Raw genomic sequence first — 230,686 nt, forward strand, 5'->3', positions numbered from 1 at the left:
GGGTTGGGCGGCACCTCAATATGGATAGTGTGGCTGGCTGCTTTGAGCGGCCGCTCTAAATAAATGACGGTAGGTTCCTTCACCGCTGTTTCAATCTTGTACTTTTCTGCCAGCAAAGCGGAAACAACCTCCAACTGCACCCGGCCCAAAAAAGAAAGAATGATCTCATGGGTGATGGAATCCACCTCGTAGCGCAAAAGCGGGTCAGTATCCGCAATTTGCGTAAGAGCGTCCAGCAGCCGTTCTCTTTGCGCTGCCGTTTTCGGCGTGATCGCCGTCCGCAGCATGGGGAGGGGGGCATCGCACCACCTTTCACGAGGAAGCCGGGTGTTGTCCCCTAATACGTCGTTTAATCCCACGCTGTCGCTGGGAAGGATGACAATTTCGCCCTTGTGGGCGGTGTCTGTCCGAACAATCTCCCCTTTGGATGGAATACGCATCTCTGTGATTTTCAGCTTTTCTCTCCCGGCCAGGGCCACCGTATCCCGCAGGCGCAGCGTTCCGCTGTATAGCCGCAGATAGATAAGCCGCTGGTCACAATCTGTATACTCCACCTTGAAAACGTTGCCGCATAGGGCGGCGCTCCCCTGTTCCCCAATCGGTTGGAACAGCCCTGTCACCGCATCCATCAACGGTTGAATGCCAAGGCCCTTTTTGGCGCTGCCGTGATAGACCGGGAATAGGGAGGCGTCTTGAACCCGCCGCTGTTCCTCCTGCGCAAGTTCTTCCCGGCTGATTGGTTCTCCTGCGATATATTTTTCCAATAATTCATCGTTATTTTCGATGACCGCATCCCATGCTTCTATGTCGGTATTTTCATCCAGGACTATTTCCGGGGACAGCGACACCGTCTGCTTGATGATAATATCGGCGGAGAGCTTATCCCGAACAGACTGATACACACCCTGCAAATCAACGCCAGCCTGGTCGATTTTGTTGATAAAGATAACGGTGGGAATGTTCATTTTCCGCAGGGCATAGAACAGAATACGGGTCTGGGCCTGCACACCATCTTTAGCGGAGATCACCAAGATAGCCCCATCTAAAACGGCCAAAGAGCGGTACACCTCCGCCAAAAAATCCATGTGGCCGGGCGTATCCACTATGTTGACTTTACATCTGCGCCACAGGAAGGAAGTGACTGCCGCTTGAATGGTAATCCCACGCTGCCGCTCCAACAGCATGGTGTCCGTCCTCGTTGTCCCTTTTTCGACGCTCCCCGGTTCTGAAATGGCTCCGCTGGCATACAGCAGGCTTTCAGTCAGTGTCGTCTTGCCGGCGTCTACATGGGCAAGAATCCCGATATTGATTATATTCATGTCTATCCTCCATACAAGGCCCAAATGGGCGCAAAAATCCCCAGCGGCTAATACTTTTACCGCTGGGGATCATGACTTCGGACACACAAAAACACACACGGCTTACATAAGCTGCTGTCCGTCACGATATTTGCTTAAAAGGCAAAAGTATTCTTAAATTGGGTACAAAAACCAAGCCCCTGCAAGGGGCAAGCATTTTTGCGCCCATTATCAAATTTTATTTAAGAATACCTTGCCGCATATTTGGTAGACTCCTCAAATCAGGATAATAACAGTATATCATAGTGCGCTCTAAAAAACAAGAAATTATTTTACCCGATTCCCCAAATAAAACTGGAGGGCATTCACTGGAACACCCTCCATTTTTGGTGATTATCGCAACCGAATCAGGACGCCAGGCTAGGCGGTGAGCTCCGCTCGCACCTGCGTATGCTGAGTTTTTACTCCCCATTGCATGCAAAGGCATTTTCGACGCACCCGGGGAGTAAATGACGCAGTGGCTTACACGGCGGCACGCGGTAGTACGCCGCGGCATTTCCCCTGATTACTCCCGTTTTCATTGAGACGGAAAGATTCTTTACTCCCCATTAGCCACCTGGGGTAACGCCGTACGGAGACCGCAAAAACGCCCATTGAGTTCGATTTGAGTTTCACAGGCCACGAGACGGTCCCGTTTTGCCCTCGGGGACAAAAAGCGCGCGTCTACTCACTCGGGATGAATCCTTACTCCCATTCCTCCGAATACCGCCCCGTGCCTTGCCGTCTTGAAATACGGGGAGTAAATGGCGAAATCGCAGGTGAAAGGGAGTAAAAAGGCAAAGAAAAAGCCTCCGTCCCAACATGGAAACGGAGGCTCGATAATCGGTTTTACTCACCAATGTCGCTGGCGGCTTTGCCGTGGCTCTCGTACGAAACGAAACTCAGCAGCACAGTGCGGCACTCAAAGATGCAGGTCAGAACCCTGTCAGCCTACTCCCACTCGATCGTTGCCGGCGGCTTGGACGTCACGTCCAGCACCACGCGGTTCACTTCTGCAACCGAGTTGGTAATGCGCGTCGAGATCTTCGCCAGCACGTCATACGGCAGGCGGGTCCAGTCTGCGGTCATCGCGTCTTCCGAAGAAACGGGACGCAGGACGATCGGGTGGCCATAGGTGCGACCATCACCCTGAACACCCACGGAACGAACATCTGCAAGCAGAACGACCGGGCACTGCCAGATTTCAGAATCGAGGCCAGCAGCAGTCAGCTCTTCGCGAACAATCAGGTCAGCTGCACGCAGGATGTCGAGGCGTTCCTTCGTGACCTCGCCGATGATGCGAATACCGAGGCCCGGGCCCGGGAAGGGCTGGCGCTCAACCAGGTAGTCGGGCAGACCGAGCTCGCGACCAACAGCGCGGACCTCGTCCTTGAACAGCGTGCGCAGGGGCTCAACGAGCTCGAACTTCATGTCGTCGGGCAGGCCACCAACGTTGTGGTGGCTCTTGATGTTTGCTGCGCCCTCGCCACCGCCGGATTCGACAACGTCCGGGTACAGGGTGCCTTGAACGAGGAACTTGACCTCGCCACCTTCCGCACCGATCTGTTCAATGACCTGCTTCTGAGCAGCCTCGAATGAGCGAATGAACTCACGACCGATGATCTTGCGCTTGGTTTCCGGATCGGAAACGCCCGCGAGCGCGCTGAGGAATCGTTCGGATTCATCGCAGGTCACAACGCGGATGCCCATGCCTCGCGCATAGTCGCCTTCGACCTGTTCGCGTTCGCCCGCGCGGAGCAGACCGTGGTCGATGAAGAAGCAGGTGAGCTGGTCACCGACTGCCTTGTGAACCAGCGCTGCTGCCACGGAAGAGTCAACACCGCCGGAGAGCGCGCAGATCACCTGAGCGTCGCCAACCTGCTTGCGGATCGCCTCGACCTGTTCGTCAATGATGGAGCCTGCGGTCCATGAGGGTTCCAGTCCAGCGCCTTCGTAGAGGAAGTTCTTCAGAGCGTCCTGGCCACACTGCGAGTGGCCGACCTCGGGATGCCATTGCAGACCGAACAGCTTGCGGGAGCGATCTTCGAACGCTGCAACCGGGGTTTCGGAGGTGGATGCGGTGACCTCGAACCCTTCGGGAGCCGCCTGGACTGCATCACCGTGGCTCATCCACACGACCTGGTCAGCGGGAGTGCCAGCGAAGAGGCAGGACGAGGTGCCGACGGAAGCATCCGTATGCCCGTATTCGCGGGTGCCGGTGCGACCGACGGTTCCTCCGAGGACAGCGGCCATTGTCTGGAAGCCGTAGCAGATGCCAAGCAACGGAACACCGGCATCAAAGATTGCGGGGTCAATCGACGGAGCGCCCTCTTCATACACGGAGGACGGGCCACCCGACAGGATGATCGCTGCCGGGTCCTTCGCCAGCATGTCGGCGACCGACATGGTGTGAGGAACGATCTCAGAGTAAATGGAGGCTTCACGAACGCGACGGGCGATCAGCTGCGCGTACTGTGCACCAAAATCAACGACGAGGACGGGGCGAGGAGTTGAATTCATGGCTCAATCGTACCTGTCGCTCGTCAGCGAAACGACCCGCGCGAGCGTTCAACGCGTCTCAACCCGCTCCCCACCACCGCGCTTGTTCACCAATCCCACCCCACTCACCACCCCGCTTGTTCACCAATCCCACCCCACTCACCACCGCGCTTGTTCACCAATCGCCACTCAAAAATACGAGGCTGTGCGTCCCCGTCTCGCTCCCCATCCGGTGAACAAGCGCGGCCAAAAACCCACAGATGCTTGAACAAGCGCGGTCAATGAAGCCCGTTCAAGCACCTCGTTTCTTGAACAAGCGCGGTCGGTTGAGCGCAAGAAAACCTAGAGGTACGACACAATAGACTCATGCCTGCCAACGACCACCAGATGCCAGCCTTCGGCGCTTTCATGCTCGAACGTGGCAAACACGGCAGTCATAAACGCTTCCCGGACGGTCGCAAGCTTTCCAACGCAGAGCGTCAAGCGCTCCCACTCATCGCGGAATTAAACGCTCCCCTGCAAGTGGCTCGAGACCAGATCGCCAGCATCGCTCACTCCCGAGACGTCCCATGGTTGATCGATCAGTTCCTCAGCCCCGTCGCACTCGCCTCGAAGAAGCGCGTAAAGCTTCCAAACTGGAACCTCCTCTTGAAAGCAGTTGCGCACATCGAAGGAGCATTTGATGCCCAAGACCCCACGATTGCTCCGGCCCACACCCCAGATGTTCCACGTAAGAAACTGCTGGCCGGCCTCGTGAACTGGGCCGAGGCAACCCGAACGAGAGCCAGCGACCCACGCTGGGGCGACATCGACGGCCAGCCTGTCACGCACGCGCAATTTGTTGCTTGGCGAGCGTCAACGGCACGGCAGGAGCTTGCAGTCATCCCTCACCTCGAAGTACCCGCACCATTCGCTCACGCCTTGGAAATCGTGCAGGCATGGGATACCGTGCTTGCTGATCGCGGTTATGTTGGCGAGCAGTTTTCTCTGCGTGAAGAGGTTGTTCGACTGCACAACTGGCCGGGCGATCAGTGGGTTGACGGCGACGACTATGCTTCGGCGCAAAAGCGTTTTCACCGTCGCTTGAAGAAGGCGCGCAAGCTCGCCGATGATCCGGTGCGCGACGCGGTAATGCAACGTGCTCTTTACCTGCGCGAGGGGCTCCTCCTTGATGGAGTTGACCCGTTAAAATGGTTCCTCGCAGTTTGTAAGTTCCGCTGGTCGGTACCGGATATGCTCGACGTCCGCCCGGAGATTTTTACGTGGAAGCTCGCCGAACAGCTCGCTCATCTCGCCGGAGCTCCGGGGCACGATGATCAGTCGGCAAGTATCGACCTGTCGACGCTGACCGTGAATGACCCGCGCGAATTGGGGCAAGGTAACCTGCGCGCAGTCAGCGGCCCGCGGATCATGATCGACTTGGATGAAGATGTTGTGACAGCGCTTCCACCAGGGTGCCGAGTACGACGTTTCATCGTTTCGGGGCAGTCTGCTCTGGGCCCGGATTGGACCGTGTATTGGGTTGATTCAGAACGCGGGGATGCGCGCGTTATCTTGGATCTCGTCGAGTCCGAGAAGCTGCACCCGAACGTCATCTTCGTCTCCGACGGACAGCCTGACGACCTGGCGAATCTACTGCGCCCATTCTTGGAAGTCGCTTTCGAGATTCCCACGAACCCTCTGACTGCGCACAGTCACATCCCGGGCGTCATGCCACTCTTCCCCGAGCATCCAGACGCGGGGCTGTAGCTTCGAGCCTGATTTCAGGGTGTCAGAGGCTCAAAATGAGGCACCACAGTCTCTCGGTTCCGCGCGTTCCGCGTGCTCTCGGTGTTCCTTGCAAACTCGCCACTTTACCGCGCTTGTTCACCTTTCCTTCGCACACGGCAGTGTACTCAGATGAAATTCCCCCTGCCGGAGCGCTCCAGCAGGGGGATAATCAGTGGACGATGTCGCCGTTTCCAACAACCTCGCCGAAATGCAGGTCAGTGTGCGAAGTGGCGCGTGCCCGTCATGTACATCGTGATGCCAGCAGCCTTCGCAGCTTCGATGGATTCCTCGTCGCGGACGGATCCGCCAGGCTGAACGACAGCCTTCACGCCGGCATCAATCAGGACCTGCAGGCCATCAGCGAAGGGGAAGAACGCATCGGATGCGGCAACCGCGCCGATGGAACGCTGCTCAGTTTTTGCGCCAAGAATGTCTTCTGCGCGCGCACCGCCAGCGGACTGAATATCTGCGCCCGCATCCTTGGCCGCGTCACCGGTAGAGCGACCTCCCAGCGTGTTTGCGCGTTCGACTGCAAGCTTGCAGGAATCAACGCGGTTGACCTGTCCCATACCGACGCCGACCGAAGCCTCATCCTTAACCAGCAGGATCGCGTTAGAGCGGACGGCGCGAACCGTGCGCCATGCGAACTCAAGGTCAGCTAGGGTTGCAGCATCCGCGGCTTCACCTGCGACGAGCGTCCAGTTTGCCGGATCGTCGCCGACTGCATCGACGTCATCGCGGTCCTGAACCAGCAGGCCACCAGAAATCTGCTTGAACTCTCTGGCACCGACTGCCAGCGGAGCAACTTCCAGGACACGCAGATTCTTCTTCGCAGACAGGACCTCGAGCGCACCCTCGTCGTATCCGGGGGCCAGCACAACCTCGGTGAAGATCGGGACGATCTGCTTAGCCAGTTCAACGCTGACCGGGCGGTTCACGGCGATCACGCCACCGAATGCGGAGACGGGGTCACACGCGTGCGCCTTGCGATGTGCCTCCGCGACGTCGTCGGCAACGGCGATACCGCAGGGGTTCGCGTGCTTGATGATGGCGACGCAGGGGCGCTCGTGGTCGTAGACAGCGCGCAGGGCAGCGTCACCGTCGGTGTAGTTGTTGTAGCTCATTGCCTTGCCATGCAGCTGGCGAGCATTGGCGATGCCGGGCAGAAGCTCGTTTTCGTCGAGGTCTTCTTCGTCTGCGATCTCGCGGTACACGGCAGCGTTCTGATGCGGATTCTCACCGTAGCGCAGGGAGTCAACGCGTTCGAAAGCATCGGCGACGAACGCCGGCATGTCGCCTTCTTCGTCGTCAGCTTCGACGATTTCTTCGGATTCCCCGTCGACGGCAAACCCGAGGGACTCAAGGAACGCAGCATCGGAAGCGTCGAGGTGGGTTTCGCAGACCTCGTCCAATTCGTCGCGGACATCGTCCAGATCGAGCTGATCGGCAAACCAGCCGGAGATGGCCAGATCGTAAGTTGCGGTATGTGCGAAGGCGCGTGCTGCCAGTTCGCGACGTTGTTTCAGCGTGAAACCTTCAGCCCGGGCAGCTTCAATAACCGCAGCGTAGGAATCGGGCGAGGTCACGACTGCAACCGACGGATGGTTCTTCGCCGCTGCACGCACCATGGACGGGCCACCGATATCAATCTGCTCGACGCATTCGTCGAAGCTACCCCCGCCGGCAACCGTCTGAGTGAACGGGTAGAGATTGCAAATAACCAGGTCAAATGCCTTCACGCCGAGTTCGCTGATCTGCTCGCGGTGGTCAGCCTTGCGCTGATCAGCAAGAATGCCCGCGTGAATCATCGGGTGCAGGGTCTTCACGCGACCTTCGAGGACCTCAGGGAAACCGGTGACGTCGTCAACGGGGGTAACCGGGACGCCAGCTTCTGCGATCTTCGCGGCGGTCGAGCCGGTGGAAACAATTTCAACGCCAGCGCCAGCAAGTGCGGTGGCAAGCTCAATCAGACCGGTCTTGTCATAGACGGAAATAAGAGCGCGGGTAATGGGGCGGACGTCAATAGCTTCGAGATTGTCCAGGCGAACGGACATGGGTTCCTCCAGTAATGGTTGATCATGCCCGGCGCCCAGGCGGGCGACGCCTCACGGGTACTTCGGGTTGCTCCCCGGTGGTGATCCACCCTCGCCAGTTGCAACCTACGGCGATCGTATCCCGTAGCGCGTGTGCGTTCCAAGCAGGTCCAGTGAGGGATTCGCCCCACATTCGCCTTCCGCGTGCCAGTTATCGACGAGGCCGACCGCGCTTGTTCAAGGTTCCGTCGAAGCTCAGCGTCCCAGTCTTCGCGCGTTTCAAAGTGAGAAACTAGCAAACAAAGTGCGCGAGGCCTCGTTCCTTCGCTCAGTCGATCGCTGAACACTCCCTGTCTGCACCCACTAGAACCGCCGTGGCGCCGAACGTGGGATCTTCGCACGCTTGAACAAGCGCACGCTTGTTGGAGCCTTCGCCGGATACAGAACAGCTAACCGCGCTTGTTCAAGCGGAGCGTGCACCGATCAATGAGTCGGTTCGGTGTTCATTCGCCCTCTTCCAAGCGCGCTTGTTCACCGGTCGAGAGCGAAGAGAGGTCAAGACGCTCAGTTGCAAGCGCATCTTCGGAGCGCGCTTGTTCAGCTTCCTGCTGAGCCGGAGACTTCACCGTCGGCTCAACAACTTGGGGAGTCGGTGTCCATGGAACAAGTTCAGGTTCCGACTGGGATTCTTTGGGGGTGTCATCGGCGCGCTTGTTCACCAAAACCTCGAGTTCTTCCTCGGTCGGGTCAGTATCAATTTCATCCGGTTCCGGAGTCTCTTCTGCTTCAACAAGCGCGGTCGAAACAGGCACGTCTGAAGCCGAAACATCGGAGGGCGATTCTTCAACAAGCGCGGTCGAAGACGGAGCCGTTTGCCCAGCGTCAAGAAGCGAAAGCTCCCATTGATCGCGCATCCACTTCAACGAGCGCGGGTGAACGATCACCCAACCAAATACAAACGCCAAACCAACTTCGCTGAGCAGAGCCGCAGTAGTCGGACCGACATGCGGCCCTAGGAATACCATGCGCGTCGCCCCCAGCTGAAGGGTTGACATGGCCATCCACATCCAGAAGCCAACACCGATCACGACAAATGCGACAGCGGAAAGAACAAACTGTTCACGAAGCGATGCTTGCCGACGCTTCCTTCCGCGCCACATACCGATGCCAAAACCGATCGCAATCGGAACGAGGATCGTCCAATAGCTTGGAGTGATATTGGGCATCGCGCCCAAGACAGGGATACCTGGGATCGGCAAAGTTGGGGCTGACGTGGGCGAATGAAGCGCATCGACTCCGACCCAGAATCCGGGTCCAGCAAACCAAGCCAACGTCCACGCCAAGATTGTTGGGGCGAAAAATAACTGACCGAGTCCAACAAGCGCGTCCTCAATTGGAGATGTCGTGAGCAGGAGCTGGTGGATCCCCGCGATTTGTGAGGTATGAGTAAGAAGGGCGATCAGAGTAAGAACCGCCGCAGATCCGACGACGACTGTGAGTGCGATTGCGGCCTCGCGAATTCCTAAACGAATGAGGCGCGGGACTCCCCACCGGCGAAGTGGATGGTCACCACAAGAAAAAAACGCCCACGCCGACGCGAGAAGCGAAACGAATAGGGCACCCGGCATCGCTTCCCACCAGCGCACATACGAAGCACCCGAACCGATCAGGAAAGCGGTCATCACAGTGAAAGCAGGAACGGCGAACCAGTTCGACGATGGCGAGAACTCTTCGCCTCCGCGCAAGAAGAGTCGGAGCAACACAACGAGGCCGATCGACACAAGAGTGGGGATGGCGTGATAGGTGACGGTTTCTGTATGAACTGATGCGCCGAAGAGGACTCCGAAGACATCCGAACTGGACGCGAACACCGTGTCCCAGCCGATTTTTGACACCCACGGGTTCGACGCGACCGTCAGGAAGGAGCCCATGACGATAAGAACGCAGGTAGCCCAACCGACGAATGCTGCTTCAACGCCCGAAAGCATGGCGCGCGCCCAACCGTCAGGCATGCTCACGCGAATAGTTTTCCGCGTCGGAGCGTACGTCGTTGTGGTGACGCTTGGTGAAGTCTCAGGCGTAACGTTCATAGCGTTATCCATCATGACGCACCGGTGGCCGGTAGGGCTTTCGCACCACCGGCCACCGTCAGATTGAGACCTACCTCAGTGTGGAAGCGAGATCAGATCGCTTTCAGAGTTTGTGTTCTGGCCACTCCGTTTGCAGAGTTTGTGTTCTGTTCGCTTCCGGCCTCTTCAGTTTGCCCTGCCAAAACCGGCATAGTGTGCAACTACTTTGAGAGGATTTCTCGAGCAAGCTGAGCGGTCTGCGACGGAGTCCGACCGACGCGAACACCAACTGCTTCTAGGGCCTCGGCCTTTGCCGCAGCAGTACCGGAAGAACCGGAAACGATCGCGCCAGCGTGCCCCATGGTCTTGCCTTCGGGGGCTGTAAAACCAGCAACGTAGGCGACAACGGGTTTCGTCATGTTTTCCTTGATCCAGGTAGCTGCTCGTTCTTCTGCGTCGCCACCGATTTCGCCGATCATCACAACCAGATCGGTGTCGGGGTCGGCTTCGAACGCCGCCAAGGCATCGATGTGGGTGGTTCCGACCACCGGGTCGCCACCGATGCCAAGGCAGGTGGTGAAACCAAAGTCGCGGAGTTCGTACATGAGCTGGTACGTGAGCGTGCCGGACTTAGAAACTAGGCCGATGCGACCCGGACCGGTGATGTCTGCTGGTGTGATACCAACGTTTGATTGGTTTGGGCTAATGATGCCTGGGCAGTTCGGGCCAATCAGACGAACACCCTTCTTCAGTGCATGCGACACGAAAACGGTTGAGTCTGCGACAGGAATACCTTCGGTGATCACAACGATCGTTTCGATGCCAGCATCAATCGCTTCAAGTGCGGCTCCCTTCGCGAAGGCCGGCGGAACGAAGATGACGGAAGTGTTCGCGTTCGTTGCTTCTTTTGCTTCAGCAACAGTGGCGTACACGGGTACGGACACTGTTCCGTTTTCGACCCGGTCAGCGGCCGGGCCGTAGCCAACCACGTCAAAGTCGACACTGGTGCCGGCTTTGCGCGGGTTAGTGCCAGCAACAATGGTCGTGCCGGCGCTCAGCATCCGTTGCGTGTGCTTGCGACCTTCAGCGCCCGTCATACCCTGGACGATGACACGGGAGTCAGAGTTAAGGAAAATCGACATTCTTTTCGTCCTTTGTCTTTCGTCTGGTCAGTTCTGAGCCGGCCGTGAAGCAACGGCCTCGGCAGCAAGTTCAGCTGCACGTCGTGCGGCATCGTCCATGGTCTCAACCATGTGGATCAACGGATGGTTCGCCGCCTGGAGGATCGCTCGACCTTCGGCGACCTTATTTCCATCGAGGCGAACCACCAGAGGCTTCGTCGCAGAGTCGCCAAGAACTTCGAGAGCTCCGATGATGCCTTCCGCGACCTTGTCACATGCGGTAATGCCACCGAAAACGTTAACGAAGACAGAGCGAACCTGCTCGTCGCCGAGGATGATGTCGAGGCCCTTTGCCATCACTTCAGCCGAAGCACCGCCACCGATATCGAGGAAGTTTGCCGGTTTTACGCCAAGATCTTCACCGGCCATCGCAACGACGTCGAGGGTTGACATGACCAGACCAGCACCGTTACCGATGATGCCAACTTCACCTTCGAGGCGCACGTAGTTCAGTCCGGCTTCCTTCGCCAGCGCCTCGCGGGGATCTTGGGTGGCTCGGTCGACGAGTTCTTCGTGTTCCGGATGGCGGAAGCGGGCGTTGTCGTCCAGGCTGACCTTGCCGTCGACTGCCCACACGGTACCGTCGGTGGCAGTGACAAGAGGATTGACCTCGACAAGGGTTGCGTCCTCGTCGCGGTAGGTTTCCCAGAGCAGGACGAGGACCGGAATGAGGGGATCCTGGCGTTCAGCGGGGAATCCCGCTTGCGTCAAGATCTCCCGTGCCACTTGATCGTTGATTCCGATGACGGGGTTCAGAGGCACGCGAGCTAGGGCTTCGGGGCGTTCCTTCGCCAGGGTTTCAATGTCCATACCGCCTTCGCGGGAGCACATTGCAAGGTAGCGACGGTTCGATCGATCAAGGAGGATCGAGAAGTAGTATTCCTCGGCGATGTCGGCACCCGATGCGATCAGCAGGGTTTTGACGATATGTCCCTTGATATCGAGTCCAAGAATTGCCTCTGCTTTTTCAGCGGCTTCTGCGGCAGTGTAAGCAAGTTTGACGCCACCTGCCTTTCCGCGGCCACCGGTTTTCACCTGCGCTTTGACGACGAGAAGCTCGGCGCCATCTGAGAGCAGACGAGTTGCCGCTGTGCGCGCCTCTTCGACAGTCGTTGCGGTAAGCCCGGGCAGTACGGGAACGCCGTGCTTTCGAAACATGTCACGTGCTTGGTATTCATACAGGTCCACGGGTGGACTCCTTTGTCATCTATGGCTTGTCATTGAACAGACTAACGACCATTTAGGCCGTTCGTCCTAAGAACGCCAATTTATGTTCGATTCAGATTTTTTCTAGGGGTGCAACTCGAAGAAGCAGGCGCTTCTCCGCTTCGCTGAATTTGACCCGAGCAACCGTTGTTTTCCCCTGACCTTCGAGGCCAACAACAGTTCCCTCCCCCAGACTCGCGTGTTTAACCCTATCGCCAACCTTCAAGTCAAGGAGTGGTCGGTGCGTATTGCGTGACGTTTGTTGCGCACCCATGCGTATGGTTTTCCCGGTTCGAATACCTGTGACTCGAGAGGCAGTTTCTGCTTTACCGGAGCCAAAAACTGGCCCATCATCATCCAAGGCACGACCGGTGTGCGAAGAGTAGGAGCCCGATCCCCATCCGCTCCCCCAGGAGTTTTCGCGCGAACGCAGTCGTTCACTTGCAGTTGAGGATCGGCGAATATCGCATAGCTCCGGCGGAATATCTGCGAGGAACTGGGACGGCAACATCTCTTGCGGACTACCCCAAGCTGAGCGAATAGAGGCTCGAGTCAGATACAGTCGCTCACGCGCACGCGTAATTGCCACGTACGCAAGGCGACGCTCTTCCGCAAGCTCAGACTCATCCCCAAGCGACCTTTGATGCGGGAAGGTCCCATCTTCCATGCCGGTGACAAACACGATGGGGAATTCCAGCCCCTTCGCTGTATGCACTGTCATCAACGTCACCTGACCACTTCGCTGGTCTTCAGATGGAATTTGATCCGAATCTGCAACGAGTGCGACTCGCTCAAGGAAGTCGACCACACTACCGCGCGGGTTCACGTGCGCGAAATCAATCGCTACTGAGTGCAATTCTGCAAGGTTTTCCACGCGCGAAGCATCCTGAGGATCCTCCGACTTTCGTAGCGTAGCGAGGTATCCAGTCTTATCCAGGATCTCCTCGAGGATATCGGCAGTCGACACACCCTTTTCACTTGCTTGCCGAGTAGATTCGATAAGACCCCAGAACGCAGCAATCGACTTTCGCGCTCGCGGAGAAAGGCCAAGGACCTCGCGCTGTTCACCACTGGGGGGCAACTGCCGGCTGGGCAAATTTCCGATCGACGAGGCCGAGTTTACATCTTGAGCATCCGGCGGATTTTGCTCGAATGTACGTACCTCTACGTCTGCCCACGCACTGAGCGCATTGTCTACGATGGCCCCCGGTGTTTCAGACTCAACAAGGGAAGGCTCGCTTGTTTGTTTCCCTAAGTCTGTGGCGTTCGATGGGAAAGGTTTACCCGAAGGAGAATCAGAAGAGGTGGCAACATCGACGAGCGATGTCGCATCGCTTTGACTGACCGTCGGATATTGCCATTCAATACCTTCACTTTCACCCAGCGGGCATCCTTCGCTTTCCCAGACGTCTCGGACAGCTTGGCCGAAGGAAATACCGTATCGAGAAGCATGGACTGCGATAGCGTCTTCAGCTTTTGCGCCGATCCCACGACGCGGAACGTTGATAATTCTGCGGACGGCAACGCTGTCATCAGGATTGGAGATCGCTTGCAGGTAGGCCAGCGCATCTTTGATTTCTTTGCGCTCGTAGAATCGTGTTCCGCCGACCACGCGGTAGGGAATTCCTTGACGCACAAGGAGTTCTTCAATGGCACGTGACTGGGCGTTTGTACGGTAAAAGACTGCAACATCACCATATGAAGCACCCTGATCAGCCAGGCGATCAACTTCAGACACGACAAAACGTGCTTCATCATGTTCAGAATCAGCTGCGTCAAGAGTGATGAGCGCACCATCGCCTGAAGCTGTCCACAGGTTTTTTGGTCGACGCCCTTGGTTGCGCGCGATCACTGCATTCGCGGCAGAGAGAATATTCTGTGTCGACCGATAATTCTGCTCCAGAAGAATTGTGCGAGCACCCGGAAAATCGCGCTCAAACTGCTCAATGTTGCGGATTGTTGCACCGCGGAAGGCGTAAATCGACTGGTCTGAGTCACCAACCACGGTGAGCTCACCGGGTTCTACTCCGTCATCGCCATCGCCGACAAGTAGGCGAACCAGGACATACTGCGCATGGTTCGTGTCTTGATACTCATCCACCAGAATGTGGCGGAAGCGCCGATGATACTGTTGAGCAATCAGTGGCTTGTCTTTCAGCAACTGCACCGTTGCCATGATCAGATCATCGAAGTCCAGCGCATTCGATTCGCGCATTCTCTTTGAGTATTCGCGATAGGTGTTTGCGACGATCTTTGAAATTGGGTCGTTTGCGCAGGTTTCCTCGTATTTGGCGGGAGTAATCAGTTCATTTTTTAGATCTGAAATCTTGGCCGCGATCATTTTGGGTGAGTATCGCTTCACGTCGACATCCATCGATTTCAGGATCATTTGAATGAGTCGCTGAGCATCCTGCGCGTCATAAATGGTGAACGACGAAGTCAGACCGGCGGCCTCGTGCTCACGTCGCAGGATTCGCACGCAGGCCGAATGGAACGTCGAAACCCACATATACGCCGCGCCATGACCGACCAGCCCGCCAACCCTTTCACGCATTTCTGCGGCGGCTTTGTTGGTGAACGTGATCGCAAGAATCTGCCCTTGTGTGGCTCGCCCTGTAGCAAGAAGGTAGGCAATTCGGTGAGTAAGCACGCGCGTTTTCCCAGATCCCGCGCCCGCCATAATCAGTAGCGGTCCACCGTCGTGGACGACAGCTTCGCGTTGCTGATCGTTGAGTTCTCTAATGAGTTCGTCCGGTTCAGAAAAACGAGGCCGGGACTGCCAGTCTGAAGGTTCTTCACTTCCATTGCCCGAATAGCCGAACGCAGATTTCGAGCTGGTCCTATTCGCCTGAGAGAAGTACTCAGTTTCATCCAAAACGGGCACAACATCCTCACCTAGAACGGATCCGCCGGGGAAGTCATACACCGGCGACTCAGGCCCAGGTTCTGGCACACCGCCCCATTCTGAGAATGAAGCGGAGCCAAGATCGGGAAGAGAAGTGAAATCAGTCATCGCTCTCCTAGCCTAAAACAGACCATGTAGAAACCAATCTGCAAAACGTCCGACAGGTGTTCATCCTGAGAAGTAGCCGGGACTTCGGGTGAACAAGCGCGACCATGACAGCGTGCAATCACGCCCGCAACAGTGAACAAGCGCAGCCCCACGGTGAACAAGCACGCTACCCTTCGCGTGAACAAGCACCGTAAAAACGCAGATCACACACGTTTGCTTCTACGAAGACGGTGAACAAGCACGGCAAACGCTGAACAAGCACGGCACCTCGGTACAAGCGCACTCACGCCCGCTCAACCCAACCAGTTCTACTTCTTGCGATACAGCGACTTGGTTGCGTAGACGGGTTCGTTCGTCACCTGAACGCCAAGCGAACGGAAGATGCCTTCATCCACTGAGCCGAGAATCGTCGAAGTATGAACGTCACAGCCCTTCAACTCGCCTAAGCATTCAAGAGCTCGGCGGGCGTTGCCATCAGTGGAAGCAGAGACGGCCAGCGCGATCAGGACCTCGTCGGTGTGCAGACGCGGGTTCGCGGAACCCAGATGCTGAGTCTTCAAAGTCTGGATCGGCGTGATCGCGTCGGGCGACAGCAGCTTCACCTCAGAATCGATACCCGCCAGGATCTTCAGGGCGTTCAACAACATGGCCGATGAACAGCCAAGCAGAGCCGACGTCTTACCCGTGACGATCTGACCGTCAGCCAGTTCAATCGCAGCAGCCGGAGCGCCAGTTGATTGAGCGAGCGCAACCGTCGGCGGGACAACTGGGCGATCGGTCGGCGTGATTGACAGCTTTGACATCGCCAGAGCGATGCGTTCCGATTGAACCGGCTCAGACAGTTCTTTCTTTTCGGTCACCAATGCCTTGTAGTAGCGACGGATCACTTCCTGCTTGGACGCTTCGCGGCACGCGTCGTCGTCGCAGATCGACTTGCCCGCCATATTGACACCCATGTCGGTCGGGCTCTGATACGGGGATTCGCCCAGGATCTGCGTGAACAAGCGCTGTAACACGGGGAAGATTTCGACGTCGCGGTTGTAGTTAACGGTCTTTTCGCCGTGGGCTTCCAGGTGGAAGGGGTCGATCATGTTGATGTCGTCAAGGTCAGCAGTTGCCGCCTCGTAGGCGATGTTAACCGGGTGGTCTAGAGGCAGGTTCCAGATCGGGAACGTCTCCCACTTCGCGTAGCCGGAGCGGATGCCACGCTTGTGGTCGTGGTACAGCTGGGACAGGCAGGTTGCCATCTTGCCGGAGCCCGGGCCGGGGGCGGTGACGACGATCAGGTCGTGGGCGGTCTCGATGTATTCATTTGCGCCGTAGCCTTCATCCGAGACGATGCGCGCAACATCGTTCGGATAGCCGGGGATCGGGAAGTGGCGGTAAACGGTAATACCGAGGCGCTCGAACTTCTGCTTCACGGCCTGCGCTTCGCGATTATCGTCAGTCCACTGAGTAATAACAACAGAGCCGACGTACAGTCCGTAGTCGCGGAATTCGTCGATGTGGCGCAGGACCTCGTCGTCGTAGGTGGTGCCGAGGTCTGCGCGCACTTTATGACGTTGGAAGTCCTTGGCATTCACGGCGACGATGATTTCGACGTCGTCAGCAAGTTCCTTCAGCATGACGACCTTGTTATCCGGGGTGAAGCCGGGCAATACGCGCGATGCGTGCATATCGTCGATGAGTTTGCCGCCGAACTCCAAGTAGAGCTTTCCACCGAAGTCAGCGCGCCTTTGGGCGATGTGCTGAGACTGGAGTCGCAGGTAGGTGTCGCGGTCAAATCCGATACGGTGCATGGTCTCCCCTACTGAAAGCTCTGAATGCCAAAGCAATATTCGTAACGAATGGAGATTACCGCGTCAGCCGGCTCAGGGGGCGCCTCTTCGGTCGCCTTTCGCGCCTCAGGGTCGAAATGCGTTCGGGTTCACAGCAGACTTTCGGCTTCGCGATTTTTATTCACGAGGCTGACCTCACACGATGTGACGTTGCATTGCCCAGCGGGTCAGTTCGTGACGGTTCGACAGCTGAAGTTTGCGCAACACAGCCGATACGTGTGTTTCTACTGTTTTCACCGAGATGAAGAGCTCGGAGGCTACTTCCTTGTACGTGTAACCGCGAGCAATCAGACGCATGACTTCCTGTTCGCGAGCGGAGAGAAGATCGAGTTCGTCGTCACCGATGGCAACCTGCCCAGTGCCGAATGCGTCAAGCACAAAGCCGGCAAGGCGAGGACTGAACGCCGCGTCTCCGGCAGCAATACGACCGATAGCTTCAAGGAGTTCGGGGGTAGAAATCGACTTGGTGACATACCCGCGAGCGCCACTTCGGATGACCTGAACGACATCTTCGGGTGAGTCTGAGACAGAGAGGGCTAGGAAGCGTAGACCCTCAATATCTTGGCATCGAGCGGAAACCTCTGCTCCACCGCCACCGCGACCTCCGGGCAGGTGAACGTCGAGCAGGGCGACATCGGGGCGAAGTTCATGGCATGCCGCGATTGCTCCATCAACGTCTGCTGCTTCGCCGACGATTTCGAGGTCTGCGCCGGAGTTTTCAAGTTCTGCGCGAACACCAGCGCGAACCATTGCGTGGTCGTCAATCACGATGAGTCGAATTGTCATAGGTCTATTCTCTTCGCTTTTCTTCACTGCCGTGGTTGCGGATAAGTGTTTCTTGTTATTGAGCGTTTGCTTACTCTCTTGGGAGGCTGAGTTCTACTTCTGTTCCGCTCTGAAGCATTCTGATTCTGGCTTTTCCTCCTACGCGTTCCATACGACCGATGATTGAGTCACGAACGCCGTGCCGATCGCTCGGGATTGAAGCCAGATCAAATCCTGAACCGGAGTCTTTGATGAACGCTTCGATAACGTTCGGTCGAACTTCAACATATACAGAAACGGGAGGTTCGCCGTGCCTGACGGCATTCGCTACAGCTTCTCCGATTGCGGCGACCATCGCTAGCTCACCAGGACCCGGGACAGTATCTCCGACCGCAACAACATCAACGGGGATACCGTGACGGCTTTCCACCTGTTCGACGGTGTTTCGGATTGCTTGCGACAATGACTCATTTGCCTGCGTACGACCGGTGTAGAGCCAGGATCGTAGCTCTCGTTCTTCTGCAAGCGCTAGTGCTCGTACGCGAGCGGGGTCGGAAGCGGCCGAACGAATCAGTGTGAGTGTTTGAAGAACCGAGTCATGCAAGTGCGCTGCGATGTCGGCGCGCTCGGCCTCGCGAACTTCTCGTTCACGGCTTACTGAAAGGTCTTTCGACGTGCGTAACCAAAGCGGAAGTAATGCGAACAGCACGCCGGCGACCACGACCGCACCGATCAGGCCGCCGCGAAGCAAGATGATTGGCGGGTCTCCGCGTCCGGCAAGGAAGAGCACGCCAGTGAAGAGGAGCCCGATTCCCGCGCCGATGATTGCCAGAAATTTGGATGATCGCCACTGCTGAATATGTGCCCCTTGGCTCCACACCAGTCCCAAGCCGGCGATGATCAAACCTGCCGATGCTACGTCGAACAGACGGGCGACATTCGTCCAAGCAAACAGTGTTGCAACGAGGGCCGCAAGCAGAATCAGCACTCCAGCAAGCAGGAGCTGTCCCCTACTTGCATCGTGCGGATTGCCCTGTTTTTTCGTTGCTAGGTTGGCTCCGATCGGAGCGCCCCCAACACGGATGCGTTGCCCATCATCTTCGGGGACCATTGCCCACAGCCAGACGTAGAGGATCATGCCCGTTCCACCGAAGAGTCCAGCAAGGACCATCAGCACGCGAACAAGCGTGACTGACACTCCGAGGTGAACAGATAGGCCGGAGCAAACCCCAGCGATGCGGGCGCTCGGCATATCTGCTGATATTTCGCGCGCACGTTTCAGCGGAGCACGGTAGGTAGAAGGCATGGGAGGACGCCAGCCACCGACAGTATTGGCCATGCCGGGCTGAACGGGAATATACCCTTTGTTTTCGCCTTCATTCACACGACCTATCTTCACATCTTTCGAACAGCGACCGCGACTTTAAGGGGCTAAATCAGGGACAGTTAAGGGATAACCCCACTGTCGCCGGTTCAGCGAAGCGACCACACTGTTGAGTATGGACATGAACTCTTCGCACCCGTACGGTCAGGACACGACCGGGGACACCCCTTCCGGCAGTGGCTTCAACCCGAACGACGCAAATGCGTCGAATGCTGCTTTCAACGGCAACGCTCAATACCCAGGTGGACCAGGTTTCAGTGGGCCAGGTTTCACTCCGAATAATGGAACGTTCCCACCGGGCCAGGGTGGATACAACACGGGTGGCGGATTCTTCGCCTCCATCCGACGTTCCGGATGGTACCGCCCATCAGTGAGGACCATTGGTGGCGTGTGCGCAGCGATCTCCGCCCGAACCGGTTGGGACTTAGCGCTTGTCCGCGGGCTCAGCATTGTGGCAATGCTGGTCTTCCCGCCACTGTTGGCAGCCTACGGTCTTGGGTGGGGTCTCCTTCCCGATCAGATGACTGGACGAATCCACGCTCAAGAACTCGTAAATGGTCGATTTGAATCAGGACAGGCGGGCGCAATCCTGTTCATCCTGATGGGAAGCACCTCAGCTTTCCCATTCTCAGTCGTGATCGAAGAATTACCCCTCGTCCCACTCGGCACACTGCTTGTCTTAGTGGCGATCATCGTCATCGCCGTTATTTTGCTCCGCCACGACCGACGGTCAGCACCCACGACGTTTCAAGGAAATCCGCCAATGAGCATGGATCCGAATAGTCAGCCTGGGCACTCCTCTTCAGCTTTCGCTTCAACCTCCATGAACGAGGCCGGTCAGCCCACTTCAGACGCAACGAACGTTTCAGGGACCGGTGCCACATACTCCACCCCCCATCCGGGCATGATGCCGACTCCTGCGTGGGCGGCCTCGTCCCCAAATCCCACACAGCCAGCAACCCCATACACCGGAGGTTTTTCGCAGGTTCCAAACGGCGCGTATCACAATAATGCCGGAACACCATACCAGCCGGCATATCCGAATGCTCCTATGAATTCGGCACCTTATCAGGCTCCCAACACGCCGATGAACAATGGAGCGAACAACTGGATTCCACCGCTGACTCCGTTCGTCCGTAGCGTCGGGCGCCGGACAAACTTGGTCGTCACCGGTCTTGTTCTTCTGGCAATGGCGACGACATTTGGACTCATGTACTACTACATGGACAATGGCTCCGCCGAGATGCTGATTTTCGGCACGAAGATCGGTCTGATCGGTGGTGGCATCTGCATGCTTATCACAGGTCTTGCCCTCGCGATCGCATCAATGCGTGGACGGAAAGCCGACTGGTTGGTCGCCCTGTCAATAATCGGCGCGTTCTTGTCCTTGCCGACTGTCTTGTTCGGCATCGCAACGGCCTCCGAATACACCGCTTCCTTCGATTATTCGAGCGAAACGCTAGTCAGCGATTGGACCGAATCGACGGTCTATTCTTCTCGGGGGAGAGCGTTGCTTGACATCTCGCAGGCTCCCGCGGGAACTTCCAAAGAAATCGTCGTTGACCCTAGCGTGAGTGACCTAGAGATTTCTGCGCGCACCGATCAGCCGGTCCGCATCATCTGCGAAATGGGAATTCAAGAGGTCGAGTATTCTTTCGATAACACTCACCCTTCAAAGAACAGGACGTGGGTGAACGCCCTGCGTGGATGCAACGATTCAGTTGACGCAGAAAATCCGGTATCGGTTCAATCCCCGACCTTCAACAACAGTGACGGGATCACGGTTCGCATCACTTCATGGATGTGGAGCTTCAACTACGAGGAAGACTGGTACGGCAATACTCCAGCTCCTTCTTCAGCGCCCGAATCCGGCGAGGGCCAGTCTGGTTCGACTGGCCAGTCGGGAGCGCTTGATCAGGGACAATCAGGTTCTTCCTCCTCACAGTCCGGGGCTAGCACGCCTGGCGCATCCACTTCTTCCACTACTTCAGGAGCCGACGTTTCCCCCGTATCGTGGGTTCTCTCGGCTGACTCAACGCTAAGGAGCGCAGCATGACCACCTCTCATATGCCTGATGAAGCAACGACCGAGTTCAACGTAGCCGACGAGACAACCACCATGCCCACCTCCGAGGAGCAGCCGACTAAGGTTTGGACCGCAGCAGACGCCGCAGCACATGCTCCAGAACCCGTCGTGGAAGTTTCAACGAAACCTCGGGTAGGGCAGCTCATCTGGGCGCTGATCGTTATTGCCATCGGAGTGTTCCTGATTGTTCTGCCGTTCTTGAACGTCGTACAGTTGCCGTTTGTTTTCATCGGCCTGATTGCAGCGCTCGGCCTAGTGCTGATCATTTCCGCGTTCTTCGTCGGCAAGCCGAAAGAACGTTAGCCCGCTTTTTCAGTCGAGCACAGTGCATCTTTGACCGCGCTTGTTCACCATCCGCCCTGCACACAACCGCGCTTGTTCACGGCGCGGGCGGGTATGAGCCGCGCTTGTTCACCATCGGGCGTACACAACATAAAGAAGGTGCCTCGGGAACAACCCCGAGGCACCTTCATCTATGCCAGGCCGACACTCAACGATCAGTCACGCACACGCCTGCGCGCAGCAAACCCAGCCACACCAGTAGCGAGGAAGAGAGCCGAAAGCTCTGCAAGCAAAACCGCATCAGCACCCGTTGAAGAAAGCTTCTTCACCGAGGCTTTCTTCACAGGCTGAGAATCACCAACAGGCTTATCGGCATTCGACTGATCCGGAACAGGCACAGCATCCGCGGGAAGAACCTCGAACTTAATGATGCTCTCACCCGACTTGCTCACCACCTTCACAGTGTGCTCGCCAACTTCAAAGCCAGCCGGAACCTTCCAATCAGCCTGAGCAGTCCCCTGCTCGTCGTCATACTTGATATCGCTTTCAGGGATTACAACTGGCTCCGAGTGAACGGTGAGCTTAATACGCTCGCCCTTCTTCAGACCCTTCACACGAATCGACAGAGTATCTCCAACCTTCACCTGAGCAGCACCCAACTCAAGAGTCGGAACATCCGCCTGACCAGGCTCATCACCACCAGGGTTCGGAGTCGGAGTCTGCTGGTGCAGAACAACACGAAGCGGAGCCGTTACTGCTTCACCTTGCGAGTTGGTTGCAACCGCACGATAGAGATGCGACTGGACGTCCTTCGATGCCTTCAGGCTCAACTTGTCAGTTGTTGCTCCTTCGATTGGAGTCCACGAATCTTCAGCACCGCTGACCTCACGTGACTGCCATGCAATCGTCGGAACGGGCATACCTGAAGCCGTCGTGGACAGGACGACGGTTTCGCCCTCGTTCACTGTGACTTTCTGCCACGCACCATCGTCAGCCGGTTCAAGAACCGAGTCGTTCAAGCTAGCGGACAGCGGGGTGAGGGCCGGCTTTTCGACGATATTGATCGTGAGTGGCTCAGAGTACGCTGTCTCGACGCTATTCGTCGCAGCAACTCGCACCTTCAAACCGTGGTGCTTCGCGTCGATCTCAAACGAGTAGCCCTGCTGCGTCTGGCCTTCCACATCGTTCCATGTCTGACCATCAGCCGAAGTCTGCCACTGAAGCTTAGGGGCGGGGAAGCCGCTTGTTTTAGCAGTAAAGGTCAGGATTGATCCGGGAACAGCGTTCAGCTGGTCGCCCGAAACGCTGAAGCCTTCTTCAGGGTCAGCAACTGCGCTAATAACCGCGGTGGGAGCAGTGTTCTGCCCGTAGACCTCAACCTCAGCAAGGTTGAGTTCCTTCCAGTTTCCTGGCAACATCACACGAATGTAGCGAGCCTGGTAGCCATCGAAATTCAGACTGGTCGGGAAATCAGCCTTCTCTTCGACCTTGAAGTACTTGAGTTCTCCTGCTTCACCCTTCTTCTCAATTTCTTCGCTGGATAGCTTGTCGTCAAGCTTGTCCTTCGAAGCAATAACGTAGAAGCCCTTCAGGCGCTCCGCACACGACTGGTTTCCGTTGCACTGATCGTCAGCAGAACGGTTGTAGATGTTAACCTGTCCGACCGGAACTGTTTTCTCAAGGTCAACCTCCCACCAGGGATCATTCTGCGTAGCCGTTGCGCTAACCGAACCGTTGTCCCACTTTCCATCCGTGTTGCCGTCGACGGCTCGGGATGCTGGGCCGTTCCAGGCGCTGTCAGAAGACTGGCGTGCAGGCTTCTTGAGGGCCAGGTTCAACGAGGGATCGACAACCGTCAGGGTTGCGATTTCCGACGTGGCTGTTCCAGCTTCGTTGGTGGCAACGACAAAGAAATCTGCTTCATTGTCATCCTTTGTTGTGACGAAGGTGTACGAGGAATTCGTTGCACCCTCAATCAGTATGGCCTCGTCCTCGTCCTCGGCACCATCCTCGTCCTCGGCACCGTCCTCATCCTCGTCCTCGTCGTCGGCATCAATGCGGTACCACTGGTAGGTCGGAGCTGGGCGACCCGAGGCGCCGGCAGTGAAAGTGACGGATTCACCTTCGACGACCTGTGCGTCGCTCGGTTGAGACGTGAAGGTCGGAGCAACCGAGGCAGCGTGATCCTTGTATGCTGCCACCTTGATCGATTCAACCTTGACGTTGAGAGCATCGGTGTAATAGCTCGGGTTTGCCAGCTGGATGCGAAGGCGAGAGACCTCATTCGGGTTCATCGTGTACCCGGAGATGGGACGGGTCTTCAGGTCAATTCCTTTGAACAGGTGAGTGACGCCGTTGAAGCTCACGTTGTATTCAACGTCGTCTTGGAAACCCGACGATTGGGTGAGATCAAATTCGACATCGCCGTACTTTTCGCCAGAGCGATCAACGATGTAGGCGTCCAGGATGGCCGCGTTGTACGAGGTGCCAACGGTGCGCTTGACAATATCGCGCGTCGGGATGGTGCCACTTCCGTGGTCGAGGTTCACGGTCTGAGTGGGGACGTAGCGTGCTTCACCGTCAAGGGCAACCTTGATGACCGGACGGTACTTGTCAGGGGATTCTCCGGACATCGTCACTGTCAGGTCAAGGCCGTTGCGAGCAAATTGAACGGGGGTTCCCTTGCCATCAACCGTGACTGAGGTGACCTTGTTTGCCAGTCCAGGAACGGTGATTGATTCTCCGGACTTCCACTGGTTCGGGAAGATGTACAGGTCTGAACCATTCACTGTCAGGAGAGCGTTAGACGGTGCGGGGATCCATGTTGCACTTGCTCCGTCGATGGCGTGCGGGTGATCAGTGTGCCATGTTCCTAGTTCCTTCAGAACATATTCGTCGTATTCGGGGAAGGAACCGTCACCCATCGGACCGACGTTGAAAGCGAAGTTTCCGTCGTTGGCTACGACACCGACGAGGTTCGAGATGGCCTCGCTAATTACTCTGTTAGCTGTGCCCGCTGAGCGATTTGCTCGCGAGTCTGAACAGTAGGACCAGCATCTGGGGAAGATGGATCGGATGGATTCCCACGGACCGATGCTGAAGGATGAGTGGACCGCGTTGTCGCCGCCAACGTTGAAGTCACCTTTGTTGTTCCACACGCGAGAGTTCACGACCGTTGTGTTCGGCTGCAGTTCATGGACCTTGTCGGCCATCTTCTGAGATTGTTCCGCGGTCGGACCACCCATGTCGAACCAGAACTCGGCGATCGGACCGTAGTTGGTGAGTAGCTCGGTGATCTGGTCGAGGTTGTATTGAAGGTGTTCTTCAGTGATGGGGTTGAGGTTGGAGTAGGGTTCGGGATCATGCTTCTCCCAGTCGATGATGGAGAAGTAGAAGGCGAGCTTCATGTCGATCTTGCCGCATTCGTCAGCGAGCTGTTTCATCGGGTCTTTCCCGAATGCTGTCTGCTTGACGACGTTGTAGTCGGTCGTCTTGGTGTCCCACATGGCAAAACCGTCATGGTGCTTCGAAGTCACCATGACGTACTTCATGCCGGCGTTCTTTGCGGTCTGGCAGATCTTCGCAGCATCCCATTTGTCTGCAGTCATCTTCTTGGCTTCTTTGAGGTATTCCTCGCGAGGAATGTTCATCCAAGCCTTGATTTGTTCTGGGTAGCCGATGGACTGAACTTGTCCGTTGTAGCTTCCTCCGAACATTGAGTAGACACCCCAGTGCATGAAGAGACCGAATTGCAGTTTCTGCCATGCAGCGATGCGTTCATTCGTGGACTTTTCCACGGCTGCGGGCGCGCCAAGGATATCTCCAACGTTTTCCTGCGATGTTTGCACCGAGGCAAATGCTGGCGATAGTGCGCCACCCCCGACGAGCAACGCGGCGGCGGCCAGGCTACTCACGATCCGTCGTCGTAACATACGGCGGTTCTCCTTTCGAGTGTGTTGATGGGACAGACATCGTTGTCTTTTCCTCTTCGTTGAGGTTTCCCATTAGAAAATCGTAATGCCGAAATAGAAGCGATTTCTTTCACTTGATAATCGAAAGTATTAAATTCGATAGTTTTTCGACGGTTCGATTAACCCTTACTCCAAAAGGTCCTAGATAAAGTAGTTTCTGAGAAAACTAAAAAATATCCTTATGCCTTTTCCTATTGCCGAGGCCACGCTCCCCAAAATCACCGCGCTTGTTCACCGTCTGCCCCCGCACACAACCGCGCTTGTTCACGGCGCGGGCGGGCATAAGCCAGGGGCAAGTGAAGAAGGCGCGCCTTGCCGTAGATAGACGAAAGGTGGGAAGCGGATGAGCTTCCCACCTTTCGCGGTGTTGAATGAGTTGAGCTTACAAAGGCTCAGGCTCCGGTCACATCATCGGGAGTTGAATCCGCGTAGCGTGCGAGTTCTTCTTCGACGATGGCTTCGTCGAGCTTGGTGAAGACAGGCGTCGGCTTCGCGATCGGGGTACCCACCGTGATGAGGTGGCGTTCCCACGTTGGAGCTGAGGTGTAGTCACCCGTAATAATCGGGTATCCGTTGCGGCCGTCGAATGCTTCGGGCAGAACCTGCGGGTCGAGTTCTTCGACCTCTTCGATGCGTGGCATCGGAGCGATGTTGCCCGCACCGCCCATGACGCGGTCAATGTCGTTCGCTGCGTGAGGGAGGAACGGCGAGAGCATCAGGTTGAGATCAGTGACAGCCTGGGCGAGGGTATGCAGAACCGTTGCAAGTCGTTCACGCTGTTCGGGTGCCTTGAGCTTGAAGGGCTCGGTGTCGGTGACGTACTTGTTGGCTTCGCTGACCAGTCGCATCGCTTCAGAGAGTGCGGCCTTCTGACGGTGGTGACGGATCAGGTCACCGATAGTTTCGAAGCCTTTGTTGATTTCGTCCAATAGCGCACGGTCGATATCTTCAAGCTCGCCGGGAGCAGGAATTTCGCCGAACTTCTTGGCGATCATCGATGCCGTTCGGTTGACCAGGTTGCCCCAGCCGGCGACGAGTTCGCCGTTGGTGCGGCGGACGAATTCTGCCCATGTGAAGTCGGAGTCGGAGGTTTCCGGGCCTGCTGCGCTGATGAAGTAACGCAGGGCATCTGCCTGGTAGCGAGCCAGGAAATCACGGACGTAGATGACGATGCCGTGGGAGGAAGAGAATTTCTTGCCTTCCATGGTGAGGAATTCGCTGGACACAACTTCGGTCGGCATGTTGAGGACGCCGAGCGTTCCAGGCTTTCCACCCTTGGTACCCTGACCGTTGTAGCCGAGCATTTCGGCAGGCCAAATCTGGGAGTGGAAGACGATGTTGTCCTTGCCCATGAAGTAGTAGGACAGGGCCTCGGGATCATTCCACCACTGGCGCCACGCTTCGGGGTCGCCGGTGCGACGTGCCCACTCGATTGATGCTGAGAGGTAGCCGATGACGGCATCGAACCAGACGTAGAGACGCTTGGTCGGCTGGTCTTCCCACCCGGGAACTGGGATGCCCCAGTCGATGTCGCGCGTCATGGCACGCGGGCGGATGTCTTCGAGGAAGTTCTTGGAGAACTTGATAACGTTCGGACGCCAGGTGCCGGACTGTTCACGATCGTCGAGCCATGCGGACAGGGCTTCGGCGAGTGCAGGTAGGTCGAGGAAGTAGTGGGTGGACTCAACGAACTTGGGGGTCTCGCCGTTGATGCGCGAGTGCGGATCAATCAGGTCGGTGGGATCCAGCTGGTTACCGCAGGCGTCACATTGGTCGCCACGAGCGCCTTCAGTACCACAGATCGGGCAGGTGCCTTCGATGTAGCGGTCGGGCAACGTGCGTCCAGTTGAGGGTGAAATTGCTGCGCGAGTGACCTGTTCGATCATGTATCCGTTGTCGCGGACAGTGCGGAACATTTCTTGGACGACTGCGTAGTGGTTGCCGGCGGTCGTGCGAGTGAAGAGGTCGTAGGACAGGCCGAGCGCGACGAGGTCTTCGACGATCAGTCGGTTGTTGCGGTCTGCAAGTTCGCGAGCGGTCACGCCTTCGCCGTCTGCTGCGACGAGGATCGGAGTACCGTGTTCGTCGGTTCCGGACACCATCAATACGTCGTGTCCTGCCATTCGCATGTATCGCGAGAAGACATCGGAGGGCACGCCGAATCCGGCAACGTGTCCAATGTGACGGGGACCGTTGGCGTAAGGCCAAGCTACTGCAGACAAAATACGGCTCATGGTTCTAAGGATAGTGCCCCGTCGGGTATATTCCGAACTCGCATCTCCCCGTTCCCCCACCGCGCTTGTTCACCAAACCGCCCTCTCCACACACCGCGCTTGTTCACCACACCCACCTCCCCACACACCGCGCTTGTTCACCATTTCAGTGGGCACGTATGACCCGAATTCACTGATGCATTTCTTCAACAAGCGCGCTCAAAGGGCTTAATCACGGCACTGCAGGCTTCTTGTTTCCACGAGCGTTTGCCCAAAAGCTTGAACAAGCGCGGTCAAAACGGTGAACAAGCGCAGTAGAGTTGAGAGCAACATACATAAGAGGAGCTCAGATGAAACGCGCACTCATCATCGTCGATGTCCAGCCCACTTTCTGCGAAGGCGGGGCTTTACCCGTTGAAGGAGGAAATGCGTGTGCGGAGCGTATCCGCACGTATGTGGATGATCATCGCCAAGAGTACGGCTTTATTGCGACGACGCAGGATTGGCATATTGATCCGGGAGCTCATTTCTCTGCGACCCCGGATTATGTGGACACGTGGCCACCGCATGGCGTGGCCGGTAGTGCCGAAGCGGAGTTGCATCCTGCCATTTGGGACCTCGACGTTGATGCCCACGTGAAGAAGGGCCAGTTTGCGGCTGCCTACTCTGGGTTCGAAGGGATGGACGAGGCCGGGACTTTGCTCGGCGATTTACTGGATGATGCCGGAGTGAATGAGGTTGATGTCATCGGTTTGGCGCAGTCTCATTGCGTGTGCGACACCGCGTTGGATGCGAAGAAGGCCGGTTTTACCGTGCGAGTGCTCTCCGACCTGACGGAGCCGGTATCACCGGAAACTGGGGCTGTTGCGTCGAAGAAGTTGGCAGACGCTGGGATCCTGGAGGTTCCTTCAACCGAGATTAGCTAAGAGGATTCTGCTTCCCTGTCAAGACGCCGGGGCGGTGCTACTGACACGTAGCACCGCCCCCCATTTCAGTCATCTGCTCACATATCACTGTTCTTTGTAAGCGAGAGCAGCTTTATAAAGCTCGTTCTTCCGCAAGCCTGTTGCTGAAGCAACTTCGGCTGCCGCGTCTTTGAGTCGCATTCCTTCCGAAGCTAACGCAAGCACTGTTTTCACATGGTCTTCAGCGCTCTTCTTGCCTTTGAAACCGGCGATAACAATCGTGATTTCGCCGAGTACTTCCCCCTCCGTCTGGGTAATCAGGTCCGATAGGGAGCCTCGTAAAACTTCTTCATATTTCTTTGTCAGTTCTCGACACACGACTGCTTGACGCTCCCCGCCGAAAGCACTGGCCATACGTTGCAGGGTGCCATGAACGCGTTTGGCTGATTCAAAGAAAATGAGAGTGTGCGGGTCGTCTGCAAGCGCTTCGAGGTAGGCGCTTGCTTCACCGTCTTTACGGGGCAGGAAGCCCTCGAAGCTGAAGCGGTCAGAAGGCAGGCCTGAAACAGCAAGCGCAGTAACAGGGGCTGACGGACCAGGCAATGCAGAGACGTGAACGCCACGTTCGACCGCTGCTCGCACCACGCGGAACCCGGGGTCTGAAACGGTTGGCATTCCGGCGTCAGAGACCAGCAGGACCCGCGCTCCTCCTTCGGCACAGTCGACGAGGCCCTCTGCCCGGTCGCCTTCATTGTGATCGTGCAAGCTGAGAACTTTACCGTTTACTCGAACGTTCAAACGGCTAGCCAGGGCCAGCATGCGCCGGGTGTCTTCCGCTGCGACAACCTCAGCTTCTTGCAGGGCCCTAATAAACCGTGATGAAGCGTCGTCCACATCACCGATCGGGGTTGCTGCAAGCAGGATGGACGCAGGGCGTTGTACAGGTTCACGTTGTTCTGGCACGATCTCATCGTCTCATCGAGCTGGGAGGCAGTACAAGCCACGATTGGCCTCGTCCGTTGAATTCACGAAACCCGCCAGGCTCGCGTTCGGGCGAACCGCAACCGACCGCCCGGCCTCGTCACCCTTGCGCGCAACGAGCCCACACGATCAGACGAGTAGCGGCGAAAAAGATACCGGCGAAAATCGCGATCATGCCACCAACCGAAAGGTTGAACGCCACACCGCACGCGAAACCGATCACTCCGATTCCCAGCCCCGCGAGCGGAGCGGCAACCATGAAGTGTGGCCATGACTTCACCAGCGGGGCAAGTCCCGCCGCGGGAGCAGCGAAAAGCGCAATCGACAATACGGTGCCGACGGCGGGAATCAACAGGACAATTGCACCGATGACCATTGCGATATTCAGGCTCTCAAGAAGACGCGTGTTCATCCCGCGCGTCAATGAATCAATGGGGTCGTAGCTCTTAAAGACCAGGTCTTTCCCCCACACGGCAACGATGATGAGCACCACCACTAGACCCGCGCTGGCCGACGCAACATCCCAGGAGTTAACCGTCAGAATCGAGCCGGTCAGAAACGACTGGATTTGAATCGGCAACGGCGAAAACCAGCGGTACAGGAAGTAGCCCATCGCGAACCCAAAGGTCAGCACGATGCCGGCGCTTGCCTGTGATGAAATCCCCGGAATTCCACCGAGGAACCGCATCAGCCCACCTAGGGGAAGACAGAAAAGGAAGGCGCCAACAAACAGGGCAAGCGACATCTGCTCATGGCTCGCCCCAAGCGTGGCGGCGATGACTACGCCCAGAATGCCTCCTGGGAATGTTCCGTGCGTGACTGACTCGGCAAAAAAGATTTTCCGGTCGAGGAAGGCGAAAGCGCCGACCAGCCCGGCGAGTAAACACACGGCAACGAGCTCCATGACAGGAAGGAGAAGAACATCCAGATGAGAAATCAACAGCGCACCTTTCCCCTTCGTTTCCCGATCGCAGCGATACCAACAGCGATGAAGAACAGTGCAACAAGGACAAGGACGACACCCGCTTGCGGAGAGATGGGGCGCGGGCTGGGGGTCAGGAGAAGTTGCATGCCTAGCCAGCTGGCAAGAAGGCTCACGCTCACTCCAATAATGCTCGTTTGTCGCACTGTTCGTCCAAGCAGACGCCCAGTTGCTCCTGGAACGATCAAGAACGCGATGACAAGAAGCACGCCGATTGCCGACGATGCTGCGACAACGACCGCGGCAATACACGCGTTCAGCACGTAATCGATGCCTCTGACGTTGATGCGTGACGCCTGCGCTCCCTGCCGGTCAAACGCAACGTAGAGGTGTTCCTTCCACGTTAGCGCAAGCATGATTCCTGTCAGGATAAAGACGACCAGCGACTGAGCAAGCCCAGAGTCGGTCGTTTCCAACAAGCGCCCGAACATGAGGGCTTCCAGTTGCCCTGACATATCACCGACTTTGAGGGAAATCGTCATGCCGAGTGCGAAGAAGGCAGTCAGAATGACCGCTGTTGCACCTTCATGCGCTGATTCGTTGTCGCTTTCTCGCTTGGAAGACTGACTTGCCACTAGTGCAATGACAACTACGATGCCAGCACATCCGGCACCAATAATGATGGCGTCGCTCCCGCCAACGATGAACCCGACGACGATTCCGGGGAACACTGAGTGCACCATGACTTCAGCGTTAAATTCAGCTTTTCGTAGGTTCACTAGCGTACCGACGAGGCCGGCCACCACTGATAGAAGGACAAGAAATATAAATGGCCGAAATAGGAAGGGATAGGCCGCAAGACCCCTGAGCCCCACGATTGATTCGGCGAGCGCTCGAAGGTGTTCAACGAGCGTTGCAACGCCATCGGACAGCGTGTTCATGCGACTTCTCCACGTTGCTTGTGGGAGTCGTAACAGGTCGCAAGTTCACAGGCCTCAGTTTCTAGGCTTTCGGATCCGTATGCCTGTTTCATGAGCTTTGGGGTGAGGACTTCGCGGACGGGACCGAAGGCGATCTGGCGCCCAGCGACAAGGATCGCTTGGTCGCAGACGTCATAGGCTAATGAGAGATCGTGTGTTGAAACGACGACGCTTGTTCCATCATTTTTTGCGCGTCGAATGATTCCGAGTAGGGCATCACGATTGGGCTGGTCCAAACCGTTGAAGGGTTCGTCCAGCAGAATCAGTTTCGGTTGGGCGATAAGTGCGCGCGCTACGAGTACACGCTGGCGTTGCCCGCCTGATAGTTCACCGAAACGGTCCTTGGCTCGGCTGAGAAGACCAACATTTGTCAGAGTGCTGGCGACTTTTTCTCGGTGGGCTTTCCTGGGGAAACGGGCAAGTCCGATCTGTTTGTAGAGACCCATCATGACAACTTGTTCAACAGTGATGGGGAATGTCAGGTCGAGGTCAGCCGATTGAGGGACGTATCCGATGGTGTCGGGAATGCCATCAATGTGTCCTTCGAGAATAGGAACGCTTCGGGCTAGGGCTTTGAGTAGCGTCGTTTTTCCGGATCCGTTTGGGCCGACTAGGGCGAGCGCCTCACCGGGGTTCATGCGCCCTTGAACCCCGGTGAGGACGACGCGCGTCCCGTAGCCAACTCCAGCGTCGTGAAAGGTGATGCCGTTCGTGGTCACGGGTATTGCCTACTTCAAGTTGTCTGGAAGCTGGGCCACCACGCCATCCCAAGCAGTGACGATGGTCGTGACGTTGTGGATGATTGAGCCGGTGTAGGTTTCTCCCGCGGATCCTGCCGGCCCCAAGGAATCGCCGTATAGGGCGTCGTCGCCAATGATGGCCTTCACACCGGCTAGTTCAGCGATCTTCTCGATTGACTTTGAATTGTTCGAGTTTTCGGCGAAGAGCGCTTTTGCTCCAGAGTCGATGACGGTTTGGGCGGCTTCCTGAATGTGTTCAGCGGTCGCGTCCTGCTGTTCATTGAAGTCAGAGAGGGCCGCGCCGATGAAGTTGATCCCGTAGTCCTTGGAGAAGTAGCCGAACGCGTCATGTGATGAGAAGAGAATGCGCGAGTCTGCCGGAACGCTATTGATCGAGTCTTGGACCCACTGGTCAAGGTTGCGCAGTTTGTCGGCGTAAACGCTGACACTTTCTTCAATTCCTGCGGCGGAGTCGGGGGCTACTTCTTTGAGGAATTCACCAATGTTGGCAACTTGAACAGCCGCGTTCTTTGGGCTTGTCCACACGTGGGGATCGTAGACAAATTCAGGTTCCGTTTCGCCTTCTGCTGGCGGGAAGGGCCACTTGCGCACCTCGACCTTTTGGGTGCCTCGTTCGACCGTGTAGGGCAACGAATCGTCTTCGGTGATGGCTTGCGGGTCGGTTACTTCTTTGCTGGTCAGAATGCCGCTGGTGACGCCCATCGTTCCCTTGAAGCCGGATGCTTCAATCGCACGGTCAAGGAAATGCTCGAGGTCAACTCCGGATACAAGGAGCACGTCAGCTTTGGCAAGTGCTGTCGCTTGCGAGGGAGTGAGCTCATGTTCGTGAGCTGATGCGTTGGGGGCAAGAAGGCAGGTGAGTTCGAGTCGCGTTTGGTTCGCGGCATCTTCACTACCAATTGTGGTCTTTTGTCCGTCTGCGCCTGTTTTCTCGAGGACGAGGCCTGCCGTCGCTGGCGCGCCGGCAGCGATCTGCGTGACATAGTCACAGATTTGGGTTGTGGTGGCAACGATGCCGACTTTTCCATGCTCCGTTCCGCTATTCGCGCTGGCGTTGGATGCGTCGTGGTTGGCGCAACCGGCAAGAGCCAGACCGAGCACACTGGTAAGTGCCACTCCTTGGAAAATACGGGTATTTGAGCGATGCATTGATTAAGACTCCATTTTCATGTAAAGTTTTGGGCACCCGAAACTTTACATGAGAACACCTTAACCTGCAACATCCTAAGTTTATTTAGGCGCTCCTATAGCGCCTTGCTCTGGAAAACCACGTGGGGGACGGGTCATTCGACCCATCCCCCACAAAGCTAAGAGCTATTGGTCAGCGAAGAGGCGCGAGAGCGTCAGTGCGCGCAACCATTGTCGCAACCATGTCCCGAACCTCGTTGTCATGATGTGCACCCGGCTTGAATTCCGACATGTTTTCAAAGTCGGTAATGAGCGAAAGCGAAACCTGCTGAGTGACCATCGCAGCTTCGAAGTTCGCCAGAATCTGGCGCAGGTGTTCAACCTGACGGACACCACCGCTGAAGGAGTAGCCGACGAAGCCGACCCCCTTGTTCGCGAGAGCCTTGGGCTCAAGGAAGTCGATAGCGTTCTTCAGGGCGCCAGGAATTGAGTGGTTGTACTCCGGAGAAACAAAGATCAGCGCATCGTAAGACGAAACGGTTTCGTTGAACTTTGCGCCACCAGGATCCTGCGGGGTAGCCATTGCAGGCGGCATCGGCTCAGCGAAAAGGGACATATTGAAGGAAGCAATGTCAATAACATCAGCGTTGACACCTTCAACAGTATTTGCTTTGTCGACAACCCACTGAGCAACAGATGCGCCAACACGGTTCGAACGGACGGTGCCAAGAATAACGCCAAGACGAGTCACGATAAACTCCTTAAGACTGTTTAAACTCTCAACTACTATATATTTATTTCAATCTTCAATCAACGTCACGTGAGGTACGTTCAGACACTGCAAGAACCTTCTGGGTCCCTCATTGATTCAATGCGCCTACGAACTAATGACAGAATGGTAGACGCGGTAGGCAAAACCAACGAACGTACGCATTGAGTGATGCCAACATTCAAGGGACGGTCGTAGACAAAAGGTGGGCTAGAGTTTCCTCTAGCCCACCTTTTAACGTTGAATCATTCACCGATCTTGTCGTCAACAACGTCGCGAGCTGCGTCAATCTTGTCGTCAAACTTACCGCCGGTAGCTGTCTTGGCTGCATCTGCAACCTTATCCAGGATGCCGTCGGTGTTTTCTTCGGTCATCATACCTTTAGCAGCGTCGGTGGCCTGGTCCTTGAGTTCTTCGGCCTTGCCCTTGAGATCGTCGAGGTTCATTGTTTCTCCTTGTATTAAGAACGATGTCGTGTTCAGTCTATGAGGACTTTGAAGGTTGCGCACTATATAACGAGGACTCAGTGCTTACAATGAGCGACAATACGAGAGATACTAGGGGCCAACAAAGCACACTGGGAGAACCCTCGATTGCAGAAGGGGCCCATCAACACCGCCTTCTCAGATGGGCACGTGCAGCAGTGAGTGCCCCGGCAAGTACCCGCAGGCGAACATCTTGAAAGAGCGACAGTGCAAACCGTCTTCGCACTTTGTGCACAGTAGTAAACCCCTTGGAGGGGTGCTCCAAGGGGTTTACGTGAGTTAAAATTGCGGCGGTGTCCTACTCTCCCACACTCTGTCGGGTGCAGTACCATTGGCGTTTGTGGGCTTAGCTTCCGGGTTCGGAATGTTTCCGGGCGTTTCCCCACTACTATGACCACCGCAAAAATGGTCACTCGCTTGTGTTGTCCACTCCCCCCGCTGGGGGGTGTGGGTTGAGTGTGATTCGTATAGTGGTTGTAAGCAGTCTTATTTTTGTTGCTTATTGTGGTTTCGTGTAGTGTCGGCCAATTAGTACCAGTCGGCTCGCGAGCACATTGCTGTGCTTCCACCTCTGGCCTATCAACCCGCTAGTCTGGCGGGGGCCTTCACACCATTACTGGTGTCGGAAACCTCATCTTGGAGCAGGCTTCCCGCTTAGATGCTTTCAGCGGTTATCCCTTCCGAACGTAGCCAACCAGCCGTGCACCTGGCGGTACAACTGGCACACCAGAGGTTCGTCCATCCCGGTCCTCTCGTACTAGGGACGGGCCTCCGCAAGTTTCCTACGCGCACAGAGGATAGGGACCGAACTGTCTCACGACGTTCTGAACCCAGCTCGCGTACCGCTTTAATGGGCGAACAGCCCAACCCTTGGGACCAACTCCAGCCCCAGGATGCGACGAGCCGACATCGAGGTGCCAAACCATGCCGTCGATATGGACTCTTGGGCAAGATCAGCCTGTTATCCCCGGGGTACCTTTTATCCGTTGAGCGACCACGCACCCACGTGCCATGGCCGGATCACTAGTTCCTGCTTTCGCACCTGCTCGACCCGTCGGTCTCACAGTCAAGCTCCCTTGTACACTTGCACTCGCCACCTGATTACCAACCAGGCTGAGGGAACCTTTGAGCGCCTCCGTTACTTTTTGGGAGGCAACCGCCCCAGTTAAACTACCCACCAGGCACTGTCCCCAACCCGGATTACGGGCCGAGGTTAGATGACCGCGTGAACCAGAATGGTATTTCAACGACGACTCGACAAGAGCTGGCGCCCCTGCTTCACAGTCTCCCACCTATCCTACACAAGTCCAAGCGAACACCAATACCAAGCTATAGTAAAGGTCCCGGGGTCTTTCCGTCCTTCTGCGCGTAACGAGCATCTTTACTCGTAGTGCAATTTCACCGAGTTCATGGTCGAGACAGCGGAGAAGTCGTTACGCCATTCGTGCAGGTCGGAACTTACCCGACAAGGAATTTCGCTACCTTAGGATGGTTATAGTTACCACCGCCGTTTACTGGGGCTTAAATTCAAGCCTTCACCACCCGAGGGTGGTTGAGCCTTCCTCTTAACCTTCCAGCACCGGGCAGGCGTCAGTGCGTATACATCGTCTTACGACTTCGCACGCACCTGTGTTTTTGATAAACAGTCGCTTCTCCCTATTCTCTGCGACCCCACAACGCACACACCCAGAAAAAGGGGGGACGTCACAGGGTCCTCCTTATCCCGAAGTTACGGAGGAATTTTGCCGAGTTCCTTAACCATGATTCACTCGAACGCCTCGGTATACTCTACCTGACCACCTGAGTCGGTTTAGGGTACGGGCGCGTCATGCCCTCACGTCGAGGCTTTTCTTGACAGCTTAGGATCACCACCAGACACCCCAAAAGGGCACCCCCATCAGTCCTCACCCTACATGCCTACCGGATTTACCTAGCAGACGGGCCACAACCTTAGACACACACAACCATCGGTGCGCGGCAGCTACCTTCCTGTGTCACCCCTGTTAACACGCTTACCTACAACAATCAGGATCCCACAACACCCAAGCTGATCAAACCCGAAGGAATGAACAGTCCAGATGCGGGTGGTTAGCATAAAAGCTTCAGTATTTGGCGGTCACAACGCGGTACCAGAATATCAACTGGTTGTCCATCGACTACGCCTGTCGGCCTCGCCTTAGGACCCGACTAACCCAGGGCGGATAAACCTAGCCCTGGAACCCTTAGTCAATCGGCGGACGGGATTCTCACCCGCCATTCGTTACTCATGCCTGCATTCTCACTCCCACACGCTCCACCAACCGTTCCCAGCAGGCTTCACCGCACGCAGGACGCTCCCCTACCCACCCACACAACCTTAGGCAGGTCCCCTGCCCAGGCTCTTTCATGTGTGAGTGCCACAGCTTCGGCGGTACGCTTAAGCCCCGCTACATTGTCGGCGCGAAACCACTTGACCAGTGAGCTATTACGCACTCTTTCAAGGATGGCTGCTTCTAAGCCAACCTCCTGGTTGTCACCGCGATCTCACATCCTTTCCCACTTAGCGCACACTTAGGGGCCTTAGCTGATGATCTGGGCTGTTTCCCTCTCGACTACGAAGCTTATCCCCCGCAGTCTCACTGCCATGCTCAACCTAATGGCATTCGGAGTTTGGCTGACGTCAGTAACCCATAGGGCCCATCGGCCATCCAGTAGCTCTACCTCCACCAGGCAACACACAACGCTGCACCTAAATGCATTTCGGGGAGAACCAGCTATCACGGAGTTTGATTGGCCTTTCACCCCTACCCACAGCTCATCCCCCAGGTTTTCAACCCTGGTGGGTTCGGTCCTCCACACAGTCTTACCTCTGCTTCAACCTGGCCATGGGTAGATCACCCCGCTTCGGGTCCAGAACACGCGACAGGCGCCATATTTCAGACTCGCTTTCGCTACGCATACCCCACACGGGTTAAGCACGCCACGTATCACTGACTCGCAGGCTCATTCTTCAAAAGGCACGCCATCACCCCACAAGGCTCTGACGGCTTAAAGGCACACGGTTTCAGGTACTATTTCACTCCCCTCCCGGGGTACTTTTCACCATTCCCTCACGGTACTATGCACTATCGGTCATCAAGAAGTATTTAGGCTTACCAGGTGGTCCTGGCAGATTCACACGAGATTTCACGAGTCCCGCACTACTCGGGCACCTATCCCACCTACGCATGCAACAGTCCATCTACACGACTATCACGCACTCCGGTCCGCTATCCCACACGGTTCAACTACCATCACACACGCAAGCCCCTCCCCGGCAGAGAAGAGACGAACAAGCCCCACAACACCGCACACGCAACCCCCGCCGAGTATCACACGCACACGGTTTAGCCTCCTCCGCTTTCGCTCGCCACTACTCACGGAATATCTTTTCCTACGGGTACTAAGATGTTTCACTTCCCCGCGTTCCCCCCACCACCCTATACACGTTCAGATGATGGTAACCAAGCACAACCCTGGTTAGGTTCCCCCATTCGGACACCCTCGGATCAAAGCTCGCTCGCCAACTCCCCGAGGCATATCGCAGGCCGCAACGTCCTTCATCAGCTCTTGATGCCAAGGCATCCACCGAATGCCCAACAAAACTAAACAAAACCACACAACAAGAAAATAAAGATGCTCACAACCACTATACAAATCACAAACAACCCACCACACACACCACCACCCCCCAAACACCCCACAAACACAGGGCGCAACAAAAAAGAGAGGCGGCAACATGCGAGCCAAAACGCTCAAACGGTGTTGAACGTGAACCCGACAGCGTGTCTGCTTCCATGGAGCTTGCACCCCTGTTTTCCACTAAAAAACACCCACGCACCCACACCCACCAAGAAAAACCCTCGGTGAACAAATGCGAGCACAAGAAACACACACCACACACACTCACGTGCCATGATGCGCATCCCCAAAAACGGGCTCCCTAGAAAGGAGGTGATCCAGCCGCACCTTCCGGTACGGCTACCTTGTTACGACTTCGTCCCAATCGCCAATCCCACCTTCGACCACTCCCCCCGGAAAACCGGTTAGGCCATGAGCTTCGGGTGTTACCAACTTTCGTGACGTGACGGGCGGTGTGTACAAGGCCCGAGAACGTATTCACCGCAGCGTTGCTGATCTGCGATTACTAGCGACTCCACCTTCATGGGGTCGAGTTGCAGACCCCAATCCGAACTGAGACTGGCTTTAAGTGATTCGCTCCACCTTACGATATCGCAACACTCTGTACCAACCATTGTAGCATGCGTGAAGCCCAAGACATAAGGGGCATGATGATTTGACGTCATCCCCACCTTCCTCCGAGTTAACCCCGGCAGTCCCCCACGAGTCCCCACCATAACGTGCTGGCAACATAGGGCAAGGGTTGCGCTCGTTGCGGGACTTAACCCAACATCTCACGACACGAGCTGACGACAACCATGCACCACCTGCACACCCCCAACCAAATGCCACCACATCTCTGCAGCGTCAGGGTGCATGTCAAGCCTTGGTAAGGTTCTTCGCGTTGCATCGAATTAATCCGCATGCTCCGCCGCTTGTGCGGGCCCCCGTCAATTCCTTTGAGTTTTAGCCTTGCGACCGTACTCCCCAGGCGGGGCACTTAAAGCGTTAGCTACGGCGCAGAAACCACGGGTGGCCCCCACACCTAGTGCCCAACGTTTACAGCGTGGACTACCAGGGTATCTAATCCTGTTCGCTCCCCACGCTTTCGCTCCTCAGCGTCAGTAACGGCCCAGAGACCCGCCTTCGCCACCGGTGTTCCTCCTGATATCTGCGCATTCCACCGCTACACCAGGAATTCCAGTCTCCCCTACCGCACTCAAGTCAACCCGTACCCACCGCACGCCCCCAGTTAAGCCAGAGGATTTCACGGCAGACGCGGCCAACCGCCTACAAGCCCTTTACGCCCAATAATTCCGGACAACGCTCGCGCCCTACGTATTACCGCGGCTGCTGGCACGTAGTTAGCCGGCGCTTCTTTACCCACTACCCTCACCACAACCCAAAGCTGCGGCTTGACCATGAGCGAAAAAGGTTTACAACCCGAAGGCCTTCATCCCTCACGCGGCGTCGCTGCATCAGGCTTGCGCCCATTGTGCAAAATTCCCCACTGCTGCCTCCCGTAGGAGTCTGGGCCGTATCTCAGTCCCAATGTGACCGGTCACCCTCTCAGGCCGGTTACCCGTCAAAGCCTTGGTAGGCCATCACCCCACCAACAAGCTGATAGGCCGCGAGCCCATCCCCCACCAGAAAAAACCTTTCCACCCACCAACATGCGCCAATGAGTGAATATCCAGTATTAGCAGCCGTTTCCGACCGTTATCCCAAAGAAGAGGGCAGGTTACTCACGTGTTACTCACCCGTTCGCCACTAATCCACCCCAACAAAGCTGGAGCATCATCGTTCGACTTGCATGTGTTAAGCACGCCGCCAGCGTTCGTCCTGAGCCAGGATCAAACTCTCCGAACAAAAACATATCCAGAAAAAACCAACCACCAAAACGCGGCCAGCCAATCCCAACAATAAAAACAAACTCAAAAACAAAAAACAGGCATAAAAACAAACACACTATCGAGTTCACAAACAACACCCACACACCCACCAAAAGCACTCAACTTTCGTTGGTTACCTCAGTGAGGGAGGCAGTCGATTCGAGCTTTTCTCGCTCTCGGCGACAGGAAAATAATTTACACACCTTCGTGGCAACTCGTCAAATCATTTTGACGTGAGCGTCACCACACTCGGCGCGAAGGCTCATTTTCTCCTCAAATTCAGCCACTTTGACGAGCTAAACACAAATTTCTTCTTCTGACGATTGCCACTCTCCTCACAGTGACCAGGGCACCAGTCGCTTGCAGGAACCGATGCCTTGACAGCGTCAATATGCTGTCCACAGCCAGCCCACGTCGTCTTTCCGCAGATGTCACACTTCACCGGTCGACACATTGTTCATTCCTCTTCCTTTAGGGTCTTCGAAGCAATCGACGATTGCTTCACCGTCATGTCTCAGTAGTCCAATAGTTCCTGATGGCAATGAGCCCACGCTTCAGGGCATCAGCATTCACCCTGCGCGAATGCGTATCCAACGACGAAAACCAGGAGACAAGCATTGCTGAATTGGAGAAGCTTTTCCTTTCCCTTTCCTAGATTTTCCAAACATTAGCCCAAACGTGACTAGTCCTTTGCCTTTCCCGTACAATCACCTTGTCAATCGCTACGCCATGTAGCGTCCCATCTTCCGACAAGGTAACGAGCATGCTTCCTGCTTCTTCATCGATTGTCGACTCGATTAACACAGTCCTCGACGTTCTCAACACCTGGCTGTACTCATACATCCTGATCGCACTGCTTATCGGTGGCGGCCTCTACTTCTTCATTCGCACCAAAGGCTTGCCTGTGCGTATGTTCCGCGAATCAATCCGCGTGGTCACCGAGCCCCCAGAGAAGAAAGGCGAGCTTTCATCCTTCCGCGCACTGATGGTCTCCACCGCATCGCGCGTGGGCGTCGGCAACATCGCCGGAGTCGGTACCGCAGTCGCTCTTGGTGGCGCAGGCTCCGTCTTCTGGATGTGGGTCATCGCAACACTCGGCGCCGCGTCAGCATTCATCGAATCCACACTTGCCCAGATCTACAAGAAGCGTGGCCACTCAGCTGACGACCATTCCATCGGCGGCCCCGCGTACTACATCCAGATCGCGCTCAAGCAGCGTTGGCTTGCAGTGATCTTCGCAATCGCATTGATCCTCACCTACATGGGTGGCTTCAACCTGCTGGCCTCGTTCAACGTCGCTGACGCATTCACCTCGTACTCCTGGTACCACGAAGGCTCGACCCCGTACATCATCGGCGCAATCCTTGCCATCGCGATGGCACTATCAATCTTTGGGGGCACACGGCGCCTGACTTCGGTTACCGGCGTCTTGGTTCCGATCATGGCCCTCATTTACCTGACCGTTGCTGCGATCGTCATCATCTTCAACTACCAGAACATCCCCACAATGCTCGCCGCGATCTTCCAAGGCGCCTTCGATTTTGAGGCAATCTTCGGCGGTTTCGCCGGCTCGGCAATGATGCTCGGTATTAAGCGCGGTCTTTACTCGAACGAAGCCGGTGTCGGCTCTGCTCCGAACGCGGCTGCGTCCGCATCTGTTTCACACCCCGTGAAGCAGGGCTTGGTCCAGATGCTTTCCGTCTTCATCGACACGATGATCATTTGTACTCTGACCGCGTTCCTGATCCTCTCCTCTGGCGTCCAGGGTGGTGACGATCTGAAAGGCGCTCCGCTGGTTACAGCTTCGATGCAGACCGTTCTCGGTGGCGTCGCTCTGCCGTTCACGACCACCGCGTTGCTGCTCTTCGCATTCACGACGATCATCGGTAACTTCTACTACGCCGAGGTCAACCTGCGCTTCCTCGCTGGTGGACGCGTTCCGATCTGGGGTCTGCAGATTTTCCGTGGCATCGCAGTGATTCTTGTGTTCTCGGGTGCTCTTCTGGACTTCTCAGTTGCATGGAACCTTGGTGACCTATTGATGGGTCTCATGGCTCTGATCAACCTGCCGGTCATCATCATCTTGGGCAACAAGGCCATTAAGGCTGCGAACGACTACCAGGCGCAGCGCAAGGCTGGAAAGAACCCCGAATTCAAGGCGACTTCCATCGGTATCACCGAAGAACTCGACTACTGGAAGTGATAATCACGCTCAACTAGTTCTGACCTCACATCCGTGACGTGTGGCCCTCGTTCAGAAATGAGCGAGGGCCACACTTTTACCTTTTTCAGGATTAATTTCGAGAAGGCAGCCCCGTATCGGCATTCATCAGGCGGGTACACGCTTTCCGTTTCGCAAATCATCCCACCAGTCAGTTTTTCCAGCTCAGGCATACGAGGCAACGAAATCAGGCTCCCAGCTGGTAAAACAACATCTCAGACGACAAAACCTGCCACACCGAACCTCGTACACCAGCGCACACGCACAAGGCCCACAGACGCGCATAACCCAGTCACAGCCCAAGGCTCTTAACCAACCTCAATCAGGGACAAACACACCTGGGCCGGACCTGCAATGCAGATCCGGCCCAGGCCTCGGCAATTATTCACCAACTGGCACGAGCACGAAAGGAACAAAGGCTTGCGCCACGATGAGGCTTACCGCTGAGTTGCTAGGTAGCTTTCCCCTTCAAAAACCACCCAGAAACGTCATTTGGCTACTTCGAGAAGAACTTCTTCAGCTTCCTTCGTCCACAGACCATCCACCAGCTTGGCAGCAACCTCAGGGTACTTGTCACCAAGTTCCGTCAGCGGCGTCAAACCAAGGTCATGCAGGGTCGGGAAGACCATGATCTTACCCCCCGACGTACGGTTGATCACCGCGTTGATGGCGTCGCCGAAGCCTGCCATACCGGTCACTGCGTACAGGGAGATCGACGTATCAATGATGCCGGCTTCGATCTTGCGCAGAACGGTACGCATATCGGAAACATCAGAGCCTGACGTGCCCAGCATGAAAATCTTGCGCTCGATGATGCCCTGCAGATCAAAGTCACCAAAGGTGCCCGCCGGAATACCAGCGAACGCATTGAGGATCGCACCATCTGCACACATATCGACAGCCTGAGAAACCAGCGCCGGCACCGGCACCAGGCAGGTGATGTAGGTGTAGCCGTACTCAAGCGGAGTGGTGGAGGTGTTGATGATCTCCAGCGGAACACCGTTCTTTTCGGCGGTCGGGCCAACGGTCTTCTTCAGACCTGCCAGGCGATCGTCAGAAAGGTCGGTGCCGACAACGGAGATGCCCTCAACACCGGAGGTGACCGCACGCATCGTGTGCATCACACCCATCGGGCCGGCGGCACCGATGAACGCGCATTTATCGTTCGGACGCAGGTCGCCGTTAGCGGGGATCCATGCATAGCCTTCGCGCGGGTCCGTGCCGACGGTGCCACAGAAGCGGATAAAGTCGTAGTGAACACGACCGATGTCAAGGCTGACCTTGCGGGAGATGGTTTCTCCGCCGAGGACAACACACATGACCGCACGGGTACCGAGCAGCAGAGACGCCTTTTCAATGCCGTCCGCGTCCGCTCCGAAGAAGACGATGTCATCGAAGGTCTGTCCTTCAAGACCATCAATACCGGCAACGTCAACGGTAACGATCTGCGCAGGCTTGTGATCAGCGGTCAGCTCTTCGACAGAGCCTTCGCCGACAACCAGCAGGCGACCACCGTCTGCAACGTGGTTGCGCTCTGCCCACGCGTAGGAGCCTTCAACGGTTGCCCACGGCTCGATCAGGCCAACGGCCGCTGCCGACGGACCCTCGGTCACGTGGATCAGGAACTCTTCACCTTCGGGGGAGACGACACAACGCTCATCGACGACCGTGTATTCCTGAAGGGCACCGTCGAAGTTGTAACCGAATGCGCCATTGGACTTCGCAGTGCGCAGATGCTTCCAGTCAGCCTGGACCAGCAGACGATCGCCAACCTTGAAGTGGGTGACCTTCTCGCCTACCTCGACGACGCGGACAACGGGCTCGTGACCCGGAACCGTCGGCTGGGAGCCGGGACGGTAGTTCGGGATCTCGGCAAGTGCTTCGGGGGTGATTCCCGCGATGACTTCGGACTTACGCGGGTGCTTGTCGAACTGGTGCAACAGCTTCGTGTCAGAGAAGCAGATGCCACATGCCTCAACCTTGAGCATCATCTGGTGAGGGCCGACCTTGTCGATGCCCTTCTCCTTGTTGACGACGAATTCTTCGGCGCCGACGATCTGGATCGCATACTGCGATTCGGGGTACTCAGTCATTGGATTCTCCTTATTTTCCGGATCAAGCTTGCGCTCAGTTCATCATGACTTGGCCACCCGTAACCGGGACGGCCTGGCCGGTTTCGTATGCCTGCTCGACGATGTAGAAGATCGCGCGCAGAACGTCGATGCCTTGGGCACCACGACGCATCGGAACCTTTGCTTCGTAGAACTCCTTGACGTCCGCGACAGTCTTCGCGCCGGGGACCTTGCCCGAGTTCAGGTACTGAACGAACAGGCCACGGTCGGGGTCAGACCAGAGCGGGCCGTCGTAGAAGTTACCGGGGCAGATTGCGTTGACCTTGACACCATGCTCAACCATCTCGAGGGCGAAGGACTGGACCAGGCCGATGCCACCGAACTTGGAGCCTGCGTATGCGGCGTTCTTGTTCGAGCCCACCAGACCGGACTTGGAGTTGATCTGGATAATGTCGGTCAGCCATGCACCGGATGTTGCATGCTGACGAGCAAGCAGACCACCAAGGTGCTTGGTAACCAGGAAGAATGCGACGTAGTTGATGTCGGTCGACAGGCGGAAAGCAGATGCGTCTTGTTCAAGGACAGATCCCGCACGAACGATGCCTGCGTTAGAGACGATCAGGTCGATACCACCGGTGACCTTTTCGATTTCCTCGGTCATCGCGGTCACGGATTCTTCATCCGCAACGTTGACGGTAATCGGGTACGTGGTGTCTTCGCCGAGTTCCTTGCACTTGGCAGCAGCGCCTTCGCCGTTCAGGTCAGCGATGTAGACGAAGCAACCCTGGCCGACGAGGCCTTTGGCGATCTCGGCACCGAAGCCCTGTGCACCACCGGTAACCAGCGCGACACGACCGGAGATTTCACGGTCGTTGCGCGGGGTCGCGGTGATCTCGTAGGTTTCTTCGCCGACGGTGACGACGACGGGAAGTTCGGTTTCGGAAAGAGTCGAAGCGTCAACCCTTTCAAGGTTGGCATCGAGGGTCAGGGTCGCAGCCTTATCGGTTGGGCGAACGATGACCGGTCGAGCAAGCGCGCTCAGAAACAGGCCTCGAAGCAACGGTGCATGAGTCATGTTTAATCCTTCGGATAGTTCTCAGACGGTAGGAATATTTGCTGCGACTTCAGCCGGATCTGCGCCATCAGCAATAGCGCGTCCAAGCGGAGCGTAGGAAGCAATACGGACGGCAAGGTGCTCAGGAGTGAGTCGCTCGCTACCCAGGATGTTGTACTTCGGATCGAAGCTGGTCAGGGCCTCGTGCGCGACAAGTGCCCACGTGGCCTCGTTGAGATCTTCGAACTCGGGGCGACGCAGTTCGGGGCAGTTGAAGAGCTGGCGTGGCTGGTTAATGTCGACGCCGGAGATCTCGAGCATGCCGTGCTTGACTGCGAGTTCATGGATTCGCTTGAGCTGTTCCGGAGTGTTACGCGGAGGCATATAGGTAACAGCGCGCAGGCCCTTTTCTTCGAGAGCTTCGAAGAGCTCGTCAAGGAATTCATCTTCGAACTTTTCAGCCTTCTTGTCGCCGGTCGGCGAAGCGGAAACATCACCGAGGTAGGCGTAGGTGGCAATGGCACCGATGGAATCTGCGAACTGAACAACTTCCTTCGCAGTCGGCAACTCGTCAGTGGGCTGAATGTAGATGCGACCCAAGTATTCCGACTTCAGTACACCCAGAAGATCGTAGACGAGGTGCGGATTCTCAGCGTCACCGAGTGCGCCTTCGAGGGCTGGCGGAATGTTGACACCCATGCTCTTCAGACCATCGACGAGGCTCTGACCGCGACCGAATCCCTTAATGAGAGCCGATGCCATCGCGGCAAGCAGGTGGCGCTCTGTGATACCGCCACCGTTGGCATACTGAGAGATGCCGACCATGTCAGTTTGAGGATCGAAAGGCTCCAGGCCAAGACCAACGAGGATCTTGTTCGCGGCCTCGGCCATCTTCAGGGTGCGCTCGAGACGAGCAGCACGCTTGGGCGCCAACCACTCGGTAACCTTTTCGCGAGCAGGAGCCGGAACACCCTGAACCGTCATGTAGGCGATGCCTTCGGAGTCCGGATTGTTCAGCTTACGAGTAGCAAACGGACCGTCGGGATCAAAGAAAGCGCGGATTTCAAAGCCGGTGACTGAGCCCATTCCCAGCAGACGACATGCGCCGGTCATTTCGGGCGCAGCTGCGATCGAGTCATGATCGACGGAGCCAACAACACGCAGGCCTGCGCGACGAGCATTCAATGCTGCAGCGGTCGGCGTGTAGGGGCTGAAGGAGTAGCACGTATGAATGTGGTTGTTCGATTCAGGAACCCACGCGGGGAACTCTTCATCGTTCAGAACTGCGGCAAGAGCGGCGAGGCGGTCCTCCTGGCTCAGGCTAACGTCGTTGGTGGCGTCCATCGGATCCTCGTATCGAAATGTAGAAAAAATTTAAAGCGTTAAATGCCTGATGGCACCGGTGGGGCGAGCCGAAGCCCGCCCCACCGGGTCAATCATCAGAGACCGAGACGGTTGCGACGAGCAATCTCGCCTTCAGTCTGGTTCGACGAGGGCACATGGCCCGGGAGCGGAACAATGCGCTCGTGGATTGTGTCGATGATCCACTCGACCTGCGGGAAGAAGTAGGACTCCAACTCGGGGCCGGGGGTGATGCCGTTGCGCGAGCCGACAACCGCGATCGGCGCGTCGAGAGCGTCAAATGCGAGAGTCTGGACGTTCGCTGCAACGGTGTTGAGGAAGTTGCCACGCTCGACAGCATCGGAGGTGAGAAGCAGGCGACCTGTCTTCTTCACGGATTCGATGAGCTTGTCGTAGTTGAGCGGTGCGACGAAGCGGAGGTCGATGACCTCGGCGCTCATGCCGTACTTCTCCTGAAGGACGTCAGCAGCCTCAAGTGCACGGTAGATCGTTGCGCCGTAGCCGGCGATCGTGATGTCGGTGCCTTCGCGACGGATTGCCGGTTCACCTTCGGGGGTCTCGTAGTAGCCTTCCGGAACACCACCGGGCTCGAATTCTTCGCCCTTGTCGTACAGGAGCTGGGATTCGAAGAAGACAACCGGGTCGGTGCCACGAAGAGCAAGGTTGAGCATGCCCTTTGCATCGGTCGGCGTGGTCGGGAAGTAGACCTTGAGGCCCGGGATGTGGGCGGTCAATGCCGACCAATCCTGCGAGTGCTGTGCACCGTACTTGTTACCAACGGAGACACGGAGGACGAGAGGCATCTTCAGCAGGCCAGCGGACATGGACTGCCACTTTGCCATCTGGTTGAAGACCTCGTCGCCGCTTCGGCCGAGGAAGTCGCAGTACATGAGTTCGACAACTGCACGGCCACCGGCCATTGCGTAGCCAACGCCTGCGCCGACGATTGACGCTTCAGCGATCGGCGAGTTGAACAGACGACGGTACGGAAGCGCTTCGGTCAGGCCACGGTAGACAGCGAATGCGCCACCCCAGTCACGGTTTTCTTCGCCCCATGCGGCCATCGTCGGATCTTCCTTGAAACGATGGAGCATAGCTTCGAAGAGACCATCACGGAACTGGTACATCTTCATCTTGGAAACGGGCTTGCCGTTCTCGTCCTTAGCGGTGCGGATCTTGCGCGAGATCGCGGCGACGCGCGGGTTGTTTTCGAGATCAATCTCCGCTTCGCCTTCTTCCATCTTCTCGGTCGGCGTGTTCGAGAACATAACCGTGTCGATGTAGCCGTCGGCAACGCGCGGGCAGGTGTCTTCGTCGATGGCAAGCTTGAGGACCTTGACGAGCTTTTCGGTGAGGGCAGCGGTGTAGTCCTCAATATCGGACTGCGTGGTCAGACCGTTGGAGATCAACAAATCCGAGTAGGTCTTGATGCAGTCGACCTTCTCCCAGAGCTCGACCTCGTCCTTGGTGCGGTACGAGGAGGCATCCGACGGGGAGTGACCAGAGAAGCGGTACGTGATGGTATCCATGAGGACCGGGCCACGTCCCTCTTCGAGGATCTTCTTCTTGCGGGAGACGGCGTCGGCAACAGCCAGCGGGTTAATACCGTCGACGCGCTCTGCGTGCATAGCCTCGGGGTTGAGGGCTGCACCGACACGGGCGAGGATGTCGTACCCCATGGTCTCACCGAAGGTCTGACCGCCCATGCCGTAGAAGTTGTTGAAGAAGTTGAACAGAATCGGCGGGTTGCCACCGTCCTCTTCACGCCACAGCGTGCGGAACTGATCCATGGAAGCGAAGTTCATTGCTTCCCAGACCGGACCACATGCAAGGGCTGCGTCGCCGACGTTGGAGACAACGATGCCGGGCTTGCGGTTGATGCGCTTAAAGAGTGCTGCACCGTTTGCGACTGGAGCAGAGCCACCAACGATTGCGTTGTTCGGATAGGAGCCAAACGGCAGGAAGAAGGTGTGCATCGAGCCACCGAGGCCACGGTTGAAGCCGGACTTGCGGGCGAAGATTTCCGCGAGGGCACCGAAGAGGATGAAGTTCTCGGTGAGGTCCTTTGTGTCCTTGTAGTCGATCTTCTCTGCGAACGAGAGGGTCTCGCCGTCGAGGAAGGTCTTCATGATGTTTTCAAGCTCACCGTTTTCGATCTGGCGCATTGCCGAGTAGCACTTGGCAAGAATTTCACCGTGCGAACGATGCGAACCAAAAACCTGGTCATCCGGGGTCAGGACTGATGCCTGGCCAACGTATGCCGATTCCTGACCGATACCAAGGTGAGCCGGACCCCTGTGGTTGTAGGCAATGCCCTGCCACTCGCCGGTCTTTTTGATGGAGTCAAGCATGGATTCGAAGGTACGGACCACGATCATGTCGTGGAGCATGTTCACCATGCCGTCCTTGCCGTAGCGACCAAGTTCGGTATCGAGATCAAACGTGTACTGGTTCACCGGGATGTCCGGGAACTGGATATGACCTGTCGCGCGGACCTGCGACGGGTCGATGATCAGAGACTTCGTCATTGTGTCTTACTTCTTTCTTCGTCTGTGGAGGTTCAGAGCTTGACGGCCCAGGCAGCCTCGCGAATAACTTCGGAGACAGTCGGGTGGGGGAAGACAACCTGACGGAGGTCTTCGACGGTCAGTTCCATTTCGAGGACGGCCTGTGCGCCCCAGATCATTTCTGCTGCGTATGCGCCGAGCACATGGATGCCGAGGACCTGGTGGGTCTTCGGATCAACGAGGATCTTGGCTTCACCAGGAGCCTTGAAGCCGTTCTCCGCAATGAAGCGACCAGACATCTGAGCGGGGACCTTTGCAACTAGGACGTCGCGGCCTTCGCGCTTTGCAGCAGATTCGGTGAGGCCAACGCCTGCAGCCTCGGGAATGGAGAAGACTGCCCACGGAACAGTGTTCCAGCGCATAACCTCGCCAACCTTGCATGCATCGGGGTTGATGATGTTCGCGGAAGCAATTTCTGCCATGCGGTATGCGGCGTGTGCTAGCAGTGAACGGCCGGTGACGTCACCAATTGCCCACACGTTCGGCAGATTGGTACGCATGCAGTCATCGACAACGATGCCTCGGTTGATTTCGAGACCCGCTTCTTCGGCGCCCCAGCCAGCGGTTGCCGAGCGACGGCCAACAGCCATGAGCACGACGTCAGCTTCGAGGACCTTCTTTTCGTCACCCTTCGAGTAGTGGACCGTTGCGCCGTCGAGAGACTCAACGCGGCAACCGAGTTCGAAGGTGATGCCCTTCATCGCTGCGCGCATCTTGGCAGCCATGTCATCATCCATGAATGGCAGGATTTCCGGGGTCATTTCGATAATCGTGACCTCCGAGCCGAGGGTCGAGTACAGTGAAGCAAACTCGACGCCGATAACGCCACCACCGATAACGGCGAGACGCTTGGGGACCTCAGGCAGAGAGAGGATACCGGTCGAATCGACCAGGTGCGGGTTGTCCTTGACACCCGGCAACGGCGGAACAGCGGGAACCGAACCGGTTGCGATGATGACGTGCTCGGAAGTGTAGGTGATACCGTCAGCGGTGACCTTGCCGGGACCGTCGAAGTGACCACGTGCGGACACAACGGTGACGCCTGCTCGCTTTTCGGTTGCTGCAACACCGGAAACGAGGCCCTTAACAACCTTTTCCTTCCAGTCCTGCAGGCGACCCCAGTCGAGGGTCACGCCGGTTGCGTCAACACCGAACTGACCAGCTTCCTTGGCGTGCAGGTAGTTCTTTGCACCAGCAAGGAGGGTCTTGGTCGGGATGCACCCAACGTTAAGGCAGGTGCCACCAAGGTACTGCTCTTCAATGAGAAGAACCTTTTTGCCGGCGTGCCCCAGACGCTCGGCAGCAAGGTAGCCACCAGGGCCTGCGCCGAGGACAATTACGTCGTAGTGAGTTTCAGTCATTATGTGTACTCCTAATTACTCAAGCCAGAACAGTGACGTCGATGTTTTCGATAGCGACAACGAGGTCCTTCAGGAAGCGTGCGCCGTCGGCGCCATCAATGACCTGGTGGTCGATCGTAAGCGACAGGTTGATACGTTGTTCAACACCGATCTCGCCGTCAGCTTTGACAACCGGACGCGGCGTGATGGTGCCAACGCCGAGGATTGCGGTCTGCGGGCGGTTAATGACCGGGGTGAAGGTTTCGATGCCGAAGGAACCGATGTTGGACACCGTGAAAGTGCCACCACCAAGAAGGTCGGGGCTGATCGTTCCGGCGATGGCGTCAGCTGCGAGGCTCTTTGCCTGAGCAGAGAACTGCTTGAGCGACAGGGCCTGAGCGGAACGGATCACGGGAACCAAAAGACCGCGCGGAGTATCGGCTGCGAAGCCGAGGTGAACCTGCTCGAACTTGGTCAGGGTGCCATCCTCGAGGTGAGCGTTGAAAACCGGGTACTTCGGGAGCGTGCGGGACACTGCGAAGCAGACGAGGTCGTTCAGGGTGATCTTGTTGAGGCCCAGAGCTTCGTCCGAGTTCTTGACCTTCTTGCGCATCGCAAGAATGCCGGCTGCGTTGGCCGTCGTGTTGAGGGTCAGCTGTGCCGACTCCTGCAGGGATGCCATCATGCGCGAAGCAACAACCTTGCGGACACCCTTGAGCTTCTCGGAGGTGGAAGCACCCGGGAACTCTGCAGCAGGAATTGCAACTGCAGTCGCCACGACGGGAGCCGGAGCAGTCGGGTTTGCCAGATCAGCAGTCGTCACGCGACCACCAATACCGGTGCCTTCGCCAGTAGCCACACCTCCTTGTGCCTGCGCCGCTGAAGTGTACGCGGGGCCTGCTGCAATAGCGGCCTGAACATCACGTTCGATCACGCGACCGTGAGGACCGGAGCCCTCAGCAATCGCAGCGGTGTCAATACCCTTAGAACCGGCAAGAGCACGAGCACGCGGGGAGACTGCACCGGTCGCAGCGGTCGTAGCAAAGGACGGCGCGGGAGCTGCTTCTTGAGCCGGAGCGCTTTCCGCCGCTGCTTCAGCAGCGCCGGCCTCGTCTGCCGAATCGTCAGCGGGAACAAGAGCGGAAATATCTTCGCCGGGCTCGCCGACGATGATGAGCGGATCCTTAACCGGAACCTCGTCGCCCTCTTCCCACAGGATCTTCAGGACGGTACCGGCGTCAGTGCTCGGCACCTCCATTGTGGATTTGTCGGTCTCAATCGAGCAGAGAGTCTGGTCGACAGCGACGGTATCGCCAACCGAAACCTGCCATTCGACGATAATGCACGACTCCACAGAGTTGCCCAGCTGGGGCATCACCACGATGGTGGCCATGTGTTTCCTCCTAGACGATGCGTAGCTGCGTACGCTCGGTCAATTCCTTGATGGATTCTTCAGGAAGGTCGCCATCGGTAATGATGCCGGTGACGTCCTCAATTCCCATGAAGCTAACGAAGCCTGCTCGCCCAAACTTCGAAGAGTCTGAAAGCAACCAGGTTTCCTCCGTGCGCCCTCGCATGAGACTGCCAACATGCCCACCTTCAGCAAGCTGGGTTGTCAGACCTCGTTCGACACTGAATCCGTCAGTGCCAAGAAATACTAGGCGCGCGTTGAAGTCATTAATGGAACGCTCTGTAACAGGGCCGACCAAAGATTCGGTTTCAGCATGGAAGCTACCGCCGGTCAGCGTGACCCGAATATGCGGGTTCGGACGAGCATTCTGGAAAACAAGAAGAGAATTAGTAACGACCTGAACGCCACGACGTCCGGTCAGGTGCTTGACGACAAGAGCGCACGTCGTGCCAGCTTCGATCATGATGCGATCATCGTCGCGCACCATTTCGGCGGCCGCGCGGGCAATGCGCTCTTTGTCTTCGATTCGGTCAGACTGACGCAGTCGAATATTGCGGTAGGCAGTCGGACGAGCACCACCGTGGGTGCGAACAAGATGGCCCTCATCTTCGAGGTCCTTCAAAGTGGTTCTAATCGTGACAGGCGAAACGTCGAGTTCTTCAGCCAGGACGTTAACATTCACCTCGCCTTCAGCGGCAAGGCGATCAAGGATGTAACTGGTTCGTTGTGCGCGCCCCACACCCATCCCCTCTTCGTGAGCATCGATTAGATTGTCACTTTCGTTTCGGTTTTTACAGTCTAGCAACTAAAACGAAAATCAACAAGACCTGCCTCACAAGAAATAATAGCGACAATTCACTGAAAAACTCACGAAAATATACGCAATTTTCACTGATAAATCGCCAAATAACGAACTGCACTGTCGCTCAAACACTCAACGCGCTTGAACAACAGTGCAGTTTCGTATGAAAGTTCTACGAAAGACTCATTCTCCGGGCTGACGAACGCCCACAGTCAGCAAAAGATTGCCGTACAGGCGCTGTTCGCCAGTCGCCACAATGATGCCCACATCTTCGCTACGCGCTGCATCGTAGAAGTCGAAACGCGACAGCTCACCGAACTCGGTATCGGGCAACTGGGCCTTGAACTCGTCATGGATCGGGATCTCAACGGCCGGCTGATCGGGAGCCGGAACCATGATCTCTGCCTTCTCGATCGGGCAGACCTGCTTCAGAACTTCCAGAATCTGAAGAACGTCCAGCATGCCAGGAGCGAAGTTCAGCGAGATAAGCTCGCAACGCTCAGACACACCGGTGGTGTGCGGGTAGTTCGCATCAGCAAGCAGAATCTTCGAACCGTGGCCAGCCGCGGCCAGTGCACGCAGAAACTGCGGGTGCGTCATTGCTCCATAGATCATGAAGATCTGTCCTTTCTATTCAATCGAGCTGGACCGGATAATCAGCTCAGGGTCAATCGTCACATCCTCGCTCTTACCGCCGCGCATCATCGAACACACGATACGAACAGCAGCACGACCAAGGCGGTCAAAAGGCTGACGAACAGTCGTCAGCGGAGGGGCATAGCAATCAGCGCCATCAATATCATCGAATCCAACGACCTTAACGTCTGTCGGAATCTTCGCTCCCCGTTCGTGAATCAATCGCATGGCACCAAGCGCCAACTGATCATTCGCTGCTTGAATTCCCTGGGGAAGCTTTGCCAGCGAGCGCATAGCGTCATATCCATCTTGCGAATCCCACGAATATGACTCGATCACTTTGCCTTCGACTCCGTGTTCTTCGCACGAGAGTTTAAAGCCCTGCAAGCGCATGGAAGCATCAGACCAACCCGACGGGCCCGCAACATGAACGATGTCGGTAATACCTTGGCTCAGCAGATGATCAGTCGCTAGCTCTGCGCCTCGAACATTATTAATGGACACTGTCGAAATTCCATCCAAATCGTGTTCGCTAGTCAGCACCAAAACCGTCGGAACCCGCTTGCCAATCTGAATGGCAAGGTCAACGCTCGGGTCCTGTCCAGCAAGGATCACAACCCCATCAACATCGAATGGCGCCACGTCGTTATGCAGTTCACCATTTGGCACATATGCGTTTGAAAGCGACACGTGATAGCCGGCTTCAGAACCTGCATTCAAAACCGAAAGCAAAACCCTCGCATGCCCGTGAAACATCGGGGCAGCCAGCAAAACGTGCAGAACGCCCGTCCGATTCGACGCAAGCGCGCGCGCCGCGTAATTCGGTCGATACCCAACTTCAGTAAGGATCAAGGAAATACGCGCACGCGTCGCATCCGCAACCTCAGGATCACCGCGAACAACGCGTGAAACGGTATTCGATGAGACGCCCGCTAAACGCGCAACGTCTGCTAGCGAGACCTTCTTACCTGTTGGACGGCGTGTGGACATGGGTCTTTGCTGTTGCCGCAATCATCGCGGGGCGATCCGCGGGATCAAGGTGTCCAAGAAGTTCGAGTTGAGCAAGAAGCGAACCGAGAGTTGAAGCTTCAATCGGGCCGGCAACAACACGAACCTGCGCCGCTTCTGCCGTGAGATCGCACAGCAGGTGGTTGCGGGCGCCTCCACCCACAAGGTTCAGCTGATCGGGTCGCTCTCCTGAAATCTGAGTCAGCTCATCAATCGCACGCGCATAGCGACGAGCGAAGGATTCGATAATCAGGCGAACGTACTCGGGCATCGAGGTCGGATGCGGAGCACACTGTTCATCGAGGGCAACATCAATCTTCTGTTGCATCTCACCAGGCTCAGCAAAGCGCGGGTCATCCGGGTTGAAGAACACGGTGCACGGTGCACATTCACGGGCCTGCGCGACAAGCTCATCCGTATCAGTCGGAGTTCCTTCACGCTCCCACTGACGCTGGATTTCCTGAAGAATCCACATACCCGTGATGTTGAAGAGCGGGCGAACTCCCCCGTCAGTGCGAGACTCGTTCGTCAAACCACGTTCGTATGCAGCATCCGAGATCAGCGGGTGATCCTCAAGAGCACCAAGAACTGACCAAGAACCACACGAGAGGAAGTACGCGCGGACGCCTTCATCAATGGGTAGACCGTGAACTGCGCATGCGGAGTCGTGTGCACCACCGCGGACGACGGTCAGTTGCTCGAGGCCTTCGACGGTGCACTGCCCAACAGCGGTGAGGTCGTCATTCAATTCACCAACCCACGAGCGATCCAAGCCGAGGCGTTCGAACATGGCATCGTTGAATCGTGGTGAGCCCGGTTCACATAGACCCGAGGTAGAGGCGATGGTGCGCGACCAGCCCTTCACTCCGGAAAGCTTCCAGGCGAAGTAGTCAGGAAGGAAAAGAATCGAGTCGGTCTTGGCAGCAAGTTCTGGATCTTCCAACGTAAAAGCCAGAAGCTGGTTTGCTGTGTTGATCGTTGCCGGGGCGATACCCGACATTTCAAAGAATGTGCGATCATCAACGCGCGAGCGGAATTCTTCGTGTGTGCGCTCGGTGCGCTCGTCGCGGTAGGCACGAACCTTGCCAACTCGCTCGTTATTTGCATCGAGGGGAACGAAGTCAACACCCCACGTATCCACGGAAACAGACACCGAGTCCGGGAATTGTTCCACTGCCTTTTTCAAACCGATAACGGTCTGTTCCCACATCGTGTCAACGTCCCAAGTCAACGAACCCGTTTCGTCACGGATTGCCTGATGCTTGAAACGGTGAACGTCAGTGATCTCAAGACGGCCATCAACAATAGTTCCAGCTAGAACTCGACCCGAAGCGGAACCGAGGTCAACAGCAAGTGCGGTGGTCATTAAACGGGTCCTTCCTGGTACGGCAGGCGGGATGCTCATTTCGCGTCAATGCGAAGTGGCGACTTTGAGTGTTTTATAGCTTTATGGTCCGCGTCATCATTGAACGCTTGGGTGACTCTCAACATTGAGAGTCGGTGCGGTGGGTGAGCCCTAATGGGCTCACCCACCGCTTTGACTTTCGTCAGCTAACTGCGACTAAACAATCAGCGGTACATCGGACCGAAGGTCTCGCATGCACGGTAGTCCGCGCCTTCGAGATCAACGGTACCGAACAGCGACCATGCCTTCGGGCGGAAGATCTTTTCTTCCGGAACGTTGTGCATGTTGACCGGGATACGGAGCATCGAGGCAAGCGTGATGAACAGGGCACCGTTGTGACCGTAGGAAATCGCGCCGTGGTTTGCGCCCCAGTTGTTCATGACATCGTAGGTCGTCTTAAAGGCACCTTCACCGGTGAGGTTCGGAACGAACCAGGTAGTCGGCCATTCGATATTCGTGCGCTCTTCGATGGTGTAAGCAACTTCGTCAGGAAGCTCGACGGTCCAGCCTTCGCAGATCTGCATGACTGGCTTGCCGGCAACCAGGTTAATGCGAATCATGGTGACAGGCATTTCACCTTCAGTGCGGAAGTGAGTCGAGAAACCACCACCGCGGAAGTAACCTGTCGATGCTGGGTGGAAGGTGGTTGCCTCAAGGGTTGCCTTCTGGTCTTCTTCGGTGACCTCCCAGAACGGCTTGATGACGGGCTTACCGTCACGGGTTGCCTTGCCAGCACCGTCAAGGGTGGTGGAACCGGAGTTGCGCAGGTCAAGGAAGCCCTGTGCCGCGCGCCCTTCCGGCTTCCAGCCGGTGACGCGCTCGACGGACTCGGGGCTCCAGTAGGTGCGAACATCGGAGAAGATCTGGGGCGTATTGGTCAACAGGTAGCCAAACAGCATCGAAGCACCGTTGAGCGAATCGTTCTCGGTTGCAAGAACGTTGGGCTGACGCGGACCGGTCCAGTCGAAGTTCGTGTTCAGAATGGTTTCCATAACGTCACCATTCGGGAAGTGGTCGGTCCACTGGCGCTGTCCTTGGAAACCTGCGGCGATAGCACCGTGGCCACCAGCTTCTTCTTCAAAACCGAGCTCTGCAAGACGTGGGTTGCCGTTCATCAGGTCGCGACCGATCAAGGTCATCTTAGTGACGAACTTCCACCAGTCCTCATGCTTCTCTGGGAACTGCCAATCTTCGGGGTTCCAGTCCTTGCCCTGCTTGAAGTTCTCGCGGATCCAGGTGTAAGCCCTCTCGTATTCTTCCGGATCGTAGATGCCTTCTTCAATGCGGCGGGCGAACTCGGACATGTCGATGTATTCGTTGCGCATTCCAAGGTAGGCACCGAAGAAGTCAGGGTTGACGACAGAACCAGCAATACCCATGGAAACCGAGCCCATGGACAGGTATGCCTTGCCACGCATCTGGGCAACTGCAAGACCAGCGGTAGCGTAGCTCAGAAGACGCTCACGAACATCTTCCGGAATGGAATTGTCATCGCCATCCTGGACATCCTTGCCGTAGATGCCGAATGCGGGGATACCGATCTGTGCGTGCCCAGCAAGAGCTGCTGCCAAGTAGACAGCGCCGGGGCGCTCGGTGCCGTTGAAGCCCCAGATTGCGTGCGGCATGGTGGCATCCATGTCCGTGGTTTCAGTGCCGTAGCACCAGCAGGGGGTAACGGTCAGGGTCAAGCCGACATTGTTGACGCGGAACTTGTCAGCGCAAGCCATTGCTTCGTGGACACGACCAATGGTGGTGTCAGCAATGACGCACTCGACGGGGGTGCCGTCGGTGTAACGGAGGTTTTCGGAGAAGAGCTTGGCAACAGCCTCAGCCATGCCCATGGTCTGCTCTTCGAGGCTTTCGCGGACACCGCGACGGCGACCATCGATTGCCGGGCGGATACCGATGCGGGGGTGATCAGTCATTTGTTCCCTCATTCCTTGATCAAAACTTCATTGTTGAGTGGGGGGCGATTCACACCCCTCGGATCCTACGTGTGAGTTGGGGCGGGCCCGAGTGAATGAGCCCACCCCAACTCAGTCAACATCACTCGTAGAGGTTCGGAGCGACCTTGTCAGAGTCGATGTTGGATGCGTCGTACCAGTAGAAGCCGGAGTCAATCGTCTTCGGGAGTGCGATGCCGTTGATTGCCTGGATGGCTGCAGTGACGGTCTTGTAGCCCATGAGCTTCGGTGCCTGGGTGATGGCGCCGGCCTGCGTGCCGTCCTTGATTGCAGCGATCTGGGTCTTGCCGGAGTCAAAGCCGACAACGGTCAGGGTCTTGCCGGACTCGTTAGCACCCTGGATGGCGCCGGAAGCTGCTGCTTCGTTGGAGCCGTACATGCCGACGATGTCGTCGTTTGCCTGGATGATGGCCTTGGAGGTGTCAGCTGCCTTGCCGACCTCGCCTGCAATCTGCTCTTCGAGGAGCTTCAGGCCCTCGGGTGCGTTGGCCTTGAAGTATTCCTTGAAACCATCGCAACGCTGCTTGCCGGTGGTGGAGGTTGCGTCGTGGCAGATCACGCCGACGGAGCCGGTCTTGCCATCGAGCAGTTCGATCATGTGCTTTGCGGCCTCAGCTGCTGCTGCCTTGTTATCGGTCGAAACCGTGGTCAGCGGGAGGTCGGAGTCAACACCGGAGTCGAATGCGACCAGCGGGATGCCTGCGGACTCAATCTGGGTGAGTAGCGGGGTTGCTGCGCCCGAGTCGAGAGCTGCAAGGCCGATAGCTGCCGGGGAGGTGTCGAGTGCTGCCTGGAGCTGGTCGAGCTGCTGGGTCACCTTGGTCTCATCGTCGGGGCCGACGAACTGGATCTTGTAGTTGAACTCCTTGCCGGCGTCCTCGGCGCCTTCCTTCACTGCCTGCCAGAAGCGGTGCTGGAAGCCCTTGGAGACGAGGTAGATGGTCTTGGTGCCATCGCCAGCAGGAACTTCGTCAGACTGCTCGGTGACCTCTTCCTTTGATGCGGAATCGGAGCCCGATGCCGCTGCGTCGGAACCCGACTCGGAGGTGTTCGAGGTGGAGCAAGCTGCCAGGCCGAAGGCCATGGTTCCGGCTGCTGCGACTGCAACGATACGGCCGATGGGGCGCATGTGTTTTTCCTTTCGTGGGGGCCAAGAAGACGTTTGCCTTCTTGAGGGTGTGAATCAAACGCCTATGTAAGATTCACGGATTCAATTGGTTTTATCAGGCTGCGTTCTCGCGAGCGCGGCGGATGTTGTCAATGAAGACTGCGAGGAGAACAACGATACCGGTAACGACCAGCTGCCATTCAGAAGCAACACCCATCATCGTCAGGCCCTTCTTCAGGGTTTCCATGATGAGTGCACCAACGAATGCACCTGGGATCGATGCGCGGCCACCGGAGAGTGACGTGCCACCGATAACGGTTGCTGCGATGACGTTGAGTTCGAAGCCGACGCCTTCAGCGGGCTGGACGAAGCCGAAACGTGCCGAGTAGAGGATTGCGCCGATTGCCATGAAGACACCAGCGGTGATGTAGATGATGACCTTCCAGAGGCGGACGTTCACACCGGAGAGGCGGGTTGCTTCCTCGTTCGAGCCAATGGCCAGAGCGTAACGACCAAGGAGGGTCTTGTTCAGCAGGAACGCTGCAAGAATCGTCAAGATGATGAAGATGACTGCTGCGTTCGAAACGCCCGGGATGATCGAACCGGTGGATAGTGCGATGTAGCCAGGGTTTGCGATCGAGATCGTGGACTTATCGGAGATGATCAGTGCCAGACCACGGGCCACCATCATCATTGCCAGTGTTGCAATGAACGGCGGAAGACCGAGAATCGAGATGTTCAGGCCGTTGATCAGACCAACGAAAGCACCGAACAGGAGAACGAGGATAAGACCGACCCCCAGGGGCAGGTTCAGCCAGTCAGCCGACAGGAAGACACCGGCCATAACGGCGACGAGGGTCATGCCCGTACCGACCGAGAGGTCAATGCCGGATGTTGCGATAACGAACGTTGCGCCGAGAGCCATCACGCCGGTGTAGGCGGCCTGCAGAAGAATATCGGTAAAGATCTTCGGCTGCGCAAAGTTCGGGGCTGCGAACATGAAGTATGCGTAGATGATGACCAGTGCGATGATCACCATGACTAGCTGCATGTTCGATTTGAAGAAGGCTGCCACCGGGCTGGTGGACTTTTCCGCCTTAGTAGCTGCGGTGCTCACGCGAGAACTCCATTCGCTTCTTCCTGACCAACGGTGGCCAGTTCCATGATGTTTTCCTGGGTGGCGACCTCGTTGTCGAGTGTGCCGATGATGCGGCCGTGGGCCATAACTGCGATGCGGTTTGCCAGGCGCAGAACCTCAGGCAGTTCGGAGGAGATCACGATGATCGCCTTGCCCTGCTTGGCAAGAGCCTCCAGAAGTGTGTAGATTTCATCCTTCGCGCCAACATCGATGCCTCGGGTCGGTTCGTCGAAGATCAGCACGTCGGAGTCGCGGACAAGCCACTTGGCGATAACGACTTTCTGCTGGTTACCACCAGAGAGGGAACGAACTTCAGTGTGAATCGAAGGGGTACGAGTGCGGAGCTTCGCGACGTATTCCTGAGCTACTGCGTCGATCTTCTTGGAGTTGATGACGCCGGCACTGGTGAATTCGCTCATCGTAGCCATTGCAGTGTTGTCTGCGATGGTCTTGTCGAGAAGAAGACCGAACTGCTTACGATCTTCGGAGAGGTAGCCGATGCCAACCTTAACGCCGTCAGCTGCGTTGCGGATCGAGACCTTCTTACCGTTGATGTAGACATCGCCGGAAGTGTGGGGGTCAGCACCGGAGAGAGCGCGAGCAACTTCGGTACGACCTGCGCCAACGAGACCTGCGAAGCCGAAGATTTCGCCCTTCTTAACCTCGAAGGACACATCGTGGACGGCCTTCTTCGTGGACAGGTGCTCAACCTTCAGAACTGCTTCGTCAGACAGAGGCTTAGTGGTGGGGCGAGCATCAGCCGGAACCTCGCGACCAACCATGAGGCGAATAACCTCGGAGAGTTCGGTGGCCTTGGTATCGACGGTGCCGACGTACTCACCATCGCGCAGAACAGAGATGCGGTCAGTGAGCTCCTTGAGCTCAGGCATACGGTGCGTGATGAAGATCAGGCCGGTTTCCGGAGTAATGAAGTTGCGAACGAGCTCGAACAGGGATTCGGTCTCAGTCGTGGTCAGAGGAGCTGTGGGCTCGTCCATGACCAGGATCTTCGTTGACTCGTAGGAAAGTGCACGGGCAATTTCAAGCATCTGCAGACGGGCAACCGTGAGGTCACGGCAGGTGTCCGCCGGGTTCAGGTCCATGTTCAGGCGCTCGAACAGCTCCTTAGCATCCTTGTTGAGCTTGCGGTCGTTGATGACCGAGCCTTTGTGGGAGCCAGCACGACCGATGTACAGGTTCTGCGCAACCGTGAGGTCTGGAATAATGTTGAGCTCTTGGTGAATGATGCTCAAACCCAGATCACGAGCATGGTTGGCGTTCTTGACATCAACCTTCTGCCCCTGGAGCCAAATCTCACCGCCCGGATCCGCCTTATGGATACCAGTGAGAACCTTCATCAGCGTCGACTTACCGGCGCCGTTCTCACCACAGAGACCCAAGATCTCGCCAGCGTTAAGGTCAAGGTCCACGTTGGACAACGCCTTGACGCCAGGGAATGTCTTTGAGATCCCCTTTAACTCAAGTAACTTTGTCACTTCTCACCCCTTGGGTACCGATCACTACAGTGTGGCCGGAGTTTGTTATCTGAAACTCGTTAGCGCTACCGAAACAAGCCCCAGGAATCGCCCTCATTGGCGTGTGATAAGCCTACGACAACTGAGAGCGCCTTTGAAATCGAAAATGACGCTCCGTTATTAAATCGTTACCGCTAACGAAAAGGACTCGCGAGATATCAACAAAAGCACCCCGAGAGCTTTCACGCACTGACCTAACGACCATTTCAATTGGACATATTTGCATCTCCAACCTGCAAAAATCTGTCAACAAACAGCAGATTCCAGTGGGGACGATTCACTACACACGAACGCAAGGGAGCGAGTTGCGTTCGCCCCTCCGCTAGTCAACGACGAGGCCGGGCACATCAAATAGCGACTCCCCCACAGTGCCCGAAGGTACGAGCCAAAGCACCCTGGCCAAAACACTAAAATTAAGACACAAAAATGGGCATTAGACCCAAGAAACTGGGGCTTCAGTGAGTTACTCACCGAAGCCCCAGTTATGTGGCTCCCGCGACTGGATTCGAACCAGTAACCGTCCGATTAACAGTCGGATGCTCTGCCGTTGAGCTACGCGGGATTGCGACCTGTTAATTATGCCGAAGTTCAACCGCTGATTGCAAATTGACTCTGCGTGGTGCGCGCCTCATTTTGAAACACAGCATAAACAGGACCTCATCAGGCAAAAACTGTCCCCCGGGAATCACTCCCAGGGGACAGTTTCAAGCGAATGAATCGCTGAAGCGTTTCTTACCTTCTATGCGCACAAAGACACGTCAGGTAAGAAGACGAAATCACTTAAGGGTGACCTTGCCGCCTGCTTCTTCGATTTCAGCCTTTGCCTTCTCAGCGTCGTCCTTCTTGGCAGCTTCGAAGATGGTCGACGGTGCGCCGTCAACAAGATCCTTGGCTTCCTTCAGGCCGAGACCGGTGAGGTTCTTGACAGCCTTGACAACTGCGATCTTCTTATCACCTGCGGACTCGAGGACAACCTCGAACTCGTCCTTTTCTTCAGCAGCTTCAGCAGCAGCCGGAGCAGCAGCAACGGCGACAGCAGCCGGAGCAGCAGCGGTGACGTCGAAGGTCTCTTCGAAGAGCTTGACGAAGTCAGAGAGCTCGATGAGGGACATTTCCTTGAAAGCTTCGATGAGCTCATCGTTGGAGAGCTTTGCCATGATTGGCATCCTTCCTAATTGGCCTGCCTTGCGAGCAGATTGTTGGTGAGTTCCACGCGGTTACGAATCGAACGCGCGGGGCCTGTCGCTTCAGGCCGCTTCGCCCTGCTGTGCACGCAGAGCATCGATGGTGCGCACCGTCTTGGACGGGAGCGCGTTGAATGCGTACGCCGCCTGCGAAATCTTCGCCTTGAGGGCGCCGGCAGTCTTGGCCAGCAGAACCTCGCGGGATTCCAGATCAGCAAGCTTCTTAACACCCTCAACGGACAGCGCTACGCCATCCATTGCGCCCGACTTCAGGACGAGCTGGGGGTTTTCCTTGGCAAAATCACGCAGCGTCTTGGCAGCCTCAACAGGCTCACCGGTGACGAAAGCAATAGCGGTCGGACCCTTCAGGTCCTCAGCGAGGAAGCCGAGGCCGACTTCCTGTGCCGCCAGCCTTGCCAGCGTGTTCTTCACCACGGCGTAGCTCGCGTTTTCGCCCAGTCCGCGACGCAGCTGCTTGAGCTGGCCAACGGTCAGGCCGCGATACTCAGTGAGCAGGACAGCGTCAGACGCGCGGAAACGTTCCACGAGTTCGGCAACTGCTGCTACCTTGTCAGACCTCGCCATGGTCCTCCTTCCAGATAAGTGACCACCGAGTAATGAAAAAGCCCGACACGTAGGTTCGTGTCGGGCATAAATGTCCGGTGTAGTCATTGCTGACTAGTCACTCACCTACGTCGACAGCTTTCGCATTTCATCTCAGTTTCCTGAGAAACCGACGGTCTTCGGCAGTGACCAGACTAGCAGGATGGGGTGAAGCAAATCCAGTCGCGACGATGTGCAGTAGGGCACGCAGACCTCAATACTCACTCACACAACCCACGAACATAAAACGTGAGTGGGCTTGATTGGTGTTTAAGCCAATCAAGCCCACTCATACGTCAATGTTTCATTCCCCTACAGGGAGTTCAACATCAGGAAGCGTCAGCAGTTGCGACGTTCTTCGTCTTCGTGGCATCGAGCGGGATGCCCGGGCCCATCGTGGTGGAGACGGTTGCCTTCGAGATGTAGCGCCCCTTGGCGGAAGCCGGCTTCAGACGAAGGATTTCGTCCAGGACAGCGCCGTAGTTCTCGGCGAGCTGTTCTGCGGTGAAGGAGGACTTGCCAACAATGAACGCAAGGTTCGAGTGCTTGTCGACGCGGAACTCAATACGACCACCCTTGATCTCCTTGATCGCCTTCGCGACGTCCATGGTGACCGTGCCGGTCTTCGGGTTCGGCATCAAACCACGCGGGCCGAGGACGCGACCGAGGCGACCAACCTTGCCCATGAGGTCCGGGGTTGCAACGGCGACATCAAAGTCGGTGTAGCCCTTAGCAACCTTTTCGATGAGCTCGTCGCCACCGACCTCGTCAGCACCAGCGTCGATTGCATCCTGCGCACGCTCACCAACAGCGAAGACCAAGACCCGGGAGGTCTTGCCGGTGCCGTGAGGCAGCGAGACGGTGCCACGCACCATCTGGTCAGCCTTGCGAGGATCAACACCCAGTCGGAAGACGACCTCGACGGTCGAATCGAACTTGGTGACGGTGGTCTCCTTGGCCAGCTTCATGGCCTCGAGAGGGGTGTAGAGAATGTCCGCGTGAATCTTTTCAGCCGCGGCGCGGTAGCTCTTGGAGCGCTTAGTCATTCTGCTTCTTCTCCTTGCAGTTGTGGGTTCCGGGCAGCGCATGCCCTACCACGGGAAATAGTTTGGGGTCAGCCTTCGACGACGATGCCCATGGAGCGGGCGGTGCCGGCGATGATCTTGGCTGCAGCTTCGATGTCGTTCGCGTTGAGGTCGACCATCTTTGCCTGTCCAATTTCGCGAGCCTGGTCCATAGTGATGGAGCCAACCTTCACAGTGTTCGGGGTGCCGGAGCCCTTCTGGAGGCCAGCGGCCTTCTTGATCATTTCGGAAGCCGGCGGAGTCTTCAGAACGAAGGTGAACGTACGGTCTTCATAAACGGTGATTTCAACCGGAACGATCGAACCACGCTGCGACTCAGTTGCAGCGTTGTAGGCCTTCGTGAACTCAACGATGTTCACACCGTGCTGGCCCAGTGCAGGACCAACCGGAGGTGCAGGGGTTGCGGCGCCGGCTGCGATCTGAAGCTTGATCAGGCCGGTGACCTTCTTCTTCGGTGCCATATTTCGGGTCTTTCTTGTTCAATTACCAGAAGAACGGAATTCCTTCTGGTTGCATGTAGAGGCAGGGCGCTGAAGGCGCACTGAACCCACTACACACGAAGTGCAATGCTATCGCGCACCCGCCCATGTTCCCAAGTTCGGGTGCGCGACTTCACTCTTTGGTCAGTCTTCGCGCTTGGCAACCTGGTCGAAACCAAGTTCAAGCGGAGTCTCGCGTTCGAAGATCATGACGAGAACCTTGAGCTTCTCGGTCTCGGGCGAGATCTCGGAAATAGTCGCTTCCAGCGACTCGAACGGACCATCGATGACGGTGACGATCTCGCCAACCTCGAAGGCCACGCGGATCTCTTCCTTGACCTGAGCCACGGCAGGGACCTGCGGGCCAGCTTCTTCAAGGATGTTGTACTTCAGCAGATCAACGACCTCATCGATGCTGAGCGGAACCGGGTTGTGCTGGTCTCCAACGAAGCCGGTAATAGCCGGGGTGTCCTTGACCATGCGGTACGACTCTTCATCAAAGTCCATGCAGACGACGACATAGCCAGGAATACGAACGTGGCGAACACGCTTCTTCACCGAACCACGGAACTCGGTGATGTACTCATCCGGAACCTCGACGCGGAAGACCTTATCGGTCATGTTCTGGCTTTGAACGCGTTGTTCGAGGTTCGCCTTCACCTTGCGCTCGTGACCGGAGTAGGTGTGCAAGACGTACCAGTCACCGGGGATCATCATGATCTCGTTGCGGAACTTCTCGAGGGGATCAATGTCGCCCTCTTCTTCGCCAGCTTCAGCTTCTTCAGCTTCAACCGGCTGCTCAACGCTTCCGGCTTCTTCTTCCGCCGCTTCAGCGGGGTTTTCGGTCAGTTCAGCCTGGGCGGCCTCGTCGATTTCGACAGGCAGATTCTCTTCACTCACGCGTTCCTCCTGGATGCTAGTTTCCTAGCGGAAAATTGAGTGCCGAAGGCTAGAAGAAACCCGCCTGCAGTATCTGCGGGCGGGTTCGCATCAGCTTCAGCTGAATATCAGTGCGTTCAGTTTACCGAATCCAAGATCCAAAAGACCAGTGAAAGCCATGATTACGGCCACAAAAACGACCACGACAACGAAGTAGGTCCACGTTTCAGAACCACTCGGGTAGACGACCTTCTTCATTTCTTCAATCACTTGAAGGAAGAAAGTCCACATCCTCACGAAAATATTCGGCTTCTTCTGAGCCTCTTTTTCGTGGGAGTCACGGGACGGCGTAGCGCCAGACTTCGTGCGATCTGTTTTCGCTGGCATGTGTGATGCCGTTGCGTCAGCCACGGAACCCCTCCTGAATTCGTGCCCAGAATATGAGTGGCAGGGCAGGCGGGACTCGAACCCACAACCGCCGGTTTTGGAGACCGGTGCGCTACCAATTGCGCCACTGCCCTACTGCACGCCGTAGAACGTGCGGGAACGAGTTTATGGAAAATCTCTTCAACTGTCCAACTGGGGAGTGTCGCAAACTGCTTGATATTCGGAATTAGACTACCGAACAGCCCCATTTAATGCGACGATAGTCCTATGAGCACAACACCTCGATCGCGCGTCAGCGCACGCTTTTCCGCTATCACCCCTTCAGCCACTCTCGCGGTTGACGCGAAAGCGAAAGCCCTGAAGGCTGCGGGTCGTCCCGTCATCGGCTTCGGTGCAGGTGAGCCGGACTTCCCCACCCCTGACAATATTGTCGAGGCCGCCGTCCGCGCAGCGCGCGAGCCGGCGATGCACCGCTACACTCCGGCGGCCGGCCTTCCAGCTTTGCGCGAAGCAATTGCTGCAAAGACTCTGCGCGATTCCGGCTACGAAGTTGATCCGTTGCAGGTGCTGGTCACCAATGGCGGTAAGCAGGCCGTATTCCAGGCTTTCGCTTCCATTTTGGATCCGGGGGACGAGGCTCTTCTTCCGACTCCCTACTGGACGACCTATCCGGAAGTCATCAAGCTTGCCGGCGGTGTCACGGTTCCCGTTTTCGCTGGTGCCGATCAGAATTACAAGGTAACCGTCGAACAGCTCGAAGCTGCTCGTACGGAAAAGACGAAGCTTCTGTTGCACTGCTCACCCTCGAATCCGACCGGCACTGTTTACACTCCTGCAGAGGCTCGAGCGATTGGCGAATGGGCTCTTGAACACGGCATTTGGATTATCACCGACGAAATCTACGAGCACTTGCTCTATGAAGATGCCGAGCCGGCTCATATGGTGAAGCTTCTTCCAGAGCTTGCCAATCAGACCATCGTGTTGAACGGTGTGGCGAAGACCTACGCAATGACCGGCTGGCGTGTTGGTTGGATGATCGCTCCGACTGACATTGTGAAGGCTGCAACCTCGTTCCAGTCGCATTTGACCTCGAACGTATCGAATATGGCTCAGCGTGCAGCCTTGGAAGCTGTCACTGGCCCTCTCGACGCTGTCCATTCCATGCGTGAGGCATTCGACCGCAGGCGCAAGACCATGATCTCGATGCTTTCCCAAATCGACGGCCTCGATGTTCCGACCCCGAAGGGTGCGTTCTACGCCTACCCGAACGTCGAGGGCATTCTGGGTCGCGAAATCCGTGGCAAGGTCCCCACAACGTCGGCTGAGCTTGCCGACCTGATCCTCGAAGAGGTCGAGGTTGCTGTGGTGCCCGGCGAAGCGTTCGGCCCATCTGGCTTCATTCGTCTCTCCTACGCCCTGTCTGACGGCGACCTTGTTGAAGGTGTCGGCCGCATTCAGGAGCTTCTGGCGCAAGCACACTGAGGCTAGGCCTTACTAGCACCTCCCCAGGACAGGACCTCGCGCCCAGGATCTCGAACCCACACAGTGTCTGCATTCTGTTCACGCTTGACATGTCTGGACGAACGGGACGGCTCTGAGAACCGCACAGGTTCTCAGAGCCGTCCCGTATTCGGTACACACTGCCTTCCACCTGCCACAATAGAGTGCATGAATATCCAGTATCGTTCCGCGTCAACGCTCGCCCCGAAGGGCACCGTCTTGCTCTGCCACGGATATGCCGAGCACTCGGGCCGTTTTCTTCGCCTGCACGACGAACTTATTGAAGCTGGATACGACATCGCGTTCTACGATCACTATGCTCACGGCACATCCCCAGGCCCACGTTCGCAGGTTGATGTTGGACGCCTGATTAAAGACCATCTAGATGCTCGACGCATTGTGTTGGCGCATGCACGCACATCAGACCTCTTCCTCTTTGGTCATTCCATGGGTGGTTTGATTACCGCCGCATCGCTTCTTCTGAACCCCTCGAACGTGAACGGTGCGATCTTGACGGGCCCAGCATTCCGCCCGCTTCCTCCGTTGCCGGCTGGCGCGGCTCGCTTACTGCTTCCGCTTGCGCGCGTTTTCCCCGCTTTGACGGCGCAGAAGCCTCGCTCAGCAGATGACCCTTCCGTCCTCTCTCGCGACCCCAGAGTCCAAGAAGCGTTCGATGCTGATCCACTCAACTACACGGGCGGAGTTCCTCTGATCACGGGGGCAACAATGATCACTCAGGGCGACCTTGTCCTGAAGAATGCTCACCGCGCCAGGACTCCTATGCTGATCCTTCACGGAAACGCAGATAAGTTGGCATCGTTGAACGGCTCAAAGACTTTCATTCAGAACGCACTGGCATCACACCCTGATGCTGATATTCACCTACGAATCATTGACGGCGCGTACCATGAGGTCCTCAACGAACCCGAGGGTCCAGGCCTGATTAAAGACATCGTCGCCTGGCTGGACAGGCACTGATGTCCCAGTTCGTCGCCTCGTCGCCTATCCACCGATTCACTGACCAGGCCAAACGCGCACGCCCAACCCAACCGAATCTGACTGCCCCGGCGCACCAAACATCTGGTCGACGCGATTTATCGCGCCTACCGAAAGCGCATCTGCACCTGCATTTCACTGGAGCAATGCGCCCGCAGACTCTGATTGACCTGGCCAATGAGCAGGGCGTTCGCTTGCCCAGCCACCTTCTGGCCATCGACCCGTTAAAAGTCCCCGCCGACGGACGAGGCTGGTTCCGCTTCCAACGTTCCTACGATTCTGCGCGTCATCTGGTGCGCTCAGAATCCGCCATGCGACGCATCGTCCGCGAAGCTGTAGAAGACGACGCGAAAGAGGGCTCGGTTCGCCTTGAAATGCAGGTGGATCCGACCTCTTACGCCCCGTGGGTTGGTGGCATCACTCCGGCCCTCGAAATCATCCTTGACGAGGCCCGACAGGCGTGGCGCGATACGGGCGTGGAAGTGGGAATTATCGTTGCCGCATCGCGTATCCGACATCCTCTTGATGCCCGAATTCTGGCACGATTAGCCGCGCAATATGCTGGCGAGGGTCCGGGCACGGTCGTCGGTTTCGGCTTATCGAATGATGAACGCGTGGGCACAACCAGCGAGTTTGGCGCGGCCTTCGGCATCGCACGGCGCGCAGGACTGGCTTCTCTTCCCCACGGTGGTGAACTGCTAGGACCCGAGTCGGTACGCAATGTTGTCACCGCGCTCAACCCGGCACGACTCGGCCACGGCGTGCGTACGACGGAAGATCCAGACCTGCTTCGCAGGCTCATTGACGAAGGCGTTGCTTTCGAAGTCTGCCCGACCTCAAACGTCCATTTGGGGGTCTACCAGGACTTTTCACACGTTCCTCTGCCTGTTTTTATGAAATACGGGGCAACGGTGGCACTGGGTGCAGATGACCCGCTGTTATTCCGTTCGCGACTGGTCCAACAGTACGCACGAGCACGCGACACCTTTAGTCTGTCCGATCAACAGATCGCAGACTTGGCTTCTCAGTCAATCAACGCTTCCCTGGCATCAAGCGCTTCGAAGAACCAATGGCACGCCCACATTCAGGCGTGGCTCAACACACCCCCATACGACGGTCACACCGACTAAGCGGGAGCCTCGCAAACCGTCGGGAAAGGCAGAAGCGGACGCTACCAGCTGACCCCAACCGTGACGGGCTCGGGAACCAAGGTGATGCCGAATTTTTCTTGAACGCCGGCGCGAACCGCGAGCGCAAGCTCGACGACCTCATCGCTGGTGGCATCCCCGCGGTTGGTCAGAGCAAGAACGTGTTTCGTTGACAGCGAGGCGCCGTTTTCGCGCGCTCCGTCCACTGCCCAGCCTTTCGTGAAGCCCGCGTGGTCGATCAACCATGCAGCTGACGTTTTCGTCATGCCATTTCCGGCGTCAAAGCGTGGGGCCTCGGGTGGGAGCGTGGCAACGGTTTCGGCATCGACGATGGGGTTCGTGAAGAAGGAGCCAGCACTCCACGAATCGTGGTCGTTGGGATCGAGCACCATACCCTTTGACGCGCGCAACTCAAGGACAGTATCACGCACACGCTGAGCATTCGCGCTCTGCCCTTGTTCAATGCTCAAGCGATTCGCGAGTTCGCGGTACAGGACGGGCGCGGACTGATCGGAGATTGTGAGGCGGAACGTGGCTTCGAGGACAACCCAACGCCCGGTCGGACCCCATATACGTCCCTGGTCGTCACCTTCGCGGACTGAGCGCTTAATAATCGACTCACGGTAGACGAGATCCAGTTCAGATGCATTCAAGCGCTTCTCGCACTGTTCACCGCGATCCCAGACGTCAACGTAGGCAAGCGTGTCAGAGATCTCGTGACCGTAGGCTCCAACGTTTTGAACAGGCGCAGCTCCGACGGTTCCGGGAATGCCGGACAGGGCTTCGATGCCCGAGAGGCCTTCGGCAAGGGTCCACTGGACGAATTCGTCCCAGACGGTGCCGGCAGTCGCCGTGACGAGAACGGTGCCATCTGAGCTCTCATAACGAGTGATCTGCTGACGCCCATCTTTAACGACAATGCCTTCGAATGGGGCATCGGAGGCAAGAGTGTTTGAGCCACCCCCGATCATCAGAATCGGGAACTCACCCTTGTCTGCGCTGTCAAAGGCTGCAATCAGATCGGAACGTGAATCGGCAAGAATATAGGTAGCGACCGGACCCCCAACGTGGAAGGTCGTCAGTTCTTTCAGCGTCGTCATTGCCATTAGAGCCCCCTTATCAATTACTGCCTCTATCCTACGGTCAGGTACCACCGCTAGTCTTCGGCAGGCTCGATTCCACGCTTGAGACACATGGACTCACTCAACCGAAAACGCAGTGGTCACATCACGGTCATATTTTCATTAAAACCGTTTACGAGAGCCTCTCACTCACACACAAGCGACCTTTTTCCCAAGAAAGAACCAAGCAACTAAGATATGACTTAGTTAGATGCACGCCTCTTGGCTCCGTTCAAGTTTTCCGCACCTTATGCGCTGGTACAGATGATGGATTCACGAGGGCGTGCTCGATTAATTCGACGACAGGATGGTCATGCAGCACGAGAACGAGCACGCTCATCACCACGATGACACTCACGGTCACACACATAGTCACGGGGCGAATGCGTCACGCACACGCCTTGCGATCGCACTTGGCATCACCGCATTTATTCTGGTGAGCGAAGTTGTCGTCGCAATCCTGACCGATTCACTGGCTCTTCTTGCCGATGCCGGTCACATGACAGCGGATTCTGCGGGCCTCGTATTGGCACTTGTTGTCGCCCACCTGGCTCATAAACCTGCGACCGACCGCTCAACGTGGGGGTTGCGTCGCGCCGAGATTATCGGCGCGGCTATCCAGGCTGGCGGGCTCGCCGTTATCGGCATCATCGTTGCCGTTCGCGCCACGATAAACCTCGTCAACCCGCCCCAGATCGAATCTGGCGGAATGCTCATCATGGGCGTTATTGGTTTGGTCGCGAACGTCGCATCCCTGCTGGTTCTCATGGGTGGTCGCGAAGCGAACCTCAATATGCGCGCTGCTTTCCTGGAGGTGACGAACGACGCCCTAGGGTCGATCGGCGTTATCGTCGCTGCCGTGGTTATCCATTACACCAACTGGACCCGAGCGGACGCCATCGCTTCCCTGTTGATCGTCGTACTCATCTTCCCAAGGGCAGCACTTCTGCTTCGTAGCGCCGGCATGGTTCTGATGGGATTTACTCCCGAGAAACTCGACCTTGCCGAGGTGCGCGATCACATGCTCCGCATCGAAGGCGTCGAAGCAATCCACGACCTGCACGCGTGGACCGTCGCGTCGGCTATGCCCGTCCTGACAGCACACATCATCATCAGCGAAGAGGCTTTCCAGGCCGGCAGAAGCGAGCAGATTCTTGACCGCCTACAAAACTGCGTCGCCAAGCACTTCCCCGTTGAAATTAAACACTCCACATTCCAGCTTGAGACTGCCGAACACCTGGCCCACGAGCAGATTGAGTGCTCATAAAACCTCAGACAAAAGGGTGTAACGAGAGCCGCCTATCGGACTCGAACCGATGACCTGCTGTTTACAAGACAGCTGCTCTACCAACTGAGCTAAGGCGGCTTCGACAATTCAACGAATCGTCATCACATAGTGTGCCATGAAGAACGGGGTCCCGACCAATCGGCCGCGACCCCGCACTTCACGTTGGTCAGTTCTTCGAACTCATCCAAGGCCAAGTCCTGAACGCAAGGACGCCATGATCGAAGCAGAATCGGAGCCTGACAACGTCAGCATGTCCGTATGATCCTTAATGAACTCCGGCGTGCCTTTCGACTCACGGTTCGTGAAATTCGCGTTGCTCCACGTGTCGGTGGCGGTTGTCAGATAGTCGGTGACCACGTTCACGGGCAGGGACGAAACCACGTCAGAGGAAACACCCACCTGAGAAGCGATCGTCTTCACCTGTTCCCAGGACTTCGTCGCATCCTGAATCACCGTACCGTTACCAGCCTTGAACTGGCCAGCAAAGTACGCCATCAGCCCCTGGTGAAGAGCCCCCCAGTGCTCAGGATCCCGCTGAGCAACAATCAGCGAAGCAGAGGTAGCGGCATTCGCGTATTCCATGCCGACCGTCCTCACGGGCTGGAACTCAATGTTGTATTCGCCATTGTCAGCGCCTGCGAGCAAGTCTTCGCCAATCAGAACCTCAAGATTCGCGCAGTGGTGGCACGAGTAGTCGAAGTATTCGGTAACGGTCGGAAGAGAGTCATCAACCTGGCCGACACCAAGATGCGAGTAACGAATCGGCTGACCCGACGCGTAGTCACCCAAGTAATCACTGGGGCTCGCGCTCTGCGCTTCATTCTTTGCAGAAAGCTGCTGAGAAATAATCACACCAACGGTCGCAATCACCGCGATAACGATGACTGTAACGACTGCGATGATGATCGAACGTGTGCGACGCTCAGCCTTTTCCTGCGCTTCGCGCATCTGCTGAGCTTTCGCGCGCACGGAGGTATCCGTTACCTTCTTGCCTGCCATGGTTTTCCTTTCACAGGTCACATCTTTAAGGCAACCCTACCTAGCGCTAGGCGCGTATGCAGTTCAGAGCGCGCCTCCGGTGACGAGGAACCATGTGGCACCTACCACGCCAACAGCAAGGAGGCCAGCAATCGCACGCACCCACACTGGGCCCAGCAGTCGCCTGACCGCAATGCTGGTTCCAACTCTCAGATCGGAAGAGGTTGGCATCAACCACGCTGAAACGATGGTCGCCAGGACAACGATCCACACGCCGATCGAGCCAATCGGTTCGGTCACTAAGGGGTCGAGTGTCGCATTCGGATCGGATGCCAGAACAATATCCAGTAGACGCATCCACTGTCCGCTTCCGCCGTGAGCAACCGTGTAGAGATTCCAGACAAGATACGGGACGATTCCGCCGATAGCCATCCCAAACGTCACCTGCACCAGAGCGCGAATAAGGAGCAGTGGCGACGAGGCCACGGTCGCAGCGGTATCACTGGATCGCGCAATGCCAGCCCGGACACGGCGGTTTTCTCTATGTCGATGGAACGCGCCACCAAACGCCATGAAAAACATGAGCACGATGACCGTAGCAGTCCCCATCACTCCTGCGAACATGGGGATGAGAGCAAGTGGCATCGCAATGATGCACCCGAAGATCCACACGATTCTGGGAAGGTCAGCTTCATATCCCAGATCCTCATACAGGTCATCGACATCGAATTCATCCGACCCCGGAGCCGTCCACTGACCCGGAACCGCCACCGCATGAGGATCTACGTATCCGCCGACCGCCTGCCCATACATGCCAGCAGGTGCGCCATTCGGGTAGGTCAGCGATTGAAAGTCCGCGGTGTTGCTGACCGTTTGCCCCATTCCCAGTTGGGGAATTGAGGAGGCCGCGCTCCCCACATTCCACTCATCAGTTTCAGGGCGCGGAAGGAGCCTCGTCGATGGGTGAAGCGGAGAATCCCCAAACTGAACAGTTTCGTCGTTACTGGACCACGCCAGCATCCCTGACGAGGAGCCGACGACGCGGGGCTCATCTGCGACAACGGGGCGGACAGTGGAAACGTAGGGGTTCGCGAAGGCGGCGCTCCAGTCAAGCTGGTTGATCGACATGACGTCGCCGGGAAAACCGTAAAGTTCGACTAACGTTGCGACGACCTCGTCGGGTTCGGGGCGAGAATTCACGTCCGGAGACAGAGCCTGGTGAATGATCTGCGCAAATGAGAGCGGAAGTCCCTCAGTGTCCGGCTCGCCCGTCAGAACACGAGCAATAATCGCCTGAACATCGCCCGTGCCGTACGGAGGACGCCCGGTCGCAAGCGAAAGCAGGGTCGCCGACCACGCCCACCAGTCTGAATCATCGTCGGCCGGGCGAGCACGCAACAGCTCTGGAGCCGTGTAACCGGCAGTACCTGAAACCAGACCGGTGCGAGTGAAATGCTCATCCGCTTCACTCATTGCGATCCCGAAGTCAATCAGAATCGGGCCGTGCGGAGAACAAATAACATTCGATGGCTTGATATCGCGGTGAACGATCCGCGCGTCATGGACAGCCATCAATGTGCGCGCGAGACTGGCTGCAATCGCCGCGATCAACTCCGGCGCAAGCGGCTGGCCATTCATCAACGAGGCCAACGTCGGGCCCTCTACATATTCAGTCGCAATGAAGGGCTGCGAGGCATCGGTTTCAATGTCAACGACGTGGGCAACCCTGGCGGAGCGAACCGAATTCACGGTCGCAGCTTCACGTTGCAGGCGACGGCGAGATTCTTCGTCGGCGGCCAAAGCAGGGTGCACAAGCTTGAGGGCAACTCGATCGCCGCCCTCGTCCTCTGCAAGCCACACGGTACCCGCGCCACCCGTACCCAGCTGGGATACGAGCGTGTAGCCACCGATCTGATCGCCTTCATTCACCCGTTCAGATTACAAGGAGCCATGGGCAGATCGATTGAACAAACTCCGTGCGACGGTGAACAAGCGCAGTCTCAACAACACGCCACGCGGTGAACAAGCGCGGTGGGTATAATGCGCACGACACACTGAAACCTGTTGCATAACCACGCCGTGTGCTAGGTTGAGAAAGGTTGCTCGCACGAGGAACCCGCCAGTGATGACGCTGGTGAACATCGACCCACTCGGATCGTCCGGCACGTACCTGCCGGTGGGAAGGAAAATGAATAATGGCAACTGTTACCTTTGACAAGGCAACCCGTATCTACCCGGGTAACGACAAGCCCTCGGTCGACCAGCTGGACCTCAAGATCGAGGACGGCGAATTCCTGGTCCTCGTCGGCCCGTCCGGTTGCGGGAAGTCCACCTCCCTGCGTATGCTCGCCGGCCTCGAAGAGGTCAACGGCGGTCGCATCCTGATCGGCGATAAGGACGTCACCAACGTTCCGCCAAAGAACCGCGACATCGCAATGGTCTTCCAGAACTACGCGCTCTACCCGCACATGACCGTCCGTGAAAACATGGGCTTCGCCCTCAAGATCGCCGGCACCCCGAAGGACGAAATCAACAGGCGCGTTGATGAAGCCGCACGCATCCTCGACCTTGAGCCCTACCTTGAGCGCAAGCCGAAGGCACTCTCCGGTGGTCAGCGTCAGCGCGTCGCCATGGGGCGCGCAATCGTTCGTAAGCCTCAGGTCTTCCTCATGGACGAACCCCTATCGAACCTCGACGCGAAGCTCCGCGTTCAGACCCGTACCCAGATCGCTTCTCTGCAGCGTGAGCTCGGCGTCACCACCGTGTACGTCACCCACGACCAGACCGAAGCTCTGACCATGGGCGATCGCATCGCCGTCCTCAACAACGGCCTCCTCCAGCAGGTCGGCACCCCGCAGGAAATGTACGAGCGCCCGGCAAACGACTTCGTCGCAGGCTTCATCGGCTCCCCGGCTATGAACCTCGGCTCGTTCACCGTCGACGGCACCAACGCTATCCTCGGCCCGGCACGCGTTCCGCTCTCGCAGGCAACCCTCGACGCCCTCACTCCGGCAGACGGTGGCAAGATCACCATCGGTTTCCGCCCTGAAGGCCTCGAAGTTGTTTCCGAAACCGAAGAAAACACGATTCCGATCGAAGTTGAATTCGTTGAGGAACTCGGCTCGGACGCCTACGTTTACGGTCGTCTTGCAGGCTCTACCGAGGGCCTCGGATCCACCGACGAAGGCTCAACGAAGCAGATCATCGTTCGCGTTCCTCCGCGCACTGCTCCGGCTCGCGGCGGCGTGATCCACGCTCGCATCCGCCCCGGCCAGCAGCATAACTTCTCTGCTGCAACCGGTATGCGTCTGCCTGAGTGATTCATCCACAGTTGGCCCCGTTCTCGTTGATAGTGACGAGGCGGGGCCAACTCATATCCCTGACGCCTGACCAGTGCCCCACTTTTGGTGGGTTGGCGCTTTCATTGGCGCTTTCTCCTCAATAATTGCGTCCCTTTAAGCAATGAGAGAATAGAACTATGTCCGAATCACTAGAGATCATGGCTGCGACCGTTGATCCCTCGCTTCTTGATCTTCCTTGGGAAATTCCGCTGGAAGAATGGCCCGACGAGATCCTCGCGGCTCTCCCCCGTGGCATTTCTCGCCACATCGTGCGATTCGTGAACCTCTCTGACCGTGTGATCGCCGTAAAGGAAATTGGCCCGACCGTCGCACATCACGAGTACGAGATGCTTCGTGACCTCTCACGTCTTGGTGCCCCTTCCGTGCTCCCTACCGCAGTGGTCACCGGTAGGCACAGTGTTGACGGCGAGGAGCTCAATGCCGTCCTGGTCACCGAACACCTGCAGTTTTCCCTGCCCTACCGTGCTCTGTTCAGCCAACACATGCGCGCTGACACGGCAACACGTTTGATTGATGCCCTAGCGGTACTGCTTGTTCGCCTGCACCTTCTTGGTTTCTACTGGGGCGACGTTTCACTGTCGAATACTTTGTTCCGTCGAGACGCCGGAGCATTTAGTGCCTACCTGGTGGACGCAGAAACCGGCGAGCTCCACCCGAAACTCACCTCTGGCCAGCGCGAGTACGACGTTGATTTGGCACGAACTAACATCATCGGCGAACTCATGGATCTTCAGGCTGGAGAGTACTTCCCCGAAGACGCGGATCCCATTGAAGTTGGCGACCGTATTCGAAGCCGCTACGACGAATTGTGGAATGAGCTGACCGGAACAGAACTCATTGATTCTTCCCAGAAGTGGAAGGTTGCTCAGAGAATCGAACGCCTCAATGACCTGGGGTTCGACGTTGCTGAATTGAAGATGACATCGGTTGCCGGATCAACCGAACTGATGATCCAGCCGAAGGTCGTTGACGCCGGACATCATCATCGCAAGCTCATGCGACTCACCGGCATGGATGTTGGCGAGCACCAAGCACAACGCTTGTTGAACGACATCGCCACCTACCAAGCCACCGCGGGCACCCCGAACATGCCACTCGAATTGGCCGCACACCAGTGGTTGAACAACGCCTTCGAACCCGTCATGCGAGAAGTTCCAGCCGAGCTGAAAACCAAGCTCGAACCGGCTCAGATCTACCACGAGTTCCTTGAACACCGCTGGTACCTGGGCGAACAAGCCGGCCACGACGTTCCCCTCGAAGAAGCGATCGACTCGTACGTTGAAAAGATTCTTGCCGCCAAACGCGACGAAGAACGCTTCATCGACCAGACAGAAGAAGAAACCACCGCCGCATCAAACCCTGACCTCTGGTAAGAACAAGCGGTCTAGCCCCCAAGCGACTAACGTTGCAGGCAGACAACTGAACGAGAACACCCAAAAGGAACACGCATGGCATTCCCCAGGATTTTCGCGCACCGCGGAGCCTCATCATTGGCGCCTGAAAACACGATCGCCTCCTTCGCGAAAGCAGCGGAGGTCGGTGCCCGCTGGTTCGAATTCGACGTCGACGTCATCGGCGACGGATCTTTGATCGTCATCCACGACGATAAGCTTCAACGCACAACGACCGGCAAGGGCGGCTACTACAACCTCAGCTTCTCCGACATTCGCACACTTGACGCCGGAAAGTGGTTCTCTGACACCTACCGGTTCGAACGAATCCCAGAAGTAGCTGACGTCATCTCATTCGCCAATTCGGCAAACATGGGCATGAACCTCGAGATCAAGCCCTGCTATGGTGGCACCGAACTTCGCGAAAAGCTGATCGAGAACCTCGCTGTTGCAGTTGATTCGGTCGCGAACACTGAGCGCTTCATCGTTTCTTCCTTCGACCACGAGGCCCTCGCACGCTTCCACGCTATGCGACCGAACATTAAGCTCGGTTGGCTGTTCGACCGCGAAAAACAACCCGGCCCCACCTGGCAACAGGGAGCTGATCTGCTGAGATGCACCGCAATTCACCCCGATGTCAACGGCCTCACCCCTGAAGAGGTCAAGGAAATGCGCGACGCAGGCTTCGACGTCAACGTCTGGACAGTCAACGATGTGGATCAAGCTCAGGAGCTCGCATCATGGGGCGTCACCGGTATCTTCACCGATCGCCCACAGGACTTCCCCGCTGAAGCACACGTGCTCTAAAACGTGCGTTTTAAAGCGCCACGTTCCTGACGTAACGCACCGGGGTCGGCAGTTCGAATGAACTGCCGACCCCGGCCTCGTCAATAAGCAGTTGGCGCGATCATCACACGAGGACGCATCAATCGCAAGCGATACTAGCGGTCCTCTTTCGCACGCAGGTAACGCGACAGCGACAACTCTGCCACCGAATCAAACAGCAGAATAGCGCCGAGCACACCACCGAACTTCATCCAACCACGACGCGGAGCCTGCGCGCGCGCCGCGAGGGTCAGCAACGTCGTGCCGACGATAGCCTCGGCACCGGCAAAATACTTCACCAGATGCGGACGATCGACAGCGATTGAATGGTAGGACTCCCACAGAGGCTGAGCCGGTGAATCCGGTTCCTTCAGCATGATGTCCACGCTGCGACCGATCGCGTTTGAAATACCGCGAGCCATGTGGAGCTTCGCGCCTTCAACCTCATCGGCATCAATATGCCCCAGCAGGAAGCCCGCAACGGACTCGGGCAGACCAAGCGCCTTCACCGCAGCGACAACAGCGTCATCACCGAACAGGGACGTCGACTTGTACAGATCGTCAACGTTCGACCCGTTCACCGCGTCCGCAATCTTCTTCAAATTCGGACGTTCGCCGACGAGATCCAGGATCTCGTCGTCAACCTCTGTCGGCACATTGTGCGCGCCCGGAATGATCTTTGAGTCCATCGCCCAGTTGTGAATAACAACGTGTTCCAAGTGGTCATCCGTGACCAGGAAAATTTGGAACTCATCATCCTGCTTCGACAGGGTTATCAGTGGCAGTTCACCGAAGTTCCAACCGGCTTTTTCAACCGGAAGCTCAGCAAGAAGCAGGCGCTGGCCACCATTGCCCTCAAGATCGGCAAGATCGATACCCTCAAGCGCTGCAAGCAACGGCACCGACGACGCAGGTGTATTACCAATCTCAACGATTCGCGAGGATTCTGCCGGCTCATCGTCATCCAAGTCGTCATCCCACACGTCAGCAAGCGGACTGCCCCCTTCGGGAGTATGGTCCACGACCACGGTCGAAATACGGACTTCGCCCTCAAAACGGGATGCAAGCTCTTCGGCAAGATCCTCGATTGTGGGACCTTCAGAAATCGTATTGTCACGAACAACGCCAAGACGACCGCCAGAAACAGCGAAGTCAACGCCCACAAAGTGCGGGGCAGACGGATACCACTCGACTTTCGCTAGGATGGCGCGCTCATGCAACTCATTGATAACGGCCTTGGGATCAAGACCCGCGCCGATGATCATGCCTTCAACTGAAGTCCACACCTGGCCCATAGCGACCACCCTTCTTACGTCGAACTGTTCTAATCTCATCACGTTTCACCCGCGTTGTCGCTATCTGAGGCACTCTTTCAGCGAAAGCGCGCAAAACTTCCAGTGTGGCCGGACAAAAGTGCGCCCTCACGCATGCGAAACAGGGCTAAACGCGGAAAGGGCCCGCAGCCGTAGCTGCGGACCCCGTCCGTTGATCAGGTAAAAGATCAGGCCATCTTGGTTCCGACGGAACCAAGACGCTGGCAAGCCTCGACGACGCGAGCAGCCATGCCTGCTTCAGCAGACTTGCCCCACGAACGCGGGTCGTACTGCTTCTTGTTGCCGACCTCACCGTCGATCTTCAGGACACCGTCGTAGTTGCGGAACATGTGCTCCACGACCGGACGGGTGAAGGCGTACTGGGTGTCGGTGTCGACGTTCATCTTGATGACGCCGTTTTCGACTGCGAGGGCAATTTCCTCTGCGGTCGAACCGGAGCCACCGTGCATGACCAGGTCGAACGGACGGTTGTTCTTCCAACCAACCTTTGCTGCAACCTCTTCCTGGATGGTGCCCAGAATTTCGGGACGAAGCTTGACGTGACCCGGCTTGTAAACACCGTGGACATTACCGAAGGTCAGAGCGGTCAGGTAACGGCCGTTCTCGCCAAGACCGAGGGCCTCAACGGTCTTGAGTGCATCTTCGGTGGTTGTGTAGAGCTTCTCGTTGATTTCGCCGACAACACCGTCTTCTTCGCCACCGACAACGCCGATTTCGATTTCGAGGATGGTGTTTGCCTTCTGGGAGAGGGCGAGGAGTTCCTTGGCGATCTCCAGGTTCTCGGCGAGCGGAACAGCGGAGCCGTCCCACATGTGCGACTGGAAGGTCGGCAGATCCTGGGTTGCTTCAATCTCCATGAGCGGGCGGATCCAGGAATCAATATTCTGCTTTGCGCAGTGGTCGGTGTGCAGAGCGATGGTCACGCCGTAGTTCTTGGCGACCTCGGTTGCGTATGCAGCGAGGGCGAGCGAACCGGTGACGCGGTTCTTGATCGTCGAACCGGAAGCGTATTCAGCGCCACCGACGGAAATCTGAACGATACCGTCAGATTCTGCCTCGGCGAAGCCCTGGATAGCAGCGGTAACGGTCTGGGAAGAGGTCACGTTGATCGCGGGGTAGGCAAACTTGCCTTCCTTCGCGCGGTTCAGCATCTCGGCGTAGACCTCAGGGGTTGCGACAGGCACAGGAGCCTCCTATTCGAACGACAGATTTGTCACTGGCTATTGTTCCACACATCGCAAGTTTCATGTGAGGTAGGAAGTCCCTATTTCCTGCACATAAGTGCCTCTAAGGTGGACTTTTGCCCGTGCAGGCAACAAAAAACAGCGTAGTTTTAGCTTCGTCATCCCGGCCTCGCCGATGAGGAACGAGGCCGCGCACATCACTGAAGCGTCAGGCCAAACTGGACGCGTGCGCCCACATCGCGATTGCCGCCGCGTGGCCAACATTCATTGAGCGCGTCGATCCTCGCTGGGTAATGTGGACGATCACCTCGGCAAGGTCGCTCATTTCCTGGCTCAAACCGGAGGATTCTTCGCCGAAAATCAGGCACGCTCGCTTCGGCAGTTCAGTGGATTCCAGTGGCTTGGAGCCCTCCACGTTATCGACGCCGACGAGGCTCATTCCGCGCTCTGCGCACGATCGGGCAAGGTCTTCGGGAGTCTGGCAGTGATCGATCTGCAGGTAGCGGTCAGTCACCATTGCCCCGCGACGATTCCAACGACGACGCCCGACGATGTGGACTCGGCTAGCTCCCAGCGCATTCGCAGTGCGCACGATAGACCCGATATTGAAGTCATGACCGAGGTTCTCGATTGCAACCTCGAACGGGAGCGCATGGGCTGCGATGTCTTCGCGGATCGCGTCCATCGTCCAGTAGCGATACTGGTCTTCAACGTTACGATGATCGCCGTTCTTCAGTAGTTCAGGATCGTACTTTTCATCGGTCGGAAGCTCGCCAACCCACGGACCAACACCGGGCCTGCTTTCAGAAGCAGGCGTGGCCTCGTCCCCCATTGCACCACCGGAGAGCACACGGCCTGGCACCTGCGCACCGCGCTCACCGGCGCTGACGACATCCTGATAATCATTACTCACGGGCATAACGATAGCGTCTTGCATTACATAGCAAGCACAAGCGGGGGAAATAATGGCACGATTAAGACATGTCTCCACGTCATGCACTCTTGTCCCAAGACGAACACATTGTCCGCCGTATGCGCACGCACTTCAAAGCCATCCTTGGCAATACGCTGGCTGAGCTGGTTCTGATCATTGTCGGCGTCTTCGCGTCGGTCTACCTACCGACTGAGTGGGCGCCCTACAGCCACGAGATCGTCTGGGCAATCGTCATCGTCGCGACATTCCCGATCTTCATCATGCCGTTCATCCGCTGGTTCACCACGACCTTCACGCTGACCACGAAGCGCATCATCACGCGCCACGGCATCATCAACAAGAAGGGTCACGACCTGCCTATCACGCGCATTTCCGACGTAGCAATGGACCGCGACTTTATCGACCGCCTGTTCGGGTGTGGCACTCTGACTCTGCAGACCAGCGCAGACGACCCGCTTGTCCTGCACGATGTTCCGCGCGTCGAATACGTTCAAGTTGAAATCTCGAACCTGCTGTTCAACGACATTCACGGCGCAATCGACGCAGATCCCGAATAGACCCTTATCCATGTCTTTCCCCGATATTCCACATAGGATAAAGACATGACTGATAACGAAATCGCGCCCAAGGCGCTCACTGACATGCCACCTGTTTCCGCATGGCTTTCCGACATGGACGGTGTTCTGGTCAAGGAAAACCGCGCGCTTCCCGGAGCTCAGCAGTTCCTTGAGGCACTGCGCGCCAAGAACATGCCATTCTTGGTTCTGACGAACAACTCAATCTTCACCAACCGCGACCTGTCTGCTCGACTTGAACGGTCCGGTTTGGATGTTGCCGAGGAGCATATTTGGACTTCGGCAAACGCAACCGCAGCATTCCTGTCGCAGCAGTCACCCAACTCGTCCGCATTCGTGATTGGCGAGGCCGGACTGACGACCGCGCTCCACGGCGCCGGCTACATCATGACCGATCAGGATCCTGAGTACGTGGTGCTCGGCGAGACACGTAACTACGACTTCAACGCGATTACCCGAGCAATCCGACTGATCGAAAGTGGCGCAAAGTTCATCGCCACCAACCCGGACGTCACGGGTCCCTCGGATGAAGGCACACTGCCCGCCACCGGTTCGATCGCAGCAATGATCACCGCAGCCACCGGTAAGCGCCCCTACTTCGTCGGCAAACCGAACCCCGTGATGATTCGCGCAGGTCTGAACAAGATCGGCGCTCACTCTGAGCACGCTGCAATGGTCGGCGACCGCATGGACACGGATATTCAGGCGGGTGTTGAAGCCGGTCTGCGCACGCACCTTGTGCTGTCCGGCTCAACGTCAATCGAACAGGTCGAACAGTATCCATACCGCCCATTCGGAATTCACGAGGGTATTGGTGAGCTGATTGAGCTGGTCGAGGCAATCGCCGGCTGACCGCCTGTTTTCCCTTCTCGGGCTGAATGCTCGAGCTCTTGACGATACTGCCCCCAGCCTGAAGTGAACTGTCCTCCGGAAGAAAACTGAATAAATCAGTCCAACTTCCGGGAGACAGTTCAAAGGTTGGGGGCACTTTCGTATACGGCCGGCTACGGAGCGAGAGATGTGGCGAAAGCGTCCCATCCTCTATGCCCACCTACCGTCTAGACTGTGAAGCATGACGAATGACTCTCAAAAAGCCCGCCTGTCCGAACTCGTCAAGGAACTCGCCGTCATCCACGAAAAGGTGACTCTGGCTTCCGGTCGCGAATCTGATTTCTACGTTGATATGCGTCGCGCAACGCTTCATCACGAAGCTGCGCCCCTGATCGGCCACGTCATGCTCGATCTTTTGGAAGAATCCGGTTTCGCTCCGGGCGAAGACTATGTTGCAGTTGGTGGCCTGACCATGGGAGCAGACCCCGTTGCAGCCGCAATGATGCATGCCGCTTCTTCGCGTGGCCTCGACCTTGATGCTTTCGTTGTGCGCAAGGCTGCCAAGGATCACGGCATGAAGCGTCGCATTGAGGGGCCGGACGTGGTCGGCAAGCGTGTGGTTGTCCTCGAAGACACCTCGACCACTGGCGGTTCACCTCTGGAAGCTGCCACTGCTCTGCGTGAAGCAGGAGCCGAGGTCGTTGCTGTTGGAGTCATCGTTGACCGCGCAACTGGCGCTAAGGAACGCATCGAGGCTGAGGGATTCCCCTACTTCTATGCGCTCGGTCTTGAAGACCTCGATCTGGCCTGATTTCGCGGTAGGAATCTGATGCGAAATCAACTCTTTCCGGGACGTTGCTCAGTGTGTTTGAGCGCGGTTGCAGGTCTCACGCTTACTCTTGGCGCATGCTCACCATCGCCCAAGGCAAGCCCACAATCTGCCCCCACAGCGCAGTCAATCGGATCTGAGGCTGGAGCGGGGATCTATGCCGATCCTCAATCAACCCAAGCGCTTCCCGAGATGAGCGCCCCTTCAGCGGGCTGCCAAGCGATGGATGACATTCTCGTCCAGGCACTCGAGTCCTTGCCTGAAGGACAAGCCTTTACTGAAGCAACAGTCTCGGGCAATTCCACCACTGCAACTACCGCGTGGGCTTCTTTCGTCAAGGCTTTTGCCTCGGCACAAACTGATGCTCTGGTGCAAGCAGGATCGGCGGATTCCACTGGTACTCATGCAGCGGAGGCGTTCAAAGCGTACGCGGATGCAAGTGCGCGCCTGTCTGATGGCTCCTTAAACGAATACGTTGATGATCGGGCTGCAGAAGAAGCAATTAAGACCGGGAAGATGCCCGAGTTGAACCCCGAATATGCATCAACTGTGGAGCTCTTCAACTCCGCGCACATCACCTTGACCGACTGTCTTCCGCACTGGCCAATCGTGTTCTAAGACAGAGTTCCAAGGCAGATCTCCAAGGAAAATCTCAAGACCAGTAAAGACTCTCGCTTCCCTATACTGACGAACGAGGCCCCTCAGTTTCCTGAGGGGCCTCGTTACGTGCCGGCAAACTGGAAAGCTACCGACCTGCTAGATCACGATTCTCTTTACGGGAACGGGCGAATGACCCACGGTGCGGTGTTGGAGTATCCGTAGCTAGTCCACACGGAATCAACACGAGCCGGATTCCCCATCCAGTCGGTGTGGACAACCCGCTCATTACCCAAGTAGAGCGACACATGCGTCACTACGCCACCCGACGTGTAGAAGATCAAGTCACCACGTTGCCTTTGCGACAGCGGAAGATATTGGAATCCGGAGTAGTTGTAGAGCTCCTGCGAGGTGCGATAGTCAGGCCACGCATGCTTGAGCACGTTAATCGGTTGTGGATCAAGGCCACCTGCGTGTAGTGCTTGAAGCACCAAACCCGAACAGTCAAAGCCCAAGTTGTACGGGCCAGCTCCACCCCAAGTGTAGGGCGATCCCACCTGCGCTAAGGCGTAGGAAATCATTGCTTCAATGTGTTCGGAGCGGCTTGCGCTAACCGAAACGGTCGGCGCAACTTGATACTGGTCGACATACCAGGAATACCCGGTTCCCATCGCGTTCCATGTGCGCTCGTCGACGACGCCCGTTTGTGGCAGGCCCGCTCGACGCTGGAAGTTACGCACTGCCGACATAAAACTACTGTCAACGGACGCCAGCTTCATCGTGTGCCAGATACCTAGGCGCTGTTGAACGATTCTGACTTTCACGCCGTTCATGCCGTAGGTCAGAGTATTGGTAGCCCATCCAAGGGACTGAATTGACATTGTCGGTTGTAGATAGCCGGCAGGAGCTTGGTAGTTGACCCATTGACCCGATGAGAGGAAGTTGTACCATTTCCCATCGATCGTGCGACCAGCATTCGCCATGATGCCTGTAGACGGTTCCAGGTAGTACCAATCTAAACCAACCCGTTGCCATCCAAGACCGACTTCACCTGAAGGCTTGCGGTAATGCCAGCCATCTGCGCGCTTGTACCATCCGGTCAACATCGCGCCGTTAGATGCGAACTCATAGGAGTTCCCGCCGATAGTTCGCTCGCCTGTCACCATGATGCCTGTAACGGGATCAAGGTAGTACCAATCTAAACCAACCCGTTGCCATCCAAGACCGACTTCACCTGAAGGCTTGCGATAATGCCAGCCATCTGCGCGCTTGTACCATCCGGTCAACATCGCGCCGTTAGATGCGAACTCATAGGAGTTCCCGCCGATAGTTCGCTCGCCTGTCGCCATAATGCCTGTAACGGGATCAAGGTAGTACCACGTACCTCGATCATTCAACCAACCATGAACTTCATCGCCGAGCGTAGTCGCGTAATGCCACCCATCGGACATCTCAACCCAGCCGGTCTTCATCTTGCCATTGGCATCGAAAGTGTAGGTCCTGCCACCAATTGACTTGGAAGCATTTTCAACCATGACGCCATTTGATGGATCGAGGTAATACCACGCCCCATTCAGACCCAGCCAGCCGAGGTACTCGACGCCGTTGGAATCGGAATAGCGCCAGCCTTCCTTCAGCTTGGTCCAGCCGGTAGACATTGCACCCGAAGCGTTGAACACGTAGGTGGTTCCATTGATCGTTTGGCGTCCGGTCTGCATGATTCCCGTGGACGGATCAAGGTAGTACCACGTACCTCGATCATTCAACCAACCATGAACTTCAACGCCGAACGTAGTCGCGTAATGCCACCCATCGGGCATCTCAACCCAACCGGTCAACATCGCGCCGGAGGCATTGAAGAAGTAGGTTTCGTTTCCCACTTGCTTCTGGCCGGTGACCATCTGTCCCGTTTCAGAATCGAGGTAGTACCACGTACCTCGATCATTCAACCAACCTGTGGTAAGAGCACCAGACGCGGATGCGTAGAACCACGAATCAGAGTTGCGGAACCAGTTACTTGCCATGGTCCCGTTCGCATCGAAGTAGTAGGTGGAGCCGTTAATACGCGCCCACGAGTCTTTCAGGAGCGTCCCATCGGGTTGCTTCCACTGCCAGACGCCGGAGTAGATCCATGAACCTTCAGGGGATTGCAAAGGTTCGTGGGCAGTCGTCTTTTTCGGGGTAGCGACAGGAGCTACGGTTTCAGCTCCTAGAGGTGAAGTACCCTCCTGATTCTGCGGGTTTTCTTGGGGATCGCTCTGGGTTGCGACGGTCAAAGGTGCGCTTTCACCGTTTTCGTCAGCAAACGTGGCGACGTTCGTCGACAGGACAAGCCCAGAGATAACACACGCGCTTGCCAATGTACGCCACGGGACTTGGTGTGAAACTCTCATTGTTCCCCTTGTATTGCAATTCCGTAGATGGCACCAAGATCAGCCACATTGGATTACTAGTAAATACTACTCAGGAATCACCTTATCGAATGGCGCACGTTACTGTACAGCAGCGAATCACGACGAAATGAGCACGTCGACTTCCGGACTATCCAGCACATCGAACAATTTCACGTTCGGGGTTGCGCGGATTTTACGAGGACGACCAGACGTTCAGGAACGCCATACTCCAGAAGCGTCGAAGGAGTAGGTTTTTCCACCAATATTCTTCGAGGTGTTTGCGACCATGATGCCCGTTGAGGGATCCATGTAGTACCAGTAGCCGTTCACGATTGCCCAGCCAACAGCCTCGGCACCACTGGTTGAGGAGTAGTGCCAACCATCGCTCAGACGTGCCCAGCCGGTAGACATTGCACCCGAAGCGTTGAACACGTAGGTGGTTTCATTGATCGTGTGGCGTCCGGTCTTCATGATTCCCGTGGACGGATCAAGGTAGTACCACGTTCCTCGATCATTCAACCAGCCGTAGGTTTCGTACCCGGATGCGTTGAGGTAACGCCAACCGTCAGAGTTTGATACCCAGCCGGTCTTCATCTTGCCATTGGCGTCGAAAGTGTAGGTCCTGCCACCAATTGTCTTGGAAGCATTTTCGACCATGACGCCATTTGATGGATCGAGGTAATACCACGCCCCATTCAGACCCAGCCAGCCGAGGTACTCGACGCCGTTGGAATCGGAATAGCGCCAGCCTTCCTTCAACTTGGTCCAGCCGGTAGACATTGCACCCGAAGAGTTGAACACGTAGGTGGTTCCATTGATCGCGCGTCGGCCGGTCTGCATGATTCCCGTGGACGGATCAAGGTAGTACCAGGTGCCGTTCAGCTTGAGCCAGCCGAAGACGCGGTCACCTAATGCGTCGATGTAGCGCCAACCTTGCGACATGGAGACCCAGCCGGTCTTCATCTTGCCGTCAATGTCGAAGAGGTATAGCTTTCCGTTGATGATCTTCTCCGTGTCTGCGATCATCTTGCCGGTCGTCGGATCAAGGTAGTACCAGGTTTCGCCGAGCTTGAGCCAGCCGGCGGTGTGTAGGGCTCCCGCATAGCCTCCTGAAGGCTGGAAATAGTACCAAGTGCCATCCTCTTTGTACCAACCGGTATTCATCCAGCCTGTTGATTCAAAGTGATAGATGTGCCCATTGATTTTTGCCCAGGTTGACGCAATCTGGAGACCCGTGCCATTGGCAGCCCAACGCCAATCGCCACCAATGTTCTGCCAGTTTCCTCCGGACGGGGCGTAGGGAGTGGTGGAGGTTGTCACCGTTGAAGGGGAGAAAGGATTTACGCCCGACTGCAGGTCCATCTGAGCTGCTTGCGGAATACTTACCCCTGTTGCACTCTGCGCGGAGTCGGCGCTTGTCGCTTTTACTCCGGGAATGATGAGCGCGGCAGCTACGAGGCCAAGCAGAGCCGTTCGCTTCGTCATACGCAGTTTCATTGGCGAGTTCTTCCTTCAATCGACTGATCGTTGATGGGAGTCAACAGACACACGTCGAGCAGACATGTCATTACAGAGTATCGGTGAACAAAATGAGGGAGCAAGAGCTAAACCACATTATTATCACCAATCACATTAGTAACAGTAGCCCCATTAAGTGCTGGTATGCACTCACATATGCGGAACAGCCCGCATCACACGACGCGTCAAAGAACGCGGAGCAAACTTCATCAACGCCATCCCGACCTTCGCAGGAACAGTCGGCGTGACCAACACTTTCCCGCGACGCACCGCGTCAAGGCCAGCAGTCACAACTTCCTCAGGGGTCGCCAAGAACGCACCCGGCATCTCTTCCATATCGACACCAGCCTTTGTAAAGAATTCAGTACGAACCGGCCCCGGCATAACAGCGGTAGCAGTCACTCCCGAGCCTCGTAATTCCTCCGACAGGCCCTCGGTGAACGCAACGACCCACGCTTTATGCGCGGAGTAGGTGCCCGCCCCTGTTCGCGACGCTACCGACGCCGTGTTGATGATGGCACCTCGGTGACGCACGCGCATCGACCGAGCTGCATGATGCGACAACACCATCACCGCACGAACCATGACATCCAAGCCATAGAGCTCAGCATCAAGGTCGTTGTCAGGGAAGGACGTACCTAGCCCGAATCCGGCATTATTCACCAGCAGATCGATGGGCTTCAGAGCCGAAGCGCCCACTTCAGCACCACCCACATCCAGACGCTCAGCGACGCGAGCCAGCTGGTCAGGATTCGCCAAGTCAGCGACAATCACCTCTGCGTTAATCCCCGCGTAGGCGTGAAGTCGCTCCGCAAGCTGGTGCAATGTCGCTTCACTCCGTGCCACCAGGACCAGATCATGGCCACCTGCAGCCAGTTGCCAACAAAACTCTTCGCCAATGCCCGACGTCGCGCCGGTAACAAGTGCAGTTCCCATGAGATAAGCCTACGAGGCAAAGCACGCCATCGTCAGGGACCTTCACCCGCAACTACCGCAGGAGCGAAAAAGACTGACAAACAGGTCTTTGGTGAACAAGCGCGGTCAATCCCTGAACAAGCGCGGACTCAAACCCCGAACAAGCAAGGTCGGAGCCTGCCGGCTAGGGTTTATCCCATGAGATTTGCTACCTGGAACGTCAACTCCATCCGCACCCGCGTCGATCGCGTCATCGCTTTCCTTGAACGCTCGAGCACAGACGTACTGGCGATGCAGGAAATTAAGTGCAAACCCGACCAGTTCCCCGTCGACCAGTTCACCGAAGCGGGGTACGAGGTTCGGATTCACGGCCTGAATCAGTGGAATGGTGTTGCGGTAGCCTCGCGCCTACCGATTCTTAAGGTCGAGGATCATTTCGCGGGCCAACCCGCATTTGGGAATCCTCCGGTTGTGGAGGCTCGCGCACTCGGCGTTACTGTCGAATCGCCCGATAGCTCACCATTCACGATCTGGAGCCTGTATATCCCGAACGGTCGTGAGCTGACCGACCCTCATTACGTCTACAAGCTCGAGTGGCTACGCGTCTTGAAGGAAAACGGTGTGAAGTGGCTGTCTGAGGACCCGAAGGCGCAGATCGCCATGGTCGGTGACTGGAATGTCGCCCCCTTTGATGAGGACGTGTGGGACATGACCGCATTTGCCGACGCCACCCACGTCTCACAGCCCGAGCGCGACGCATTCTTTGCTTTCGCCGATGATGGGTGGGACGAAATCACCCGCGACCGCGTCACCAACTACACCTACTGGGATTACCAGAAGCTACGCTTCCCGAAGAATGAGGGCATGCGCATTGACTTTGTGTACGCCTCCCCCGCGTTGGCGTCGCGTGTGGTTGAGGCTCAGATCGATCGGGATGAGCGTAAGGGCAAGGGCGCGTCGGATCATGTGCCAGTCATCATCGACATTGCCGACTGACCACTTGGGATCAGAACCGCCTTCGCGCCTGACAGTTAGGCATTCACGAGGCCCTGCAATTGGGCGTTGAGCTGCGACCATTGTTCCTTATGCCAGGGGCCGAATTCTTGTGAACCAAGGAACGCTGCGGTCGCGTCGTGTTCACGGTCAACCCAGAGGAACGAGCCTGAGACTCCGAAGTGGCCGAATGTTGTGGCCGGGGCATCTGGGGCGGTCCAGTGCGGGTTCTTCGTTCCCCGGATTTCAAGGCCGAGTCCCCACGGGCACGGGTTATGCCGACCGTATCCGGGGACAACGCCCGCGAGGTTGGGGAACTGCGGGGTTACCGCTTCAGTCGATAGCGCATCGCTGATCAAAGTTGGATGCAGGAGCTCCTGGCCGAGGATCAGCAGGTCATCAATACTTGCTCGCCCAGAGCGCGCGACTGAACCGGGAACGTCCGCCGTTGTCATGCCCAGAGGCTCAATCACGGATTCTTCAATCCATCGACCGATGTCTGTTCCCGTTGCTTCGGCAACCGCATCACCAAGGATCTCGAAACCAGCGTTGGAGTAAACACGTCGTTTTTCGACGCCGAACTGTGCATCGCGAGATTCTGCGGGCAAGCCCGAGGCGTGAGCCAGAAGGTGGCGAATCGTGGACCCTTCGGGACCAGCCGGATCGCCCAAACTGATAAAGCCTCGCTGGACTGCAACCAACGTTGACCATGCCATCAGAAGCTTCGTGACAGACGCCAGCGGATAGACGGTCGACGTGTCACCAACCTTGACCAGGGTCTGTCCCCCAGCATTCAACGCATACGCATGAGCAAAAGGAATATCCATCAGTTCGCTCGTGATCACTGCCATGCGTGTCCCCTTCTGCGTTGTGACGCTCGCTCGATTGTTCGGGCCGTGCTGTTATCGGTGTGCCCCCCTATTCTAAACGCGCCCTTATCGGCCACGAGTTCTGGTGACAAGTGCACGTGTGGGGCGCGCGTTGAAAACCCGCGCCCCACACGGCCTCGTGAATCAATCAGCAGGAGAAGATGTCCGGCTCTTCACCTTCTGCGACTACCTGCATCGACAGAGTCTCCAAGTCTTCGGAAACATCGACGCGAACGGTCGAACCATCGCCAACCTCGCCGGCTAGAAGCATCTTCGCCAGCTTGTCACCGATTTCCTTCTGGATCAGGCGACGTAGCGGACGAGCACCGTAAGCCGGGTCGTAGCCAATCCGGGTCAGCAGACCGCGGGCAGGCTCGGACACATCGAGCGTGATGCGACGGCTCTCAAGACGCTTCGCGAGCTGGCCGACCATCAGGTCAACAATGCCAGCCAAGTCATCCGCCGACAGCGGGTCGAACATGACCGTCTCATCCAGACGGTTTAAGAACTCCGGCTTGAATGCATGACGCACCGTCTCCATCACCGCATCAGTCTTCATCTCTTGCGTCAAAGACTGATCGGATAGGAACTGCGAGCCAAGGTTCGATGTCAAAATCAAGATCGTATTCCTGAAATCAACCGTGCGGCCCTGACCGTCAGTCAAGCGACCATCGTCGAGAACCTGAAGCAGAATGTCGAAGATTTCCGGATCAGCCTTTTCGACCTCATCCAAAAGGATCACCGAATACGGACGACGGCGAACAGCTTCGGTCAGCTGACCACCCTGCTCGTATCCAACGTATCCCGGAGGGGCACCGACGAGGCGCGCGACCGAATGCTTCTCGGAGTACTCCGACATGTCGATGCGAATCATCGCTCGCTCATCATCGAAGAGGAACTCCGCCAGCGACTTCGCCAGCTCCGTCTTACCGACACCCGTCGGACCGAGGAACAGGAACGAACCGGTCGGACGATTCGGATCCGCAATCCCCGCACGGGAACGCCGAACCGCATCGGACACCGCCGCGACGGCCATCTTCTGACCAATCAGTCGATGCCCGATCGCATCTTCCATGGTCAGAAGCTTCTCGGTTTCCGTCTGTAGGAGCTTACCGGTCGGGATACCCGTCCAGGACTCCACGACTTCCGCAATCTCAGCCGGCCCAACCTTCTCTGCGATCATCGGCTCGCCGGCTGCTTCATCTTCCGCTTCAGCGTTCGCCTCGGCTTCGCCAATCTGGCGTTCGACCGCGGGGATTTCACCGTTCTGAAGCCTTCCGGCTTCTTCCCAACGATTCTCACGGATAGCAAGTTCCAACTGAGTACGCAGTTCATCCAGCTGAACGCGCAGATCACCGACCTTGTTATGCCCGGCCTTCTCTGCCTCCCAGCGTCCAGTTAATGCAGTCAGCTCTTCCTGCTTATCAGCGAGGTCCGCACGAAGCTTCTCTAGGCGAATCTGGGTCGCTTCATCCGTCTTATCCGAATCAGATTCGGTCAGATAGGATTCTTCCATTCGCAGACGATCCACCTGGCGACGCAACTCATCGATCTCGATCGGGGAAGAATCAAGTTCCATCCGCAGACGAGACGCAGCCTCATCAATCAAGTCGATCGCCTTATCCGGCAGTTGACGCCCCGTGATGTAGCGATCCGACAAGGTTGCCGCCGCAACGAGCGCACCATCGGAGATTGTCACCTTATGGTGGGCCTCGTACTTCGGCGCAATACCGCGCAAGATCGCAACCGTATCCTCAACGGACGGTTCGCCGACGAAAACCTGCTGGAAACGACGTTCCAGAGCCGGGTCCTTTTCAATGTTCTCGCGATACTCGTCCAGCGTGGTCGCGCCAACCATGCGCAGTTCGCCACGCGCAAGCATCGGCTTGAGCATATTGCCAGCATCCATCGCACCTTCAGACCCACCACCGGCACCGACGACCGTGTGAAGCTCGTCGATAAAGGTGATGACCTGCCCGTCAGAGCGCTGGATTTCTTCGAGGACAGCCTTCAGACGCTCCTCAAATTCACCGCGGTATTTCGCGCCTGCCACCATCAATGCCAGGTCGAGAGCAATAAGCGTCTTATCCTTCAGGGATGCCGGAACATCGCCCGCGACAATACGCTGAGCCAACCCTTCGACAACCGCAGTCTTACCCACACCGGGCTCACCGATGAGGACAGGGTTGTTCTTCGTACGACGCGACAGTACCTGCACAACGCGACGAATCTCCGCGTCACGACCGATCACCGGGTCGAGCTTGCCTTCGCGAGCAACCTCGGTCAGGTCTCGCCCGTACTTCTTGAGAGCTTCGAAGCTCCCCTCCGGGTCAGGTGATGTAATCGGATTCGGACGGAGCGTCTTCAGAGCTTCCTCCAAAGCGGTGGGCGGTGCCGCGTTGTGAGAAAGAATGGTGCCGGCCTCACTCTTTGACGCGGCAAGCGCAATCATCAGGTGTTCAGTCGACACATAAGCGTCGCCAGCCTTTTCTGCACGCTTCTGAGCGTCGTTGATGACTCCCATCAGAGCCTGGTCTGCCTGAGCGTTTTGGGCGGTCGAGCCTTGAATACTTGGCAATGCGAGCAGAGCGTTACGCGCTCTCGCGCCGATCGTCTTACGGTCGGCACCGACAGCATCGAGAAGCGCCGTCGCAATTCCTTCGTTCTGAGTCAGCAGAGCATTCAAAAGATGCAGGGGCGTAACTCCCGGGTTGCCAGCTGCCCTGGCTGACTCGAGCGCAGAGCCAATAGCTTCCTGCGCTTTCGTCGTGAATTCGTTGGTCATATTTCCTCCAGTGACGCATTGCGTCGAGATATGGGCACGTGGCGATCCCACGTGCGTCTGCATATATCAACGCTCCAAAGTTGAGTCTATTCCACTCAACTTTATTTTTCTCGCCGAAAACTCAACTTCCACCCCTTCCGCTTCCCCATTCACGAGGCCAGCTACTCACCCTTAGCTGACAAAGGTGATCTGACAAGCGAAAACCCCGCCCGACACATGCCGGGCGGGGCCTCGTCCATACAAACTGGATCAGGCGGTAGCCACATCCTCACGGCGCGCCATTGCAGCCTCGAAATCCTTCGTCCCCACGAAGATTTCATTCGTGTACGGGTTACGGCCAAGCTTGCGCGAACGGTAGATCACGTAGCCGAGAGCCAGAATGTTGGCAGCCAGAGCGAGAATCGAAACAAACAGGTTTACATTCGGATTATTCACGGACTGAACCGAGAAATTCGAGTAGTCCTGGAACGCGGGAACAACCTGCGCGAACATACACCAGAGAGCCAACGTATTTGCACGATTCTGGATCCAACCACCCTTATTCCAGAAGGCGTTGGCAACCGTCGGTGCAAGAAGCAGGGCAACACCGCAGTACCAGGCGTGAGTCGGCAAACAGTTGTAGGTGTAGCAGAAGTTCCAGAGGTCGTAGGCGACAATGAACACCCACGTCATGTCTGGCCAGAGCATGTCCTGCTTCTTTCGAGAAGCGTAGATACCAAACCAGCCGGTCATCAGGAAGATATTGATCAGACCCGCGATGCCATTGAAGACATTGTGCCAACCGCCCATCAGCGTGACACCTTCGGAGGAAACCCAGGTCGTGCCGAATGCGCGGAACGCCGACTCAAAATCAGAGACAACGGCAATCAGAATGTTGATCGCAACAATAACGAACGGGAAGCACTTGAATGCATGTGAACGACCGATTTTTCCCCAGCCATACTTCAGCATCATGAAGCCAATACAGCCAGCAGTTGCCGCATAGAGCTTCGCATAGTGGAACCAGCTATTCATGTGCACGTAGGTCGGGTTATTGAGCGCCCACTCGGCACCCTGTCCAGCACCTACGTAGATCGCAATGAAATAGACCGTCAAAATAGCCGGCAGTACAAGGAAACAGAAGATGCCTCCCGCCTTTGTACGACGCGCGATCTCATTCGCTCCGATGAGCGCAGCGAAAACTAGCACCCATCCAATCCACTGATATGCGGCATGTTCGCCGTAGACCTCGAACAACATTGTTCTTGCCTTCCTTGCACTCACAGGACGCTGAGTCGTGACACGGACTCAAGAAATGAAGGTCCACCCTTCGGGGTCAAGATCCAGATTCAAAGCGCGCGCCACTACAGATATGAACTGACTCACACAGTCTAGGGCCAACATTTACACCCTGTCAATCACTGTTTGAGCTCCGCGCATTCCCTCAATGAAGAAATCCTTCATCAATCGAGTTGAACGAGATCGTCAATCTGGAGGGTGTGGGCGACGATTCGTTTAACCGCCGCTTCGCTGATATCCGGGCGCGTTCTCATCAGGGAGATCAGACCGACGATAAGCATGTAGAAGGTCTCGTAAAGGTCACCAATTTTGATCTCATGGTGTCGGCGGAAATCTTCTACGGTGTTATCCACAATGAAGTGCGCGATACGGTCGGCCGCGCGGTCAATGAACTGCAGATACAGTTGCCCGTTCCCAGTCCCCGCCAAGCTCATGCTGAATGGACTGTCTTGATCGATGATCGAACACATAAGATGCACTGCGTCATCAAGAGCTTTATCAACGTTTCCGAGTTCTCGCCCCTCGTTCCACTGACGAACCTGAGCGAGAAAGTCATCAATCACACTGTCGAGGACCGCCGAGGCGGCTTCATCTTTGGTCGCAAAGTAGTGGTAGAACAGGGAGCGCGTGAGGTTCGCTCGCTTCGAGATTGAAGAAACCGTCATCGCTGTAGCCCCACGCTCAACAATCTCAGCTCGGACAGCGTCGAGGATGTGAGAACGCGTCGTTTCACCGCGCTCATTCAGCAGGGGATAAGCTGTAGCCCGCGATGTGAGCGGAGTGTCCATCACATCCCCCCTTTAATAAATGACTGTGTCTGCCACATGATCGGCAGAGTTCCTACGCTAGTGTCGCGAACAGCGCACTATTCGCTGTAGTCGCCGTTCATGTCAGATTCCGATGGAGCTGGGCCAAATTTCTGATCTACTTCCTCAAAGAAGGCGGAAATTGTGCCGATTCCGCATTTGCACTGAGTAACAAGCTGCGCGTCAGAAAGCCCCCACTCACAGTCCAAGTTCACTTCTGCCAGAATTCGAATCTCTCCGTTCTTTTCAGTAAACGAAGCCATCGGCCACAGGTGAGTCGCATGCCAATCTTCAATCAGTAGCTCGACTTCTGACCTCAGCTGAGCATCAACGGGGGTGCTTCGAAAGGCAATAATTGTGAAGATTTCATTCTTCTTGCCGGTGATCCGGAACACGTACTGATTCGAATCGAAACCTGTCACAAAGTCACCCTCGTCGTCGATCTCCCAATTCCAACCCTGTGAGTCAAAAAAGAACCCGACACGTTCAAGGGTGACTGGACGAGTCAGATCCAGCTGATCGGGCTGGTCCGAACGATCCTGCACATCATCTGCCGAAGAAGCTCCCCTACCTTGGTCTTCCCCGTTGTCATCTTCACTGGGAACCTGAAGGGACTGGAGTTCTTGCAGGTCTGCGTCTACATCTAGGACGAGGCCGTCTTTGGCAGAAGCATCCTTTTGCACTTCATCTGCTACTTGGGCATTCAAGATCTTCCTAATTCGATCAAAGATTCCGCTCATAACGACAGCTCCTCGTTCAGTGCTTCAAAGAATTGCATCCCCGTGCCAAGCGCACAATCGATCTGCTGGTAGAGCTGTTCGTCCGTTGCTCCAGACTCCCAGTCAACAGTGTTCTCTACTCGAATATTGACGACTCCCTGATCGTTAAGGGTCGAGCAGACTTTCGGCCAGAGGTGCTTCCTATGCCAGTCAGCAATAAAAGCACGTGCCTCTGGTAGACGGTCCGGATTGATGGGGTTACCCCAGCCACCCAGGATATGGAGAATCTCTTGCTTCGTTCCAGTCAACAAAAAATAAAAGGTGTAGCCATTCCAGCGACCACCCAAATCGCCTTCATTATCAACGAACCACGTCCAGCTACGTTGATTGAAAAGATCCTTCAGGCGGTCTTGAGTTACCGGGGTAGGAATCTTCAATCGATCTGCGCTGTTTGACTCGATGTAACCCATGCTTTCCTTCCCCTTTTTAACGAAATTACCGTTTATCTCTACCAATAACGCTAAGAAACGCATTGTTTCACGATGTCGATACCTGCGCTGAACCGTTCTCCATTCAGGGATGAGCAGTCATCCCAGGCAATCACGTGCCATGGCATCGTTGCCGACCCACCATTGTTCCCAGTCTAGAAGAGACCATGTAGAAATCATTTTGCATTTAGCGTCAATCTGGTGTGTACATGGTCCATGTCAGAATCTTGATATGAATGCTGGCGTCTTCTTCATTTAAAGCCCAAACAGCGCCATGCACCCTCGTGGGCATCCCTCTTCCAAACGCTCGGCGACTGACAGTCCCGGAAAAGAAACACGAACGCCCTCGCAGTTTTTCAGTGAAGAGGATCTTCCCTGTCACTCTGGAAGAAGCGAACCAAGAAGAACCTCGTCGACGCCGAGGAAAACACCCAGGGTGGACGTGAGGGCGAGGCGGTATCACTACCAGCCTCGCCCTCACGCGAAAGAAACTGTCAGGACATCACTGCCACTGATACGGCGAACCTATCTGAGTGGCGCGGATTTGCGAACGCTTACGATTCGTCACCACCAGCCAGATGATGCCGGCAATCAGTAGGATCAGACCAAGAATTCCGATTCCCGTCGCCCAAGCAACTCCCGACATTCCAGCCCCCACCAAATCGTCGGCGGTAACACCAGAAATTGCCATCAATCTAGTGGTTTCACCCTCACATTCAACGACGTAATTTCCGGGCGCCAGACCATCAATGTAGAAAGTGTCCGTCGCACTCGTCGTCATCTTATATTCGGTGTCCGTTTCAACCGAGGTGACCTTACACGAGTAGAGGGTGCCCGCGTAAGCCGAAGGATCCGAACGTGAGGCCGTCACCATCAGCGATCCGCCGTCACCGATGGTGATTGTGTCGCCAGAGCGGATCTCATTCGTTCCAGCAATAACACCGTCAAGATCGAGACCAGCCAGAGCGCCCACCAACAGGGAAATCGGGGCAACGATAAACATCATCAGCAAGCCAACGACCATCATGATGATCGAACCGGCACGGCTAGGAAGCTTCTGAGGCACACCCGGCATCGGCATTCCAGCAACGTTGGGGCCACCAGCCTGTTGGCCGCCATAGGGCTGTCCCATCGGCTGATTCATCGGCTGACCCGGGTACTGAGGTGCATCAGAATTCCACTGCGCTTGCGCACCCTGCGGGTAGCCCGCGCCACCATCATTGAACGTCCCACCCGCGTAAGAACCGTAGGTTGGATTCGATGAACCGGAGACCTCGCCGTACTGAGGCCACGGTGTTTGGGATGAAGCCTGAGGGGCTTGTCCGTTGAAACCGGTCGCGAAACCACCATTCGGCTGGCTACCAGTCGGATCGGTGTTCATTTCAGGGGTCATCAATCCTCCAGATCGATAGTCAATTCTTATCCATCGTATCGGTGAAGAAGCGCCCTGTCTTTGGGGAGCAACCCCGATCAAACCCTGATTTTCCGTAGACAACAGCGCAAAGCACGCTGATCAGCGGCACGCAAAATCCAAACGTTCAGCGCGCAGAGCTTCGACGCCTGGAACATCAAGTGGCGCCAGTTCAAGCCCTGTAGCGCGAGTAAGAAGCAAGTCGGCAAGCTCAGGATTTCGAGCTAAAACGGGTCCATGCATATAGGTAGCAATAACGGATCCTTGAACGACACCATCGTAGGCAATAGGCTCCGGTGTCATCCCTTCGGGAGTTCCGTTGCCAACGCCCGCAATGACGCGACCAAGCGGACGCGCGTTGGGCCCAAGAACCGTCCCACCACCGTGGTTTTCAAAACCGCTCATTGGCTGGGTCAGTCCTTCAAGAAGGGGTTCACAGACAAGCTCGCCAATTGCACGATGCCCCTGCGGATCCGTGGTGACATCAAGAACGCCGAGGCCTTCGACTCGCTCGTCGCGCGCATCGCGATACCAGTGCCCCAAAACCTGCAATGAGGCGCAGATGGCAAGAAGTGGCTTGCCGGCGTCCAAGGCGTGAAGCAAGCCCGAGTCGTCGCGGAATTTCTGAGCCGCCAGTGACTGCGCAGTGTCTTCGCCACCGCCGAGAGTGTAAAGATCCAGTTCTGCTGGGATGTCTTCGTTCAAAGACACTGTCACTAGTTCCGCATCGATACCTCGACGGCGGGCGCGCTCTGCCAGAATCAGAGCATTGCCCGTATCTCCGTAGGTGCCCAGCACGTCGGGAAACAAGACCCCGATTCGCAGGGTTGATTCACTCATCGTCCACCCTCCTATCGTCCAGTTGCTGATTTCTGGCGAGCATCAAGGATTACTTTAAAGTCTCGAAGAGCCGTGTAGTTCAGCAACATTTCAACCTTGCCGGGCTCAAGGAGCTTCAAGGCGTCCATGGGTAGTGGCGCAAGATCGCAGTGAATTCCCGCGTATTCAAGGCGGACGGCCAAGTCGGCGCCTCGTTCACCGCACGCGACAATGCGACGATCGTCGGACGCGGACAACACGGAGAAGTCGACATCCCAGAGCCACGAGAGATCCTGCCCGTCCGGAACCTGGCCGTTGACTGCAATCACGACCTGTTTGACACGCGGGTCAACCATCGTCATCGCTTCTTGCCAGCCTGCCGGATTCTTCGCCAACATGATGCGAGCGCGACGCCCATCAACGTCATGAATGGAATACCGTCCGGCAACCTGACGCACTTGACCGATCGCGTTGGCGGCCACCTGCGGATCAATCCCCAACGCGACCGCGGCCGCTACCGCCTGGGCAGCGTTGCCAAGGTTTGCGCGCCCCGGGAGCTGCAGGTGCAAAGGAACGCGAACGTCGTTTGGTCCGTACAGAATTGCCGAGGGCCCGCTTGCTCCTTCCGGCATCAAATCGATGTTGCCGATTGTCCAGTCTGGCGTGGGACGCTGGCGAAGTTCGGGGAGTTCTTCGCCGAGGAAAGCTTCAATGAGATGCCACGAATCGGAGTCACGAACAACCCTGCCACCGCGCGGATAGGCCACGGAGTCGTCTCCCCATCCGGCGCCCGCGGCAACCCAGACAACGTTTCGCGCTTCGCAGGCTGCCGACACGATCAGCGGATCATCACAGTTCGCAACAACAAGGGAATCAGGGTTTTCTTCAACTGCCTGACGCAGACGGCGTTCAACCGAACCAATTTCACCGACGCGATCCAGCTGATCGCGAGACAGATTGAGGAAGACAAAAACTTTGGGCGAAACGTGCGCTGCAACGGCGGGCACGTGCATCTCATCAACTTCGAGGGCCGCGTGTGGCGCGGTCGGCGTGCTCATCAGCGCGGTGATAATACCCGAGCCCATGTTGTCGCCATTCACGTTCGAGGCAACCTGACCTGCTGTTTCAAGGGCCGCGCGAACGAATCGGTTGGTCGTTGACTTGCCGTTCGTCCCTGACACGATCACGGAGTCCATCGGGACTGCAAGTTCCGACAGAATATTCGGGTAGATACGGCTGGCGACTTCACCGCCGATCATTCCGCCTGATCCTCGTCCCAGAATTCGCGAGGCCGTGCGGGCAAGTGTGCCCGCACCGAGTGCAAGTTGGGCGCGCATCGGCAGTCGGTGCGCCGACGAATCGTGAGAACTCATGGGGTAACCCTAACGCGAGTGTAGAACTATCTGCGCAAATACACTTCGGGGCGAGCGTGACTATTGTCAACGCTCGCCCCGAAGATGCAGAGGTTATGGCGATTAGTCGACGACGGAAATCGTCCCGTCGATCACCCTGACACCCGAAGGTCCTGCTTCGATAACAGCCCGGATTGTGCGTTCCGGGTACGGGCTTGCAGTACGGATTGGACGCCAGATAGAGATTTCCCTCCCTTGCCCATCGCGGGCAGAAGGATTAACCCACGGGCGCTCACCGCGACGCATCGGCGACACCACGCCGTTTGCGGACGCGGCGAAGACTCGATCTTGACGAGCTTCAAGTTCTTCGATCCGCTGGCGCAGCGCGACGCGCTCAGCTTCGAGGCTTTCCACTCGGCGTTCAAGTTCAAGGATCCGCTGGATTCCAGCAAGATTGATGCCTTCATCCTGGCTCATCCTCTGTACCTCGCGCAGACGTTGAACGTCGCGTTGCGAGTAGCGACGTCCTCTGCCCTTTGTGCGCGCGGGCGTCACCAAACCGAGGCGATCGTATTGACGAAGAGTCTGCGGGTGCATGCCTGCAAGCTCAGCCGCCACTGAAATAACGAACGTCAGTGCGTCATCAGAATCGGAAGAACGCCGCCTGACCATCGGTCACTCCTTCGCCTTCTCCATCAGGGTGGCTCGCACGTCCTGGTGATCAAAAGAGTCAGCAAGTGCCTTCACGGCATCTTTCTGTTCCTTGGTCAGGTGGTCTGGAACGGCAACCATGATCTCGATCAGCAGGTCACCCGTGTGCTTCGCGGTTTCAACACCGCGTTTGCGCACGCGTAGAACCGCGCCTGATTGAGTTCCAGCAGGCACCTTCACAGTCACGGTATTCCCATCGATCAGTGGAACGTCGATCTTCGTACCCAAGGCCGCTTCGGCGAACGTCACGGGAACTCTCACGCGCAGATTGTCGCCATCCCGGGTGAATACCGGATGGGGCTCAACGTGGATCGTCACCTGAAGGTCGCCGGACTGGCCACCGTTTTCCCCGGGCATTCCTTTGCCACGAAGACGAACCTTCTGACCTTCTTTAATGCCTGCGGGGATACGAACGGTGTTCTTCTTCCCGTCGACTTTCATGGTGAGCGTTGCTCCCTTGAGCGACTCACGGAAAGTGATCGACGTCGACGCGATTCGGTCGGCGCCTTTCCTGGGACGTGGCGGGGTGTGACCAAAGCGGGTACCAGCCCCGTAGTTCGGCTGAGGGCCGCCGGCGTTGAAGCCACCGGCCGCTCCACCGAACATTCCGAAGAGATCCTCGATATTGACTCCCGAACCGGAAGTTGAGAAGTTGAAGCTAGTGCCTTGACCACCGAACATCGACGAGAACGCATCTGTGAAGCCGGCACTACCCGGGCCACCAGCGGAGAAGCGAGCTCCTCCACCCATGGCACGGATCGCGTCGTATTGCTTACGCTGTTCCTCGTCAGACAGCACCGCGTAGGCTTCGCCGATTTCCTTGAACTTGGTTTCCGCCTTTTCATCACCCGGATTCTGGTCGGGGTGATACTGGCGAGCAAGCTTGCGGTAGGCCTTCTTAATCGCTGTTTGGTCGGCATCTTTTGCTACGCCCAGCGTCTTATAGAAGTCTTTTTCAAGCCAATCTTGTCCGCTCACTTTCACTCACCTCCATCATTCTTTGAGTTTGGGCGGATACGGGTATGTGGTTTATTCAGGGTTGTCCACCATGACCTTCGCAGCACGTAGAATCTTTTCATCGCGACGATAGCCGGGCTGGAGGATCTGGGCGATGGTTGCTACCTGAACCTCTGGGTTCACGTTGGCAAGCAGGGCCTCATGCTGAGTGGGATCGAATTCTTCACCTACAGCGCCGTAGCGTTCCAGGTTGAAGCGCGAGGCCAGAACGCTTTCCAGCTTCGTTGCAATCGCAGCAAAGGGGCCATCTTCGAGCTCCCCATGAGCGCGGGCCGCATCGATGTCATCGAGAACGCTGATGAGCGCTTCAATGACTTCGCTCTGGCCGGATTCACGGTGGCCTGAAGCAGCTTCCTTCGCCCTGCGCACGTAGTTCGAGTACTCCTGATTCAGGTTGTACAGGTCAGCGTGCGCACGTGCCAGCTGGTCTTCGAAGTTAGCGATTTTCTCGAGTGCGTTTGCAAGGTCCGAGTCTTCAACTTGTTCCTCGGAGGCGCTCATGTCAGTCAGTGCCTCGTCAGCTAACTGCGCGGTGGCTTCGCCTGCAGTTTCCCCGGTTGATGCGGACGCGGCCGCGCCGGCTGCGAACTGTTCGTCCGAGCTCGGTGCGACCTGCGCCTGCGATGCCTGGTCGTTGACCTTGGCATCGCTGTGATCCTGGGGACCGGACTGGAAGCCCTGGTTCTCAGTTTCGCTCACTTGGTGTCGTCCTCATCCACGATTTCAGCATCGATGACGTCTTCATCAGCTGCGGGGGCATCGCCAGCCGGAGTCTCGGTGCCTGCTGCTTCAGCCGCCTGCTGGGAGGCATAGACCTCTTCGCCGATCTTCATCGCGGAAGCGTTGAGCTTCTCGAGAGCTGACTTCACGGCCCCGGTGTCCTCACCCTTGAGCGCTTCCTTGACGGCGTCAACGTCAGCCTGAACCGCGGTGCGGGTCGCCTCGGTGACAGTTTCGTCGTTGTCCTTGAGGAGCTTCTCAATCGAGTAAACGACCTGCTCAGCCTGGTTACGAGTGTCGGCGTCTTCACGGCGCTTCTTGTCCTCGGCTGCGTGCTCTTCAGCTTCCTTCACCATGCGGTCGATGTCTTCCTTTGGAAGAGCGGAGCCACCGGTGATGGTGACGGACTGTTCCTTGCCGGTGCCACGGTCCTTCGCGGAAACGTGGACGATACCGTTGGCGTCGATGTCGAAGGTGACCTCAATCTGCGGGATGCCACGTGGAGCCGGCGCAATACCGGACAGCTCGAAGGTGCCGAGCAGCTTGTTGTCCCGGGCGAACTCACGCTCACCCTGGTAGACCTGAATGAGCACGGACGGCTGACCATCTTCGGCGGTCGAGAAGACCTCGGACGCCTTGGTCGGGATCGCGGTGTTGCGATCGATCAACTTGGTCATGATGCCACCCTTGGTCTCGATACCGAGGCTCAGCGGGGTCACGTCGATCAACAGGACGTCCTTGCGGTCACCCTGGATGACGCCGGCCTGGAGGGCCGCACCAACGGCGACAACCTCATCGGGGTTCACGCCCTTGTTCGGTTCACGGCCGCCGGTCAGCTGCTTGACCACGTCGGAAACGGCAGGCATACGGGTGGAGCCACCGACCAGAACCACGTGGTCAATGTCTTTGACGGAGATTCCAGCTTCGGCAATGACGTCGTGGAACGGCTTCTTGGTACGATCCAGCAGGTCCGAGGTCATTTCCTCGAACTTTGCGCGGGTCAGGGACTCGTCCAGGTGGATCGGGCCGTCTGCGGTCATCGACAGGTACTGCAGGGAGATGTTAGTCGAGGTTGCGCTGGAGAGTTCCTTCTTGGCCTGCTCAGCGGCTTCCTTCAGGCGCTGCAGAGCGACGGTGTCCTTGGACAGGTCCGCGCCAGTCTTCGCCTTGACCTGATCAATCAGCCAGTTGACGATGCGCTGATCCCAGTCGTCGCCACCGAGGCGGTTGTCGCCGGAGGTTGCGCGAACCTGAATGGTCGAGAAACCGTCGTCATCCTTGCCGATTTCGAGCAGGGAGACGTCAAAGGTTCCACCACCGAGGTCGAAAACCAGGATGAGTTCATCTTCCTTGCCCTTTTCGAGGCCGTATGCAAGTGCTGCTGCGGTGGGCTCGTTAACGATGCGCTGGACGTTGAGGCCTGCGATCTGGCCCGCGTCCTTCGTTGCCTGACGCTCAGCATCGTTGAAGTAGGCGGGGACAGTGATGACGGCATCGGTGACGGGCTCGCCGAGGAATGCTTCCGCGTCAGCCTTCAGCTTGGAGAGGATGCGCGCGGAGATTTCCTGAGCGGTGTACTTCTTATCGTCAATTTCGACGCTCCAGTCGGTGCCCATGTGACGCTTGACCGAGGAGATCGTACGGTCAACGTTGGTCACAGCCTGACGCTTTGCGATTTCGCCGACGAGGACCTCGCCAGACTTGGAGAATGCGACAACGGAAGGCGTGGTGCGCATGCCTTCTGCGTTCGCGATGATTGTGGGTTCGCCGCCTTCGAGGACAGCGATTGCGGAGTTGGTGGTACCGAGGTCAATGCCTACTGCACGTGCCATGTATGTGTTCCTTTCGTTCAGCCACCCAGCTTCGCTGGTGACTGCATGTGAAGTTTTCTTGGACTGCCGTATGCGCGAGGCGCTTACTTGAGTCCGACAGGCTCAACTTTATACACCCGAAGTTCACCGCGCAAGAGGAAAACGAAAAGTTGAGTCACCAAAACTCAATGTTCACACGTTTATGCAGGTCAAGAAAGTATTTGACTTCACACATTACCGAGCACTTACCGGTGTTTTCAGCGATCCCGTCGACGATAACCCAACTGGAGTCATGGAAGAGGCTGACTACGAGGCTCTTGGTCTCAACTGGCGTTACAACACCACGAAAGCAAGCCACTCCGGGCGACTTCCCCAACGCGATCACCGATCAGATGACAGTCTGCGACGTTGTCTTTAAGGCAGTGAACACTCACTTCCGTCTTACCTGCCAAGGAGTGAGAGAATACTGAGACGTATCCGACCCTCCCTCTTACAGCGAATAGGCGGACCTTGTGTCTTCGATCCAGCTCAGGCTTTCCCCGCGTTCCACAAGCGACATTCTCTGTCAGCACTGGAATGCAGGTCGTTGCCACTCGTGCACGAATATTGAGGTTCCTTACGGCGACCAGCTTGCCACGAAGACAACGCGTGTTCGCGACCAGTTAGCCGACGTTGCTGGAGCCACCGATATCGCATGGCTTCCCCCTGTTACCTCGTCGCCGACCGGCTTTCGCACGAACGCAAAGTTGGTCGTCGGTGGCACGAGGCGCCAGCCGACTCTTGGCATTTTGGGACGCGATCGCAGGGGTGTTGACCTGCCGGATTGCCCGATTCAGCATTCTGCAATTAACCGTGCGACGCCGGGGTTAAAGCGCTTTATTCGCCAGCTGAACCTGACGCCGTATGACGTGCCCACAAAGAGCGGCGAGTTGAAGTATGTGCTACTCACCGTCGGCGTGGATAATGCTCTGATGTGTCGCTTCGTGCTTCGCACGCGCGACCGCGTCTCCGATATTCGCAAGGCACTCCCCTACTTGTTGGACTTGGTACCACATCTTGAGGTCGTCACCGCAAACATTCACCCCACACACGAAGCGATCGTCGAAGGTCCCGACGAGATCATTCTGACCAGGCGTCGCACACTGGAGATGACGGTCGGTGATGTTCAGCTGGCGCTCGGGCCTCGTTCATTCGCGCAGACGAATACGGAGGTGGCCGGAGAGCTGTACCGCCAGGTCACCAAATGGGCAGTTTCGGATAACGAGGCCGACCAACCTCGCTCAGCCTGGGATCTTTACTGCGGGGTCGGAGGTTTCGCTCTTCACTTGGCAGCAGCCGGCATTACTCCCGTAACAGGGGTGGAAGTATCGGATCAGGCGATAGCTTCAGCAATTCAAGGTGCTCGCCAGTTGAAGCTGGGGCGCGCGGACGCGCAGTTCATCGCTAAGGACGCGACGGCTTGGGCTACTCGCCAGCCCGAAGAAAGCCGACCGGACGTGCTGGTTATTAACCCGCCACGTCGAGGGATCGGCTCAGAATTGGCCTCGTGGATTAACGAATCTGGAATCCCGCGAGTCATCTACTCGTCGTGCAACCCAAAATCGCTCGCACGCGACTTGACGGAAATGCCGAACTATCGGGGCCTCGAAGCGCGCGTATTCGACATGTTCCCGCACACGGATCACGCCGAGGTCGCAATTGCCTTGGAGCGTTGCTGACTACAATCGCCTCAGGCTTGGCTGAGCACTGAGACAAGCTCAGAAATTGGGCGCATATCCCCAGTTTGAACGTTGTGTCCTCCTTCGCCCATATTTGACGATATCCCGCCACTGAAAAAGCCTGATAAGGAAACCTCCGACGAAGATATCGGCATCGGGTACTTCTTCGGGCAGAACCTCGTGAATATCGCGCCCATCTACTTTGAGGTCAAAGTTCTGTTCGCACGTTTCAACGGCATATGGATCGAACTCATTGGCGTAAATCGTCTTTACTTTGCCGGTTTCTTCGAATCCGAGGTTGGTCCCTCCGACTCCCGCAAAGAATGACGCTACCGTCCAGTTCTCGGCCATGAATATGCCCCATTTCCGCTTGGTACACCCCACGGCTAACAGGAATTGCGGCACGCCGCAGCTTGGCCTCAATCACCCCAGCCGGCAAGCAGGTTTCGCGCCTGCTCAGCCAATGCGTCAATTGCAGGCTGCGCTTCATTGGCCCATGGAATGTAGTGGAACTCTGATCCGCCCGCATCAGTGAATGCTGTACGGTTCAGCTGGTCAATCTCTTCAAGGGTCTCCAGACAGTCGGCAACGAAGCCGGGGCAGATGATATCGACGCGCCTCGTCCCCTGCTTGCCGAGTTCACCAACCGTGTCGATCGTCGCCGGACCATTCCACTCGGCAGGACCGAAAACAGACTGGAAAGTAGCGATGCAGGACTCTTCATTCAGTCCCAGTCGCTCACGCAGAAGCGCAGCCGTTTCCTTGCATTCGTCAATGTAGGGATCACCCTTCTTCGACATGGCAACCGGAATTGAATGGAACGAGAGGATCAGACGGTCACCACCGGCAAAGTCCGGAGTGCCGTTGAGCTCCCACGACTCACGGATTGGACTTTCAAGCGCGTCAATATAGGTGGACGCAGTCGGAAACGAACGGGATAGCCGGATTTCAGGGTGCTCGCGCCTCGACAGTAGCCACTTGGCGGCCGCGTCATTCACGGACGCAATCGTGGTCGCCGAATACTGCGGGTAGGCCGACAGGATCGCGATCTTTCGATAGCCCTGCGTCATCAGATCATCAAGGACGCTTCCGAGGCTTGGCTGGCCGTAGCGCATTGCGGGCACGACTTTCATTCCAAGCTGTTCGCTCAGAAGTTCCGCCTGACGTGTCGTGTAGTGCAGTAGCGGGGATCCTTCATCCAGCCACACGGTCCGATATTTCGCGGCGGATTGGGCCGGTCGAACGCGCAGGATCACTCCCTCAAGGATCGGGCGCCAGACAGCTTTCGGCATTTCAATGACTCGCGGATCACTGAGGAACTCACGCAAATACGTGCGGACATCCGCAGTCGTCGGAGTTTTCGGAGTTCCAAGGTTGGCAAGTACGAGGGCCGGAGCATCACTGTGGCGCATAGTCCGAGTTTAACGGGTGGTTCACAGCGCTTTTCTGACAGGTGTCATCAGAATGTGTTCTGTCCGGTATGACGCACGAACCGTCGTATGTGTCGATGGCTACGTTACGACAACACGTCCAGCAAATCTGACCTGACTAGCACAACAGACCTCACACAACCGACCAAGATACCAACTAAGGTGCCGACCAAGATAACTATTGGAAGTTCGACAGTTTTCTTGGGAGGTGCAGATGGAAAACGTTTCAGCAGCGGAAAACGGCGCGGTCATCGACCGTGTCACAGTCCTCGGCTTGCGCACAGTGATCGGCAGCCTGGCCCTACCCGTCATCATTGCTCGCATTGTTTCCGCGAACGGCAATTTTGCTCTTAATAGGAAGGTTTTCCATGCTCGCCCTGGCACTCTTGTCTCAACTGGTCTCCGGTACGCTTCCCTCGCTTTCACACTCGTTGGCACGTCGTACGTGGGCCTTTGACTTCTGACTCACGTCGGAATCCCGCTCTGGATTGCGAAGTTGATCGTCGACATTTCGCTCTACTGTGTGTCCTAGCGCGTGCAGAAACGTTGGGTTTTCGCCAAATATGAAACGCCCATGTACGAGGCCGGACAGGTTTCGCTCCCTGGCCTTCCGCTCCAATTTCACTGCTCGCGACCGCGGGGCAAGCCGGCTAGGTCCATGCGGATCAGCCGAAAGAGCACGAACTGTTTATTCGTCTGACCTCGCGGTTTGGGACGCATAAGGCGACGTGACATTCGAAGGGCGATCACGGTCGTTTCCTTGGGTGGCCTTCGCCCGTAGAATTGCGACAAGATTGCGACAGGATTGCGTGAAGACGCGAAGTGAAAGGACCCTTATGACCATCGAGATCATCACCGAATCGTCCCCCGAAATCGTCGAGGCGATGGAGCGCCTGATTCCTCAGCTGTCCCGTTCAGCTGCCCCACTGGACGCGGCTGGGTGCGAGCGTTTCATTTCTCAGCCCGGCGTTCACCTGTTCGTTTTCCGCTCCGACAAGGCTGACGAGTCCGGCGCTTTCCCGATCCTCGGCATGCTCTCGCTGGCAACCTTCGAGATCCCGACCGGCGTGCGCGCCTGGGTCGAGGATGTCGTTGTTGATTCAGCTGCTCGTGGCCAGGGTGCCGGTCAGGCGCTCGTTGAGGCCGCGATTCGCCATGCTCAGGAAGTTGGCGCACGCACGGTCGATCTGACCAGCCGTCCGTCACGCGAGGCAGCGAACCGCCTCTACCAGCGCGCCGGTTTCGAGTTGCGTGAGACGAACGTGTACCGCGTTCCACTGGACAAGTAAGCGCTACGTCGCCAGTTGGCGCCTTTTTCTTGGGTACGAGGCTGGGTCTGCTGACCTAGCCTCGTCCTTTTTGTTGCCCGAATTGCGAGCGAGGATCCGCTAGACACACCGTGTATTCACTCCGCCCTTGATGCAAGAGAGGGGCGAGAAGCGGTGAGCGACCTCGTGAATCAATCACACGGCGAGCGAGTGAAAACTAGCTGTTATCGACCAAGTCCGAAACCGTGGAGTCAACGACCTTTGGCGCACCGCCCGTCTCCCATTCGGTCGGCATCCTTACGCAGTTTCAAGCCATAGAGAACGAAACCAATGGCAGCGGCAAGGAAAATCCAGCGAGGCCAGAAATCCACGGCATAGACCAAGTACGCGGAAAAAGCTGCGACAAAAAAGTTAACGTTCGAGCTCCGACGAAGATCATCGGGGTTGCGTGCCATAGTTCATCCTTTTCATATGCGCTTGTAAGCGTCGGCTTAGAACTCTTCGTAGAAAGCAGGGTCTTGGTTCGCACTGCGACCATCGGGGCGTGCAAGAGTGGCAATACGCGCCATCTGGTCTTCGCTAAGCTCGAAGTCGAATACGTCGAGATTTTCCGCCTGACGTTCTTTACTTGCTGACTTCGGAATCGGAAGAGTACCACGCTGGAGGTGCCAGCGAATGACAACCTGCGCGGGAGACTTACCAGTCTCGTGACCGATCTGAGTGAGAACAGGCTCATCGACAACGTGCAGTTTTCGAGCCAGCGGACTCCACGACATTGTCTGAACACCAAGATTGCGGTGGGCTTCAAGGCTTTCGGCCTGCGGGAAATACGGATGAAGCTCGATCTGATTGACAGCGGGAACAACCCCGACTTCGTCGCGCAGGCGCTCAATGTGTTCGGGCAGAAAGTTCGAAACGCCAACCGATCGAATCAAACCCTTCTTCTGCAGGTCAACAAGCGCTTGGAAGGCTTCAACATAGAGACCCTGACGCGGGTTCGGCCAGTGAATCAGGTAGAGATCCCAGTAGTCCAAACCGGCACTGAACAGGGATTCTTCAACCGTGTCAACGGCTTGTTCGTAGCGGTGATGGCGACCAGGAAGCTTTGAGACTAGGCGCAGGTCCTCGCGTGGAACGCCACAAGTGCGGACCGCTTGGCCCAGAGCCCCCTCGTTTTCGTAGTTGAACGCAGAGTCCAGCAGACGATATCCGGCATGAATCGCGTTCACCATTGATTCGATGCCGGCGTGACCACGCAAATTGTACGTGCCCAAGCCGATCAGGGGAATTGTGGTGCCGTCGTTCAGGGCGTAGGTGTCTAAATGCTTCATTGCAGACATACCCTCAGCATAGTCGGGCTTACGATTAACCCATGGGCTACTTCGATTACTCTGAGACTGACGTACACACGATCGACTATCAGCACTTCCTGCTTGACTCCCCTTCCCCATATCACGCCGCCGACTTGGTGGCGCAACGCCTGGTGGATGCAGGTTTCACTCGCCAGGACGAAACTGAGCCGTGGAACGCGAGTCCCGGCGGACACGTCATGGTTCGCGGTGGCGCCGTCGCAGCGTGGGTCGTTCCGACTTCTGTCACTGAGCAGACCGGCTTCCGTATTGTTGGTGCGCACACCGATTCCCCTGTTTTCCACGTGAAGCCGTCGCTGACGTCGTCGACCGCAGATGGTTGGGGTCAGATTGACGTCGAGGTCTACGGTGGCATGATGTGGAATTCGTGGCTTGACCGCGAGCTTGCTGTTGCCGGCCGATTGATGATGAAGGACGGTCGCCAAGTTCTGGTGCGCACCGGCGCACTGGCACGTATCCCACAGCTGGCAATTCACTTGGATCGTGGCGTGAACCCGGAAGGGCTGAAGCTCGATCCGCAGAAGCACCTGCACCCAGTGTGGACCGTCGATAACCCGGAAGCGAACTTCATGGCTGAGGTCGCGAAGTACGCCGGCGTGAATGTCAAGGACATCGTGTCACATGATTTGATCCTGATTCCTCAGCAAGGCCCTGCCACTTTTGGCGAGTCCGGCCAGTTCTTCGCTGCGGGTCAGCAGGACAATCTTTCCTCCGTTCACGCCGCTCTGACTGCATTTGAGCGCCTGACGAAGGCTGGGACTCCCACCGATGGTGACGTTCGAATTTTTATGTGCTTCAACCACGAGGAAATTGGTTCCGCAACCCGCGAAGGTGCTGCCGGCCCGATTTTGCAGACCGTTCTGGAGCGTACCGCCTACGCTCTGAATCGCGACGCCGACGGGGTTGCGCGCATGTTTGCCGCTTCGTCGTGCATCAGCGCGGACGCCGCCCACTCAGTACACCCCAACTACGCGGAGTATCACGACCCGGCAACTCATCCGGTGATGGGACGAGGCCCGGTCTTGAAGATCAACGCCAACCAGCGCTATGCGACCGACGGAGAAGGTATTGCCCTGTGGCACCGCGCGTGCGCTGCTGCGGGCGTGCCATCTCAGGACTTCGTGTCGAATAACGCGATGCCGTGCGGATCCACGATTGGCCCGATCACGGCGACTCGCCTGGGCATTCTGACGGTGGATGTGGGCGTCGGCCTCCTGTCGATGCACTCGGCTCGCGAAATGAGCCACGTCAACGACCTGATTGGTATGTCGAAGGCGCTCGAGGCCTACTGGCTGGGCGCCTGACGTACTCAGACTCATTGGTGCCCCGCGGACGATCCGCGGGGCACCAATGCGTAGTTCTGCATAATCCCCCTAGGCAAAGGTTCTCACGATCAGAAGCTGGTGAGCTCAGTCCTCGAAGGAAACAACGGCGGAACGGCCTGACCACCAAGGACACCGGTGTTGGAAGAAGAAACGGTGTATGCAATTGCGTGTGGTGTGTTCATGAGTCCATCTGACGACGGGAATTGGAGTCTCGCACGCTGAATCTCGCACCGTGTGGGGTACTCATACCGCACACCCAACATCCGTTCAGCTCATGCAATGGCCACCAATGGCGGTGGCGGTGGAGCACGTCGGTGTTAGATCGACCAGATGAACGGAACCAACAGGATCTTCACGACGATGGAGAAAGCAAACAGGCTCGCGTAGGCGGCCTCGATGCGTTCATCGGGAACGCGGGCGTCCGCGGCCTGCAAGACTGCCGGTTGCCCCAGGAAACCTGCGACTCCACCGGCGCTACGAGGCGCGGACAGACCGGCAAATCGACCGGCAAGAGCCTGAGCCACGCAGCAGACCACTACCAATATCACAGCGAGCAGCGCCGCCTTCGGACCATCGGGGCTGGTCAGAAGCGAAGCGAGTTCTGGCCCTGCATTCAAGCCGAGACCAGCAAGGAAAAGAAGCAAGCCGATCTGACGGATCGTAATATTCGCCGAGGTGGGAAGTGTCCATACCAGCGGCCCGGTGCGACGCAGGGCACCCAGCAACATGCCAACGATCAGCGGGCCGGCAGCAGAGCCAAGAGTGAACGAGGCCCCCGATGGCATCGGGAACGGAATCGCGCCGAGCAACATGCCCAGCACCAGACCGATACCGAACGCCATTGCGTCGACTTCCGCAACGCGCTTTTCGGAGTCTCCGAAGAAGGACTGGATTTCATCAAGCTCATCTGTCGGGACAACGACGGCGACGTGATCGCCGAGTTGCAGATCTAGGTCGTCTCGGGCAAGCAAGTCAAGGTCGCCTCGGCGGACGCGCGTGACAACAGCGCCGAAACGTGTGGCTACATTGAGCGCAGAAATCGGCTGGCCGGCAACTTCGGGGTTCGAGACAAGGATGCGCTCAAATGCGACGTCCGAGCGGTCATCTTCAAGGTGGTGCTCGACGGGTTCGCCGATTTGATACGCGGCTTCTTCAATCTTTGCCGGGTCGCCCACAACCAGCACGAGATCCCCCTCGTACAGGTCCTCACCGGGAACGACAACGCGGGTTTCGCCTTTGCGACGAAGGTAGGACATGCGAACCTGCTGGTCACGCCACAAGGTTACGTGACGGGTGTTGATGCGTTTGGCAACGCGAACAGTCATCGTTTCCAAGGACTGACCGGCCAGTGAGGGGGTGTCTTTTTCGCCCACCCATTTGCGGGTGACGGTCATGGTAACAACGATGATCCCGATGATGACGCCGATCGGGTATCCGAAGGCGTAACCGACTGCGGCTTGCGGGTCGCCGGTGACGCGAGTGGCCGCGTCTAGGGCAGGAGCAGCGGTCAGAGCACCGGTGAATAGGCCGAGTGTCAGCCCCTTGGGAAGCTGAAGCAGACCGCCGCCGATGAACGCGGTAATTGCGCCGATGACGCAGACTACGGCACAGCTTCCAAGAAGCGCCGTCTGTTTTCGAATGTCTTTAAAGAACACTGCGCCCGACGAGATGCCGACCGTATAGACGAAGAATGCTAGGCCGATCTGTTGGACGATTTCCATGCCTTCGCCGACTTCGGGGTTCCACGCGGAGGCTGCGAGGCCGACGAAGAGTGCCCCGGCTGCGCCGAAACGAAGTGGACCGAAGCGGATTGCGCCGAGCGCAGCACCCACTCCAACAACCAGGAAGAGGGTAAGAAGGTGGTTCGCAATCAGCAGGGAGGCCATGCTTCAACCCTAGTCAGGCTCCATTTTCAGTTCCATCTTCTGTGCGTGGAACTGCCCACGTTGGGGTGAGCCCGGCGTTAGTTGCGTCCCAATTATCACCCTGGGAGGAAATCAGTCGCGACGAGGCGAAAATAAGCCCCTCGATCATTTGGGCGAGCATCCGCTTATTCGTACCACCGCCCATTGAGGGCGCAAACGACTCCAGATAGAAGGTGGTCAGGATTCGCGAGATCACTCCTGGCTCGAAAATCGATTGGCGTCCCATTCGGGCGAGCACGCCGCGGACGATTCTTCTGACTGCTGCTTCGAGCTGTTCACGTTCAGTGACGGGGAATGCATCATCGCTAGCGATAAGTTCGGGATGACGCATCATGTAGAGGTTGTATTCGCAGGTCAGAACGTACATTGTTCGCCCCTGCGCCGAAAAACTGTCAAGGACTGCCATGATGGTGCCAACGTCGGGTTCGCCTTCGATACCCGCGAGCGCCGCTTCGATTTCATCGACGATTGTGTGGGCGCGTTGGACGAGGACATCCTTCAATACTTCATCCATTGACGAGTAGTTGGAATAGAAGGCGCCTCGGGTAAAACCCGCTGCTTTGACGACGTCATCAATTTTTACGCCGGAGAATCCTTTTTCTACGAAGACGTCTGCGGCAGCGTCGAGAAGGCGGGCGCGGGTGTTGACGCGATTGCGTACGTCGCGGGTTTTGCTGCTCACTGCCCCTCCTTCGAGGACTGAAAATATCTATAGGATCACCCTAATCGAAGTTTCAATACATTTGTGAATCGGATACGCTTTTGTATCGAAACATTGATGCGATTCATCGAAAGGACCAAACGTGTCCTCCCTTCTTCACCGCGTAGGCCGCTGGTGCGCAGACCATGCGAAGCGGACGCTTGCCATCTGGGCAGCTCTTCTTACTGTGCTCGCTATTGCCGTTGGATTACTCGGCATTAATCTGTCGGGCGCTTTCAAGATCGCCGAAGCTGAGTCGATGACCGGCTTGGAGATCCTGGCCGAGCGACTCCCCCAGGCTGCGGGCACATCCGAACAGGTACTTTTCACCGCGTCGGACTCGAATATCACCGCTCACAAGAAAGCAATCGATGAGTTCGTCGACAAGGCCGGCGATATCGACGGTGTCGCGCTGGTCTCCGACCCGTTTGATTCTGAGCGTTCCACGATCACCGACAACGGGAAGAACGCGCTTGTTCAGATTCAAGCAGACACGTCGGTGGGGTCGCTCGCGGGCGGTGAAAATGCGAAGGCTCACGACGTTTCAGCCGCCCTTGATGAATTAGCATCATCCGTCCACGATTCCGATTCCGCGCTTACGGTCCAGCTGGGAGGCAATATCGGCAAGACGGTCGATATTGCCTTATCCGCGACCGAACTGGTCGGCGTTTTGATCGCAGCGATCGTCCTGCTCGTCACCTTCGGGTCACTACTGACCGCGGGCGCACCGATCCTTTCAGCGTTCATCGGTGTGGGTGTCGGCATGGCCTCGCTTCTTGTTGGCGCAACGTTTATTCAGATCAATTCGGTGACCCCGGTCCTCGCGGTCATGATCGGTTTGGCTGTGGGCATTGACTACGCGCTATTCATCATTTCGCGCGCTCGCGAGTATCTCGCCAAAGGGATCGAGGCTCACGAGGCCGCGGCTCGCGCAAACGCGACCGCGGGGTCGGCAGTGGTGTTCGCTGGTGGCACGGTGATCGTTGCACTTACTGGCTTGGGTGTTGCTGGTATCCCGTTCTTGACGGTGATGGGCGTCTCCTCAGCGATTGTTGTTGGCATTGCGGTTCTGGTTGCTTTGACCGCTGTTCCGGCTCTGCTTGCTCTTCTTGGCCAGCGCGCAACTCCAAAGAAGCGCACCCGTAAGGCCGTAGCGAACAATAGTAAGCCCGCAAAGAAGCACCGTTCCTTTGCTGCACGTTGGATCGACACAATCACGAAGATTCCCGCTTTGACGGTCCTTGTCGTCATTACGATTCTTGGTATCGCAACGATTCCAGCAACCGGTATGCGCTTAGGGCTCACTGACAACGGATACGAAGCCAAAGATACGCAGTTGCGTCAGACCTACGATGCGATCACACAAGCCTACGGTGACGGATACAACTCCCCCATTGTTGTCATCGCGGATATTTCCCAAACGGCTCAGCCACTCGAAGTGACGGACGCTCTCGCCGATCGCCTCTCGTCCCTAGACGGCGTCGACCGAATCGCACTGGCAACACCGAACCAGGATGCAACGATCGCATTCGTCCAGATCCTTCCGGAAAAGGGCCAGACCGATCCGAAAACTCACGCGCTTGTTCGAACCATTCGCGATGACGCATCCCAGATTGAAACCGACCTTGGGATCCGTGACATCATGGTGACGGGCCAAACCGCAGTCGCCATCGACATTGCCAGCCAACTCAATGCCGCGCTTGTTCCCTTCGGCATTGTTGTTGTCGGGCTCTCGATCATTCTGCTGATGATTGTCTTCCGCTCAATCGCTGTCCCACTGACAGCAACTCTCGGCTATCTGCTGAGCCTCGGCACAGCATTCGGCGCAGTCGGCCTTGTCTTCGGATGGGGCTACTTCGCTGACTTCATCCACGTGACCAAAGTGGGCGTCGTCATCTCGTTCCTCCCCGTGATCGTCATGGGTGTCCTCTTCGGCTTAGCAATGGACTACGAGGTTTTCCTTGTCTCGCGTATGCGTGAAGAATGGATCCACTCCCGCGACGCCAAGCGAGCTGTTCGACGCGGCTTCATCGGATCATCCACGGTCGTCACAGCAGCGGCCGTCATCATGACCGGCGTCTTCGCGGCGTTCATCCCACACGGGAACGTCTACATCAAGCCCATCGCTGTCGCCCTGACCGCAGGCATCGCAACAGACGCTTTCGTTGTACGCATGACCCTGATCCCCGCACTCATGGCGCTCCTCGGCAAGCGCGCATGGTGGATGCCCGCATGGCTTGACCGCATGCTCCCCGTTGTCGACGTCGAAGGCGAGGGGCTTGCCCGCTCGCTCGAACACGCCGACTGGGTAAAAGCACACGGCGAATCCTCCCTCAGGATGGAAGGAGTTCGCGTCCAAGAAGGAAGCGACGTCGTATTCAGCGGATTCACCCTTGTTTTGAAACCCGGAGAACTCGGCATCGTCAGAAGCGACGACACCCTAGCGCGTCACGCGCTCGCAACCATCATCAGCGCACGTCTTCGTCCAACACGGGGAATCATCGTCGTCGGCGATCGCGTCCTCCCAGACGGAACCGCATTCGTCCAACGTCAAACCCTTTCACTGCATAACCACGATGACGCTGTTCCTACACACACCAGGATCGTGATCGTTGACGATCCGGGAACCAGGCGGTGGAAACGTATCGACGAATTGATCGCCGCAGGTAAGACCGTGGTTGTCACCGGCAAGCGCGGCCTCGTCGTCCCTGAAAATCTCACCCCAGCAGCCGACGTTGAACTGGGTGCGAGCACCACCACCTCAAAGGAGAATGTTCGATGAAACGCCACTGGATGCTTCTGACTCTGATCCTTCTGCTCCCCACTCTGCTGGGACTGACCACCCTACTCGGCGTCAATGCGGGCACGGCAAACGCCAGCCAGATCAGTGCTGCCATCGTGAACAACGACGAAATTGCGACGCTGGATGATGGGACACAGGTGCCCGGTGGCCGACAAATCATTGCGGCCCTGACCAAGGATGACGTCAACGGTGAGCAATCACTGAACTGGTCGGTTGTTACCGAAGAGACCGCAGCCTCTGGTCTTCATGACGGCACCTACGATGCTGTCGTCACGATCCCCAAGGACTTCTCACAGTCTCTGGTCGACATTTTGGTGAACAATTCTGGCGATGTTCCACAACTGAACCTCGAAGTTGCGGACGGTTCAAGCGATGCTTTTGGCACCTTGTCGAACGCGCTTGCTCACAGTGCCGCATCGGAATTCGGTACGACGCTCACTGTCAAATACCTGACGCAATCCCTTGAAGCCACGGGGACAATTGCCGATAAGATCGGCCAGGCCGCCGACGGAGCGCGCCAAGTTGCTGACGGACAAGTCAGCGCGACTAACGGAGCGCGTCAGCTGGCTGACGGCACATCGACACTGGCAAGTGGAAGTGGCCAGCTTGCCGACGGGACACGCACTCTAGCAAATGGGGCTTCTACGCTCAGTTCCGGAGTTGCTCAGCTCACCTCGGGGAGCTCATCCCTGGCAGAAGGAGCGCGCACGTTGGACAAAGGGTTGAGCGCTCTCAACGACGGCTCAACCACGCTCGCTTCCGGAGCCTCCTCCTTGGCCATGGGCATCGATTCTCTTAAGAGCGGCTCAACTTCCCTGAGCGACGGCGCCTCCTCTTTGGCTGGAGCAGTCGCGAAGTACACAGGCGGAGCCGCCCAACTCTACGCCGGCATGACTCAGTCTCTTGATGGGACCTCGCCATCATTGCAGACGGGCGCACAAGAGGTCGCAGCCGGCCTTACCCAGCTGGATCAGCAGTTGGACACCCTCGACACTACTGCTCTCAGCGCCCTGCCCGGTCAGCTGACCGCAGCAAGCAACGGAGCAAGCACCATCAAGACCAACGCAGACGCGCTACCCGCACTCATTAGCGCCTGCCAGGCAGGAAGCGCTGTAGCATGCGCAGGGGCAACCCAATACTCGCAAGGCATTTCTGCCGGTGCCGAACAGCTGGCAACTCAACTCAGCCAAGGAGCAACCGTGGCGCAAAACTCGGTGGACTCCACGGGCACACAGCTCCAGGCATTGAAAGCCGGAGTGAGCACGCTGAGCGCAGGCGCCACCAGGGTCTCCGGCGGTATTGACACCGTCGTGGCAAACATGGGCCAGCTGGCTGGGAAAAACTCTTCCGACCTGAACTCCGCTGCTTCGCAGGTGGCAGCCGGGGCGACGAAGCTCGACCACGGTGTCAGCCAGCTGAGCACGGGAGCCCATCAGGTAGCTAGCGGATCATCAACACTGTCGAGTTCCCTTGCCCAGGCCCATAGCGGATCATCTGCTCTATCTTCCGGAGCTTCAACGCTCGCCGACGGTGCATTAGAGGCGAATAGTGGCGCCTCCCAACTATCCTCCGGAGCCTCCACTCTGGCGTCGAAGACCGGCGAATTGGTCAGCGGAGCCCAAACGCTGAACTCCGGTGCCAACCAGTTGGTTGACGGCCTGAATCAGCTGAGCGACGGTTCCACCACGCTCGCCGACGGACTCCAGTTAGCCACCGATCAGATCCCCACACACTCGAAGGCAGAAGCGGCCTCGTCCGCGAAGGCACTGGCCACTCCGATCGACGTCACCTCCACTTCTGGTAAGCAGGATACGACGACATCGTGGTCTCCCACCGCAGCGGTTCTTGCCCTGTGGCTGGCGACAATGGTGGGGGCACTCGCGTTCGGCGCGCTCAATTCCAAGCGCGTTGATTCGGCGGCCACCCCCGCTGCACTCGCGTTCAATGCCCTTTGGCCGAACCTGATCGTGTCCGGTGTTTCCGCAGCTATCCTTGGTGGCGCACTGCGTATTGCCGGAGCCATGACAACTCGCCCCGTCGCAACATTCGTCATTCTTGTGGTAAGTGCGCTGACGCTCGCAATCGTTCAGCAAGCACTGATCGCAGCGTTTGGTCAGCGCGTAGGACTGGCAATCTCCGTTGTTTTATTCGCCTTCCAAGCAGTGTTGCTCGTCGGCATTTTCGCCGGCCAGCCGACCAGCGGATTCATTGGTGGCTTGCGAGGCGCGATGATCCTTCCTGCGGTTGAAGGAACGCTACGAGCGCTTGTTTTGGGAGTCGGTGCGACGAACCTTGGGCACACCGTAGGTCTGTTGATCGCATGGTCGCTTCTTGCTTTCATCGTTTCGATCGGTGCTGTTGCGAAGCGTCGCCAAACCTCCGTGAGCGAACTGCGAGCACGCCTCGCCTAGCTCCCTCGGCAACCGTCTACGATTGCCGTATGACTAGTACACCGGGCACCTCGGGCGAATCCCCGTCGACCTCTACCAGCGAGCAGAAGGCCGTCGAGATTCCCCGAGGCGCTTTGGCACCCGGAGACTCGGTTCGCGTCGATACGTGGCTCTGGGCTATCCGCAAGGTCAAGTCGCGGTCGCAAGCAACCTCTGCGGCTCGCGCCGGACATGTGAAAGTCAACGGTGACAGCGCAAAAGCCGCTCAAAAAGTGAAGGTGGGCGACGAGGTCCGCCTACGAGTCGACGGTTTCGACCAGATACTGACGGTAACGAAACTGCTGGTCAAACGCGTTGGTGCCCCTCAAGCGCGCGTCTGCTACGAGGACCTCACTCCCCCTCGTCCCAGATTGTTCATCCCGGTTGCTCAGCGTGAACGTGGAACTGGTCGCCCGTCGAAGAAAGAGCGCCGAGAGTTGGATCGCCTACGCGGGCGTGACTCTCACGAACATGCGCGTCTCGACCATCATCTTTCCGATTTCGATTGAGATTGACGAGGCGTCACCGGGGGGGGGATTGCGCCGGGGCGTTGCCTGTCCGGCTCAGTTCGAGCACCGCAGTCAGTAGGCGGCCTAGTTCACCGAAATCAGGGAGCCTCGCTCCTGCTGGCGCGGAGCAACAACGCCCGCAACGACAGTCGCCAAAATCGGAGAACCGAAGAACATCACGATCACCTGAAACCACGGGATCACAGGATGAAGGTTTGCAAGCTCAGGGAATACACCTGAACGAGCGATCGTCATGACCGTCAGCACCCCTGCAATCAAGCCGGACAGCACGGAAATAGGCAAGCAGACCAATGCGAGTCCCATGCCCTGGTAGGCGGTAACGCGCGAACGGAGAGTCCTAGACGCACCAATCGCTTCCAGCGTCTCGAAGTCGGGACGCATAGCGTTAGCCGAAAGAACGACAATCAAAGCGATCGTTCCGGTGGCGGAAAGCAATGCGATCAGCGTAGCGATGTAGGGCATGATGATGGTCGACAACGGAGGTTGAATGACCGTCACCGATGAACCGGGGGCGCTCGACTCAATTGCTGAAATAAATCCCGACATCGCCCAAACAGACACGGGCTTATCAACAATCAAAAGCTGTCCCAGTGGAAGGACGGGAACCTTCAACACTTCAGCAGCTTTGGGAGACAAGACGATCACGTTCAGCTTCGACCAGGTGATTGCTTGAATCTGGGCTTCGGACACCGTGGTGGGGTCAGGAACCGTGTTCAAGCCTTGCGTAGCTGCCTCAACCGTGTCGCTCATATCTAGAGCACGAAGTGTCGCTTGGCCCGATTCAGAAATGTACGAGCCCCTCGGCATAATCGCACCACCGGAGTTCAGGGTCGTTACGGCCTTCACCATCTCGTCGCCGGAAAGCAGGTTGGAGGCGGAGAGGAAAGTGCCATCGTCCACGATGTACGCCAAATCCAATTCCGCGAGCGAGGGAACATGGTCGTTCATTGACTCTGTGGATGCCTCGTTAGGGGAGATCGTTTCGATCACGATGGAGGGGCCACAATCAGTGGATTCCCATTTCAGCCCTGACAACGTGGTGGCGCTCGATACCGAGCGACGATCCGTCACAGCTGCAGCGGCAGAATCGTGAATCACTCGCGCCTGAGAAACCCTATCCGTGACATCGGCGTCCGACACGAAGACGCTTCCTTTCGGCCCCAGGTGCGCGTGTGCATTCCACGCGGCTTCGTTCGCGCTTGTCAGAGTGATCAGAAGCGCTGTGGCCAGCAGTGCGGTGGTCATCAACGAGGCCATTGCTGGAAGCGTCCGCTGGCCGTTCCTGACCGCGTCACGAACCGCAAGACGCAAACCCAGCGAAGGATGAAGTCGGCCACGCCAGTCATATGCAACAAAGTAAGGAGCGGTTCCGATAATTCCACTGATCAGCAGGGCTAGACCGAAAGCAAGAATCCCCAGAGCCCCCGCCATCGCTGCCCACATCAAAAGCGGGATAGCAAGGACAAGAAGAAGCGGGTAGAACGGGATCTTCCGAACAAGACGCGACGGCGCACGAGTATGCCCAGAGAACAGCGTGGTCACATCCGTGTCCGCAAGGTCACGAGCCGGCGCATAACAGGCGATCAGACACACCACAATCGGTGAAATGAAGGAGAAGACTAGAGCTTCCCAAGGAATCATCGACAGACTTAAACCTTGAATCTGGACGAAGGTACCAAGGACGATCCCCACCCCTGCAAGGGACAGGAATGCCGACAGGACACCCAGTACCAGTCCCAGCGACATCATCAGACGAATCAGGTGAAAACGTGTCGCGCCAACGGCAAGCATCGTAATCGCGCTGGGGATACCGTTCGTTTGAGCGACCGCGAATAGCGGTGAGACGAACAGGATCAGCTCGATGAAAACCAGAAGAACACCGATAACAATGATGAATGGAAGCCATGCCTGAGCCGATGAAAATTCCGTGGATTGCGGAGGCGGAGCGTTCTGAGGGGGATGTGCCAGAACAGCACGAGAGATAACAGCGAAGCCTGAATGATTGAGCAACTGCACGTCGTCCCACGTCACAGGGGATTCACTCAAGATGTAGTAGTGAGCAGAGGTTCCTTGAAGTTCACTCGGCGATCTCGATGCAAAAGTTCCAAGACCTACAACAATGCTTCGTTCCTGATCCGCCACTTGGTCAATCATGACCGTCGCAGTAATTGATGGCTTCATGCTCGTGCTTGATACTGAAACATGAATCGTGTCCCCCACGCCCACGTTCAGTTCTGTAGCAACGTCTAAAGCAAGAACAGCATGCCCATTTTCAAGCCTCGGAGTCTGTTCATCCTTCTCAGCAAAAATATCCAACGACGAAGTCTCTGTGGCTGTCGTAACTAATGCAGAGCGTAAACCGTCTTCAGTTGACACATTGACCGACGGGAAAGATAGCGTTGTGACCATCACAGCATCGCTGGGGAGCCACCGATTCAGTTGAAACTCATCGACAGACGATGAATCCACGGACGCAGAAGTCACATCACCCGCTGGTTCACCCAAATAATCCTGTTCGATCGGATTAAAGCTGACGCGTGTAATTCGCGCTTGAGTCGAATCATTCGGCCCTAAGTTCTGTATCGCCAAATAGCGTGATGATGACATCATCGACCAGAGAGTGATCGACGAAATAACCAGCACGATCGGTAGCGAAACGATCAGTAACGACGTCAGGGTACGCCATCGATCACGGATCGTTGCGCGCCTCGATATCCGCAATACAATCTTCCAAGTATTAGCACGTGCGCGAATTCCGTGGCTCAATCCGGATCCGCCTTCGCTCATAGAAGATCCTCAATCCGATCTGACGAAGAGGTATCAGTCATCTTCCCATCACGAAGGAAAACTGTACGGTCAGCCCACGCGGCAAAACGGGCCTCGTGAGTCGCCAGGATTCCTGCAGCGCCCGCATCAATCTGTTGACGCAAAGCAAGCATAATCTGTTCACCCGAGTGAGAATCGAGGGAACCGGTGGGCTCGTCAGCCATGATAATCGAGCGACGACCAACCAGAGCGCGGGCAATTGCAACCTGTTGTTGCTCACGACCATTCAGGCCATCCGGGAACTTTTCAGCAAGGTCAAGAGCTCCCACTTCCTCGAGGGCAAAAAGTGCAGCATCGCGTGCTTTCGAGGAAGAAAAACCATCCAGTTCAAGTGGCATTTCAACGTTTTCCACCGCAGTCAGGGTGGGAAGTAGATTTGAATCGCGGAACACGTATCCGATCGACTTACGGCGAACCATCGCACATTCCACAGACGACATATCTGCAAAGGACTCGCCGTGAATGTAAACCTTGCCCGACGTTGGGCGCTCTAGTCCTCCAGCGATGGCAAGCAGTGTGGATTTACCAGAGCCCGAAGGTCCCATGATGGCAAGAAGCTCGCCAGGCTCAACCTGTAGGTTGATCCCAGCGAGCACCTGAACCTTCGTATTGCCGGTACCGTATTCGTGAAAGATATCGACAAGAGCAACCGGATGGGAGTTCAAACTCATCGCACGCCGGCAGCAACGTTCTTCGAAGACTTCTGACGTTCCTGACGTTTGAAGCGAGCGAATGCTGCGCGACGAGCGACCTCGGAAACGGCGCCGGACTCAATGTGATCCAGCCAGTTCAGTTCCGCTTCGAGGTCGAAGATATGACGCTCAAGAATCAGCTTCCATGCGAGTTCTTCATCCGAGGCAAGAGACTTCAGACGCGTAACATCACGCAGTGCCCTCAGCGAGGAACGACGCTGGGTCTGAATGAGTGCCGTGACATCAACACTGGGGTCAGTTGCTGCGACGGCAAGCTTCATGACGAGCTCATCGCGTTCCGGACTCTGACGCGAAACCGGGGTCTTCCACCAGTCGTTGAGGATCTCGCGACCCTTTTCGGTGACCTCGAAGACTTCAGAGTCACGCCCAGCGTTTGTTTCCTGGCGCGAAGAGACGGAACCATCGCGTTCAAGGCGTTGCATCGTCTGATAAGCCTGACCGATATTCAATGGCCAAGCTTCGCAAGTCTGATCCTCAAACATCTGCTTGAGGCGGTACACACCAGCAGGCCGCTGAGAGACGAGCGCGAGGAGCGCTTTGCGTACTGACATTGACGACTCCAGACTTTCCGACTACCTACGTTTATCCACTCTTACAAAGGACTAAGTCTATAACTGAGGAGTCTCAGTTTAATCAACACTTCATTGCTTTTACGAAATGCAATTATTCATAGGTTCATGGTTCAACAGAAGCGAGGATCACACTCCAAGTCCCATACCTCTGTCGCAAAGTGGCAACAGAAGCAACATCGTCCCTGCCCGTCGCACGTTGTCGCTTCGACCATTTCCTGTACCCCTGAAGTGTCGGTTCGATCTGATTACGCTCACATTCGGCAATGAATTCGCGCAGAACAACGGCCATTGATTCAGAAGTAAACCTGCCAGATCCGCGGGCCCGGCCTCGCGAATTCGCGCGGAACCCAAGACGAGCGGTAGCCCGACTCCACGATCCGCCCCCAAGGCGAGCTGAAATTGTCTGCGACGACGGCGGCCAGAGCAACGCGCCTTTCGTGGACGCTAAATTCCAGCGCTTCAGCAGCGCATCGCGTTCACGATTGCACTGCGACACGGACAGTGGACGCAGTTCATGGCGCTCCATCGCCCATTTGGCAGCCTCGATCAGCAAGACCGCTTCATCCACTTGCTCATCGCTGAGCGGGACCTTGCGCGCGACGGGAGCCAAAAGATCACGAAGAGCCGAATCTTTCCCCGGGATCTCATCACCGAGGCTGGACCGCGAGTTCAATGCCAGCAGAAGCCAAAGACCAGCTTCAATCTGCTCTTCAGTAAATGCGGCGGTACGTTTGTGTACTTTCGGGGTTTCTTCAGCCATACCCCTCACTTTAAACAGGACACACGCCACTGTGAACTGCCACCCACTGCCCCATTGAGATAGAGCGCCTACGACACGTAAAATACAGGCTTTTCAGGCACCTGAAATTCTATTGGAAGTAGTGACGCATACTCTTCACACTCGCGTGGCGACATCTACGTGGCAGAACGTGGGAAGATGAAAGTACCCGACGAAGCGAGGAACCATGCCCACCCCAACCATCCCAACGCTCACACTGCCAACCGGAGCGCCTATTCCGCAGTTCGGTTTTGGCACGTACAAAGTGACTGAGGGCGTCTATGAAGCGGTGTCAAACGCGCTGGAGCTGGGGTATCGGCACATTGATACGGCTCAGATGTACGGCAATGAGCCAGAGGTCGGGCGTGCGATCGCAGATTCTAAGATCCCGCGCGAGGAACTGTTCATCACGTCGAAGTTGAACAACACGAACCATGAGCCTGACGTTGCGCGCGCAACTTTCGCTCAGACTTTGGAAGATCTGCGTACTGACTACGTGGATTTGTTCCTCATCCACTGGCCTTTACCCACGCTGTACGACGGAAATGTTGCCCTGCCGTGGAGTGCGCTGGAAGAGTTCTACGCTGATGGTCGTGCGCGCGCGATCGGCCTGTCGAACTACGAAATCGCGCATATCCAGGCGGTTCTCGACGTGGCGACGGTGGCTCCGCATGTTCTGCAGGTGGAGGCTCACCCCTTCCTCCCCAACAACGAGTTGCGCCAGTTCGCGCGCGATCACTCCATGGTGGTGGAAGCCTGGTCTCCGTTGGCACGAGGCCGCGCCCCCTTTGACGAAACCTTGGCCATGATTGGTGCGCGGATCGGGGTCAGCGCCGCTCAGGTAGCTCTGCGGTGGGCGTTGCAACGCGGAGACGTGATCTTCCCGAAGTCGGTGACACCATCGCGTCAGGCGCAGAACCTCGATGTCTTTTCCTTCACGTTGTCGGACGAGGACATGAGAGCCATCGACGCCCTAGACGAGGGCGAGGCAGGGCGCACCGGTTCGAACCCGAATACGATGAATAGGCTCTGACTAGCACTTTTACCGGCTCTTCTTCTTCAGCCCCCACCGCGCTTGTTCACCGTCAGCACGGGCGATCGCGTGCGAATAGAAGAAGGAAGCGAGCGCGAAACGGTCCATGAAACGCTCAAGGATGTCCAGCATGAGACGACGCCTTTTACTCACCCGTGCTGAGCGATAGCATCTACGTCATGACTGAAACCCATGCTCTCGACCAAATTCTTGCCACGCTGGATCCGACAAACGCCGGCGAATACGTTTTCGCCATCGTTGACGAGGTCCCAGCAGGCACCCACCCCTTCGCCGTCATTCGTGATGAGGACAAGCTGACCGCTGTTCTTCCCGTTGACGAAGCCGAAGCGGCCGGTCTTCCGACCGAAAAGCGCTACGCTCACATCTTCCTCGGCCTGCAGGCTGACCTTGATTCGATCGGTATTACCGCGACAATCGCACAGATCCTGTCGGCTCGTTCGATTGCAGCGAACCCGATCGCCTGCGCTCGTCACGACCACTTCTTCGTCCAGGCAGATCGTGCGCAGGAAGCTGCCGCTCTGATCGCTGATCTGGGTAAGAACGCTCGCGGATGGCTACCGAACGCCTGACGTTCACGTAGCATGTGCGCCATTTAATGTCGGCGAGAACCTTTCGAGGTTCTCGCCGATTGCGTTTTACCAGCCGAGCCCAAACAACCGCGCTTGTTCACCACCGGACCCGTCCGTCCACTGGCCCGACACCAGTACTTGCGCCGGTCAGACCCCATTGCGTGTGTTGGGCATGATCGCACCCCCTGCCCGTATCGAATGCAAAGAATCGTTCACCGACTCTGGGAGAACGTGCATTTGGCAGGTAGAATTAACCCCATGGCAAAGGAGCTTTCTCGAACCGACCGTGCCATCGTGCGTTTAGCCGATGGCACGGTAAAGCAGCAGAACCTTCTCACCGGAACCGAGGTGTGGACCGTTCCTGGACGCGGTCACCGCCCGTTATCGGTTCCCCCAGCTCACCCAATGCCCATCGATCACGATCAGGATGGATGCCACTGCGCCTTCTGCGATCAGCGTTATCTTGAAACTCCGCCGGAAAAGTCCCGTTTGGTACGTGACCAGGCCGGAAACTGGAGTGAACTGACCGGACTTCCCGCTGACCAGCTTTCCACGACGACAGCGGAGTTCCGTCGCATCCCGAACCTGTTCGAAATCGTGTCCTACAACTACTGGCATCTGAACCACGGCCACGTTCCCAGCGAAGCTGAACACCGTCGCATGGCGGAATACTTGGCATCCTCCGAAGGCTACGACCATGTGATGCGCGTGGTGCACGCTCGCCTGTCGGCCTCAGGTGTCAGCGATGGCGAAATCGACGCAATGTCGGATTCTGACAAGCTACAACAGGCGAATGGCTTCTTCTCCGGTGGCCACGACCTGATCGTTGCCCGACGCCACTACATCGATGGCGCGAAGGACACAACGCAGCTTGCTGGTTCAGGCACAATGACTCCCGAAGAGCACTTCCAGTACACGGCGTTCACAACGCGCACGATGGCGGACCTGTACACCCTTGACCCGAATGTTCGCTACGTCGCTGCGTTCCAGAATTGGTTGAAGCCCGCGGGAGCCTCGTTCGACCACCTGCACAAGCAGTTGGTGGCGATCGACGACTTCTCGGTGCAGACGGAAGCCGAACTGAACCGCCTGCGCTCCCAGCCAGATATTTACGACGATATTCTGACCGTCGCCGCCACGCGCAAACTGCTGATTGCGCAGAACGACCATGCGATCGCGATGGCGGGCTTCGGACATCGTTTCCCAGGCGTCGCTATTTGGCCCCTGCATTCCCCGCGCAATCCGTGGGAAGCTTCCGAAGAGCAACTTCGCGCCGTTTCCGACCTGTTGCACGCGGTCCACGCTGCGACCGGCGCCGATGTTCCCTGCAACGAAGAGTGGTACCATCGTCCGCCCACGGTTCGCACGCTGATGCGGTGGAGGATCCTGCTCAAGTGGCGCATTTCGACGCTGGCAGGTTTCGAGGGCGGCACACGCATTTACCTCAACACACTTGACCCGTGGCACGTGGTCGACCGCTTGGTCCCACGCCTGGAGGAAATGCGTGCAGCAGGCACGATCGCTCCGATGAAGATCGGCGCGGAATGTCGCGTGGACCCGCAGATGCTGGCTGACTGACGTTCAGCCCGCGAGCGCGCTACTCCACTGGTCGAGCGCCCACGTCGCGGCATTGGAGGACGGCTCGTTGACGGTGATGGCATCGTCTTGAGGGGTCATAAACCAGCTGGCCGGAGTGTTTTCGCCGGCGCTTTCTTCCAGCGGGTAGACGACTCCGTCCTGCGCTAGCGCGTGTTGCCCGTCCCAGCTCAAGAGCCACGCGGCTAGGGAGCGGACACCGTCAAGCTGGGTGGTCTGCGCGGTGGGCGCAATGTACAGGTATCGGGTGACACAGCTGCTTCCCATTGCGACGCCCTGGGATTCGATGCCGGTGTTCGACGTTGTGCGAGCAAGTTCGCGCATGGAGCCGACCATGTAGGGCAGTCGTTTTTCGCGGGTGCGACGACCGTTTGGGCTCCACTGAGTTCTGTGGCGTCTTTTTGTGCTTCAACTCCGCCCGTGAGCGAGGTTCCTGTCCATGTGGCTAAGGCGGCCTCGTCGTTTTCGATCATCACCGAAGCGGCTTTGAGCGCGCCCACCCACTGGCCGAATCCTTCGCCGTAGGAGGTGGCGACGCCGTCGATGAACGCTCGCCCGATGTCGGATGACACGGGGTCGGGGACAATCAGCGAGGCCGCATCACCGGGATTGCGTAGCGTTTCGAGTCCACTTGGGAGGGCATATCCGTTGACGCTCATCCAGGCTTTGTCGATGAGGACGCACACGTCGTTGCGCCCGTACGCCAACGCCGAGGCGGTTGCGGCTACTTCGGTGCCCGGGGTTGGCGTCAGAGAGAAGAGTGCGTCCGTCGCCAGTTGTGCTGAAGAATTCACGAGGCTCGGCCTGTCGATTCCGAGCACTGCATCGATGTGCTGGCCATCGAGAGCGAAGGCGGAATCAATCACCTGTTGCGCGACGTCGTAGCCGGTTGCTTGGTGGAACGCCTCAATAACTGAGTCGGGAAGTTTTTCTGCCTGAGTGACACCGATGGTGATAGTGCCTGTTCCTTTGGACGGTTCGGGGGCGCCAAGGGTGGAGGCGTTCTCGGACTGCTGGCCGGATGTGGAGTCGGACGAGTGTGGAGATGAGCCGATCGGTCGCGAGAACGGGTCGGTTCCTGAGCCGATGGACGAAGAGCATGCGCTCAGCGCCATGCACATCACGACAATTGCGACGGATGTGGGCATTACGCGACGCAGGTTCACTTTAAGCTCCTCGGATCTGGATCCCAACACCCCAAGTCTACGGCTCGCGTGTGGAATCGTGGCACTCGGGTGCACTCTTCACGTGTCGTGGGGCATGATTGAAGCAGGAATTTACCGCACGTGGTGTGTTGTCGACAGAATTGGAGTGTCCCATGGAGGATTTCGGCTGGAAGATTGCAAGCGCTGGAGCGATGGCTCTTTCTGCTCTTGCCGCAGGAAAGGTCACTGAGCTCGGCTGGAAGCTGGTGACGGGACACGATATTCCGCGTGAAGACGATGACGAGGCCGCGATGGTGTCGCTGGTTCTCTTCGCCGCTACGTCGGCGGCGATCGTAGCGGTTGCTCAGCGTTATGCTCTGCGAGGCGCCAAGAAGTGGTACGGTCCGCGCGCTCCTCAGATTGAGGACTGACAGCTCTTTTTCAGACGCTGAATCTGAGCGCTTCGGCGTGATCACTCGGGCGTGGCTCTGGACTTGATGTCCCCTTTGACTCAGCCGTGATTGCTACAGCGCGGAGTCGCGATCAGCTTTCAACCCCGGAATAACGGGGAAGAACGTGGTCAGGTCAGTGCGCTCACCGGTCGCCTGAACGCGCCCATCCCCTGTTGCTTCGTCCCAGGTAATGATGCCTGTGGCCAGTTGTAACCACACCTGCATAGTCGTTTCGACGACTGCGGGTGGCGTCCCACGACGATGCGTTGTACCCGTAATAATCTGAACCGCGCCCGCAGGTGGGACACGCACCTCGACCGAACGGCCGGGGTGTAAAACTGCGAGTTCCTCAAGAGTGAAACGCACCGCTGTTAAAAGAATGGCACGTTTCGTTTCATCCCGCTCACGCATCCACGTGCGCAGAGCATTCATGCCCTGATCGGTTGGAATCTTCCGGTTAGCCATAGTGCAATCGTAGTCGCCCGGCATTTTCGGGGCTGAATGCGGGTAGACCCCTATATCTTTATTCGCTACTCTCAGACAGGCTAGACACGTAAAGTCGCTCATAGAGTGCCCATCGATGATGCGGGGCTAAAGCTTCGCTCCTCATTTATTAAGGAGATGCATGAACCAGGCAGGCTCTGTTGAGCGCCCAAGCGACGCTGAAAAGCCAGCAGGCACTATGCCTCCATGCGCCTCGTACACTCCTTCAGCTGTCGATAGACTCTTCATCCCCGCAAGTGTCGCCGATATTCCCGAGGCCTCGCGCTACTGCTGGGATGCCGACGTTCTGCTGGAACTGTCAGGCGCTGATCGTATTGGTGAAATCAGCGCACGTCGTACGCAGTTCTTCGATGACCTTGGCGATTTAGCCGATGAGGTAACAGACTCGTTCTTTTCCCTTGACTCCTGGGGACATGCGTTCGGTCACCGACTGCGTGAAGCTGTCGAACGGCGTCAGACGTTGTGGCTGGGAATCTTGCCCGCGCACCTGTTAGAGAAGCTCCGTACTTTTGCTGGCGACCCCGCGCTTGTTCGAGTTGCGGGCGTTCCGTTGGACGACGGATCTTTGCCGGTTGCTATCAACCCGATTGCTCTGATCAATCAGTGGAAGACGTCTGAGGTCACTCGCCGGTATCTGCAGCGTGTTCTTACGGGCGCGGATTCTCTCCGCGCGACGAGAACCGCCATCCATGCCTTGCGGGAGGCTGGCGTGGCTTTCCGTGACCGCTCATTCGCTATTCGAATGATGGTCAATCCGACGTTCTTGGCCTACCTGGTTGTGTTCGTCTACTCGTCACTGCGGGCACTACCGGTTGCTTTTGTTCCGGGGTTCCACGGGAAAGTCTGGGTTCTCTGGTCGATCGACATGATCACCGCTATTCCCTACACATGGGGCGTTCTGGCGATGGTTGCTGGTCGCACGTTCTTTAAACGCGTCATGGGGTTGATTGTCACTATCGTGACCTTCGTGTCCCCCTACGTGTATTTCTGGATGCACGGGCGTCACTATCCACCAATGGTGATCGTGTTCGTCGCCGCGATGATTATTGGCGCCATCGCGTTAGAAGGATTCCGCTGGTGGCGCGACCGCGTCGTGAAACGCACGCTTGTGAATTCGGTGAGTTAAAGCGTCACTCGGCTGATCTCACTGCCCTGAAGTCACTTCGCAGAAACGGCGGGTCCCTGATAGGTGCGCACGAACCCGGTGAAGAGGAACCACGCGGATGAAATCCAGAAGATGATGTTCGCCCACATCGGGATAGTGGGGAAGACTGCGACCATGAAACAGGTGACGGCAATCCAGATGACTGTGACGATGATGTTCGAGGTGCGGTTCTTCTCTACTCGCATCGGATGCGTGAAATAGAGGGGAACCAAGGTCAATACCGCCAGCATCAGCGTTGTCACGACGTTCATCCACGCCGGCGACTGGGTAATGTACATCGTCACGGCAACGATGTTCCAGGCTGCGGGGAAGCCGACGAAGTAGTTGTCGCTCGACTTTTCCCCATCGTTGGCGTAGCAGAACACCGAGGACACGGTTGCGACGATCGCCATCAGCATCGCAACCCACTTCGGACCAAACGGCAGGTAAAGGTACATGAATACTGCCGGCAGGAACGTCCACGTGATGTAGTCGATGATGTTATCCAGAACCGACCCGTCGAACCACGGGATCACTTGGCGTACGCAGGCTTTACGTGCACACGTGCCATCCACGCCGTCGACGATCATGGAGATGCCCAGCCATAGCCACATCAGTTTGATCTGACCTTCAACAAGCGCGACGGCCGCGAGGCAGGCAAAGACAAGGCCCGACATGGTCAGACCATGAACTGCCCAAGCTGCGATAACTCGTTTAATACCAGCGGGTCCACATTCGCCTGTTGTGGGAGTTGGGGCAGGTAATGAAGAATCATTGTGATCGGAATTCTCCGCCGTATTCGTCATACCAGTGGTCACGTCATGCTCCAGTCAGTCGTTTTTGGGATGAACTGGAACCAGTTTCACCCTTCACGTCGACAAAGTGTAGCGATCACGCCGGTGTTCAGGGAAGAATCAGGGCTACCCCCAAAACGAATCATAAGCAAGGCGAGACTCTCGTCTCTTTTCTCATTCATTCCTCGCGATGCTCACTGTCGGTGTTAGTCCGGGCACCATCGCATTAACGGTATACCAATACAACACAGACCCGGGGTGGGTGCGGTTTGTGCACCCACCCCGGGCCGTATGAGTTCAGTCGTATTTCAGAATCGGTCTCGCAGGGCAGCTTCTGACTGAGCGCGAAGGTCGTCCAGGTCGGCGATCCAACCAACAGACTCTCCCGAGTCAGCGAGCAGATCAGAGCCGTGAAGAACCAGCATGTCACCACCGGTCGTACCGATGCGAGCAAAGTCAATGCCTTCTGCCTGGCAGGCAGCGTAGACCGCGTCAAGTGCACCTTCAGGAACGGCGATGATCGCTCGTGCCTGCGACTCGGAGAAGAGCATGTCGAAGTCGCTCAGACCGTTCTGACCCTGTGCACCGGTCAGGTCGAAGGCACCGCCAATTCCGAAGCGGAGCACCGAATCAACGAGAGCCTGTGCCAAGCCACCGTTCGACAGGTCGTGTGCCGAGCGGATCAGCGGGCGACCATCCGGACCATCGGCCTCGGACAGGGCACGGACCACGTTGCCGAGGGCAACTTCAGCCTTCAGATCCACCTTCGGCGGGCGACCGCCCAGGTGATCGTGGCAGATACGTGCCCACGCGGAACCGTCGAGTTCCTCTTGAGTCTGGCCGAGCAGAATGACTGCCAGGCCTTCCTCGGTGAAGCCGGACGGGTTCGCACGCGTCACGTCCTTCATGATGCCGAGCATACCCACAACCGGCGTCGGGTTAATCGACGAGGTTGGAAGGTTCTTCTCGGTACCGGACGAGTTGTAGAGTGACACGTTACCGCCGGTGACGGGCACGCCCAATTCGATGCAGCCGTCGGCCAGACCCGTCATTGCGGTAACCAGCTGCCACATGGCGTCGGTGTCTTCGGGGTTACCGAAATTGAGGCAGTCGGTAATCGCGACCGGTTCGGCGCCAACGATGGCGACGTTTCGGTAGGATTCCGCGAGTGCTTGTAGCGCACCTTCACGAGGATCGAGCTTCGTATACCAGCCGTTTGCGTCGGTGGCCAGGGCAACGCCGAGACCGGTTTCTTCGTCGACGCGGATAACGCCGGCATCATCGGGCTGAGCAAGAGCGGTGTTGCCCTGCACGTAGCGGTCATACTGATCGGTGACCCAAGCCTTAGAGGCTTGGTTAACGTTGGAGATCACCGCGTTGATATCCGCGAGCAGTTCTCCACCAGTTTCGGGACGCTTCAGGGATGCGGACGTGTTCGCCTGCAGTTCGTCCTGCCATGCTGGGCGGGCGTAGGGACGGTCGTAGACCGGGCCGTCATGGGCAACGGTCTTCGGGTCAACGTCGACGATGCGGTGTCCGAAGTGGTCGATGGTCAGGCGACCGTCACCGGTCAGCGTGCCAATGATCGACGCCTCGACGTCCCACTTGTTGATGATCTCGAAGAAACGTTCCTTGTCTTCGGGGGTCACGATCGCCATCATGCGTTCCTGCGACTCGGACATCAGGATTTCGCCTGCGGTCAGGGTCGGGTCACGCAACAGCACGTTCTCAAGGTCGACGTGCATACCAGAATCGCCGTTAGAGGCCAGCTCGGAGGTGGCGCAGGAAATACCTGCGGCACCGAGGTCCTGGATACCCTGAACGACGTCCGCTTTGAACAGGTCGAGGCAACATTCGATGAGGACCTTCTCCATGAAGGGGTCACCGACCTGCACGGAGGGACGCTTGGCGGGCATGCCGTCTTCGAAGGTTTCGGACGCCAGAATCGATGCGCCACCGATGCCGTCACCGCCGGTGCGCGCGCCGAAGAGGACAACCAGGTTGCCTTCACCGGTTGCGTTTGCCAGGTGAATGTCGTCGTGGCGCAGGGTACCGACGCAGAGCGCATTGACCAGCGGGTTGCCCTGGTAGGACGGGTCAAATTCGGTTTCACCACCGATATTCGGCAGGCCGAGGCAGTTGCCGTAGCCACCCACGCCGGAAACCACACCGTGAACGACGCGCGGGGTATCCGGGTGGTCAACCGCGCCGAAACGTAGCTGATCCATGACGGCGACCGGGCGCGCGCCCATGGAGATAATGTCGCGGACAATACCGCCGACGCCGGTTGCAGCACCCTGGTAGGGTTCAACGAACGACGGATGGTTGTGCGACTCAACCTTAAAGGTCACCGCCCAGCCGTTACCGATGTCGACGACGCCAGCGTTCTGCCCCATGCCGACCAACAGGTGGCGCTTCATTTCTTCGGTGGTGCGCTCGCCGAACTGCTCAGCGAGGTGCTTCTTCGATGACTTGTAGCTGCAGTGCTCTGACCACATGACGGAGTACATCGCCAGCTCAGCGTTCGTGGGGCGACGACCCAATATCTCGCAGATCTTGGCGTATTCGTCTTCCTTCAGGCCCAGTTCTTTCCAGGGCATATCTTTCGTGGGGGTTGCGGCCGCATCTTCTGTCGTATCCGGCAATTCCCGAGGATTCTCTGCTTTGACCTTCGCGGTCATACCTGCTCCATTCGTTACGCACGTTTCGGTTCGCGTCTATGAACGTTTCGTGAAAAATTCAGCGGGCGTGGCCTCGTATCTATTCACGAGGCCGCACGTCGGATTACCCCACTAAGCCCATCAGGGCGGACTGGAAGATCTTCAGGCCTTCGGTACCACCGTGTCCGGAGTACACGCCATCCTTCGTGGCCAGCGGACCAAAGCCCGCTTCGGTCGCGTGTTCGGGGTGCGGCATCAGACCAACGACATTGCCCGCAGCATTTGTCACGCCAGCAATATCGTTCGCGGAACCATTCGGGTTCAGGCCGATGTAGCGGAAGACGATGTGGCCTTCACCTTCGAGGCGCTCCAGCTCAGCCGGGGAGGCTTGGAAGTTGCCTTCACCGTTCTTCAGCGGAACCGTGAAGTGCTCGCCAGCGCTAAACGCACGCGTCCACGCGGTATCGGCGTTTTCGACGCGCAGTTCCTGGTCGCGGCAGAAGAATTTCTGATGATCGTTACGGATCAGAGCGCCGGGAAGCAGGTGCGCTTCGCAGAGAACCTGGAAGCCATTGCAGATGCCAAGAACGGGCATACCCTTACCGGCTGCATCGACAATTTCACCCATCACGGGAGCAGTCGCAGCAATTGCGCCACACCGCAGGTAGTCGCCGTAGGAGAAACCACCGGGGATGACGACCGCGTCAACGCTGTGCAGGTCGGCATCCTTATGCCAAAGAGCGACGGGCTCGCCACCGGCAAGGCGGACGGCGCGCGCAGCATCCCGGTCATCCAAGGTTCCCGGGAAGGTAACAACACCAATGCGGGTCACTTGGTGGCCTCGCCTTCATCCAGCGCCTCGACGCGGACAACATCTTCGATGATCGGGTTCGACAGAACTTCTTCAGCTGCCTTGCGGGCATCCGCGAGAAGTTCCTCGGTGACCGGGCCGTCAACCGTCAGGTGGAAGCACTTGCCCTGGCGAACAGAAGCAAAGCTTGTGATTCCAAGCCTCGGAAGTGCAGATCCCACTGCCTTACCCTGGGGATCCAGGATTTCCGGCTTCGGCATCACTTCCACGATGATTCGCCCCACGGCGTCCTCCTATTGTGCGTGCGGAATTTCCGCGTGTTGGGTGACGGGCTTGACCCGCTTAATTGGTGGTGATGGTTATAGTGTCGGTTCTTCGCCGGTCAGGCGAACAAACGCTTCGATGTAACGGTCGCGAGTTGCGGTCACAACGGATTCCGGAAGGACGGGCGGGTTTTCTCCCGACTTCTTGTCCCATCCGGATTCGGCGCTGGTCAGCCAGTCGCGAACGTACTGTTTATCGAAGCTCGGGGTGATCTGGCCGGGCTGCCACTGGTCGGCGGGCCAGAATCGCGAGGAATCAGGGGTCAGGATTTCATCGCCCAGGACCAGGTTGCCTGTTGCGGGATCCAGCCCGAATTCAAACTTGGTGTCGGCGATGATGACACCGCGCTCGGCAGCGATTTCGCGAGCACCTTCATACAGGGCGATAGAAACGTCGCGCAGGCGAGACGCAAGTTCTTCGCCGACCATTTCAGCTGCGCGTCCGAAGGAAATGTTTTCGTCGTGATCGCCCAGTTCCGCCTTGGCAGCGGGAGTAAAGATCGGGGTTTCGAGGCGCGAGGCTTCAACCAGACCCTCGGGAAGAGCGATATCGCAAACGGTGCCCGACTCTTTGTATTCGACCAAGCCGGAACCCGTCAGGTATCCGCGAACGACGCACTCGATCGGAATCATATTCAGAGCCTTGGCAACCACTGATCGACCAACGAGGGGAGCCGGAACGCTCAAAGGATCTGTGGCATCAGTTTCAGCAGTGATGATATGGTTTTCAATCACGTCGCGTAGCTGTTCCATCCACCAGAGAGCAAGCTGGTTCAGCACCTTGCCCTTGCCGGGGATTTCCGACGGCAGAATGTAGTCGTAGGCGCTGATGCGGTCCGACGTCACCAGAAGAAGACGGTCAGGTGTTTCCTGATCAGCGGGCGCGTAGATGTCACGCACCTTGCCGGAGGACACATGTTTCCATCCTGGAAGTTCCATAGCAGTCATTACGCGTCCTCCGTCTCTATTCAGTTCAGTTCTTAGCGTCTAGCTCGGCCGGCCAGGTTGCAATGTCTTTACGGTGATGCTCACCAGCGAAGCTGATCCAATCGACGCCCTCGTAGGCCTTGGCTCTGGCTTCTTCAACGGTTGCGCCGCGTCCCACGACGTCCAACACACGCCCACCGGAATTCACCAGCATTTCGTCGGGTTCGAACCCGCAACACCCCAGTGCAACCTCCTCCGCCGAAGATGTGATCTCAAAACGAGTACCCGCGTGAATAACATGCACGCCGTCGACAGCTTCCGCGTCCTCAATGCCTGTGATTTCATGTCCGGTATCGGGTGTGTCCGGGTAGCCACCCGATGCCATCACAACCGTGACCACCGCATCCGGGGACCAGATGGGAGCAGGCAAATGAGCAAGCGTTCCCCTCGCCGCGGCGTAGAGCAGGTCAGCAAGTGACGAATCGAGGCGTTCAAGAACAACCTGCGTCTCAGGATCACCGAAGCGAACATTGAATTCGACGACGCGAATACCTTTCGACGTCATTGCCAGACCGCAGTAAAGCAGCCCCACGAACGGGGTTCCGCGACGAGCCATCTCGTCAACGGTCGGCTGAGCAACAGTCTTCACGACCTCGTCGACAACCGAGTCATCCAGCCACGGAAGCGGCGTGTACGCACCCATGCCACCCGTATTCGGACCGGAGTTTCCGTCGCCAACACGCTTGAAGTCTTGAGCGGGAACTAGCGGAACAACAGTCGTGCCATCGCTGACGCAGAACAGAGAGACCTCGGGGCCATCCAAGTATTCCTCAACCAAGACAACGCCATCTTCATGGTTCAGGCAGGTGGTTGCGTGAGCAAGCGCCACATTGCGATCATCAGTCACCACAACACCCTTGCCAGCGGCAAGCGCATCATCCTTCACCACGTAGGGAGCGCCGAATTCGTTGAACGCAGCCTCGGCCTCTTCGGTCGTACGGCAGGTGAAAGCGCGAGCGGTCGGAACACCAGCTACTTCCATGACCTCTTTAGCGAATGCCTTGGACGCCTCAAGTTGAGCAGCAACCTTCGACGGGCCAAAAACCGGGATACCTTCAGCGCGCACAGCGTCAGCGACGCCGGCGACAAGAGGAGCCTCAGGGCCAACAACAACCAGGTCCACTCCGCGACCCTTCGCGCGCACAGCGACATCATCCGGATTCAGCGGGTTAAATACAAGTGATTGCCCCAGTGGTTCAAGCCCCGGGTTACCCGCCTGAACAATCAGTTCAACCGGATCAGATGAAGATGCAGTACGTACGAGGTTTCGGGCGAGGGCGACCTCGCGCCCCCCATTTCCCACTAAGAGGACCTTCATGGCTTCAGCCTATCGATGTTTGCGAACTGGCGCGACACTCGTCCAATTCCGCCCAACGTGGGACGTGCCACGAATCCACCTTCCGCGCCGCTCAGTTTCGTGATTGACGAGGCCGGATCCGACCTACCATGCGCCATTCGAATCGCCGGTCCGAGTAGTCGCAGACGAATCTTCATCAACGTCAGTGCTACGACGCAATCGACGTTCAATTTCTTGACGACGTTGTTCTTCTGGGGTCAATGGCTTCGATTCTTCATCGCCCTCCCGGTCCGACGAATCACCCTGCTGACTCTGTTCTTGACCGCCACCGGAAGAACTCTGGCCCGAAGAGTCGCTGCTCTGCGAATTATTCGACTTATCAGGCTTACCTTGTGCGCGCTGACGCTTATTCTTCAAGCGCTCGCGAGCCCTACTTGCCTGCTCAGATTGGGAAGATTCTTCCTGATCAGCAGATCCGTCACCCGACCCCTGGTCAGGCTGAGAGTCTCCGCCCTGCCGGTCGGCCTCGTTATCCGAAGACGAACCGGACTGCGACGAACTCGATTGGTCGGAATCGCCAGACTGACCGTGATCGCCACCTTGGCCCCCTCGGCCACCGGAGGACTGATCCTGCGGATCCGACGTGTCTTGCGGCCGGGAATCAAGAGTGCACGCAACAAGCATTTCATCCGCCTGCTGGTAATTCTGATCCGCTTCATCGCCCTTGCCGGATTCCGTCGCCTGGTCGCCCAATACCTCGAGCGCAAGAGCAGTGTTAATACGCACCTGACACTCGTAAGAGAAGGCTTGAATGTGCCCCTCTTCGTCCTGTGTAGCCTTCGGGACGCCTTCAAGAGCAATCTGCAATTCGCTGAGCGCCTGACCTGCTTTGCCCTCTTTCAAAAGAGACGTGCCCACGTTGTAATGCGCCACCCATGACTCTGGCCCGTAGGTCGTCAACGTACGTTGCGTTGAATACTCGCCCGTTGCCTGGGTGTACTCGCCCGCCTGCCACTGGTCTCGCGTGTGATGAGACCAGACGGGAAGCCCCACAAGGAACGACGCAATCAGGCTAGCAATGACAATGAGGGGCGCAGACCAGAGGAGTATGCGCAGATCATCCTTTGTTCGCTCCCGCTTTGCCGGAACAGGCTGGCGTTCAGGATCACCGGCAGTACGCCCACCGAAGGGAAGCGCGACCTCGTACTTATTCGCCTTACGGGTGTTCTTCTTAGATGGCACGAGCCCTCCTCATGTTTCGGGCTTTACCTGCAACGATCGCGGTTTCCCACTGAAGCATTCCGCCCAAGAACAGGGCAAACGGCCAAATCAGGTAGCGTGCTGCCTTCACTTGGGCTCGCTGAGTGGCCACTACCTGCGAGTTTTCATCCAGAGTCGACGCAGCCTGTTTGACCTCGGCAGTTGCCGGCGAGTGGATGTACGTCAGCCCCGTTTGCTCGGCAATGTCTTTCAAGGCGTCCTCGTCAATGCGCGTAATCGCGATCGGAGAATCCGGCTCGGAACCATCGCGAATGTACTCGTCTTCGACCACTTCATCTGCTTGATCGCCCGACTGAGAGTCTTCGGTGTATCCGCGCTCCTGTGCGTCACCCGTCAGGCGACGCACCTTCATCGGCCCACCCTCTTTCGTGCCGTACCCGATGATCGCACCACCGTCGACGTATCGGCTCATCAACCCCCACGAAGACGTACTCATGTCGTCGATGGGACTCCAGACGTCTTCATTCGAGCTTTCCCCGTCAGAGAAGACGAAAAGCCCACGGATTGCGTCCGGATCTTGTTCTTCAGCGTCAGACAGCGCACTGAAAAGAGCTGAAGCCGGACGATTCGGTGTCGACCCGTGGGACGAGTCAGAAAGCTCCTGACGCAGGTTCGTCAGATAGCTGTCGGCAGCATCCCGATCCGTCGTCAGAGGGAGAACCGTGCTGACATTCGAATCCCAGACCATGATCGTGATGCGAGCACCCGGCATTGCATCAAGGATGGTCTGAACGTCCTGTTTGACACCCTCGATTCGAGGCCGATCGCCATCCCAGTCTTCACCCGCCATCGATCCTGTCCGGTCGATGACAATCCACGCTTCGGCCGCCGAGCCAACGTCACTTGCCTTGCCAGGAATGGAGGGGCCCGCCATCATAAAGACCAACAGAGCAACGATCGTGGCACGTCTGGCGGCTTCACGTTTCGATGTGCGAGTACCTCGCTTCAGCCCAAGCAGGACCAGCGCGAATCCAACAAGCGCCACAAGAATGAAAGCTGTTAAAGAAAACACGGGACGGAAGAACATGTCAGAGCCTCCCGATCGCAAGCAGACCGAGGAACCCGATAATGCCAACAGCGGCAAGACTGAGGAAGCCAGCCGGCTTATCGATCTCAAGAACCTTCGCATGCTCGGACAATTCGATGCGCTGTAGAGATTCGATTTCTTGGATGATCCCTTGGACGCTCGCAGCGTCGGAGGCATCATAGAAGACACCGCCGTTGTCTTCGGTCAGCTCTTTCAGTTCTTCACCCTCGGTGGTCAGCAGGTCACCATCCCCGGGATACAGGGTGGTCACCTGAACGTTCTGCTGATGAGCAAAATCAAACGCCTGAGCAAGCGTGTAAATCTGCGGACCGTTGATCTCGTTATCCGTGGCAAAAAGAATCAGACGTGAACGGTCTTCGCCGGAGTGGTCAAAACTCAGCACACACGACGCCAAGCCGTCGCCTGCAAGCGACGCGGCTTCTTCTTCGTCGTCAAGGGTCGCCGCCGTGTAGTCAATCAGCTCCTGCGTGACATACACGCCGTCGGCGCTTTCACCCAGGTAGCCTTCCTTCATGATTCGGCTCATCTCGTCGAGCTCAGACACCGCAAGGTCGTAGTCGTTCGTCAGCGGGAACTTCACCAACGTGCGAGAATTCCACAGGTTCAAGCTGATTCTTTCGCCTGCAAAATGCTGAACAATCCGCGAAAAAGCATCGCCGATATTCCCGTCGTAGGGGATCATCGACCCCGACGTATCCAGGCACAAAACAATGTCACGTGACGCCGTCTTCTCATCCTGGATCACGCGATCAATGGGTGCCCCGGCACTGAATGCCACGCCGACAATGCCCAAGCTCAAAAAGACAATCGCGCCCGCAAGCATGATGCGACTACGCCTGACCAGGCGTTTAAAGCCGGGCAACGTTGAGATATAGCCGGAATGCGCCACCCAGCCTCGTGAATCATTCGCGATAGAGGACGAGGCCGCACGCCTCCACCCAACGACCAACGCGACCAGGGCGGCTCCGATAACGAGAACAACGAAAAAGGTGAACTTCACTGATCGATCACCTTCAACGCTGACTCAAGAAGCGTCGACACCCACTTGCGCGTCGGTTGGCCGGAGAACGAGGGTTCGACGCAGCGCTCCATCAGATGCACGTACGCCGGCCACATCGGCACGAGCGCGCGAATCTCAGCGACCGTCGCGGACTCAAGATTGCGCCCCGTCCGCTCGGTCCCCAGCGCGCGCATCAAGCCCGCAACCGCCAAGTGAACCTCGGATTCGTTCCATTCTCCGGCGAAGAAATTCGCTTCGATCTGCACAAGATTGTCACGGTATGCACGACGTTGCTCAGCGCTCAGATCACGCAGGCCCCGCGGACGATTCGCATCCGACTTCCACCAGCGGACAAGGCACGCCACAATCCACGCGACGATGACGAGGAACAGAATGAGACCGGCAACCCACATCCACTCGGGATACACGACCGGCTCGCGAACACCGTCCAGAATGTTACCTGACACGAATCCCCCTTTCGAGGGCGCTCATCAGAGCACGCGGCACGTCCTTCGAGCCCGAAACCGACACTCGGATCACACCGCGATGATCCAGTAGGGACGCGACCTCTTGACGCCTAGCCGACACGATCAACTTCGCCTGGTCAGCCAACTGCGTGTCACCCAACAGGAAATCCGGCAACGGCCCCTGATCGACATCGACAATGCGAGTTCCCTTCGGCAAGTCCATCGGATTCATATCATTCACAGACACCACGATCACCGCATGTTTGCGCGTCAGCTTCGCTAAGACTGCATCCGCTTGCGAACCTGGCTCAGGCTGGAGCGAATCCGTTGCCAGAACAATCAGGGACCTACGACGAATCGCAACACACGCTCGCTCAAGAAGCGCCGTCACATTCGACGCGGGTGTTTCAAGCGTGATCGTCGGGCTGAGCCGTCGCAGAAGCATCTCCGCGTAGGCATTACCTGAACGCGCCGGGGAAATCGTGATCTTCTGACTATCCCCTGAAATCGCACCCAACTGATCGCCACGCGCTACCGCCAACCATGCGATCGCCTCACAGGCACTGGCGACAACATCAATCTTCGGCTCGCCCGATGGAGCAAGCGCCCCCATCGAACGCCCCGTGTCGACCAGCAGGACAACCTGCAGGTTAGCCGTCGACTCATAGCGACGAATAATCGCCTGCCCTGTACGAGCGGTCGCAGCCCAATCAATATCCTGGACGTCATCGCCCGCATGATATTCGGCAAGATCAAGAAAATCCCAGCCACGGCCCGGACGCGCACCGGAATGCTGCCCATCCATGATGGACAGCAGTTTGCGCATGATCGGCAAGCGCGCACGCGACGACAACGCGTGGATCTCGCGACTACGAACGGGCATGACAGCGTATCAGCTTCCTAGAATTCGACCGAAATAACATGAAGCGGGGCTCACGGAACAGGGACAGCGTTGAAGACAGCATCAATCAGGCCTTCAACCGACACATCGTCAGCCAACGCATCGAACGTGCGGATAATGCGGTGGCGGAGCACCGAATAACGCATGGCCTTCACATCGTCGGGAACAACAAAATGACGACCTTCAAGGAGCGCAATGGCCTGAGCGGCACGCATCAACGCAATACCACCGCGCGGAGACGCACCCACCCGCACATGATTTGCCCACGCTGGCAACGGAACGGGCCCGGAACCGCGGGTCGTGTTCATCAAGTCTACGATGTAGCCCTTCAACGTGTCGTGGACAAACACCTTCTGAACGGTGTCCTGCAGACCCACCAGCTCCTCGATCGAAATCGGGTCACCCGTTGAGGGTTTCGCCATCTGGCCAGACTCAATGCGGGTCAGGATCTCAAGTTCTTCGCGTGGCTGGGGATATGTAATGACCTGCTTCAAAAGGAAGCGGTCCATCTGAGCCTCGGGAAGAACGTACGTGCCTTCTTCCTCGATCGGGTTCTGGGTGGCCATCACCATGAACGGCTGGGGAAGCGGATAGTTCACGCCACCAATCGTTGTCTGATATTCCGCCATTGCTTCAAGCATCGCGGACTGGGTTTTCGCGCTGGAACGGTTGATTTCGTCCATCAACACGAAGTTTGCGTGGACAGGACCAAGCTGAGTGGTCATTTCTGCGGTTGCCTGGTTCCAGATCTGCATACCGACGATGTCGTTAGGCATCAGGTCAGGTGTGCACTGGATTCGACGGAACGAACCGGAGACAGCGGAGGCAAGCGTTTGGGCGGCAGTCGTTTTCGCCAGGCCGGGGACGGACTCGATCAGGATGTGACCACGAGTCAGCAGACCCACCATCAGTGCACGCTTGAGGTCGTGCTGGCCGACAACTTTCGAAGAGAAAATGTCGGAGACTCGCCCTAAAAGCTCCCCAGCCTTTTCAAGTTCTTCAGCGGAAATAGTTGGTGCCACCGTTGGCCTCCCCACTCGATTGTGTGTATTTCTTAGGGCTAATGCCCAAATTTTATCGCAGGCCACCGAGAACACGGTTTGCATATAAAAGCCCGGTGGTCGGACCCATCGGGTCCGACCACCGGTATAGATCGCGTGCGCTAGAGCGCTACCTGAAATCAGGCGCGAGCTGCTGCGATGCGCTCACGGAACTTCGCGAGCTGCTCGGTGATCTCCTTGGGGAGCTTGTCACCGAACTTCTTGAAGTATTCCTCGGTGTCGTCCATCTCAGCGGTCCATGCGTCGAGATCGATCGCGAAGAGCTTGGCCCACACGGACTCGTCAATGTCGAGACCATCAAGGTTGAAGTCCTCGAACTTCGGGTAACGACCGGTGACACCGTCGATTGCCTCAACCTCGCCAGCGGCACGACGGACGATCCAGTCGAGGACGCGCGAATTGTCACCGTAGCCCGGCCACATGAACTTGCCGTTCTCGTCCTTGCGGAACCAGTTCACCTGGTAGACCTTCGGGAACTTGTCGCCAAGCTCTGCCTGCATCTCGAGCCAGTGACCCCAGTAGTCAGCCATGTGGTAGCCACAGAAGGGGAGCATTGCGAACGGGTCGTGACGGAGCGAGCCGGCCTTGACGTCGGTTGCTGCTGCGGTGACCTCGGAAGCAACGGATGCGCCGATGAAGACGCCGTGTGCTGCTTCGTACTGTTCTGCAACGAGCGGGACGTTGGTGGCGCGACGGCCACCGAAGAGGATGGCGTCAATGGCAACACCCTGAGGTGCTTCCCAGTCGGAGCAGATGATCGGGCACTGCGATGCCGGGACAGTGAAGCGGCTGTTCGGATGAGCAGCCTTCTCGCCGGACTCGGGGGTCCAGTCGTTGCCGTGCCAGTCGATCAGGTGTGCCGGGACCTCGCCGTCGATGCCTTCCCACCACACATCGCCATCGTCGGTCAGTGCGACGTTGGTGAAGATGGAGTTGGCGCGCATGGTGTCCATAGCCATCGGGTTGGTGTCGTACGAGGTGCCCGGTGCAACACCGAAGAAGCCGGCTTCCGGGTTGATTGCGTACAGGCGACCATCCGGACCCGGGCGCATCCAGGCGATGTCGTCACCGACGGTCTCAACGGTGTAACCCGGGATGGTCGGCTGGAGCATAGCGAGGTTGGTCTTGCCACATGCTGACGGGAACGCAGCTGTGACGTGGAACTGCTGGCCGGTCTCGGTGCGGGTCAGGCGCAGGATGAGCATGTGTTCTGCCATCCAGCCATCGCGGCGAGCCATGGTCGAAGCGATACGGAGAGCAAAGCACTTCTTGCCGAGCAAGGCGTTGCCACCATAGCCGGAGCCGAAGGACCAGATTTCGTTGGTCTCGGGGAAGTGGGTGATGTACTTTTCGTCATTGCACGGCCAGTTGTCATCAACCTGGCCCTCTTCGAGCGGAACGCCCACGGAGTGAACGGCGGGAACCCAGGTTGCACCTTCAGCGATGAGGTCCATTGCAGCCGTGCCCATGCGGGTCATGATGCGCATGTTGCAGACAACGTAGGGGGAGTCGGTGATCTCGATGCCGAGCTGCGAGATCGGACCGCCCAGCGGGCCCATGGAGAAGGGGATCACGTACATCGTGCGGCCCTTCATGGAGCCGGTGAACTTCTCCTTGAGGATGGCCTTCATTTCGGTCGGGTCTGCCCAGTGGTTGGTCGGGCCGGCGTCCTCTTCCTTTTCGGAGCAGATGAACGTGCGGGACTCGACACGTGCAACGTCAGAGGGCTTGGAGCGAGCAAGGAAGGAGTTCGGACGCTTCTCTTCGTTGAGCTTGGTGAACATGCCAGTCTCAACCATGAGAGAGGTCAGGCGATCCCACTCTTCCTGCGAACCATCGGCAAACTCGATGGCGTCAGGCGTCGTCAGCGCGGCGATCTTAGCAACCCATGCGAGAACGTCTTCTGGAGCGTTGGACGGAGCTGCTGCTCGCACATCCTGTTCGGTCACGGACATTTTGCCTCCTGAGGCTTTCGGTATTCCAGGGCGACGGGTGCGCCCCTGTTCTACGTGTTCCATAATCCCAGATAGTGGAGGAAAATGCGCGGGCGATAAGTCCCGTGAGCATGTGTGCAACACTTCACAAACGTGGCGCGTCGGTATCCGTTCGTCTTCCTTCATTCATCTGAACGCCTCGAGTGCCTTAATCTGTAAGTGCGTTTTGGAACGCATCCCCAATCCTCAGGAGGAAAAATCGTGGGACTTCGTAAGGCCGCTGACGGCCCGTCCTTCTTCGACCTGTATTCACAGCAGGCCGCGAACCTTGTTTCCGGCACGACGATTCTTTCGTCAATCCTTGACTCCTCACCGCAGGAACAGGTCGCAATGCGCGATCAACTGCACGAGGTCGAACACTCCGGTGATGAAATTAATCACCACATTTTGAACCTCATCAACCAGACTTTCATCACCCCCTTCGATCGTGAAGACCTTGGCGCCTTGGCCTCGTGCCTCGACGACTGCATGGACCTCATCGACGAGGCCGGCGACCTCTACGTCATGTACGGTCTGAACGACCTACCGGACTACGTACACTCGCTTCTACACGAGCAGGTCGATATCTTGACTCGTTGCGCAGCGCTGACGGCAGAGCAGATCCCCGGCCTCAAGTCCCCACTGGACATGCGCGACTTCTGGGTTGAGCTGAACCGCCTTGAGAACGAAGGTGACACGACCTACCGTCGCGCTCTCACTTCGATCTTCGATTCCGGCCTTGATCCGGTGACGATCATCAAGCTGAAGGACCTTGTTGAGGTCCTAGAATCGGCATCCGACGCATTCGAAGACCTCGCAAACTGCGTTGAAACGATTGCGGTGAAGGAGTCCTGACCCGTGGATCTTAATCTGGTCCTGGTCTCGCTGGTCGTGATCATTGCTCTTGGTTTTGACTACACCAACGGCTTCCACGATGCGGCGAATGCAATCGCAACTTCCGTGTCCACCAGGGCACTGACCCCGCGAGCCGCTCTCCTCATGGCTGCTGTCATGAACATTATTGGTGCACTTTTGGGCACGGAGGTCGCAAAGACTATCGGTGAGGGCATCATCGATATCTCGCACTACACGAATTCGTCCGACGTTCTTCAACAGAGAGAGGGCTTGGCGATTGTGCTGGGCGCTCTGGTCGGTGCGGTTGTGTGGAATCTGATCACATGGTGGTTTGGGCTTCCATCGTCCTCATCACACGCCTTGATTGGTGGTTTGGTGGGCGCTGGCCTTGCTTCAGCAACCCAGGTGAAGTGGATTGGAATTCTTCAGCACGTCGTCATCCCGATGTTCGCGTCCCCGGTGATCGGCTTCCTTCTGGGCTTCTTCCTCATGAAGGGCCTGATGAGACTGTTGCAAAATCTGCCCTATCACCGCACGATGCGTCGCTTCCGTATTCTTCAGACTCTGTCAGCTGCAGCAATGGCCCTTGGCCACGGCCTGCAGGACGCTCAGAAAACGATGGGCGTCATTGTGATGGCGCTGATCGCCGGTGGCTACGGCGAGACGCACAACGTGATTGACCCGGTGACGGGTGACATCATGATTCCGCTGTGGGTCAAACTTGCTGCCGCAGGTGCAATTTCGCTGGGCACGTATGCCGGTGGCTGGCGCATCATGCGTACGCTCGGCCGTAAGATCATCGATCTAGATCCGGCTCGTGGCTTCGTCGCCGAGGGTGTTTCCGCCATCGTTCTCTACCTGTCCGCATTCGTTCTTCATGCTCCGATCTCCACGACGCACACGATTACGTCGGCGATCCTTGGTGTGGGTGCAACGAAGCGTTTCTCGGCTGTCCGCTGGGGGGTTGCTGGCAACATCGTGGTCGGTTGGTTCTTGACGCTTCCGGCTGCTGCGGCGGTTGCGGCGATCGTGTACTTCATCGTTCACGCGGTAGTTGGACTGTGACGATAGTGTTCGCCAATTTACGAGGCCGAACGGCCCACGCCACCGGCGCGGGCGCGTTCGCTGTTTCAGCCGTCGCGCTAATAGCAGGGTGTTCGAATTCGTCTGTCCTTGATTTGAAGGTCGGTGATTGTATTCAGCTGCCGAACACAGAGACGGCGGTGACGATCGATCGCACGTCCTGTTCCGAGGAACATCGGGGCGAGGTTTCAGCCGTTGTTAAGACAAACCCAAACGGTGCTGATGATGCGTTCCCTGGCGCTTCCAAACTGAACTCGCAGGCTGAAGAGGCGTGCGTTTCCTCTTTTACCGACTATGTTGGGTCAAACTATGTGACGTCATCGTTGGATGTATCGTGGCTTGTTCCGACTGAACAGTCTTGGAAGGACGGAGATCGTCATATTGCGTGCGTTGTGTATGCCCAGGGCGATCAAAAGCTCACGCAGTCTGTGAAAGATTCGAACTTGTAGGGCTCGCTTCTTCGGCTTTGAAGCTGTATACGGGGTGGGGGCGTCTTGCCGAGACGCCCCCACCCCGTGTGTTTTTACCGGATGATTAGCTGTTCCGGTCCGCCATCAGATGCGGTTAAGCGGGTTGCGGTGGAGGCGGCCTCGTCGATAAGGAAGCGACCAGCTGGTGAGCGTCACCACCTACGCCCCACGCGACACATCCGGGCTCAAACACGCAAAACCGTCGCACTAGGTGCAGTCGGTGCACAAAAACCACCCCCACGACCGCACCACCTACACCCCACGCGACACACCCGAGCTCAAACACACAAAACCGTCGCACCAGGTGCAGTCGGTAACGTGATGAGCTTGGATCGCAGATAACGGCTGGGTTCACGCAGACGATTGGGAACGTCTTGGCTGACCACCCGACTGCAGATCGAAACGCCCGACCCGATGAGTGTTTGGAAGGCTCGGCTTTGAGACGCTGATCAGGCCCGCACCTCTGGCCAAGAAACGGGCTCAACGTTGACGCGATTGTGACCCACGAGTTTGCACTCAGCGACGTGTATTCAGCCTACGACGCCCTCCGCGACCGCATCGGTGTGAAAGTAGCACTAATCCCGGTCTAGGCCAGCAAGTTCTCAGACGACCAGTTCAGCGCGAGCTCGCCCCATGAAACATCTACAGATAAGTAGCGCTACGCTTACAGCTGTCCCTTGAATCCCCCACTTTGTTGATTAATCACGTATTGGTAAACATCACGAACCAGCGGCTTAGAATGCCAGCGCTTGAACATTCCTGAAGTATTTTGCCGCATAGCTTGCAACGCGAATTTTCTGGCGCCTTCGAGAACCTCGGGATATTGGTTACAAAACTGTTCGAGGTCTCCTACCGCGTAGTTAATCGCATCCGAATGCGCAGACGGATACGTAGCAGTGAACGCCCAAGCATCCAAAAACCCTCCATACGAAGATTCATACTCAAATCCCCAGAGATCATTTGTCTTGGCTTGCAAGAGGGTTCCTGGAACCGTGTTCAACCAGCCGACACCCTCAACGAGTTCTAGCTTTGTCGCCTTCTCATCTGGAATCTCACAAGCGCGCGGGAAGAATAAAAGCTCAATAAAACCTGTGTTCAACGTAACCCAACGGCCCCCGCGTGTACTCGGACAATCTGTAAGAGTCCAGTACCTCCCCTCAAGCTCAACAGCGCTTGGAACCAGCTCCTTCAAGGCAAAAGCAAGATCGCGCAAAATGGGCTCTTGGTACTCCCTGGGAACCAACCTTGCGAACTTCGTGGGTTCACTCCCGAAGCTTTCCAAGCGTTGCTGCGCCCCTCGCAAATCATAAGGACCATCACCAAGCGCCCACGCCTGCTGATCTTCAACTGGAATCACCAAATCCAACCCAGACGGTTGGTCATGTCCAACATTCAACATACGGTTACGCAAATGTTTACCGCTCGCTCGAAATCGTTGGATCTCTTGATACTCAATCGAGTCCAAACTCATCACCGCAGGCACCGGCATAAACCAAAGCTTCTCAACGTCAGTCCACGGATCCACATGATTAGTATTTCCATGTCGATGCTGAGCAAAACGCGTCACCACATTCTTTGCCTGGCCAACATAGAACTCGCCGTTAGAAAACTCGAGCACATAAATTCCTCGCCGGTTATGCGGGATAAGAGCTGAAATGGAATCCATTTCTCCCACTGAAAACCGGGCGTATTTGAGTTCAGAGAGCACCTCATTCGCGCCCGCATCAATCTTGGCAACCGACATCGTTTCAAGCTCATCCAAAGGCGTGCGCGAAGCACTTTGAGAATTGCGATCCATCTTGTTCCACCTCTACGACGCTAGATAAACCAAACAACTCCAGCATTTGAAAGCACTATACCCAGATTTGTCACGTGCCAAGCAGGTCTCAAAAGCTTGCGCAAATATGCGAGCCTTGCGCGCTTCGCACACAATCACTCACAGGAAACCAAACGAGGGGAACCAGCGTTAACCTCAAACACCTCAAGCGCTCAAAATCCACTAGGCCTGCGCAGACGGAACGCGGCGAGCATGGCCGCTCCAAATTGTTAGCAAGCGTTGCCCTCACCGCGCTTGCAGCCACCACGCTCCTTCCAGCATTGATCCGAACTACGTGGAATGGCCCCCCCAAAAAGCTAAAGATGAAGGCTGGCTAGGAACCGGCGACGACCCCGATCACTGGAAGAAAATCGATACGAAAGACTCTGAAAGCACAGACGAGGCAACTGGCAACAACACCAGCGGAAGTAGCGCGAACCCCGCGGAGACACTACTGCGGACGGTCGTGCTAATCGCGATTCTTGCGGCCATTGGCCTGGGCATCTGGAAGCTGTTCAGCTCCCGCAAGAAAACCCGCTCCAACACCCCGGGTAACTACCCGGGAGGCACGAATTCGTCCGGGCAAAACTCGCCCGGCTCGAACCTTTAGAAACAATACGGGGTTATTCGTGACGTAACCGTGCAATAGGTATTGGGATCTTAAATCTTCTACTCATTGTGATAAGACAGGGGGTGCAGAAGGTGGGAACAAGGTCTCCCATCATGTCTTAGAGGGGGTCTAGCGGACGCAAGCGCTGCTAGGCTCTCTTCTTATTTCATTTCCGGCCTACGGGCTATTACCGCGCTAACCTGGGAGATACCCTTCACGCAATCTGCCACCACTAGGTTGATAGAAGCAACAAGATCGGGGTTAATACCCAAAGTGGCGGGTTAATCCCAACAGGAATTGTAGCTACCCGCTGGAATTAACCCGCCTGGAGGAAATCCACCCGTCGCTAGTGCAAAACCAGGTGGCCGTTTAGGCGTTAAACGCCTGCTCTATGCGCTCGTGCGCGACCCAGATCTGCTCGGGAAGATTCTTGAACTGTGCAAGGTGTTCGCGACGGTAGCTCATCTCCTTCTTCCACAGTTCGGCGTCGATGGAAAGAAGCTTATCCAGATCGGCGTCGTCACCTTCGAAACCATCAAGATTCAGCTCTTCCTTCTTCGGCAAAATACCTACTGGCGTTTGCACGCCCTCAGCGCGTCCTTCCTTAACATCTAGCAGCCAAAGCAGTGCCCGCAGGTTGTCGCGGTAGCCAGGCCAGAGGAAGTGACCGTCTTCCGGATCGCGTTGGAACCAGTTCACGTGCGCAAAAATGGGCTGTTCCTTCGCGGAACCAATTATCTTCAACCAGTGGGCCGCATAGTCCCCTTCGGGGTAGGACATGAAGGGGCGCATCGACATCGGATCGTAACGCAGCACGCCCTCCTTGCCCTCGGCCGCGAAAGTAGCCTGGGCGCCCAGGGTCAAGCCGTCGTAAACACCCTCGGTTAGGTCGGTGATTGCCCGGATAAGCGGCTCCCGGTCCTTTACTCGCCCACCAAAGATGATGGCGTCGATTGGCACCCCTTGCGGTTCTTCGTAGTCGGGGGCCACGTTGGGCACGTTAGCCAAAGACGTGGTGAAGCGGGAATTGGGGTGTGCCCACTCGTCGCCCTTGGCCTCGGAGCGCTGCCGATCGGCCGGGCGGTCGGAAATCTTTTCACCCTTCCAATCCAGCCATCCGGTAACATCTTCGGGGTAATCCGGGGTCTTACCTTCCCACCACAGCTCTTGGGTTTCGGGGTTGTAAGCGACGTTGGTGAAGAGCGTCTTAGAGCCTTCTTTGATGGCGTCCATGGCGGTGGGATTAGACTTCCAGTTGGTGTCCTTTGCCACGCCGAACGCGCCGTATTCGGGGTTCATGCCGTAAATCTTGCCGTCTTCGCCAACGTGCAGCCACACGATGTCATCGCCGTAGAAGTAAACTTCGTAGCGGTCACCCAAGGCGTCCGGGGCTAGCATCATAGCGAGGTTGGTTTTACCGGAAGCTGAGGGGAAGCCACCGCACACGTAGTAAGTGCGATTCTTGAGCTTATCCTTAATCCCGATCAGCATGAACTGTTCGGAAAGGAATTCCCCGGAAGCCCAGCCGTCGTAAGAAGCTTGGCGCAGACCGTGGGCGATCTTCCCAAGTAGCGCGTTGCCACCGTAGGAGGAACCGAAGTGCAAAATTGTGCGCTCGTCGGCTACCGTGGCAAACAGACGCTTATCCTTATCGGTGCCCTGCCCCAAGTTCTCCAGGTCGCCGGTCACGTGCACTGCACGCACAAATTGTCCCGGATCTTCCAAATTGTTCAGGTGTTCTACACCAACCCGGGCCATGCGGATCATGTGAAGAACCACGGTGAGGTTGTCGGTAAGTTCCACCCCGCGAGCCCACTTTTCCAGCGGCGCTTTCGGCGGTGCCATCAGATAGGGCACCACGTACATGGTTTTACCCCGGGAGGCGCCCTTCATACTTTCCAGCTGCCGGGCAGTTACTTCCGTGGCGTCGTGCCAGTTGTTGTAGATTCCGGCTTCTTGCGGATTGTGAGTGGCTACGACGGTGCGTTCCTCGCTGCGCGCCGTGTCCTTGTAGTAGGAGCGGGAGTAGTAGAGTCCCTCGCCCGCAGGCGCGATCTCACCGGTGTCTAGGCCTTCGGCGATGAGCCGATCGTCATCCTTTGCGGAAATGACTTCAATGGCATCGGGTTCGGTAATTCCGGCCCAATGCGCTACGTACTCAGTTACTGCAGGATTTTCCAGCCCGGCATCGCTGAGGATCTTGGCAATGTTATCCATATTCACCTCTCCTAAAATTTCGGGTATCCGAAAATTAAGTTCAGCATACCCGAAATTTTTGAAGCGACTTGGACTTAAGTCCTACCTGAATAAATATGGTTTTACATCGGGATAGTCCTTGGCTTGTAGGGAGTTTCACTAGTTGGCGAATCTGGGGCTAATGCCCATCTGTCGGACATAGGTAAGGGCTCTGGAATAACACCCAGAGCCCTTACCTTAAACGTTATTTTTCGTATTCACGACGAACGAAAAGTAACGTAATCCCAGCTAGACTGAAGATCGTAGCTAACGCCATAATCTCTGTTGACATGGCGCCAGTTCGCGCTAAGGCTCCCTTAACCGCGGCTTTCTTCTTGACGGGCTTGGAATCCGTTGACGAGGTTGCACTAGACACCTCGTTTGCCATCAACGAAATCTCATAAGGATGCACAATATGGAACCGATCTTGGAACTCAGCAGCATCGGTGTAACCCCCGTTTAATGCGAAGGTATTGTATGCCAGTTGCGGATTTTCCAGATTCCACTTTTTAGTATCAGGAAGAACTAAGCCATGCAGTTTAATAACTACTTTTTGCCTAACTTCAATTTGTTCTAGGGGAACAGTAATTTTCCCATCTTGAATCGTTCCCGGTACTTCTTTATCTCCCGCTAGCACAGATACCGCCTTTGCAGTAACGCCTTTAGGTAGAGTCGCAGAAAACTCTCCATTTGCAGTCGCCGCAAAGCCGTTATTTACAATCTCCAAGGAGAAATCGAAAGGCTTATTTACAAACTGCTTCGAGGCATCATTGCTAGCCGCGCTGGACATAGTGAGATGCGATCCGGTGGTGACAGTTGCACCAGTAAAGCCGGTAAGAGCAACCGCACTCTTCTCTGCAAGAGCAGTATGATCCTTAGTTTCATCTGCCTGGCGGAAGCTGGTGAAAATTCGGGTTACCCCTTCCGGGACTTTCCAAACGAAACCTTGAGTTCCAACTTCTGGCCTATTGGTATCACCTTCGTAAAGCATTACCGGGCGATCTGTGTTCCAGTCTGGGAAATCAGACATCTGCTTTTCAGTAGCGTCATAAATTCGCAACTGCAGCTGGTCAGTACCACCCTCTTTTCCATTGGACACCCAAGACGGAGTAATAACTATTTCACTTCCAGGGGTGACATCAACTGCCTGTTTAACCCCGGAATTAAACCGAGGATAAACTATACGATCAAAAGAAAATATAAGGTGCGTACCATTCTTCAAATCTGCACGAGCCAACATCGTATGTATGCCGATTTTCCCTGCGCTGTAATCTTCAAAGACTTGCTTTGTGCTCTTATCAGCCTCAGGACTATCACATTTTTCCCAAAACGTCTGAGTTTCAAATGGTTGCTTGATTGCCTTGCAGTGCTCACCGGTGGCAATTGATAGCTTAGCTCCTTCAAAATAGCCTGGGTTGGCCTCAATCCAGGGAGCCCATGCCCGCTCAGCAATCGAGTTTGTTTTCTCGTCTTTCTTAATTTCTGGTTCTGGAGTTTCACGGTATTTTCCGAACCAAAATATATTTTGCTTATTTTCCGGATTAATAATTCCCGATTCACCGGTGCCCTCAGTAAAGGCTTTCCCCTCCTTGGAAATACTGATCGCACCCATATTTAAATCCCAGCCAAACTCTTCAGCATTTGAAATAAGAGGCTCATCTACACCTGGAAACTTTTGCATATCTACAACACTGTATGGGGTAGCAGTGTTTGGCAGTTTAACAGCCTCATCAAAAGTATTAGTATCGGGTACTCCTTTACGGCTACCATCCCAATTCACGTTATCAGGAAGAACCGAGAGGTCTGAATTAACATAATTTTTGGTTTCGTGCAGATTGTTAACTGCCGGATCTTCGCCGCTTTCTACAGTATTAACTACGGTCGACTGCGCGCCCTCAGCAGCAGAAGCGGGGAAAGTAGCACTCAAGGCTAAAAATAAACTTAGGCTGCCGGCAAGAAACAATCTATGCCGAGGTCTATCAAGAATCACAATTTTCCCCTTTCTGGATTGAATCCGGATTCTACACACACAAGAACCCAGATCTCCGTCGAGTATACCTGACTTATCTGCAAATTTACAAGACACAAAAAATCAAGCTAACACTAAAATTTGGATATCTAACACGAAAGTTGGCTACTGATCTACCGTATAGAGCGAAGCGAGCTGCTTCTGGTACTCACCCGAACCGGATCTCACGATGACCTCTTCTGATAGGACAAGTCTTGGTCAAATGAACCTTAAGTATTTGCGTTTTAATGTCTCCCAGTTGGAGTCGATTTCGGCGTTAATTCCAGAATTACGCCGTGGTATCTATGTCCTCCAGTTTTTCAACGGCGAGTTTTATGTCGGTCAGGCACAGAACGTAGCGACGCGTTTTGCTCAACACCGGCATGGTCACACCAATCATCATGAAGCTTGGGATGACATAGAGAGGTTATGGTTTATGCCCGTACCCGAAAACTTAAATTTGACGAAGATAAAAAATAACGAAATTCGCAGATTTCGGGAATCTGGTAAGCCCTTGCGGAATCGCGCTCTGAACTTAGGTCACAATCAACCCTCAAAACTGAATAAAGAGATAACGGTGGAGGAACAACATTCTTGGGTACTTGGAGATGGCCCCTACGATTTGTGCGGCACCAAAGAAAAATTACCTCCCTTAGGAAATGAACCTTCGAAGTTTCTAAAACAGGTTCCTGATGAATACCGAGATCTCATTCTCGCTGATTTGGTTTTTGCATTAACAAATCTGGTTCCCGAAGCTATCAAGCTTGAAGGACGGTATTGGACGATTTTAGATTATCCGAGTACTGCAGGAGGTCGCCGGGCAACACTAAATACCGGGACTCTGGAACTTCTTTTCTTCCCGAGAAGGGAGGAGTCGGGACTTTCCTGTCTAAAAACTACTACCGGAACTTTTCCACATAGCAGGCTGCTCTCCCTATTGACACCTTGGAAGCGTTATAGTCGAGGGTTCTTTGTTGACCAAATACACTACAACTCAACGTCCGCCGACCAAGTAGTGTTTAACAGCGGTGACCTAAAAAGAATCTGCCAAAAATATCCGAAAATATTACAAGGTGCTAGAACTTTTGCATTGCAAGCCATGCGTCAAAACTCCTCTGGAAAGTTTGCCCGCTGACATTCACAAGCACTAACCAGAGACATCTACCAGATTACTCTCGAGAATGATCTAGATATTAATACAGATGGGAACTATAAGGATCTAACTGGTTTATAAACAAGGGCAACCCCTCACCTCCTCTACCGTTTCTTCCACGCAGCACATAAATATCTGTCATCACCTGTCATCACGAATTCACGAAAATTTTTGCGTTGGGATCAGCTGAATCACGCCCGGTCAGCCATGGCATAACGGGTTCGTTGAATCGTTCCACAACCGGATGAGAGACGAGCTGTTAGAGGACAACAGTATCGAGAACCTGGAGCACGCTCGCCTGCTCGTAAATCTGTGGTCACGGCGTTACAATGACTTCCATCCGCATTCCTCGCTGGGCTACCTCAGCCCACGACAATATGCGGAACAATGGAGACAAGAAAACACGGTCAACGCTTAAACCACGTGGACCTAATTCTTAGGCCACTCCAAATCCTAAAAGAACTCCATATTGTTTTAGCCAGCTAGATAACCCCCACTCAAAAGGTAGAGCCCTGAAAGGCGAACTAACCGGCTACTGGCGTTATCGCGTGGGGAAACTACCGGGTTATCTGCGACATCGTGGACTCACAGATGCTGATCCTAGCGATTGACTTAGGACACCGCCACGATATCTATGAAAGATGAAAACTATAGCAAGCGCTAGTGAATATAAATTTTTCTACCTTTCCAATGGTTGATCAGCCACCTGTCATGACTTGCTACGATTAACGCCCCTCCCAATCACGCAAGGCTTCTTCCAGGGCTTGCATCGTCTCCAAGTCCAGGTAGTTAGTGGGCTCATCAATTATGCGCAAGGCGGGAGAGATGGCCAGCGCTAACGCAATTTGGGCTCGCCGCTGCTTACCGGCCGATAGCTCCGGGATAGGCTTAGTCCACAGGGAAGGATGGAGGACGCCTTTGCCGGCCTCGCCAATACCATTTTCCCAAATGGGGCTAGTGAATCCGGGGTCTCCCTGCCGAGGAAGCTTAGGTAACGCAAAACCCAAACCCGCTAACGCAGACGATTTTTCACACCCCCCTAAGCGATACTCGCTAACGCAAAAGGGTACTTATCAAATCCGACGTCTAAGTGGAGCGGGCGACGGGATCCCCAGTGCCACACCGTGGCACAGTGGGCCCATTTCGATTCCCGGCCCGACACTAAAACCGACCACAAGGGAACAACCTTGTGGCCGGTTACAAGATATTAAGACATCGGATTTGATAACCAATGCGTGTGTGTAACCATCGGGTTAAGTAACATTCAGGTGCGCTCCATCCTGTCGAATGAAAAATACAAAGGCGATGCCCTGCTTCAAAAGACGTTCACCACCGATTTCCTTACTAAGAAGATGAAGGTCAACGAAGGCGAAGTACCCCAATACTACGTAACAGGCAATCACGAGCCAATCATCGAACCGCGTATCTGAGATCAGGTGCAATACGAACTCGCCACCCGACACGGCAACATATCCTCAGCGAAGGTCGGCTTGTTCTCCACCAGGCTCAAGTGTGCGCAGTGTGGGTCGTGGTATGGGCGTAAAACGTGGGCGTCGAACACGAAATATAAGTACACAGTCTGGCAATGCAACCACAAATACACAGGCGGACACCCTTGCAACAGCGCGATTGTGAAGGACGAAGATATCAAGAACGCTTTCGTCCAAGCGCTCAACCTACTGATCGCCCGCCAGCCACGGCAAAGCCACCTACTGCAAATCTTTGACTCCATGTTTGATACGAGCCGTTTGGAAGAACAAGCCGCCGCCTGCCAAACAAAAATCGTGGAACTCACTGAGCAGATCGAAGCACTGATAGCGAAAAACCAGCAACGCGCGCTCGACCAAGACGCCTACCAAAACAAGTACACAGAGCTCGATACTGCCTACCGTAAGACACTCGCATGCAAAGCGAGCCTAGAGGCAGATATTGCAGCGAACACTGCCAAGCATGCCGCCGTCACCACAGCCCTAGGCGATCTGGCGGGCGAACCTGTGAACGATTTTCGCCCCGCGCAGTGGAGCGCACTGATCGACCACGCCATCGTAGACGAGGACGGGATCCGGTTCGTATTCCGTACCGGTGAACAGGTGAGCATGGCCCTGCAAGGATGATGTTGTAGCGGTTGACGCGCACGGTTAGGTACACCTCCCAGAAATAAAGTAAGTTTAGCCTTATCTAATTAAGGATGGTGTTTGCGTGAACGATAGTGTAACGGATCAGGTTGTTGACGGTGAGTATGGGTCCGCGAAGGAAAAATCTGTCGCTGGCCAGAACGCAATCCGTCAGCTATCGCAGCCGGTGAAAGGCAAGCTGTTCGTCGCGCAGGTTTTGGCTTTTCTCTCTGGTGTGTTGGCTATTGCCCCGTATGTGGCTCTGGTGGAGCTTGGCAGAGAACTTATGCAAGACCAGATGGACCCGGCGCGGGTGAACTGGATTGTCATGCTTCTCGTCAGCGCATACATGACCCGGTTGACCTTATATTTTGTTGCATTGGGCGTGACGCATTTTATTGACCTGTCGTTGCGTAATCAGATGCGTCGGCAAATTGCCGCCCGAATGTCGACTGCTCCGCTGTCGTGGTTTACCCGCGAGGGTGAGGGGAAGATCCGCAAGACCATTCAGGATGATACGGCCACGGTGCACACAGTGATCGCGCACGGGCCGATCGAGAAACTGAACGCGATCGTCTCCCCGCTCGCCTTGTTGATGTATGCGTTTGTGGTGGATTGGCGACTCGCGTTGCTGTCGATTGCGACGATTCCGATTTATGTGGGCATGTATGGCATGTCGATGCGTGGGATGAATGAGAAGACTGCGCAAATGGACACCAAGCTCGCTCAGGTTTCGGCAACGATGGCCGAGTTCGTTGCCGGTATCTCAGTGGTGAAAGCGTTCGGCAAGGTCGGCCAAGCACATAAAGCCTATTTAGATGCAGCTAACGAGTTTTCTAAGTTCTACCGGGCGTGGTGTATGCCGCTGGTGTCGATGGCGGTTGCCTCATTTTCGTGGGTGTCGATCCCGGTGTTGTTGATCGTGAACCTTGGCGGTGGCGCGTTGATGATGAACGCCGGTTGGGTGAGCATCTACGAGGTGATAACGACGACGTTGATCGCCTTGGTGTTGCCGGGAGCGTTGATGACAGTCGCAACCATCGCCTGGTCGTACCAGCTCGCAGGGTCTGCGGCAGTGAGGCTGGTGAATGTCATGGAGCTACCGGCATTGCCTCAGCCAGATATGCCGCAGACACCAAAGGGTCATGATATTGAGATTCGGGGTGTGTCGTATGCCTATGACGACACCCAGGCATTAGACGAGGTGAGCCTGAGCATTCCGGCAGGCACGGTGACCGCGCTGGTTGGTCCGTCGGGTGCGGGGAAGTCGACGCTGGCGAGTTTGATGGCCCGCTTCGATGACCCGGACGCTGGCACGATCACCATCGGCGGGGTTGACCTGAAGAACATTTCCCAGGACGTGTTGTATTCGACGGTCGCATTCGTCCTGCAAGATGCACAGCTTATTCGCGACACCATCCACAACAACATTGCCCTGGGCGCGCCAGACGCAACCTTGGATCAGGTGCGGCAGGCGGCGAGAGCAGCGCAAATCGACGAGTTCATCATGAACCTGCCAGATGGTTACGACACCGTGTTGGGGGAGGACACCCACGTTTCGGGCGGGCAGGCAGCCCGTATCGCGATCGCACGGGCGCTCATGGTTGATGCCCCAGTGTTGGTGTTGGACGAGGCGACGGCGATGGCGGACCCGGAATCAGAATCGAAAATCCAACAAGCTCTCTCGACTCTTGCCAAAGGTAGAACCGTGATAGTGATCGCCCACCGACTGGCCTCGATCAGAGGGGCAGATCAAATCGTCGTCATGGAACGCGGGCGCATTGCTGCGGTCGGTACGCACGACGACCTGGTGGGTAATGCGCACTATCAGGCACTTCTTGCCCAAGGTGCATGCGAGGAGATGACACGATGAATCAACTATTGCTGCCACGCTTTAAGCGTTTGATGGAACCCGCCTCGTGGCGAGACCTCTCGGTCGGTCAAGCGTGGGGTGCGGTCTCAGGACTGTGTCACGGCTTTGCCCTGCTGGCTCTGCTTCCCGCAGCAAGTGCCCTAGCGACCGGAATGCCGGTGTGGGGGCTGTCGTTTTGGGGCTGGCTCATCGCCTTGGTGGTAATCGCGGTGCTGGGCGTGGGCACGGAGTTTTATGGCATGCGCACCGGCTATATCGGCGCGCTCGGGTTCATTCACGACGTCCACCAAGCGGTCGGCAACAAGGTAGCCCGCCTACCATTGGGAGTGTTCGATTCGGGTAGTTCTGGACGGCTGTCACGCATGGTCACCCAGGAAATGATGAACTTGGGCGAATCAGCGGCACATTTCATTTTCGCCCTCGTCCAAAAACTCTCGGCCGTGCTCGTAGTCACTGTGGGCACGTGGTTCTGGGATTGGCGGCTGGGACTGACCTTGACGATCGCCTTCCCGATCATGCTCGCCTTCCTCCATATTTCCCGCGTGCTTCTTGATAAAGGTAAGCAGGTTTCCGAACCAGCCGAGTCAGAGTTGGCGGCTCGCATGGTCGAATTCGCCACCTGCCAAGGTGCATTGCGTTCCTGTCACGTCGCCGACGACTACCCGGCCCTTGATCGGGCATTCAAACAGGCTGACCGCAAAAGCCGCAAAGCATTGTGGATCGAAACATTAGCGAACCTGATAAACGGAATGTTCGTCCAAGCGCTTGTCGTAGTAATGATTTGGCTGACCGCCCAACTCGCCCTCGGCGGGCAGATGAATGCGTTGAACGCTGTGGTCACCATCGGCATGTGCCTGCGGTTCACCACCATGCTCCAAGACATCGGTGGCTGCATGACCGGGCTGGAAGAACGCCGCCAGCAGATGAATCACGTCGACAAGGTCATGGACGCTCCCGAACTGTCCGAACCCGATGTCTCCACACCGGTGAGCGCTCCTGGCGATGTTCGTTTCGAGGACGTCACCTTCGGCTACGATCCGGACACTCCGGTGCTGCACGATATTTCCTTCCATGTCCCGCAAGGCGGCATGTGTGCCCTGGTTGGCCCTTCCGGCTGCGGAAAAAGCACAATCGCGAGGTTGGTTGCACGTTTCTGGGATGTGCAGTCCGGCAGCGTGCGCGTTGGCGGAGTGGACGTGCGCGAGCAGACCACCGAAGATTTGATGCGCCAGATATCCCTGGTCTTCCAAGACGTCTACCTATTCAATGACACGCTCGAGGCTAACATTCGCCTTGGCAACCCCGAAGCCACCGATGAAGAAATCAGGTGGGCCGCTGACCTGTCGGGCGTGACCGAAATCGTCAACCGGCTCCCAGACAGCTGGAATTCACTGGCTGGGGCTGGCGGGCGCGCACTGTCAGGTGGGGAACGGCAACGCGTCTCTATCGCCCGCGCCTTGGTGAAGAAAGCCCCAATTGTGCTGTTCGACGAGGCCACCAGCGCGCTGGATGCAGAAAACGAAGCCAACATTGTTGCGGCGATGAACGAGCTACGCAAGCACTCCACACTGATCGTGATCGCCCACAAACTTGAAACCATTCGCCAAGCCGACCAAATCATTGTGCTCTCCCACGGTGGGCGTATCGCCCAGCGCGGGTGCCACGACGAGCTGGTCAACCAGCCGGGTCAATACCGCGATTTCTGGCAAGAGCGCATCAACGCCGCCGGATGGCAACTCGTCTAAAACACAGCACTGTTCACAATCGTGAAAGGAATAACTATGTCCACACCCACGTCCTCGCGCCTCAACACGCGCGACTTCATTAACATCGGCGTCTTCACCGCTTTGATGTTCGTCATCGTGTTCGCGTTCGGAATGCTCGGGTTCATCCCCGCCGCCATGTATGCCGGTTTCTTGCTTTCTATCCTCGTTAACGGCATCATCTTTGCGCTGTTCACAGCACGCACCCCAAAGATGGGGGCATTGACAATCATGCTGATCCTCGTCGAAATCCTCTTTTTCGTGACCGGCCACTGGGTGGGAGGAATCGCGGTGGCCGCTGTGTTCGGCCTGCTCGCCGACCTAGTCATCACCAAGGGGCCGAAGAACGTGAAGGTTCGCGTCCCGCTGGCATACGCACTGTTTATTCTGCCGATCTATGTTTCCCCGTGGATGCCGCTGTTTATGAACCAAAAAGCATATATGTCGCAGATCGCCGAACAAATGGGCGCAGAGTACGCCGCCAAGATGGCGCAGGTTGTCACGATTCCGATTCTACTGGGCTTCTTCGTCGTGATGCTCATCGTTGGCTGGCTTGCTGGTCTGTTGGGAACCAGGGTCGCGCGCAAACACTTTGAACGGGCCGGTCTTGTCTAAACTTCCCGACCCGCGCACGATTATCGTAGCGCTCGTCATCGTCTCCACCACGATCTACAGTGCCTACTCGCCGTGGTTCGTGTGTGCTCTGGGCGGATTCGCCGCCGTGATGCTGGCGAGCGCTGCGATCAACCCCAACACGCTCGTGCGCCCGAGCTGGGTGGCCGTCTACCTGGCCACGTTTGCGGTCCCCGGCGGGCTCATCTTCGCGATACCACTGGTGTGGAAGTCAACGGTCAGCGCGTTCCTCGTGCTGTTTTTGCAGTGGATGTGGCGATTCAGTGTCAGCGCAGGAATGGGAGCCTACGCGATCGGCGTGATCCGACCCGCAACCTTGCAAAAAGCGCTCGCCAGCTCACGGATCCCGACCTGTTTCACGATCCCAATCTCGGTTGCCTTACGTGTGCTGCCCGTGATCGGCCACGAGGTTAAAGCGATCTCAGATGCGATGAAGCTACGCGGCATGTCCACGCTTTCCCTGCGCGCGGCCCAGTACTTCACAATCCCGCTGCTATCGACCGTGGTACGCAGCGGGGACGAACTGGCATCTGCTGCCCTCGTGCGCGGACTGGGCGGAACCGCAAAGCCCACCTCAGTCACAGTCGTGAAATTCCGTGTGATCGACGCAGGCATTCTGCTCATCGTTATCGGCTTCGCGATATGGAGAATCGTCCTATGACAACAGCCCAAGCCACCGGCGTCACCTTCACCTATCGAGGAGCAGACCACCCCTCAATCAATGACGCCAACCTCACTATTTCGCCGGGAACTGTCACCTTGCTGTGTGGCGCGTCAGGGTCTGGGAAAACTACCGCGCTACGGCTGTTTAACGGGCTGATCCCGCACTTCCACGACGGCGACCTTACCGGAAGCGTCACAGTCGACAACATTGACGTGGCACGAGCCGACCTGCCACGCCTTGCCCACCACTGTTCGACAGTGTTTCAAAACCCGCGCACCCAGTTCTACACCACTCACGTGCGTCAAGAACTCGCCTTCGGCCCAGAAAACCTCGGCCGCGATCCGCAGGAGATTTGTGCGCGCATTGACGAGGTTGCAGCCGAGTTAGGTATCGCCGACCTGCTGGAATCCCGCGTCACACAACTGTCGGGTGGGCAGATGCAACGCGTGGCCTGCGCCGTCGCCATGTGCAACAACACGTCGCTGATCGTCTTTGACGAGCCGACCGCGAACTTGTCCGCTGACGTTATCGACCAACTCGCCACACTCATCGCCAGGCTCAAAGCCGATGGACACACCATCATCATTGCTGAACACCGGCTAAGTTTCCTTTCCGGGATCGTCGACCGCGTCTATTGCTTCGACAAAGGTAACATCGCCCTCACCGCAACCGGCGAAGAGTTCTACGCTACCTCGGATGAGGAGCGCAAACAGCTTGGACTGCGATCCCTAGTGACTGTGTCTATGCCACAACTTCCGCAACCGGCAGGAGATGGGCTGGAGATCAGCAATCTCACCTTCGCCTACCGGCACGGGAAAACGGTTCTCAACATCGACCATGTGCTCTTTCCGGCAGGGAAAATCAGCGCACTGTTGGGCCCGTGCGGGTCGGGCAAATCCACACTGGCACGGATCCTCTGCGGACTTGAAAAGGCCAAAGGTGCATCCATCACACTCAATGGACAGAAATTCGCCAGCCGGGACACATACCTTGTCATGCAAGACCCCACCCGGCAGCTGTTCTCAGACACCGTCATTGACGAAGTCACGCTCGGGATAACGAGAGCCGAAAAACAACACATCGACGCCCAGGCGATCCTTGAAGAACTCGATCTTGCGGAGCACAAGTCCGATCATCCGCAAGCGCTGTCTGGCGGGCAGCGCCAACGCCTGGTCATCGCCACAGCACTTGCAGCGAACAAAAATGTCTACATCTTTGACGAGCCGACCTCGGGTGTTGGCTACAAGCACCTCGTCGCAATCTCTCAAGTGATGCGCAAACTCGCCGATACCGGTGCCGTCGTCATCGTCATCACCCACGACGCCGAACTCGTCACCGAAACCGCCGACCACGCTATCCACCTCGACCAAATCAACACCTGCTCAGACATGTGCCTACAAGAGTGAACGAGGGATTCACGAGCCGGGTTTCTACAAGGAACTCATCGTGAACGAACACCACCACGATCACGGGCCGAGTGCGCAAGAAGCCGCCACAGATTCACATCTGCGAAAAAGCTCGCCATCGCATTCGGACTCGTGTTTAGCATCGTCCTGGCGCAAGCTATCGGCGCGTTTATGACAGGAAGCTTGGCACCCTCCTCGTCGACGTTGTTCACTCGTTCGCCGACTCTCTTTCCCACTGCGGCTTCTTTTTGTCACGATCGCGTAAGCGCTCAACAAAGTTTTCTGTCTTGCCTATATAGCACCAGGTGTTCTCAATAGCTTCAGGGTCATTACCAAGAAGAATATACACACCATTACAAGCGATTGAGCTGAATGCCCCCGTGTTTACATGGGGTTTTTGAGACGTTTGAGTTTGTTTGAATCTCGCAGCGACTAGACATCATAGTTCTGCTGAAGTCAACACCGCTTTAGCAGGGATTTTTATGGTTTTTGCTTCTAATCATAAAGAGATTATTCGCGGAACTCGGGATGATAAAAACTCAGCAAAACTGCCGCAGCTATCAGAACTGTGCAACATGTCATTGGTAGCCACGGAGAGAGTCCGTAAAGTGCGGTGGAGGCTATCGGTGCCACTACATAGGCTGCACCATTGTTAGCATTAATCAACCCGGCCAGCCCACCTTGCTCTTCGGGCTTCATTTGCAAAGTAGGCGCCGTGTTGTAGCCAGGCATCGCCAGACCTAGACCAAAGCCTGTCAAGATGCTGGCCACGATGAACAGTCCAAGATTTAGTGGATAAACCAAGAGCAGTAACCCGAGAAGAACGATTATTAATCCTCTTCTAAAGAGTTTTTTAGCACCCCAGTTTAACCTTGGAGCCACCAAGGCCTGCGCCAGTATCATCACCACACCCATTATTGACATGCACAAAGCGGTGAACCCTGCTGTGGCGCCGGCCGCTAGCTTCAAAACATCCTGCAGCAAAAAGCCGAAAAGTGTAGCCACGGTAGAAAAAGCGGTAAACATGAGGAAACCGCAAGCCAGGAACACGAATACTCTTGAATCAAAGTAGGAAACTTTTGCCGGTTGAGCGACTTTTTCTTCGCCACCTGTGGGTTTGAATGTTAGAAGCAAAACGGCAACGCCTAAAAGCATGACCAGAGGCATCACCAGCAGGGGCATCATGAAGCCTCCTATAGCTGCAAGGCTGCCACCCACTAAGGCTCCAAGAATAGACGAGAATCCTTGCGCAGCGCCCAAGACTCCCACACCTTTTACCCGTTGCGTCTCACTGTAGGTATGAGTCACAACGTAGGTTTGCGCGGCTGGGGAAACTGATGCGATGGCACCGCCGTACAGCACGCCCCTAGTTATGACTACTCCTATAATCAACGCTATGCCGGTGAGCAGACCCTTAAATCCTAGCCACACCACCATAGCGAATCCGCCTAGAGCCAGGATTCCGGCAAGCATGCCAATAAGCAAGATACGCCGAGATCCCCATCGCAATGAGACCCGTCCCCACCTGGTGGAGGTAAGAGAAAACATTACGGCTGCTAACGAAATGGTGGCGCCAATATGCCATTCCTTCAACCCGATTTCGCGCGATAGCGGAGCCAGAATTGGATTAAGAATCATCTGCCCCATATACGCCAGTAACACCGTCAAAAACAGGGGAAACAGTCCCGTTATTTTTGATTCGACTTTCTCGTTTTGTTCGTTAGTGGCGCACATTAAAACATCCTTTCCAAAGTGAGCAGACAATCAAGCCGAAACAATACTAGAACAATGTTCTAGTATTGTCGAGGTTGAGGGTATGCTGTTTTCGTGGGAAATAAAGACAAGCGGGTAAACACGGGTAGACGCGCCTGGCTGACGCAGGAAAAGATCACGTACACCGCAATGGAACTGACCCGAGAGTGCGGTCTAGAAAAATGGTCGATTCGTGACCTTGCGCAGCGTCTGGGAGTAGTTCCCTCTGTCATCTACCACCATTACCAAAACCGTGACGCCATTACCGCTTCTGTAATCGGCGAAATCACTAGCACCATCGAGCTACCGGACGAGCAGCTGGAATGGAAAGATTGGTTCATCTCCCTAGCAGAAAATGTCAGGCCCGTCTTTCTTGAATTCCCCGGAGTCACCGACAAACTGATGTATGGACATATGGACGCCGCGTTTATACCAATCTTGGAGGCGGCTTACGAAAAACTACGGGACGCTGGTTTTAACAAGTACATTCACATCACATACTCAATTATCATCAACACGACGCTGTGGAGCATCACTGCTCGCAACTTGCGCAGCCCAACCAAACAGGAACAGCGCCACGACCTAGGCCAAATGATTACCCAACTTCAGCCCCTAGCTGCCTGCTCCACAACGCTGACCGACATAATCCAGGGCTACTTAATTCCGCTAGCCAACCCGAAAAACGAAGACCGCATGAGTCAGGAATACTTTGAAATCATCATAGAAGTCGTACTCGCCGGTTTAGAGATAGCGATCTTGCCTCGCGAAAACGCCTAGCGAACCCGAGAACAAGAGAAATCATCAATACGCATAAAATATTTCCCAAAATCGCAAGTCATCCAGCTAAGAACAGAGCCTTTCAGCCTCTCCCTCTATTTCCTGCGATTTTCCAATAAACACAAGAAAATCCACCGCATCCAGAGCTTTCCAAACAACTGGTACGACTACATCAAATACGTCACCACCAATGAACTAGCTATCGCTCTTCACAGCACGCAGGCTTCTCCCAGGAATCCGCAGCCTATACCGAAGCCTAAGCCCAGCCTATTGCGTATGGACGAAGAGGAAACATCATGGCAACTGAAGGATTTAAATCCGGCAGACTAACCCTCGACGTCGATGGTCTCTAGGTCGAGGCAGCAGCCGCACTCACCAGGGCAACACTGGATGTCAACGAAGTACTGATGCCCGCTTCGGAAGATGTCAGGACTGTGGTAGCTACCGGATTCCGTGCCGCTAGATGTTTTCTCACACAGTCCACCCTCGCAGAACGGCGTTTAATAAAGGCCGCACAGCGAGGTTACATTGACCTTAAGTAGAATTGATACTTCCTTTTGGCCGCATCTGTGATTGGCCAACGAAAGCTTGTCGGGGGTTCGATTAATAACCGCCACCCCCATTTTATGTTTCCTTCCGCGCATTAGGGCCTGTTTTGATTGCCCCTTTACTGTTTTAGGGCTTTTAGCGGACCTGGGGAGTTTTCAAAGGACACAATTCTTTCTACTTATTTTAAGGCCGGGTTATTTTTCACGGGTAAATACGTGAGTTTATGCCCTAAGGCGAGAGGCCGGTGAAAAAATGTTCAAGCGTGATGACCATTAGTGCTTGCTTAGGTTAGTCTAACCTTAGGGGCTGATTGGGTTGCCCTAAATCAACTAATACGACTGGAGCTACGATGTTCACAACGCAGTTATCGCCAAGCAAGCGCGAAGAGGCGCTACGCGACATGGAGGAAAAGCCGCTTGATGTTTTAGTGATCGGCGGAGGTGTTACGGGAGCGGGGATCGCACTGGATGCGGCAAGCCGTGGTTTACGAGTCGGTATAGTCGAGGCGCAAGACTGGGCCTCCGGCACTTCGTCGCGATCTTCAAAGCTGGTGCACGGTGGTCTGCGATACCTTTATCAACTTAATTTTGCCTTGGTTGCTGAGTCTTTGAGGGAACGTGGCTTATTACTTACCCACACGGCTCCACATTTGGTGAAAGCACAGCCTTTTTTGTGGCCCATAAAAATGCGCGTAATAGAGCGGGCTTATTCGGCTGTTGGGGTGGGAATGTATGACGCCATCGCACAGTTTGCACATAGGGGTTCAGTGCCCATTCAAAAGCACTACTCGAAGAAAGGGTCATTGGAGCTTGCGCCCGCGTTGAAAAAAGACGCACTTATTGGCTCTTTGGTTTACTACGATGCCAGGGTGGACGACGCCCGTCTGGTGGTGAATCTGGTTCGCACGGCCGCTCAGTTTGGCGCTTTGGCTGCGAATCGTACCCAGGTTGTTGAAATGCTCAAGGATGGAAACAAGGTGGTTGGCGCCAAACTTCGTGATATGGAAACAGGCGCTGAACATGTGGTTAAAGCAAAATCCATCATTAACGCAACGGGGGTTTGGACTGAGAAAACACAGTCTCTTTCCGGTTCTACGGGCGGCTTGAAAGTTTTGGCCTCCAAGGGCATTCATATTGTTGTGCCGAAGGAAAAGATTGATTCCAAAGTTGGTTTATTCTTGCGCACAGAGAAGTCTGTGTTGTTTATAATCCCGTGGAAGCGTTATTGGGTTATAGGAACTACTGATACCAAATACCATGAAAACAGGTTGGAACCGGTACCTGATTCTGAGGATATTGATTATCTGCTTGAACATGCGAACTCGGTGCTGGCTAACCCGCTAACACGTGATGACATCATTGGGGCTTTCGCTGGGCTACGGCCTTTGTTGCAGCCAGGAACTTTGGACGGAGATAAGGCTAAGTCAACCAAGGTTTCCAGGGAGCACACAGTTACCGAAGCTGCTCCGGGGCTCACTGTTATAGCAGGTGGGAAGCTTACGAGTTACAGGCAGATGGCTGAAGATGCTGTTGATTTTGCCTTGGGTAAGGAGCTGGCTAAGCGAATGCCGTGCGTTACCAGAAGCACTCCGCTTTCTGGAGCTGTTGACTATGAAGCTATGTGGGAACAGCGTGAGGCGCTGGCAAAGAAAAACGGTTTGAGCGTGGATCACGTAGAAGATCTGTTAAACAGGTATGGAAGTGATATCAAGCTGATTTTCAAAATGATTGAGAAGGATCCTTCTTTAGGGAAGGAGCTTAAGGGCGCTGAAGAGTATCTGCGTGCAGAAATAGCGTTTGGTGTTTTGCATGAGGGTGCTTTGCATGTGGAAGACTTACTGGCGCGTCGCACCAGACTCTCTTACGAGCATCGGGATCGCGGATTGGCTGTTATTGACGAGGTTGCGACAATAGCTGCGGATATTCTTGGCTGGGACGAGGCGGCCAAGGCGCATGAGATAGAAAACTACAAGGCGCGGTGTGATGCCGAAGAAAAGGCGGAGGCTATAGTTAGCGAAGCCGAAGCGCAAAAGGTACGTGAGCAGGCGGCGCCTATAACCGAATTTGTTGACGTGTCTCCGCAAATTGACGGTTAAATCCGTGGGGATTTTTCCCTTTTAAATCGCTGACTCTAAGGCCTTGGAGGCGTGTACTCCAAGGCCTTAGACGCGCTTCGGATTCCACTATGCCCGCTCTGGCAACAGAGCAAAATTCAGTTTTAGGCGCTTGCTTTAAAAGCACCTTCGATAATGCGGTATCCCAAAACTGTCCAAAGAATAATCCGCACCCCCATCAGGTAATTTTTGCGATGCGAGAATAGTTTTATCACAGAAAACTAATTATTAAGACTTTAAGTTTGGGTATTAATTTTTACGCCTCGATTTAGTATACTTTGAGCATCTCGATACATAGAGGAAAATACGTTAGGAGTGTTGAATCGTGGTAAAAAACATGCCCAAACGGATATTTGCACTTATTGCAGGCATCCTATTGCTCACTTTAATAATCGTTGCTATTTTTGTTCTCCTCGATAGAAAAATTGATTCTGAGCAGGAAGAATTTGCGATGAATTCTTCCTGGGTATACGACGAGTTGAAGAGTGGTGACCAGCTTGACACTAGATATGCTAATAAGGAGCCTCTTTACCTTTTCGCTTCTCGTGACTTGCTCGAGACCGGTTATGACTTCACTCAATGCAAACTAGGCAACGATAGCTTGAGCACCCATGATTCACATTTCAATCTTCCATCAAGCTCCGGAACCGCATTATTTCTTGTAGCAAAGTTTGACCGCGCAGTTTCTGAGGATGCAAAACTGAGCTGCAAATCCATTCCAGAAAAAGGTCAGTTAGCGATTGGGTTTCAAAAGGAGAAGAGGAAATAACTCAATATCGTTCTAAGTTTACTGACCTAGAACCAACACCACTGACCCACCGTTAACTCCGGATCAGAGAGGCGCATTTTTCATCTCCGTTAACGAGTTAAACCCCAAAACCCTATCCGAACAGGAAAAACACGATACTAGGTAACGCAAAACCCAAACCCGCTAACGCAAGCGATTTTTCACACCCCCTAAGCGATACTCGCTAACGCAAAACGTACTTATCAAATCCGACGTCTCAGTGGAGACAAAGACCTCGGATTTGATAAGGCGAACTCTTGCCACACAACCACTGCTTAACGGGGAGTTTGTTGTTTCTGGGGTCGGTTTGGGTGCTCAGCACGCAGCATCTGGGGGACCTCCGTGGGGGTACCCCATGCTGAAGAGCCACACCGCTGGCCGTCGAGGGGGTGCGGTTGTTACCTTGCGTTAGCGAGTTTCATTCGTGGGGGTATCCAACTACTAGCAGACGAGCCATCCCAATCAATACTTAGAGATTTATACAAATTTTTACATGTAATTTAACTAGTTATTCTAAATGTAAATTAAACCCGTGTTTTACATGTGTTTAGACACTTACTTGTGGGAAACTTAAGGCAAGACGTTCGAGTTAGAGGGAGAGCTATGGCAGCCAAACGACGCAAACCGCCAATGGGTCACATCAACATTGGCGACCTTTCGCGAGGTCAGGCTTCCAAGCTGATCAAGGAAGCCGTAGAAAAAGATGAGCCCGCCTACATACTGCGCTACGGCAAACCAATCGCGGTGTTGATCTCCAATGAGCGCTACGAACGGCTGATGAATGAAGGGATTGACCCTAGTGAGCACTGAAAAACTAACGAGCCATGTGTCCCTAATCTGGAACATTGCAGAGATCCTGCGCGGTGACTACAAGGAACACGAATACGGCGACGTGGTCTTGCCCTTCACCGTGCTCACCCGCCTCGATTCGGTCCTGGTCGATACCAAGCAGGCAGTCCTGGACATCAAGGCCACCTCGATGCCGAACCAGATCAAAGAACTCCAGTATGCCAAGGCAACGGGATACCCATTTTGGAACACCTCGAACTTCACTCTTAATACCTTGCTTGATGATCCAGACAATTTGGAGCAAAACCTGTCGTACTATGTGCAGGCTTTCGCCCCAGCTGCGCGCGAGGTTATGGAGGCTTACAACTTCTACAATGTGATTGAGCGCCTCGACAAAGCTGGCCTGCTCTATCACGTGCTCAGCGAGTTCACCTCCGCGAAGGTAAACCTCCACCCCGACGTGGTCAGTAACGACCAGATGGGTTACATCTTCGAGGAGCTAATCCGCAGGTTCTCTGAATTGTCGAATGAGACCGCTGGTGAACACTTCACCCCGCGTGAGGTCATCAGCTTAATGGTCAACCTCTTGTTCAATCCAGAAGAAGACATCAATCGACTCTGCGCAGACGGAGCCATGGCCTCGCTGTATGACCCTGGGGTCGGCACCGGCGGCATGCTCTCCATCGCTGCCCAGCACGTTGATGACCTGAACGGGACTGCACGCCTCGAGGTGTACGGCCAAGAGCTTAACCCGCAAACCTATGCAGTGGCTAAGTCCGACATTATGATCAAGGGCGAACGCCAAGAACGCATCTACCTCGGCAACTCACTGACTAACGACAAGACAGCAGGCATGCGGTTTGACTACATGCTGTGCAATCCGCCCTTCGGCGTGAACTGGAAGAAGTACGCCGACCCGATTCTGGAAGAGGCTGAACGCAAGGGCTACCATGGTCGCTTCGGAGCGGGAACGCCGCGCGTGTCGGATGGCTCGTTCCTCTTCTTGCAACACATGATCTCGAAGATGAAGCCCTACGACCCCGAGGACCTGGTGAATGCCCCTGGCACGCGGATTGGGATCGTGTTCAACGGCTCTCCCCTCTTCACAGGTGGAGCCGGGCAGGGCGAATCTGAGATCCGCCGTTGGATCCTTGAGAACGACTGGCTCGAAGCTATCATCGCCCTACCGGATCAGATGTTCTACAACACCGGCATTCTCACCTACATCTGGGTTCTTTCAAATAAGAAGGAACGTCGCCGCAAGAACAAGGTGCAACTGATCGACGCTACCCAGTATTTCCAGCGGATGCGTAAACCCTTGGGTGAAAAGCGCAAAGAACTCACCGAAGACAACATCGCCGATATCACTCGCATCTACGGCGCGTTCCAAGAAACCGAAGAGTCGAAAATCTTCGACACCGAAGACTTTGCATACCATGAAGTTGTCGTGGAACGCCCACTACGATTGAGCTTCCACGCCACCCCGGACGCGATCGAAGCATTCAAGTTGGCCAAGCCATTCACGGATCTTGCCACGTCGAGGAAACGAACCGAACCTGCGCGCACCGAAGAAATCGAGGCAGGCAAACGGGTGCAGGACGCGATCATCGCCACTCTCGAGGCACTCGACGCCGACCAGGTGTACCTCAACCGGGACGAGTTCACCGATCTCCTCCGAGAAGGCATTAAAGAACATGGCGAAAAGATCGGCATCGCAGTGCTACGCAAAATCGTCGCCGAACTGGGCACAAAGAATCCTGACGCGGACATCTGTGTGGACGCGAAAGGTAACCCGGAGCCAGACACGGATCTACGGGATACCGAGCAAATACCGTTCCGTGAGGACATTGAGGCGTACTTCCAGCGCGAAGTTATCCCCTACGCCGCCGACGCCTGGATAGACGCCGACAAGACCAAAGTTGGTTACGAGATCCCCTTCACCCGCTATTTCTACAAGTACGAAGAACTCGGCGATCCCGCAGAAACCCTCGCCGAGATACAAGCTCTTTCGGCAAGTATTCAAGCTGACATCGCGAAACTGTTCAGCGAGCAGGTGAATCAATGATTTCTGGCGGTGAGCAGTTGAATGTTATTCGCCTCAAGACGCAATGCGGCATAAAGAGGGGTGCTTCTCCGCGCCCCATTGATAATTTCATGCGAGGTCATTCCGAGAAGGGCGCAAGGCATTGGATTAGAATCGGCGATACTCAAAAAGGTAGCCGTGTAATTACGACCACAAAGTTGTTTGTTACAGCCGCAGGGGCTGTTAAGAGTGTTCTTGTTGCACCGGGTGACCTTCTTTTGTCTAATTCGATGAGTTTTGGGGAACCGTATATTTCCGGCATTCACGGGTGCATTCATGACGGATGGCTCGCTCTGACCCCCAGCTCGAAAATCATGAAAGACTATCTCTATTGGTGTCTACTGAGTGAGTTTGTAAATGATCAGTTTCGCCTGAATGCCCAGGGAGCCACGGTTAATAATTTGAATATTCAGATGGTTGGGAATGTACTTATTCCAATTCGTACCGTGAGAGAACAGCTCCTACTCGTCGAATATCTCGATCATAAAACAACCAAAATTGATCATTTACTCGATAAGCTTCGTCGTCAGGTGGAGTTGTTGGAGCAGTATCGGCGGGAGTTGATTGCCCGCACCGTAACTCGCGGCCTTAATCCGGATGCGCCAATGCAGGACAGCGGAATCGACTGGATGCCTAAGATTCCAGTCCACTGGATAGCTCTTCGCGGAAAACGCGTTTTTAGAAAGCTACAAAGGCCCGTTCCTCCATATGCAGAGACAGTTACTTGTTTTCGCGATGGTACTGTCACCTTGAGAAAAAACAGGAGAAGTGAAGGGTATACGGAATCTCTTCAAGAGATTGGTTATCAGGGCATCGCACCTGGAGATTTAGTAATCCACGAGATGGATGCATTTGCTGGAGCAATTGGTGTGTCAGATTCTGTTGGAAAATCAACTCCTGTTTACGCAGTTTGTGCTCTCCGAAATGGGGGAAGCGCAAAATTCTACGCATACCTTCTTCGCAATATGGCTCAGTCGAACTTTATTCTGTCGCTTGCAAAAGGGATAAGACAACGAACCGTAGATTTCCGTTTCAAAACGCTCGCCTCTCTTTTGATTCCTGTTCCACCCGTAAAAGAGCAACAACAAATTGCTATCTTTTTGGACAATAAGAGCTCTGAGATTGACGCAACTATTTCGAATATAAACAAGCAGATCGAACTCCTAGAAAAGTATCGCAAGCAAATTATTAATGATGCAGTAACGGGCAAGGTTCGTGTGGGAGAGATGGCGTGATGGATACGTCTGAACGCAGGTTTGAAGACGAGATCGAGCACGCGCTGACTCATGTTGGCCCCTCGGAGCTTGACTTGTACGAGTCGCGCGATCCAAACGGATACGACAAGGCGCTCGGCCTGTATCCGCAAGATTTGCTTGACTTTGTGCGGGAGACTCAGCCGCAACAGTGGGAGCGTTTGGAACGTATCCACGGGGCGAAGGCCGGCGAGAAGTTCTGCAAACGGGTGGCCCGCGAGCTGGATCGGCGTGGCGTTGTCGAAGTGTTGCGTCGCGGAGTGGAAGATCTTGGTGCGCGCTTCAAGCTGGTGTTCTTCGCCCCTGGTTCTGACCTCAACGAACTGCTGGCAGAGAAGTACTGGGCGAACCGGATGACAGTGGTCCGTCAGCTGCAGTACTCGACGAAGAACACCAATTCCGTTGACACCGTGTTGTTTGTCAACGGTATCCCCGTGGTGACGATGGAGTTGAAGAATCAGATCACAGGTCAGACCTACAGGGATGCTGTTGATCAGTACAAGCGTTCTCGGCCTGCCTCTGAGTTGTTGTTCGGGCTAAACCGCCGTGCGGTGGTGCACTTCGCTGTTGACACGGACGAGGTGTGGATGACCACCAAGCTGGCAGGGATGGACACGGTGTTTCTCCCGTTTAACCGTGGCTTTGACAACGGTGCAGGTAACCCGCCCGTGCCGGGTAAGTACAAGACGTCTTATCTGTGGGAAGAGGTGCTGGCGAAGGATTCACTGTTAGATATTCTGCATCGCTTTGTCCAGTTCATCCCGCACGAGAACGACCGGCGCAAAGACAAATTGATCTTTCCTAGGTATCACCAACTCGACGCCGTGCGCGCTCTCGTGGCTGACGCGAAAAATTATGGTGCGGGGAAGAACTATCTGGTGCAGCACTCGGCTGGATCAGGTAAGTCGAATACGATTGCTTGGCTGGCGCATCATTTGTCGAACCTGCACGATGACCAGCAGCGTGCGGTGTTTGATTCGATTATCGTGATCACCGACCGGCGCGTGCTGGACAAACAACTACAAGACACGATCTACGCGATGGACCACACCGCTGGCGTGGTGGTGAGGGTCGACAAGAACGCTCGCCAACTGACGGAGGCGCTAGCCGATGGTTCGAAGATCATCATTTCCACGTTGCAGAAGTTCCCGTTTGTTGACGTGAGCAATGTGGCGACGGCTGGTAAGCGCTTCGCCGTCATCGTTGATGAGGCGCACTCGTCTCAGACAGGTGAGGCTTCGGAGAGGCTCAAGCAGGTGCTCGCGGATACTGCCACAGCGGGTAAGGAGTCCGAGGAGGATCTGCTTGACCGCTATGCGGCTGCCGAGGCGCAGGTGGAGGCCGAGCAGCTCGAGATTGATGAACAAATCGCCGAGGAGCTGCGCGTGCAAGGACGCCAACAGAACCTGTCTTTCTTCGCGTTTACTGCGACCCCAAAGCAGAAAACGCTCGAGATCTTTGGCACCCCGGTACCTGATGCCACCCCGGTTCCATTCCACGTGTATTCGATGCGTCAAGCCATCGAAGAGGGCTTCATTCTTGACGTGCTCAAGAACTACACCACCTACCAGACCTTTTACCGGGTCGGGAAAACCATTGCGGATGATCCTGAATACTCGACCAAGCAAGCTAACAAAGCGCTCGGCAAATACTTGAGTCTGCATCCTTATAACCTGAGGCAAAAGGCCGAAATCATCATTGAGCACTTCCGCGCCAACGTTGCGCACAAGATCGGCGGCAATGCCAAGGCGATGCTGGTTACGGGCTCGCGCTTACATGCTGTGCGCTACTACTTCGCTTTCCGTGACTACATCAAACAAAGGGGATACACCGATCTTGGCGTGCTGGTAGCGTTCTCAGGAACGGTCGAAGACCAGGGCGCGGAATACACCGAGGAACAGCTCAACCAGATCCCCGAAGCGGAGTTGCCGGAGAAGTTCGGCACCGGCGAGTACCAGCTGCTCCTGGTGGCTGAGAAGTATCAAACTGGATTCGACCAGCCATTACTGCACACCATGTATGTGGACAAGAAACTCCACGGGGTTAAAGCGGTACAAACCCTGTCGCGGATCAACCGTATGCATCCGGGTAAGACCGACACATTCGTGCTCGACTTCGTCAACACCGCAGAAGATATCCAGAAGTCGTTCCAGGACTACTACATTTCCACCGGGATTACCGAGGAGACCGACCCGAACATCGTCTACGACCTCTACCACTTCCTCGCTTCCTACCATTTGTGGACAGACAAGGAGATCGAGGGCTTTACCAAGGTGTTCTTCACCGAGTCGAAGAAGCAAACGAATCTCGACTTCAGCCACCTTAATGCTTACCTTGACCCTGCCGTCGCCCGGTTTGACGAATTGACCGACGAGGACAAGCTCGAGGTGAGGGCGCGGATGAATAAGTTCAACCGTAACTACGATTTCCTGACCCATATAATCCGCTACGACGACGAGCGACTCCACCGCTTCGCCGCCTACGCCAAGCTCTTGGTGCGCAAGCTCCACATCGAGGGCGACCCCGCCCTACATTTGGAAGACGAAGTTACCCTGCAGTACTACCGCCTCCAGCAGGTCTACGAAGGCTCCATCGACCTGTCCGCTGAGCAGGGGCAGCTGTCGAATAACCCCGACACCGGCGGTGCGAGCGAGGACGAGAAGGACAACCTGTCCAACATCATCTCCAAGCTCAACGACCGTTGGGGCACCGAGTTCACCCACATGGACAAGGTGATCGAGCAGCTCACCGAAGACATGGTTGAAGATGCCGAGGTCAAGTCACGCGCCCACAACTCTCTCGACATGTTCTCCATCGTGTACGCCGAACGCATCCAAGACATTGTGCTTGATCGGATGAATCAGAACCAAGACTTCGCAATCAAGTATCTGTCGGACCCGCAGTTCAAGGCCGATGTGGACCGGGTTCTCCTCCCGTTGATTCACGCACGCCTCAACCACAAAGACTGATAACTGTCCTAGATTGTAGGTTCGCTCGACACGCCGTCATTGGCGCAAACCAGATCCGGTTCATTTTTAGAACCGGGAAAGAAATCAACGTCAATCTCTAATCCCACGCCCTAACACGGCTAGAGCACCAGACTCGAACCGACACCGCTAGAACAGCGTTATTTGCGATTAAGAGAGGCGCATTTTTCATCTCCGTTAGCGAGTTAAACCCTAAAACCCTACCTGAACAGGGAAAACACGATACTAGGTAACGCAAAAGGGTACTTATCAAATCCGACGTCTAAGTGGAGCGGGCGACGGGATCCCCAGTGCCACACCGTGGCACAGTGGGCCCATTTCGATTCCCGGCCCGACACTAAAACCGACCACAAGGGAACAACCTTGTGGCCGGTTACAAGAGCGGGCGACGGGAATCGAACCCGCCTCTGAAGCTTGGGAAGCTTCCATTCTACCGATGAACTACGCCCGCAATTCATCGCCATTGGCAACAGGTTTGATCATACCAGAGGTCAAACATACTGGTCAGCCAAGGCGACAGACAAAGAGAGGAGGGAGGCTGTCCCACAAGGAATCGCGCCCCTCCTCTTGATCAACGCTTGACTAGGCTGACAGCATCAGCCTGGCGCACGCAGATCAGTGTCGTTTGCGACTCACTGCCAGCGCGCCCACCCCACGCAAGTACCTCCGCGTGGGTTTCGACTCCGTTGGAATTCAGATCAGATCAACGAGATCCATCAGGACGCGTGTGGCCAAGCTTAAAATCGGCAGTTTCAACGGCTCGTTGAAGGGAGATCTTTTCAAGTTCGTATGACCACTATATTACCTTCGTCCCACACACTGCCTACACTGCAGTCATGCCCCGCTTAGTTGTTGCCGCCGCCATCGTCGACTCGCTCGACAACCCAACGCAGTTGCTCTGCGCCGCACGCTCATACCCGCCCGAGCTGGCAGGAAAATTTGAGCTTCCCGGTGGAAAGATCGATCGCGACGAGGCCCCGCTTCAGGCACTTCACCGCGAAATACGCGAAGAAATGAACACCGCCATCCGCGTGGGCGCTCAGGTAATGACGGAAGAGGGCACGTGGTGGCCGATCCTGCAGGGGCGCACGATGGGAGTCTGGTTAGCTGAACTAGCGCCGGACGCGCCCGCCCCCACTTTGAATGGTTCCCATAGTGAGTTCCGCTGGACTCCTTTAGACAAGGTCGACACGCTTGACTGGATTGGCTGCGATCTTGAGATTGCGATGGCCGTTGCACGCACATCCGGTTTCGAGCCAGCGGACCGCTAAGAGCCTGAATATATGACCAAATACCTAGATAATTTGGCGACATATGGGGTACATCTGTCAGAATAGTCCTATGCCTAAGATCATCGGAGACTCCCTAGAAAACCACCGCGCTCTGACTCGCCACAAGCTTTTCGACGCGCTCGGAGGGCTCCTCGCCGAACAGTCTTTCGACACGATCACCATGTCGCAGATCGCGTCACGCGCCAACGTCGGACGCACCGCTGTGTACAACCACTTCGAAGATAAAGAAGTTCTGCTCCTTGCCTACATGAACGAGGCAACCGCAGAATTCTCAGCACTTCTTCACGAATCAATCGACACAGAACCCGACCCGATTGAGCGCCTCCGCATCTACGTGCACGCACACTTGGAGATGACCAGTCGCTACCACCTAGCAAGTCGCGTTCACCTGCGCGATCAGATGTCGACGGAAAAGTCCGAACATCTTCACGAGCATGCAGGCGTGATCGGCAACCTCCTTCTCAACATCCTCATCGATGCAATGAAGTGCGAAGCGATCCCCATGCAGGACCCGCACATTCTGGTCGCGCTGATCCACGCCTGCTTGTCCGGGCAACGCCTGCCCTCGGATCCCGACAAGCGACGCGCACTCTGCGTAGCATCGGAAGCGTTCGTCTTGCGCGCAGTTGGAGCCTCGTCGGAGAAAATCCACGCACTCCCCTCGCCGAAAAAGCGCGCCGAAGCCGAAGAGCACAATACCCAGGCCTCTTTTATGCGGTGCCCGGTCGCGCACTGACGCGCAGATACGAGGCCCCCTGAAACAGCCTTACCGTCACAGACGTGCGACGCACACCATACCTCTCAAACAATCGCAGGGAATAGATTCACTACTCAGGCCGTTGAACTCTACGAAACGGGAAACCGCAACGAAATAATCAAAGCGATTCCCAGCAAAAGACCACGCTCATACAATCGCACCTCGGGTTCACTCGAACCCCGCACATAAGGAGACCGCATTGGCCACCGTCACGCTTCACAACGACAACTTTGAAACCACCGTCGCCGAAAACGCCATCGTCTTGGTTGACTTCTGGGCAACTTGGTGCGGCCCGTGCCGCCAGTTCGGTCCGGTCTACGAAGAAGCCTCCAACAAGCACACCGACATCATCTTCGGCAAGGTCGATACCGACGCAGAGCAGAACCTTGCTCGCGCAGCTCAGATCTCGTCCATCCCGACGATCATGGCGTTCCGCGACGGCATCGCCGTCTTCCGTCAGTCCGGCGCCCTTCCGGGTGCTGCACTCGACGATCTGATCCAGCAGATCCGCGACCTCGACATGGATCAGGTTCGCGCATCCATTGCCGAATCCCAGAAGTAACCCGGCAGAAAACCCACCTTCTAGGTTTGGCAAGTCGCACTATTAGCGACACACTTGGACCATGAGCCACCCGACGATGATCTTCACAATCGTCGGGTGGCTTTTGTTTATTGCAACCGCAATCACCCTGATTTACGTCATTTCACGGGCGCACAACGGTGAAAAAACGCGGGGTGCCATCCTGCTGAAAAAGAAGAATCACGATGACGAAACAGGCGACGATCTGCTGAGATACCGGCCCGCCATCATCGCCCACGAAATCCGTACTCCGCTGGCACTCATCCGCGGAGCCGGCGAACTGCTCGAAGAAGGTCTTGCTGGCGACCTGAACGAACAGCAACACCACTTCGTTCGCACTATGACAACGAACACTCAGCAGGTCATCGACCTGACCGAGTCAATCATCACCGACCTCAAACTCTCACGTGGCGGAACACTGTCAACCGAGCTCGTCGACGTGAGAGACATCGTTGCCTCAACCGCACGAGAAATGCGACGCATCACCGACATCCCCATCCATGTGAACGCGGTCGGGGGAGTCCTCAACATCCACGCGAACGCTTCCATGCTCCGGCAAGTCATGTGGAACCTGATCAACAACTCACTCCGCCACGGAGACGGCACCTCGCCGATCACGATCAGCGTCGCCTCAACCGAAGATGGCGGAGCACAAATCACCGTCGAGGACTCCGGCCCGGGAATTACCCCTGAAACCCAAGAAAAAATGTTCGACGCTTTCACGTCGGAAACCACCGATGGCCAGGGATCCGGAATCGGACTGATGGTCTCCCAACGAATAATCGAGGCGCACGGTGGCAGAATTATGGTGGACTCGTTGCCTGAGTGTGGCACGGTCATCCACGTTGTACTGCCGAAGGGGAAGTGATGGGACAGCACGCGCTTATCGTCGACGACGAACCCCAGATGCTCTCAATCATCGCCTTCGCGCTGGAAACCCAAGGCTTCACGTGCGAAACGAAACCCAACACCACAAAAGCCTGGCAATACCTTCAAGATCGCAGTGTTGATCTGGTTGTCCTTGACGTCATGACGCCGACCGGATCAGGCGTTGACCTGACCCGACGAATTCGTGGCGCCGGCATGGCGGTTCCGATCATTTTGCTTACTGCCCTTGGTGATGAAGAAGACCGTATCGTTGGCCTCGAGGCAGGCGCCGACGACTACGTGACCAAACCCTTCAGTCCCCGCGAGCTCGCACTGCGCGCCCAAGCAATCGTCAGGCGAACCCAGCCTGTACGACAACAAGAATCCGTGCACCTCGGGCCCATCACCATCGATGCTGATATGCAACGCATAACCTGGGACGGAGTCGTCATTCCGCTCAGCCCTACCGAACAGCGTGTCCTGACAATCCTAGCCTCGCGACCAAACCAGGACATCCCCTGGCGAGACCTCCTCAGCGAAGGCTGGTCCACAACCGACCAAGTCGGCGCACACGACATGATCAAAACAACGATGTATCGCCTTCGCCGTCAGCTAGAACGTGCGGGCATCGACTCTTCGTGTATCCAGTCGGTCAGGGGACGAGGTTACCGTTTCGTCATCGAGGCCTCATAACGCTGACTTTGAGCACTCGCGCTTGATAAGGGGCCTCGTGCCCCCACTTATGTCCGCCAGACTGCGCGCACGCACCTAGCCCGCACACTCTGGAACGTAGCCCGCCCACTTTGGTAACAGCACTGTTTCCAAACGCCACCAAAACCCGCCCGAATTGTCACCAACCAGAAGACACAATCGTTGAGTCTTAACTCTTCAACTAAAGGAGACACTGTTGTCTTCCCAGTCAAACTCTTTGGGTTTCCTTTCGGCGCCACCGGCAGCACCGCCCGTCAGCCCCGAACGCGTCGACTCGATGTACCGCTCATGGCGCTTCAAGGTGTTCATGGGAATCTTCCTCGGATACGCCGGCTTCTACCTGATCCGTAACAATGTGTCACTAGTGTCGGCAATCCTAAAGGAACACGACATCATGAACGCTGCCGGCATCGGCATCGTTGCCAATGCAGTGCTCTTCGCATACGGCCTGTCGAAGTTCTTTATGGCCATGCTGTCCGACCGCGCAAACGCACGCTACTTCATGCCGATCGGCCTGGCACTCTCGGCAATCATGAACCTGCTGATCGCATTCGTGCCCGTTCTTTCCGCATCAGTCGGCCTCTTCGCGATCATGATGTTCATCAACGGCTGGTTCCAGGGCATGGGCTGGCCTCCCTCAGGTCGCGTCCTGGTCCACTGGTTCTCCACCACCGAACGTGGCTGGATGACCTCGATCTGGAACTGTGCACACAACGTTGGTGGCGCGGGCGTCGGCCTGCTCTCCGCTTGGGCACTCGACACCTTCGCAACCTCCGATGCTGACTGGCGTCCCGCCTTCTGGGCACCGGCAATCGCAGCGCTCATCGTCGCCCTCATTGCACTGATCCTTGTCCGCGACCGCCCCGAAGCCCTCGGCCTGCCGCCGATCGAGGAATACCGCAACGACCCGGCAAAGGTGAAGGAAACCTCGGATATGCCGTGGAAGGAAATGCTGTTCAAGCACGTCCTGACCAACCGCGTCGTCGTCCTCCTGGCTGTCACCAACGTCTTCGTCTATACGCTCCGCTACGGCGTCCTCAACTGGATCCCGATCTACCTGACCGAACAGGTTCACGGCGTCAACGTCAAGGAAGGCATCCTTGGCTTCGCAATCTACGAAGGCGCCGGCATCGCCGGCACCCTGCTCTGCGGCTGGGTTTCCGACAAGATCTTCAAGGGCTGGCGTTCAGGCGCAGGCATCCTCTTCCTGGCAGGCGTTGGCATTTCTCTTCTCGCCTACTGGCTCATGCCTCACAGCGCCCCCATCTGGGTCTTCTACCTGCTCATCGCCGTCATCGGTGGCCTGATCTACGGCCCGGTCATGCTGATCGGTCTTCAAGCAATCGACCTTTCACCCACGAATGTTGCGGGCACCGCAGCTGGCTTCACCGGCCTCTTCGGATACCTGCTCGGCGCAACCCTGGCATCGTCCGGCGTTGGTCTGCTGATCCACAACTTCGGCTGGAACATCGCCTACGGCTTCCTTATTGTCGTTGCCGTCGTCGCCGTCATCCTGATGATGATCGTCGGCAAGGAGGAACGAGCCCTCATGAAGCGTCACGTAGCCAATAAGTGACCTTCTTCCCCGATGTGTATCGCCGGCGACTTCCCAATCTTGGTCGCCGGCGATACTGCATCCTCGCACTAGTCTGGTTCCTATGAAATCCCTACGCCAAAGCCGCCTCAGTTCACTGATCGCGGTGGCGGTCGTGGGGATCATCAGCATCTCGCCACTCTTTCTTCTTTTCGCAGACTCAAAGCCGGGCCTAAGAATCCTGTGCTCCAACACGTCAACGGTGTGCGAAGCTCTAGCTAGGCGCTACGAGCAACGCGAAGAAACAAGCGTCGACGTCGTACGAGTACCAACGTCAGAAGCCCTTGCTCGTCTGATATCAACCCGTGCCCACTCAGAATTCGACGTCTGGGTTGGTGGTCCAGCCGAAGCGCACGTCCAAGCCGAAAACCTCGGACTACTTCGCCTTGCCCCGGACGTTGACACCAGTGGGCTACCCGATGCTTTCCACTCTCGATCGTGGTTCGGGATTTACGGTGGCATCTTGTCCTTCTGCCAGTCACGAACGGTCACACATTCCCCAGAAGGTCTTCGAAGGTGGCAGGACCTGTCATCAACTTCCCTCCCCCTGATCGTCCCTTCTCCCCTGACCTCGGGAACAGCAGCAACATTCTTGAACGTGCAGAAAGAACGCTTCGGCAGTCCCTCGCAAGCAATCCAATTCCTGCGCCAAGTCGACGCTCACACCCTGACCTACGTGAACTCAGGAACCGACCCCGCACACCTTGTCGCAATCGGACGCTCACCCGCATCCATCACTTTCGACAACTACTGTCGCCTTGAAGCACACCATGGCGCCGACGTCATGGTCACCTACCCACTTGACGGAACCGGCTTCGAAATCGGAGCAGCATCTCTTCCCCGACGCACTCGCGAATCCGAGGACGCACAAAAGTTCCTGCAGTGGGTTGTCAGCGACGAAGGACAGGCGCTCGGTGCCGAGGTCGCAGACCAATCCCCCGTCAGTACGCGCCTCCCCGAACACATTTCACGACGTCTTGAAACACTCGGAATATCAATCTTCGGCGATGATCCCAGCGCGGCCTCCCTTCAGCGCGCCACCCTGATTAAGCGATGGACGAAAGACGTCTACCTTCCATCGTCCACCCAGGACGCACCCGCCCCCATTGGCGCGCCCCGCGCCAACCACCACGTGTCAGACACTGAATCTTTACCTCTAGCCGATGAACTGTCATGGAGTGACCTCGTCCCCACTGCCATTCGCACGCTGAAAATCAGCACGTTAGCCGGACTGGGCGCGACAATCCTCGGAATCGCAATCGCACTCCCCCTGTACCTGCGCTCCCGACGAACATTCATCTGGATTCTTCCAGCACTCTTGCCTGCACTGATCCCACCGGCAGTCATCGCTCAAGCACTGATCTGGATGGGCGCCCCACCCTACTCGCAGGCAACAATCGTCGTCGCGCTTGCCATCAACGCAAGCCCCTTCGCTGTCCTCATGCTGAGCTTCATCCTGTCGTCCTTCAACCACGGCGAAGTCCAAACAGCAGTCACTTTCGGGAGCCCCGAGCGAAACATTTTTAAAAAGCTTCTTGCTCCACGCATCCGAGCAGCCCTGATCCCCGCATTCGCGTTCACCACATTCATGGCAGCTTCCGACGTGTCAGCAACAAGCACGAACGCGTCGGCTGAACCGTACCTACCGGTGTTGGCGCTCAATGCGTTGAACTCAGGACTCGATTCTTCCGTCCCCACTCACATCGCACTCATCTACGTTGGAGTCGCGTCCGCGACCACGTTCATCGTTTTGCGTAGCTTGACGCTGACTCGTTACACAGCCCGGCAGACAACGTACCCAACCCCGCTGAAGGAATACCTTCCGACGCTATCCGCAAGCGTCATCCCCTTCGCGTTGATATTCGTAATTATGAGTGCAGGAATCATCATCGTGATGCTCGTCGGAGCGTCCAATTGGTTCATCCACACCGCATCTGCGGAACTCTTGGGGCAGACCGTCAGAGAATCACTGCTGATCCTGGGCATCGTCCCGCTGAGCGCAGCAATAGGATTCTTGATTGCCAGGCACCGCTGGGCATTCCCCCACGCGATCAACGCCCTGTTCCTGACTGCCTTGTTGTCCGCCCCCATTGCCGGCGGAATTCTGATTCACTTAGTTTTCCAACACCCGATATCAATCGGCGACCACACGATCCTGCCACGTTTGTTGGGTGGCGGCTCGATTGCGGGTGGCATGCTGACGGTGGTTCTCACCAATCTTCTTCTTGCCCTGCCGGCCTCATATTTCCTGATGTCGTTCTCACTGCTCTCTGTTCGCCAAGCGATGAGGACCGCGGAAGAGCTGGGAGCAAGCACTACGCGCACCACTCTCACAGTGGTGATTCCCGCCTTGGCAGGTCGACTGATCGGTGTGTTTGCAGCACTCAGCGGGTTGCTCATGTGTATGAGCGCCCCCTCGGCGTTCGTTGTCCCCGTCGGTTCCGCGTTCCCAGCCGTTGCGCTTCTTCCACTTGGCATCCACGGCGATCACTGGTCAGTGTTAGCTCTTGGCACGCTCGCCGCATCATCTGCCCTCGTCATGATTAGTTTGGGCATCGCATTCATTACCTCAACGACACGTCACTCCGGATATGTCAGGAAGGGCCTATGACAACCTCTACTCACATGAACTCCGGACTGCATGTTTGTGGTCTGGACGTTCACCGTGGCTCACGCATCCTGAGCGACATTTCATTCGACGTTGCCCCGGCCGAGATCCTTGCTGTCGTTGGACCATCGGGGTGCGGCAAGACAACGCTCTTACATACCCTTGCGGGCATCGAAGCGGCCAGAAGTGGTTCCATCGTCGTTGACGGCTCGGACATCACCACTCTTCCCGCAGGAAAACGCCCAACCGGCCTACTTTTTCAGACGCCCTCGTTGTTCAATCATATGAACGTCCACGAAAACATTGCTTTCGCGCTGGATAGTACGAATGTTCCCCCTGCTCAACGCGAGTCTTTGATCGATTCGATCATGGTTCGCATGGGTATCGTCGGCCTAGCATCACGCTACCCCTACCAGCTGTCGGGCGGTCAGGCTCAACGCGTCGCTCTGGCACGGACACTTGTGCGACGACCCTCCGTCCTGCTGTTGGATGAGCCCCTCGCGCACGTGGGCGCATCCGTTGCGTCAACGATCCGAGCTTCCCTGATTCGCGAGGTTCGACGCTTGGGCAGTGCAGTTCTCTACGTGACGCACGATGTGACCGAAGCGTGTCTGGTCGCCGATCGAATCATGCTGTTGGATTCGGGGCGGTGCCTGCAGATCGACACCGCGCGGATGCTGTATGCGCAACCGAGTTCCATCGAAGTTGCGCACCTGATGGGCATCCCCAACATCGTGTCGGGCACGGTCGAAAGTGTTGATGAGGCTCCCGATTCATCGCTTCTTCTGGCAACGGTGACGTGTGGGACTGTGACCTATTCGATTCCTGCTCCCCACGACACGAAGCCGGGAGACGTTCAGATCAGCATTCCGCCCGAGAATATTCATTTGACTCCCAGTGCCCCGTATTCGGTGATCGGGCGTCACGGGCAAATCATTTCCGCTTCGTTCGTCAGATCCCATATGTCCTATGACGTAGAAACCGAGATCGGGACGTTGGTTGTCCGCACGCCCGACACATCAATTCCCTTTGAAGTCGGTGCACTGGTTGAGTTTGATGTGACGTCGGGGTGGGTGCTTCCGAGCTCAGATGCGGACAACGAAGTCGCGTAAAGAAATGGGGCGCTGGGGTTTCATCCCACCAGCGCCCCTTCCCTAGGCTTGGCTTGATGCGCCTGGTCAGGCAAGCAGTTCAGCTGCCACCAGTTCGGCGACCTGGATCGCGTTGAGGGCAGCGCCCTTACGCAGGTTGTCGCCGGCGACGACCAGAACCAGACCGCAGTTGTCATCGACAGCCTGATCCTGGCGGATACGACCGACCAGAACCTCGTCGCGCCCCGCAGCTTCAAGCGGAGTCGGAACGTTGACGATGCGTACACCATCAGCGGTTGCCAGAACGGAACGCGCCTCGTCGGGGGTGATAGCGCCGGAGAATTCGGCGTGGATCGAAAGCGTGTGGCCGGTGAAAACGGGGACGCGGACGCAGGTGCCCGACACCTTGAGGTCCGGGATGTGTAGGATTCGGCGGGACTCGTTGCGGAGTTTCTGCTCTTCATCGGTCTCTTCCGATCCATCGTCAACGATCGAACCGGCCAGAGCCACAACGTCGAATGCGATCGGGGCGACGTAGACCTGCGGATCGGGCAGAGTGACCGCGCGGCCATCCAGTGCAAGACCGGCAAGATTCTGAGTGACGCCGGCTTCACTCTGGCGCACGAGTTCTTCGACGCCCTTCACGCCGGAACCGGAGACTGCCTGGTAGGACGAGACGAACAGGCGCTTCAGGCCACCCGCCTTGTCAACCAACGGGCGCAGGACCGGCATAGCTGCCATGGTCGTGCAGTTCGGGTTCGCGATGATGCCCTTGGGACGGTTCTCGATGTCTTCGGGGTTGACCTCAGACACGACCAGTGGCACGTCCGAGTCCTTGCGCCATGCGGAAGAGTTGTCGACAACAACCGCGCCGGCAGCAACGAACTTCGGCGCGTACTCAAGCGAGGCCGAGGCACCCGCAGAGAAAACAGCAATATCGATACCGTCGTAGTTCGCGGTGGCGACGTCTTCGACCGTAATCTCTTCACCCTTGAAAGTCAGAGTCGTGCCCGCCGAGCGAGCAGAAGAGAAGAAGCGAATCGACTTCACGGGGAAGTCGCGCTCTTCGAGCAGAGTGCGCATGACTCGGCCAACCTGTCCGGTTGCTCCGACGACTGCGACGTTCAGTCCGGTCATTGTTTTCTCCTTTGGTGTGGGCGCCCATACGGTGGGGCGACCGAGGGATCCGGCGTGGTTTTCACGCGGAAGTCTGCGATTTTAAACTGACGAGGCCACCTAGCGTTTCTCTCCTATTCCCCATAGGGGGGCGAAGCGACGATCGGTGCGCCTTTCAGCGCCCGGTGCCGCCGTAGACGACTGCCTCAGATTCGGTGGCGTCAAGGCCGAATGCCGTGTGGACGACCTGGACTGCGCGGTCAAGATCGTCGAGGCGGGTGACAACGGAGATACGAATTTCGGAAGTCGAAATCATCTCGATGTTGATGCCGGCATCAGACAGGGCCTCGAACAGCTTGGCGGACACGCCCGGGTTGGTGCGCATGCCCGCGCCGACCAGCGAGAGCTTGCCGATGTTCGGGTTGTAACGCAACTGGTCGAAGCCGATTTCGTCGCGCGCAGCTTCAAGAGCGTTGAGCGTGCGCTGCGCATCGCCTTCGGGAAGCGTGAAGGTCACGTTCGCGCGGGTCGAGTCAGAGACTGGAACGTTCTGAACGATCATGTCGACGTTTGCGCCGACCTCGGCGCAAATGGAGAAGACGCGCGCTGCCATACCGGGGGTGTTCGGCAGGTTGGTGACGGTGATCTTGTCCTGGGAGCGGTCGTGGGCGATACCGGAGATGATTGGCTGTTCCATGGGGTCCTCCTGCGGATCGACAAGTGCGGCTGAGGGAACGAGTCCCTTAAGTTCTGGGTTTGCTGGACCGTCGAAGATCCAGGTGCCGTTCTTTTCTGAGAACGATGAGCGGACGTGGAGCGGCACCTTGTAGCGGCGCGCGAATTCGACGGCGCGCAGGTGCAGAATCTTTGCTCCGTGCGCAGCGAGTTCGAGGGTTTCTTCCTGGGTGACGCGACGCAGACGGTGCGCCTTGGGGACAATACGAGGATCTGCAGAGAACAGGCCGTCGACGTCGGTGTAGATTTCGCAGACATCAGCGTGCAGGGCTGCCGCGAGCGCGACTGCGGTCGTATCCGATCCGCCACGGCCCAGCGTGGTGACGTCGTCATCTTCGGAGATTCCTTGGAACCCTGCGACGATGGCAACGTGGCCGTCTTTGACGGTGCGGGCAATGCGTTCGGTTACCAGACCGACGATCTGGGCACGCCCATAGTGTGAAGTCGTTTTAATGCCGGCCTGAGCGCCGGTGAACGCCTGGGCTTGAACGCCGAGTTCGTTGACTGCCATGGACAGCAGGGACATGGAGATGCGCTCGCCGGCGGACAGCAGAATGTCCATCTCGCGTTCGGGAGCGTGCTGGGTGATTTGCGCGGCCGTGTCGAGCAGGTCGTCGGTAGTGTCGCCCATTGCGGATACGACGACAACGACTTGGTGTCCTGCCTGGTGAGTTTCGACGACTCGGCGGGCGACTCGTTTCATCGCTTCAACATCTGCGACGGATGAGCCACCGTACTTCTGCACGATGAGTGCCACGATTCCCCATTTCTTCTTTTACTACGCACCTTCGTGCGTCCTTTCATCCTAGAGATGCGCCCTATCTAGCTCGAGTGCGACCGCCATACGGGCAAAGGAAACACAATAGGCGGACAAACGAAACATCAATCAGGGCTCTTCTAGGTCACTTGTGCAGGCTCAGGGTTGACAATCGCTTGAGTCCAAGTCAGCTTTTATGCTGGTCACAGCACGTGACCCGTTGAGCAAGGAGGCTCGCATGGCTGACCCGATCACAATCTATGGAACTCCTGTTGTTCAAGGTGTTGCCTACGCCCCGGCACTCTGGGTGCGCAGGCCTGAACTTCCGCCTGAGTCGGCTCCTGCTTTGCCGGAGGATGTCCGCGAAGCCGAAGTAAGTCGCTTCCTTGATTGTGCAAATGCCGTGGCTGACTCGCTCATGAATCGTGCTTCGAAAACCACCGGACAAGCGGCTGACGTTCTGATCGTGACCTCGTCGCTGGCCACTGACCGCGCGTGGACGAAGGACGTGTCGAAGCGCATCCGCGACGGCATCCCCGCGATTCAGGCGGTGATGAAGGCGACCGAGCGGTTCGTCGTCATGTTCGAGACTGCCGGCGGTGTGATGGCGGAGCGCACGACCGACTTGCGCGACGTTCGTGACCGCGTGATCGCGCACCTTCAGGGCGTGCCTGAACCGGGTATTCCGGACTGCGATTGCCCGTTTGTCCTGTTGGCGGATGATCTGTCGCCCGCTGACACCGCAAGCTTGGACACGAATGTGTGCGTCGCGATCGTGACTCAGTTAGGTGGTCCGACCTCGCACACGTCGATCATTTCGCGTCAGCTGGCGATTCCGTGCATCGTGGCAGCACGCCAGGTGGACCAGATCGCTTCGGAGGTGCCCGTCTTGGTCGACGGTGGGACGGGTGCGATCACAACCGGAATCGACGAGGCCGTGGCACTCGAAAAGGTCCGGGCTGATGCAGCGCGACTGGAACTGATTCGTTCATGGACGGGTCCCGCGCAGACCTCGGATGGGGTGCATGTCCAACTGTTGGCGAACGTTCAGGACGGGCCCAGCGCTACTTCGGCTCACGAGTCCGGCTTCGCTGAGGGCGTCGGTTTGATGCGCACAGAATTGGCATTCCTTGACCATCCGACTGAGCCCAGCGTCGAAGAGCAAGCGCGCTCCTATTCTCAGGCACTGCTGGCATGGAGCGGCTCGAAGGTTGTGGTTCGCACTCTGGATGCAGGATCTGACAAGCCCGTTGCCTACGCGACGCTACGTGATGAGCCGAACCCTGCGCTGGGTGTTCGCGGTATCCGGATTAACGGCATTCACCCGAATGTTCTGGCTAATCAGCTGGACGCGATTGCCGTCGCAGCCATGACTGCCCCCGACACCGACGTGTGGGTGATGGCACCGATGATCGCTACTGCCGCTGAAGCACGCTGGTTTGCCGGGTTGATTAATGAACGCAACGACGTTTTTGGCGTGTCTTTGAAGGCTGGCGTGATGGTCGAGGTTCCCGCGACCGCGATCCTGATCGACCAGATCATGGAGTACGTGGACTTTGTTTCTATCGGTACGAATGACTTGACCCAGTACACGATGGCCGCTGACCGTCTGTCAGCAAACCTGGCGGAGTACTCCGATCCGTGGCAGCCCGCACCGCTTGCGCTGATCCGTAAGGTCGTCAAAGCTGGCCTGCGGTTGGGCAAGCCCGTTGGCGTGTGTGGTGAAGCAGCCGCCGATCCGCTTCTTGCGTGCGTGCTTGTGGGCATGGGTGTGACATCGCTGTCGATGGCATCAAGTGCGATTTCCGGTGTGGGCGCCCAGCTTGGTCAGGTTTCTCTTGAGCAGTGTCGCGCAGCCGCCGATGCGCTTGTCGGCGCCTTCGATGGTGGCGATGGGCGCTATCGCGCGCGCCAAGCTCTTGGAATTGAGTGAGTTCTTTCATTGAGCACCGTTTTTGCCTGATTTTTAGCCGTTTTTGTTTCGACTAAGAATCAGCATGCTGAAAACAGAGCAGCCGGTTTCATATTCTGAGATATTTTCGACCGCTCTATGTTCACCCACTGAACACCCACTCCCTGAAACCACTTCACTCGTTAGCGTCATGGAAGAAGGTCAGCCCGGCTGGCCCTCCAACCGTAAACGTCAACACGTGGAGTTCACCATGAAACGCACCGCGCAGATCAGTGCCGTCACTGGCGCAGCGCTCGCCCTTGTCCTTGCTGGATGCTCCGGCTCAGCATCGACCAAATCCGAATCGGGAGCAGCCGGCGCGTCTGAGGAATACTCAATCGGCATCAGCCAGATCACCACTCACACCTCGCTCGATGCGGCACGTGAAGGCTTTAAGCAGGCGTTTACCGACGCTGGCTTGAACGTGAAGTTCGACGAACAGAACGCCCAGGGTGATCAGGCAACCGCAACTTCGATCGCAGCGAAGTTCGCAGAAGCAGATCACGACCTGATCCTGGCTATCGCAACTCCTTCAGCTCAGGCAATTGCGCAATCCATCGTTGACACTCCCGTCCTGTTCACATCCGTCACCGACCCGGTTTCTGCTCAGCTCGTAGACTCGCTCGACGCCCCTGGCTCGAACCTAACGGGCACCACCGACATGAACCCGGTCGAAGAGCAGATCAAGCTGGTCAAGCAGTTCACACCCGGGGCGAAGAGCATCGGCATCATCTACTCGTCCGGTGAAGTGAACTCCGAAGTCCAGGTGAAGCTTGCCAAGACGGTAGCCGAATCCGAAGGCCTTTCCGTGAAGGAAACGACCATCACGAACTCCGCCGAAGTTCAGCAGGCAGCCCAGGATCTGGCAGGCACGGTCGACGCTATCTACGTCCCGACCGATAACACCGTCGTCTCTGCATTCGCTTCTGTCGTCCAGGCAGCTGAAGACGCAAAAATTCCGTTGATCGCAGGCGAAGCTGATTCCGTTGCTAAGGGTGCGCTTGCCACATACGGCATCGACTACAACGCACTCGGCTACCAGACCGGCCAGATGGCAATCAAGATCCTCACCGAAGGCGCCGATCCTGCCACCATGCCTGTCGAATCCCAGACCGAATACAAACTGACCGTCAATAAGACGACACTTGAAGCAATCGGTTTGACTCTTCCGGATGCTCTCAAGGACACTGCCGTCCTGGTCGGAGAATAACTCAACGCGCTGACGCGCAACCCACGCACAGGTGCTCAGTGAACAACCAATGTTCCTGAGCACCTGCGCGTGAAAACAAACCCTGAAAAGGAAAACCAGTGCTTACAGCTCTCGACCTTGGCCTGATCTACGGCCTCATGGCACTCGGCGTGTACCTGACATTCCGAGTACTCGATATCGCTGACCTCACCGTCGACTCATCCTTTACAACGGGCGCAGCGGTTGCAGCAATCATGATCACCGCCGGCCAGAACCCGTGGCTTGCCTCGATCGCCGGCTTCTTTGCCGGTTGTATTGCGGGCTCAATTACCGGTTTCCTTCACGTCAAAGCAGGCATCCACCCCCTGCTTGCCGGAATTTTGACGCAGATCGGCCTGTACTCGATCAATCTGCGTATTCTCGGCAAAGCAAATGTTCCGCTTCTTCGTGGTGTAGAAACTGTCCTCACTCCCCTGCGCGAGGCGGGCCTGAACGGCTCGTGGGCATCCGTCGTTATCTTCGCCGTCTTGATCGGCGTCGTCACCACCGCCTTCAACTGGTTCTTGTCCACCCAGATCGGTCTTGGCATGCGCTCGACCGGTGACAACGAAGGTATGGCTCGCGCCCAGGGTGTTCCCACAGGAACGATGAAGATTATCGGCCTTGCCCTTTCAAATGGCCTCGTTGCCGCCTCTGGCGCTCTTGTCGCTCAGTACCAGGGCTACGCCGACATTTCGATGGGCATCGGTTTGATTGTTGCCGGCCTGGCATCGGTCATTATCGGTACCGCACTGATCGGGTCGCGTGGCATGTGGATGACCTCGCTGTTCGTCGTGATCGGCTCGATCGTCTACCGCGTCATCATCCAGCTTGCCCTCGGCATCGAGTTCCTTGAAGCGAATGACATGAAGCTGATCAGCGCAATCATCGTGTTCCTCGCCCTGATGATTCCTCGCGTCGGTTTCTTCTCGAAGATCCGCGAGCGCCGTCGCGCCCACACACTGGTTCCCGAGCCTGACATTACGCACACGCCTGAAGAGCGCGACAACGAAAAGGTGGTGCTCTGATGCTTGATATCGAAGCCGTCACTAAGACATTCTTCCGCGGTACCGTCAACGAGCGCGTGGCGCTTCGCGATATTTCACTCCACCTTGACGAGGGTGACTTCGTCACGATCATCGGCTCAAACGGCGCCGGCAAGTCGACACTGCTGAATGTTATTTCTGGCCGTTACCAGGCTGACGTGGGACGCGTGACAATCGATGATACGGACATCACGAAGCTTCCGGATTATGCGGTTGCGCGCTACGTTTCGCGTGTCTTCCAGGATCCGATGGCTGGCACCGCGCCCCACCTTTCGATCGAAGAGAATCTTGCGCTCGCATGGTCACGAGGCAACCGCCGAACCCTGGGGCCTGCTCTGACAGCGAAGAAGCGCGCCATATTCCGAGACATTCTGGCACCTCTCGAACAGGGCCTCGAGAATCGTCTGACTGCCAAGGTTGGTCTGCTGTCCGGTGGCCAACGTCAGGCTCTGTCACTGACGATGGCGACCTTCTCTAACCCGCGCGTCCTGCTTCTTGATGAACACACCGCCGCTCTTGACCCGAAGCGTGCTGCTCTGATTACCGAGCTGACCCGAGATGCTGTCGCGTCGAAGAATCTGACGACGCTGATGGTCACGCACAACATGGAGCAGGCACTCTCCATGGGCAACCGCCTGATCATGATGCACGAAGGTCGCATCATGTTCGAGTTGGCGGGTGAAGAAAAGAAGAATGCAACTGTCGATTCCCTTCTTGCGGAGTTCGATAAGCTGCGAGGCAAAGATGGAGAGGGACTCTCTGACCGCACTCTCTTGGCCTAGCACCCGGTGACGCACTGAAGCGTTACCAACAGTGTTGGGGGAGCACGTCAATGATGTACTCCCCCAACACTGCTTTTCACGGTTAAACCACTAGGCGACAACGGCAGACGGCAAGCGAAGACTCTTCATCCACGCCAAGGATGCGAGCGAGCGTGCCATCAGAGCGAACACATGACGATTCAGATGCTGGACTCATGCCCAGATTGTTTCGCTAGCTCACTATCTGTCCCGCTCGCCTGCTGTGGGTTCCCTGTGATCATTCACTGCACACATGGTCTAGGTCGTGACATTTCCTTGTGTCCGTAGTAAGTATTCAGTACCTTAGTGGCGTAAACGTTCTCACAATGAAACGAGTTCATACGATGACAACGCCGACTCCGCAGTTCAACGGCCAATCAGACCCGCAGTACACCAACCAAGAGCAAGCTTACGCCCAGCAGGGACAGCCTTACGGCCAGCCTACATTCGCACCCTCCGGCCCGGCGGGCTACCAGCAGAAGTCGAAGATTATCGCCGGTATCCTGGGCATCTTCCTTGGAGGTTTTGGCATCCACAACTTTTACCTTGGTCGCACCACCCGCGCTGTCATTCAGCTGGTTCTGACGATCTTCACCTTCGGTGTTGCTTCGCTGTGGGGCTTCATTGAAGGCATCCTCATTCTGGTGTCCGCTCCGGGTAGCGAGTGGCACCGCGACGGCAACGGCATTGAGCTCACCGACTAAGTTTCTTCGTCTGTGTCGGACTTGCAGTCCGAACACACCGCACCGCTCTGGGATGGCACTGTCAACCCAGGGCGGTTCGTCCTTCAAGGGCCCGACCCAGAGTCTTCGAGTCGGCGTATTCAAGGTCGCCACCCATTGGCAAGCCCATGGCAAGACGCGATGTTGAAACGCCGATGCTCTTCAACATTCTGACGATGAACGCAGCGGTTGCGTCGCCTTCGACATTCGGGTTGGTCGCGATAATGACCTCGGTAATCTGATCGTCTTCAAGACGCGACAACAGTTGACGGATGCGGAGTTGCTCGGGGCCGATGCCACGGATCGGGTCGATGACCCCGCCGAGCACGTGGTAGCGTCCGCGGAATACCCGTGACGCTTCGATCGCTTGGATGTCTTTCGGTTCTTCGACGACGCAGATCATTGTGGGGTCACGCCGGACGTCTCTGCAGATAGAACAGGTTTCTTCTTCTGTCAGGTTCGCGCACACCGAGCAGTGGTGAACCTTTTTCCGCACCGCCTGAATAGCATCGACGAGTCGAGCAACGTCATCTGGTTCCGCATCCAATATGTGCATGGCCATGCGTTGTGCAGACTTCGGTCCGATTCCGGGAAGCTGACCGAACTCATCAATCAAATCTTGAAGAGCACCTTCGTACATGGTCAACGTTCACTTCCGTTCGGGATTGTTTCAATGATCTTGCCACCGAGGACGTCGAGGACAACGGGGAGGCCAACCATGGTTGTGGTTTCAATATCTTCGTCATCCATTGAGGGCAGGTCTTCACCCATGTCGAGCGGAGCGGAATCCTGATCGTCATCGATAGGCCCATCATTATGGGCATCGCTACCAGCGCTGTTGTCACCGTTAGCCCAGGCATCACCTGCAGATTGAGCCGTATCATCTGAGTCTTCAAAGCTCACCGAGTTCGTCTGAGCAACGGGAGCATCCGCCCAGCCACCGGGCGTTGTCTGCTGATTATCGCTCGTATTTTGCGGGTCAAAATCGTCGTAGGTGAAGACGCTCATGGCACGGCGTACCGGCCCCCCGGTAGGCACCGGTTCTGCCTGAGCTAAAGACTCAGAATCTGCCTGCTCGTCGCCGTGGCTATCGGAGGGGCGATCATCGGATACTCCCGACGAATCCGAGTGAACCTTAAAACCCGGGCTGGAATCCGCAAGCGGCCAAGCGGGATCCGCATCCACGCACGTTGAAGCAGAGTCAGCCCCAGCTGACCAAGCGTCATCACGGCGAGGTTGCGGGCCGTTGTGCACCTGTTGTGATTCGCTCAGACCGTCCTGCGGTTCAGGTTCACACGCTTGGGCTGGCTCTTCAACGTCTTCGTGCGGAGTGCGAATAACTACTTCACCCCACGGGTCATCCGACGCTACCGGATCAGAGCCGACGTGTGGGGCTGAATCGGGGGCAACACGTGGCGCTGGATCACCCAGGGCCTGTGAACCGACGTCAGGAGCCTGGACAACGCGGTGCTCAAAAGGGGGCGGCTCCGAAACCCATCCAGCATCGGGCCGTCCATCTCGGTTCGCGTTGTTGTTGAGTGGGATGTTCGGTGTCTGACCTGAATAGGAGTGATCGGCGTGAGCCGGATCGGAATATGCATGGTGTGATGCAGGTGCCGAAGGTGCCGTTACTGCCGGCCCTCCCGATGCTTGTCCCACCTGTGCGCTGAGTTCATAGCGCAGACCAGTGACCTCGTAGATCGCGTCGGAGACGATCTGATGCCTGCCACCGCGTTCAAAGTTCGCCATGATTCCTTCGGAGGGGAACACCAGCACAAGGTTCGACCCATCGATCGCACCCAACTGCGCGTTCGTGTTGATCAGCGACCATGCGACGCGGCTCATCGAGGCCAGACGGTCAAGCACTTCATTCCATCGAGCTCGAACGATGTCCGCCTGCTTCCCGCCGTTCTGACGTGGTGTCTGGCGAGCTGGTGCTTCAGTTGACGAGGCCGCGTCCACCGAACGGGGCTCCGCCTTTGGCGCAGGCGCGGGCTCTTCAGGCTCAACAGCGGGAGCACTGTTCTGGGACTGGGCGACCGACGAGTCATCCCACGAGGATGAAGGGGTCACAGCCACATCGGGCCACGAGGACCCCTGCTGAGGCATTGAGGTAGGAGCATCGGGAACCGATTCCCCATCACGATGTGGAGACGAAGGAGCTTGGGCACGTGGTGTCAGATCCGCCGGCTGGTTCTGCCGGTTCGAATCAGGGCGCGAAGCGCGTTGGGCTGTCTGCGCCAACGCAGCGCGAGCCGCCTGGGGGCCAGAAGCTGAAGGGGCGGCACCAATCGGCTTATTTCCAGCATAATCAGCACCGTGATGTTCCCTTGGAGCACCCCCACCGGGCATGCCAACCGTGCCGGGAAGTGGCATATCTACAACGGCCTGGCCAGAAGGTGTCGGCACAAGAATGCGCCCAATAAGAAGCTCAAGCTGGAGGCGCGGTGATGTTGCACCGGTCATGGAACGAAGTGCCTCATCGGTCAGATCAGCTGCGCGAGACAGCGGACGCGGACCCCAATTCACTGCCTGATGGCGCATACGATCGAGGCGCTCAGCAGGGATGGATGTCAGGACATCGCCTGCGCCGTCACCTGCGACCGCGATAATCAGCAGGTCACGCAGTGTTTGAAGGAAGTCTTCAACGAAGCGACGCGGATCATGACCAGAATCCACCATGCGTTCAATAACGCGGTAAGCCGCCGCACCGTCGCCACCAGCGAGGCCATCAACGATCTCGTCAAGAAGAGCAGAGTCCGTGTATCCCAGCAGCGAAACAGCGGTTTCATACGTGACAGCCGAGTCGATGGAGCCTGCCATCAACTGATCAAGAACGGAAAGAGTGTCACGCACTGAACCGCCACCGGCGCGCATGACCAGTGGCAGAACACCGGAGCCAATGTTGACGTGTTCTTCGTCCGCCAACTGCTGCAGGTAGGGTTCCAACACATCTGGCGGAACCAGACGGAACGGGTAGTGATGGGTACGAGAACGAATCGTTCCGATCACGCGCTCTGGTTCTGTCGTTGCGAAGACAAACTTCACGTGCTCTGGGGGTTCTTCCACCAGCTTCAGCAGCGCGTTAAAGCCCTGATTTGTGACCATGTGGGCTTCGTCAATGATGAAGATCTTGTAGCGATCACGCACGGGCGCGAAGGTGGCGCGCTCACGCAGGTCACGCGCATCATCAACGCCACCGTGGCTGGCTGCGTCGATTTCGACAACGTCGAGCGACCCCGAACCACCGGTGGCCAGTTCCACGCACGACGGGCAGGTTCCACACGGAGTATCAGTCGGTCCTTGCTCACAGTTCAGACAGCGGGCCAGAATACGCGCTGACGTGGTCTTTCCACACCCGCGCGGACCCGAGAACAGGTATGCGTGGGTCACTTTGTTTGCACGCAGAGCAGCACGAAGTGGCCCCGTCACATGGTCTTGACCGATGACGGAAGCGAATGTGTCTGGACGATAACGACGATACAGAGCTGTGGTCACAGTCCAACCCTACGTGTACCCATGTAGAAATGCGTTTGCATGGCAGAAAAATGGGAAGAACCACTCCCCCATATTCACCGTCATTATCGCCTCAATAGCAAGGAAAAGTCGGTGTTCAGATCCCGTTTATTCAACGAACGTGAGAATAATCAGATTTCGGTGCTCCCCCTTCGCTTTTCCGACTCGCCACTAGCCCATAAACGCAACCGCACGACGGAGACATCGAACGCTGGAAAGACGAAATTGACTCTGGATTCCCTCACAGCTCCCTCGAACCGAGGGTTCCACGGGCATGGGAATACACAACCCAAGCAATGACCCCTCGGACGATTCACGTTCCCGACGCACTATGGAAGCTTGCCGAGATTCGAGCCAAACAGCTCTGCTCCACGCCTTCAGAGTGTGTTCGCCAGTCCCTAGCTCGCCAACTCGTCGAATCCTGGCCGCGCGTGTCACAACAATCGGGCTCGCACCACGGTAGTGGCACGAGCCCGAAAGATTATGTAGTCAGTTTATGTAGTCAGGGGCTTCACCCCATCGCGAGTATCACGCCTGTGGCTGAACGTCAGCCCATTCGCCAAGCGAGACGCGGTGACCGGTGTAGAACGGACGATCCTCGCGCACGTGCAGGCGAGCCCGGGTGTAGCGCTGAGCGTGAAGCACGCCCTCCAGGCGATCGAGCGTGTCAGCCTCGAATGCGAGAATCCACTCGTAGTCGGACATACCGAATGCGGACAGGGTCGAACCCTTGACATCCGGGTACTGGCTGAAGCCATTCTTGCCGTGCTCGGCCATGATGGCGCTACGCTCTTCGGGCTCCATCAGGTACCAGTCGTAAGAGCGGACGAACGGGTAGACGGTGATCCAGTCGCGCGGTGCGACGCCTGCGAAGCATGCGGGCACGTGGCGAGTGTTGAATTCTGCGGGAGTGTGCTGACCCATGACGGACCAGACGGGAATCAAGTAGGCGCCCAGGGGCGACGCGAGCAGACCGCGGTAGGCCTTCTGCAACGCGAGCGGATCGTCGGCGAGCCACCACACCAGCAGGTCAGCGTCGGCGCGCAGGCCAGCAAGGTCGTAAGTGCCACGCAGTTCCACGCCCTCGGGGGTGATGGCTGCCAGGGTTTCCTCAACCAGGACCTTGCGTTCTACTTCATCAGTCGGTAGCGGTGCACCGGTCGCGAAGACCGAGGTCAGGCCGTAGTGGAAGCCGTTGTTGATGGCGTCGATATCGACGTCGGTGACGTCGCGCGGATCCTTGTGCGAGTAGGTCTTTCCGGTCTGGCTCATTGGTTCTCCTTTGATGTGAGCTTTGTGTGAAGCTATTTGCTTGTTTGTTTCAGTTGGCGCGAATGTTCAACGGGCAGTTTTCTCCGATTGACGAGGCCGCCCATCGCGCTTATTCGCGTGACTTTTCTGGGCGGGTTCGGCCGGGTGGTGTGCGTCGCGCGGGTGAGTGTGCGTGGGTAGTTCGCCGTTCTTCGCGGCGGTTGGCCCTGCAACGACTGTCTTTCCCGTGTCGAGACCTTCGATCATGCGACAGCAGTGGCTTGCGCATTCGTCCGGCCACGCGCCCAGCGGAAGGGTCGAGGGTTGTTCTGGGTTTTCTCCGCGAGCGCGGGCTGCGCGTTCAAGGATGAGGTCGGCAAGGGATGCGATGAATGCGGGGTGCGTGTCGACGGTGCGCGCGCGGTCGTAGTCGAGTTCCAGGTCGGTAGCGGTTTGCTTGGCTTCGGTGTCGAGGTCAAAGACGACTTCCATGTGGTCGGAAATAAAGCCGATGGGTGCGCATGAGACGGCTTTGACGCCTTCGGCTTTGAGTTCTTCGAGCCGATCATTGATGTCGGGTTCCAGCCAAGATGCGTTCGGGTTGCCCGAACGCGAGCAGAAGGCCAAGTCGGTTTTCAGCGTTCCTACTTTGAGTCCAAGCTTTTCTTCGACTGCGGGGACGATCAGTTCCATGAGCGCGAGATGCTGAGCCGCGTAGTCTGAGCCGGTCTTGTCGGAATTACCGGATCCGCCCTGCATCGGGGTGGGGATGGAGTGGGTGACGAAGACGAGGTGCAAATCGTCAATCACAGTTCCTCGATCGAGTAGCGTCTTCACTGATTCGCTGACAACGTCGATCTGGGCGGTAAGAAAGCCGGGGGAATCGTGATACGAGCGAACCTTATCGACGATCATGTCCTTGCCGCCATCGGGGAGCAGGGCGAGTGCGTCCGCGACATCTTCGCGGTACTGCCGGCATCCGGAGTAGGAGGCGTAGGCAGAGGTCTGCATCATCAGGATTCTGCGGGCACCACCCTGGACAAGTTCCGCGATTGTTTCCGACATGAAGGGATGCCAGTTTCGGTTTCCGAGGCCAATAGTGATGTCCGCGCCTCGTGAGTGCAGTTCCTCGCGCAGAGCTTCTAGCAAGGCCTCGTTGCAGGCGTTGATGGGACTGACTCCCCCGAAACGTCCGTAGTGACCAGAGACTTCCAGCAGGCGCTCGTCCGGAATCCCCTTGCCTTTCGTGGCGTTACGCATGAAAGGGAGCACATCGTCGGGGCCATTCGGGCCACCGTAGGAAACCACGAGAAGCGCATCGTAGGGTGCGGTCAGATCAGACATTTTCTGCTCCAATTCCAAGGACTCGTTCAAGCGCTTCGAGGTATTCATGCGCATTTCCGTCTGCTACTGCTGCCCTGGCAGTACGGCAGGGCGCGTTCACCAAACGCGCCGCCAAGTGGTGGAGGGCTCGAGCAGTGCGCGCGGCCTCGTCCTCATCACGGTGAGAAAGAGTGGCACATTCTTCTTCGACGATCGCGTCAACTGCGTTTCTGAGGTTCACAATCGCACGGTCAACATCCGCCCCATGGGCGACGTTGACGAAGGTTGTGACAGCGTCGGCGATGATGGCTTCGGCGATGTCGATGTCTTCACGTTGGACCGCGGGCAGGCGATCAGAGACGTTGTCCAAGCCGATGCGAACCACCTGGTCTGCTTCGAAATCGTCGATTTCAATATCGGGAACCAACGCAAGATCCACAATGATCAGTGGGCTGTCGGCGCCTCGGGTGGATACGGCCGCGCGGATCTGATCTGCGGTCAAGACCGGCTGACCACTGCCTCTGCACGAAACAATGAGGTCCACGTGGGCAAGCTCGTCATCAATGGTGTCGGGGACAATTGGGCGGGCACCGTGACCTTCACAAAACGCTTCGGCGCGCCCCGACGCTGAGTGGACTCCGATCTCGCGGACGCCATGGTCGCGCAGGGCACTGACAGTTGCACCCGCGTAGGACCCGGTTCCAAAGAGGATGGCGCGTTGGTCGCCGAGGTCGCCTCGTATTTCCTCCGCTAGGTCAAGGGCGACGTGAACAATGGAGCGTCCATGGCCAGCAAGACTTGTTTTCGCAGCTACTTTGCGTGACACCGCGGACGAGGATTGGAAGAGGCGCGAAAGAGCGGGAGTGATCGTCCCCCGTTGCGTGGCCACTTCAGCTGCGCGACGGACTTGACCGACAATTTCGCGTTCTCCGATGACCATGGAGTCCAAGCCCGAGGCAACGCGAAACAGGTAGGCGACAGCGTCGCGACCAGAGCGCGATGTCACCGCGTCGAGTCGTTCACTCAGCGCCACCGGGAATTCAGCGGAGTCGACAACAATATCGACGCGGTTACAGGTCGATATCGTGACCGCACCGTCGATCACTCCGACTTTGAGGAATTCATCGACAATCGACGGGGTGGTGCGACTAGCCTCGGCCACGGCATCAAGGCCCTGGTCGGAATGGCTGACGGATAAAATATGAATTCCCATTTCGTCGCAATCAAACCATAATTAAACCTATGATTCACAATTTATGTGAATCATTTTGGAAAATCATTTAACGACAATTTGACAGATAAAATAAATGACACCTTGACATAAAAACAAATTGTTGAATCTGCCCCCACCATGTAAGGAAAACCGTGACCCTTTCGGACAACGCGCCCGTGGCGACGAAGGCCACCACGTCACCCGTGGCCGAGTCTTCGTTCATGCAAGCAGTGTCAGGCCGTCGACCAGCCACGACCCCCGTCTGGTTTATGCGCCAGGCAGGACGTTCTTTGCCCGAGTACCGCGAGCTGCGCGCACGCTCGCAGGTATCAATGTTGGACGCGTGCCTGACTCCCGAATTGGCAAGTGAGGCGACACTACAGCCGGTCCGTCGCCACGGGGTTGACGCAGCGGTGTTCTATTCGGACATCATGGTTCCCCTGCGACTTGCGGGGGTGGATGTGGAGATAGTGGGGGGCGTTGGCCCTGTCATCGCGTCTCCGATTCGTTGCGCGGATGACGTTAATCGTCTGACAGAGCGCGGAGCGTCGCTTTCAATCGCGCCCGGAATTGAGCAGATCCGCCAAGCCGTACACATGACAGTTGCCCAGCTTGGGTCCACTCCCCTGATCGGTTTTGGTGGCGCACCTTTTACCCTCGCCTGCTACCTGGTTGCCGGCCGACCTTCTCGCGACCATTGCGAAGCTCGAGCGTTCATGTATTCGGATCCGGAGTCATGGGATCGGCTGATGACGTGGTGCGCAGATGTCACCGGAGCGTTTATCGCCGAGCAGGTATCGGCTGGCGCATCAGCCACTCAGCTGTTCGATTCGTGGGTTGGCGTGCTGGGCGAAGACGATTATCGGCGCCACGTGTCCCCCTATTCAGCGCGTGCGATCGAGGTTGCCGGTCGCGCCCTGAGTTCAACAACTGGAACGCGCGCCCCGATGATCCATTTCGGCACAGGCACACCGCAGTTGCTGACCGCGATGCATGATGCAGGTGGCGATATCATCGGCGTTGACCAGCGCATTTCTTTGGACTCTGCATCCGCGCTTTTTGACAATACTGTTCCCCTGCAGGGCAATCTGGATCCCGCCTACCTGACCGCCCCATTCGACATTCTTGAAGCAAAGGTGCGTCAGATTATTCGTCAGGGTAAGGCCGCACCGTCCCATATTTTCAACCTTGCTCACGGCGTTCCAAAGGACACAGATCCACGCGTTCTGACACGTCTGGTCGAGTTGGTGCATTCGCTATGAACGCCGGAAATCGCACGATCTCATCGACAAACGAATTGTCCCGCGATCACTGGGACACGATCGTGATCGGTGGCGGAATTGCTGGACTTGTTTCCGCCTGGGAATCCGTCAAAGCAGGCCAGACGACCCTGCTTGTTGAGTCGCGAGGCTATGTGGGCGGGCAGGTCGCGTCAATGATGGTGGGTGGTGCCCACGTCGACATCGGCGCGGAGAGTTTTGCTCCACGAGGCACCGCGATGACCTCCATGGCTGAAGAGCTGGGGCTGAAAGTCACAGCACCCAGTGGAGGGCGCTCGCATTATTTCCTGCCGCCCGTTCCTCATTCTCTCCACACCACATGGGGTCTTCACCGGTTCCCATCGGACTCGATGATGGGTATCCCTTCTGACCCAGCATCGGCAGAAGTCCGGGCAATTCTTGGGGATCAAGGGGCGATGCGCGCATGCGAAGACCTGACTTTACCTCCCCACGTCGGCGCCGAATGCGCCGACGTGGCCTCGTTTATTGAAGCCCGCATGGGGCGAGTCGTGCTTGATCGCTTGGTCCGCCCGCTGGTTGCTGGCATTCACTCGCAGGATCCTGAGAAGCTGGATGTCGACCGCGTACTACCCGGGATGCGCGCTGACCTACTCCATCACGGGAGCCTTGCGAAGGCTGTTGGCGCACGACTGGAAAAGTCGAGCGGGTCACGTGGCGATGTCAGCATCGAGGGTGGAATGCAGGTTCTGATCGACGCCCTTACAGCTGAGATTCTGGCAAAGGGTTCCGCGATTGCGACGCGTTGCGGCGCGGAAGCGATCTGTTGCGCGTCGCTCAGCGCCAGCGACTCGAACACCGTCCAATGGCAGGTGGATATTCGCGATACGACCCCGGCTGGAGCTCCTTCCGCAGAACCTCGTCGAACGTCGGTCGGACGTCTGCTCACAGCCAGTCGCGTCATTCTGGCGTGTTCGCACGCAGCCGCTCTGCGTGTGCTCACCCCTTTGTTCCCGGAAGCCCAAGAATGTGCGTTTGCGCCGGGCGCGCCGATTGTGCGGTCTTTCCTCACTGTTCGAGCAGAGGCGCTGGATAGCGCTCCGGTTGGTCCTGGATTGCTGGTTTCGCCCGATATTTCTAGCGTTGCCGAGTGCCCTGTAGGCGCGAAAGCACTTTCTCAGCTGGATGTGAAGTGGGCATGGATTGCCGACGAATTGCGCGAGGCTCACGGGGAGCACGTTCATCTTCTTCGCCTGTCTCACGGTCGACCAGGGGATGAAGATCGAACACCATCACTGGGCGAGCTTCTGCATGACGCTAGCGTGCTGACCGGTACGGATCTTGGAGCCGAGAACGTGATCAATCACAGGGTGATTCACTGGAATGGCACTTTGGCGCAGGCGACACCCGACTTGGCTCGTCGAATCAGTGCCCTGCGCCAGAAGGCGGAATCATTGCCCGGCTTGCTGATTTGTGGGGCGTGGGTATCAGGTTCCGGAATCGCCAGCGTGGTGGCAGATGCACGTCAGCGCGTACGGGGTGAGAGGCGCTCACTCCTTTTCGGCAGGTGAAAAGAATTCATTTAATCCTGAAACACGAATTACGTCATTACCTATTGCCGAATATCTGTCACATAAATTCCGACTCTCCAGATAGTTTTTAATTCACTCTGTCATAAAATAATTGAATCCGAAGAATTACGTGAAGAGAACCGACTTTTGTCACTATCAATTATCGAATTACCCTCATCTCGTCTAATCTGCAATGGTGACCATGAACTCCCCCATCCCCGCTTCCGATACCCCCGTCCTCAAGCTGGGCACGCGAGCTTCAAAGCTTGCCCTCACCCAATCGCAGATGGTGGCGGACGCGATCGAGGAAGCTGGCACACATGCGGGCACCCCCGTCCGCGTGGAGCTTGTTCATATCACGACTCACGGCGACGTTGACCCAACTCCTCTGTCGAAGCTGGGGGGAGCCGGGGTATTCGTTGCCCGCCTGCGCGAATCTCTACTTGCTGGCGAATGCGATATTGCCGTGCATTCGTGTAAGGATCTGCCGACCGACGATATTGACGGTTTGACCCTCGTCGCGATGCCACCGCGCGAGGATGTTCGCGACGCTCTCTGTTCGCGAGGTGGCGCGCCGTTGGCAGAGCTTCCAGAAGGCGCAAAGGTTGGCACGGGTTCTCCCAGGCGTAGTGCGCAGATTCTGGCTACCCGCCCCGACATTCAGATCGTCGATATTCGTGGCAATGTTCCGACGCGCCTCGCACGCATCAACGAAGATCTGGACGCCGTCATATTAGCAACCGCAGGGCTCAACCGTTTAGGCATGTCAGAGGCGATTGCACAGTACCTTCCGACCAATCAGATGCTTCCTGCCGCCGCCCAAGGGGCACTGGCTATTGAAGTGCGATCCGACTGGGATCCCGCGTTGATCGCTCTTGTTGCGTCGTTGGATGACCCGGCAACACACATCGGCGTAACTGCAGAGCGCTCGCTCATGAACGCATTGGGTGCCGGATGCGCTGCACCACTTGGAGCGCTTGGCACAATCGACGACGGAGTATTGACCCTGCACGGACGCGTGATCGCGACCGATGGCAGCCAGGTGCTTGAACGTGTGGCCTCGTGCCCCATTCCCCAGGTCCACGATTCCACGTCCGCGATCTCCACCAAGACGCACGAGGCCGCAATCTTACTGGGACGCGCGCTTGCGCAGACCCTGCTTGGGGCGGGGGCCGAAGAAGTCGCTGACATACACGCCACGAAGAATCAGACGAAATGAGCACTGACGCACACGTCTTCATCACGCGCCCGCATTCTAAGGAGCGCCCCGACCCGTTTGGGCAGGCGATCGAAGCCCTCTCGACTCCGAACGTGCACGTTCACGCTGAATCTTTGGAACTCACTCGCACCACAGTGAGTGACGAGGAGTGCAAGCGTTTCGCAGATGATCTCATGACGTACGCGTCAACGGGTTCGTGCGGATGGATTCTGTTTACTTCAGCGCGCACGATTCGCGTATGCGCACATCGCATCGAGAATTTTGTCGATTATATGAAGTGCGTGCACGAACGAGGCGCGCGCATCGGCGTGGTTGGCCCCGCCACAGCAAAAGCATTGAAAGCGCTCGGCATCGACGTTGATCTGCAGTCCGAAGGGTCCGGGGAGGACTTGGCGAACGCTGTTGTCGCTTTCGATCGCGAGCGCAGTGTCCAGACTCGTGAAGTACTACTTCCACAGTCGGCAATCGCCAGGGTTCAGCTTCGCCAGATACTGAGCGAGGCCAGCTATCCTGTCCGTCATTACCCGGTCTACACAACGGTCACGATCGCTCCACGGTATTCTCTCGAGCTTGCCAGAATGTGCTCGTCCACCTACGTGGCCGCAACGGTCATCACCGCCCCCTCATCAGCGCGAGCTTTGAAAGACGTTGCGCCCTACTTATTCCCCCATATTCCCGTCATTGTGTTGGGACAGGCGAGCGCCACAACGATGGCAGAGATCGCTCCCGAAGCTCAGGTCATTGTCGCCGATCATCCCACTCCTGACGCGGTTGCCGACTGTATCAAGCGCATTCTTGAAACACATGCTGGTCATTCACCACAGAAAGGGATCTGACTTTCCATGACTTCTCCCACTCCATTCTTCCGCCCCCGCCGAGTTCGACAGTCCGCTGCGATGCGTGGCCTCGTCCGCGAAACTCGAGTGAGCGCCCAGCAACTGATCGCACCCGTGTTCGTCCGCGAAGGCATCGACTCTCCCGTGCCGATCACTTCAATGCCCGGCCAGTTCCAGTTCGACATTGATTCGTTGCGTCGCTACGCAGCCGAGTGCGCCGAAGCTGGCATCGGCGGGATTGACCTGTTTGGTGTGCCCGAGGTGCGTGATCCGACCGGTTCGCAGGCGTGGGCAGAAGACGGGATTCTGAACCGTGGCATCACTGCCATTGCCGAAGAAGTGGGCGACGCACTCGTCATCTGTGCCGACACCTGCCTCGACGAATTCACTGACCATGGGCACTGCGGCGTCCTCGACGAACAGGGCCGCGTTGACAACGATCCAACCTTAGACCTGTACGTCAAGATGGCTCTATCTCAGGCTGAAGCCGGCGCCCACATGGTGTCCCCATCGGGGATGATGGACGGCCAGGTGCGCGCAATCCGCGAAGCGCTTGACGATAATGGGCACACAGATGTTGCCATCCTTGCCTACTCGGCAAAGTACGCGTCCGCGTTCTACGGCCCATTCCGCGAAGCCGTCGACTCGACCCTGAAAGGCGACCGTCGCACCTACCAGCAGGATCCCGCGAACAAGCGCGAAGGCGTACGCGAGGTTCTACTCGACATCGAGGAAGGGGCTGACATCGTCATGGTCAAGCCCGCGCTTGCCTACCTTGATGTTTTGGCTGAAGTCACTTCACTATCGAGCGTCCCAGTCGCCGCCTATCAGGTGTCCGGCGAATACGCCATGGTAGAAGCAGCCGCCGCAAACGGGTGGATCAACCGCGATGCCATCATCGACGAATCCATCACCGCGATCGTGCGCGCAGGCGCTGACATGGTCCTCACCTATTGGGCGCTTGAAGTTGCCAAGCGCCTTCGAAAGTAAACCCACGCACCACCCAGCGGCACCCGGCAACTGCGCAAAACAGCGCGAAACTGAGCGGCCTCGTCAATTTCTATACAACGTTAGACTGATGAATATACGGAGAACCCGATGACCACCAACGAAGAACTATTCACCCGCGCTTTAGGCGTGATTCCCGGCGGAGTTGATTCTCCCGTGCGCGCGTACGGATCCGTCGGTGGCGTCCCGCCGTTCATCACATCCGCGAAGGGCGCATATGTGAAGGACGCGACTGGGCGCGAATACGTGGACCTGGTGTGTTCGTGGGGACCCGCCCTGCTGGGACACTCGCACCCAGCAGTCATCGAAGCCGTTCAGAAGGCGGCAGCGAAAGGCTTGTCGTTTGGCGCGCCGACCGAGGCGGAAGTTGAACTCGCCGAACTGATCCGTTCCAGGGTGAGCCCCGCCGAGCGCGTCCGTTTCGTCTCCACCGGCACTGAAGCCACCATGACCGCCATGCGTCTGGCACGCGGAGCGACCGGTCGCGACCTGATCGTGAAGTTTGCCGGCTGCTACCACGGGCATTCTGACGCCTTGCTTGCGGCCGCCGGATCGGGGGTTGCTACCGGAGGTTTGCCCGGATCCGCGGGCGTGCCGACTGCGGTCAGCGCTCAGACGATCGTGTTGCCCTACCACGATGAGGTGGCCCTCGAAGAATGCTTTGCCACCCGCGGTAAAGAAATTGCCGCCGTCATCTGCGAAGGTGCGCCGGCCAATATGGGCGTCGTTGATCCCGGATCGTTCAACCTAGCGATTCGTCGCGCCACTGAAAAGTACGGTGCGCTGATGATCTTGGACGAGGTATTGACCGGCTTCCGCGTTTCCGCCGGCGGAATATGGGGCTTGCGTTCAGCATCCGAAGGTGGTTGGGCACCCGATCTTTTCGCGTTCGGGAAGGTTGTCGGTGGCGGTATGCCACTGGCGGCGGTCGGCGGACGCGCAGATGTGATGAACCTGCTGGCTCCGCTCGGTCCCGTCTATCAGGCAGGAACCCTGTCCGGCAATCCGCTGGCGACCGCAGCCGGTATTGCCACCCTGAAGCTTGCCGATCAGGGCGTGTACGACCATGTTGACTTAGTCGCGCAGACGGTCATCGACATCGTGTCGTCTGCCCTTGTCGCCGAGGGTGTCCCCTTCGGCATTCAGCGCGCCGGTTCACTGTTCTCCATCGCGTTTGGGGACGAGGCCGCGCAGGCTCCACTGATCAACTACGCCCAAATGCAGGCGCAGGACACGTGGCGTCACCCGGCGTTCTTCCACGCTTTCCTTGATGCCGGCGTTTCCTTGCCACCGTCGCTCTTCGAAGCGTGGTTCGTGTCAGCCTCGCATGGCGAACGGGAGTTTGAAGCAATTGCTGCGGCGGCTCCTGTAGCGGCGCGCGCAGCTGCACGCGCCGTAAAGCCACAGTGAGGGCTCGCCTGCGCCCCACAATCTGACGAGAGTGTCAGAGCACTACCCCCTGATAGGGCGTGCCCGCTACCTGGTTTCCCAGACAGCGGGCACGTCTTTCTAGGCGCTTCTTCTACGCGAGTATCTTGAGGGAGCTACGGCTTAGAAGGGCTCGTAGAAGTCACGACTCATAAAAGCGCCGTAGCCCGCGGAGGCATTCCAACACAGCACACGTATGCCCTATACGCCACGGTGTCCCCGCCGACTTGCTCATCAGCGGGGACACCGTGCGCTCAATGCGTGAAAACAGCAACCAGATTGGCCTACTTCAGACGCTGGCCTTCCCTGTAGACCTCAGCAACCTCAAAGCCCTCGGTAAAGACAACGGCATTCAGGACGACACCAGGCTCGAAAGTGAGGGTCACGCCAGCGCGTCCCTCGATTCCGAGCACCGCGGCGGGCGCCCCAACGCCTGCGCGAACAACCTGTTCAATGCTCAAGAATCCGCCTCGCACCAAGCGTTGTAGTTCCTCGGCGATACGAGCCGTGCCACCAGCAATCGTGTCCGTTCCTGCAAGAACAGCAACACCGTCAGTGATGTCCACGTCCAAGCCACCTAGCTGGTAATGACCGTCGGGCATACCAGCGCCCGCCATCGCGTCGGTCACGAAGACAACGCCGTGTGGGTTTTCAGGCTCGACGAAGCGGACGACGTCAGACACCAAGTCAGCGTCCACGTGGATCGTGTCAGCAACCAGTTCAACGGCGACCTCACCCGCACGAGCAGCAACGAGCAGTTCCCGGACAGGACCAGGAGCACGGTGCGTGATCCCAGGCATTGCGTTGAACAGGTGCGTCGCAGTCTGTGGCAGAGTCTTGAATCCGATCTGCTTCGCGTAGGCGGTCGTCTCGGCGATGACCTCGCGAGTACGAGGCCCCGACGACACCGTGTGCCCCCACGACGGGATTGCGCCGTAGTCCAACAGGAGCTTCGCAGCCTCGGTAGCACCTTCCACTTCGGGAGCGATCGTCATCGAGCGAATGTAACCCTTGCCCGCTTCAAGCCACGTGCGTAGCTCATCAAGGTCGGGGTTACGTACCGCTTCCGGATTCTGCGCACCACATTTGTGAGGCGAAATGTACGGGCCCTCCATGTGGATGCCGATCAGATCACCGGACTCGCAGGCTACGACGAGTTCGCGGATCGCCGGCAATGGGTCCACCAACGACACCGTTGACGCCAGCATTGCCGTCGTCCCCATCTGACGGTGAGCGTTGATCACCGTCATGATCTTTTCAAACGTCGGCTCATCCGGGAACGAGCATCCCCCACCACCGTGGCAGTGAATGTCAATGAAACCCGGAGTAATCCAGCCCTTCACAGACTCGTCATACGGCAGAACCTCGACAACGCGACCATCCTTCACAACCAGGCCGGAACCACGCGTGTGACCGTCAGCGTCCAGTACCTGCCCGGTTAGAGTGACGACAGAGTCCTCGTCGACCAGTCCGTTGACTGGGAGTGCACCCGCGGCGCTCATCGCAGGATCTCCCACGCGTTCGTGTACACCTCCTTGTGGGCGAGCTTTGAGGCAGCCGCTTCGTCGAGCAGAACCGTGACGCTGGGGTGCATCTGGATGATGGACGCCGGCCAGAGAGCCGAAACGCCACCCTCGATCATCGCTGCAACCGCGTCAGCTTTGCCTTCTCCGGTGACGATCATCAGCAGGTGCTTCGCATCCATGATCGTGCCCAGGCCCTGCGTCATGCAACGGGTCGGAACCTGGCTCACGTCGCCGTCGAAGAACCGAGAGTTATCTTCGCGAGTCTGCTTGGTCAACGCATCAACGTGCGTGCGCGACACCAGCGAACCGCCCGGTTCATTGAAGCCGATATGACCGTCTGAACCGATGCCGAGGATCTGCAGGGTCACGCCACCAGCAGCCTTGATTGCCTCGTCATAGTCTTTCGCTGCAGCCTCAAGATCGTCGGCGAAACCGTTGGGAACATTGAGGTTTTCTTCGGTCAGGCCGGTCTTGTCATCACCGACGAGCTCGCGGGACAGTACCTTACGGTAGCCCTCTGGATGGTCCTCGGCGATGCCGACATACTCGTCAAGCGCGAACGCCTTGAAATCCGTTAGAGAGAACGTCCCCGCTGCGTGAGCATCGCGAATACGAGCATAAAGAGCCAAGGGAGTAGAACCCGTAGCAACACCCAGCGTCTTCACGTCGGCGACCGACAGGACATCAATCAATTCCTTGATAGCGACGTCTGCAACTTCGTCAGCCGTCTTGAAAATACCGATCTGCATGGTGTGGGACTCCTTTGATGACCCAAGTGCGTCTTTTAACCGATGCCATCAGTTTATGATTTGGACGATTGTCGCGGAATACGTTCACCGCATGTGCGAAGCGCGGTGGAATTATGCCCATAACGTAACGCCAATCACGCCACAGGAACCGGCGACCACAACACAACCCCGCCATTCGTTGAAATGGACTAGCCCCAAAAATTGGACTGGTTTCAGTCTAGGCGGTTAGCGCTTCAAGGGCGGAGACGGCGGGATTCGAACCCGCGGTACGCTTCAACACGTACACACCCTTAGCAGGGGTGCGCTTTCAGCCACTCAGCCACGTCTCCAGTACGGAAGTACCCACTAATCCTAACGGGTTTCGATGCCGTGAGGGAAATTGGCGCATCGAAATCACATTACGAAAGCATGGCACTCCCCGATGGAGAGAACTCGGCTCAGTCGAGCCGAGTTCTCTCGTCCTCAGGAACGATCAACTGTTACGAACGATCAACCGTTACCGAGTCTTCATCCTTGCGACGACGAGATATCAGTGCACCAACACCCGCTAGACCAACAAGCACTGCCACTCCGAGAAGTCCCACAATCGATGCACCAGTGAGTGCAAGCGTGGATTCAGCTTTCTTCATCGGCCTCCCACTCAATGGTGTAGCCACTTCGTTTTTCCCACCGCTAGGCTTTGCCACCGCAAGTGCACGAATAGTTACCGGCTCTTGCATGGACTGCTCGAAAAGAATCTGAAGCGTCTGAGTTGCAGGGACCTTCACCGTAGGCTTCAAGATCTGGGTCGGTAGCTTCGCACTCCACGTGTCTCCATCAACCGTTCCAGCAACCGGCTGATCGTCAACTTCAAGCATTGGAGCTTTAACTGCACACGCTTGAACCTTGGACTGATCTGCAACTGCACCCAGGGTTAAGGTAGCTTGGATCTGCGGGTCATCCTTTGAATCCAGCAGAACGTAGTCGGGCTTCTTCTTGGAAACACACGCAAGGTTTGCTTCGCCAGGAGCGCCCTTGCCATCCACCTTCGGAAGGTAGAGCGGATCGGGCGAGCAGGTTCCCTCCGCATCATTATTAAGCGAAGCAGTCCAGTTCGTTGATTCGATACCTGCATGCTTAATCGTCAGATATGTAACGTAAAGATCCGCCTGGGGGTTAGCAACTTGCTCAGCATTGGCGACAAGTTCGAAAGAGGCTTCTTCACCTTCGGTGACACTCTTTTGGGTTTGCCCCGTTATCCCCTTGTACTGCCAACGATCCTTGGTTTGGTGAGTAACGGTTGCAGTGCCCGACAGTTCAGCTTTTGAGGACTCCACAGTCACCGATTGCTGGGACTTCGAATCAATGTCGCACAACGCGTTTACGGTCGGGGCAACAGGAGCCTTTGCGCTGGTTGCGACCGTGAACGAGGGGACGTTTGCCAGATCCTTACCGTCAACGTTCACCACCGGCGTGTGCGTTTCAGTCATGTCGTGATCTGCCGGAGCGGTGCGAGTGACGCTCACCGTTGCAGTCCAGACATTGTTTTCAATAGTGCCAGTGGCACGCTTCCCATCGATCGTAACGACGGGGTCAGCAGGAAAAACAGGTTTGCCCGGCTCCGGTTGGGCTTGCGAGGCAATCTGCCAGGCTCCATACCTTTCATAACCCCACTCTGACGCGGGATTATGGTATGCACTGAGCCAGTAGGCGTTGTCGGGAAGCGTGCACGTTACCTCAACAGTTGATCCTTCGGGCATCTTTTGGCTGGCAGGAGTACAGGTTGCAGGCAGATGCTTCCGGTCCTTGGTGTCGATAAGAAACTCGACGTCGTAGTTAGTGAGTCGCCCCTTTTCGTTTTCGACGACGAATGTTGCCTTCTTTTCTTCCTTCACCTGCTGAAGCGGGATCGACACGGTGTAGTCAACGCTGACGTCTGCTTTCGGTTCAACGTCGAAACGGCTGGCGGCAAGTGGCTGGACGGTAGCGTCGCCGAGAGCCATTATGGGTCCCGGCTGAGTGTCAGCGTAGCGCGCACGCATGGTTCCGAACATGCTCGAAGCCGGGCTGTATCGGTCGCCGGTCAGGTTCGCCCCGGCCGCCCATGCCGTCGGGGTGACTAGGATGCTGGTAGCAAGAACCACACATGTAGCGACTCCAGCAACACGCAGTTGAACTTTCATGTCTACTCTCATTTCTGGGACTTTTTAGGCATGGCTACATTACATTAGGCTCACCTTATTTCAAAGGTGAAGGCACGCATCTATCCGCGCACCCTGACCCAAATAAAGCCCGTCCAGCACCCCTAAGATTCGGGCATTAGCCCTCATTAGCCCCAAGATCCAGCCCGCCGTAACACACCCGCCCCTCCAGATCAGAAAGATCAACAAGGGCAGAGTTTTGGTTCCACACGTGCATGGGCATCCACCGCACGTTTTGTTTGACCCATTGGTTGAGGCGAAGTTGTCGGAAGGTGTTTTCTTCAGCTGGTTTTGAAGGGTCCTGGGTTTTGTTCCTCGGTTTTATCGAGGAGGATAAGGGCTATGGCCCAACATTATTCGCAAGAGTTCAAAGCTTGAGCAGTGTGTCTTGTCAAGGAGCGGTTAAAACAGGACCCGGCATTGTCCATGAGGGTGTCAGTGGCGTGCGTCGGGGCAGATCCCCGATCACTACTCAGCCCACACACGTACCGGATAGGCGACCAGACCTTATGGAGCGTAACTTCCGCGCTAAGCACCCCCATCAGCTCTGGGTTGCTGATATTACCTATGTCCGCACCCGGGCCGGGTTCGTTTACACAGCGTTTGTCACCGATGTATTCTCACGCATGATTGTGGGCTGGTCCACCTGATCAACCATGCGAACCGAGGCATTGCCATTGGAAGCCCTTGATCAGGCGATTAGCCAGGCCAAAGGGGAATCTCGCCTCGCTGGCCCACCACAGTGATCATGGCTCTCAGTACGTCTCCAGCGCTTATGGAAGTTTGCTTGCCGAGCATAGTATCGCCTCGTCCACTGGAACAGTTGGAGACTCTTACGATAACGCTCTAGCAGAAACAATCAACAGGCTATACAAAACCGAGCTGATCTACTCCCAGACCTGAGCAGGAGTGACGGAGGTCGAGTTCGCGACAATAAACTGGGTCCACTGATGGAACACCACTAGGCTCCACAAAGCTCTTGAGCACCACACCCCAACCAAGATCATCACAACTTATAACCAGACCCACGCCAGACAACTGGCACCCAATTTAAGAAGCAGAACAAAACCCAAGACACTTCATTTCGCGCTCAAATTGACATGAGGCACCACGTACTTTTCATGACAGAAGTAGTATTTAGAAATTACAGATAGACCCGGTAGCGTCTTCGCCACAACGACTGCACACAAGATCTCAGGGCAGCAGTAACCACGGACATTTTCTGGGGATACTTTCAGGGTAGAAAATCTACCTTTGAGGACGGGCGGGAGGCTCAAAACCCTCCCGCTTGGCGTGGGTTTTATACCGCTTAGTCCAGATTACTTGTACTGCCGGCAATAAGGCTTTTAACTGTAAGTAGCAGATACACAAACATCCTGGTTTTACGCAATATTGCTGGTTAATACGAGAGGAAAGGAATTGGAACGGAATGAAATTCACGCTCACGATTGATCCCGCCGTAACCGAAACTATCGTGACGGTAACGGCGCGGGAGGTCGATGCTGAGGTGCAAGCGATTCAAAGGCTTGCTTCCGGTAGCCTAGATAGCTCTTCCTCCCCCGCAGTCGAGCGCCCGCTTCGCCGCCTCATCGGGACAAGTGGCAATGACGCCACGGTGTTGGAAGTGCGTGCGATCCTCGCGTTCTTTACTGAAAAGAAAGCGGTGTTTGCCCACACCAGTAAGGGTGATTGGCGGATCAAAGCCCGAATGTACGAACTCGAAGAATCTCTACCTGCAGGCGATTTCGTACGTATTTCACAATCGGAGATTGTCAATATTGCCGCGATTAAGAAACTTGATCTTTCTTTCTCGGGAACGATTAGTGTGCAGCTAAAAGATGGCTCGCGCTATTACGTCTCCCGCCGACAACTTCCAGCTTTCAAAGCCAAACTTGGAATCTAACCCCCGCAGAAAACCCCTAACTCACGCAAAGGATAAAACCCATGGAAACTAAAAGCATAATTGGTCTCACCCTGGTAGGGGCTTGCATTGGGATCACTATCGGCACCAGTATCGAACTTATTTTTTCTTCTCTTTCCTCCTCTAGCTATTACCCGGGAGCTCCAGAATTCTTAAACAGTTTTGGAAACGAAAACGTGGCAGTATTGATTGAGCGGCTTATTTACGCAGCCTACGGCATAATCAGCAGCTTCGCGGGGTTGCTTTATCGTAACGAAACCCGCCCGCTTATCCTCAATACCGCCCTGCATTTCGGGATCGTACTTATCTGTGGCATCGCAGCTGGCAGTTACCTTAAATGGTGGAGCTCTAGCTTCGATATGCTCGGCGTAATCATCACAATAGTGCTTATCTATCTACTGATTTGGCTATTCAATTGGCTAGCGGCTCGCGCCGAAGTCAAAAAGATGAACCAAAAATTGCGATAAAGCCGGGTTAAGCACCACCCCATCGACGACAACGAGGTGCACAAAAAAGTGTCGTGACATTGCAAACGCAATGTCACGACACATACCAGAGCGGAGGGCGAGGGATTCGAACCCCCGGTGCCATTGCTGACACAACGGTTTTCAAGACCGTCACCTTCGGCCACTCGGTCAGCCCTCCAGTGGGATTCAGAGTACATGAAAAACATTCAAACTCAGAACCGAACAAACACCTGGGGCCGCGGAATGCATCATGATGACACAATCCGTGGCCCCACGGTAAGCGAGAAGATCAGTCAAGCGTGGCCGGCCTCGTCAATCAGTAACGGAGCCACCACCCCACTGAGATTCTCAGTGGCGGAAGTGGAACAGGTTCCACGACTTCTTATCCGACGGCGCCTCTTCCGGATGATCCAACAGTCCGCGCGACAGGGAGGACGCGTAGGGCGGCCAGAGCGGAACTCGGACGGCAAGCATCGCCTGAACAGCGTGGTACACATCCCAGCGCGACGACTTCGCCGCAACAACGGACTGGTTGTGTGCGTCGAGGCGACGAACCCAGCGTCCCGGCTGAGAAATCAGGTAGTCATTAGCGAAATCAAGGAAGGAACGGTAGCAGTGTTCGAAGTGCTCAACCTCGCCGGGAGTGACGCCGTCATCTAGGTAGGCACGACGCAGGGACGCCGCCGCGGTAATGCCCTCACAGACAACCCACTGCTGGTGTTCATCTTCCCCTGGGACGGTCTCACCCATGGCATCAACGCAGGTGGCGAAACCGGGTTCGCCATCGCAACGACGCCAACCATCAACGCGGGCGCGTTCAAATAGTTCGAGGCCCATTTCCATCAGATAGTCGGGCACGGTGCGATCCATGGAACGTAGGCCGGCACGAATCTGCAGGGCAAGGCGCGACCACTGCAGAGCATGGCCGGTGACGTAGCCGTGGTAGACGCGACGCCCGTCGGTCTGCCCCTGAGGTTCTCCGGTCAGCGGCCGCCATGAGTTGTCGTAGTACTCGGGCAGGCGCCAGTTGTTTGTGGACGCGGTGCGATACGCGAAGGCCGCCATCGCTTCGGCGCGTTCGAGCCAGACGGGGTCGGTGGTCGCTTCGGCGGCAGCAAGGTAGGCCTCGGCGGTGTGAAGCAGAGTGCCCATAGTGCGTACCGGCAACGCTTGCGTGAATGCTTCGTCGAATTGATCAACGACTAGGCCATTTGGTTCGATCCAGTGGCGTTCTTGGTCGTGGAGCAGGGTGGTCAGCAATTCGTGGGCAGCCGGGCGGTTGGCGACCGCGGCTGCGGCAACACCAAGGATCACGTACGCGTTGTGGTACTGCGACTTGTCACGGACGCCGTCATCCCACGGGACGCCGTGTCCGTCGGCGTCAGGGTCAGACTTGATGGAGGTCCACATGCCCCCGTTGACAGGGTCAACGAAGTAGCGATTCATACACTTGATGGCATGGTCGGCGTAGCGACGTGTGCCAGGCAGGCCCATCAGAACACCCAGCGAGAAGACGTATGCCATTCGCGCGGTGACGGCAAGGTCGATGCTTCGGGTCGGGTCAGGTTCGCCCTGATCGGTCAGATGCGCGAAGCCCGTGGGCACAATCGCCCCTTCTGCTTCGGCGATTAACGCTTGCATTTGGGCTGATAGCCACCTGTTGTGCTCAATAGAGTCGAACCACCCCACGAGGGCCTCCTGCATCATCTTCGTTGCATGGTCACGTACGCGCACCGGAGTGACCGGCGTTACATATACTAACGGTATTGGTGCCTCGTCTGCGAATTCGGTTCACGAATACTGTCACTTTTCGCTTTTCATTCATCGACGAGGCCGGCTCCACTTACCTATTCACCTACCCATTTTGTTTCGCCAGTCGAAAATGGCTCCCCATTTCGGCGCACGAGTGTCAGACTGTGACCATGCATGAAAGAGCTGGCACCATCGCCCTTCCAGAAGACCTCATTAACGTCGACGAGGTCGTTTCCGCTTACTACGACATCGAGCCCAATCCGGCCAAGGTCGAACAGCGCGTCTCATTCGGTACGTCCGGTCACCGCGGATCGAGCCTGAATGGCACCTTTAATGAAGCACACATCGTTGCAACCACCGCGGCGATCGTTGAGTACCGTGCAGCCCAGGGTTTTGATGGCCCGCTGTTTATCGGTCGCGATACCCACGCTTTAAGCGAGCCCGCCTGGCGCACCGCTCTTGAAGTTCTGGCTGCCGCCGGTGTGCGCGTGAAGATTGATGCTCGTAATTCCTACACGCCCACCCCGGCGGTTTCTGTTGCCATCCTTGGCGCCAATGGCGCGCCCAAGGCTCTGCGCACATCCGGCCCGGGCTTGGCTGATGGCATTGTTGTTACCCCGTCACACAATCCGCCGCGCGATGGTGGTTTCAAGTACAACCCGCCTCACGGCGGCCCGGCTGATACGGACGCCACCGGTTGGATCGCGAACCGCGCAAACCAGATCCTCGAAGATGGCTGGCGCAAGGTTCCGCGCATCATCGGCACCTCGTTGTTCAACGATGAGCACCTGGAGAAGTTCGACTACCTGACCTACTACGTCGACCAGCTGGATACCGTCATTGATATTGACGCGATTCGTCGCGCCAATGTTCGTATCGGTGCCGATCCGCTGGGTGGCGCATCGGTTGACTACTGGGCAGCGATTGCTGAGCGTTACGACCTGGACCTGACGGTTGTGAACCCGACCGTTGATCCGGCGTGGCCGTTGATGACGCTGGACTGGGATGGCAAGATCCGCATGGACTGCTCATCCCCGTATGCAATGGCCTCCCTGCGCCAGGTAATGACGCCGGACGCTAATGGCAAGACTCCGTATGACATTGCTACCGGTAACGATGCTGACTCGGACCGTCACGGCATCGTCACCCCCGACGGTCTGATGAACCCGAACCACTACTTGGCAGTTGCGATCGAGTACCTGTTCACGCACCGCCCGAACTGGCCGACGGATGCTGCGATCGGCAAGACGCTTGTTTCATCGTCGCTGATTGACCGCGTTGCTGAATCCATCGGCCGAAAGCTGATCGAGGTTCCGGTTGGCTTCAAGTACTTCGTCCCCGGTCTGCTTGATGCGTCGGTCGCTTTTGGTGGCGAGGAATCTGCCGGAGCTTCCTTCCTGCGCAAGGATGGCACGGTCTGGTCGACGGATAAGGATGGCATCATCCTTGCTCTGCTGGCTTCCGAAATCACGGCTGTCACCGGTAAGACACCGTCGCAGTTGCACGATGATCAGGTTGCTCGCTTCGGCGCTTCGGCCTACGCCCGTATTGATGCGGTTGCGAGCCGTGAAGAGAAGGCAAAGCTTGCAGCCCTGTCATCTGACGACGTGACTGCGACGGAGCTTGCTGGCGAGGCCATCACCGCGAAGCTGGTGCGCGCCCCGGGTAACGACGCTGCGATCGGTGGTCTGAAGGTGACAACCGAGTCCGCATGGTTCGCCGCTCGCCCGTCCGGCACCGAGGACGTCTACAAGATCTACGCCGAGTCCTTCAAGGGGGCCGAGCATCTTGCCCAGGTCCAGGAGGCCGCGAAGAAGGTTGTGTCTGATGCCCTTAGCTAAGTCTGAGTAGCAAGACATTCGCTTGACGAGGCCGTCGGGATTCAGCAGAATCCCGACGGCCTCCTGTGTTGCGAAACCGATCTGTCCCTGCAGGGATACTCACCGCCACATGGGCTAAGAAGGCACAGCTCAGTAGCCCCATTAAGAACGGCCTTGCCGTGACAGCTTCGCCCCCGCTATCAGCCGCGCAAATCCTTACACCCATGCCTACCGACACCTACATAGAAAACGCCTGGAAACAAGCCAGCCTGAAACACCAAACCGACGGAGTTATCCCACAATGGGCAGATGCCATCGCATGAAACGAACTACACCACTCCACCCCATACAACAACGCCTGGGACTACCCCCCCAGCAACACAATTTGTCCTATAACCCAAAACTTGCCACCGTCCCTCCCGACATCATGACCTTCAACGGCACCGCATTCCAATACAAGGCTCACCCACTGCAGGTCCACGTCAGCAAGCGCATCCGCGTGTGGTTCCTCGAAGCGGCCACGACAACTTCGTCAGCCACGCCATGAGTTACGCCGAAAAGGGCCAGCAAGAAACCTTCGAGGTCACCGAATAGGGGTGAGCAACCCCTCCATGAGACCAGTTCGCCACATCGATAGAATGCAAAGGTGTTCAAGTCATACGCGGAAGTCCTACGCCTCAACAGCGCATGGAAATTCTCGATCTCCGGGCTCATCCTGCGACTGCCCATGTCGATGATCGGTATCTCCATCATCCTACTGATCAAGGCAACCTACGGTAACTACAGCCTTGCTGGCCTAGTATCCGCCGTGAACATCATCGCGACAGCTCTGGCCGCACCCACACTGTCCCGACTGGTCGACCAATACGGCCAAACAAAAATCATGGTGCCGTCCCTGATCATTTCTGTCGCTAGCGTGTCCGGCATGCTTGCGGTCGCACTGCTTCATGCGTATCCCGGCCTCGTCTGCCTTTTCGCAGCACTTGCCGGAGCGACCTGGGGATCCCCATCCGCGCTCGTCCGCTCACGCTGGGCAAAAACCGTACAACGCCCCCGCCAACTCACCACCGCATACGCCTACGAATCCGCGATGGACGAAGTCGTCTACACGCTCGGCCCTGTACTCTCAACAGTCCTGGGCACCGTTTTCCACCCGGCACTCGGCATCATCCTGATCGTCGTCTTTGTCCTCATCGGAGGCATCGGATTCTTTAGCCAGCGCGCAACCGAACCTGAGCCCTCGCCTCGACCTACCGGTCACCGCCGTTCATCCGTGATCCGTACACCCGCCGTCATTGTCCTCGCCCTTACCTACGTCGGCGCTGGCATGATGTTCGGAGCAAACGACGTTGCCGTCGTCGACTTCGCGGACGCACTCGGCTACCCCGCAATGTCGGGCGTCCTGCTCGCACTCTTCTCGCTGGGATCAATGTTCGCTGCGCTCGTCTACGGTTCGCGCACCTGGCAAGCCCCCATGTGGAAGCTCTACGCGATCGGCGTCTTCGCGCTCGCCATCGGGTCAAGCATGTACCTTCTGGCACACTCACTCCCCGTCATGGCCGTCATCATGCTGATCGCAGGCGTCGCATGCGCGCCCACCATGACGAACGTCAATATGATCGTCGCGCGAGTCGTCCCCTCTGAATCCCTCACCGAAGGACTCACCTGGATGTCGACCTCCCTCAACCTCGGCTTGTCCATCGGGTCAGCTCTTGCCGGCCCTGCCATCGACACGCGCGGATCGTACGGCGGATATCTGTTCATGGTGGTCGCAGCCTGGCTAATGGTGCTGCTCATGCTGGCTGGACTGAAGATCGTGCGTAACGCGACGAGTGGCGCAACCTCGACTGCCGAAGTGGCACCCGTGCCAGACGAAAGCAACACCCCCTCCGCGTCGGGCCATGCAACGCAGGAGCAGGACGCGGACGGGCAACAAATCGGGCACAATGGAAGCTGACCCTCAGGAGATACATGCTCGCCGAACCGCTTATCGATGACGAAACCCCGTCATTTCTGCTCGCACTGACCTCGTCAGTTGGCGAGGCAAGCTCCCGTATCCTCGCACGCGCATTGGAAGAGTGGGGCTTCATCCCCGGCATTGTCGGCTTCGGTGGGCACGGTTCCACGCGCAGAGCGCGCATCCTGGGGCGCGTGCTCATGGAACGCACCGCCGACCAGCGTTCGTGGCTGGCCGAGCGACGCGGATGGCGCCAGTTCTTCGACGCCCAGGTTCCTCGTCAGCCTGTTCTGGTCACGGTTGGTCGCCAGCGTCGAATTACTTTCGCTGATCGCGGTGGCTACATTGACCTGACTGTCGAGGGTCATGGTCTGACGCCAGGCTGGCATGACGCGTCGATTCAGGTTCTACACGAGGGGGATCTTCATACCCTAGGCATCGGCGAAGGCGAGAGTCTGACAACGCAAGATGCCCTCCGCCTGTCGGGACAGACGGGACACGGGTCGCAGAGGATCCGCGCAGGGAAGCCCGTTTCCGTTGCGTTGCGCATCGCTGGTGATAACGAGAAGTTCGGCGTCGTGTCTGACATTGATGACACGGTGATGGTGACGATGCTCCCGCGTTTGGTCACTGCCGCGAAGCATTCCTTCGTTGACCGTGTGTCGTCGCGAGAGGCTGTTCCTGGGATGGCGGGCTTCCTGACGTGTTTAGCGGACATGGCGCACCGCCAAGCTTCGGCTCACCGCCAAGCTTCGGCTCACTCGCACGCCCCCCACCCCCAAACCAAGGACAAGCACACTCCCGTAACTTCGGCTGAATCGACAATCCCCCAGACTTCCGTCGACTCCCAGCACGAGGCGTTGCACGCTCCTCTTATCTACCTGTCGACGGGTGCGTGGAATGTTGTGCCCGCACTTCGCGACTTTCTGGATCGCCTGAATTATCCGCGTGGCGGGTTCTTGATGACGGATTTTGGGCCGTCGAATACGGGTTGGTTCCGCTCGGGTTTTGAGCATAAGCGTCGCGAGTTGCGAAGGCTTGCTCGGATGTTCCCGTCGATGAAGTGGTATTTGGTTGGCGATGATGGGCAGCGCGATCCGGAGATTTACGCTGAGTTCGCGCGTGAGCACCCTGAGAATGTTGCGGGGATTGCGATCCGCTCATTGTCGGAGATTGAGCAGTTCATGTCGCACGGTACTTTCGAATGCCTGTATCCGGATGCGTTACGCACAGTGCCGAGTTCGATTCCGGTGTGGTTCGGCTCAGACGGGGACGCGTTGAGGGAACATTTCCGTTCCGTGTTCTAGGGTGCTGGGGTACGAGGCCGCGCCTACATCTTCAGCTTGAATACCTACTCTGGGCGCGATAGGAAACTGGATATTACCCGGATAAACGCGTGGATAGCACGCGTTTTAGCACAAGAACAGGTATGCCTAGGCGCTAGGAATACCAGGTCGAACCGACCTAGCAGTCAGGAAGCAGATTCTTCCGTCGCAGCTTCTTCAGGCGCGCCGGACTCAGGGGTTTCGCCCGATTGCCCGGACTGGCCCGACTGTGCGCCGAGCTGCCCACCGTTTGCGATCAGCTCAAGGTCATCATCAGACAGGGGCAGGCACTGGGCAGGAGCTGTAAGAGCATCGGTGGACTTGAGGATTTGCTGGATTTCATCAGCGCTCAATGCGCCGTCATAGAACGTGCCCAGCAGAACGGTGACAGATTTGTCGGTTGCGTCGGTCAGGACGACCTTCGAGTTCGGGAAGAATCGCGCGACCGTGTATGCGTCAACAACGCCAGCGATGCCGGTATCAATTTCAACAGTTCCAGCGTATTCGGTGGAGTAGTTACCCGGTTCAGCGGGGGCGAAGCCTGCTGCGGTCAGCATTTCTGTTGCGTCAGAGGCGATGCCTTGACGCGACGTGGTGTTCAGAACTTGAACTTTCACCGATGCGGGGTCAACCGGGAGTGCTTTTTCCGGTGGGCACGGTACTTTACCGCTGGTGGCGAACTTTTCTGCTTTCGAGAAGGAGTTGCCAAAGGGAGCTGAAACAATTCCCGTCAGAATCAGCGCACTGAGCAATGCAAGAACGAGCATGATGACGATCGTCACAGCGAACGTCATGTTTTGGCGACGCTGGCGTTCTTGAAGGAAGCGCTGACGAGGGCTAAGTGCGGGATGCGGTTGACTCACGTCTTTAACCTACTCGAAAAGTGGCCGATTCGGCAGGTTCGCAACACAACTATGGTCTGTCGTACGTTCGCTTTTAAAAGTCGAAGTGCATTTTTGCCCAGAAAGAGTAGCGTGTTAGGGAAAGCTAACTTTGTGAAAGGACCACGATGGGTTTCCTCTCTGATGACCTGCTTGCCCGTATTCACGAGCGCGCTACCGTTCACGATCAAGAGAACACGTTCCCGACAGACGATCTGGCTGACCTGCGCGAAGCTGGTTACCTGGCCGCTTTTGTTCCGAAGGAATACGGTGGCGCAGGCCTGAGCCTCGTTGAAATTGCAGCGGAGCAGACGCGACTTGCGAAGGCAGCTCCGGGCACGGCGCTTGGCATCAATATGCACCAGATCATCGTGGGCCTCGGCCGTCACCTAGTGCGCAACGGAAACGATCGCGGCGAACTGATCCTGCGCGACGCGGTTGCCGGTGAGCTTTTCGGGTTCGGCATTTCCGAGCCGGGCAACGACTTGGTTCTTTTCGGTTCGATCACGAAGGCGACGCCGGATGGCGAGGGTGGCTACTCGTTCAAGGGCACGAAGGTCTTCACGTCTCTTGCTCCCGTGTGGACACGCCTGCTGACCTTCGGTCGCGATGATTCGGGCGAGGACGGCCCGCACTCGGTGTTCGGCATCATGCACCGCGAAGATGGCGGTTTCACGATCAAGGATGATTGGGACACGCTCGGCATGCGCGCGACCCAGTCGAATACGACGATCCTCGAGGGCGCTCACGTGCCCGCCGATCGTATTCTGACTCGTTGCGAGCCCGGCCCGTCAAAGGATCCGGTTGTTTTCGGCATCTTCTCGAACTTCGAAATTCTGCTGGGCGCCACCTACCAGGGCGTGGGCGAACGTGCGGTTGAGGTCGCTGCCGAGCACGTGAAGACTCGCAAGTCGGTGAAGAACCAGACGGTGTACTCGAACGATCCGGATATTCGTTGGCGTATCGCCGAGGCCGCGCTGGCAATGAACGCGGTTGGCCCGCAGATCCGCGAGCTTGCTCGCGACATTGATGCCGGTGTTGACCGTGGTCCGATCTGGATGCCACAGTTGTCGGCGGCAAAGAATGCTTCCGCCGAGGCCACTCTTCGCGCAGTTGAGCAGGCAATTCGCGCGTGCGGTGGCTCGTCCTACTACAACCGTCACGAGCTGTCTCGCCTCTACCGCGATGCTCTCGCTGGTCTCTTCCAGCCGTCGGATCAAGAATCGTTGCACGGCGCGTGGGCGAACGTGGTCCTTGGCCCGATTGAAAAGTAAGGCTCACCTCGACGCAAGCGGGAAGGCTACGGGATCACCCAGTCGGCGCAGATAGTCCAGTTCGTAGTTTTCCCCAATTGACGAGGCCGGCGCCCCTCACACCACGACAGTGTGTGAGGGGCGCCGGTGCGTTTCAGGGGCGCGAGCCTATGAGGCGCTCGCATGTTCCCTTACTCGCGTGTTCCCTAGTTGTGGCGTTCAGACGTGGAGCTCATTGGTTCCAGATGAACTGGGACGGCAAGATTTCACCCTTGGTATCGAACATCCAGCCTTCGCGAGCAACAGCGAAGGAATTGCCGGAAATCGTGTTCCAACAGGAGATACCGTCTTGAGTTGAGATGCAGGCGACATTTCCGTTCTTCACGTACGAGCCGTACGCGAGGGAGCTGATGTATTTGCCGTTCATCGGCGGGTCAATGTTGGAGCAGGAATAATTCGTGTTCTTGGAGTCGACGGTGAAGAGTGCGCCTCGGTTGTCACCACACACCTCATACCCGGCCGCGCCAGTCCAGTGGGTTTCATTGATCTGGCAGGAAACCATGTCTCCGCCAAGAGTGCAGATGATATTACCGGACGGAGCTGAGAACGTATCAGCAACCATGGCGCTTGACGGCGCCGGATACTTTTCTTTTACCTCTGGCTTCGCCGACTGCGGTTGCGCGGGAGTTTGCGCCTGCGTATGTGTCTGAGCCGACTGCGTCATTGAATCAGCGGACGTGTCGCTCGACGAACCTGAATCAAACCAACCGGCGAATGCTCCAACAGCGCCAATAGCAAGAACGATCGCGATCACCGCTAGGACGGCCAGAATGATCACCAGTGTTTTGTTCGTGGAGTTCTTTGCAGGCTGCATCGACACGCCCTGAACGGGGTATTGTCCCTGGTAGTTCATGGGCTGTTGGTATCCCTGTTGCGGGATTGTACCTGCGGGCATGTAGCCAACGGGCATCTGCCCCTGGCTGGGCATGGTGACTTGGTCAACCGTGGTTTCTGGCTCTTCTTCGACCTGAGTAGACTCAAGGGTAACGTCCTGCGCCGGCTCTTGTACCTGAGTGTCCGGCTGTTCAATCGCATCAACGAACGTTGGGGTTGAGGCATCGGCCGACTGAGCCGTAGGTGCGCTAGCTGGCACAGCCCCCGCATCGAATGCACGACGCTGTGCGACTGCAGCGACAACCTCTGGATTGCCAAGTGACTCCATCCAGTCAAGCAGGCCAGCGTAGGCATTCGGGTGGGCTGCGATTGCCGTATGCAAGTCTGGACGCACCGCAGCAATCAGACGAAGATCATCTGCGCTGGTGTTGGGGTCCGCGACAGCGAGTACCGCATCGGGAGCATTTTCAGACGTAGCCATGGCATTCCTTCATATCTTTGGCACACGAGTTGTCTTGCGACCATTGAGCTTGTGCTATTCACTCTAGCGTTCACCATGGGCAAATCGCGGTGTTCGCGCGCGTGAAACGATCTGCATTCACCTCATGCCCGCTCTATGAAGGTACGTCACCGACAGCTAGGGCATTCAAGCAAGCCGGCGCGTGAAGGTTTCAAAGCCGAGCGCCTCGCACGCATCTGCGAGCGCCAGTACTTGCTCATCCCATCCCGCTTGTTCGGCGATGAAGGCATCGGGGGTTCCTTGGGCGCGAGCCTGCTGGAGCGCGAACGAGGCTACCCCGCGCTCTTTGAGCGCGAGAGCGACATCCAGTCCATCCCCCGGCCCTCCGGGGTAGACGGTCAGTCGGACCTCGTAATCAATTCCGGCAACGACAGGCGTAATGTGCGCGCGGGTCCCGGCCTCGTCCCCCATGACTCGGCTGGCGTGCGCACCGCGGTGCGCTTCATCGGCGTAGTCGAGCAGGATGTCGAGGGCTTCCCACGCTTTTTCTCCGCTGCCGGGGCGGGCGACGACGGATGGGTAGTTCTCAGGGAGTGCCTTGATGTCCAGGCCGACCCAGTCGACGAGCCCTTCTTCGAGGAGGGTGCGAAGGCGCGCGGGATAAGCACCCGCGGTGTGCAGTCCGACGGCAAATCCGAGGTCTCGAACACGTCTCATTGCGGGGATGAGCGCCAACTGACGTGTCGCTTCCCCGCCAGAGAAGACGACGCCGTCAAGTAGGTCGTGCCGTCGCGCGAGTAGGCGTTCCAAAGCATCCCACGCGACGACGCCCGGGATTCTCGGGTCGAGGATCGCACAATTCTGACAGTACGCGCACTCCCACGGGCACCCCTGGCAGAAGACGGACGCGACGAACTTTCCCGGCCAGTCCACCGTCGACATGGGGACAAGTCCCGCGATTTGCAGGTCGTCGGGGGTAAATTCACGAGGCCCGGAAGCGAGCGTCAGACCGATTTGACCAGTGTTCACCGCTCGCCAACCGGCGGGAACGCAGACACCAATTCGCCGTGGTGGGAAGCGGCATCCTCGCTGAACATTGTGCGCTCAGCGTATTCGCCCTTCTTGCCGATATTGAAGGACTGGACTGGGCGGAAGTAGCCCATGACGCGGGTCCAGACCTCGCACTGCTGGGGCTCGCGATCCGGGTGGGCGGCGGCGCACTTTTCGCACGTCTCATGCTCGCCAGCCAAGTAGCCGTGAACAGGGCAAATGGAGAAGGTCGGCGTGATCGTGATGTACGGGACCTTGAACGCAGTCAGGGAACGGCGAACCAATTCCTTGCACGCTGCGCCGGACGAAATGCGCTCACCCATGTACAGGTGCAGAACCGTGCCACCCGTGTACTTCGACTGCAGGACTTCCTGATCCTCCAAAGCCTGGAAGGGGTCGTCCGTGTAGGAAACGGGAAGCTGGGACGAGTTCGTGTAGTACGGCTCGGTCGCGGTTCCCGCCTGCAGGATGCCCGGGTAGCGCTTGCCATCTTCCTTCGCGAAACGGTAGGTCGTACCTTCAGCCGGCGTCGCTTCGAGGTTGTAGAGGTGGCCTGTGGCTTCCTGAAGCTCCACCATACGATCACGAATATGGTCGAGGATGCGGACGCACATGTCGAAGCCGCGTTCATCGGTCAGATCGTAATCATCGTGACTGAAGTTTCGGACCATCTCGTTCATGCCGTTCACGCCGACCGTTGAGAAGTGGTTGTCCAGGCTTCCCAGGTAGCGACGAGAGTACGGGAACAGACCGCGATCCATGTGGAACTGGATCGTTTCACGCTTCAATTCAAGGGACTGTGAGGCAAGGTCAATGAGGTGATCAAGTTCAGCGATGAGGGCTGCTTCGTCATCGGCGAAACGGTAACCGAGACGCGCCATGTTGATCGTCACCACGCCGATTGAACCCGTCAATTCTGC

General features: G+C 56.7%; 186 protein-coding genes, 6 tRNA genes, 3 rRNA genes and 1 riboswitch (2 of these 196 cut by a window edge). Of the genes, 77 read left to right on the forward strand and 118 right to left on the reverse strand.

Annotated features, from left to right (window positions below; all coding sequences use genetic code 11):
- A protein-coding gene (gene tet / locus G5S47_RS06630) for a TetM/TetW/TetO/TetS family tetracycline resistance ribosomal protection protein (RefSeq protein ID WP_219585434.1) crosses the window boundary here: on the reverse strand, positions 1–1,319 show its 5' portion. The gene continues 601 nt to the left of window position 1, outside the view; 1,319 of the gene's 1,920 nt are visible here — the first part of the coding sequence; the start codon lies at positions 1,317–1,319; its stop codon lies off the left edge, out of view.
- Between the two features lie 969 nt (positions 1,320–2,288).
- The gene (guaA, locus tag G5S47_RS06635) at positions 2,289–3,857 is read right to left on the reverse strand and encodes a glutamine-hydrolyzing GMP synthase (protein WP_006681533.1); all 1,569 of its coding nucleotides are present in this window, start codon (positions 3,855–3,857) and stop codon (positions 2,289–2,291) included.
- Between the two features lie 345 nt (positions 3,858–4,202).
- Between guaA and G5S47_RS06640 the strand changes: the two genes are divergently transcribed.
- Positions 4,203–5,585: a hypothetical protein gene (locus tag G5S47_RS06640; protein ID WP_219585435.1), complete on the forward strand. Its 1,383-nt coding sequence runs from the start codon at positions 4,203–4,205 to the stop codon at positions 5,583–5,585.
- Between the two features lie 236 nt (positions 5,586–5,821).
- On the opposite strand, the gene purH is transcribed toward G5S47_RS06640, so the two are convergent.
- The 8 genes from purH to G5S47_RS06680 all read right to left on the reverse strand — a co-directional run bounded on the left by purH (position 5,822) and on the right by G5S47_RS06680 (position 18,963).
- Positions 5,822–7,660: a bifunctional phosphoribosylaminoimidazolecarboxamide formyltransferase/IMP cyclohydrolase gene (gene purH, locus G5S47_RS06645; protein ID WP_219585436.1), complete on the reverse strand. Its 1,839-nt coding sequence runs from the start codon at positions 7,658–7,660 to the stop codon at positions 5,822–5,824.
- Between the two features lie 26 nt (positions 7,661–7,686).
- A riboswitch (ZMP/ZTP riboswitch) is annotated at positions 7,687–7,772 on the reverse strand.
- Positions 7,773–8,142: 370 nt separating this feature from the next.
- On the reverse strand, positions 8,143–9,651 hold the full coding sequence (locus G5S47_RS06650) for a cell division protein PerM (protein WP_257878516.1): 1,509 nt from the start codon (positions 9,649–9,651) through the stop codon (positions 8,143–8,145).
- 278 nt (positions 9,652–9,929) lie between these two features.
- Positions 9,930–10,850 (reverse strand): succinate--CoA ligase subunit alpha, encoded by a 921-nt coding sequence (sucD, locus tag G5S47_RS06655; protein WP_006681537.1) that lies wholly within the window; start codon positions 10,848–10,850, stop codon positions 9,930–9,932.
- Positions 10,851–10,877: 27 nt separating this feature from the next.
- The gene (gene sucC / locus G5S47_RS06660; RefSeq protein WP_219585438.1) at positions 10,878–12,077 is read right to left on the reverse strand and encodes an ADP-forming succinate--CoA ligase subunit beta; all 1,200 of its coding nucleotides are present in this window, start codon (positions 12,075–12,077) and stop codon (positions 10,878–10,880) included.
- A 91-nt stretch (positions 12,078–12,168) separates the two neighbouring features.
- Positions 12,169–15,108, reverse strand: a complete 2,940-nt coding sequence (locus tag G5S47_RS06665; RefSeq protein ID WP_219585439.1) for a UvrD-helicase domain-containing protein — start codon at positions 15,106–15,108, stop codon at positions 12,169–12,171.
- Between the two features lie 308 nt (positions 15,109–15,416).
- A complete protein-coding gene (locus G5S47_RS06670) occupies positions 15,417–16,907 on the reverse strand; it encodes a DUF1846 domain-containing protein (RefSeq protein ID WP_006681540.1) in 1,491 nt (496 codons plus the stop codon).
- A 174-nt stretch (positions 16,908–17,081) separates the two neighbouring features.
- Complete coding sequence (locus G5S47_RS06675) at positions 17,082–17,732, reverse strand: LuxR C-terminal-related transcriptional regulator (protein ID WP_006681541.1); 651 nt, start codon at positions 17,730–17,732, stop codon at positions 17,082–17,084.
- A 70-nt stretch (positions 17,733–17,802) separates the two neighbouring features.
- On the reverse strand, positions 17,803–18,963 hold the full coding sequence (locus G5S47_RS06680) for an ATP-binding protein (RefSeq protein ID WP_040318668.1): 1,161 nt from the start codon (positions 18,961–18,963) through the stop codon (positions 17,803–17,805).
- A gap of 253 nt (positions 18,964–19,216) precedes the next feature.
- Here G5S47_RS06680 and G5S47_RS06685 point away from each other — a divergent pair, with 253 nt between their 5' ends.
- Positions 19,217–21,151, forward strand: a complete 1,935-nt coding sequence (locus tag G5S47_RS06685; protein ID WP_181002163.1) for a PspC domain-containing protein — start codon at positions 19,217–19,219, stop codon at positions 21,149–21,151.
- On the forward strand, positions 21,148–21,483 hold the full coding sequence (locus G5S47_RS06690) for a hypothetical protein (RefSeq protein ID WP_006681544.1): 336 nt from the start codon (positions 21,148–21,150) through the stop codon (positions 21,481–21,483). Before G5S47_RS06685 ends, G5S47_RS06690 begins: the two co-directional genes overlap by 4 nt.
- A 194-nt stretch (positions 21,484–21,677) precedes the next feature.
- Here G5S47_RS06690 and G5S47_RS06695 read toward each other — a convergent pair whose 3' ends face one another.
- On the reverse strand, positions 21,678–25,376 hold the full coding sequence (locus G5S47_RS06695; RefSeq protein ID WP_219585440.1) for an alpha-L-fucosidase: 3,699 nt from the start codon (positions 25,374–25,376) through the stop codon (positions 21,678–21,680).
- A 449-nt stretch (positions 25,377–25,825) separates the two neighbouring features.
- On the reverse strand, positions 25,826–27,667 hold the full coding sequence (gene metG / locus G5S47_RS06700; RefSeq protein WP_219585441.1) for a methionine--tRNA ligase: 1,842 nt from the start codon (positions 27,665–27,667) through the stop codon (positions 25,826–25,828).
- A gap of 329 nt (positions 27,668–27,996) precedes the next feature.
- Here metG and G5S47_RS06705 point away from each other — a divergent pair, with 329 nt between their 5' ends.
- On the forward strand, positions 27,997–28,572 hold the full coding sequence (locus tag G5S47_RS06705; protein ID WP_219585442.1) for an isochorismatase family protein: 576 nt from the start codon (positions 27,997–27,999) through the stop codon (positions 28,570–28,572).
- 84 nt (positions 28,573–28,656) lie between these two features.
- On the opposite strand, the gene rsmI is transcribed toward G5S47_RS06705, so the two are convergent.
- The 11 genes from rsmI to G5S47_RS08760 form a co-directional block, all read right to left on the reverse strand.
- A complete protein-coding gene (gene rsmI / locus G5S47_RS06710) occupies positions 28,657–29,514 on the reverse strand; it encodes a 16S rRNA (cytidine(1402)-2'-O)-methyltransferase (RefSeq protein ID WP_103633080.1) in 858 nt (285 codons plus the stop codon).
- A gap of 118 nt (positions 29,515–29,632) precedes the next feature.
- The gene (locus G5S47_RS06715; protein WP_219811004.1) at positions 29,633–30,472 is read right to left on the reverse strand and encodes a metal ABC transporter permease; all 840 of its coding nucleotides are present in this window, start codon (positions 30,470–30,472) and stop codon (positions 29,633–29,635) included.
- Entirely contained in the window at positions 30,469–31,395 is a 927-nt protein-coding gene (locus G5S47_RS06720; RefSeq protein ID WP_219585443.1) for a metal ABC transporter permease, read from the reverse strand. The genes G5S47_RS06715 and G5S47_RS06720 overlap by 4 nt, the downstream gene beginning before the upstream one ends.
- The gene (locus G5S47_RS06725) at positions 31,392–32,153 is read right to left on the reverse strand and encodes a metal ABC transporter ATP-binding protein (protein WP_219585444.1); all 762 of its coding nucleotides are present in this window, start codon (positions 32,151–32,153) and stop codon (positions 31,392–31,394) included. The genes G5S47_RS06720 and G5S47_RS06725 overlap by 4 nt, the downstream gene beginning before the upstream one ends.
- A gap of 9 nt (positions 32,154–32,162) precedes the next feature.
- Entirely contained in the window at positions 32,163–33,344 is a 1,182-nt protein-coding gene (locus tag G5S47_RS06730; protein ID WP_219585445.1) for a metal ABC transporter substrate-binding protein, read from the reverse strand.
- Between the two features lie 172 nt (positions 33,345–33,516).
- On the reverse strand, positions 33,517–34,074 hold the full coding sequence (locus G5S47_RS06735; RefSeq protein ID WP_219585446.1) for an NADPH-dependent FMN reductase: 558 nt from the start codon (positions 34,072–34,074) through the stop codon (positions 33,517–33,519).
- A gap of 263 nt (positions 34,075–34,337) precedes the next feature.
- Positions 34,338–34,538 carry an Rv0909 family putative TA system antitoxin gene (locus G5S47_RS06740; protein WP_103633075.1) on the reverse strand — a complete coding sequence of 67 codons (201 nt, stop codon included), beginning with the start codon at positions 34,536–34,538 and terminating at the stop codon, positions 34,338–34,340.
- A 324-nt stretch (positions 34,539–34,862) separates the two neighbouring features.
- Positions 34,863–34,979: ribosomal RNA gene (rrf, locus tag G5S47_RS06745) — 5S ribosomal RNA — on the reverse strand.
- A 107-nt stretch (positions 34,980–35,086) separates the two neighbouring features.
- Positions 35,087–38,207: ribosomal RNA gene (locus tag G5S47_RS06750) — 23S ribosomal RNA — on the reverse strand.
- A gap of 335 nt (positions 38,208–38,542) precedes the next feature.
- Positions 38,543–40,085, reverse strand: a 16S ribosomal RNA gene (locus G5S47_RS06755).
- Together the 16S, 23S and 5S rRNA genes form the textbook arrangement of a ribosomal RNA operon.
- Positions 40,086–40,370: 285 nt before the next feature.
- Complete coding sequence (locus G5S47_RS08760; protein WP_505566625.1) at positions 40,371–40,562, reverse strand: DUF8730 family Cys-rich protein; 192 nt, start codon at positions 40,560–40,562, stop codon at positions 40,371–40,373.
- A 309-nt stretch (positions 40,563–40,871) separates the two neighbouring features.
- On the opposite strand from G5S47_RS08760, the gene G5S47_RS06760 reads away from it, so the two are divergent.
- A complete protein-coding gene (locus G5S47_RS06760) occupies positions 40,872–42,311 on the forward strand; it encodes an alanine/glycine:cation symporter family protein (protein WP_103632459.1) in 1,440 nt (479 codons plus the stop codon).
- Between the two features lie 506 nt (positions 42,312–42,817).
- On the opposite strand, the gene G5S47_RS06765 is transcribed toward G5S47_RS06760, so the two are convergent.
- The 22 genes from G5S47_RS06765 to G5S47_RS06870 form a co-directional block, all read right to left on the reverse strand.
- On the reverse strand, positions 42,818–44,422 hold the full coding sequence (locus tag G5S47_RS06765; protein ID WP_103632460.1) for an alcohol dehydrogenase catalytic domain-containing protein: 1,605 nt from the start codon (positions 44,420–44,422) through the stop codon (positions 42,818–42,820).
- 34 nt (positions 44,423–44,456) lie between these two features.
- The gene (locus G5S47_RS06770; protein ID WP_219585447.1) at positions 44,457–45,476 is read right to left on the reverse strand and encodes an SDR family NAD(P)-dependent oxidoreductase; all 1,020 of its coding nucleotides are present in this window, start codon (positions 45,474–45,476) and stop codon (positions 44,457–44,459) included.
- A 21-nt stretch (positions 45,477–45,497) separates the two neighbouring features.
- Entirely contained in the window at positions 45,498–46,799 is a 1,302-nt protein-coding gene (locus tag G5S47_RS06775; RefSeq protein WP_006680214.1) for a PHP domain-containing protein, read from the reverse strand.
- Positions 46,800–46,894: 95 nt separating this feature from the next.
- Positions 46,895–49,345 (reverse strand): alpha-ketoacid dehydrogenase subunit alpha/beta, encoded by a 2,451-nt coding sequence (locus tag G5S47_RS06780; RefSeq protein WP_219585448.1) that lies wholly within the window; start codon positions 49,343–49,345, stop codon positions 46,895–46,897.
- Between the two features lie 32 nt (positions 49,346–49,377).
- A complete protein-coding gene (lpdA, locus tag G5S47_RS06785) occupies positions 49,378–50,745 on the reverse strand; it encodes a dihydrolipoyl dehydrogenase (protein ID WP_006680216.1) in 1,368 nt (455 codons plus the stop codon).
- 19 nt (positions 50,746–50,764) lie between these two features.
- Positions 50,765–52,117, reverse strand: coding sequence for a dihydrolipoamide acetyltransferase family protein (locus tag G5S47_RS06790; RefSeq protein ID WP_006680217.1), 1,353 nt, complete (start codon positions 52,115–52,117; stop codon positions 50,765–50,767).
- A gap of 10 nt (positions 52,118–52,127) precedes the next feature.
- Complete coding sequence (locus G5S47_RS06795; protein ID WP_195225326.1) at positions 52,128–52,874, reverse strand: DeoR/GlpR family DNA-binding transcription regulator; 747 nt, start codon at positions 52,872–52,874, stop codon at positions 52,128–52,130.
- 246 nt (positions 52,875–53,120) lie between these two features.
- Entirely contained in the window at positions 53,121–53,552 is a 432-nt protein-coding gene (locus G5S47_RS06800) for an RbsD/FucU family protein (protein ID WP_006680219.1), read from the reverse strand.
- 15 nt (positions 53,553–53,567) lie between these two features.
- On the reverse strand, positions 53,568–54,563 hold the full coding sequence (locus G5S47_RS06805) for a LacI family DNA-binding transcriptional regulator (RefSeq protein ID WP_219585449.1): 996 nt from the start codon (positions 54,561–54,563) through the stop codon (positions 53,568–53,570).
- Positions 54,538–55,947: a rhamnulokinase gene (locus tag G5S47_RS06810; protein ID WP_219585450.1), complete on the reverse strand. Its 1,410-nt coding sequence runs from the start codon at positions 55,945–55,947 to the stop codon at positions 54,538–54,540. Before G5S47_RS06810 ends, G5S47_RS06805 begins: the two co-directional genes overlap by 26 nt.
- Positions 55,948–56,150: 203 nt before the next feature.
- Positions 56,151–57,911 carry an L-fucose isomerase gene (locus G5S47_RS06815; protein WP_006680222.1) on the reverse strand — a complete coding sequence of 587 codons (1,761 nt, stop codon included), beginning with the start codon at positions 57,909–57,911 and terminating at the stop codon, positions 56,151–56,153.
- A 121-nt stretch (positions 57,912–58,032) separates the two neighbouring features.
- On the reverse strand, positions 58,033–59,079 hold the full coding sequence (locus tag G5S47_RS06820; RefSeq protein WP_006680223.1) for an ABC transporter substrate-binding protein: 1,047 nt from the start codon (positions 59,077–59,079) through the stop codon (positions 58,033–58,035).
- Positions 59,080–59,173: 94 nt separating this feature from the next.
- Entirely contained in the window at positions 59,174–60,175 is a 1,002-nt protein-coding gene (locus G5S47_RS06825; RefSeq protein ID WP_006680224.1) for an ABC transporter permease, read from the reverse strand.
- On the reverse strand, positions 60,172–61,692 hold the full coding sequence (locus G5S47_RS06830; RefSeq protein ID WP_006680225.1) for a sugar ABC transporter ATP-binding protein: 1,521 nt from the start codon (positions 61,690–61,692) through the stop codon (positions 60,172–60,174). The genes G5S47_RS06825 and G5S47_RS06830 overlap by 4 nt, the downstream gene beginning before the upstream one ends.
- A gap of 526 nt (positions 61,693–62,218) precedes the next feature.
- Positions 62,219–62,293, reverse strand: a tRNA-Asn gene (locus G5S47_RS06835).
- A 214-nt stretch (positions 62,294–62,507) separates the two neighbouring features.
- Complete coding sequence (rplL, locus tag G5S47_RS06840) at positions 62,508–62,888, reverse strand: 50S ribosomal protein L7/L12 (RefSeq protein ID WP_006680226.1); 381 nt, start codon at positions 62,886–62,888, stop codon at positions 62,508–62,510.
- Between the two features lie 90 nt (positions 62,889–62,978).
- Positions 62,979–63,500, reverse strand: coding sequence for a 50S ribosomal protein L10 (gene rplJ / locus G5S47_RS06845; protein ID WP_006680227.1), 522 nt, complete (start codon positions 63,498–63,500; stop codon positions 62,979–62,981).
- A gap of 347 nt (positions 63,501–63,847) precedes the next feature.
- Positions 63,848–64,564 (reverse strand): 50S ribosomal protein L1, encoded by a 717-nt coding sequence (rplA, locus tag G5S47_RS06850; protein ID WP_006680228.1) that lies wholly within the window; start codon positions 64,562–64,564, stop codon positions 63,848–63,850.
- Between the two features lie 68 nt (positions 64,565–64,632).
- Positions 64,633–65,064: a 50S ribosomal protein L11 gene (rplK, locus tag G5S47_RS06855; protein WP_006680229.1), complete on the reverse strand. Its 432-nt coding sequence runs from the start codon at positions 65,062–65,064 to the stop codon at positions 64,633–64,635.
- A 162-nt stretch (positions 65,065–65,226) separates the two neighbouring features.
- Entirely contained in the window at positions 65,227–65,982 is a 756-nt protein-coding gene (gene nusG / locus G5S47_RS06860) for a transcription termination/antitermination protein NusG (RefSeq protein ID WP_219585451.1), read from the reverse strand.
- A gap of 96 nt (positions 65,983–66,078) precedes the next feature.
- The gene (gene secE / locus G5S47_RS06865) at positions 66,079–66,372 is read right to left on the reverse strand and encodes a preprotein translocase subunit SecE (protein WP_006680231.1); all 294 of its coding nucleotides are present in this window, start codon (positions 66,370–66,372) and stop codon (positions 66,079–66,081) included.
- A 34-nt stretch (positions 66,373–66,406) separates the two neighbouring features.
- Positions 66,407–66,482: transfer RNA gene (locus G5S47_RS06870), tRNA-Trp, on the reverse strand.
- Positions 66,483–66,615: 133 nt separating this feature from the next.
- Between G5S47_RS06870 and G5S47_RS06875 the strand changes: the two genes are divergently transcribed.
- From G5S47_RS06875 to G5S47_RS06885, 3 genes are all read left to right on the forward strand, one after another.
- Positions 66,616–67,830: a pyridoxal phosphate-dependent aminotransferase gene (locus G5S47_RS06875; protein WP_219585452.1), complete on the forward strand. Its 1,215-nt coding sequence runs from the start codon at positions 66,616–66,618 to the stop codon at positions 67,828–67,830.
- A 186-nt stretch (positions 67,831–68,016) separates the two neighbouring features.
- On the forward strand, positions 68,017–68,826 hold the full coding sequence (locus G5S47_RS06880) for an alpha/beta hydrolase (RefSeq protein ID WP_219585453.1): 810 nt from the start codon (positions 68,017–68,019) through the stop codon (positions 68,824–68,826).
- Positions 68,826–69,974, forward strand: coding sequence for an adenosine deaminase (locus G5S47_RS06885; RefSeq protein ID WP_257878432.1), 1,149 nt, complete (start codon positions 68,826–68,828; stop codon positions 69,972–69,974). Before G5S47_RS06880 ends, G5S47_RS06885 begins: the two co-directional genes overlap by 1 nt.
- A gap of 41 nt (positions 69,975–70,015) precedes the next feature.
- On the opposite strand, the gene G5S47_RS06890 is transcribed toward G5S47_RS06885, so the two are convergent.
- The gene (locus G5S47_RS06890) at positions 70,016–71,185 is read right to left on the reverse strand and encodes a UDP-N-acetylmuramate dehydrogenase (RefSeq protein ID WP_373273785.1); all 1,170 of its coding nucleotides are present in this window, start codon (positions 71,183–71,185) and stop codon (positions 70,016–70,018) included.
- A 241-nt stretch (positions 71,186–71,426) separates the two neighbouring features.
- Between G5S47_RS06890 and G5S47_RS06895 the strand changes: the two genes are divergently transcribed.
- A complete protein-coding gene (locus tag G5S47_RS06895) occupies positions 71,427–72,380 on the forward strand; it encodes a cation diffusion facilitator family transporter (protein WP_219585455.1) in 954 nt (317 codons plus the stop codon).
- Positions 72,381–72,406: 26 nt separating this feature from the next.
- On the opposite strand, the gene G5S47_RS06900 is transcribed toward G5S47_RS06895, so the two are convergent.
- The 3 genes from G5S47_RS06900 to G5S47_RS06910 form a co-directional block, all read right to left on the reverse strand.
- Positions 72,407–72,479 (reverse strand) — tRNA-Thr (locus G5S47_RS06900).
- A 102-nt stretch (positions 72,480–72,581) separates the two neighbouring features.
- Positions 72,582–73,400: a DsbA family protein gene (locus G5S47_RS06905; RefSeq protein WP_219585456.1), complete on the reverse strand. Its 819-nt coding sequence runs from the start codon at positions 73,398–73,400 to the stop codon at positions 72,582–72,584.
- A 63-nt stretch (positions 73,401–73,463) separates the two neighbouring features.
- Positions 73,464–75,308, reverse strand: coding sequence for a serine/threonine-protein kinase (locus G5S47_RS06910; protein ID WP_219585457.1), 1,845 nt, complete (start codon positions 75,306–75,308; stop codon positions 73,464–73,466).
- 266 nt (positions 75,309–75,574) lie between these two features.
- Between G5S47_RS06910 and G5S47_RS06915 the strand changes: the two genes are divergently transcribed.
- The 3 genes from G5S47_RS06915 to G5S47_RS06925 all read left to right on the forward strand — a co-directional run bounded on the left by G5S47_RS06915 (position 75,575) and on the right by G5S47_RS06925 (position 78,939).
- Entirely contained in the window at positions 75,575–76,699 is a 1,125-nt protein-coding gene (locus G5S47_RS06915; protein WP_179369937.1) for an ABC transporter ATP-binding protein, read from the forward strand.
- A gap of 158 nt (positions 76,700–76,857) precedes the next feature.
- The gene (locus G5S47_RS06920; RefSeq protein WP_219585458.1) at positions 76,858–78,114 is read left to right on the forward strand and encodes a DUF4032 domain-containing protein; all 1,257 of its coding nucleotides are present in this window, start codon (positions 76,858–76,860) and stop codon (positions 78,112–78,114) included.
- A 75-nt stretch (positions 78,115–78,189) separates the two neighbouring features.
- A complete protein-coding gene (locus G5S47_RS06925; protein ID WP_219585459.1) occupies positions 78,190–78,939 on the forward strand; it encodes a glycerophosphoryl diester phosphodiesterase in 750 nt (249 codons plus the stop codon).
- 134 nt (positions 78,940–79,073) lie between these two features.
- Here G5S47_RS06925 and G5S47_RS06930 read toward each other — a convergent pair whose 3' ends face one another.
- The 3 genes from G5S47_RS06930 to G5S47_RS06940 all read right to left on the reverse strand — a co-directional run bounded on the left by G5S47_RS06930 (position 79,074) and on the right by G5S47_RS06940 (position 82,307).
- Entirely contained in the window at positions 79,074–80,252 is a 1,179-nt protein-coding gene (locus G5S47_RS06930; RefSeq protein ID WP_179369939.1) for a hypothetical protein, read from the reverse strand.
- Between the two features lie 206 nt (positions 80,253–80,458).
- Positions 80,459–81,475, reverse strand: a complete 1,017-nt coding sequence (gene fbaA, locus G5S47_RS06935) for a class II fructose-bisphosphate aldolase (protein ID WP_006680244.1) — start codon at positions 81,473–81,475, stop codon at positions 80,459–80,461.
- A 208-nt stretch (positions 81,476–81,683) separates the two neighbouring features.
- Positions 81,684–82,307 (reverse strand): TrmH family RNA methyltransferase, encoded by a 624-nt coding sequence (locus tag G5S47_RS06940; protein ID WP_050998773.1) that lies wholly within the window; start codon positions 82,305–82,307, stop codon positions 81,684–81,686.
- Between the two features lie 149 nt (positions 82,308–82,456).
- Between G5S47_RS06940 and G5S47_RS06945 the strand changes: the two genes are divergently transcribed.
- The 4 genes from G5S47_RS06945 (at position 82,457) to G5S47_RS06960 (ending at position 85,262) form a co-directional block, all read left to right on the forward strand.
- Positions 82,457–82,966, forward strand: a complete 510-nt coding sequence (locus tag G5S47_RS06945; RefSeq protein WP_006680246.1) for a PH domain-containing protein — start codon at positions 82,457–82,459, stop codon at positions 82,964–82,966.
- 45 nt (positions 82,967–83,011) lie between these two features.
- Positions 83,012–83,836, forward strand: a complete 825-nt coding sequence (locus G5S47_RS06950) for an HAD-IIA family hydrolase (protein ID WP_006680247.1) — start codon at positions 83,012–83,014, stop codon at positions 83,834–83,836.
- A 220-nt stretch (positions 83,837–84,056) separates the two neighbouring features.
- On the forward strand, positions 84,057–84,626 hold the full coding sequence (gene pyrE / locus G5S47_RS06955) for an orotate phosphoribosyltransferase (protein ID WP_006680248.1): 570 nt from the start codon (positions 84,057–84,059) through the stop codon (positions 84,624–84,626).
- Between the two features lie 18 nt (positions 84,627–84,644).
- Entirely contained in the window at positions 84,645–85,262 is a 618-nt protein-coding gene (locus tag G5S47_RS06960; RefSeq protein ID WP_179369941.1) for a hypothetical protein, read from the forward strand.
- 155 nt (positions 85,263–85,417) lie between these two features.
- Here G5S47_RS06960 and G5S47_RS06965 read toward each other — a convergent pair whose 3' ends face one another.
- The 3 genes from G5S47_RS06965 to G5S47_RS06975 all read right to left on the reverse strand — a co-directional run bounded on the left by G5S47_RS06965 (position 85,418) and on the right by G5S47_RS06975 (position 90,088).
- Positions 85,418–87,634 carry an NlpC/P60 family protein gene (locus tag G5S47_RS06965; protein ID WP_219585460.1) on the reverse strand — a complete coding sequence of 739 codons (2,217 nt, stop codon included), beginning with the start codon at positions 87,632–87,634 and terminating at the stop codon, positions 85,418–85,420.
- 213 nt (positions 87,635–87,847) lie between these two features.
- Positions 87,848–89,131: a hypothetical protein gene (locus tag G5S47_RS06970; protein WP_006680252.1), complete on the reverse strand. Its 1,284-nt coding sequence runs from the start codon at positions 89,129–89,131 to the stop codon at positions 87,848–87,850.
- 171 nt (positions 89,132–89,302) lie between these two features.
- Positions 89,303–90,088, reverse strand: coding sequence for an SDR family NAD(P)-dependent oxidoreductase (locus tag G5S47_RS06975; RefSeq protein ID WP_006680253.1), 786 nt, complete (start codon positions 90,086–90,088; stop codon positions 89,303–89,305).
- A 177-nt stretch (positions 90,089–90,265) separates the two neighbouring features.
- Between G5S47_RS06975 and G5S47_RS06980 the strand changes: the two genes are divergently transcribed.
- Positions 90,266–91,063 (forward strand): exodeoxyribonuclease III, encoded by a 798-nt coding sequence (locus G5S47_RS06980; protein WP_006680254.1) that lies wholly within the window; start codon positions 90,266–90,268, stop codon positions 91,061–91,063.
- A gap of 35 nt (positions 91,064–91,098) precedes the next feature.
- On the opposite strand, the gene G5S47_RS06985 is transcribed toward G5S47_RS06980, so the two are convergent.
- The 13 genes from G5S47_RS06985 to dnaK all read right to left on the reverse strand — a co-directional run bounded on the left by G5S47_RS06985 (position 91,099) and on the right by dnaK (position 105,867).
- On the reverse strand, positions 91,099–91,911 hold the full coding sequence (locus G5S47_RS06985) for a serine hydrolase domain-containing protein (protein WP_006680255.1): 813 nt from the start codon (positions 91,909–91,911) through the stop codon (positions 91,099–91,101).
- Positions 91,912–92,077: 166 nt separating this feature from the next.
- Positions 92,078–94,714 carry an ATP-dependent chaperone ClpB gene (gene clpB / locus G5S47_RS06990; RefSeq protein ID WP_006680256.1) on the reverse strand — a complete coding sequence of 879 codons (2,637 nt, stop codon included), beginning with the start codon at positions 94,712–94,714 and terminating at the stop codon, positions 92,078–92,080.
- A 249-nt stretch (positions 94,715–94,963) separates the two neighbouring features.
- A complete protein-coding gene (locus G5S47_RS06995; RefSeq protein ID WP_006680257.1) occupies positions 94,964–95,953 on the reverse strand; it encodes a DUF5692 family protein in 990 nt (329 codons plus the stop codon).
- A gap of 203 nt (positions 95,954–96,156) precedes the next feature.
- Entirely contained in the window at positions 96,157–96,780 is a 624-nt protein-coding gene (locus tag G5S47_RS07000) for a TetR/AcrR family transcriptional regulator (RefSeq protein ID WP_006680258.1), read from the reverse strand.
- A gap of 77 nt (positions 96,781–96,857) precedes the next feature.
- Positions 96,858–97,538: a YbjN domain-containing protein gene (locus tag G5S47_RS07005; protein ID WP_006680259.1), complete on the reverse strand. Its 681-nt coding sequence runs from the start codon at positions 97,536–97,538 to the stop codon at positions 96,858–96,860.
- Positions 97,535–97,987 carry a type III secretion system chaperone family protein gene (locus G5S47_RS07010; protein ID WP_103632488.1) on the reverse strand — a complete coding sequence of 151 codons (453 nt, stop codon included), beginning with the start codon at positions 97,985–97,987 and terminating at the stop codon, positions 97,535–97,537. The genes G5S47_RS07005 and G5S47_RS07010 overlap by 4 nt, the downstream gene beginning before the upstream one ends.
- A 520-nt stretch (positions 97,988–98,507) precedes the next feature.
- Entirely contained in the window at positions 98,508–99,398 is an 891-nt protein-coding gene (locus G5S47_RS07015) for a hypothetical protein (RefSeq protein WP_006680261.1), read from the reverse strand.
- Between the two features lie 120 nt (positions 99,399–99,518).
- Positions 99,519–100,256 (reverse strand): type 1 glutamine amidotransferase, encoded by a 738-nt coding sequence (locus G5S47_RS07020; RefSeq protein ID WP_006680262.1) that lies wholly within the window; start codon positions 100,254–100,256, stop codon positions 99,519–99,521.
- 11 nt (positions 100,257–100,267) lie between these two features.
- Positions 100,268–101,608: a Mur ligase family protein gene (locus tag G5S47_RS07025; RefSeq protein WP_006680263.1), complete on the reverse strand. Its 1,341-nt coding sequence runs from the start codon at positions 101,606–101,608 to the stop codon at positions 100,268–100,270.
- A 102-nt stretch (positions 101,609–101,710) separates the two neighbouring features.
- On the reverse strand, positions 101,711–102,259 hold the full coding sequence (locus G5S47_RS07030) for a heat shock protein transcriptional repressor HspR (protein ID WP_179369951.1): 549 nt from the start codon (positions 102,257–102,259) through the stop codon (positions 101,711–101,713).
- A 3-nt stretch (positions 102,260–102,262) separates the two neighbouring features.
- Positions 102,263–103,276 carry a DnaJ C-terminal domain-containing protein gene (locus tag G5S47_RS07035; protein WP_006680265.1) on the reverse strand — a complete coding sequence of 338 codons (1,014 nt, stop codon included), beginning with the start codon at positions 103,274–103,276 and terminating at the stop codon, positions 102,263–102,265.
- A 51-nt stretch (positions 103,277–103,327) separates the two neighbouring features.
- On the reverse strand, positions 103,328–104,014 hold the full coding sequence (locus tag G5S47_RS07040) for a nucleotide exchange factor GrpE (RefSeq protein ID WP_219585461.1): 687 nt from the start codon (positions 104,012–104,014) through the stop codon (positions 103,328–103,330).
- Positions 104,011–105,867: a molecular chaperone DnaK gene (gene dnaK, locus G5S47_RS07045; RefSeq protein ID WP_219585462.1), complete on the reverse strand. Its 1,857-nt coding sequence runs from the start codon at positions 105,865–105,867 to the stop codon at positions 104,011–104,013. The genes G5S47_RS07040 and dnaK overlap by 4 nt, the downstream gene beginning before the upstream one ends.
- Positions 105,868–106,048: 181 nt before the next feature.
- Between dnaK and G5S47_RS07050 the strand changes: the two genes are divergently transcribed.
- The gene (locus G5S47_RS07050) at positions 106,049–106,264 is read left to right on the forward strand and encodes a hypothetical protein (RefSeq protein ID WP_219585463.1); all 216 of its coding nucleotides are present in this window, start codon (positions 106,049–106,051) and stop codon (positions 106,262–106,264) included.
- 139 nt (positions 106,265–106,403) lie between these two features.
- The gene (locus tag G5S47_RS07055) at positions 106,404–107,564 is read left to right on the forward strand and encodes a methyltransferase domain-containing protein (protein ID WP_219585881.1); all 1,161 of its coding nucleotides are present in this window, start codon (positions 106,404–106,406) and stop codon (positions 107,562–107,564) included.
- Positions 107,565–107,603: 39 nt separating this feature from the next.
- Here the strand turns inward: G5S47_RS07055 and G5S47_RS07060 are convergent, their stop codons facing one another.
- Together G5S47_RS07060 and hemH are read right to left on the reverse strand one after the other, a co-directional pair.
- Entirely contained in the window at positions 107,604–107,915 is a 312-nt protein-coding gene (locus G5S47_RS07060; RefSeq protein ID WP_219585464.1) for a DNA cytosine methyltransferase, read from the reverse strand.
- A gap of 68 nt (positions 107,916–107,983) precedes the next feature.
- Complete coding sequence (gene hemH / locus G5S47_RS07065) at positions 107,984–108,976, reverse strand: ferrochelatase (RefSeq protein ID WP_103632470.1); 993 nt, start codon at positions 108,974–108,976, stop codon at positions 107,984–107,986.
- 232 nt (positions 108,977–109,208) lie between these two features.
- On the opposite strand from hemH, the gene G5S47_RS07070 reads away from it, so the two are divergent.
- A complete protein-coding gene (locus tag G5S47_RS07070) occupies positions 109,209–109,451 on the forward strand; it encodes a hypothetical protein (RefSeq protein WP_219585465.1) in 243 nt (80 codons plus the stop codon).
- A 379-nt stretch (positions 109,452–109,830) separates the two neighbouring features.
- Positions 109,831–110,283, forward strand: a complete 453-nt coding sequence (locus G5S47_RS07075) for a GNAT family N-acetyltransferase (protein WP_006680274.1) — start codon at positions 109,831–109,833, stop codon at positions 110,281–110,283.
- Positions 110,284–110,513: 230 nt separating this feature from the next.
- On the opposite strand, the gene G5S47_RS07080 is transcribed toward G5S47_RS07075, so the two are convergent.
- Positions 110,514–110,717 carry a hypothetical protein gene (locus tag G5S47_RS07080; RefSeq protein WP_006680275.1) on the reverse strand — a complete coding sequence of 68 codons (204 nt, stop codon included), beginning with the start codon at positions 110,715–110,717 and terminating at the stop codon, positions 110,514–110,516.
- Positions 110,718–110,753: 36 nt separating this feature from the next.
- Complete coding sequence (locus G5S47_RS07085) at positions 110,754–111,593, reverse strand: aldo/keto reductase (RefSeq protein ID WP_219585882.1); 840 nt, start codon at positions 111,591–111,593, stop codon at positions 110,754–110,756.
- A gap of 41 nt (positions 111,594–111,634) precedes the next feature.
- On the opposite strand from G5S47_RS07085, the gene G5S47_RS07090 reads away from it, so the two are divergent.
- Positions 111,635–112,936 (forward strand): M18 family aminopeptidase, encoded by a 1,302-nt coding sequence (locus tag G5S47_RS07090; RefSeq protein WP_103632473.1) that lies wholly within the window; start codon positions 111,635–111,637, stop codon positions 112,934–112,936.
- Between the two features lie 338 nt (positions 112,937–113,274).
- Here the strand turns inward: G5S47_RS07090 and G5S47_RS07095 are convergent, their stop codons facing one another.
- Both G5S47_RS07095 and G5S47_RS07100 read right to left on the reverse strand, forming a co-directional pair.
- Positions 113,275–114,843 (reverse strand): aspartate:alanine exchanger family transporter, encoded by a 1,569-nt coding sequence (locus G5S47_RS07095; protein WP_006680278.1) that lies wholly within the window; start codon positions 114,841–114,843, stop codon positions 113,275–113,277.
- Positions 114,844–114,856: 13 nt separating this feature from the next.
- Positions 114,857–115,564: a TetR/AcrR family transcriptional regulator gene (locus tag G5S47_RS07100; RefSeq protein WP_219585466.1), complete on the reverse strand. Its 708-nt coding sequence runs from the start codon at positions 115,562–115,564 to the stop codon at positions 114,857–114,859.
- A 121-nt stretch (positions 115,565–115,685) separates the two neighbouring features.
- On the opposite strand from G5S47_RS07100, the gene G5S47_RS07105 reads away from it, so the two are divergent.
- From G5S47_RS07105 to G5S47_RS07115, 3 genes are read left to right on the forward strand one after another with little or no spacing between them, the layout of a single operon-like run.
- Positions 115,686–118,364 carry an MMPL family transporter gene (locus G5S47_RS07105; RefSeq protein ID WP_006680280.1) on the forward strand — a complete coding sequence of 893 codons (2,679 nt, stop codon included), beginning with the start codon at positions 115,686–115,688 and terminating at the stop codon, positions 118,362–118,364.
- A complete protein-coding gene (locus G5S47_RS07110) occupies positions 118,361–120,796 on the forward strand; it encodes a YhgE/Pip domain-containing protein (protein WP_219585467.1) in 2,436 nt (811 codons plus the stop codon). Before G5S47_RS07105 ends, G5S47_RS07110 begins: the two co-directional genes overlap by 4 nt.
- 29 nt (positions 120,797–120,825) lie before the next feature.
- On the forward strand, positions 120,826–121,323 hold the full coding sequence (locus G5S47_RS07115) for an RNA-binding S4 domain-containing protein (protein ID WP_257878433.1): 498 nt from the start codon (positions 120,826–120,828) through the stop codon (positions 121,321–121,323).
- Between the two features lie 84 nt (positions 121,324–121,407).
- Here G5S47_RS07115 and G5S47_RS07120 read toward each other — a convergent pair whose 3' ends face one another.
- The 4 genes from G5S47_RS07120 to G5S47_RS07135 form a co-directional block, all read right to left on the reverse strand.
- Positions 121,408–124,131 (reverse strand): ABC transporter permease, encoded by a 2,724-nt coding sequence (locus tag G5S47_RS07120; protein ID WP_219585468.1) that lies wholly within the window; start codon positions 124,129–124,131, stop codon positions 121,408–121,410.
- Positions 124,128–124,841, reverse strand: coding sequence for an ABC transporter ATP-binding protein (locus tag G5S47_RS07125; RefSeq protein ID WP_006680284.1), 714 nt, complete (start codon positions 124,839–124,841; stop codon positions 124,128–124,130). The genes G5S47_RS07120 and G5S47_RS07125 overlap by 4 nt, the downstream gene beginning before the upstream one ends.
- Positions 124,838–125,434, reverse strand: a complete 597-nt coding sequence (locus G5S47_RS07130) for a PadR family transcriptional regulator (protein ID WP_103632475.1) — start codon at positions 125,432–125,434, stop codon at positions 124,838–124,840. Before G5S47_RS07130 ends, G5S47_RS07125 begins: the two co-directional genes overlap by 4 nt.
- Before the next feature lie 124 nt (positions 125,435–125,558).
- Complete coding sequence (locus G5S47_RS07135) at positions 125,559–126,215, reverse strand: hypothetical protein (RefSeq protein WP_103632476.1); 657 nt, start codon at positions 126,213–126,215, stop codon at positions 125,559–125,561.
- Between the two features lie 205 nt (positions 126,216–126,420).
- Here G5S47_RS07135 and G5S47_RS07140 point away from each other — a divergent pair, with 205 nt between their 5' ends.
- Positions 126,421–127,266 carry an aldo/keto reductase gene (locus G5S47_RS07140; protein WP_006680287.1) on the forward strand — a complete coding sequence of 282 codons (846 nt, stop codon included), beginning with the start codon at positions 126,421–126,423 and terminating at the stop codon, positions 127,264–127,266.
- Positions 127,267–127,275: 9 nt separating this feature from the next.
- Here G5S47_RS07140 and G5S47_RS08555 read toward each other — a convergent pair whose 3' ends face one another.
- Positions 127,276–127,398 (reverse strand): hypothetical protein, encoded by a 123-nt coding sequence (locus G5S47_RS08555; protein ID WP_006680288.1) that lies wholly within the window; start codon positions 127,396–127,398, stop codon positions 127,276–127,278.
- Positions 127,399–127,445: 47 nt separating this feature from the next.
- Here G5S47_RS08555 and G5S47_RS07145 point away from each other — a divergent pair, with 47 nt between their 5' ends.
- Positions 127,446–127,856 carry an ACT domain-containing protein gene (locus G5S47_RS07145; RefSeq protein WP_040318393.1) on the forward strand — a complete coding sequence of 137 codons (411 nt, stop codon included), beginning with the start codon at positions 127,446–127,448 and terminating at the stop codon, positions 127,854–127,856.
- A 258-nt stretch (positions 127,857–128,114) separates the two neighbouring features.
- On the forward strand, positions 128,115–129,434 hold the full coding sequence (locus G5S47_RS07150; protein ID WP_006680290.1) for a DUF4921 family protein: 1,320 nt from the start codon (positions 128,115–128,117) through the stop codon (positions 129,432–129,434).
- A gap of 3 nt (positions 129,435–129,437) precedes the next feature.
- Here G5S47_RS07150 and G5S47_RS07155 read toward each other — a convergent pair whose 3' ends face one another.
- Both G5S47_RS07155 and G5S47_RS07160 read right to left on the reverse strand, forming a co-directional pair.
- Entirely contained in the window at positions 129,438–129,719 is a 282-nt protein-coding gene (locus tag G5S47_RS07155; RefSeq protein ID WP_219585469.1) for a hypothetical protein, read from the reverse strand.
- Positions 129,638–130,618 (reverse strand): type 2 periplasmic-binding domain-containing protein, encoded by a 981-nt coding sequence (locus G5S47_RS07160; RefSeq protein ID WP_219585470.1) that lies wholly within the window; start codon positions 130,616–130,618, stop codon positions 129,638–129,640. The genes G5S47_RS07155 and G5S47_RS07160 overlap by 82 nt, the downstream gene beginning before the upstream one ends.
- Before the next feature lie 152 nt (positions 130,619–130,770).
- On the opposite strand from G5S47_RS07160, the gene G5S47_RS07165 reads away from it, so the two are divergent.
- Entirely contained in the window at positions 130,771–131,028 is a 258-nt protein-coding gene (locus tag G5S47_RS07165; RefSeq protein ID WP_006680292.1) for a DUF4235 domain-containing protein, read from the forward strand.
- A gap of 93 nt (positions 131,029–131,121) precedes the next feature.
- Here G5S47_RS07165 and G5S47_RS07170 read toward each other — a convergent pair whose 3' ends face one another.
- Entirely contained in the window at positions 131,122–131,514 is a 393-nt protein-coding gene (locus tag G5S47_RS07170) for a sterol carrier family protein (RefSeq protein ID WP_040318326.1), read from the reverse strand.
- 160 nt (positions 131,515–131,674) lie between these two features.
- On the opposite strand from G5S47_RS07170, the gene G5S47_RS07175 reads away from it, so the two are divergent.
- Entirely contained in the window at positions 131,675–132,679 is a 1,005-nt protein-coding gene (locus G5S47_RS07175; RefSeq protein WP_006680294.1) for a hypothetical protein, read from the forward strand.
- A gap of 32 nt (positions 132,680–132,711) precedes the next feature.
- Here G5S47_RS07175 and G5S47_RS07180 read toward each other — a convergent pair whose 3' ends face one another.
- The 13 genes from G5S47_RS07180 to G5S47_RS07240 all read right to left on the reverse strand — a co-directional run bounded on the left by G5S47_RS07180 (position 132,712) and on the right by G5S47_RS07240 (position 147,282).
- Positions 132,712–133,515, reverse strand: coding sequence for a CDP-alcohol phosphatidyltransferase family protein (locus G5S47_RS07180; protein WP_006680295.1), 804 nt, complete (start codon positions 133,513–133,515; stop codon positions 132,712–132,714).
- Between the two features lie 284 nt (positions 133,516–133,799).
- The gene (gene purL, locus G5S47_RS07185) at positions 133,800–136,172 is read right to left on the reverse strand and encodes a phosphoribosylformylglycinamidine synthase subunit PurL (RefSeq protein WP_006680296.1); all 2,373 of its coding nucleotides are present in this window, start codon (positions 136,170–136,172) and stop codon (positions 133,800–133,802) included.
- A gap of 103 nt (positions 136,173–136,275) precedes the next feature.
- The gene (gene purQ, locus G5S47_RS07190; RefSeq protein WP_219585471.1) at positions 136,276–136,983 is read right to left on the reverse strand and encodes a phosphoribosylformylglycinamidine synthase subunit PurQ; all 708 of its coding nucleotides are present in this window, start codon (positions 136,981–136,983) and stop codon (positions 136,276–136,278) included.
- Positions 136,980–137,246, reverse strand: coding sequence for a phosphoribosylformylglycinamidine synthase subunit PurS (gene purS / locus G5S47_RS07195; RefSeq protein WP_006680298.1), 267 nt, complete (start codon positions 137,244–137,246; stop codon positions 136,980–136,982). Before purS ends, purQ begins: the two co-directional genes overlap by 4 nt.
- A 75-nt stretch (positions 137,247–137,321) precedes the next feature.
- The gene (locus G5S47_RS07200) at positions 137,322–138,233 is read right to left on the reverse strand and encodes a phosphoribosylaminoimidazolesuccinocarboxamide synthase (RefSeq protein WP_219585472.1); all 912 of its coding nucleotides are present in this window, start codon (positions 138,231–138,233) and stop codon (positions 137,322–137,324) included.
- 25 nt (positions 138,234–138,258) lie between these two features.
- Entirely contained in the window at positions 138,259–139,590 is a 1,332-nt protein-coding gene (gene purD, locus G5S47_RS07205; protein WP_219585473.1) for a phosphoribosylamine--glycine ligase, read from the reverse strand.
- A 123-nt stretch (positions 139,591–139,713) separates the two neighbouring features.
- The gene (locus G5S47_RS07210; RefSeq protein ID WP_219585474.1) at positions 139,714–140,811 is read right to left on the reverse strand and encodes a hypothetical protein; all 1,098 of its coding nucleotides are present in this window, start codon (positions 140,809–140,811) and stop codon (positions 139,714–139,716) included.
- Positions 140,801–141,877: a vWA domain-containing protein gene (locus G5S47_RS07215; RefSeq protein ID WP_219585475.1), complete on the reverse strand. Its 1,077-nt coding sequence runs from the start codon at positions 141,875–141,877 to the stop codon at positions 140,801–140,803. The genes G5S47_RS07210 and G5S47_RS07215 overlap by 11 nt, the downstream gene beginning before the upstream one ends.
- Position 141,878: 1 nt before the next feature.
- The gene (locus tag G5S47_RS07220) at positions 141,879–142,898 is read right to left on the reverse strand and encodes a vWA domain-containing protein (RefSeq protein ID WP_103632481.1); all 1,020 of its coding nucleotides are present in this window, start codon (positions 142,896–142,898) and stop codon (positions 141,879–141,881) included.
- Complete coding sequence (locus G5S47_RS07225; RefSeq protein WP_103632482.1) at positions 142,895–143,365, reverse strand: hypothetical protein; 471 nt, start codon at positions 143,363–143,365, stop codon at positions 142,895–142,897. The genes G5S47_RS07220 and G5S47_RS07225 overlap by 4 nt, the downstream gene beginning before the upstream one ends.
- Complete coding sequence (locus tag G5S47_RS07230) at positions 143,355–144,248, reverse strand: DUF58 domain-containing protein (protein WP_103632483.1); 894 nt, start codon at positions 144,246–144,248, stop codon at positions 143,355–143,357. The genes G5S47_RS07225 and G5S47_RS07230 overlap by 11 nt, the downstream gene beginning before the upstream one ends.
- A 50-nt stretch (positions 144,249–144,298) precedes the next feature.
- Positions 144,299–145,276 (reverse strand): AAA family ATPase, encoded by a 978-nt coding sequence (locus G5S47_RS07235; RefSeq protein ID WP_373273804.1) that lies wholly within the window; start codon positions 145,274–145,276, stop codon positions 144,299–144,301.
- A gap of 170 nt (positions 145,277–145,446) precedes the next feature.
- Positions 145,447–147,282: a phosphoenolpyruvate carboxykinase (GTP) gene (locus G5S47_RS07240; RefSeq protein WP_103632485.1), complete on the reverse strand. Its 1,836-nt coding sequence runs from the start codon at positions 147,280–147,282 to the stop codon at positions 145,447–145,449.
- Positions 147,283–147,522: 240 nt separating this feature from the next.
- On the opposite strand from G5S47_RS07240, the gene G5S47_RS07245 reads away from it, so the two are divergent.
- The 3 genes from G5S47_RS07245 to G5S47_RS07255 are packed head-to-tail and all read left to right on the forward strand — an operon-like array spanning position 147,523 to position 149,687.
- Positions 147,523–148,155 (forward strand): DUF47 domain-containing protein, encoded by a 633-nt coding sequence (locus tag G5S47_RS07245; RefSeq protein ID WP_006680308.1) that lies wholly within the window; start codon positions 147,523–147,525, stop codon positions 148,153–148,155.
- A 3-nt stretch (positions 148,156–148,158) separates the two neighbouring features.
- Positions 148,159–149,220: an inorganic phosphate transporter gene (locus tag G5S47_RS07250; protein WP_006680309.1), complete on the forward strand. Its 1,062-nt coding sequence runs from the start codon at positions 148,159–148,161 to the stop codon at positions 149,218–149,220.
- A gap of 5 nt (positions 149,221–149,225) precedes the next feature.
- A complete protein-coding gene (locus tag G5S47_RS07255; RefSeq protein WP_103632486.1) occupies positions 149,226–149,687 on the forward strand; it encodes a septum formation family protein in 462 nt (153 codons plus the stop codon).
- A 685-nt stretch (positions 149,688–150,372) separates the two neighbouring features.
- On the opposite strand, the gene G5S47_RS07260 is transcribed toward G5S47_RS07255, so the two are convergent.
- Positions 150,373–151,506 (reverse strand): GIY-YIG nuclease family protein, encoded by a 1,134-nt coding sequence (locus tag G5S47_RS07260; protein ID WP_219585477.1) that lies wholly within the window; start codon positions 151,504–151,506, stop codon positions 150,373–150,375.
- A 313-nt stretch (positions 151,507–151,819) separates the two neighbouring features.
- Here G5S47_RS07260 and G5S47_RS07265 point away from each other — a divergent pair, with 313 nt between their 5' ends.
- Complete coding sequence (locus G5S47_RS07265; protein ID WP_219585478.1) at positions 151,820–152,134, forward strand: hypothetical protein; 315 nt, start codon at positions 151,820–151,822, stop codon at positions 152,132–152,134.
- 369 nt (positions 152,135–152,503) lie between these two features.
- Here the strand turns inward: G5S47_RS07265 and G5S47_RS07270 are convergent, their stop codons facing one another.
- Positions 152,504–154,351, reverse strand: a complete 1,848-nt coding sequence (locus tag G5S47_RS07270) for a phosphoenolpyruvate carboxykinase (GTP) (protein ID WP_219585479.1) — start codon at positions 154,349–154,351, stop codon at positions 152,504–152,506.
- 223 nt (positions 154,352–154,574) lie between these two features.
- Positions 154,575–156,359, reverse strand: a complete 1,785-nt coding sequence (locus G5S47_RS07275; protein ID WP_219585480.1) for a hypothetical protein — start codon at positions 156,357–156,359, stop codon at positions 154,575–154,577.
- A gap of 159 nt (positions 156,360–156,518) precedes the next feature.
- Here G5S47_RS07275 and G5S47_RS08700 point away from each other — a divergent pair, with 159 nt between their 5' ends.
- The 3 genes from G5S47_RS08700 (at position 156,519) to G5S47_RS08705 (ending at position 157,948) form a co-directional block, all read left to right on the forward strand.
- On the forward strand, positions 156,519–156,581 hold the full coding sequence (locus G5S47_RS08700; RefSeq protein WP_373273805.1) for a hypothetical protein: 63 nt from the start codon (positions 156,519–156,521) through the stop codon (positions 156,579–156,581).
- Positions 156,568–157,512 carry a GIY-YIG nuclease family protein gene (locus G5S47_RS07280; protein WP_219585481.1) on the forward strand — a complete coding sequence of 315 codons (945 nt, stop codon included), beginning with the start codon at positions 156,568–156,570 and terminating at the stop codon, positions 157,510–157,512. Before G5S47_RS08700 ends, G5S47_RS07280 begins: the two co-directional genes overlap by 14 nt.
- Positions 157,513–157,720: 208 nt before the next feature.
- Complete coding sequence (locus tag G5S47_RS08705) at positions 157,721–157,948, forward strand: integrase core domain-containing protein (protein WP_219585884.1); 228 nt, start codon at positions 157,721–157,723, stop codon at positions 157,946–157,948.
- Positions 157,949–158,255: 307 nt separating this feature from the next.
- On the opposite strand, the gene G5S47_RS08650 is transcribed toward G5S47_RS08705, so the two are convergent.
- On the reverse strand, positions 158,256–158,537 hold the full coding sequence (locus G5S47_RS08650; RefSeq protein WP_373273786.1) for an ATP-binding cassette domain-containing protein: 282 nt from the start codon (positions 158,535–158,537) through the stop codon (positions 158,256–158,258).
- A 261-nt stretch (positions 158,538–158,798) separates the two neighbouring features.
- Here G5S47_RS08650 and G5S47_RS08560 point away from each other — a divergent pair, with 261 nt between their 5' ends.
- The 7 genes from G5S47_RS08560 (at position 158,799) to G5S47_RS07315 (ending at position 165,983) form a co-directional block, all read left to right on the forward strand.
- On the forward strand, positions 158,799–158,960 hold the full coding sequence (locus G5S47_RS08560) for a recombinase family protein (protein WP_257878434.1): 162 nt from the start codon (positions 158,799–158,801) through the stop codon (positions 158,958–158,960).
- 6 nt (positions 158,961–158,966) lie between these two features.
- Positions 158,967–159,644: a recombinase zinc ribbon domain-containing protein gene (locus tag G5S47_RS07290; RefSeq protein ID WP_103632989.1), complete on the forward strand. Its 678-nt coding sequence runs from the start codon at positions 158,967–158,969 to the stop codon at positions 159,642–159,644.
- Positions 159,645–159,729: 85 nt separating this feature from the next.
- Positions 159,730–161,517: an ABC transporter ATP-binding protein gene (locus tag G5S47_RS07295; RefSeq protein WP_103632988.1), complete on the forward strand. Its 1,788-nt coding sequence runs from the start codon at positions 159,730–159,732 to the stop codon at positions 161,515–161,517.
- Entirely contained in the window at positions 161,514–163,262 is a 1,749-nt protein-coding gene (locus G5S47_RS07300; RefSeq protein WP_219585482.1) for an ABC transporter ATP-binding protein, read from the forward strand. Before G5S47_RS07295 ends, G5S47_RS07300 begins: the two co-directional genes overlap by 4 nt.
- Positions 163,263–163,298: 36 nt before the next feature.
- The gene (locus tag G5S47_RS07305; protein ID WP_103632986.1) at positions 163,299–163,895 is read left to right on the forward strand and encodes an MptD family putative ECF transporter S component; all 597 of its coding nucleotides are present in this window, start codon (positions 163,299–163,301) and stop codon (positions 163,893–163,895) included.
- Positions 163,888–164,574, forward strand: coding sequence for an energy-coupling factor transporter transmembrane component T family protein (locus G5S47_RS07310; RefSeq protein ID WP_103632985.1), 687 nt, complete (start codon positions 163,888–163,890; stop codon positions 164,572–164,574). Before G5S47_RS07305 ends, G5S47_RS07310 begins: the two co-directional genes overlap by 8 nt.
- Positions 164,571–165,983, forward strand: a complete 1,413-nt coding sequence (locus tag G5S47_RS07315; protein ID WP_219585483.1) for an ABC transporter ATP-binding protein — start codon at positions 164,571–164,573, stop codon at positions 165,981–165,983. The genes G5S47_RS07310 and G5S47_RS07315 overlap by 4 nt, the downstream gene beginning before the upstream one ends.
- Before the next feature lie 510 nt (positions 165,984–166,493).
- Here G5S47_RS07315 and G5S47_RS07320 read toward each other — a convergent pair.
- Positions 166,494–167,717, reverse strand: a complete 1,224-nt coding sequence (locus tag G5S47_RS07320; protein WP_006680337.1) for an MFS transporter — start codon at positions 167,715–167,717, stop codon at positions 166,494–166,496.
- A 93-nt stretch (positions 167,718–167,810) separates the two neighbouring features.
- On the opposite strand from G5S47_RS07320, the gene G5S47_RS07325 reads away from it, so the two are divergent.
- From G5S47_RS07325 to G5S47_RS07355, 7 genes are all read left to right on the forward strand, one after another.
- Positions 167,811–168,512, forward strand: a complete 702-nt coding sequence (locus tag G5S47_RS07325) for a TetR/AcrR family transcriptional regulator (protein ID WP_006680338.1) — start codon at positions 167,811–167,813, stop codon at positions 168,510–168,512.
- An 898-nt stretch (positions 168,513–169,410) separates the two neighbouring features.
- Positions 169,411–171,156: a glycerol-3-phosphate dehydrogenase/oxidase gene (locus tag G5S47_RS07330; protein ID WP_101628601.1), complete on the forward strand. Its 1,746-nt coding sequence runs from the start codon at positions 169,411–169,413 to the stop codon at positions 171,154–171,156.
- Positions 171,157–171,499: 343 nt separating this feature from the next.
- Positions 171,500–171,943, forward strand: coding sequence for a hypothetical protein (locus G5S47_RS07335; RefSeq protein WP_101628600.1), 444 nt, complete (start codon positions 171,500–171,502; stop codon positions 171,941–171,943).
- 621 nt (positions 171,944–172,564) lie between these two features.
- Positions 172,565–172,771: a type II toxin-antitoxin system Phd/YefM family antitoxin gene (locus tag G5S47_RS07340; RefSeq protein ID WP_219585484.1), complete on the forward strand. Its 207-nt coding sequence runs from the start codon at positions 172,565–172,567 to the stop codon at positions 172,769–172,771.
- 16 nt (positions 172,772–172,787) lie between these two features.
- Complete coding sequence (locus tag G5S47_RS07345; RefSeq protein WP_257878436.1) at positions 172,788–174,815, forward strand: type I restriction-modification system subunit M; 2,028 nt, start codon at positions 172,788–172,790, stop codon at positions 174,813–174,815.
- Entirely contained in the window at positions 174,812–176,068 is a 1,257-nt protein-coding gene (locus G5S47_RS07350; protein ID WP_219585486.1) for a restriction endonuclease subunit S, read from the forward strand. Before G5S47_RS07345 ends, G5S47_RS07350 begins: the two co-directional genes overlap by 4 nt.
- Positions 176,069–176,142: 74 nt before the next feature.
- The gene (locus tag G5S47_RS07355; protein WP_257878437.1) at positions 176,143–179,055 is read left to right on the forward strand and encodes a type I restriction endonuclease subunit R; all 2,913 of its coding nucleotides are present in this window, start codon (positions 176,143–176,145) and stop codon (positions 179,053–179,055) included.
- Positions 179,056–179,453: 398 nt separating this feature from the next.
- Here the strand turns inward: G5S47_RS07355 and G5S47_RS07360 are convergent.
- Positions 179,454–179,524 (reverse strand) — tRNA-Gly (locus G5S47_RS07360).
- A 385-nt stretch (positions 179,525–179,909) separates the two neighbouring features.
- Here G5S47_RS07360 and G5S47_RS07365 point away from each other — a divergent pair.
- The 8 genes from G5S47_RS07365 to G5S47_RS07400 all read left to right on the forward strand — a co-directional run bounded on the left by G5S47_RS07365 (position 179,910) and on the right by G5S47_RS07400 (position 188,594).
- Positions 179,910–180,344 (forward strand): (deoxy)nucleoside triphosphate pyrophosphohydrolase, encoded by a 435-nt coding sequence (locus tag G5S47_RS07365; RefSeq protein ID WP_103632974.1) that lies wholly within the window; start codon positions 179,910–179,912, stop codon positions 180,342–180,344.
- A 70-nt stretch (positions 180,345–180,414) separates the two neighbouring features.
- On the forward strand, positions 180,415–181,101 hold the full coding sequence (locus G5S47_RS07370; protein ID WP_040318330.1) for a TetR/AcrR family transcriptional regulator: 687 nt from the start codon (positions 180,415–180,417) through the stop codon (positions 181,099–181,101).
- Positions 181,102–181,321: 220 nt separating this feature from the next.
- Positions 181,322–181,684 carry a thioredoxin gene (gene trxA, locus G5S47_RS07375; RefSeq protein WP_006680385.1) on the forward strand — a complete coding sequence of 121 codons (363 nt, stop codon included), beginning with the start codon at positions 181,322–181,324 and terminating at the stop codon, positions 181,682–181,684.
- A 61-nt stretch (positions 181,685–181,745) separates the two neighbouring features.
- On the forward strand, positions 181,746–182,570 hold the full coding sequence (locus tag G5S47_RS07380; RefSeq protein WP_131367588.1) for a sensor histidine kinase: 825 nt from the start codon (positions 181,746–181,748) through the stop codon (positions 182,568–182,570).
- Positions 182,570–183,262 carry a response regulator transcription factor gene (locus tag G5S47_RS07385; RefSeq protein WP_006680387.1) on the forward strand — a complete coding sequence of 231 codons (693 nt, stop codon included), beginning with the start codon at positions 182,570–182,572 and terminating at the stop codon, positions 183,260–183,262. Before G5S47_RS07380 ends, G5S47_RS07385 begins: the two co-directional genes overlap by 1 nt.
- Positions 183,263–183,476: 214 nt before the next feature.
- Positions 183,477–184,856, forward strand: a complete 1,380-nt coding sequence (locus tag G5S47_RS07390) for an MFS transporter (RefSeq protein ID WP_006680388.1) — start codon at positions 183,477–183,479, stop codon at positions 184,854–184,856.
- An 82-nt stretch (positions 184,857–184,938) separates the two neighbouring features.
- Positions 184,939–187,485 carry a substrate-binding domain-containing protein gene (locus G5S47_RS07395; protein ID WP_006680389.1) on the forward strand — a complete coding sequence of 849 codons (2,547 nt, stop codon included), beginning with the start codon at positions 184,939–184,941 and terminating at the stop codon, positions 187,483–187,485.
- Positions 187,482–188,594: an ABC transporter ATP-binding protein gene (locus tag G5S47_RS07400; RefSeq protein WP_006680390.1), complete on the forward strand. Its 1,113-nt coding sequence runs from the start codon at positions 187,482–187,484 to the stop codon at positions 188,592–188,594. The genes G5S47_RS07395 and G5S47_RS07400 overlap by 4 nt, the downstream gene beginning before the upstream one ends.
- A gap of 66 nt (positions 188,595–188,660) precedes the next feature.
- Here G5S47_RS07400 and G5S47_RS07405 read toward each other — a convergent pair whose 3' ends face one another.
- A complete protein-coding gene (locus tag G5S47_RS07405) occupies positions 188,661–189,710 on the reverse strand; it encodes an aspartate-semialdehyde dehydrogenase (RefSeq protein WP_006680391.1) in 1,050 nt (349 codons plus the stop codon).
- A 154-nt stretch (positions 189,711–189,864) separates the two neighbouring features.
- A complete protein-coding gene (locus G5S47_RS07410) occupies positions 189,865–191,181 on the reverse strand; it encodes an aspartate kinase (protein WP_219585487.1) in 1,317 nt (438 codons plus the stop codon).
- Positions 191,182–191,419: 238 nt separating this feature from the next.
- On the opposite strand from G5S47_RS07410, the gene ptsP reads away from it, so the two are divergent.
- The 5 genes from ptsP (at position 191,420) to G5S47_RS07435 (ending at position 196,910) form a co-directional block, all read left to right on the forward strand.
- A complete protein-coding gene (gene ptsP / locus G5S47_RS07415; RefSeq protein WP_006680393.1) occupies positions 191,420–193,114 on the forward strand; it encodes a phosphoenolpyruvate--protein phosphotransferase in 1,695 nt (564 codons plus the stop codon).
- A 229-nt stretch (positions 193,115–193,343) separates the two neighbouring features.
- Positions 193,344–194,342, forward strand: coding sequence for an ABC transporter substrate-binding protein (locus G5S47_RS07420; RefSeq protein ID WP_219585488.1), 999 nt, complete (start codon positions 193,344–193,346; stop codon positions 194,340–194,342).
- 98 nt (positions 194,343–194,440) lie between these two features.
- Positions 194,441–195,388 carry an ABC transporter permease gene (locus G5S47_RS07425; RefSeq protein WP_006680395.1) on the forward strand — a complete coding sequence of 316 codons (948 nt, stop codon included), beginning with the start codon at positions 194,441–194,443 and terminating at the stop codon, positions 195,386–195,388.
- The gene (locus tag G5S47_RS07430; RefSeq protein ID WP_006680396.1) at positions 195,388–196,188 is read left to right on the forward strand and encodes an ABC transporter ATP-binding protein; all 801 of its coding nucleotides are present in this window, start codon (positions 195,388–195,390) and stop codon (positions 196,186–196,188) included. Before G5S47_RS07425 ends, G5S47_RS07430 begins: the two co-directional genes overlap by 1 nt.
- Before the next feature lie 344 nt (positions 196,189–196,532).
- Positions 196,533–196,910 carry a TM2 domain-containing protein gene (locus G5S47_RS07435; protein ID WP_083856915.1) on the forward strand — a complete coding sequence of 126 codons (378 nt, stop codon included), beginning with the start codon at positions 196,533–196,535 and terminating at the stop codon, positions 196,908–196,910.
- 61 nt (positions 196,911–196,971) lie between these two features.
- Here G5S47_RS07435 and recR read toward each other — a convergent pair whose 3' ends face one another.
- The 5 genes from recR to G5S47_RS07455 form a co-directional block, all read right to left on the reverse strand.
- A complete protein-coding gene (gene recR / locus G5S47_RS07440; protein WP_006680398.1) occupies positions 196,972–197,568 on the reverse strand; it encodes a recombination mediator RecR in 597 nt (198 codons plus the stop codon).
- A 2-nt stretch (positions 197,569–197,570) separates the two neighbouring features.
- Positions 197,571–200,426 (reverse strand): DNA polymerase III subunit gamma and tau, encoded by a 2,856-nt coding sequence (locus G5S47_RS07445; RefSeq protein WP_219585489.1) that lies wholly within the window; start codon positions 200,424–200,426, stop codon positions 197,571–197,573.
- A 546-nt stretch (positions 200,427–200,972) separates the two neighbouring features.
- A complete protein-coding gene (hemQ, locus tag G5S47_RS08570; protein WP_257878438.1) occupies positions 200,973–201,716 on the reverse strand; it encodes a hydrogen peroxide-dependent heme synthase in 744 nt (247 codons plus the stop codon).
- Positions 201,717–201,782: 66 nt separating this feature from the next.
- Complete coding sequence (locus G5S47_RS08575) at positions 201,783–203,087, reverse strand: ferrochelatase (protein ID WP_257878439.1); 1,305 nt, start codon at positions 203,085–203,087, stop codon at positions 201,783–201,785.
- Positions 203,032–204,231 (reverse strand): glutamyl-tRNA reductase, encoded by a 1,200-nt coding sequence (locus G5S47_RS07455; protein WP_219585490.1) that lies wholly within the window; start codon positions 204,229–204,231, stop codon positions 203,032–203,034. Before G5S47_RS07455 ends, G5S47_RS08575 begins: the two co-directional genes overlap by 56 nt.
- Before the next feature lie 152 nt (positions 204,232–204,383).
- Here G5S47_RS07455 and hemE point away from each other — a divergent pair, with 152 nt between their 5' ends.
- The 6 genes from hemE (at position 204,384) to hemL (ending at position 211,513) form a co-directional block, all read left to right on the forward strand.
- Positions 204,384–205,493, forward strand: a complete 1,110-nt coding sequence (hemE, locus tag G5S47_RS07460) for a uroporphyrinogen decarboxylase (RefSeq protein ID WP_219585491.1) — start codon at positions 204,384–204,386, stop codon at positions 205,491–205,493.
- Entirely contained in the window at positions 205,490–207,040 is a 1,551-nt protein-coding gene (locus G5S47_RS07465; protein ID WP_219585492.1) for a protoporphyrinogen/coproporphyrinogen oxidase, read from the forward strand. The genes hemE and G5S47_RS07465 overlap by 4 nt, the downstream gene beginning before the upstream one ends.
- Before the next feature lie 202 nt (positions 207,041–207,242).
- Positions 207,243–208,259 carry a hydroxymethylbilane synthase gene (hemC, locus tag G5S47_RS07470; protein WP_219585493.1) on the forward strand — a complete coding sequence of 339 codons (1,017 nt, stop codon included), beginning with the start codon at positions 207,243–207,245 and terminating at the stop codon, positions 208,257–208,259.
- A complete protein-coding gene (locus G5S47_RS07475) occupies positions 208,256–209,095 on the forward strand; it encodes a uroporphyrinogen-III synthase (RefSeq protein ID WP_219585494.1) in 840 nt (279 codons plus the stop codon). The genes hemC and G5S47_RS07475 overlap by 4 nt, the downstream gene beginning before the upstream one ends.
- 6 nt (positions 209,096–209,101) lie before the next feature.
- Positions 209,102–210,085, forward strand: coding sequence for a porphobilinogen synthase (gene hemB, locus G5S47_RS07480; protein WP_219585495.1), 984 nt, complete (start codon positions 209,102–209,104; stop codon positions 210,083–210,085).
- 108 nt (positions 210,086–210,193) lie between these two features.
- Positions 210,194–211,513 (forward strand): glutamate-1-semialdehyde 2,1-aminomutase, encoded by a 1,320-nt coding sequence (gene hemL, locus G5S47_RS07485; RefSeq protein ID WP_219585496.1) that lies wholly within the window; start codon positions 210,194–210,196, stop codon positions 211,511–211,513.
- A gap of 302 nt (positions 211,514–211,815) precedes the next feature.
- Here the strand turns inward: hemL and G5S47_RS07490 are convergent, their stop codons facing one another.
- The 4 genes from G5S47_RS07490 to G5S47_RS07505 form a co-directional block, all read right to left on the reverse strand.
- The gene (locus tag G5S47_RS07490; protein WP_257878440.1) at positions 211,816–213,048 is read right to left on the reverse strand and encodes an N-acetylglucosamine-6-phosphate deacetylase; all 1,233 of its coding nucleotides are present in this window, start codon (positions 213,046–213,048) and stop codon (positions 211,816–211,818) included.
- On the reverse strand, positions 213,030–213,806 hold the full coding sequence (nagB, locus tag G5S47_RS07495) for a glucosamine-6-phosphate deaminase (RefSeq protein WP_219585497.1): 777 nt from the start codon (positions 213,804–213,806) through the stop codon (positions 213,030–213,032). The genes G5S47_RS07490 and nagB overlap by 19 nt, the downstream gene beginning before the upstream one ends.
- A 240-nt stretch (positions 213,807–214,046) precedes the next feature.
- A tRNA-Ser gene (locus tag G5S47_RS07500) sits at positions 214,047–214,135 on the reverse strand.
- 150 nt (positions 214,136–214,285) lie between these two features.
- Complete coding sequence (locus G5S47_RS07505) at positions 214,286–215,968, reverse strand: hypothetical protein (RefSeq protein ID WP_006680411.1); 1,683 nt, start codon at positions 215,966–215,968, stop codon at positions 214,286–214,288.
- 527 nt (positions 215,969–216,495) lie between these two features.
- Here G5S47_RS07505 and G5S47_RS08715 point away from each other — a divergent pair.
- The 3 genes from G5S47_RS08715 to G5S47_RS07520 all read left to right on the forward strand — a co-directional run bounded on the left by G5S47_RS08715 (position 216,496) and on the right by G5S47_RS07520 (position 218,374).
- Positions 216,496–216,636: a DDE-type integrase/transposase/recombinase gene (locus tag G5S47_RS08715; RefSeq protein ID WP_006680413.1), complete on the forward strand. Its 141-nt coding sequence runs from the start codon at positions 216,496–216,498 to the stop codon at positions 216,634–216,636.
- A gap of 779 nt (positions 216,637–217,415) precedes the next feature.
- The gene (locus tag G5S47_RS07515) at positions 217,416–217,889 is read left to right on the forward strand and encodes a LytTR family DNA-binding domain-containing protein (protein WP_006680414.1); all 474 of its coding nucleotides are present in this window, start codon (positions 217,416–217,418) and stop codon (positions 217,887–217,889) included.
- Between the two features lie 41 nt (positions 217,890–217,930).
- A complete protein-coding gene (locus G5S47_RS07520) occupies positions 217,931–218,374 on the forward strand; it encodes a DUF3021 domain-containing protein (protein WP_103632951.1) in 444 nt (147 codons plus the stop codon).
- A gap of 91 nt (positions 218,375–218,465) precedes the next feature.
- On the opposite strand, the gene G5S47_RS07525 is transcribed toward G5S47_RS07520, so the two are convergent.
- Positions 218,466–218,552: transfer RNA gene (locus G5S47_RS07525), tRNA-Ser, on the reverse strand.
- A 170-nt stretch (positions 218,553–218,722) separates the two neighbouring features.
- Positions 218,723–220,063, reverse strand: a complete 1,341-nt coding sequence (locus tag G5S47_RS07530) for an AGE family epimerase/isomerase (RefSeq protein ID WP_006680416.1) — start codon at positions 220,061–220,063, stop codon at positions 218,723–218,725.
- A gap of 233 nt (positions 220,064–220,296) precedes the next feature.
- On the opposite strand from G5S47_RS07530, the gene pgm reads away from it, so the two are divergent.
- The 3 genes from pgm to G5S47_RS07545 all read left to right on the forward strand — a co-directional run bounded on the left by pgm (position 220,297) and on the right by G5S47_RS07545 (position 225,210).
- On the forward strand, positions 220,297–221,967 hold the full coding sequence (gene pgm / locus G5S47_RS07535) for a phosphoglucomutase (alpha-D-glucose-1,6-bisphosphate-dependent) (RefSeq protein ID WP_040318412.1): 1,671 nt from the start codon (positions 220,297–220,299) through the stop codon (positions 221,965–221,967).
- Positions 221,968–222,592: 625 nt separating this feature from the next.
- On the forward strand, positions 222,593–223,903 hold the full coding sequence (locus G5S47_RS07540) for an MFS transporter (protein ID WP_006680418.1): 1,311 nt from the start codon (positions 222,593–222,595) through the stop codon (positions 223,901–223,903).
- A 14-nt stretch (positions 223,904–223,917) separates the two neighbouring features.
- Positions 223,918–225,210, forward strand: coding sequence for an App1 family protein phosphatidate phosphatase (locus tag G5S47_RS07545; protein WP_219585498.1), 1,293 nt, complete (start codon positions 223,918–223,920; stop codon positions 225,208–225,210).
- Between the two features lie 164 nt (positions 225,211–225,374).
- Here G5S47_RS07545 and G5S47_RS07550 read toward each other — a convergent pair whose 3' ends face one another.
- Positions 225,375–226,091, reverse strand: a complete 717-nt coding sequence (locus G5S47_RS07550; protein ID WP_006680420.1) for a LytR C-terminal domain-containing protein — start codon at positions 226,089–226,091, stop codon at positions 225,375–225,377.
- Between the two features lie 146 nt (positions 226,092–226,237).
- Here G5S47_RS07550 and G5S47_RS07555 point away from each other — a divergent pair, with 146 nt between their 5' ends.
- Positions 226,238–227,383, forward strand: a complete 1,146-nt coding sequence (locus G5S47_RS07555) for an acyl-CoA dehydrogenase family protein (protein WP_219585499.1) — start codon at positions 226,238–226,240, stop codon at positions 227,381–227,383.
- A gap of 211 nt (positions 227,384–227,594) precedes the next feature.
- Here G5S47_RS07555 and G5S47_RS07560 read toward each other — a convergent pair whose 3' ends face one another.
- The 3 genes from G5S47_RS07560 to G5S47_RS07570 all read right to left on the reverse strand — a co-directional run.
- Complete coding sequence (locus G5S47_RS07560) at positions 227,595–228,737, reverse strand: variant leucine-rich repeat-containing protein (protein ID WP_006680422.1); 1,143 nt, start codon at positions 228,735–228,737, stop codon at positions 227,595–227,597.
- A gap of 165 nt (positions 228,738–228,902) precedes the next feature.
- On the reverse strand, positions 228,903–229,745 hold the full coding sequence (locus G5S47_RS07565) for an anaerobic ribonucleoside-triphosphate reductase activating protein (RefSeq protein WP_006680423.1): 843 nt from the start codon (positions 229,743–229,745) through the stop codon (positions 228,903–228,905).
- Positions 229,742–230,686, reverse strand: partial view of a ribonucleoside triphosphate reductase gene (locus G5S47_RS07570; protein WP_006680424.1) — the end only. It continues 975 nt past the right edge of the window; only the last 945 of its 1,920 coding nucleotides appear in the window; its start codon lies off the right edge, out of view — the gene reads right to left on this strand; its stop codon occupies positions 229,742–229,744. The genes G5S47_RS07565 and G5S47_RS07570 overlap by 4 nt, the downstream gene beginning before the upstream one ends.

The sequence above is a fragment of the Schaalia turicensis genome, from assembly GCF_019380255.1.
GTDB classification, from domain to species: Bacteria; Actinomycetota; Actinomycetes; order Actinomycetales; family Actinomycetaceae; genus Pauljensenia; species Pauljensenia turicensis_A.

Coding starts and splice junctions, on each gene's coding strand:
- G5S47_RS07260 (WP_219585477.1), bottom strand. CDS start 151,506: ATGGATCGCAATTCTCAAAGTGCTTCGCGCACGCCTTTGGATGAGCTT.
- G5S47_RS08555 (WP_006680288.1), bottom strand. CDS start 127,398: ATGCTGGACATCCTTGAGCGTTTCATGGACCGTTTCGCGCTCGCTTCC.
- G5S47_RS07140 (WP_006680287.1), top strand. CDS start 126,421: ATGCCCACCCCAACCATCCCAACGCTCACACTGCCAACCGGAGCGCCT.
- G5S47_RS07030 (WP_179369951.1), bottom strand. CDS start 102,259: ATGGTCAGGCGGCGTTCTTCCGATTCTGATGACGCACTGACGTTCGTT.
- G5S47_RS07200 (WP_219585472.1), bottom strand. CDS start 138,233: ATGACTGCTATGGAACTTCCAGGATGGAAACATGTGTCCTCCGGCAAG.
- G5S47_RS07300 (WP_219585482.1), top strand. CDS start 161,514: ATGAATCAACTATTGCTGCCACGCTTTAAGCGTTTGATGGAACCCGCC.
- G5S47_RS08760 (WP_505566625.1), bottom strand. CDS start 40,562: ATGTGTCGACCGGTGAAGTGTGACATCTGCGGAAAGACGACGTGGGCT.
- G5S47_RS07020 (WP_006680262.1), bottom strand. CDS start 100,256: ATGAGTGAATCAACCCTGCGAATCGGGGTCTTGTTTCCCGACGTGCTG.
- G5S47_RS06980 (WP_006680254.1), top strand. CDS start 90,266: ATGAGATTTGCTACCTGGAACGTCAACTCCATCCGCACCCGCGTCGAT.
- G5S47_RS06820 (WP_006680223.1), bottom strand. CDS start 59,079: ATGCGCCCCATCGGCCGTATCGTTGCAGTCGCAGCAGCCGGAACCATG.
- nagB (WP_219585497.1), bottom strand. CDS start 213,806: ATGCAGATCGGTATTTTCAAGACGGCTGACGAAGTTGCAGACGTCGCT.
- G5S47_RS07060 (WP_219585464.1), bottom strand. CDS start 107,915: ATGGCCGAGAACTGGACGGTAGCGTCATTCTTTGCGGGAGTCGGAGGG.
- metG (WP_219585441.1), bottom strand. CDS start 27,667: ATGAGCCGTATTTTGTCTGCAGTAGCTTGGCCTTACGCCAACGGTCCC.
- hemL (WP_219585496.1), top strand. CDS start 210,194: ATGACCACCAACGAAGAACTATTCACCCGCGCTTTAGGCGTGATTCCC.
- G5S47_RS06650 (WP_257878516.1), bottom strand. CDS start 9,651: ATGCCTGACGGTTGGGCGCGCGCCATGCTTTCGGGCGTTGAAGCAGCA.
- G5S47_RS06925 (WP_219585459.1), top strand. CDS start 78,190: ATGGCATTCCCCAGGATTTTCGCGCACCGCGGAGCCTCATCATTGGCG.
- purH (WP_219585436.1), bottom strand. CDS start 7,660: ATGTCCGTTCGCCTGGACAATCTCGAAGCTATTGACGTCCGCCCCATT.
- G5S47_RS06975 (WP_006680253.1), bottom strand. CDS start 90,088: ATGGGAACTGCACTTGTTACCGGCGCGACGTCGGGCATTGGCGAAGAG.
- G5S47_RS07120 (WP_219585468.1), bottom strand. CDS start 124,131: ATGAGCGAAGGCGGATCCGGATTGAGCCACGGAATTCGCGCACGTGCT.
- G5S47_RS07000 (WP_006680258.1), bottom strand. CDS start 96,780: ATGGACACTCCGCTCACATCGCGGGCTACAGCTTATCCCCTGCTGAAT.
- clpB (WP_006680256.1), bottom strand. CDS start 94,714: ATGACCAACGAATTCACGACGAAAGCGCAGGAAGCTATTGGCTCTGCG.
- G5S47_RS06640 (WP_219585435.1), top strand. CDS start 4,203: ATGCCTGCCAACGACCACCAGATGCCAGCCTTCGGCGCTTTCATGCTC.
- G5S47_RS06680 (WP_040318668.1), bottom strand. CDS start 18,963: ATGCCGAGCGCCCGCATCGCTGGGGTTTGCTCCGGCCTATCTGTTCAC.
- G5S47_RS06800 (WP_006680219.1), bottom strand. CDS start 53,552: ATGATCTATGGAGCAATGACGCACCCGCAGTTTCTGCGTGCACTGGCC.
- G5S47_RS07025 (WP_006680263.1), bottom strand. CDS start 101,608: ATGAGTTCTCACGATTCGTCGGCGCACCGACTGCCGATGCGCGCCCAA.
- G5S47_RS07085 (WP_219585882.1), bottom strand. CDS start 111,593: ATGAAGCATTTAGACACCTACGCCCTGAACGACGGCACCACAATTCCC.
- G5S47_RS07015 (WP_006680261.1), bottom strand. CDS start 99,398: ATGACCCCTGAAATGAACACCGATCCGACTGGTAGCCAGCCGAATGGT.
- G5S47_RS07175 (WP_006680294.1), top strand. CDS start 131,675: ATGAACCAGGCAGGCTCTGTTGAGCGCCCAAGCGACGCTGAAAAGCCA.
- G5S47_RS07515 (WP_006680414.1), top strand. CDS start 217,416: ATGAAATTCACGCTCACGATTGATCCCGCCGTAACCGAAACTATCGTG.
- G5S47_RS06880 (WP_219585453.1), top strand. CDS start 68,017: ATGAATATCCAGTATCGTTCCGCGTCAACGCTCGCCCCGAAGGGCACC.
- G5S47_RS07005 (WP_006680259.1), bottom strand. CDS start 97,538: ATGAGCGGAATCTTTGATCGAATTAGGAAGATCTTGAATGCCCAAGTA.
- G5S47_RS06905 (WP_219585456.1), bottom strand. CDS start 73,400: ATGGCAGGCAAGAAGGTAACGGATACCTCCGTGCGCGCGAAAGCTCAG.
- G5S47_RS06895 (WP_219585455.1), top strand. CDS start 71,427: ATGCAGCACGAGAACGAGCACGCTCATCACCACGATGACACTCACGGT.
- G5S47_RS06720 (WP_219585443.1), bottom strand. CDS start 31,395: ATGAACACGCTGTCCGATGGCGTTGCAACGCTCGTTGAACACCTTCGA.
- guaA (WP_006681533.1), bottom strand. CDS start 3,857: ATGAATTCAACTCCTCGCCCCGTCCTCGTCGTTGATTTTGGTGCACAG.
- G5S47_RS06805 (WP_219585449.1), bottom strand. CDS start 54,563: ATGTCCACACGCCGTCCAACAGGTAAGAAGGTCTCGCTAGCAGACGTT.
- G5S47_RS06885 (WP_257878432.1), top strand. CDS start 68,826: ATGTCCCAGTTCGTCGCCTCGTCGCCTATCCACCGATTCACTGACCAG.
- G5S47_RS07145 (WP_040318393.1), top strand. CDS start 127,446: ATGACTGAAACCCATGCTCTCGACCAAATTCTTGCCACGCTGGATCCG.
- G5S47_RS06775 (WP_006680214.1), bottom strand. CDS start 46,799: ATGGACGCCACCAACGACGTTAGCCTGAGCCAGGAGGACCGCCTCGCC.
- G5S47_RS07110 (WP_219585467.1), top strand. CDS start 118,361: ATGAAACGCCACTGGATGCTTCTGACTCTGATCCTTCTGCTCCCCACT.
- G5S47_RS06665 (WP_219585439.1), bottom strand. CDS start 15,108: ATGACTGATTTCACTTCTCTTCCCGATCTTGGCTCCGCTTCATTCTCA.
- hemQ (WP_257878438.1), bottom strand. CDS start 201,716: ATGAGCCAGACCGGAAAGACCTACTCGCACAAGGATCCGCGCGACGTC.
- G5S47_RS07135 (WP_103632476.1), bottom strand. CDS start 126,215: ATGGCTGAAGAAACCCCGAAAGTACACAAACGTACCGCCGCATTTACT.
- rplL (WP_006680226.1), bottom strand. CDS start 62,888: ATGGCAAAGCTCTCCAACGATGAGCTCATCGAAGCTTTCAAGGAAATG.
- hemB (WP_219585495.1), top strand. CDS start 209,102: ATGACTTCTCCCACTCCATTCTTCCGCCCCCGCCGAGTTCGACAGTCC.
- G5S47_RS07395 (WP_006680389.1), top strand. CDS start 184,939: ATGAAATCCCTACGCCAAAGCCGCCTCAGTTCACTGATCGCGGTGGCG.
- G5S47_RS06790 (WP_006680217.1), bottom strand. CDS start 52,117: ATGGCCACCATCGTGGTGATGCCCCAGCTGGGCAACTCTGTGGAGTCG.
- G5S47_RS06930 (WP_179369939.1), bottom strand. CDS start 80,252: ATGGGCCAGGTGTGGACTTCAGTTGAAGGCATGATCATCGGCGCGGGT.
- G5S47_RS06815 (WP_006680222.1), bottom strand. CDS start 57,911: ATGACTGATCACCCCCGCATCGGTATCCGCCCGGCAATCGATGGTCGC.
- G5S47_RS06960 (WP_179369941.1), top strand. CDS start 84,645: ATGCGAAATCAACTCTTTCCGGGACGTTGCTCAGTGTGTTTGAGCGCG.
- G5S47_RS06685 (WP_181002163.1), top strand. CDS start 19,217: ATGAACTCTTCGCACCCGTACGGTCAGGACACGACCGGGGACACCCCT.
- G5S47_RS07385 (WP_006680387.1), top strand. CDS start 182,570: ATGGGACAGCACGCGCTTATCGTCGACGACGAACCCCAGATGCTCTCA.
- G5S47_RS08575 (WP_257878439.1), bottom strand. CDS start 203,087: ATGAATACCTCGAAGCGCTTGAACGAGTCCTTGGAATTGGAGCAGAAA.
- G5S47_RS07365 (WP_103632974.1), top strand. CDS start 179,910: ATGCCCCGCTTAGTTGTTGCCGCCGCCATCGTCGACTCGCTCGACAAC.
- G5S47_RS07420 (WP_219585488.1), top strand. CDS start 193,344: ATGAAACGCACCGCGCAGATCAGTGCCGTCACTGGCGCAGCGCTCGCC.
- G5S47_RS06690 (WP_006681544.1), top strand. CDS start 21,148: ATGACCACCTCTCATATGCCTGATGAAGCAACGACCGAGTTCAACGTA.
- G5S47_RS07010 (WP_103632488.1), bottom strand. CDS start 97,987: ATGGGTTACATCGAGTCAAACAGCGCAGATCGATTGAAGATTCCTACC.
- G5S47_RS07350 (WP_219585486.1), top strand. CDS start 174,812: ATGATTTCTGGCGGTGAGCAGTTGAATGTTATTCGCCTCAAGACGCAA.
- G5S47_RS07170 (WP_040318326.1), bottom strand. CDS start 131,514: ATGGCTAACCGGAAGATTCCAACCGATCAGGGCATGAATGCTCTGCGC.
- G5S47_RS07405 (WP_006680391.1), bottom strand. CDS start 189,710: ATGACCGGACTGAACGTCGCAGTCGTCGGAGCAACCGGACAGGTTGGC.
- G5S47_RS06705 (WP_219585442.1), top strand. CDS start 27,997: ATGAAACGCGCACTCATCATCGTCGATGTCCAGCCCACTTTCTGCGAA.
- G5S47_RS07320 (WP_006680337.1), bottom strand. CDS start 167,717: ATGTGCGCCACTAACGAACAAAACGAGAAAGTCGAATCAAAAATAACG.
- G5S47_RS07125 (WP_006680284.1), bottom strand. CDS start 124,841: ATGAGTTTGAACTCCCATCCGGTTGCTCTTGTCGATATCTTTCACGAA.
- G5S47_RS07465 (WP_219585492.1), top strand. CDS start 205,490: ATGAACGCCGGAAATCGCACGATCTCATCGACAAACGAATTGTCCCGC.
- G5S47_RS06940 (WP_050998773.1), bottom strand. CDS start 82,307: ATGGGGGACGAGGCCACGCCTGCTTCTGAAAGCAGGCCCGGTGTTGGT.
- rplJ (WP_006680227.1), bottom strand. CDS start 63,500: ATGGCGAGGTCTGACAAGGTAGCAGCAGTTGCCGAACTCGTGGAACGT.
- G5S47_RS07475 (WP_219585494.1), top strand. CDS start 208,256: ATGAGCACTGACGCACACGTCTTCATCACGCGCCCGCATTCTAAGGAG.
- G5S47_RS07305 (WP_103632986.1), top strand. CDS start 163,299: ATGTCCACACCCACGTCCTCGCGCCTCAACACGCGCGACTTCATTAAC.
- G5S47_RS07520 (WP_103632951.1), top strand. CDS start 217,931: ATGGAAACTAAAAGCATAATTGGTCTCACCCTGGTAGGGGCTTGCATT.
- lpdA (WP_006680216.1), bottom strand. CDS start 50,745: ATGACTGAAACTCACTACGACGTAATTGTCCTCGGCGCAGGCCCTGGT.
- G5S47_RS06985 (WP_006680255.1), bottom strand. CDS start 91,911: ATGGCAGTGATCACGAGCGAACTGATGGATATTCCTTTTGCTCATGCG.
- ptsP (WP_006680393.1), top strand. CDS start 191,420: ATGGCTGACCCGATCACAATCTATGGAACTCCTGTTGTTCAAGGTGTT.
- G5S47_RS06950 (WP_006680247.1), top strand. CDS start 83,012: ATGACTGATAACGAAATCGCGCCCAAGGCGCTCACTGACATGCCACCT.
- G5S47_RS07315 (WP_219585483.1), top strand. CDS start 164,571: ATGACAACAGCCCAAGCCACCGGCGTCACCTTCACCTATCGAGGAGCA.
- G5S47_RS06675 (WP_006681541.1), bottom strand. CDS start 17,732: ATGACAATTCGACTCATCGTGATTGACGACCACGCAATGGTTCGCGCT.
- hemC (WP_219585493.1), top strand. CDS start 207,243: ATGAACTCCCCCATCCCCGCTTCCGATACCCCCGTCCTCAAGCTGGGC.
- dnaK (WP_219585462.1), bottom strand. CDS start 105,867: ATGGCACGTGCAGTAGGCATTGACCTCGGTACCACCAACTCCGCAATC.
- G5S47_RS07340 (WP_219585484.1), top strand. CDS start 172,565: ATGGCAGCCAAACGACGCAAACCGCCAATGGGTCACATCAACATTGGC.
- rplK (WP_006680229.1), bottom strand. CDS start 65,064: ATGGCACCGAAGAAGAAGGTCACCGGCCTGATCAAGCTTCAGATCGCA.
- G5S47_RS07075 (WP_006680274.1), top strand. CDS start 109,831: ATGACCATCGAGATCATCACCGAATCGTCCCCCGAAATCGTCGAGGCG.
- G5S47_RS07230 (WP_103632483.1), bottom strand. CDS start 144,248: ATGCCCGTTCGTAGTCGCGAGATCCACGCGTTGTCGTCGCGTGCGCGC.
- G5S47_RS07400 (WP_006680390.1), top strand. CDS start 187,482: ATGACAACCTCTACTCACATGAACTCCGGACTGCATGTTTGTGGTCTG.
- G5S47_RS07505 (WP_006680411.1), bottom strand. CDS start 215,968: ATGAAAGTTCAACTGCGTGTTGCTGGAGTCGCTACATGTGTGGTTCTT.
- G5S47_RS07155 (WP_219585469.1), bottom strand. CDS start 129,719: ATGGGAAGCAGCTGTGTCACCCGATACCTGTACATTGCGCCCACCGCG.
- G5S47_RS07555 (WP_219585499.1), top strand. CDS start 226,238: ATGGGTTTCCTCTCTGATGACCTGCTTGCCCGTATTCACGAGCGCGCT.
- pyrE (WP_006680248.1), top strand. CDS start 84,057: ATGACGAATGACTCTCAAAAAGCCCGCCTGTCCGAACTCGTCAAGGAA.
- G5S47_RS07330 (WP_101628601.1), top strand. CDS start 169,411: ATGTTCACAACGCAGTTATCGCCAAGCAAGCGCGAAGAGGCGCTACGC.
- G5S47_RS07150 (WP_006680290.1), top strand. CDS start 128,115: ATGGCAAAGGAGCTTTCTCGAACCGACCGTGCCATCGTGCGTTTAGCC.
- G5S47_RS06770 (WP_219585447.1), bottom strand. CDS start 45,476: ATGACTCATGCACCGTTGCTTCGAGGCCTGTTTCTGAGCGCGCTTGCT.
- G5S47_RS06765 (WP_103632460.1), bottom strand. CDS start 44,422: ATGACTGAGTACCCCGAATCGCAGTATGCGATCCAGATCGTCGGCGCC.
- G5S47_RS06995 (WP_006680257.1), bottom strand. CDS start 95,953: ATGTTGTTCGAGGTCTACGGCGAACATGCCGCATATCAGTGGATTGGA.
- purL (WP_006680296.1), bottom strand. CDS start 136,172: ATGACCGCGAAGGTCAAAGCAGAGAATCCTCGGGAATTGCCGGATACG.
- sucD (WP_006681537.1), bottom strand. CDS start 10,850: ATGTCGATTTTCCTTAACTCTGACTCCCGTGTCATCGTCCAGGGTATG.
- G5S47_RS07115 (WP_257878433.1), top strand. CDS start 120,826: ATGACTAGTACACCGGGCACCTCGGGCGAATCCCCGTCGACCTCTACC.
- G5S47_RS07240 (WP_103632485.1), bottom strand. CDS start 147,282: ATGTCCGTGACCGAACAGGATGTGCGAGCAGCAGCTCCGTCCAACGCT.
- G5S47_RS06875 (WP_219585452.1), top strand. CDS start 66,616: ATGAGCACAACACCTCGATCGCGCGTCAGCGCACGCTTTTCCGCTATC.
- G5S47_RS06920 (WP_219585458.1), top strand. CDS start 76,858: ATGTCCGAATCACTAGAGATCATGGCTGCGACCGTTGATCCCTCGCTT.
- G5S47_RS07270 (WP_219585479.1), bottom strand. CDS start 154,351: ATGGATAACATTGCCAAGATCCTCAGCGATGCCGGGCTGGAAAATCCT.
- G5S47_RS07560 (WP_006680422.1), bottom strand. CDS start 228,737: ATGGCTACGTCTGAAAATGCTCCCGATGCGGTACTCGCTGTCGCGGAC.
- G5S47_RS07280 (WP_219585481.1), top strand. CDS start 156,568: ATGACCTCTTCTGATAGGACAAGTCTTGGTCAAATGAACCTTAAGTAT.
- G5S47_RS06810 (WP_219585450.1), bottom strand. CDS start 55,947: ATGACCACCGCACTTGCTGTTGACCTCGGTTCCGCTTCGGGTCGAGTT.
- purD (WP_219585473.1), bottom strand. CDS start 139,590: ATGAAGGTCCTCTTAGTGGGAAATGGGGGGCGCGAGGTCGCCCTCGCC.
- G5S47_RS06965 (WP_219585460.1), bottom strand. CDS start 87,634: ATGAGAGTTTCACACCAAGTCCCGTGGCGTACATTGGCAAGCGCGTGT.
- G5S47_RS08715 (WP_006680413.1), top strand. CDS start 216,496: ATGGAGCGTAACTTCCGCGCTAAGCACCCCCATCAGCTCTGGGTTGCT.
- G5S47_RS06760 (WP_103632459.1), top strand. CDS start 40,872: ATGCTTCCTGCTTCTTCATCGATTGTCGACTCGATTAACACAGTCCTC.
- G5S47_RS07370 (WP_040318330.1), top strand. CDS start 180,415: ATGCCTAAGATCATCGGAGACTCCCTAGAAAACCACCGCGCTCTGACT.
- pgm (WP_040318412.1), top strand. CDS start 220,297: ATGCATGAAAGAGCTGGCACCATCGCCCTTCCAGAAGACCTCATTAAC.
- G5S47_RS06670 (WP_006681540.1), bottom strand. CDS start 16,907: ATGCACCGTATCGGATTTGACCGCGACACCTACCTGCGACTCCAGTCT.
- G5S47_RS06780 (WP_219585448.1), bottom strand. CDS start 49,345: ATGACGAAGTCTCTGATCATCGACCCGTCGCAGGTCCGCGCGACAGGT.
- G5S47_RS07090 (WP_103632473.1), top strand. CDS start 111,635: ATGGGCTACTTCGATTACTCTGAGACTGACGTACACACGATCGACTAT.
- G5S47_RS07455 (WP_219585490.1), bottom strand. CDS start 204,231: ATGGGAATTCATATTTTATCCGTCAGCCATTCCGACCAGGGCCTTGAT.
- G5S47_RS07380 (WP_131367588.1), top strand. CDS start 181,746: ATGAGCCACCCGACGATGATCTTCACAATCGTCGGGTGGCTTTTGTTT.
- G5S47_RS07050 (WP_219585463.1), top strand. CDS start 106,049: ATGCAGGTCAAGAAAGTATTTGACTTCACACATTACCGAGCACTTACC.
- G5S47_RS07165 (WP_006680292.1), top strand. CDS start 130,771: ATGGAGGATTTCGGCTGGAAGATTGCAAGCGCTGGAGCGATGGCTCTT.
- G5S47_RS07545 (WP_219585498.1), top strand. CDS start 223,918: ATGCTCGCCGAACCGCTTATCGATGACGAAACCCCGTCATTTCTGCTC.
- G5S47_RS06970 (WP_006680252.1), bottom strand. CDS start 89,131: ATGAAACTGCGTATGACGAAGCGAACGGCTCTGCTTGGCCTCGTAGCT.
- G5S47_RS07130 (WP_103632475.1), bottom strand. CDS start 125,434: ATGTCAGTACGCAAAGCGCTCCTCGCGCTCGTCTCTCAGCGGCCTGCT.
- G5S47_RS07435 (WP_083856915.1), top strand. CDS start 196,533: ATGAAACGAGTTCATACGATGACAACGCCGACTCCGCAGTTCAACGGC.
- G5S47_RS06915 (WP_179369937.1), top strand. CDS start 75,575: ATGGCAACTGTTACCTTTGACAAGGCAACCCGTATCTACCCGGGTAAC.
- hemH (WP_103632470.1), bottom strand. CDS start 108,976: ATGCGCCACAGTGATGCTCCGGCCCTCGTACTTGCCAACCTTGGAACT.
- G5S47_RS06740 (WP_103633075.1), bottom strand. CDS start 34,538: ATGAACCTCGACGATCTCAAGGGCAAGGCCGAAGAACTCAAGGACCAG.
- G5S47_RS06945 (WP_006680246.1), top strand. CDS start 82,457: ATGTCTCCACGTCATGCACTCTTGTCCCAAGACGAACACATTGTCCGC.
- G5S47_RS07080 (WP_006680275.1), bottom strand. CDS start 110,717: ATGGCACGCAACCCCGATGATCTTCGTCGGAGCTCGAACGTTAACTTT.
- G5S47_RS07215 (WP_219585475.1), bottom strand. CDS start 141,877: ATGTTCTTCCGTCCCGTGTTTTCTTTAACAGCTTTCATTCTTGTGGCG.
- rplA (WP_006680228.1), bottom strand. CDS start 64,564: ATGACTAAGCGCTCCAAGAGCTACCGCGCCGCGGCTGAAAAGATTCAC.
- recR (WP_006680398.1), bottom strand. CDS start 197,568: ATGTACGAAGGTGCTCTTCAAGATTTGATTGATGAGTTCGGTCAGCTT.
- G5S47_RS06730 (WP_219585445.1), bottom strand. CDS start 33,344: ATGCATCGCTCAAATACCCGTATTTTCCAAGGAGTGGCACTTACCAGT.
- G5S47_RS07095 (WP_006680278.1), bottom strand. CDS start 114,843: ATGGCCTCCCTGCTGATTGCGAACCACCTTCTTACCCTCTTCCTGGTT.
- G5S47_RS07070 (WP_219585465.1), top strand. CDS start 109,209: ATGGAAAACGTTTCAGCAGCGGAAAACGGCGCGGTCATCGACCGTGTC.
- G5S47_RS07430 (WP_006680396.1), top strand. CDS start 195,388: ATGCTTGATATCGAAGCCGTCACTAAGACATTCTTCCGCGGTACCGTC.